This window comes from Methanorbis rubei, assembly GCF_032714495.1.
Taxonomy (GTDB): domain Archaea; phylum Halobacteriota; class Methanomicrobia; order Methanomicrobiales; family Methanocorpusculaceae; genus Methanocorpusculum; species Methanocorpusculum rubei.
This window is the reverse complement of record NZ_JAWDKB010000001.1, coordinates 171472-371544: the sequence shown is the minus strand read 5'-3', so window position 1 is coordinate 371544 and position 200073 is coordinate 171472. Positions and strand designations below refer to the sequence as shown.

General features: G+C 51.4%; 203 protein-coding genes and 12 tRNA genes (1 of these 215 only partly in view). 106 read left to right on the top strand and 109 right to left on the bottom strand.

Translation table 11 applies throughout. The features are described from left to right. The first annotated feature begins 370 nt into the window (after positions 1-370). The 4 genes from McpCs1_RS01980 to McpCs1_RS01965 are packed head-to-tail and all read left to right on the top strand — an operon-like array spanning position 371 to position 3920. On the top strand, positions 371-832 hold the full coding sequence (locus McpCs1_RS01980) for a GNAT family N-acetyltransferase (RefSeq protein ID WP_338095567.1): 462 nt from the start codon (positions 371-373) through the stop codon (positions 830-832). Then, positions 819-1730, top strand: coding sequence for a DUF2156 domain-containing protein (locus McpCs1_RS01975; protein ID WP_338095566.1), 912 nt, complete (start codon positions 819-821; stop codon positions 1728-1730). The genes McpCs1_RS01980 and McpCs1_RS01975 overlap by 14 nt, the downstream gene beginning before the upstream one ends. 56 nt (positions 1731-1786) lie before the next feature. Beyond that, the gene (locus McpCs1_RS01970; RefSeq protein ID WP_338095565.1) at positions 1787-2740 is read left to right on the top strand and encodes a methyltransferase domain-containing protein; all 954 of its coding nucleotides are present in this window, start codon (positions 1787-1789) and stop codon (positions 2738-2740) included. A gap of 46 nt (positions 2741-2786) precedes the next feature. Further along, complete coding sequence (locus McpCs1_RS01965) at positions 2787-3920, top strand: hypothetical protein (protein WP_338095564.1); 1134 nt, start codon at positions 2787-2789, stop codon at positions 3918-3920. 543 nt (positions 3921-4463) lie between these two features. Here the strand turns inward: McpCs1_RS01965 and McpCs1_RS01960 are convergent. Continuing rightward, positions 4464-5429: an EF-Tu/IF-2/RF-3 family GTPase gene (locus McpCs1_RS01960; RefSeq protein ID WP_338095563.1), complete on the bottom strand. Its 966-nt coding sequence runs from the start codon at positions 5427-5429 to the stop codon at positions 4464-4466. Between the two features lie 281 nt (positions 5430-5710). Between McpCs1_RS01960 and McpCs1_RS01955 the strand changes: the two genes are divergently transcribed. Beyond that, the gene (locus McpCs1_RS01955) at positions 5711-6388 is read left to right on the top strand and encodes a 2,5-diamino-6-(ribosylamino)-4(3H)-pyrimidinone 5'-phosphate reductase (RefSeq protein WP_338095562.1); all 678 of its coding nucleotides are present in this window, start codon (positions 5711-5713) and stop codon (positions 6386-6388) included. Positions 6389-6402: 14 nt separating this feature from the next. Here the strand turns inward: McpCs1_RS01955 and McpCs1_RS01950 are convergent, their stop codons facing one another. From McpCs1_RS01950 to uvrB, 5 genes are all read right to left on the bottom strand, one after another. Beyond that, complete coding sequence (locus McpCs1_RS01950) at positions 6403-6876, bottom strand: hypothetical protein (protein WP_338095561.1); 474 nt, start codon at positions 6874-6876, stop codon at positions 6403-6405. A 78-nt stretch (positions 6877-6954) separates the two neighbouring features. Beyond that, positions 6955-7671: a DUF4013 domain-containing protein gene (locus McpCs1_RS01945; RefSeq protein WP_338095560.1), complete on the bottom strand. Its 717-nt coding sequence runs from the start codon at positions 7669-7671 to the stop codon at positions 6955-6957. Between the two features lie 302 nt (positions 7672-7973). Then, the gene (locus McpCs1_RS01940; protein WP_338095559.1) at positions 7974-8831 is read right to left on the bottom strand and encodes a DUF4013 domain-containing protein; all 858 of its coding nucleotides are present in this window, start codon (positions 8829-8831) and stop codon (positions 7974-7976) included. 222 nt (positions 8832-9053) lie between these two features. Continuing rightward, a complete protein-coding gene (purH, locus tag McpCs1_RS01935) occupies positions 9054-10547 on the bottom strand; it encodes a bifunctional phosphoribosylaminoimidazolecarboxamide formyltransferase/IMP cyclohydrolase (RefSeq protein ID WP_338095558.1) in 1494 nt (497 codons plus the stop codon). A gap of 374 nt (positions 10548-10921) precedes the next feature. Then, entirely contained in the window at positions 10922-12856 is a 1935-nt protein-coding gene (gene uvrB / locus McpCs1_RS01930) for an excinuclease ABC subunit UvrB (protein ID WP_338095557.1), read from the bottom strand. Between the two features lie 104 nt (positions 12857-12960). Here uvrB and McpCs1_RS01925 point away from each other — a divergent pair, with 104 nt between their 5' ends. Continuing rightward, positions 12961-13143 carry a hypothetical protein gene (locus tag McpCs1_RS01925; protein ID WP_338095556.1) on the top strand — a complete coding sequence of 61 codons (183 nt, stop codon included), beginning with the start codon at positions 12961-12963 and terminating at the stop codon, positions 13141-13143. A 205-nt stretch (positions 13144-13348) separates the two neighbouring features. Here McpCs1_RS01925 and McpCs1_RS01920 read toward each other — a convergent pair whose 3' ends face one another. The 5 genes from McpCs1_RS01920 to McpCs1_RS01900 all read right to left on the bottom strand — a co-directional run bounded on the left by McpCs1_RS01920 (position 13349) and on the right by McpCs1_RS01900 (position 16193). Next, the gene (locus tag McpCs1_RS01920; RefSeq protein ID WP_338095555.1) at positions 13349-14701 is read right to left on the bottom strand and encodes a lectin like domain-containing protein; all 1353 of its coding nucleotides are present in this window, start codon (positions 14699-14701) and stop codon (positions 13349-13351) included. Continuing rightward, on the bottom strand, positions 14698-14919 hold the full coding sequence (locus tag McpCs1_RS01915; protein ID WP_338095554.1) for a helix-turn-helix transcriptional regulator: 222 nt from the start codon (positions 14917-14919) through the stop codon (positions 14698-14700). The genes McpCs1_RS01920 and McpCs1_RS01915 overlap by 4 nt, the downstream gene beginning before the upstream one ends. Before the next feature lie 104 nt (positions 14920-15023). Beyond that, entirely contained in the window at positions 15024-15470 is a 447-nt protein-coding gene (locus McpCs1_RS01910; RefSeq protein ID WP_338095553.1) for a hypothetical protein, read from the bottom strand. Positions 15471-15476: 6 nt separating this feature from the next. After that, the gene (locus McpCs1_RS01905) at positions 15477-15866 is read right to left on the bottom strand and encodes a hypothetical protein (RefSeq protein ID WP_338095552.1); all 390 of its coding nucleotides are present in this window, start codon (positions 15864-15866) and stop codon (positions 15477-15479) included. Positions 15867-15974: 108 nt separating this feature from the next. Continuing rightward, positions 15975-16193, bottom strand: a complete 219-nt coding sequence (locus McpCs1_RS01900; RefSeq protein WP_338095551.1) for a hypothetical protein — start codon at positions 16191-16193, stop codon at positions 15975-15977. Positions 16194-16245: 52 nt separating this feature from the next. On the opposite strand from McpCs1_RS01900, the gene McpCs1_RS01895 reads away from it, so the two are divergent. From McpCs1_RS01895 to McpCs1_RS01885, 3 genes are all read left to right on the top strand, one after another. Continuing rightward, the gene (locus McpCs1_RS01895) at positions 16246-18303 is read left to right on the top strand and encodes a monovalent cation:proton antiporter family protein (RefSeq protein WP_338095550.1); all 2058 of its coding nucleotides are present in this window, start codon (positions 16246-16248) and stop codon (positions 18301-18303) included. 861 nt (positions 18304-19164) lie between these two features. Next, a complete protein-coding gene (locus tag McpCs1_RS01890) occupies positions 19165-20235 on the top strand; it encodes an MBL fold metallo-hydrolase (protein ID WP_338095549.1) in 1071 nt (356 codons plus the stop codon). 100 nt (positions 20236-20335) lie between these two features. Next, complete coding sequence (locus McpCs1_RS01885; protein WP_338095548.1) at positions 20336-21019, top strand: HAD family hydrolase; 684 nt, start codon at positions 20336-20338, stop codon at positions 21017-21019. Positions 21020-21191: 172 nt separating this feature from the next. On the opposite strand, the gene McpCs1_RS01880 is transcribed toward McpCs1_RS01885, so the two are convergent. From McpCs1_RS01880 to McpCs1_RS01870, 3 genes are all read right to left on the bottom strand, one after another. Further along, positions 21192-21914 carry an HFX_2341 family transcriptional regulator domain-containing protein gene (locus McpCs1_RS01880; protein ID WP_338095547.1) on the bottom strand — a complete coding sequence of 241 codons (723 nt, stop codon included), beginning with the start codon at positions 21912-21914 and terminating at the stop codon, positions 21192-21194. Positions 21915-22024: 110 nt separating this feature from the next. Continuing rightward, the gene (locus tag McpCs1_RS01875) at positions 22025-23722 is read right to left on the bottom strand and encodes an AMP-binding protein (protein ID WP_338095546.1); all 1698 of its coding nucleotides are present in this window, start codon (positions 23720-23722) and stop codon (positions 22025-22027) included. A gap of 254 nt (positions 23723-23976) precedes the next feature. Next, a complete protein-coding gene (locus tag McpCs1_RS01870) occupies positions 23977-26577 on the bottom strand; it encodes a valine--tRNA ligase (RefSeq protein ID WP_338095545.1) in 2601 nt (866 codons plus the stop codon). A 361-nt stretch (positions 26578-26938) separates the two neighbouring features. On the opposite strand from McpCs1_RS01870, the gene McpCs1_RS01865 reads away from it, so the two are divergent. After that, entirely contained in the window at positions 26939-27493 is a 555-nt protein-coding gene (locus McpCs1_RS01865) for a flavodoxin family protein (protein WP_338095544.1), read from the top strand. 339 nt (positions 27494-27832) lie between these two features. Here the strand turns inward: McpCs1_RS01865 and McpCs1_RS01860 are convergent, their stop codons facing one another. The 3 genes from McpCs1_RS01860 to McpCs1_RS01850 are packed head-to-tail and all read right to left on the bottom strand — an operon-like array spanning position 27833 to position 30926. After that, on the bottom strand, positions 27833-29071 hold the full coding sequence (locus McpCs1_RS01860; RefSeq protein ID WP_338095543.1) for an ABC transporter permease: 1239 nt from the start codon (positions 29069-29071) through the stop codon (positions 27833-27835). After that, the gene (locus McpCs1_RS01855; protein WP_338095542.1) at positions 29064-29744 is read right to left on the bottom strand and encodes an ABC transporter ATP-binding protein; all 681 of its coding nucleotides are present in this window, start codon (positions 29742-29744) and stop codon (positions 29064-29066) included. Before McpCs1_RS01855 ends, McpCs1_RS01860 begins: the two co-directional genes overlap by 8 nt. A 3-nt stretch (positions 29745-29747) precedes the next feature. Beyond that, complete coding sequence (locus McpCs1_RS01850) at positions 29748-30926, bottom strand: COG1361 family protein (RefSeq protein ID WP_338095541.1); 1179 nt, start codon at positions 30924-30926, stop codon at positions 29748-29750. A gap of 151 nt (positions 30927-31077) precedes the next feature. On the opposite strand from McpCs1_RS01850, the gene McpCs1_RS01845 reads away from it, so the two are divergent. Next, the gene (locus tag McpCs1_RS01845; RefSeq protein WP_338095540.1) at positions 31078-31575 is read left to right on the top strand and encodes a tetratricopeptide repeat protein; all 498 of its coding nucleotides are present in this window, start codon (positions 31078-31080) and stop codon (positions 31573-31575) included. A gap of 2 nt (positions 31576-31577) precedes the next feature. Here McpCs1_RS01845 and McpCs1_RS01840 read toward each other — a convergent pair whose 3' ends face one another. From McpCs1_RS01840 to endA, 5 genes are all read right to left on the bottom strand, one after another. Then, positions 31578-32675, bottom strand: coding sequence for a transglutaminase-like domain-containing protein (locus tag McpCs1_RS01840; protein WP_338095539.1), 1098 nt, complete (start codon positions 32673-32675; stop codon positions 31578-31580). 432 nt (positions 32676-33107) lie between these two features. Beyond that, positions 33108-34721, bottom strand: coding sequence for a phenylalanine--tRNA ligase subunit beta (pheT, locus tag McpCs1_RS01835; protein WP_338095538.1), 1614 nt, complete (start codon positions 34719-34721; stop codon positions 33108-33110). A gap of 2 nt (positions 34722-34723) precedes the next feature. Continuing rightward, positions 34724-36148 carry a phenylalanine--tRNA ligase subunit alpha gene (gene pheS, locus McpCs1_RS01830; RefSeq protein ID WP_338095537.1) on the bottom strand — a complete coding sequence of 475 codons (1425 nt, stop codon included), beginning with the start codon at positions 36146-36148 and terminating at the stop codon, positions 34724-34726. Positions 36149-36150: 2 nt separating this feature from the next. Continuing rightward, positions 36151-37407, bottom strand: coding sequence for a tryptophan--tRNA ligase (locus McpCs1_RS01825; protein WP_338095536.1), 1257 nt, complete (start codon positions 37405-37407; stop codon positions 36151-36153). A gap of 21 nt (positions 37408-37428) precedes the next feature. After that, on the bottom strand, positions 37429-38451 hold the full coding sequence (gene endA, locus McpCs1_RS01820; RefSeq protein WP_338095535.1) for a tRNA-intron lyase: 1023 nt from the start codon (positions 38449-38451) through the stop codon (positions 37429-37431). A gap of 294 nt (positions 38452-38745) precedes the next feature. Here endA and McpCs1_RS01815 point away from each other — a divergent pair, with 294 nt between their 5' ends. After that, the gene (locus McpCs1_RS01815; RefSeq protein ID WP_338095534.1) at positions 38746-40050 is read left to right on the top strand and encodes a hypothetical protein; all 1305 of its coding nucleotides are present in this window, start codon (positions 38746-38748) and stop codon (positions 40048-40050) included. Between the two features lie 343 nt (positions 40051-40393). On the opposite strand, the gene McpCs1_RS01810 is transcribed toward McpCs1_RS01815, so the two are convergent. Both McpCs1_RS01810 and fae read right to left on the bottom strand, forming a co-directional pair. After that, positions 40394-41173 carry a transcriptional factor MsvR gene (locus McpCs1_RS01810; protein ID WP_338095533.1) on the bottom strand — a complete coding sequence of 260 codons (780 nt, stop codon included), beginning with the start codon at positions 41171-41173 and terminating at the stop codon, positions 40394-40396. Positions 41174-41280: 107 nt separating this feature from the next. After that, a complete protein-coding gene (fae, locus tag McpCs1_RS01805; RefSeq protein ID WP_338095532.1) occupies positions 41281-41826 on the bottom strand; it encodes a formaldehyde-activating enzyme in 546 nt (181 codons plus the stop codon). 313 nt (positions 41827-42139) lie between these two features. On the opposite strand from fae, the gene McpCs1_RS01800 reads away from it, so the two are divergent. From McpCs1_RS01800 to McpCs1_RS01770, 7 genes are all read left to right on the top strand, one after another. Continuing rightward, positions 42140-43363 carry an FprA family A-type flavoprotein gene (locus tag McpCs1_RS01800; RefSeq protein WP_338095531.1) on the top strand — a complete coding sequence of 408 codons (1224 nt, stop codon included), beginning with the start codon at positions 42140-42142 and terminating at the stop codon, positions 43361-43363. 341 nt (positions 43364-43704) lie between these two features. Then, positions 43705-46650 (top strand): PD-(D/E)XK nuclease family protein, encoded by a 2946-nt coding sequence (locus McpCs1_RS01795; protein WP_338095530.1) that lies wholly within the window; start codon positions 43705-43707, stop codon positions 46648-46650. Further along, positions 46651-49932, top strand: coding sequence for a UvrD-helicase domain-containing protein (locus McpCs1_RS01790; RefSeq protein ID WP_338095529.1), 3282 nt, complete (start codon positions 46651-46653; stop codon positions 49930-49932). Positions 49933-49970: 38 nt separating this feature from the next. Next, complete coding sequence (gene asd, locus McpCs1_RS01785) at positions 49971-50990, top strand: aspartate-semialdehyde dehydrogenase (protein WP_338095528.1); 1020 nt, start codon at positions 49971-49973, stop codon at positions 50988-50990. Positions 50991-51101: 111 nt separating this feature from the next. Continuing rightward, the gene (gene albA, locus McpCs1_RS01780; RefSeq protein ID WP_338095527.1) at positions 51102-51368 is read left to right on the top strand and encodes a DNA-binding protein Alba; all 267 of its coding nucleotides are present in this window, start codon (positions 51102-51104) and stop codon (positions 51366-51368) included. 9 nt (positions 51369-51377) lie between these two features. After that, a complete protein-coding gene (locus tag McpCs1_RS01775; protein WP_338095526.1) occupies positions 51378-51677 on the top strand; it encodes a hypothetical protein in 300 nt (99 codons plus the stop codon). Between the two features lie 6 nt (positions 51678-51683). Beyond that, positions 51684-52922 carry an ArsB/NhaD family transporter gene (locus McpCs1_RS01770; RefSeq protein ID WP_338095525.1) on the top strand — a complete coding sequence of 413 codons (1239 nt, stop codon included), beginning with the start codon at positions 51684-51686 and terminating at the stop codon, positions 52920-52922. A 237-nt stretch (positions 52923-53159) separates the two neighbouring features. Here McpCs1_RS01770 and surE read toward each other — a convergent pair whose 3' ends face one another. Genes surE through McpCs1_RS01745 form a run of 5 tightly spaced genes read right to left on the bottom strand, consistent with a single transcriptional unit; the run spans position 53160 to position 55414 of the window. Continuing rightward, complete coding sequence (gene surE / locus McpCs1_RS01765) at positions 53160-53951, bottom strand: 5'/3'-nucleotidase SurE (protein ID WP_338095524.1); 792 nt, start codon at positions 53949-53951, stop codon at positions 53160-53162. A 2-nt stretch (positions 53952-53953) separates the two neighbouring features. Beyond that, complete coding sequence (locus tag McpCs1_RS01760) at positions 53954-54142, bottom strand: hypothetical protein (protein ID WP_338095523.1); 189 nt, start codon at positions 54140-54142, stop codon at positions 53954-53956. 24 nt (positions 54143-54166) lie between these two features. Beyond that, the gene (locus tag McpCs1_RS01755; protein ID WP_338095522.1) at positions 54167-54544 is read right to left on the bottom strand and encodes a YigZ family protein; all 378 of its coding nucleotides are present in this window, start codon (positions 54542-54544) and stop codon (positions 54167-54169) included. Positions 54545-54546: 2 nt separating this feature from the next. Beyond that, the gene (locus McpCs1_RS01750) at positions 54547-55155 is read right to left on the bottom strand and encodes a DUF5591 domain-containing protein (protein ID WP_338095521.1); all 609 of its coding nucleotides are present in this window, start codon (positions 55153-55155) and stop codon (positions 54547-54549) included. 4 nt (positions 55156-55159) lie between these two features. Further along, positions 55160-55414 (bottom strand): PspC domain-containing protein, encoded by a 255-nt coding sequence (locus McpCs1_RS01745; RefSeq protein WP_338095520.1) that lies wholly within the window; start codon positions 55412-55414, stop codon positions 55160-55162. A 35-nt stretch (positions 55415-55449) separates the two neighbouring features. Between McpCs1_RS01745 and McpCs1_RS01740 the strand changes: the two genes are divergently transcribed. Next, positions 55450-56022, top strand: a complete 573-nt coding sequence (locus tag McpCs1_RS01740) for a flavin reductase family protein (RefSeq protein ID WP_338095519.1) — start codon at positions 55450-55452, stop codon at positions 56020-56022. Positions 56023-56027: 5 nt separating this feature from the next. Here McpCs1_RS01740 and McpCs1_RS01735 read toward each other — a convergent pair whose 3' ends face one another. The 7 genes from McpCs1_RS01735 to McpCs1_RS01705 all read right to left on the bottom strand — a co-directional run bounded on the left by McpCs1_RS01735 (position 56028) and on the right by McpCs1_RS01705 (position 62592). Beyond that, complete coding sequence (locus tag McpCs1_RS01735) at positions 56028-57167, bottom strand: aldo/keto reductase (protein WP_338095518.1); 1140 nt, start codon at positions 57165-57167, stop codon at positions 56028-56030. A 95-nt stretch (positions 57168-57262) separates the two neighbouring features. Then, positions 57263-57694: an FKBP-type peptidyl-prolyl cis-trans isomerase gene (locus tag McpCs1_RS01730; protein WP_338095517.1), complete on the bottom strand. Its 432-nt coding sequence runs from the start codon at positions 57692-57694 to the stop codon at positions 57263-57265. Between the two features lie 191 nt (positions 57695-57885). Beyond that, on the bottom strand, positions 57886-58431 hold the full coding sequence (locus McpCs1_RS01725) for an FKBP-type peptidyl-prolyl cis-trans isomerase (protein ID WP_338095516.1): 546 nt from the start codon (positions 58429-58431) through the stop codon (positions 57886-57888). 36 nt (positions 58432-58467) lie between these two features. Next, complete coding sequence (locus McpCs1_RS01720) at positions 58468-59601, bottom strand: sugar-specific transcriptional regulator TrmB (protein WP_338095515.1); 1134 nt, start codon at positions 59599-59601, stop codon at positions 58468-58470. Continuing rightward, positions 59588-60586: a homoserine dehydrogenase gene (locus tag McpCs1_RS01715; RefSeq protein WP_338095514.1), complete on the bottom strand. Its 999-nt coding sequence runs from the start codon at positions 60584-60586 to the stop codon at positions 59588-59590. Before McpCs1_RS01715 ends, McpCs1_RS01720 begins: the two co-directional genes overlap by 14 nt. Further along, on the bottom strand, positions 60583-61086 hold the full coding sequence (locus tag McpCs1_RS01710; RefSeq protein WP_338095513.1) for an amino acid-binding protein: 504 nt from the start codon (positions 61084-61086) through the stop codon (positions 60583-60585). Before McpCs1_RS01710 ends, McpCs1_RS01715 begins: the two co-directional genes overlap by 4 nt. Before the next feature lie 288 nt (positions 61087-61374). Beyond that, positions 61375-62592, bottom strand: a complete 1218-nt coding sequence (locus tag McpCs1_RS01705; RefSeq protein ID WP_338095512.1) for a DUF92 domain-containing protein — start codon at positions 62590-62592, stop codon at positions 61375-61377. Positions 62593-62888: 296 nt separating this feature from the next. On the opposite strand from McpCs1_RS01705, the gene McpCs1_RS01700 reads away from it, so the two are divergent. From McpCs1_RS01700 to hisB, 5 genes are all read left to right on the top strand, one after another. Next, entirely contained in the window at positions 62889-63386 is a 498-nt protein-coding gene (locus tag McpCs1_RS01700) for a ferritin (RefSeq protein WP_338095511.1), read from the top strand. Between the two features lie 165 nt (positions 63387-63551). Beyond that, the gene (locus tag McpCs1_RS01695; RefSeq protein ID WP_338095510.1) at positions 63552-64769 is read left to right on the top strand and encodes a methionine adenosyltransferase; all 1218 of its coding nucleotides are present in this window, start codon (positions 63552-63554) and stop codon (positions 64767-64769) included. A gap of 2 nt (positions 64770-64771) precedes the next feature. Then, positions 64772-65641, top strand: coding sequence for an ATP phosphoribosyltransferase (hisG, locus tag McpCs1_RS01690; RefSeq protein ID WP_338095509.1), 870 nt, complete (start codon positions 64772-64774; stop codon positions 65639-65641). After that, positions 65642-66355, top strand: a complete 714-nt coding sequence (gene hisA / locus McpCs1_RS01685) for a 1-(5-phosphoribosyl)-5-[(5-phosphoribosylamino)methylideneamino]imidazole-4-carboxamide isomerase (protein WP_338095508.1) — start codon at positions 65642-65644, stop codon at positions 66353-66355. It begins immediately after the preceding gene. Beyond that, positions 66352-66936 carry an imidazoleglycerol-phosphate dehydratase HisB gene (gene hisB, locus McpCs1_RS01680; RefSeq protein ID WP_338095507.1) on the top strand — a complete coding sequence of 195 codons (585 nt, stop codon included), beginning with the start codon at positions 66352-66354 and terminating at the stop codon, positions 66934-66936. The genes hisA and hisB overlap by 4 nt, the downstream gene beginning before the upstream one ends. 137 nt (positions 66937-67073) lie before the next feature. On the opposite strand, the gene McpCs1_RS01675 is transcribed toward hisB, so the two are convergent. Next, entirely contained in the window at positions 67074-68780 is a 1707-nt protein-coding gene (locus McpCs1_RS01675) for an AMP-binding protein (protein ID WP_338095506.1), read from the bottom strand. Positions 68781-68896: 116 nt separating this feature from the next. Here McpCs1_RS01675 and McpCs1_RS01670 point away from each other — a divergent pair, with 116 nt between their 5' ends. After that, positions 68897-69463 carry a TATA-box-binding protein gene (locus tag McpCs1_RS01670; protein WP_338093933.1) on the top strand — a complete coding sequence of 189 codons (567 nt, stop codon included), beginning with the start codon at positions 68897-68899 and terminating at the stop codon, positions 69461-69463. 169 nt (positions 69464-69632) lie between these two features. On the opposite strand, the gene McpCs1_RS01665 is transcribed toward McpCs1_RS01670, so the two are convergent. From McpCs1_RS01665 to McpCs1_RS01630, 8 genes are all read right to left on the bottom strand, one after another. Then, positions 69633-70325 carry a hypothetical protein gene (locus McpCs1_RS01665; protein ID WP_338095505.1) on the bottom strand — a complete coding sequence of 231 codons (693 nt, stop codon included), beginning with the start codon at positions 70323-70325 and terminating at the stop codon, positions 69633-69635. After that, positions 70322-70981: a MarC family protein gene (locus tag McpCs1_RS01660; RefSeq protein WP_338095504.1), complete on the bottom strand. Its 660-nt coding sequence runs from the start codon at positions 70979-70981 to the stop codon at positions 70322-70324. The genes McpCs1_RS01665 and McpCs1_RS01660 overlap by 4 nt, the downstream gene beginning before the upstream one ends. A gap of 166 nt (positions 70982-71147) precedes the next feature. Then, a complete protein-coding gene (locus tag McpCs1_RS01655; RefSeq protein ID WP_338095503.1) occupies positions 71148-71621 on the bottom strand; it encodes a NusA-like transcription termination signal-binding factor in 474 nt (157 codons plus the stop codon). 2 nt (positions 71622-71623) lie between these two features. After that, positions 71624-71914: a 50S ribosomal protein L30e gene (locus tag McpCs1_RS01650; RefSeq protein ID WP_338095502.1), complete on the bottom strand. Its 291-nt coding sequence runs from the start codon at positions 71912-71914 to the stop codon at positions 71624-71626. 200 nt (positions 71915-72114) lie between these two features. Beyond that, the gene (locus McpCs1_RS01645; protein ID WP_338095501.1) at positions 72115-73152 is read right to left on the bottom strand and encodes a hypothetical protein; all 1038 of its coding nucleotides are present in this window, start codon (positions 73150-73152) and stop codon (positions 72115-72117) included. Between the two features lie 177 nt (positions 73153-73329). Beyond that, positions 73330-74181 (bottom strand): damage-control phosphatase ARMT1 family protein, encoded by an 852-nt coding sequence (locus McpCs1_RS01640; protein WP_338095500.1) that lies wholly within the window; start codon positions 74179-74181, stop codon positions 73330-73332. Positions 74182-74213: 32 nt separating this feature from the next. After that, positions 74214-74286: transfer RNA gene (locus McpCs1_RS01635), tRNA-Pro, on the bottom strand. A 90-nt stretch (positions 74287-74376) separates the two neighbouring features. Beyond that, complete coding sequence (locus McpCs1_RS01630; RefSeq protein WP_338095499.1) at positions 74377-74841, bottom strand: phosphate-starvation-inducible PsiE family protein; 465 nt, start codon at positions 74839-74841, stop codon at positions 74377-74379. A 319-nt stretch (positions 74842-75160) separates the two neighbouring features. On the opposite strand from McpCs1_RS01630, the gene McpCs1_RS01625 reads away from it, so the two are divergent. The 6 genes from McpCs1_RS01625 to rpoA2 all read left to right on the top strand — a co-directional run bounded on the left by McpCs1_RS01625 (position 75161) and on the right by rpoA2 (position 83433). Further along, positions 75161-75234: transfer RNA gene (locus tag McpCs1_RS01625), tRNA-Lys, on the top strand. A gap of 196 nt (positions 75235-75430) precedes the next feature. Next, positions 75431-75679: a DNA-directed RNA polymerase subunit H gene (locus McpCs1_RS01620; RefSeq protein WP_338095498.1), complete on the top strand. Its 249-nt coding sequence runs from the start codon at positions 75431-75433 to the stop codon at positions 75677-75679. A gap of 15 nt (positions 75680-75694) precedes the next feature. Continuing rightward, a complete protein-coding gene (locus McpCs1_RS01615) occupies positions 75695-77248 on the top strand; it encodes a DNA-directed RNA polymerase subunit B'' (RefSeq protein ID WP_338095497.1) in 1554 nt (517 codons plus the stop codon). Next, on the top strand, positions 77249-79162 hold the full coding sequence (locus McpCs1_RS01610) for a DNA-directed RNA polymerase subunit B' (RefSeq protein ID WP_338095496.1): 1914 nt from the start codon (positions 77249-77251) through the stop codon (positions 79160-79162). It abuts the gene before it with no gap. 1 nt (position 79163) lies between these two features. Then, the gene (locus McpCs1_RS01605) at positions 79164-81836 is read left to right on the top strand and encodes a DNA-directed RNA polymerase subunit A' (protein ID WP_338095495.1); all 2673 of its coding nucleotides are present in this window, start codon (positions 79164-79166) and stop codon (positions 81834-81836) included. Position 81837: 1 nt separating this feature from the next. Further along, positions 81838-83433, top strand: a complete 1596-nt coding sequence (gene rpoA2, locus McpCs1_RS01600) for a DNA-directed RNA polymerase subunit A'' (protein ID WP_420847057.1) — start codon at positions 81838-81840, stop codon at positions 83431-83433. Positions 83434-83629: 196 nt separating this feature from the next. Here rpoA2 and McpCs1_RS01595 read toward each other — a convergent pair whose 3' ends face one another. Both McpCs1_RS01595 and McpCs1_RS01590 read right to left on the bottom strand, forming a co-directional pair. Further along, positions 83630-84340, bottom strand: a complete 711-nt coding sequence (locus McpCs1_RS01595; protein ID WP_338095494.1) for a DUF4276 family protein — start codon at positions 84338-84340, stop codon at positions 83630-83632. After that, positions 84337-85383, bottom strand: a complete 1047-nt coding sequence (locus McpCs1_RS01590) for an AAA family ATPase (protein ID WP_338095493.1) — start codon at positions 85381-85383, stop codon at positions 84337-84339. Before McpCs1_RS01590 ends, McpCs1_RS01595 begins: the two co-directional genes overlap by 4 nt. 99 nt (positions 85384-85482) lie before the next feature. On the opposite strand from McpCs1_RS01590, the gene McpCs1_RS01585 reads away from it, so the two are divergent. Continuing rightward, positions 85483-86826: an aldehyde dehydrogenase family protein gene (locus tag McpCs1_RS01585; protein WP_338095492.1), complete on the top strand. Its 1344-nt coding sequence runs from the start codon at positions 85483-85485 to the stop codon at positions 86824-86826. 135 nt (positions 86827-86961) lie between these two features. After that, on the top strand, positions 86962-87306 hold the full coding sequence (locus tag McpCs1_RS01580) for a hypothetical protein (RefSeq protein ID WP_338095491.1): 345 nt from the start codon (positions 86962-86964) through the stop codon (positions 87304-87306). Positions 87307-87899: 593 nt separating this feature from the next. Here McpCs1_RS01580 and McpCs1_RS01575 read toward each other — a convergent pair. From McpCs1_RS01575 to McpCs1_RS01560, 4 genes are all read right to left on the bottom strand, one after another. After that, positions 87900-88103 (bottom strand): histone family protein, encoded by a 204-nt coding sequence (locus McpCs1_RS01575; protein ID WP_338093902.1) that lies wholly within the window; start codon positions 88101-88103, stop codon positions 87900-87902. 171 nt (positions 88104-88274) lie between these two features. After that, positions 88275-89042: a methanogenesis marker protein Mmp4/MtxX gene (mtxX, locus tag McpCs1_RS01570; RefSeq protein WP_338095490.1), complete on the bottom strand. Its 768-nt coding sequence runs from the start codon at positions 89040-89042 to the stop codon at positions 88275-88277. Next, positions 89039-90025, bottom strand: coding sequence for a methanogenesis marker 2 protein (locus tag McpCs1_RS01565; protein WP_338095489.1), 987 nt, complete (start codon positions 90023-90025; stop codon positions 89039-89041). The genes mtxX and McpCs1_RS01565 overlap by 4 nt, the downstream gene beginning before the upstream one ends. A 167-nt stretch (positions 90026-90192) precedes the next feature. After that, entirely contained in the window at positions 90193-91179 is a 987-nt protein-coding gene (locus tag McpCs1_RS01560; RefSeq protein ID WP_338095488.1) for a type IV pilin domain-containing protein, read from the bottom strand. Positions 91180-91515: 336 nt separating this feature from the next. On the opposite strand from McpCs1_RS01560, the gene McpCs1_RS01555 reads away from it, so the two are divergent. From McpCs1_RS01555 to McpCs1_RS01520, 8 genes are all read left to right on the top strand, one after another. Beyond that, positions 91516-91788, top strand: coding sequence for a 4Fe-4S dicluster domain-containing protein (locus tag McpCs1_RS01555; protein ID WP_338093906.1), 273 nt, complete (start codon positions 91516-91518; stop codon positions 91786-91788). Continuing rightward, positions 91785-92918: a 2-oxoacid:acceptor oxidoreductase subunit alpha gene (locus tag McpCs1_RS01550; RefSeq protein ID WP_338095487.1), complete on the top strand. Its 1134-nt coding sequence runs from the start codon at positions 91785-91787 to the stop codon at positions 92916-92918. The genes McpCs1_RS01555 and McpCs1_RS01550 overlap by 4 nt, the downstream gene beginning before the upstream one ends. Next, positions 92915-93703 (top strand): thiamine pyrophosphate-dependent enzyme, encoded by a 789-nt coding sequence (locus McpCs1_RS01545; protein ID WP_338095486.1) that lies wholly within the window; start codon positions 92915-92917, stop codon positions 93701-93703. The genes McpCs1_RS01550 and McpCs1_RS01545 overlap by 4 nt, the downstream gene beginning before the upstream one ends. Next, on the top strand, positions 93700-94236 hold the full coding sequence (locus McpCs1_RS01540) for a 2-oxoacid:acceptor oxidoreductase family protein (RefSeq protein WP_338095485.1): 537 nt from the start codon (positions 93700-93702) through the stop codon (positions 94234-94236). Before McpCs1_RS01545 ends, McpCs1_RS01540 begins: the two co-directional genes overlap by 4 nt. Continuing rightward, entirely contained in the window at positions 94233-95321 is a 1089-nt protein-coding gene (sucC, locus tag McpCs1_RS01535; protein ID WP_338095484.1) for an ADP-forming succinate--CoA ligase subunit beta, read from the top strand. The genes McpCs1_RS01540 and sucC overlap by 4 nt, the downstream gene beginning before the upstream one ends. Continuing rightward, on the top strand, positions 95318-96193 hold the full coding sequence (sucD, locus tag McpCs1_RS01530; protein ID WP_338095483.1) for a succinate--CoA ligase subunit alpha: 876 nt from the start codon (positions 95318-95320) through the stop codon (positions 96191-96193). Before sucC ends, sucD begins: the two co-directional genes overlap by 4 nt. Then, on the top strand, positions 96190-96996 hold the full coding sequence (locus tag McpCs1_RS01525; protein WP_338095482.1) for a DNA integrity scanning protein DisA nucleotide-binding domain protein: 807 nt from the start codon (positions 96190-96192) through the stop codon (positions 96994-96996). The genes sucD and McpCs1_RS01525 overlap by 4 nt, the downstream gene beginning before the upstream one ends. A gap of 354 nt (positions 96997-97350) precedes the next feature. Then, positions 97351-97905 carry an aldolase gene (locus tag McpCs1_RS01520; RefSeq protein WP_338095481.1) on the top strand — a complete coding sequence of 185 codons (555 nt, stop codon included), beginning with the start codon at positions 97351-97353 and terminating at the stop codon, positions 97903-97905. Between the two features lie 18 nt (positions 97906-97923). Here the strand turns inward: McpCs1_RS01520 and McpCs1_RS01515 are convergent, their stop codons facing one another. The 6 genes from McpCs1_RS01515 to McpCs1_RS01490 all read right to left on the bottom strand — a co-directional run bounded on the left by McpCs1_RS01515 (position 97924) and on the right by McpCs1_RS01490 (position 102476). After that, positions 97924-98259, bottom strand: coding sequence for a hypothetical protein (locus McpCs1_RS01515; protein ID WP_338095480.1), 336 nt, complete (start codon positions 98257-98259; stop codon positions 97924-97926). Between the two features lie 508 nt (positions 98260-98767). Next, entirely contained in the window at positions 98768-99037 is a 270-nt protein-coding gene (gene trxA, locus McpCs1_RS01510) for a thioredoxin (protein WP_338095479.1), read from the bottom strand. An 80-nt stretch (positions 99038-99117) separates the two neighbouring features. Beyond that, complete coding sequence (locus McpCs1_RS01505; RefSeq protein WP_338095579.1) at positions 99118-99963, bottom strand: CBS domain-containing protein; 846 nt, start codon at positions 99961-99963, stop codon at positions 99118-99120. 348 nt (positions 99964-100311) lie between these two features. After that, the gene (locus McpCs1_RS01500) at positions 100312-100740 is read right to left on the bottom strand and encodes a universal stress protein (protein ID WP_338095478.1); all 429 of its coding nucleotides are present in this window, start codon (positions 100738-100740) and stop codon (positions 100312-100314) included. A gap of 82 nt (positions 100741-100822) precedes the next feature. Then, positions 100823-101239, bottom strand: a complete 417-nt coding sequence (locus McpCs1_RS01495; RefSeq protein WP_338095477.1) for a universal stress protein — start codon at positions 101237-101239, stop codon at positions 100823-100825. A gap of 205 nt (positions 101240-101444) precedes the next feature. Further along, a complete protein-coding gene (locus McpCs1_RS01490; protein WP_338095476.1) occupies positions 101445-102476 on the bottom strand; it encodes an amidohydrolase family protein in 1032 nt (343 codons plus the stop codon). 53 nt (positions 102477-102529) lie between these two features. Between McpCs1_RS01490 and McpCs1_RS01485 the strand changes: the two genes are divergently transcribed. Beyond that, entirely contained in the window at positions 102530-102688 is a 159-nt protein-coding gene (locus McpCs1_RS01485) for a preprotein translocase subunit Sec61beta (protein WP_338093884.1), read from the top strand. Positions 102689-102754: 66 nt separating this feature from the next. Here the strand turns inward: McpCs1_RS01485 and McpCs1_RS01480 are convergent, their stop codons facing one another. Together McpCs1_RS01480 and McpCs1_RS01475 are read right to left on the bottom strand one after the other, a co-directional pair. After that, complete coding sequence (locus McpCs1_RS01480; protein WP_338095475.1) at positions 102755-103243, bottom strand: prolyl-tRNA synthetase associated domain-containing protein; 489 nt, start codon at positions 103241-103243, stop codon at positions 102755-102757. A 4-nt stretch (positions 103244-103247) separates the two neighbouring features. Then, a complete protein-coding gene (locus tag McpCs1_RS01475) occupies positions 103248-103985 on the bottom strand; it encodes a coenzyme F420-0:L-glutamate ligase (protein ID WP_338095474.1) in 738 nt (245 codons plus the stop codon). Positions 103986-104395: 410 nt separating this feature from the next. Here McpCs1_RS01475 and McpCs1_RS01470 point away from each other — a divergent pair, with 410 nt between their 5' ends. Beyond that, positions 104396-104668: a DUF1922 domain-containing protein gene (locus McpCs1_RS01470; protein WP_338095473.1), complete on the top strand. Its 273-nt coding sequence runs from the start codon at positions 104396-104398 to the stop codon at positions 104666-104668. Between the two features lie 2 nt (positions 104669-104670). On the opposite strand, the gene McpCs1_RS01465 is transcribed toward McpCs1_RS01470, so the two are convergent. Then, positions 104671-104823, bottom strand: a complete 153-nt coding sequence (locus McpCs1_RS01465) for a DNA helicase PriA (protein ID WP_338095472.1) — start codon at positions 104821-104823, stop codon at positions 104671-104673. A gap of 100 nt (positions 104824-104923) precedes the next feature. After that, positions 104924-106843, bottom strand: coding sequence for a DEAD/DEAH box helicase (locus McpCs1_RS01460; RefSeq protein ID WP_338095471.1), 1920 nt, complete (start codon positions 106841-106843; stop codon positions 104924-104926). A gap of 89 nt (positions 106844-106932) precedes the next feature. On the opposite strand from McpCs1_RS01460, the gene McpCs1_RS01455 reads away from it, so the two are divergent. The 3 genes from McpCs1_RS01455 to hdhA all read left to right on the top strand — a co-directional run bounded on the left by McpCs1_RS01455 (position 106933) and on the right by hdhA (position 109884). Then, complete coding sequence (locus McpCs1_RS01455; protein ID WP_338095470.1) at positions 106933-108036, top strand: DUF362 domain-containing protein; 1104 nt, start codon at positions 106933-106935, stop codon at positions 108034-108036. A 188-nt stretch (positions 108037-108224) separates the two neighbouring features. Continuing rightward, entirely contained in the window at positions 108225-108797 is a 573-nt protein-coding gene (locus McpCs1_RS01450; protein ID WP_338095469.1) for a hypothetical protein, read from the top strand. A gap of 286 nt (positions 108798-109083) precedes the next feature. Beyond that, a complete protein-coding gene (gene hdhA, locus McpCs1_RS01445; protein ID WP_338095468.1) occupies positions 109084-109884 on the top strand; it encodes a 7alpha-hydroxysteroid dehydrogenase in 801 nt (266 codons plus the stop codon). A 1-nt stretch (position 109885) separates the two neighbouring features. On the opposite strand, the gene McpCs1_RS01440 is transcribed toward hdhA, so the two are convergent. From McpCs1_RS01440 to McpCs1_RS01405, 8 genes are all read right to left on the bottom strand, one after another. Beyond that, positions 109886-110608, bottom strand: coding sequence for a glucose-6-phosphate isomerase family protein (locus tag McpCs1_RS01440; protein WP_338095467.1), 723 nt, complete (start codon positions 110606-110608; stop codon positions 109886-109888). A 49-nt stretch (positions 110609-110657) separates the two neighbouring features. After that, entirely contained in the window at positions 110658-111494 is an 837-nt protein-coding gene (locus McpCs1_RS01435; protein ID WP_338095466.1) for a sulfite exporter TauE/SafE family protein, read from the bottom strand. 10 nt (positions 111495-111504) lie between these two features. Continuing rightward, positions 111505-112608 (bottom strand): TIGR04084 family radical SAM/SPASM domain-containing protein, encoded by a 1104-nt coding sequence (locus McpCs1_RS01430; protein WP_338095465.1) that lies wholly within the window; start codon positions 112606-112608, stop codon positions 111505-111507. A gap of 4 nt (positions 112609-112612) precedes the next feature. Then, complete coding sequence (pscS, locus tag McpCs1_RS01425; RefSeq protein WP_338095464.1) at positions 112613-113791, bottom strand: O-phospho-L-seryl-tRNA:Cys-tRNA synthase; 1179 nt, start codon at positions 113789-113791, stop codon at positions 112613-112615. Then, positions 113788-113967 carry a hypothetical protein gene (locus McpCs1_RS01420; RefSeq protein WP_338095463.1) on the bottom strand — a complete coding sequence of 60 codons (180 nt, stop codon included), beginning with the start codon at positions 113965-113967 and terminating at the stop codon, positions 113788-113790. The genes pscS (McpCs1_RS01425) and McpCs1_RS01420 overlap by 4 nt, the downstream gene beginning before the upstream one ends. A gap of 73 nt (positions 113968-114040) precedes the next feature. Continuing rightward, positions 114041-114400, bottom strand: coding sequence for a helix-turn-helix transcriptional regulator (locus McpCs1_RS01415; RefSeq protein ID WP_338095462.1), 360 nt, complete (start codon positions 114398-114400; stop codon positions 114041-114043). Positions 114401-114405: 5 nt separating this feature from the next. Then, entirely contained in the window at positions 114406-114639 is a 234-nt protein-coding gene (locus tag McpCs1_RS01410; protein ID WP_338093869.1) for an LSM domain-containing protein, read from the bottom strand. A gap of 323 nt (positions 114640-114962) precedes the next feature. Beyond that, on the bottom strand, positions 114963-115463 hold the full coding sequence (locus McpCs1_RS01405) for a TrpY family transcription regulator (RefSeq protein WP_338095461.1): 501 nt from the start codon (positions 115461-115463) through the stop codon (positions 114963-114965). 182 nt (positions 115464-115645) lie between these two features. Here McpCs1_RS01405 and McpCs1_RS01400 point away from each other — a divergent pair. Continuing rightward, positions 115646-115730 (top strand) — tRNA-Leu (locus McpCs1_RS01400). 91 nt (positions 115731-115821) lie between these two features. Beyond that, positions 115822-116079 carry a hypothetical protein gene (locus tag McpCs1_RS01395; protein WP_338093867.1) on the top strand — a complete coding sequence of 86 codons (258 nt, stop codon included), beginning with the start codon at positions 115822-115824 and terminating at the stop codon, positions 116077-116079. 20 nt (positions 116080-116099) lie between these two features. Here McpCs1_RS01395 and McpCs1_RS01390 read toward each other — a convergent pair whose 3' ends face one another. Continuing rightward, a complete protein-coding gene (locus McpCs1_RS01390; RefSeq protein ID WP_338095460.1) occupies positions 116100-116963 on the bottom strand; it encodes a methanogenesis marker 8 protein in 864 nt (287 codons plus the stop codon). A 58-nt stretch (positions 116964-117021) separates the two neighbouring features. On the opposite strand from McpCs1_RS01390, the gene McpCs1_RS01385 reads away from it, so the two are divergent. The 3 genes from McpCs1_RS01385 to McpCs1_RS01375 are packed head-to-tail and all read left to right on the top strand — an operon-like array spanning position 117022 to position 119533. After that, the gene (locus tag McpCs1_RS01385) at positions 117022-117753 is read left to right on the top strand and encodes an acetyltransferase domain-containing protein (protein WP_338095459.1); all 732 of its coding nucleotides are present in this window, start codon (positions 117022-117024) and stop codon (positions 117751-117753) included. A 50-nt stretch (positions 117754-117803) separates the two neighbouring features. Then, positions 117804-119294 (top strand): methanogenesis marker 14 protein, encoded by a 1491-nt coding sequence (locus tag McpCs1_RS01380; protein WP_338095458.1) that lies wholly within the window; start codon positions 117804-117806, stop codon positions 119292-119294. Between the two features lie 5 nt (positions 119295-119299). Beyond that, positions 119300-119533: a hypothetical protein gene (locus tag McpCs1_RS01375; protein WP_338095457.1), complete on the top strand. Its 234-nt coding sequence runs from the start codon at positions 119300-119302 to the stop codon at positions 119531-119533. 144 nt (positions 119534-119677) lie between these two features. Here the strand turns inward: McpCs1_RS01375 and McpCs1_RS01370 are convergent, their stop codons facing one another. Then, positions 119678-120700, bottom strand: a complete 1023-nt coding sequence (locus tag McpCs1_RS01370) for a pirin family protein (RefSeq protein WP_338095456.1) — start codon at positions 120698-120700, stop codon at positions 119678-119680. A 308-nt stretch (positions 120701-121008) separates the two neighbouring features. Next, on the bottom strand, positions 121009-121923 hold the full coding sequence (gene nifB, locus McpCs1_RS01365) for a nitrogenase cofactor biosynthesis protein NifB (protein ID WP_338095455.1): 915 nt from the start codon (positions 121921-121923) through the stop codon (positions 121009-121011). 141 nt (positions 121924-122064) lie between these two features. Here nifB and McpCs1_RS01360 point away from each other — a divergent pair, with 141 nt between their 5' ends. The 3 genes from McpCs1_RS01360 (at position 122065) to McpCs1_RS01350 (ending at position 126529) form a co-directional block, all read left to right on the top strand. Continuing rightward, the gene (locus McpCs1_RS01360; RefSeq protein WP_338095454.1) at positions 122065-125295 is read left to right on the top strand and encodes a tetratricopeptide repeat protein; all 3231 of its coding nucleotides are present in this window, start codon (positions 122065-122067) and stop codon (positions 125293-125295) included. 5 nt (positions 125296-125300) lie between these two features. After that, positions 125301-125777: a 23S rRNA (pseudouridine(1915)-N(3))-methyltransferase RlmH gene (locus tag McpCs1_RS01355; protein WP_338095452.1), complete on the top strand. Its 477-nt coding sequence runs from the start codon at positions 125301-125303 to the stop codon at positions 125775-125777. A 71-nt stretch (positions 125778-125848) separates the two neighbouring features. Beyond that, positions 125849-126529, top strand: a complete 681-nt coding sequence (locus McpCs1_RS01350) for a phosphoribosylaminoimidazolesuccinocarboxamide synthase (RefSeq protein WP_338095451.1) — start codon at positions 125849-125851, stop codon at positions 126527-126529. A 354-nt stretch (positions 126530-126883) separates the two neighbouring features. On the opposite strand, the gene McpCs1_RS01345 is transcribed toward McpCs1_RS01350, so the two are convergent. Genes McpCs1_RS01345 through McpCs1_RS01335 form a run of 3 tightly spaced genes read right to left on the bottom strand, consistent with a single transcriptional unit; the run spans position 126884 to position 129585 of the window. After that, complete coding sequence (locus tag McpCs1_RS01345; RefSeq protein ID WP_338095450.1) at positions 126884-127534, bottom strand: DUF3089 domain-containing protein; 651 nt, start codon at positions 127532-127534, stop codon at positions 126884-126886. Continuing rightward, positions 127531-128700 (bottom strand): hypothetical protein, encoded by a 1170-nt coding sequence (locus McpCs1_RS01340; RefSeq protein WP_338095449.1) that lies wholly within the window; start codon positions 128698-128700, stop codon positions 127531-127533. Before McpCs1_RS01340 ends, McpCs1_RS01345 begins: the two co-directional genes overlap by 4 nt. Positions 128701-128706: 6 nt before the next feature. Continuing rightward, positions 128707-129585, bottom strand: a complete 879-nt coding sequence (locus tag McpCs1_RS01335) for an adenosylcobinamide amidohydrolase (RefSeq protein WP_338095448.1) — start codon at positions 129583-129585, stop codon at positions 128707-128709. Between the two features lie 362 nt (positions 129586-129947). Here McpCs1_RS01335 and hisD point away from each other — a divergent pair, with 362 nt between their 5' ends. Beyond that, complete coding sequence (gene hisD / locus McpCs1_RS01330; RefSeq protein ID WP_338095447.1) at positions 129948-131198, top strand: histidinol dehydrogenase; 1251 nt, start codon at positions 129948-129950, stop codon at positions 131196-131198. Between the two features lie 506 nt (positions 131199-131704). On the opposite strand, the gene McpCs1_RS01325 is transcribed toward hisD, so the two are convergent. From McpCs1_RS01325 to McpCs1_RS01310, 4 genes are read right to left on the bottom strand one after another with little or no spacing between them, the layout of a single operon-like run. Further along, the gene (locus McpCs1_RS01325) at positions 131705-132439 is read right to left on the bottom strand and encodes a methyltransferase domain-containing protein (RefSeq protein ID WP_338095446.1); all 735 of its coding nucleotides are present in this window, start codon (positions 132437-132439) and stop codon (positions 131705-131707) included. Next, a complete protein-coding gene (locus McpCs1_RS01320) occupies positions 132436-132777 on the bottom strand; it encodes a nascent polypeptide-associated complex protein (RefSeq protein ID WP_338095445.1) in 342 nt (113 codons plus the stop codon). Before McpCs1_RS01320 ends, McpCs1_RS01325 begins: the two co-directional genes overlap by 4 nt. Before the next feature lie 59 nt (positions 132778-132836). Further along, on the bottom strand, positions 132837-133280 hold the full coding sequence (locus McpCs1_RS01315) for a PUA domain-containing protein (protein ID WP_338095444.1): 444 nt from the start codon (positions 133278-133280) through the stop codon (positions 132837-132839). Continuing rightward, on the bottom strand, positions 133264-134661 hold the full coding sequence (locus McpCs1_RS01310) for a RecJ family nuclease (RefSeq protein WP_338095443.1): 1398 nt from the start codon (positions 134659-134661) through the stop codon (positions 133264-133266). The genes McpCs1_RS01315 and McpCs1_RS01310 overlap by 17 nt, the downstream gene beginning before the upstream one ends. 377 nt (positions 134662-135038) lie before the next feature. On the opposite strand from McpCs1_RS01310, the gene McpCs1_RS01305 reads away from it, so the two are divergent. The 13 genes from McpCs1_RS01305 (at position 135039) to McpCs1_RS01245 (ending at position 142534) form a co-directional block, all read left to right on the top strand. After that, the gene (locus McpCs1_RS01305; protein ID WP_338095442.1) at positions 135039-136415 is read left to right on the top strand and encodes an NAD(P)H-hydrate dehydratase; all 1377 of its coding nucleotides are present in this window, start codon (positions 135039-135041) and stop codon (positions 136413-136415) included. Positions 136416-136418: 3 nt separating this feature from the next. Continuing rightward, entirely contained in the window at positions 136419-136892 is a 474-nt protein-coding gene (gene moaC / locus McpCs1_RS01300; RefSeq protein WP_338095441.1) for a cyclic pyranopterin monophosphate synthase MoaC, read from the top strand. Positions 136893-137263: 371 nt separating this feature from the next. Next, positions 137264-137848, top strand: a complete 585-nt coding sequence (locus McpCs1_RS01295) for a 50S ribosomal protein L15e (RefSeq protein WP_338095440.1) — start codon at positions 137264-137266, stop codon at positions 137846-137848. Between the two features lie 23 nt (positions 137849-137871). Further along, complete coding sequence (locus McpCs1_RS01290) at positions 137872-138516, top strand: RNase P subunit p30 family protein (protein WP_338095439.1); 645 nt, start codon at positions 137872-137874, stop codon at positions 138514-138516. Continuing rightward, positions 138513-138962 (top strand): Rpp14/Pop5 family protein, encoded by a 450-nt coding sequence (locus McpCs1_RS01285; RefSeq protein ID WP_338095438.1) that lies wholly within the window; start codon positions 138513-138515, stop codon positions 138960-138962. The genes McpCs1_RS01290 and McpCs1_RS01285 overlap by 4 nt, the downstream gene beginning before the upstream one ends. 2 nt (positions 138963-138964) lie before the next feature. Beyond that, positions 138965-139804 carry an archaeal proteasome endopeptidase complex subunit alpha gene (gene psmA, locus McpCs1_RS01280; RefSeq protein WP_338095437.1) on the top strand — a complete coding sequence of 280 codons (840 nt, stop codon included), beginning with the start codon at positions 138965-138967 and terminating at the stop codon, positions 139802-139804. Between the two features lie 10 nt (positions 139805-139814). After that, entirely contained in the window at positions 139815-140519 is a 705-nt protein-coding gene (locus tag McpCs1_RS01275) for a ribosome assembly factor SBDS (RefSeq protein ID WP_338095436.1), read from the top strand. Between the two features lie 50 nt (positions 140520-140569). After that, the gene (locus tag McpCs1_RS01270; protein WP_338095435.1) at positions 140570-140854 is read left to right on the top strand and encodes a 50S ribosomal protein L37ae; all 285 of its coding nucleotides are present in this window, start codon (positions 140570-140572) and stop codon (positions 140852-140854) included. A 4-nt stretch (positions 140855-140858) separates the two neighbouring features. Continuing rightward, positions 140859-140990, top strand: a complete 132-nt coding sequence (locus tag McpCs1_RS01265; RefSeq protein WP_338093833.1) for a DNA-directed RNA polymerase subunit P — start codon at positions 140859-140861, stop codon at positions 140988-140990. After that, on the top strand, positions 140987-141388 hold the full coding sequence (locus tag McpCs1_RS01260; protein WP_338095434.1) for a Brix domain-containing protein: 402 nt from the start codon (positions 140987-140989) through the stop codon (positions 141386-141388). The genes McpCs1_RS01265 and McpCs1_RS01260 overlap by 4 nt, the downstream gene beginning before the upstream one ends. Continuing rightward, positions 141385-141621 carry a KEOPS complex subunit Pcc1 gene (locus McpCs1_RS01255; RefSeq protein WP_338095433.1) on the top strand — a complete coding sequence of 79 codons (237 nt, stop codon included), beginning with the start codon at positions 141385-141387 and terminating at the stop codon, positions 141619-141621. The genes McpCs1_RS01260 and McpCs1_RS01255 overlap by 4 nt, the downstream gene beginning before the upstream one ends. 3 nt (positions 141622-141624) lie before the next feature. Then, a complete protein-coding gene (locus McpCs1_RS01250; protein ID WP_338095432.1) occupies positions 141625-142002 on the top strand; it encodes a prefoldin subunit beta in 378 nt (125 codons plus the stop codon). Positions 142003-142051: 49 nt separating this feature from the next. Continuing rightward, positions 142052-142534 (top strand): hypothetical protein, encoded by a 483-nt coding sequence (locus tag McpCs1_RS01245; protein WP_338095431.1) that lies wholly within the window; start codon positions 142052-142054, stop codon positions 142532-142534. A 414-nt stretch (positions 142535-142948) separates the two neighbouring features. Here McpCs1_RS01245 and McpCs1_RS01240 read toward each other — a convergent pair. The 3 genes from McpCs1_RS01240 to McpCs1_RS01230 form a co-directional block, all read right to left on the bottom strand. Next, positions 142949-143021: transfer RNA gene (locus McpCs1_RS01240), tRNA-Asp, on the bottom strand. 47 nt (positions 143022-143068) lie between these two features. After that, positions 143069-143141, bottom strand: a tRNA-Asp gene (locus McpCs1_RS01235). 33 nt (positions 143142-143174) lie between these two features. Then, positions 143175-143283, bottom strand: a tRNA-Tyr gene (locus McpCs1_RS01230). Positions 143284-143419: 136 nt separating this feature from the next. On the opposite strand from McpCs1_RS01230, the gene McpCs1_RS01225 reads away from it, so the two are divergent. Both McpCs1_RS01225 and McpCs1_RS01220 read left to right on the top strand, forming a co-directional pair. After that, positions 143420-144850, top strand: a complete 1431-nt coding sequence (locus McpCs1_RS01225) for an aldehyde dehydrogenase family protein (RefSeq protein WP_338095430.1) — start codon at positions 143420-143422, stop codon at positions 144848-144850. Beyond that, entirely contained in the window at positions 144847-145083 is a 237-nt protein-coding gene (locus McpCs1_RS01220) for a DUF1922 domain-containing protein (protein ID WP_338095429.1), read from the top strand. The genes McpCs1_RS01225 and McpCs1_RS01220 overlap by 4 nt, the downstream gene beginning before the upstream one ends. A gap of 10 nt (positions 145084-145093) precedes the next feature. Here the strand turns inward: McpCs1_RS01220 and McpCs1_RS01215 are convergent, their stop codons facing one another. Beyond that, positions 145094-145357, bottom strand: a complete 264-nt coding sequence (locus McpCs1_RS01215) for a stationary phase-response protein (RefSeq protein WP_338093826.1) — start codon at positions 145355-145357, stop codon at positions 145094-145096. A 135-nt stretch (positions 145358-145492) separates the two neighbouring features. On the opposite strand from McpCs1_RS01215, the gene McpCs1_RS01210 reads away from it, so the two are divergent. The 5 genes from McpCs1_RS01210 to McpCs1_RS01190 all read left to right on the top strand — a co-directional run bounded on the left by McpCs1_RS01210 (position 145493) and on the right by McpCs1_RS01190 (position 149147). Beyond that, a complete protein-coding gene (locus McpCs1_RS01210) occupies positions 145493-145894 on the top strand; it encodes an Sjogren's syndrome/scleroderma autoantigen 1 family protein (RefSeq protein WP_338095428.1) in 402 nt (133 codons plus the stop codon). 43 nt (positions 145895-145937) lie between these two features. Beyond that, on the top strand, positions 145938-146477 hold the full coding sequence (locus tag McpCs1_RS01205) for an AAA family ATPase (protein WP_338095427.1): 540 nt from the start codon (positions 145938-145940) through the stop codon (positions 146475-146477). Next, entirely contained in the window at positions 146474-147253 is a 780-nt protein-coding gene (locus McpCs1_RS01200) for a sugar phosphate isomerase/epimerase family protein (RefSeq protein ID WP_338095426.1), read from the top strand. Before McpCs1_RS01205 ends, McpCs1_RS01200 begins: the two co-directional genes overlap by 4 nt. Further along, positions 147254-148195, top strand: a complete 942-nt coding sequence (rnz, locus tag McpCs1_RS01195) for a ribonuclease Z (protein ID WP_338095425.1) — start codon at positions 147254-147256, stop codon at positions 148193-148195. It begins immediately after the preceding gene. A gap of 274 nt (positions 148196-148469) precedes the next feature. Beyond that, the gene (locus tag McpCs1_RS01190; RefSeq protein ID WP_338095424.1) at positions 148470-149147 is read left to right on the top strand and encodes a hypothetical protein; all 678 of its coding nucleotides are present in this window, start codon (positions 148470-148472) and stop codon (positions 149145-149147) included. Between the two features lie 35 nt (positions 149148-149182). On the opposite strand, the gene McpCs1_RS01185 is transcribed toward McpCs1_RS01190, so the two are convergent. The 3 genes from McpCs1_RS01185 to McpCs1_RS01175 all read right to left on the bottom strand — a co-directional run bounded on the left by McpCs1_RS01185 (position 149183) and on the right by McpCs1_RS01175 (position 151132). Continuing rightward, positions 149183-150097: a hydantoinase/oxoprolinase family protein gene (locus McpCs1_RS01185; protein ID WP_338095423.1), complete on the bottom strand. Its 915-nt coding sequence runs from the start codon at positions 150095-150097 to the stop codon at positions 149183-149185. Beyond that, entirely contained in the window at positions 150094-150999 is a 906-nt protein-coding gene (locus McpCs1_RS01180; RefSeq protein ID WP_338095422.1) for an ATP-grasp domain-containing protein, read from the bottom strand. Before McpCs1_RS01180 ends, McpCs1_RS01185 begins: the two co-directional genes overlap by 4 nt. A 60-nt stretch (positions 151000-151059) precedes the next feature. Then, positions 151060-151132: transfer RNA gene (locus McpCs1_RS01175), tRNA-Gln, on the bottom strand. Between the two features lie 152 nt (positions 151133-151284). Here McpCs1_RS01175 and McpCs1_RS01170 point away from each other — a divergent pair. Then, a tRNA-Leu gene (locus McpCs1_RS01170) sits at positions 151285-151369 on the top strand. Positions 151370-151412: 43 nt separating this feature from the next. Beyond that, entirely contained in the window at positions 151413-152309 is an 897-nt protein-coding gene (locus McpCs1_RS01165) for a DNA polymerase subunit beta (RefSeq protein ID WP_338095421.1), read from the top strand. Positions 152310-152902: 593 nt separating this feature from the next. Here the strand turns inward: McpCs1_RS01165 and McpCs1_RS01160 are convergent. From McpCs1_RS01160 to McpCs1_RS01140, 5 genes are all read right to left on the bottom strand, one after another. Continuing rightward, positions 152903-152987: transfer RNA gene (locus McpCs1_RS01160), tRNA-Leu, on the bottom strand. An 84-nt stretch (positions 152988-153071) separates the two neighbouring features. Beyond that, positions 153072-153911, bottom strand: a complete 840-nt coding sequence (locus McpCs1_RS01155; RefSeq protein WP_338095420.1) for an FkbM family methyltransferase — start codon at positions 153909-153911, stop codon at positions 153072-153074. Continuing rightward, positions 153912-154961, bottom strand: coding sequence for a lysylphosphatidylglycerol synthase transmembrane domain-containing protein (locus tag McpCs1_RS01150; protein WP_338095419.1), 1050 nt, complete (start codon positions 154959-154961; stop codon positions 153912-153914). A gap of 54 nt (positions 154962-155015) precedes the next feature. Beyond that, positions 155016-156056, bottom strand: coding sequence for a lysylphosphatidylglycerol synthase transmembrane domain-containing protein (locus McpCs1_RS01145; protein ID WP_338095418.1), 1041 nt, complete (start codon positions 156054-156056; stop codon positions 155016-155018). A 55-nt stretch (positions 156057-156111) separates the two neighbouring features. Then, the gene (locus McpCs1_RS01140) at positions 156112-156537 is read right to left on the bottom strand and encodes a UPF0146 family protein (protein ID WP_338095417.1); all 426 of its coding nucleotides are present in this window, start codon (positions 156535-156537) and stop codon (positions 156112-156114) included. 38 nt (positions 156538-156575) lie between these two features. Here McpCs1_RS01140 and McpCs1_RS01135 point away from each other — a divergent pair, with 38 nt between their 5' ends. The 3 genes from McpCs1_RS01135 to McpCs1_RS01125 all read left to right on the top strand — a co-directional run bounded on the left by McpCs1_RS01135 (position 156576) and on the right by McpCs1_RS01125 (position 159049). Next, on the top strand, positions 156576-157178 hold the full coding sequence (locus McpCs1_RS01135; protein WP_338095416.1) for a peptidase M54: 603 nt from the start codon (positions 156576-156578) through the stop codon (positions 157176-157178). Next, positions 157133-158122: a CRISPR-associated endonuclease Cas1 gene (gene cas1, locus McpCs1_RS01130; RefSeq protein WP_338095415.1), complete on the top strand. Its 990-nt coding sequence runs from the start codon at positions 157133-157135 to the stop codon at positions 158120-158122. Before McpCs1_RS01135 ends, cas1 begins: the two co-directional genes overlap by 46 nt. A 96-nt stretch (positions 158123-158218) precedes the next feature. Continuing rightward, complete coding sequence (locus tag McpCs1_RS01125; RefSeq protein ID WP_338095414.1) at positions 158219-159049, top strand: GNAT family N-acetyltransferase; 831 nt, start codon at positions 158219-158221, stop codon at positions 159047-159049. A 45-nt stretch (positions 159050-159094) separates the two neighbouring features. Here McpCs1_RS01125 and McpCs1_RS01120 read toward each other — a convergent pair whose 3' ends face one another. The 7 genes from McpCs1_RS01120 to McpCs1_RS01090 form a co-directional block, all read right to left on the bottom strand. Further along, positions 159095-159673 (bottom strand): L-threonylcarbamoyladenylate synthase, encoded by a 579-nt coding sequence (locus tag McpCs1_RS01120; RefSeq protein WP_338095578.1) that lies wholly within the window; start codon positions 159671-159673, stop codon positions 159095-159097. Between the two features lie 100 nt (positions 159674-159773). Next, positions 159774-160448 carry a DUF5612 domain-containing protein gene (locus McpCs1_RS01115; protein ID WP_338095413.1) on the bottom strand — a complete coding sequence of 225 codons (675 nt, stop codon included), beginning with the start codon at positions 160446-160448 and terminating at the stop codon, positions 159774-159776. Positions 160449-160457: 9 nt separating this feature from the next. Further along, a tRNA-Gly gene (locus McpCs1_RS01110) sits at positions 160458-160528 on the bottom strand. Positions 160529-160578: 50 nt separating this feature from the next. Further along, on the bottom strand, positions 160579-161256 hold the full coding sequence (locus McpCs1_RS01105) for an ArsR family transcriptional regulator (protein WP_338095412.1): 678 nt from the start codon (positions 161254-161256) through the stop codon (positions 160579-160581). Positions 161257-161315: 59 nt separating this feature from the next. Beyond that, on the bottom strand, positions 161316-162065 hold the full coding sequence (locus McpCs1_RS01100; RefSeq protein WP_338095411.1) for a DUF5714 domain-containing protein: 750 nt from the start codon (positions 162063-162065) through the stop codon (positions 161316-161318). Positions 162066-162208: 143 nt separating this feature from the next. After that, positions 162209-162281, bottom strand: a tRNA-Thr gene (locus tag McpCs1_RS01095). 117 nt (positions 162282-162398) lie between these two features. Next, positions 162399-163622 (bottom strand): BaiN/RdsA family NAD(P)/FAD-dependent oxidoreductase, encoded by a 1224-nt coding sequence (locus tag McpCs1_RS01090; protein ID WP_338095410.1) that lies wholly within the window; start codon positions 163620-163622, stop codon positions 162399-162401. A 295-nt stretch (positions 163623-163917) separates the two neighbouring features. Here McpCs1_RS01090 and McpCs1_RS01085 point away from each other — a divergent pair, with 295 nt between their 5' ends. From McpCs1_RS01085 to McpCs1_RS01070, 4 genes are read left to right on the top strand one after another with little or no spacing between them, the layout of a single operon-like run. Beyond that, positions 163918-164376, top strand: coding sequence for a 30S ribosomal protein S15 (locus McpCs1_RS01085; protein WP_338095409.1), 459 nt, complete (start codon positions 163918-163920; stop codon positions 164374-164376). 15 nt (positions 164377-164391) lie between these two features. Then, positions 164392-165603 carry a DHH family phosphoesterase gene (locus McpCs1_RS01080; RefSeq protein WP_338095408.1) on the top strand — a complete coding sequence of 404 codons (1212 nt, stop codon included), beginning with the start codon at positions 164392-164394 and terminating at the stop codon, positions 165601-165603. Further along, complete coding sequence (locus tag McpCs1_RS01075; protein WP_338095407.1) at positions 165594-165800, top strand: KEOPS complex subunit Pcc1; 207 nt, start codon at positions 165594-165596, stop codon at positions 165798-165800. The genes McpCs1_RS01080 and McpCs1_RS01075 overlap by 10 nt, the downstream gene beginning before the upstream one ends. A gap of 53 nt (positions 165801-165853) precedes the next feature. After that, positions 165854-166474 (top strand): 30S ribosomal protein S3ae, encoded by a 621-nt coding sequence (locus McpCs1_RS01070; protein ID WP_338095406.1) that lies wholly within the window; start codon positions 165854-165856, stop codon positions 166472-166474. 20 nt (positions 166475-166494) lie between these two features. Here McpCs1_RS01070 and McpCs1_RS01065 read toward each other — a convergent pair whose 3' ends face one another. The 3 genes from McpCs1_RS01065 to McpCs1_RS01055 all read right to left on the bottom strand — a co-directional run bounded on the left by McpCs1_RS01065 (position 166495) and on the right by McpCs1_RS01055 (position 168181). After that, entirely contained in the window at positions 166495-166977 is a 483-nt protein-coding gene (locus tag McpCs1_RS01065) for a hypothetical protein (protein WP_338095405.1), read from the bottom strand. Between the two features lie 155 nt (positions 166978-167132). Then, positions 167133-167204 (bottom strand) — tRNA-Gly (locus McpCs1_RS01060). A 56-nt stretch (positions 167205-167260) separates the two neighbouring features. After that, a complete protein-coding gene (locus tag McpCs1_RS01055; protein WP_338095404.1) occupies positions 167261-168181 on the bottom strand; it encodes a presenilin family intramembrane aspartyl protease PSH in 921 nt (306 codons plus the stop codon). Between the two features lie 42 nt (positions 168182-168223). Between McpCs1_RS01055 and McpCs1_RS01050 the strand changes: the two genes are divergently transcribed. The 10 genes from McpCs1_RS01050 (at position 168224) to McpCs1_RS01005 (ending at position 177200) form a co-directional block, all read left to right on the top strand. After that, positions 168224-168541: a hypothetical protein gene (locus McpCs1_RS01050; protein ID WP_338093926.1), complete on the top strand. Its 318-nt coding sequence runs from the start codon at positions 168224-168226 to the stop codon at positions 168539-168541. 3 nt (positions 168542-168544) lie between these two features. Continuing rightward, a complete protein-coding gene (fen, locus tag McpCs1_RS01045; protein ID WP_338095403.1) occupies positions 168545-169549 on the top strand; it encodes a flap endonuclease-1 in 1005 nt (334 codons plus the stop codon). Between the two features lie 146 nt (positions 169550-169695). After that, on the top strand, positions 169696-171486 hold the full coding sequence (gene atwA / locus McpCs1_RS01040) for a methyl coenzyme M reductase system, component A2 (RefSeq protein ID WP_338095402.1): 1791 nt from the start codon (positions 169696-169698) through the stop codon (positions 171484-171486). Between the two features lie 24 nt (positions 171487-171510). Next, positions 171511-173061, top strand: coding sequence for a methyl-coenzyme M reductase-associated protein Mmp3 (gene mmp3, locus McpCs1_RS01035; protein WP_338095401.1), 1551 nt, complete (start codon positions 171511-171513; stop codon positions 173059-173061). Next, entirely contained in the window at positions 173058-173516 is a 459-nt protein-coding gene (locus tag McpCs1_RS01030) for a methanogenesis marker 6 protein (RefSeq protein ID WP_338095400.1), read from the top strand. The genes mmp3 and McpCs1_RS01030 overlap by 4 nt, the downstream gene beginning before the upstream one ends. 4 nt (positions 173517-173520) lie before the next feature. Beyond that, the gene (locus tag McpCs1_RS01025) at positions 173521-173973 is read left to right on the top strand and encodes a methanogenesis marker 5 protein (RefSeq protein ID WP_338095399.1); all 453 of its coding nucleotides are present in this window, start codon (positions 173521-173523) and stop codon (positions 173971-173973) included. Next, complete coding sequence (locus McpCs1_RS01020) at positions 173966-175219, top strand: methanogenesis marker 15 protein (protein WP_338095398.1); 1254 nt, start codon at positions 173966-173968, stop codon at positions 175217-175219. The genes McpCs1_RS01025 and McpCs1_RS01020 overlap by 8 nt, the downstream gene beginning before the upstream one ends. Further along, positions 175220-175801 (top strand): methanogenesis marker 17 protein, encoded by a 582-nt coding sequence (locus McpCs1_RS01015; RefSeq protein WP_338095397.1) that lies wholly within the window; start codon positions 175220-175222, stop codon positions 175799-175801. Further along, positions 175798-176736, top strand: a complete 939-nt coding sequence (locus tag McpCs1_RS01010; protein WP_338095396.1) for a methanogenesis marker 7 protein — start codon at positions 175798-175800, stop codon at positions 176734-176736. Before McpCs1_RS01015 ends, McpCs1_RS01010 begins: the two co-directional genes overlap by 4 nt. Positions 176737-176741: 5 nt before the next feature. Further along, positions 176742-177200, top strand: coding sequence for a carboxymuconolactone decarboxylase family protein (locus McpCs1_RS01005; protein WP_338095395.1), 459 nt, complete (start codon positions 176742-176744; stop codon positions 177198-177200). 630 nt (positions 177201-177830) lie between these two features. On the opposite strand, the gene McpCs1_RS01000 is transcribed toward McpCs1_RS01005, so the two are convergent. Both McpCs1_RS01000 and McpCs1_RS00995 read right to left on the bottom strand, forming a co-directional pair. Next, the gene (locus tag McpCs1_RS01000; protein WP_338095394.1) at positions 177831-179438 is read right to left on the bottom strand and encodes an InlB B-repeat-containing protein; all 1608 of its coding nucleotides are present in this window, start codon (positions 179436-179438) and stop codon (positions 177831-177833) included. Between the two features lie 1218 nt (positions 179439-180656). Further along, on the bottom strand, positions 180657-183287 hold the full coding sequence (locus tag McpCs1_RS00995) for a GLUG motif-containing protein (RefSeq protein WP_338095393.1): 2631 nt from the start codon (positions 183285-183287) through the stop codon (positions 180657-180659). Between the two features lie 857 nt (positions 183288-184144). Between McpCs1_RS00995 and McpCs1_RS00990 the strand changes: the two genes are divergently transcribed. From McpCs1_RS00990 to McpCs1_RS00950, 9 genes are all read left to right on the top strand, one after another. Then, positions 184145-184354, top strand: a complete 210-nt coding sequence (locus McpCs1_RS00990; RefSeq protein WP_338095392.1) for a hypothetical protein — start codon at positions 184145-184147, stop codon at positions 184352-184354. 432 nt (positions 184355-184786) lie between these two features. Continuing rightward, entirely contained in the window at positions 184787-185293 is a 507-nt protein-coding gene (locus McpCs1_RS00985; protein WP_338095391.1) for a hypothetical protein, read from the top strand. After that, complete coding sequence (locus McpCs1_RS00980; RefSeq protein WP_338095390.1) at positions 185290-185802, top strand: HNH endonuclease signature motif containing protein; 513 nt, start codon at positions 185290-185292, stop codon at positions 185800-185802. Before McpCs1_RS00985 ends, McpCs1_RS00980 begins: the two co-directional genes overlap by 4 nt. After that, a complete protein-coding gene (locus McpCs1_RS00975; protein ID WP_338095389.1) occupies positions 185795-186046 on the top strand; it encodes a hypothetical protein in 252 nt (83 codons plus the stop codon). The genes McpCs1_RS00980 and McpCs1_RS00975 overlap by 8 nt, the downstream gene beginning before the upstream one ends. Beyond that, positions 186043-186534, top strand: coding sequence for a hypothetical protein (locus McpCs1_RS00970; RefSeq protein WP_338095388.1), 492 nt, complete (start codon positions 186043-186045; stop codon positions 186532-186534). The genes McpCs1_RS00975 and McpCs1_RS00970 overlap by 4 nt, the downstream gene beginning before the upstream one ends. Beyond that, complete coding sequence (locus McpCs1_RS00965; protein ID WP_338095387.1) at positions 186531-186731, top strand: helix-turn-helix domain-containing protein; 201 nt, start codon at positions 186531-186533, stop codon at positions 186729-186731. The genes McpCs1_RS00970 and McpCs1_RS00965 overlap by 4 nt, the downstream gene beginning before the upstream one ends. Before the next feature lie 385 nt (positions 186732-187116). After that, positions 187117-187632, top strand: a complete 516-nt coding sequence (locus McpCs1_RS00960; protein WP_338095386.1) for a hypothetical protein — start codon at positions 187117-187119, stop codon at positions 187630-187632. Positions 187633-187793: 161 nt separating this feature from the next. Further along, entirely contained in the window at positions 187794-187943 is a 150-nt protein-coding gene (locus McpCs1_RS00955; RefSeq protein ID WP_338095385.1) for a hypothetical protein, read from the top strand. A 94-nt stretch (positions 187944-188037) separates the two neighbouring features. Next, the gene (locus McpCs1_RS00950) at positions 188038-191148 is read left to right on the top strand and encodes a hypothetical protein (protein WP_338095384.1); all 3111 of its coding nucleotides are present in this window, start codon (positions 188038-188040) and stop codon (positions 191146-191148) included. 324 nt (positions 191149-191472) lie between these two features. Here McpCs1_RS00950 and McpCs1_RS00945 read toward each other — a convergent pair whose 3' ends face one another. Beyond that, positions 191473-192750 carry an O-acetylhomoserine aminocarboxypropyltransferase/cysteine synthase family protein gene (locus tag McpCs1_RS00945; protein WP_338095383.1) on the bottom strand — a complete coding sequence of 426 codons (1278 nt, stop codon included), beginning with the start codon at positions 192748-192750 and terminating at the stop codon, positions 191473-191475. Between the two features lie 922 nt (positions 192751-193672). Here McpCs1_RS00945 and McpCs1_RS00940 point away from each other — a divergent pair. Both McpCs1_RS00940 and pscS (McpCs1_RS00935) read left to right on the top strand, forming a co-directional pair. Further along, positions 193673-193852, top strand: coding sequence for a hypothetical protein (locus McpCs1_RS00940; RefSeq protein WP_338095382.1), 180 nt, complete (start codon positions 193673-193675; stop codon positions 193850-193852). A gap of 2 nt (positions 193853-193854) precedes the next feature. Then, complete coding sequence (gene pscS, locus McpCs1_RS00935; RefSeq protein WP_338095577.1) at positions 193855-195033, top strand: O-phospho-L-seryl-tRNA:Cys-tRNA synthase; 1179 nt, start codon at positions 193855-193857, stop codon at positions 195031-195033. Positions 195034-195286: 253 nt separating this feature from the next. Here pscS (McpCs1_RS00935) and cofE read toward each other — a convergent pair whose 3' ends face one another. From cofE to McpCs1_RS00910, 5 genes are all read right to left on the bottom strand, one after another. Then, positions 195287-196057, bottom strand: a complete 771-nt coding sequence (cofE, locus tag McpCs1_RS00930) for a coenzyme F420-0:L-glutamate ligase (RefSeq protein WP_338095381.1) — start codon at positions 196055-196057, stop codon at positions 195287-195289. 289 nt (positions 196058-196346) lie between these two features. Then, positions 196347-197147, bottom strand: coding sequence for a dihydropteroate synthase (gene folP / locus McpCs1_RS00925; RefSeq protein ID WP_338095380.1), 801 nt, complete (start codon positions 197145-197147; stop codon positions 196347-196349). A gap of 16 nt (positions 197148-197163) precedes the next feature. Further along, on the bottom strand, positions 197164-198411 hold the full coding sequence (gene glyA / locus McpCs1_RS00920) for a serine hydroxymethyltransferase (protein ID WP_338095576.1): 1248 nt from the start codon (positions 198409-198411) through the stop codon (positions 197164-197166). A 181-nt stretch (positions 198412-198592) separates the two neighbouring features. Continuing rightward, positions 198593-199918 carry an FAD-dependent oxidoreductase gene (locus McpCs1_RS00915; RefSeq protein WP_338095379.1) on the bottom strand — a complete coding sequence of 442 codons (1326 nt, stop codon included), beginning with the start codon at positions 199916-199918 and terminating at the stop codon, positions 198593-198595. Further along, positions 199919-200073, bottom strand: partial view of a hypothetical protein gene (locus tag McpCs1_RS00910; RefSeq protein WP_338095378.1) — the 3' portion only. Its footprint extends 799 nt past the window's final position; 155 of the gene's 954 nt are visible here — the last part of the coding sequence; its start codon lies off the right edge, out of view; the stop codon is at positions 199919-199921.

Below are 200073 nucleotides of genomic sequence, written 5' to 3'. Positions count from 1 at the left end.
CAAACTACCGCACACGTTTTTTCGTGTCGGTTCGCGTTTCGTTCTCCACTTAAACAGCCTTAATACATACGCATGAAGCGTATTTATACTCTTCGAGACTGCACGAGGTTCGAGAGTTTTGAAGCTCATTTACCTCAGCGCAGGTCGCGCTGTTTGCGAGGTAACATCATACGTTCTTGAGAGATATAAACCCTCCGAACTGCTGGATGCCACCAATCAGACGAAAAAGCTCGCTTGATTTCTCACAAAACACACGAGTGACTGTGAGCTAACAACATAGGATGAGGCAGGATATAAAGACAGCGAAACGGATTTTTTTGTCCCGAACAGTCACCCTCATAACACTCAGAAGCCAACCTAATAAAAACTCATGGACATTGAGGGAGAAAACAGACAAAATCAACAGGAAATCAGATACCTGATGATCAGAAGCTGGCAGGCAAAAGAGATCATCGACCTCTACCGGGCAGGCGGATGGTGGGACATGGGCTGGAACTCAGAAAGCCTCGCGCCCCTCATTCGCGGCAGCTTCCTCTTTATCGTCGCACTCGATACCAGAACCGGCAACGCCATAGGCATGGGAAGAATCATCGCCGACAGCTCATCCGACGGATACATACAAGACCTCGTCGTCCTGCCCGGCTACCGAAACCTGGGCATCGGATCACAAATTGCAAAAATTCTGCGCAGCCTCGGACAAGCCCTCGGCCTCTCATGGCTCGGCCTCATCGCAGCACCCGAAGCCGAAAGCATCTACAAACGCGCAGGATTTACTCCCATGGAACGCTACACTCCCATGAACCTTGAACAGGGAAATCATGACACTCAGTGAAACAGACTACCAACCGATCACCCTCAAAGATAAACCAACCTTCGACAAGATCTTTGCACAATACCCGCAGCTCCACTCAGAGTACTCGTTCATGAACATGGTCTGCTGGGAACACTATGCCCCGTACTCATTCACTGTTCAAGACGGAAGACTTCTCACTGCCTGCACGGTCGAAGGCGAAACCACCTACCGCGCACCTGTGGGGGCGCCATCCCCCGAACTCTTCGAAGAAGTCCTCGCACTCGCAAAAGAGTGCGGCGGAAAGATGGCCATGGACTTCTATAATGAAGCAGACGTCCGCTATCTCAAAGAAGTCCACCCTGAAACACCGGTCTACACCAACAGAGGATTTTCCGAATACTACTACCGGACCAGTGAACTCGCTGAACTCAAAGGAAGAAAATATCTCAACATCCGCGGCCAAATCAACAGATTCAACGCAGAGTACACCCACACAACCAAACGAATCACCACTGAGGACCTGCCTGAAGTCAGAGACATGATTGAAGCATGGAGCATCTCAAAACACTGCGAAGCAAACCTGATCATGAAAGAGGAACTGACCGCAGTGTTGTTTGCGCTCGAACACTGGGAAGAGCTTGGCTGTCAGGGACTTATGATCAGAATCCCGCCCGAAGGAGACATCGCAGCTATTTCTGTCTGGGAAAACTTCAACCCGACAACAGCGCTCGTACATTTTGAAAAAGGGTTCGTGAAGTACAAAGGCATCTATAAGATCATCAATCAGGAGACCGCGAAATGTTTGCAAGGCAAATACGAATGGATCAACAGAGAGTCTGACATGGATGTTCCGGGACTTCGCGAGGCAAAGATGCGCTACCATCCCGACCACTGCGCAAAAGCATGGTATATCAAAAAGAAGGAAATTGTGCTGTAAAAATTTCTGAGACTTCCCACAGTTATTAGTAACCCGACGGCATATCTATAGGACGGATGAACCTGCTGTTTGAACTCTCCGGAGAGAACACCTCTCTGGCTATCGCGGAAATTGCCTGCGTCGGAACTGTGACGCGAACGGCGACCGGTACTGCGATTGCCGAGGTCGAGCATCCGGAGACGACAACACGACTCGCACAGACCCATGTAGTCATGGAGCTGATTGGCGAATGCGACGGGACAAGCAGTGCTTTACAGGAGCTGTTAACACAGCTGAATATTACTGCCGACCGACCCTTTGCCTGCAGAGTCAGAAAGATTCATCCTTCCACCGTAGATGCGTCCCAGCTTGAGCTGGAACGCATGATGGGAAAGAGCATACACGGAACCGTGTGCCTCAGCAATCCTGAGGTCGAATATCGTGCGCTCTTTACCGATAACCGGTGTTTCCTCGGCAAGGTTCTCTACACCATTGACCGGGGATCTTATGCCTACCGTAATCCGCAGAGACGGGCCTTCTTCCATCCGGGAGTTATGATGCCCCTGATGGCAAGAACAATGGTGAACCTGACGCATGTTATGCCGGGAGAACTGTTGTGCGATCCGTTCTGCGGCACGGGAGGCATGCTGCTTGAGACTGAACTGATGGGTGTTGTATCCATCGGCAGTGATTATGATCCCGAGATGCTTGACGGATGCAGGAGTAATCTGCCCAACGGCGCGTATGTTCGTGCGGATGCAACGAGGATGCCATATCCTGACGGCTGCTTTGATGCGGTCGCTACCGATTTACCTTACGGCCAGTCAACTACGATTGGAGCGGATTCGCTGGACACGCTGTATGTGGAGTCCCTGCGGGAAATCCGCCGCATCTTAAAGAAGGGCGGACGAGCGGTTATTGTAACCCACCGTGATATACGCGGTCTGACGAATGGTCTGTTTGAGGTTTCGGGATATTATGAGCAGAGAGTGCACAAGAGTCTGACACGCAGGATTCTGGTGCTCTGCTAAGTTTGTTTGATGTGATAGATACGAAGTTAGTGAAGGAGGGGCAGCTGTGCTCCAGTGGATAGGCGAACAGTTTGATCGGTATCGTCCAGATCGGGCGGTTGCAGTGCGGGCTATGCGGCATATGCGGGCAGCGGAACGGAAGAATCTGTTTTCCGAAGATATTATGCTGATGCGAACAGCTGAGGGCTACTGGTTTGAGTCGCTGATTTATGAGCAGCTGATTCGGATCGCGTCCCAGACGAATACGATTAAGAAAATTGTCCGCAAAGGCGCTGATGTTCCGAAACACAAGTCAAAGATTATGCTTGGGACGAACGGTCTCTACTCTGCGGAGAAAGGCGATATCCGCGTGCGAGGGAACGGGCAGGATCTGGCTGAAGTTGATCTGCTGTTGTTTGATAATGAGAATCAGGCGACGTTCTGCGAGATTGTGACGTCTCCTGCGGATCTGAAGGATCTTGAGGCTGAGATTATTTACAAGAAGCATCTGTTCGGCTATATATTCAAGCAGGAGCATGTGGGGTTCATCCTGTTTTCTTCGGTGGATATCTCAAATACGCAGGTGGTGCGGCGGTTAGTCGCTGACCCCGACAATTTGTATGTGGGTACGAAGCCGTGCGAGGTGATGAAGTCAGTGCTTCGTCCGCTGCGGCTGACGACGCTTCCAACACAGCCGGTGAAGAATCCGAAGCTGGTGTCCTGCGAGTCGCTGAGGACGCAAGGGTTTGATTATAAGAAACTGCATGATGATGCGCTGACGCGTTTGTATTTTGCGATGGATCATAAGTTTTCGAGCGAGCAGTATTTTGCGGATCCGTGTGTGTCGCCGCTGGTGAAGAAGGTGATCTGCGGAGGGCTGTATCCGTCTGCGCTGAAAGGGCTGGTGTCTGAGTATGGTCTGCGGGTGAAGTCTGATGTTCTGGATTTTACGAAGCTTTCAGAGAACTATTCAAAGGTGATTCTTGCGGTGGATTATCCTGAGATGTCGCCGGTGATTTATCTGAAGCCGCGTAAGCAGCGGACATATTTTAAGATGATTCCGGTGAAAACAGGCGGGTTTAAGTATGAACGGCCGACGCCGTCGCGGGTCGGGTTCTATTTGTGGCTTGAGGTGACGAAGCCGACGCTGGGGATTGAGCGAACGAGGGATATTCTGAAGTACTGCGAGAGCATGAAGTGAAGGGGTTTTCCCTCATCTTTTTTTGGAGAGGAGTTACGTGGTGTGATTTTTTTAAACACGAACCACACGAAAAATCACGAATAATTTACCTCACGAAATATTTCGAAAAACACGAAATCTGCTCTTGGATGCAGATGCAATTACTGGATGCCTCGTAAAATCTGAAAATAAAAACGATGATCAGAAAGTGTTTCTGCTGGAATCAATCAACAATCTCCGCGTTAAAATTCCTATTTCGTGTTTTTCGTATTATTTTGTGAGTTTATATTTTGCGTTTTTTCGTGTGGTTCGTGTTTAAAAAAATCACACCGAAAAACCTCTGCTGAAAAAAGTTTGTCGTTTGTCGTTTGTCGACTCTAAAAAAAATGATATCAGTCATCAGCCTTGATCAGACTGATATACTGTATCCTGCAGTCATGTTGTATATATATGGAACTCATCAGATAAATACTACTCAACGCGGGCGAAAAACAACAGAAAAAAAATATTGCGGGTAACCTCACCACCAAAATTATTTCCGACAAACGACAAACGACAAAAAAATCAGGGAAGGATAATTGTTCCCATAATCCGCAGCTTTCCGCCGTCCAGATAATGCAGAACTGCCTTATCTCCCGGCTTATACACAACCGGAGTCTCCAGTTCAATGGTAAGTTTCGGGTTATGCCAGTCTGAACCGTTCTCAACGGCAACCACACGGGCAGAAAGGAACTGCATCCAGTGACCGACTGAAACAACCATCTGATCCTTCACTGCCGCAGGCCAGTACTTCACGAGATGTGCCTGGCCGGTGATGCTTGTTGAGCTCTTCACCGCAGGATCAGTCGTCAGAACAAAACCCCGGTCAAGGTCATCAGACTCAATATCCTTCAACGCACAGCCCACACGGTCGCCCGCACATCCCCAGGTAAAGTCATCATCATGCTTCTGCACGGAACGGATTTGTGCGGTTTTTCCGGTTGGTTCGACCCGCATTTTGTCATGCTTCTTGATCCAGCCGTCCACAACACAGCCGAGAATAACTGTTCCGATCCCACGCACATTGAAGTGGTGATCGATGGGGACCGAACCCACAGCGCCGTCTTTTGGCTCTGACTCGGGCTGGGCAGCTGCCTTTGCAAGAAGATTTGCAGAAAGCGTGATAAAATCCTCCTCGCAGACCTCGTAGCCTTCAAGAACGGTTCCCTTGATCAGCGGGGCAATATCAGACGGCTGGATGTAATTTTTGAGGATAATCGTTCCCTTTGCAACGCTGGCACAGTCCAGAATCAAAACCCACTCGGCAAACATCGGGGTGATGGCATCCACCACTACAATAGCCTCGTGAGCCATCGAGACCACATAAAACAGCGGAGCAAGCCGGTCAGGATACCGAGTCGGCTCAAGCAGCGTGACTGTGTCATGTCCCTTCTTCAGATTGTAAAAAGTAATATCTGTACTTGTTCCCTTTTTCCCGATATCGCGGGCATATCCGTTGGGAGCAAGAACTGCAACCGTGAGATTTGGCATATCCCTAACTATTCGCAGTAGGAGAGGTTAATGCTTCCGAGATTTTGAAACGCGAATATCGCGAATAAAAAAATCGCCAATGGCGATTTTTCAAAAAAAATAATCTACATATCTCTGAATGGAGAAAGTAGTCTAAAAATAAGTAACTTAGTACTTTTCTTAAAATCGCCATTGGCGATTTTTCATTCGCACTATTCGTGCTATTCGCGTTTCAAAATCTCATCCTGCCCATTCACCACTAACCTGCAACGTATATATTCCAACAACACAAAGGGACATACATGCGTCCTTACGTCATCATCAACGCTGCAATGAGTGCTGATGGAAAAATATCCACCAAAGAACACCGGCAGACAAAAATCTCCGGAGACCAGGACTTTGCCCGCGTCGACAGACTGCGGGCGGACTGCGATGCCGTCATGGTAGGAATTGGCACCATACTTGCCGACGACTCCTCGCTTCGTCTCAAAAATCCTGACCTCATCGCAGAACGGGCATCGCAGGGACGCGAAGAACAGCCGATGAGAATTGTCATCGACAGCCAGGCAAAAATGCCGACCGATGGAGACATGTTCAAAAAAGGAACCGGAAGGCGGGTCATCTTTGTCTCAGACAAGGCACTAGAGGAAAAAGTTGTGGCCCTTGCAAAACAGGCAACCGTTATTCGGGCAGGGCGGGAACAGGTTGACCTCGAAGTCGTCCTCGACAAACTCGGCGAGATGGGCGTACAAAAACTCATGGTCGAGGGAGGTGCAACACTTCTCTGGTCATTCACCAGCCAGAGACTTTTTGATGAAATACGCATCTATGTCGGGGCACTCATCATCGGCGGAATGGACGCACCCACCCTCGTTGACGGAACAGGCTTCACCCGAGCCGAAGGATTTCCCCGCCTCACTCTCAAAAACGTCGAGAGGATTGATGACGGCCTGCTCATAACCTGGGCAAAAAAAGAATAAAATATTTTTTTTACTTACCCTCTCGGCTTGAACGTGTAAAGTTTATCGCTCACTACGACAACCTCACCTGAGTAGTAGTATGCCACAATCTTCACACGATCGCTGATGGACGGCGTTGACGAACCCACGAACACCAGTTCAGTACCTACTCTTGGCTCCTTACCAAACTGCTGCGTGATAACTGCATTGTCATCAGCACGATAGAGGGTCACCTCAATTTTGCTGACCTGATTCGTTCCCTTGCCGCCGGAGTACGTCGCCGTAATCTCCGGTTTGATCGAGTCACGGCCAACCTGCACAACTACCTCTTTGCCGTCAGGGAAAGTACCAGCTGGTCCCGGAGTAAGACTGAAGTCAGGATTGGTGGTTGAAGTCGGCGTTGTGGTCGGAGTGCCGGTAGCCGGAGGATTGTCGGTACCGACACATCCTGCAGCAAGAACCAGAGCAGCAAGCAACAGAACACACATAGTCACAAGTTTGTAGTTCATACTCTAAAATCGCTTCAGGAACAATTATAGTTTTTGCCCTGAGTAAAAGAAAAAAAAATATTTTTGGATTTAGTATTCTTACGCAGACTCGTAGAGCTGAGCGAAGTACTTTGCCTGCCAGATCATCATGAACGGCATGAAGACCAGCATCAGAATCAGACCGATGATAATAAGGGACAGCAGGATGAAGATGAAGAAAATCACTGCAAAGATGATCATCAGAACAATCCATGACAGGATGTAATGGAGCCATCCGATCTTGCCGACGATCTTAAAGATCTCGCCAAACTCGAATGCTGCACCGAACTTCTCCTCCTTTGCGAACCGAACAATTGCCATGGTTGCAAGAATACCAAAGATGATAGCGACAATGAAAGTTACAATAATGCCGACAATTCCAATACCCGCGGTGAGTCCGCTGATGGTATCCATTGCATTTGCCGGATTAAAGGACGTCATGCTGGTCATGAATGCTGCAGCTCCGAAAATAACTGCGAGAATGATCGGGACGATCATGTAGATGATTCCAATGATAGTTGCGAGGATACCATCGATAAACATCTTGACATAATTGTCGAGCTTGGGCTCGCCACCGCGGTAAACACGAATAATAAATCCGGTAAGCAGCACTCCTGCAAGAAGTGAGATTACCCATCCGACGATAGGAATAGCTCCTCCGACCATAATGATAAGGGTCAGAACGATAAGAATGATCCAGTCAACCCATTTGCCGACCAGACGGTTTTTGGCAAACTCAAAAGATTTGCCGAGATTATCTCCAATACCAATAGACATAGATATCCACCTCTTTTGTGGTTATAGAGAGATTCACTTATGTCTATTTATAATTACCTCTCCACTCGTAAGAAGGCCGGAGTTTTTCAAGTATTTTGCGAATCTCACGGATATTCTTCGAGATTAAATATATTCGAAACATAGTTCGCGTTTTGACGAACAATTCACAGGAATTGCAAAATGCCCGACAGATTACAGACATTTTACCAAACAGAAGAAAACTCGTCCTGAGTCACGTGGAGAAGAGAGCGCGGATTATCAACAAAAACTTCAGAAAAAAAAATTGGAGAAGTTGTCCTGCATCAGGGGGACGCAGGTTCAACTTCCTGGGATGTCGTTGCCGACTCGTACAGCTGGGAGAAGAACTTTGCTTCCCAGATCATCAGGAACGGCATGATGGCAACCAGTAAACCCCATCCGACCAGGGGGATCAGGATAAGGATGAAGTAAATTACCATAATCACAATGCCGACAACGATGATGTTTGCCAGATATGTCAGCCAGCCGATCGTGCCGATGATGTTCAGTATTTCCTTTATCTGGAATGCTGCGCCGAACTTCTGTGCCTTGGCAAATCTGACGACTGCCATGAGATAGAACAGCATGGTTATAATCATGACAACGATTTCAATGATCATAGCTGCAATGACATATGCAAGGTTCATCATGGGGCCGAAATTCAGCAGGACCGAGATGATGATGTAGGGGATGAAGTAGACGAGACAGATGATCGATGCAAGCAGTCCGTCAAGGAACATGCCTCCATAGGAGCCGAGCGTAAGTTCGCCGCCGCGGTAAACGCGAATCTGAACTCCGGTCATGAGAATGCCAAATACCAGAGCAAGAATCAGGCCGAGGCCAATGAATCCGACGGAGAAAATACCTGTCATGGCAAACGCAGATGTCATCGAGGAGGAGATCGGGTCTGCCATCATCATCGGGTCTGCCATCATCATCGAGTCTGCCGACATCATCGGAAGACCATAATACGAGCTCATTGCTGACATAATCAGACCGAATATGCCGGACGCAACAAGAAGGCCGCCTGTCAGGACCATCAGACTGATGAAGATCAAAATCAGCCAGTCAACAAAGGACGTGAGCGCCTTGTTGGTAAAATCATAAGAACTGCGAAGGTTCTCTACAATGCCAATAACCATTTTTTTTCATTCACCTCTTTCGTAGGTACTGAATTATTCGCATCTATGTTATATACAAATTATGGATAAGGCGTTTTTCTCGCAGAATCTCGAAGGGTTTTCGATTTTATGGGCAGAAGTCTTTCGAGTAAAAAATTATTTTTTGGAGATTTTTGTGGATGAACTCGCTTGAAGTGACCACCTACAAAAAATCCCGCAAACAATGAAATAAATGAAAAAAAATTAGTGCCGGAAGTGGCGGGTTCCGGTAAACACCACCGCAACACCAAGTTCGTCTGCCTTGGCAATAACCTCGGCATCACGGATCGATCCACCCGGCTGAATGAGTGCGGTCGCGCCCGCAGCCGCCGCAACCTCAAGGGTATCGGCAAACGGCAGGAAGGCATCGGATGCGATGACGGTGCCTTTCATCGTTCTGCCAAACTCGGCAGCCTTGATCACCGCAAGCTTTGCCGAGTCCACGCGGCTCATCTGGCCGACGCCGAGGCCGACGGTTTCGGTCGCGTTCGCGTAAATGATGGCGTTGCTCTTCGCATGCTTGACAACCTTCCATGCAAGTTTCAGTGCGGCAACCTCTTCAGCGGTTGGCGCACGCTTTGACACAACGTCCCATCCTTCCTCATGGGCCGGAGTTCGCTGCACAAGAATGCCGCCGTCAATCGTTCGAACTTCATCAGCCGGAACTTCGGACGGGAGAAGCAGGAGACGCATGTTCTCCTTTCTCTTCATGATCTCGCGTGCCTCGTCTGTAAAGGAGGGGGCAATCAACACCTCAACAAAGGTGGAACAGATCTCTTCGGCAACATCTTTGCCGACCTGGCTGTTCATCGCAACGACCGAGCCGTAGGCGGAAACCGGATCCACATCGCGTGCCTTCAGGTAGGATGCAAGCTGGGTTGTGCCGAGAGCTACCCCGCACGGGTTGTTGTGTTTTACAATAACGGTTGCCGGCGACGGAAGTTCGCGGCAGAGACTGACCGCCGCATGCACGTCGAGATAGTTGTTGTAGGACATCTCCTTGCCCTGCAAAGCAATCTGTCCTGCGATGCCTGATGTTCCGTAGACTGCTGCCTTCTGGTGCGGGTTTTCTCCGTAGCGCAGCGGGCGGCCGTTGGCAAACTGAAGGGTGAGGGTGGTCGGGAAGTCGCGGTTAAGGCTGTTCAGATAGTTGGAGATGGCTCCGTCATAGGCAGCGGTCCGCGTAAGCGCCTTTGCGGCAAGCCCGAGTCTCTGCTCATGAGTGAACCCTTTGCCGCTCACGGCCTCGATGACCATCGGGTAATCACTCGGGTCCACCACAACGGCAACGTCCTTGAAGTTTTTGGAGGCCGCACGAATCATTGCAGGTCCGCCGATGTCGACGAACTCAATCAGTTCATCGAGCGGCAGATTCTTTTGAGACATCTCCTCAAACGGATATAAGTTGACGCAGAGAATGTCGATGCCTTCGATGCCGTGGGCCTTCATGATGTCGTCGTCTGTTCCGCGCCTGCCCAGAAGGCCGCCGTGAACCTTTGGGTGCAGTGTCTTGACGCGGCCGTCCATCATCTCGGGAAAACCGGTGTACTCGGACACGTCTGTGACCGGAATGCCTGCGTCACGAAGCGTCTTTGCGGTTCCGCCGGAACTGAGAATGCCGATATTTTTTGCTGCCAGGGCTTTGGCAAGATCAAGAATGCCGGTCTTGTCCCAGACCGACAGGAGTGCACGAGTCATATCAAAAGTATATGGTCGGGAGAAGGTATTAATGAGATTGGGTCGGGGGTTTTCTCGTGAGGGTTGAAAAATGATTTCCGTTTTTTGGGTTCTCTGTAGGTGGTCTCGTTTGGAGTAACCACGGAGCACACGGAAATTTTACGGAGCTTCACGGAATGCACGGAGAATGCCTGCGGCGCCGGATTCGCATACCTTCGGCCTGCTCACCGCTTCGCGGGAATGCACGGAATAATTTCCGAAATAATTTATTCTCTCAAAATATGAAAAAATAGATTCCGTGCATTCCCGCGAAGCGGTGAGCAGGCCGAAGGCATGCGATACGTGGTTGCCCCAAGCGGGACCAAGGACAAAGATTCTCACAAAGTCAGAAAGTATCACAACCCGTTCCGCAGCTCCTTGACCCTGTCGCGAAGTGCAATTGCTTTCTCAAAGTCAAGACCTGCGGCGGCTGCCTTCATCTCAGCCTCAAGCTCGATGATGAGATTTGGAATCTCCGACTTCGGCAGATGTTTGACATCCGTAATGTCAACCTCCTTCTCGCGGACCGGTTTTTTGATCGTTTTTGGCACAATGTCATGCTCGGCATTGAACGCAATCTGCATCTCGCGTCTGCGGGCGGTTTCTGACATCGCAACACGCATGGAATCGGTCATGCGGTCAGCATACAAAACCACCCGCGACTCGGCATTGCGTGCCGCACGGCCGATGATCTGAATCAGACTCCGCGAATCACGCAGGAACCCTTCCTTATCAGCGTCAAGAATTCCGATAAATCCAACCTCGGGAATATCAAGACCCTCACGAAGCAGATTGATACCCACCAGCACATCAAACAGACCAAGCCGCAGCTGACGGATAAGCTCGGTCCGCTCAAGCGACTGAATCTCAGAGTGAAGATACCGAGTCTTAATCCCCTGCTGCGCAAGATACTCGGTCAGCTCCTCGGCAAGCTTCTTCGTCAGCGTCGTAACAAGCGCACGGTCGCCTCTCGCGATCACCGCCTGAATTTCTCTGATGATGTCATCAGTCTGACCTTTAATGGGCCGCACCTCGACAACTGGATCCACAAGGCCGGTCGGCCTGATGATCTGCTCGACCACATCGCCCGAGTGGGACAACTCGTACTCGCCCGGCGTTGCCGAGACAAAGATCACCTGACGCATATACTTCTCAAACTCATCAAACTTCAGAGGACGGTTGTCAAATGCGCTCGGCAACCGGAACCCGTACTCAACCAGCGACATTTTTCTTGAGTGATCGCCGTTGTACATTCCCCGGACCTGCGGCAGCGACTGATGGCTCTCATCAATCACCAGCAGAAAATCATCAGGGAAGTAATCAAGCAGACAGAACGGTTTCTCGCCTGCGGCTCGTCCATCGAAGTGACGGGAGTAGTTCTCGATGCCTTTGCAGGAGCCGGTCTCTTCAATCATCTCAATATCGTACTGCGTCCGCTGACGCAGACGGTGAGCAGAGAGATCGTCGAGCTTTCCTTCTGCGAGAACTTCGTCAAGTTCAGATCGAATGGATGCAAGGCTTCGCTGCCGCTCAGACTCGGGCGTGACGAAGTGGCGCGCCGGATAGACGTAGAAGTACTCAAGCCGCTCTTTTTCCTTGCCGGTATTTTTATCCACCTCAGAGATCCGTTCGATCTCATCACCGAACAGTTCGATTCTGATGATGTCGTTGAAGTAACCGGGAATGACATCGATCGTATCCCCTTTCACGCGGAATCGGCCGGGCATCAGTTCAAGATCATTTCTCTCGAACAAAATACTGATGAGTTTTTCGAGAATTTCGGTCCTGCCGATCTTCTGACCGGTGCGGAGTTCAAACCCGAGATTTTTGAAGTTTTCAGGGTTACCCAGACCATAGATGCAGGAGACCGAAGCCACTATTATAGTATCTCTGTGGGAGAGCAAAGACGCGGTCGCCGCAAGCCGCATCATCTCGATTTTCGGGTTGATTTGTGCATCCTTTTCGATGTACTGATCTTTTTTGGCGATGTAGGACTCGGGCTGGTAGTAGTCATAGTAGGAGATGAAGTACTCGACATGATTGTTCGGGAAAAATTCCTTGAACTCATTGTAAAGTTGGGCAGCGAGGGTTTTGTTGTGGGCAAGCACCAAGGTCGGCCTCTGCACGTTGGCGACAACATTTGCGATGGTGAAGGTTTTTCCAGAACCCGTCACGCCAAGCAGTGTCTGATACTGTTCGCCGTCCAGAATTCCATCGGTGAGTTCGGCGATTGCTTCCGGCTGCGAGCCACGGGGAGCAAAGGGGGAGGAGATCTCAAACATGCCAGCCATTTGTAGTAGTAATCTTGGTGTGAGGTGCTATTAGTGTGTGGGAATGCGGCATCAGGGGGTCGGTATCTCCACATCTATATACTATTCAGACGAACACCACTTCTATGACACAGGAACTTGACAGCGACGCAATTTCTCATGAACTCAAACGGCTGGAAGGGATGATCCTTATTCTGGAGAAGGAGAATCTGGAGCTTCGTGAACGGGTATCTGATCTTGAACTCCAGACCGGGCAGCTGACCGAGCGCCTGCTTCGAAGCGGCGGCTGTTCATCCTGCGGTATATGAGCTTTGTGAAACGCGAATAGCGCGAATCGCATGCCTTCGGCCTGCTCACCGCTTCGCGGAATAGCGCGAATAAAAAATCGCCAATGGCGATTTTTGAAAAAAATTACCAATATTTTTCTGAGAGCATAGATTAATCTGAAAATAAGTTATTTAATAACTTCTTAAAAATCGCCTTTGGCGATTTTTTATTCGCGTTCTTCGCGTTTCATCGCGTGCCAGCGTCGGTGGTGAACGCCTTGATCCTCACGTTCACATCGCCGTGCGCACCAATATCGGTCCACGCTCTTTCATCCTCATCAAACAAATAACTCTGGTTTTCTTCGGACACCGAGGTTGAGATAAATATCTGATGACGCTGGGTGAGATCCAGCGGCAGGGAAAGCCCTGGATTTTCAAAAAAGTCCGAAGTGCCGGAGGGCGCATGAAGCGTGACGGTGACGGCAAAGGATTCGTTCGGGTGCAGGAAAAGCGGACGGGGAAGCGTAATCGTATGATACCCGGGAATTTTCGCAGTTCCGCTCACCACTCTTTTGAGAGCGCTGCCTTGTTTGATTCCATTGGTTGAGACAAAAATCTCATACGAGACATTTTTGTTGAAGGTGAAAAACGAGACCGCACGAAGGGACTCATATCCTTTCGCAGTAAAGCGGTTCGCGGCAGAGATTGTTATCTCGTAGCTGTCGTTTGAAACAACCGGCATTGATGTCGGCAGAATGCCGCCGTCATACTGATAGTTGTGATCGAACGTTTCGGCAGGGACGACATCATAAAACACAGCGTTGTCAAGCGAGGTGTCATAGTACGAGACCCAGAAAAATCCGTTGTCCCCAAACTCCTGCCCCCAGCTGTTCTTCATCAGCCATGCTCCGTCTCCCGGAGGAAGTTCGGTAAAATTATTTTTGGAAAAGTTGTCATCCCATCCGACCAGCCCGACGGTGTGGGAACTTTCCGTGCGATCAAAGCAGTAGTAAGCGAAGGTGTCGTTGCGGTAGTAGGAGTCGTTTGAGTAGAGGCCAACAGATGCTGCTCCGGTTTTCATCAGCATGCGTTTGATCGCGTCCGGTTCGCTGAACTTGAGCCATGAGGAGTTCACGAGATAGTATGAGTCCTCGGCATGCGCAAGCGAGGGGTCAAGGGCCGAAAGATTTTGAGAAACAGATTCGTTCACAAACCCGAACCATGATGCGAGAGCAAACGTTGCGAACAGTTCGTTGCCTCCTGCTTCCAGATAGGATTTGTCATCAGAGAGACTGATGAAGTCGCCGCGAAGTCCTTCGAGCCCCTTTTGGGCACTGACATCGTCGCGGCTGTAGGCAAAGTAGGCGAGGTGCAGCTCCGAGAGGTCAAGAGAGTCCGCATCTGCAAGACCTTTTGAGATGATGTTTGACTCGGCGGCGTTCACCACACCAAACGCCCAGCAGGTGTTGGTATCTCCCTGCGACTTTGCAGGAGTCACGGCATCTGCATCACGCAGGTCAAAGGACGCGGGGAGTGCCCCGGCAGCCGAAGACATGATGATGCAAACGAGAAGAACGAGATATATGAGACGACGGATCATTTTTTCACCGGTTCCGGCTCATCATCTGCTGAGAAGATGAACACCTCTTCGATCGGGAGATCAAAGATGCATGCAATTTTGTGGGCAAGCAGGACTGAAGGATTATACTGCCCTTTTTCCAGAGAGATAATTGTCCGGGAGGATACCAAGACCGCATCGGCCAGCTCCTGCTGGGTCATGCTGCGTGTGGCACGCAGCTCCCGGATTCTGTTATCCATGATATATCCTAATTATTTTGGCAGTGAGGAACATAGCCTTGCCGTCCTTCCAACTTTTGGAAACGTACCTGACAGGTTTTCGCAGTTTTCAATCTTCACCGAGATTACACCTTTCGTTCAAAGTATGCATGAGCAATCAGGTAAACCGCCATCAGAACAACAAACAAACCCAACAGAAGTACCCGCACCGCAGAAACTACCGCGTAAGAAACATCTCCTGCGAGGATATCAAGAATCGGTCCGGCATTGAGCGCGGCAAACAGCAGTATTATTGCTGCAATCTCCTGCGCAGCCCAGGATGATTTCATGACAATAAGCAGCTCGCGATCGTCGAGTTTGGGGAACACCAGATTTCCGGAAGAGTCAGTTCTGTTTCTGTGGTTTTTCAGAACATATGCTACCGCAGCAACTCCCATCCCGAGAAACAGAATGGATGTGTAGGGAAACTGGGCAGTATCGTCTGCAAGCGAGAGAAGCAGACTCAAGGCCCCGCAGGCAAGAAAACCTGCGGCAAGAACGGTGTAGCGTTCAAGATAGTAAAGAGATGTCATAATATCTCACACCTTTGCATAGTAGTAATGAATGACAAACACGATCAGAGCGCCAACAGAAAGAACCATCAGAAACAAAAACATTCTGGACACATTTTCAACAATCACCATGTCGCTGACTCCGAGAAATATCTCACAGATGTACTGCACATAGACGATACAGAGGAAAAGGAGTCCAAGAACTACATAAAATGCAGATGACGCTCCCTTTTCCTGCACGCGAAGCCAGCGTTCATCCTGATACGGCTTATCATCAACCTTCATCTCAGCAGGATCACGCCGGTATCGAAAGAGGCATCCGAGAATAAAACATCCTCCGACAACAACACCAATAATTCCATAGGTTACGCCGCTCAACGCGGGGCCGGGCGGAACATTCGGAGAGAGAGACTCCAACAACAGCCCTAAAATTCCGCAGAACAAAAAAAATATGAAAATCATACACAGGGAAAACAGTCGCTTAGTAATCTTCATGATCCTCTGAAAGAATATATGAAGTTTATTTCATATGAAGTTTTCTTCACCAAAAAATATTGAAAAATCATTCGGCCAAAAATCATCAGAAACAAAAGCAATTTTTTTCAAGGCATCTCTGTCTACAGAGAGTTTTTTACTGATTACTTGCATAAAAAGTTCCACCAAAACATCATCTCCGGGAAGCATCCTTGGTAATGACAGAATACTCAACACAGAACATACCAAAGGCATGCCTGTTTTGTGCATTCTCTCATTAAAAAGTGAAAAAATGTCCCTGAAAATAGTGGAGGATTAACAGGTGGACGCACAATCAGAACTAATTATGTCGGTGGTGGTAGTACTCGCGTGCGCCATTGCCGTTCTTTTCGTAGGCAGACGCCTGCGTATGCCGTTTATTATCGGCTATTTCATTACCGGTATCATCGTAGGTCCTGCGGGCCTTGGTCTGGTCACCGAAGAACAGGTATCACTCTTAGCTGAACTTGGTGTTATCCTCCTGATGTTCACCATCGGTCTTGAGATGTCATTGAAGAGCCTTCTCTCAATGAAAAAGATCGTGCTGGTAGGAGGTACCCTCCAGCTGGTGCTCACCACGGCAGCCGTCTGGGCCGTCATGGTCTCGGTCGGATTTGACTCGAACGTCGCAATATTTATAGGATTCTTAGTTGCGCACTCATCAACCGCCGTTATCATGAACCTGTACCAGAACAGCGGCGAGGTTGACACAAAACATGGAAGAATTGCGCTTGGCCTGCTTATCTTCCAGGATTTAAACGTCATCCCCATGATGCTGATGGTTCCACTCCTTGCCGGAACTTCAGACACAGATTTGGTTGGTTCCCTCCTGAACTTCGGTATGGGTATGGTTATCCTCGCAATCGTTCTCGTTGGAGCCATCTTCCTTGTGCCAAAATTCCTGACAAGAGTTGCCTTAACCCGGAGCAAGGAACTCTTCATCATTTCAATCGTTGCCATCTGTTTCGGTATCGCCTGGCTGATGTCCTTAAACGGTGTCTCTCTTGCGCTTGGTGCATTCCTCGCAGGAATTGCAATCTCTGAATCCGATTACAGCCACGAAGTTATCGGACAGATTCTGCCGTTCCGTGACCTCCTGACAAGTTTCTTCTTTGTCTCGATCGGTATGATGCTGAACCTGCAGTACGTCATGGAACACCTTGTGCTGATCATTGTGCTTGCGGTTGTTCTGATGTTTGGAAAGACACTCATCAACATCGTGAGTGTGAGAGCAATTGGTATAACTGGAGCTGCAGCGATTCTCTCGGCAATCGGCCTTTCGCAAATTGGTGAGTTCTCATTCATTTTGGGATCCACCGGTCTGTCGTCAGGCATTTTAACGCAGGATGTCTATCAGGTATTCCTTGCGATCACCATTGTGACCATGGCGATTACGCCGTTCGCGGTGAATGCAGGTCCTGCGATTGCAAAAAGGCTGGTCAGGCCAAAGGTACCGGGAGGAAACATTTTCGAGGAGGAAGAGGAGGCAGAAAATTGCGAGATCAAACCCAAGGAGCATGTGATTGTGGTGGGATATGGTCTTGCAGGGCAGTATGTGTCGAAAGCTCTGAAACGGGTGGAGATTCCCTACCTTATTCTTGAGCTGAACGCCGAGACGGTAAACCGCGAGAAGAAACGCGGCGAAAGAATTGTCTACGGCGACGCAACACGTGACTCAATCCTTGAATATGCAGGCGTGATGAAGGCGCGTTCGATTGTTATCACGATTCCTGACATGGAAGCAATCAAGGCAATTGTTACAACTGTTCGCAGAATGAATCCGCACATCAACATCATCACAAGGTCCAGGTTTATTTCCGAGACTCAGGAACTTTACCGTCTGGGTGCTGACGAAGTGATTGTGGATGAGCGTGAGGCGGCTCTGCAGATCTTCCGCAGAATTCTTGCGAACGAACAGGTTCCGCAGCAGGACCAGGATCAGTACGTGAAGCAGATCAGAAATGATCTCTATGATCAGTACATCGATGTGGGAAGTGCGCATGATGAGAAAACAGAAAAGTCGGGCAGCTGGTTTGATGCGATTCATCTGCGTGCGATACGGACTGAGGAAAAGGACTCAACAAACCGCAACTCAATTGAGCAGATCAGAGTTGGAGACAACTGTGAAATTGCCGGAATGAGGCTGTCTGATGTTCATCTGCGGGCAAACCACGGCATATCAGTTATCGCGGTGCGGCGCAGCGAGGACACGGATGCGGTTGTGGCACCTGACGGAAACACGGTGCTTGAAGCAGGCGATACGGCAGTTGTTATCGGTGACCGGAAAGCAATCACAGATATTCTTCCGATGTTTACGGAAAAGACAGAAAAGGAGGAATAACTTTTTTTTGCGGATGGGTGTGGCCATCCGCAGGTTTGTATTTTATTGATTCAGACTGTTTTGGGTGTGTGTGGTGTGGTTGTGCTGTCTGAATTATTGAAGAGAGTATGAGTGTTTGGATTGGCCGGTTTTATGGTGGTAACGTTGTCAGGCCGGCATCTGGATTGTAACTGGCTGGGTTTTTTTAATTGAGACTTTTTGCATCACCATCCTTTTGATTTTTAGGGGACAACTCCTTCAGAGTTGATTACTAATAGTAAGTCATAATAATATATAATGTTTTTGAATACCCGTTGTGATGAGTTTCAGGACTCTGAGATGATTTGAATTATGGAAAAAGTGAGATGTAAGATAAATCGAGAAAATCGGAGAGAATTATACGTTGGTTTGTGCGAGTCTGACGTTAAGTGAATTCAGTCATGAAAAGAGGCATCCTTTACCGATGGTGATTGTGAATAACCCATGCATTCGCGAATTAGAATAATTTTTTTCAGAATGCCTCACTCGTGATTATTTGAAACACGAACCACACGAAACAACGCGAAAAAAAAATCATAATGAAAAATATTCACAGCATCAAATTTTTTTTCAGCTACGAAATATTTCCTACTGCATCGCAAAGAAGCTCATCACTACCCCAATCACCGTGAAATATTTTGATCACATCACAGCACGAACACAAAAATACCAACAAAAATGAGTGCCAACCAAAAATAAATACAAACAATCACATCACAATAAACCTCATATTGATATACGTAAAAGTTACCGCGGACACAAACAAAGCCATCACGACACCCCTCAGAACCGCAGAAAAACGTGTAAAACATATTATTGAAAAAGACCAATACTACTCAAACAATGACTCCGTCAAACGAGACTCAGGGAAAAAAATCACCCTACATTGACGAAACGTTTCAGCAGCGGATTCGCCCCTACATATCCATACTGAATGACAGAGAGGCAGAAGCCTACTTCAAAGAAACAGAAGCAGCGGTCGAACAACTGGTGGAACTTGGAAAAGATCCAAAAGAAGCCATGCAGATCATGGAAAACATCGGTCTCTACCTCTCGGCAAATACCGGAGAAAACTTCACCGCCGATTATCAGAAAATTTCACTCGGGAGAGATCGCGAGCTTTGGTCCATACAACTCCCAGGAGGGGGAAACGTCAACCTCTTCAGAACACCGGATGGAGACATGGTTCTTGACACCGGATACGGCTGTAGTTATCATGACGTTGAAACAATGCTGAAAACTCTCGGCATCGAAGGTTTTGCAGGCGTCAAAAAAGTTGTCTGCACGCACGCAGACGCTGATCACTGCGGAGCCGCAGGATTTTTGCCGGTAAAACCAATCATGCATCCGGTAACAAAACAGATCCTTGATGCAGGAACGCGGGGATTTGGATCCGAGACCCAGCACAAAGAACTGGAGCGCTCCTACACCACCACCATCAACACCTTCTCCCAAATGAATGTCCCGGACTCAGTTGAACTCTGCAGCACAGAGCCAAAGAAAATGCACGGACTCTTTCCCGTGATCGATGAACTTGAGTTCGGCGGGATGCATTTTGAAATCTGGGAAAGCCTTGGCGGCCACATCGCAGGACAAATATTTCTCTACGAAAAGGACGTTGGTCTTCTCTTCACCAGCGATGCACTGATCAACCTTGCCACCATGACCAAAGCCCGCAGAGACTACTGCTCCATCGCAGACTATCTCGTCACCAGCGTCAACGTCAACAGCACCATTGCCAGAACCGAACGCCACGAACTCATGCGCATCGCAAAAGAACTCGACGACGAACTCAAGACGAAAGGAAAAAAACTCCTGATCTGCTGCGGTCACGGCGCAGTCTCCATGCTTGATGACGCAGGAAACATGGTTGCCGCATGCGAAATAGAACACTATGCCGCAAACGCGAAGTAAACTGACCGGCAGTTTATTTCCCGGCACCATTTTTTTCCTGACCGGAACTGCCGGGACCGGCATGCCTAAGTAGGTCCGTGAAAAACATCTAATCAGCAAAATGCAAAAGACCCTCCTTGAACCTGCCTACTCAGCCGTCCTTTTCGACATGGACAACACACTCTTCGACTTCGTTGCCGCAATGAAGCGCGGAGCAGCAGCAGCAGCAGGCGCGGTAGGGTTTGGCACAGGAGATCAGCTGTTCTCCTATTACCTTCGCTGGAAGTACCATATCGAAGATCATGCAAACCTGCAGGACTTCATGATGGACAACCAGAGATTCAGCGTCGACGGATACCTTACCGCAGTCAAAGCATTTGAAGATGCAAAGTTCACCGGACTTGCACCTTACCCAGGAATCCCCGACCTTCTCTCAGCACTCAAAAACAAAGGATACCGGCTCGGCATCGTAACCGACGCCTATGAGTATGCCGCGGTCGAGCGGCTCAAACATACCGGCCTTGACTCCTTCTTCGACGTCATCGTCGCCTATGATCTCACCGGCTACAAAAAACCGCATCACGCACCGTTTGAGTACGCCATGAGTCTGCTCGACATCATGCCGCATGAGACCATGTATGTCGGAGACTCAATCCGCCGCGACATCGAACCGGCAAAAGCACTCGGGCTTGCCGCAGTTTATGCAGCCTACGGTGACCGAAACTTCTACGAACAAAACCATACCTGTCCTCCGCGGGTAATTGTAGCGCGAAGTCCTGACGAGATAGGAAAAGTACTTCTTTAATAGAACTTACGCGGTGTAATTTCTGAAACGCGAATAGCGCGAATAAAAAAATCGCCAATGATGATTTTAGGGATTATCAAAATTATTTTTTGAACATATCTATCCATTTAGAAATGCATAGAAATTATTTATTCGCGCTATTCGCCACTGCGTAACTCTTCTCTAAAAAAGATTAGTCATCCTGCGGTATATCGCCGCGGGAGATAACCTGGGCAAACATCTGGCCCAGACAGGTCAGACGAATGGCAATATTTCTGCCGTACTTGGTTTTCACGATGAACCCGCCGGACTCAAGCTTGGAGAGATGGTGGGAAAGTCTGCTTCTTTCGCTGCGGAACCGTTTCGAGTTCTTATCAATATCAGGGAACATCAGGTAAATCAGCGAATCAAGCGACTCCACACCATCGCCGATACGAGAGATTAACAGCTGTTGTTCTGCGCCCGGGTATCCGATCGGCAGAACCGGGATCTCAACAATCTCCAGTGCCCCAACGAGTGTGCCATCATCGCTGTAGTTTGGCAGAGCTGAAACAACCCGTGCCCTGCTCATGCTTGCGGCAATGTATGCACTCATCGAAAGCGGCTGAAGAGCAGAGGCGACGTTGAGTAAAACATCGTTGCCGAGCGTGCGCTCACTGTTGATGATGGAAAGAATCTGGTTTGCAGCCTCCATGACCGACGACTTGTTCACTTCCACCACGGACACCGGCCAGAAGATTCCAAGATCACGGGACAAAGATTTTGCAGTTTTTTGCACCAGAGCCTCACCGGAGAATTTTGGGTCACTTCCGGTTACCAGAACGATGCGGGAAAAACCCACTTCGCGTAGGAGAGCGATCGACCCCATAAGGAAGTCGCGCTCTGGCCCGACAAATACTACATGTGTTGTTGGCATTTTTTGTTCCTGTTCATATTTGAATTGATTATTATATTATGTTGTTGGGTGTAGCGAATAACCTCAACATTCGTCAGAAATTTAATTAATTGGAAAAAAAAAGAAGTGAGTTATGCTGTTTTAATTTTCGCAACTTCTTCGAGGCCGAGTTCCGGAATAGAGATCTTCTGCATCTCGCCTTTCTGAATTTTGCCGGTGACGGTCATCGGGAACGAGTCAACGAACTTGTAGTATCTGGGGATTTTCTGGCGGGCGATGCGGCCGTTACAGTAGTCACGAATCTCGTTTTCGGTAAGGGTCTGTCCTGGTTCAACCTTGACCCATGCCATCAGCTCTTCGCCGTACTTTTCGTCAGGAACACCGATGACATAGACGTCGGAGATCTTTTTGTGCAGGTGCAGGAACTCTTCGATCTCTCGGGGATAGAGATTTTCTCCGCCGCGGATCACCATCTCCTTTAACCTCCCCACCATTTTGACATAGCCTTCTGCGTCCATCGTTCCAAGGTCGCCTGAGTGCAGCCATCCGTTGCGGTCGATCACCTGAGCGGTCGCCGACGGATTGTTGTAGTAGCACTTCATCTTCATGTAGCCACGGGCACAGATCTCTCCGGTCTCTCCGAGCGGTACGATGCGTCCGGTCTTCGGGTCCTTGATGATGAGTTCGGTGTGGGGGAAGACGCGGCCAACGGTTGTAACACGGCGCTCAAGACTGTCGTCGGTGGTGGACATGGTGATGCCGGGGGACGTCTCGGTAAGGCCGTAGACGATGACGATCTCTTTCATGTTCATCTTGTTGCTGACCTCCCGCATCCGCTCGATCGGGCAGGGAGAACCTGCCATGATGCCGGTGCGGAGACTGGAGAAGTCATAGCGTGAGAAGTTCGGGTGCTCAAGCTCAGCAATGAACATGGTGGGAACGCCGTGCAGGGCAGTGCACTGTTCGTCCTGCACCGCTTTCATGACGGCTTCGGGATCAAAGGAGGGCGACGGAATCACCATGGTGGTGCCGTGCGTCACACATGCCATGTTGGAGAGGACCATGCCGAAGCAGTGGTAGAAGGGCACCGGAATGCAGAGCTTGTCCTTTTCGGTGAACTTCATGCCGTCACCAATGATCATGCCGTTGTTGAGCACAGAGTGATGGGATAAGACAACACCTTTCGGATAGCCGGTGGTGCCGCTGGTGTACTGGATGTTTAAAGGATCATCGAACTCGACCGAGTCCTCGCGGTCGGAGAGTTCCTGATCCGAGATCTGTCTGCCTGCTTCGAGCATTTCGCTCCAGCGGTACATGCCGTTGTAGGGAATCTCTCCCATGAAGACGATGTTTCTGAGGTACGGGAACTTTTCAGATCTCAGTCTCCCTGGCTTTGACTCAAATGCCTCGGGGCATGCTTCATAGAACATGCCGACATAGTCTGAGGTCTTGAACCGTCCCTGTAAGATCAGGGTGTCGACCTCGGACTGTTTTAAGGAGTACTCCAGTTCAAACGTCCGGTATGCAGGGTTGATGTTGACCATGACGGCACCGATTTTTGCGGTGGCGTACTGCACGAGAATCCACTCTGCATAGTTCATGGCCCAGATGGCGACACGCATGCCGTGTTCGATGCCAAGCATCATGAGGCCTTTGGCTACGTCATCAACAGCGCTTAGAAACTCCGCCCATGTGTAGCGAAGGTTCTGTTCAACGGAGACGAGAGCGTCAGTGCTCGGGTACTTCGCTGCAATGCTGTTCAGGATTTGTCCAACGGTTTGTCCAAGAAGCGGCTTCATGGACACGCCGCATGCGTAGCTTTCGGGCATATTCCATAAATGTTGGGGTTTGAAATATAAAAAGAGTGGGCGGTGGGTGTATGATTCTGCTTCGCAGAAAACACTGAACACACGGAGCACCACGGAAAAACATCACGGAGCAGACGTGAACATCACGGAATCAAAAAAATAATTTTTTTCTGTTGGCATGCCATGAAAATATTTCTGCGATAATTTTTTCAGAAAAATTTCCGTATGTTCTGATTTTTCGTGGGCGGAGCGACGAAACAAAAAAGTGAAAACGATCAGGCCTTTCTGATCGTAATGATCGCGTCATCAACCATGATCACATCAACCGCCATGCCGGAGACCGAGTAGACATACGAAGTGGTCCATGCATTCTCCGGCACCGCAGTCTCCTCACCGTCAACGATGACGACCGCGGGCGGAGTAATCTTCTCGGTATCAGAAAGTGCATTTACCGCTGCCATGAATGCACCTGCTTTGCCGCGGAGAGTTTTTCCGACAACTCCCTTGTTGAACACCACGTCGCCGACGGTCTTCTCAAGCTTTGGCTCTTCCGCCTTCCATGCCACCTGGGCATTTACCGTGCGGCCGAGATCGCCTGCGTCGTCAACATTGTGCGACGGCGTGTAGATGGTGATGTCACCAAGCGGTGCATTGAGGGCGAGTCCCTCGTCATGCTTGTACTTGCGCAGCACACCAACGATTTTCACTACAAGGTCGCCGTCACGCATGGCGTCTGCGTCGACGTATGAGAAATCGCTCCATGGGTGATCAACGATTCTCGCACCGCCGGAGAGATGGTGGTAACACTCCTGTGCGAAGAACGGAATGTAGGGGGAGAGCATCGTGCACAGGGCGTCCACCGTGGTCCTGAGCGTGTAAACCGCACCGGCACGGTCAGGGTCCTCGCTGTAGAGTCTGCCTTTCACAAACTCCAGATACTCATCGGCAAGCACGTTCCATGCAAAGTCGCGGATCAGCTTCAGGCCTTTGTCGAAGAGATAATTCTCCATAGCGTCTGTAACTTCAGCGATCGTGTGCGAAAGGTTTGCAAGCATCCAGCGGTCGATGAGAGTTGCCGGACCGTTTGTCTCCGGAACAGCGGTCTCCTTGTTGATCTGCATCAAGGAGAACCTGACAATGTTCCACATTTTTGTCTGGAATCTGGATGCTGCGACCACATCATTCCAGTTGAACTGAATGTCCTGACCGGTTGAGGAGCCCGCAGCTGCCCACTGACGAAGCGCGTCAACACCGTACGGACCCATGACGTCTTCAGGACCGATCACATTGCCGCGCGACTTCGACATCTTGAAGCCGTCCTCGCCAAGCACCATGCCGTTGATCAGAATGCCGTCCCACGGCTTTTCGCCGGTGAGCGCGATGCTGCGGAGGATGGTGTAGAATGCCCATGTCCGAATGATGTCATGACCCTGCGGGCGAATCTGTGACGGGAAGAACGGCGGTTTTCCGGATCCGTCCCAGCCGGTGATATGCAGGTCGGTGATGGATGAGTCCATCCAGGTGTCGAGCACATCGGTCTCGCCGGTGAACGAGGTGCCGCCGCATTTCGGGCAGGCATGCTTTGGTTTGTCAACGGTCGGGTCAATGGGGAGGTCTGCTTCATCAGGGAGAATGGTCTCGCCGCAGTGATCACAGAACCAGACCGGAATCGGGGTGGCGAACAGCCGCTGTCGGGAAATGCACCAGTCCCACTCCATCTGTTCAGCCCAGTTCTCCAGCCGCTGCAGCATGTGTTCGGGATACCATTTGATCTCGCGGGCGGTTTTGACGATCTCATCACCCTTGACTCTGACAAACCACTGGCGTTCAGAAAGAATTTCAATCGGAGTCTTGCATCTCCAGCAACCGCCGACACGCTGATCGATCTGTTTCTGGCTCTTGAGGATGCCAAGTGCTTTCATGTCTGCAAGGATTGCCTCGCGGCATGCCTTTGAGGTCATTCCCTGGTACTTGCCGCAGATTGCGGTCATGGTTCCATTTGTAGACAGAGCTTTCCGAAGCGGCAGGTGATGCTTCTTCCACCAGAACACGTCGGTCTTGTCACCAAACGTACAGATCATCACGGCACCTGATCCGAAGTTCATGTCAACGGCATCGTCTGCGATGATGGTTACGTCGTGGCCGAAGATGGGGACGCGGAGAGTTTTTCCAACACTGTTCGTGTAGCGCTCGTCGTCCGGGTGGACGGCAACGGCGACACAGGCGGCAAGCAGTTCAGGGCGCGTGGTTGCGATCTCAAGTCCGTCGAAGTCGAAGAAGTTGAGGAGTGTGGTTCCTTCGTAGTAGGATACTTCGGCGAATGCGATCGCAGTTTCGCAGCGGGTGCAGTAGTTTACCGGGTGCTCGTCCTGATAGATGTAGCCGTCTTTGAGCATGCGCAGGAACGAGAGCTGGGTTTTGCCGTAGTAGTACGGCTCCATGGTGATGTATTCGTTGCTCCAGTCAACCGAGAACCCCATGGTCCGAAGCGACTGGCGCATTGCTGCGATGTTTTCTACGGTGAGCTCGCGGCACATGCGGCGGAACTCTTCACGGGAGACATCATTTTTGGTGATGTTGTGGGTCTCTTCGACTTTGACCTCGGTCGGGAGGCCGTGACAGTCCCAGCCCTGCGGAAACATGACATTGTAGCCGGTCATGCGCTTGTAGCGCGCGATGATGTCCATGTAGACCCAGTTTAATGCGTGGCCGATGTGGAGTTTGCCGGTCGGGTACGGCGGCGGAGTATCAATTACGTATTGGGGTTTTTTCGATTGGGTATCGAAGTAAAAATCGCTATCATTCCATTCGCCCAGCCACCGCTTTTCCACGGCGGCAAAGTCGTATGTTTTGGGAAGCTCCTCTGGGAGTGACATCTGCAGTAGTTTTTGTTTTTCTTTCCATTTGATTGTTATGAGAGAGCAGGGTTTTGCCCATTAATTCGTTTATTGGCAACTAACGTTCATCGTAGCTCCGCCCACGGAAAAACGGAACACACTGAACTCCACGGAAAAACATCACGGAGTAGACGTGAACATCACGGAACTCAGATTTGAAACGATATTTCTGTGATGTTCACGCCTCTCAGTGATGTTTTTTTCTGTGAAATTTTCTACGTGTTTCGTTTTTCCGTGGGAGATCAGGAATTAATAGGCGACACCAGAAAACCTGACAGCGCACATGCGGCAGTGTCAGAATACACAAACTAATTACGGACTCCAAAGAAAAATAAGAGACATGACAAAGATTCTCGGTATTTGCGGTTCAGCTGCACCGAAAAGCAGTACAAAAAAACTGATCGAGACTGCCCTCAACGCGGCGAAGAGTGCGGGAGCAGAGGTTGAGTTCATCGATGCGGCAAAGATGAATATTCACGGTTGCATGGGATGCCTTGCCTGCAAAGCGGATCAGGCGAAGATGTGCACGCAGAAAGATGACATGACCCCGCTGTATGACAAGATCAATGCTGCTGATGCGATCATTATCGGCTCACCGATTTACTTTGGCGAAAACACGGGTCAGATCAAATGCTTCATCGACCGGCTGTATGCATTCCTCGGGCCTGAGGGTTCGAGAATGAAGCCCGGCAAAAAAACAGTGGCGATCATTACCCAAGGGTATGATGATGAAAAGGCGTATGCACAGTGTGCGAACACGCTTGTTGGCGGCTTTAGTTACTTGGGCGCAAGCGTCGGGGAGCCGCTGATTGTGGGCGGTCTGCACGCGGCAGACGATCTGAAACCTGAGTCGCTTGCAGCGGCAAAAACACTCGGCAAGAAACTTGCAGAGTAAAAATACTTTTTTTTTGTTTGAAATAACCACGGAATACACAGAAATATCACGGAGCTTCACTGAATGCACGGAGAACGCCTGCGGCGCCGGAATGCACGGAAAGATTTCCGAGACAATTAATTCTCTTTTACTCCCTCAAAATATGAAAAATATATTCCGTGCATTCCGGCGCCGCAGGCGTTCTCCGTGCATTTTCATTTTTCCGTGAAGTTCTGTGTGCTCTGTGCATTCCGTGGTTACTCCAAGCGCGGCCAAAGACAGAAAATCTCAAATAATGAAACTCATCACCGCGTAAGTCCGATTTTAAAAACGAACAGAAAATCAGATCAATAAAAAAAATTAATCCGAAGCCAGTGCTTCCACCGGATTCAGATTTGCCGCTTTCCATGCCGGATACAATCCAGACAGCAGACAGACGGCAATGCCAATGATGATGCCGTACGGAATGTAGACGAGAACCGCCGGAGTAAACATCAGGGCGATGTTGCCAAACAGCAGACCAATCACCACCGCCGACGCACCGGCACTCAATATTCCGCCGATCAGCGCCCCGATCAGACCGATGATTATTGCTTCATACAGAAACATCAGCAACACCTGACTGCGGAGCGTTCCGATACTGCGAAGAATACCAATCTCGCGGATACGCTCGTTCACACTCATCAGCATCACATTGAAGATTGCAATCGCGGCAACTAACAGGGAAATTCCGCCGATAGCCATAAGGAACAGAGAGATCATGCCAAGACCCTCCTGCATCGCCGCAGCAAACTGCCGGGCATCAAGGATGCTCACACGATCATCTGTCTTCCGGTCAGCACGACCGTTCAGCCGTTTCTCAATCGCCTCAACCATCGGATCAAGATTATCCAGATTGCCGGTCTTCACCATGGCAGAGGTGTAGAGTTTATGAGTACTCGCCATAGACTCAAACCATGTTGCAGTTCCGACAATCGCCCGATCCGTTGAAAACGTCAGTGACATACCGGAATTTTCCATGATACCAACAACACGCACAGCCGTTGTCGCACCATTTTTATCAGTCATCATCAGACGACTGCCGATGCGGAGATCATAATCATCAGCGAGCTTCTGGCCAATCAGAACCCCTTCTGTACTGCGGGGAGTTTTACCGCTGGAGATCGTCACAAGATCAGGGATATCACCAGGTTCAAGACCATAAACCGATGCCGAAAACCCGTCCTTGCCTGAAGTAATCGACTTACTTCCCCGATACATAGGAATCAATGAATAGTCACTCGTGACCGTTCGTATGGCAGCCTCAATATCTCGGAGATCCTTGGAGGAAAGACCATTCACAGAAACTCCGTCCACTATTTTTTCATCCGCTGAAGAAATCGTCAATGAGTTCGTCGAAGACGACAAAATCGATGTCATATCCGAAGAAAACGCAGCACCCATCATACCAAGCGACGTAATCGCAACAACGCCGATGATGATGCCAACCATCGAGAGAAGCGACCGCAGAAAATTCAGCCGAAGGTTGCGTATCGAAAGCTCAAAAATAATCGGAGAAATGAGCTTGCCCACAACAGAGGCGGAGGACGTTTTACTCATTCACAATTTCCCCGTCACGGATAACGATCGTCCGACGTGCATACTTTGCCGTGTTCGGATCATGGGTGACCATCACAATCGTTCTGCCTTTGCTGTTCAGATCCTGCAGCAGCTCCATGATCTGCTGACTCATCTTGGAATCCAGATTTCCGGTCGGCTCATCACAAAGAAGAAGAGCAGGGTCGTTGGCAAGCGCTCGCGCAATTGCCACACGCTGCTGCTGACCACCGGAGAGTTCAAACGGAGTGTGGGTCATCTTCTGCTCGTCAATGCCCACCAGTCCCAGAAGCTCTTTTGGTCTACCGGTGTCATCGCGCTTGCCGTACTTGAGAATCATCGGGTACTCCACATTCTCGTATGCGGTCAGAAGACCGATCAGATTGAACTTCTGGAAGATGAAACCGATCCGGTCACGACGGTGCTCGGTCAGCTCATCATCAGTCATCTCCTTGATGCTCCGGCCATCGATGTACATCTCTCCGGCCGTCGGCACGTCAAGACAGCCGATCATATTCATCAGTGTTGACTTGCCCGAACCTGACGGACCCATGATAGCCACGAACTCTCCTTTCATCACTGAGAAGGTAACGCCGTTTAAGGCATGTACATCGCCTGCCGGCATGTGATAGACCTTATACACATCAACAAGCTCAACTACGGGAACGTCTGACATGATTTATTTCTTCCTCAGATCCGTCAGCAGTCCGCGACGCCATGCGACGACCGCGCAGACACCGATCAGAAGAATTACCACGACCGCAACTACAGCGCCGGCGGGGAATCCCTCGTCTGCTGTTGCATTGCCGGACACAATCACGCCGCTCAGAGTCACCTGAACGGTTGACTGATAGGGGTTGCCGTCCGCATCTTTGTACGAGACCAGAAGGTCGACAGTGCCGGACTCAGGGTTCGTGAAGGTGACATCGAATTCTGCGATTCCGTCCGGTTCAAGCGAACCTACCACATAACTCTCCATAGGAGCGACCGGTGTTGCTTTCCCTGTTGTTACGATGATGGACTTTGCGTCTTCAAGTCCTGCGTTGTTGACATCGCCTGTGATCTGATAGTAGGTTCCTTTGTTGAGAACCTCGATGTTGTTGAGAACCATCTCAGCACGGACTTTGCGCTCTCCAAGAGCGACCGGAATCTCTACAGAGTTGGTGTGGAGGTTTTGACCGTTGCGGTAGCTGACATCAAAGGAGATGTCGGTCGGTTTATCAACGACTACGGTGAGATTTGCATCCACGTACTGATCAGGATCAAGTTTTCCAACAAAATAAGTAGTCTGTTTGGAAGAAACTCCGTCGCCTGAAACCGTGATCTGAATACCGTTCAGACTGTTGGCACGCGGGTTTCCAACACGCACGGTGACCTTCTCATTTCTGCTTTCGCCAAATGCATCAGGCTGGTCGATCAGTGCGACCGAAAGCTGAGTGTCGTCAACTCGGACGGCAAACGTGTACTTGAGACTGCTGAGTCCTGCATTGAGGAAGTCGAGATACAGCATCGGATAATAGGTGCCGACCTGACCACGGGAAGTAATCGGGAACGTGAACGTCATTTCATCGCCCGGACCAAGCATGCCCACACTGTTGTAGGCTTTTGCTTCAGGAGAGTAAACTTCATTCACACCCATAATCAGCGCACGACCGATGGATACCGAGGTCGTGCCGGAATTTTTGATGACTGCGGTTACCGTTGCGGTGTCGCCGGGCATGAGAACTTCAGGGTCCATGGTGAGGCTGATTACAGATACCTGTCCTGTGGTTTCAGCGGCCGCAGCAGAAGAGAGACCACCCGTCATCAACAGGAAGAGAACGAGCGCTCCGATCAGGAGAGTGTGTGAATATTTCATTGTTGGGTGTCTTATTTCTCCTGAATGTATAACATGTTTTCCATATTGTGGATGCCCGACAACCCTAATAACATTCAGAACCAACTGGTTAGTATGAATTCCTGTGCCACCTGTGCTACTGCATATCTGTTGGCAGGTCTCGTTGCGGGGGATGGTTTTGACTGCTGATGAATTTTTTCAGAACGGGATGAAGGAGTACCTGAACCGCAATTTTGCAGGAAGTGTTGAGTGGTTTTCTCAGGCGATCCAAGAAAATTCTGAGAATGTAAACTATTACTATTACCGGGGAATCGCGTATCAGGAGATGGGCGAGTTCTCCAAAGCGGTTGCTGATTATACCGAGGCGCTGACTCGGTTCTCAGGATGTGTTCCTATCCGCTACAACCGGGCAGAGATCTGCAGAAAGCTGGGGCATGCCGACCGGGCGGCAGAGGATCTGACGTACATCATTGTGCATGCAGACAGAGCAAAAGGCGAGGGACACTGGCTGGCACTCGCCTATCTGGAGCGCGGACTTGCACGCATCGACTGCGGGGACTTGACAAAAGGTCTGACTGACTTTGGAAAGGCGGAAGGGCTGGCAAAAGAGCTTGATGATAAGATTCTTCTCGCACAAATTGCAGACGAGCTGGAAAAAAGCGGGTTGTAAGATCACAGTTGCAGATTTTGTATTTTTGCAGAGACCGATCTCCGGTCGAGTCTGTTATGCTGAATAAATCCGGCGACTGCGGCGAGTCTGTTATATTCGTCAACTACCGCATTATATCGCTCAATTTGCTTCGCGAGGTTAGCGACCCCCGCATTATGCGAGGCTACGGCTTCCTTGTATGAGGCATATTTTGTTGCGAACTGCCCCGCGTCGCTGGAAAGTTTTGCGGTTTCTGCTTCAAGAGTTGTAAGTGCGTCTCGCGAGGAGGCGAGCGCTTCTTTTTCGCGGGTGATTTTTTCCTCCTGGGTTTTGATCATCACCACGAGATCGCCGGCCTCGGAGAGTTTCTCTTTGAGTACAGACCTGACAGCGAGAATCCGGGAGATTTCGGCAATGCTTCCGTACCTCTTTGAGCCGTGACCGACAAAGAACACTTTTGGGCGTGAGGCAAGAGTCCGCATGCTGCCGTCACCTGCGGGAAACTCTCCCTCGGCATCCCCCACATAGCTGATTGCCGTTGACTCAATCACCGCACAGCCGCATCCCCGGAAGTCGTAACCGTTCGGAACCGGAATTCCTACAGCAACATGATTTTCTGCGGTGAACTGTAAGACCGCGACCGCATATCCCTCATGTGAGAGGAGACCTGCAAGAAGCAGGGATTTGTCACTACAAATGCCGTGGGCGTCAACAACGGTCTCTACAGGAAATCTGGGTGCACGATCGATTGAGGCAACTTTTTCGGTGTCATAGGGAATCGACTGCACGAATGCTGCGAGCATCTCAAGATAGTCGTCGTCATCATAGTTCTGGGCCGATCGGATTTTTCGCATGCCGGACAGCAGCGTCCGGTAAAAGGAGACAAGGGAAGGGTCTTCGACGAACGCTGCATAATAGCCTGCAAGCCAGGCGTCCCCGATGCCTGTCGGGACTCGTGCGGATTTTCCTGATGATTTTGCTCCTTCGTAAAGTGAACTGGGAACTGAGATAGTAAAACTGTGGTTTAAGTGGCGGAACGGAAAGGTGATCCTGACAGATTTGTCTCCGGATGTTTCTATCGGAGTTATGGATGGATAGATCACGTTTTTTGCAGGCCGCATGCTTTTCCTACATTGGGAGTTGAGGAATGTTGAATGTTGTCAAAGGGGGAGTGGAGGTTCATTTGGTTTGTCCTCGGGTGTTTCGGAAAATTTCATGAGGAATTATTATGAAAAAACGATTCTCGTACTACCCTGCCAGTCGATGATCAAGAGTCAATGATCAAGAGTTGATCACACCATTCCAAAAAAATCAGATCGAGAAATCCCCGCGTCTCTCCTCTCGCACGAGAAGTGACGCTCTCCCGCTGTCTTGTTGTTTATGTATAGAACTAATTTATAATAAACCCGCACAATTTCCTGATTAAAAAAATGAAAAAAATGAGAAAACAAAAAATGATGGTATCACTCATCTCCCCAACAGTGATCAACTCTTGATCGTTGACTCTTGATCATTGACTCATGACCACCAATAATCCCTAATCCGAAAAAAAGTTAGAGCAGACCGGAAAGGTCCATCTCAAACGCTGCGACTGGATGCTCAAGACCAAACGCCACCAAAACATCTGGACTTACCTCGCCGAACATACCGATTTTTTTCCCGTCCACATACACATCGCCGCGTCGGCCGTCAAGGAACGCCGGGTCACTTGACTCGCGCACCACATACGTCAGCGACATCATTCGGCAGAACGAGTCAACCACCGCATAAATCTCTGAAAAGTCCGCCGCATTGTGAATCGAGGCAGCTGCCATCTTCGGATACGTCACAAGGTTCTCCACCACATCACCACAGGCGAAAATCTTCTGCGGCAACTCGCGGGACCGGTTCAGGGAGAGCGAGTCCATTAACATCGGCAGAATATCGGTTCTGATGATCGTCTGATCCTCACTGATCGGATGCAGCACATGAAGCGCCGCAGGATTTTCCGGCCGCTTCATCATCTCATACGACACCTTTCCGCTCGTCAACGTAAACGGCGTGTTTTCCGTGTAGGACATGCCGATCATGACACTCCTCACAAGGCTGTAGATCTCCTGAACCGGATGAGGCTTGCCCACCGTAAATGTCGGCGGCAGGCTTGCCGGAATCTTATCATACCCGTACGCGATTGCCGCGTCCTCGTAGATGTCATGGTCATGCATGATGTCTGCACGATAGCAGGGAATCGTGACGCGAACGTGATCGGCGTCCACAACCTCAGCACCGAACCGCATCCGTTCAAGAAGAGCTTTCATTTCTTTGGCATCAATGCTGATGCCGACAAGAGCATTGCACTCAGAGACCGAGACCGTGCGCTCCGCAGGAGCAAGAGTTGGCACTGCTGTTCCTTCCACATCCACCGATTCAATGGTTGCGCCCATCTCCACCATTGCGGCGCAGATGATATTCACCGCAACCATCACCGCACGCGGCTCAATACCGGTCACGTCCAGCAGAATATTTTTCGTTGCTTCGGTCACACGAGTGAGTTCTCCGTTGATGATCGGCGGGAACGAACAGACATTGCCCTTGGCATCAAGAATCAGCGGGAAGAGCGGCAAGTCTTCGACAATTTTTGCGTACGCCTTTCCCTTCGGATGCTCGGCAAGAATTCTGTCCATCGACATTGGCTCGCTGTAGTCAAGCGGGACAAAGCTCGTCGACCGCTCGGCTGCAATGTACGAGAACGGAGCCGTGATGGTATCAAGATCATGCACACCGATGGCGACTTTTTTGCGGCCGCGGCCTACTGCCCAGTGCAGGGACTCCTGTAGGCCCATCAGCGACTCAATCATCGCATTGTCCATTTTGACGTTTCGAATAACCGCTGAGCCGAGATAGGGACGGATACTTTTCAGTTTCGGGTCGACTGAGAACTTCATCCCTGATGGTTTCACCGAGTAGGTTGGAAGACCGGTCTCGATACCGAGATATCCCCGCATTGCTCGTGCGGTTCCTTCTGCACTGTAAAGGTCGGGGCGGTTTGGGAAAAACTGAACATCAGTCTGATCCGCTTCCTCGCGTTCCACTTCAGAACCCATCATCGGCAGATTGTCGCGAATGGTTTTGATGTCGGTCTTCGTCAGCCGTTCAAGATAGGTATTGTTGAGTTTTACGACCGGCATGGTTACACCCTCCGAACCGGACTCGCACGAATCCAGTCAATGTCGCTGCGGTAGAGCTGGCGGAGATCTTTGAGACCCATCCGCAGCATCGAAACACGCGATACGCCAAGTCCCCATGCGAGGACCGGGCAGTCGATGCCCCAGGGTGCAGTGACTTCCTTTCTGAAGACGCCTGCACCGCCAAGCTCAACCCAGCCGAGGCCGTCGACCCAGACTTCCGGTTCAACGGACGGCTCGGTGTACGGGAAGTAGCCGGGTCGGAACCGGACCGACTCAAAGCCCATTCTGCCGAAGAACTCTTTGAAGAATCCAAGCAGATGACCAAACGTCAGGTCTTTGTCCATGACAATTCCTTCCAGCTGCTCAAACTCCGGCAAATGCGTCGGGTCGATGGTCTCGCGCCGGTAGACGCGGGAGATGGAGAATGCCTTGACTGGCGGGTTCGGGTTTCTCGCAAGATGCTGAATCGAGAGCGAGGTGCTGTGCGTCCGAAGAACACATTTTCTGGCAATGTCAGGACTCCAGTCGCCGCCCCATCCGGTTGAACCGGTTTGGCCTCCGGTCATGTGGATGTTTTTGATCTTCTCCCAGTCGGTTGGGAGGTCCATTTCTTCAGCGAGGTGGAAGGTGTCCTGCATCTCACGCGCAGGGTGGTCCTGCGGCTGGTAGAGGGAGTCAAAATTCCAGAATGCGTTCTGCACGATCGAGCCATGGAACTCGGTGAATCCCATTTCAAAGAGGAGAGTCCGGATTTCATCGAGAATCTGCTGGTTCGGGTGCACGCGTCCGCCGTAGATCTTCTTCGGCAGTTTGTCCACACTGTAGCGGCGAAGGGGAAGAGACTTCCACTCGCCTGAGAGAATTTGTTCGCTGGAGAGTGTTCCAATCTCCTCGCGGAGATCAAGACCCGCGGCAACGATTTCAGCGCCAGCAGGCGTGATGGAAACAGTCCACGAGACGCTCTCGAGAACTTCGGCAAGGCCGCGTTTGACCAGCTCGTTGCATCCTTCGGTTCCTGCGATTGGATTTTTCAGCGCGACTTCGTCAACGCCTTCGGATACGTCCGGAGTCGGGACGACCATACCTTTATCGATAACAATCCAGTTTTTCTTGCGTAGCCAGCCAACAGCAATCTTTGACAGCGGGTGCTTGGTGAGTTCTGCCATCGGAGTTGGTCCCTCGATGCTTGCAAGCACCTGTCGCTCGGGCAGCCCTTCGGCCGCATACTTTTTTCCTTCCTCGGTCAGGACGGCGGTCTCGACGACCGTTTTGTCAAGAGTGACCAGACCGCGGTCTGCACAGAGATGCGCCCACTGAATGACTGCTCCCTCAGGGGCATCAAGTTTTTCTGCGAGAGTGACCGCGTCCGCAGACTTGAGTTCTGCAAGCACACCAAGCACACGCTTTTCATTGATTGTGAGATCCATTTTCACCACTCCACCATGTGCGCCACTTCATCGCGCTTTTCCTTGAACTCGGCAAGGAACGTGCGGACACGTTCAAGCGTCTCCTTCTTACAGGTTCCGCACATCAGTTCACCGGCCTTGCAGGCGCGGCACATCTCAGCAAGCTCAGCGTCGCTCTCCTGCATATGGAATTTGTTCATCTGATAGATGGAACACTTCTCAGGCTCGCCTCCAAGCTGTTTCTGTTCTTCGAGCGTCTGGCGTCCTCCGGTGAGTGCACCCATGATCTTCTTTTTGACATCCTTATCAGGATCATCAAACCAGACCAGACTGTCAGGAACACTGGACGACATTTTGCCGCCCTGCAAACCCTGCAAAAAGCTGTGGTAGGTTGCAGACGGCAGTAAAAATCCAAACCCGCCGAACTCCTGCTCAATTCCGCGGACAATTGCGTCGGTCTCTGCAAGAGTGTGGCCTGCCGGGAGATCAACATGGGCTTCGTATTTTTTCGAACCAACAAACCGCTTCGCCACCGCATCAATCGCACCTTCGGGAGCGTTCTTTGATCTGATGCTGATATGGGTTCCGCGGTCTTCGACGAGAAACATTCTTAGAGAGTTCGTCACATCGCGGGTCAGCCGGATGTGCGGGTCCTGATCGATGCCAACCGGAACAACGGTTGGCGCAACTCCTGCAACCAGCTGCGGATAGAGAATGTCTGCAACCTGCATCGACACGCTGACGGCGTGCGCGAGCTCGGTCTCCGGCCCAAAGCCATAGATCGCCGAAAGTTCTGAGAAGTTGATCTTTGTTGCAGCTTCAAACGCGAGATCCTTGAGTTGATTATTGCGGCGCTGAGAGTATATTTCGCCTTCAAACCCGAGCGCATACAGGCATTCCATGTACTCGCGGGCGTATTTGTCACAGACATCCCATGAGAGACCGCGAACAGCGTGTGCCTCGCGGTCTGCCATGGAGATAAATCCCCTGCCGCCCTGCTGAATGTGCCAGACGACCTCCTTCATCACCATCAGGTGGCCGAAGTGCGGATGGCCGCTCGGCATAAAACCGGTCAGCACATGAAACGGTTTTTTCTCTGCCATTGCGTCAGCAACTGCGTCGTAACCACGGTGGCCTGCAACGATGTCGCGGCGGATAAAGACCGGTTGGTTATTGATTTTTTCTTTTACCGGTGCAAACGGTTCAATACCGAAGTCGGCAATCAGTCGGTTGATATCCATTTTGGGTGTACTTGACCAGGGGTTAATCTGTTCTGCCATAAATCTCACAATTGTTTTATGTTATAATTTCATACGGGCGAATTCGATGAAGACCATATCAGCGTCGTCAATGACTGCGAAGAGCATCTTCTTTTTCACACTGTGGGCGAGGCGGACCGAGCGAGAGATGAGGCTCATCGGCATGGTAAGGTCGTGCGGGCATGCATGCACCAGCATTTCTGAGTGTTTGCCTTCCTCAGTGTAGACGCGGAAGTGATGACCGTACTTGTAGCCGGTCCTTGGTGAGTAGCCGATGCTTCGAAGATGTCGGTAGACGATCATTTTGTCGGTGAACTCAGGATCATATGCCGCGGCATGGTTTGCGTATTCGCTTGCGGTCATCTCAGGAGACAGGGAAAGTTTTCCGATCTCCAGCAGCCAGCAGACTTCGACCGGTGCGAGGAACAGGCGCGATGCATCAAGCATTGTTCCGCACCAGAATTTTTTCAGCGTCTCGGTAATTCCTGAGCCGTCCTCAACAACATAGGCGGGCGCACCTGCAAAAATTGCGTGCGAGATTGGAAGATCTTCCACGCGACAGAATGACTCCTCTTTTGTTGTTGGTTTGCTGATTCTGATCTCATAGTAGGTTAGTTCATGCTCGTCGTCAACGACTGCGAGAAGGAACTGTTTTCGCATGTTTGATGCGGTCTGCGCCTCGCGCAGCACGATCGAGAGATCGATCATGTCGCGTTCGGAAAGTACCCGCAGCAGATATTTTGACTGGCCGTGCCCGGGGCGCTGTCCGCGGGGAAAGATGCGGTAGTCCTGCGGCCCGGTAGTGACCACGTAGCCGCGCTCGCGGATGTCGCGGTAGACGATGAAACTTCGGAGAAATCCGGGGGTGGCAGCGTTTACTGAGAGGAGATGATCAAATGACCAGCCGTCGATCTCAATTTTTCCGCGCGCAATAAGGTAGAGGGCTTCCTCTACGGCAAGCCTGAGTTTTCCGGTCTTTTCTATGCGGCCGTAGCCGCTCTGCTCATAAAAGACTGCGGCCTCCTGAGGTGCCTCAACCTTGGTGCCATCGAATTCTGCCTTCACGCGGGTATAAGTTTGTTCTCTGAAATCATTAAAGAGGTCGTCTCAACGTTTTTACATCTTTCATTTTGAGCAGCCCACGGAAAAGCGGAACACGCGGAAAAAAACATCACGGAGCAGACGTGAACATCACAAAAATGAATTATTATCGAATTCCATGATGTTCACGTCTACTCCGTGATGTTTTTTTCTGTGGCATTCAGTGTGTTCCGTTTTTCCGTGGGCGACTCACGATTAAACATGCGACGCCCGACACTCCACAAAGATACTAATACCCTAACGTAAAAGATACTATACATGATCAAATACGTAAAGGCATTTTTTGTTCTGATGCTGATGGCGGTCGTATGCTGCGGGGGAGCCTCCGCAAGCATCGTTGAGGATCTCAACGTGACCTATCAGCTGGACGGAACCTACATCAATGCAGATGCTGTTGCTCCGATAAGTGGAGGAGGATTTTTCCTCGGGATGACCAACAGCTCAGGAGCAGTGCTTCTGAAGACCGATAATGCAGGTAAGGAGATCTGGCGGAGCTATCTCACGGGAGAGAGTGTCAGGTCAGTTGTTGCTCTGGATGACGGAGGATGCGTTCTTACTACCATAACCAGAACGGTTGACGGCTCTCCTGAGGAAGGCTACACCTTCGGCGGCAACACAACAATTGTCAGAGTTGACAGTAAAGGAAATGTTGTCTGGGAGTCGCCGCTTGCAGATACCGGCGCAGGCGACATTGCGGTTTCAGGCGGAAAAATCTACTTTGCCGGATGGTTCTGGGAAACCAACACCGGATTCACTCAGAGCTTCCTGCTCTCAAACGGTGCGCCGGGCAATGATCAGATCCGTCTTGGCAACGAGACCTCACCCATGATTCCGCTCGCGATGCTTCTTGAGGATGACGGAACGCTGGTTCTCACCGGAGGAACGACAGCATATCTCACTGAAGAGAGTATGTATGCCTGGATTGCAAAGGTGAAGGGCGGCATCATCCAGAGCGAGGGAGTTGTTCGAACCGGTAGTGCTGATCTCCTGTACGGCGAAGGCGCATGCGGATATGATATTACGAGAGCACATGACGGCGGCTACCTTGTTGTCGGATCCAATCCTCCGTTCGGTGTCACATGGGCATCAGGGCTTGGCTGGGCAGCGCATGTGAAAGCAGATCTCTCTGTTGCCTGGATCAATGAACTTCCCGGCTGTTATGTTCCCTACGCGGTCGTGCAGCTTGGTGACGGATACCTTGCCGCAGGAATGGACGGATATGATGATCCGGTCTGGCTAACGCTGTCGCTTGGCGGCGCAATCACAGAGCTTCAGAAAATATCCCAGAATGGAAAGACCTCGACATTCAATGATGCAGCATCCGTTTCGACCGGAAAGGCTGCACTGGTCGGATGGATTATGCCGGATAGCTCCTCCAAAGGTATTCTGATAACGCTCGTTGATACAGAGGTTCCTGTCGAGTCTGACAACACCGGACTTCTCATTGCCGGAGGAGTTATCTGTGTTATCATCATCGCAGGAGTTGTCTACTTCCTTGTGATCAGAAAACCTGCGGCAAAACCTGAGAAGAAATCTGCGAAGAAAAGCGGAAAGAAAAATTAATTTTTTTTGATAAGAGTTACGCGGTGATGAGTTTTATTTGTCCTTGGTCTCGCTTGAGGTAACCACGGAATGCACGGAAATTTCACGGAGCTTCACGGAAAATAAAAATGCACGGAGAACGCCTGCGGCGCCGGAATGCACGGAAAACATAAGGAGGTTGGCATCTCCAAATGATAACAGACACATATACTCATACCCTTAGTTTTTCTGTGCATTCCGGCGCCGCAGGCGTTCTCCGTGCATTTTTATTTTTCCGTGAAGCTCCGTGAAATTTCCGTGCATTCCGTGGTTGCTCCAAACAAAATCGCATGTCGCAGACTCACAACCGCGTAACACCTATTTTTCAAGAAATCACAACAGAATCCGGCAGCGTTACTTCAAAACAGCAGGCAGGGTATCCCTGAGCCATGCACTCGATCTCTTCCACCGTTACCGGCTGCTTGCCGAAATGGGCTGACAGCACTGCGGTGAGAATACCGCGCGAAATAACACAGCAAGCGCGCTCAACTTTCGGAAGCACCATGCACTCGTAGCATTTGTAGATCTCAAGCCGAAGCGGGGACATGGAACGAATCCGCATCTCGCCAAGGCCATACCTTGCCCAGAATTTGACGATGTTGTCAAGGGTTTTTTCAAGCGTGTTGCCAACAAGATACATCGACACCGACTCGCCCAGCATCTCGCCGCCGCGGATCATGATCGGATCGATTCTGATGCCTGCTTCGATGAGAGCCACCTGAATGATATGCGGAATTATCTGGCGGTAGTCCACATTATCGTATTTGATGTAACACTGGCGGATCAGTTCCCGGAACTCATTGTTGCCGGTCTGCCGGCATGGTTCGATGTCAGCGAGGTGCGATGACGTGAGATAGTAGGTCTTTTTTCGTGCATCGCCCGGAACTGCGTGAGAGGCGATGAGGCCAGCATCAATCAGAGAGTTCACGTGAACAGAGACCGTGGACTTGGAAAGAGAGGTATACTCCATAATCCGGGAGAAAGATACTTCTCCTTCATCCCTGATGAGAAAGAGAATATTATTTCGTACCGTACTCCTGATCGCAGTGACGGTTCCATCACTGGAAAATAATTTGAGAGGTTGGGAAATGTCGGATTCTGGCATAACACATCGGTGGTTTTGGAAAACCCAAAAAACCTAATTGGGAATATAATATGCCGCAGAGAGATAAGAAGTTTCGGAACTCTGCAAAGGATGAAAAAAAGAAAAAATTAATTAAATGGATGAACTGCCGAGTTTTTCTTGGCAAGAATTTCATCGATTTTCGGTTCTCCGGTGACCGCACGTTTGATGGCAAGTTTAGTTGCCTCATAGTTCCAGTCATGAACTTTCTTTTTGTCAACAGCGTCCCACTCGATGAAGACGGAGACGATGAGCAGCAGATCTTCTGCCTTGTCTTTGGGGATCACGCCTTCTTCAACCGAGTCCATGACAGCCATCGCAACCGCGTGCTGGGCGGGACCGAACATCATGACTGCCTGGCTTGCATTTTTGATGGTGACTTTGTTCACCATCAAAGTTGATGGTTTTGGCGGAAGGTTCGGAGTAACAACCGCAAGGAGCGGGGTGTGGCCTTTCTGCGGGGATGCAAGCGCACTGACAAATGCGTGCTCTACAGAACTTCCTTTCGGCCCCATCACCAGATCAATGTGTGCCACTTCAGCACCCTCACCGACCAGTGCTTCGCCAAACATTACACGAGTAAACGGAGAAATAACTCCGCCTACGGCATTATCAACACTTTGTAAAAATCCCATTTTTTTCTATCCTCGTTTCTGTGGTACTCTGTTACTATGAGACCGGAAGTTGAAATATTTGTTCATCGGGGACAGTCTTATATTGGGGCAGAACGGGCAACGAAGTTTCATCACGACATTGGATAAATTCAATTGATAAATTTTAAAAACCGAGAAATATACTGACGAAAATCAGAATTTCACTCGCAAAATACACCTCAATAAAAATGCCGCAATCTCACCCCTATTAAATACCAAAAACGAATATGTAGCAAATCACCGGAGATTCTGACAGGATTGTTTTGTCGGACTCCGGAAAATTGGAACTATTACCATGTTGCAAGCAGTAAAAATCAAAGACGGCGTCTACTGGGTAGGGGCTATTGACTGGAACCTTCGTGATTACCACGGCTACACTCTTCCGGGAACAACCTACAACGCATACCTCGTTATCGGAGAAAAAGTCGCACTGATTGACGGAACCTATCCCGGCCATGAGTGGCAGCTCATCGAACGAATTGAATCTGTCCTGCCGCTGGAAAAAATCGATTACATCGTGGCAAACCATATCGAAGTCGATCACTCAGGTTCCCTCCCGCTCTTTACCAAAAAACTCCCGAACGTTCCGATCTACATGACCGAGATCGCGAAAAAAGGATTCGCGCGCCACTACGACACCAGTGCATGGAACATTCACACCATTAAAAATCTGGAAAACCTTTCTCTCGGCAACGGCAAAACCCTGACCTTCCTTGAAGCTCCGTTCCTCCACTGGCCTGACTCGATGTTCACCTACCTTGGCGAGGACAAAATTCTCTTCCCGAACGATGCGTTCGGCCAGCATGTTGCATCCAGCGAACGCTTCGATGATGAGCTCGGCATTGACATTGCGATGGAGCATGCGGCAAAGTTTGTCGCAAACCTGATCGTTCCACTCTCTCCAAAAGTTCTCAAGAAACTTGGTGAGGTTACCGAGCTTGGTGTGCCGATCGAGATGATTGCGCCGTCTCACGGAATTATCTGGAGAAGCCATGCAGCAGACATCATCAACGCCTACGTCAACTGGGCGAACGGTGTTGCCAAAAATAAGATCACCATCGTGTATGACACAATGCACTACTCGACCGGCACTGCGGCCCAGTACATCGCCGAAGGAGCAATCACCGAAGGCGTTGAAGTCAAATTCGATCTCTTAAAGGACGGACGGTATGAGGGAGTTCACCGATCTGATGTGGTCCGCGACATTCTTGATTCAAAGGCAGTCATTGTCGGCTCCCCGACTCTTGAGGATTATCCGCTGCCCACGGTTGCCGGATTCCTCTACTATCTGATGGGGATCAGACCAGGCAAACAGACTCAGAAAAAAATCGGGTTTGCGTTTGGATCAAACGGCGGCAAAGGCGGCGCGCCAAAAGTCATCACCGAGCTTTTGGAAAAAGCAGGCATTCAAATCTGGCATGAGCCGGTAGAGTTCACCTATCGACCAGATTCGGCAGATAAAGAGAAATTTTTCAAGCTCGGTCAGGAGATTGCAAAAGAGATCAAGAAGATGCCGTGAGGCATTTTGCCCAATCAAATATTTTTATTCAGGCGCAATTTTCACATGCGGCATGAGTGATCATTTGCACAAAATGAATGCATAAGGCGCAATTCAACAAAAAAGCATAATCAAAACTTTGTAGGCATGAGATAGAACTCCCCTTCTTCCCCGCCTAACATAAGTATTCTCAACGTATTACCTTATCAACTTATTGGATCAGCGGCAGTAGGGTATACAAATCCTGCACAACACAACTCATTTGCTTCAAAGGCCGCGTAAATCAGATGAAACAGTAGTGAGCCCCCCATATTTTCAATTGGATCATGTTTATGGTATTCTGCCGTCCAACTAAATCATCAATGTCTGCCTTGACTCGCTACGGTTTGCCAAAAACCATACCTGATGATTTTTTCGCGAAATATTTTCGTGAACAAAAGGCAGACCCGACAAATGCATGGATGATTTTACCGGTAAACAGGCTTGCCGAGACGATACGAAGACGAAGCCGTGAAGAAAACGGATTTTGCATACCATCCCGCATCACAACAATTGCAGATTTTGCAAAAACAGTGGTAACCACAGCCTTCCCGAACATCAGAATTCTCTCACCCATTGAACAGAATATGATCTTTTCAGAAATTGTCGGGAGAAACCAATCGATGCTCAGCATTTTTCCTGAGAAAAATCCCGGAGCAGCAGCGATTGAAAATCTCGTCACCCTCTACAACACCCTTCGCTATCGGCGCGCGCAACTGCCAACAGGGAATGAAAAGCTTGCAGCAATCGCCTCGATCTTTGAGGAGTACGATGCATTCTCGGAAAGAGAACAGACCGCGGACGCAGTCCGGACCCTGCATCTCGCAGCAGACGCAGTACGCGACGGCAGATTTTTGATAAAGTTCGCAGTGCTGTGCGGGCATTACGCACCAAAAGAGCTGGAGGCAGATCTTCTGGACGCAGTACGCATGCGCGCGGACGAAGTAATCGAGTTTGTTCCCTACGCAGAGAACAACAAAATATTTTCTCCGCTACAAGACTCTGAAGAGATTGAGCACGACAGTCTCGCAGAAACAATTTTTCAGAAGCTTTCCCTCTCTCCAAACATCCCGATACAAAAGATCGGTGTGTTTGCCGACAGAACTGCGGAACTATCCGCAATCGCAGAAGAAATATGCCGCCTGATTGAAGCGGGAACAAGCCCGGGAGACATTGCAGTCCTCACGCCTGAAGTTCCGTTGTATGCCGAGCTTGCCGGAGAACTGTTCCCGGATTTTTTTGCGAAGGACAGTACGCTGAAGTTTGAGAGCTCGATCGGTAATCCACTGTTTCGTTCGCCCGCAGTAGCCGCAGTGTTTTCCCTGCTAAAGACGGTGGTAGGAAATTATGCAACAGAAGACATGACGATCCTGTTCTCTTATCCGCATTTTTCCTGGAAGGAAAACGCAGTCTCCTCCCGCGATCTGTTGTGGCTCTCTCAGGCCGCAGAGATCACCGGAGGAAAACAGCAGTGGCAGAAGTATCCGAAGAGATTGAAGGAGCGGCTGTGCAGTAAAATAGAGGATGCAGACACTCCTGCGCCGGAAAAGTCAGAACTTGCGGCAAAGGCTGCCAGAGTTGATGCGGTCGAAAAAAAACTTGAGAGAATTTTTGCTCTTCTCTCTCCTTTGAGCGATGGAAAAAAAACTGCAGAAGAGTTCATCACTGAACTGAGAAAACTGCTCGACCGCCTTGAGTTCCCGGGAAGAAATGGATCAGCTGCGGACGCGTCCGCGGTAAAAAGTTTTGAAGAAGTTCTTCAGGCGATCGATGCGGCAGAAACACTGCTTGCGAATGAAAAAATTTCTGCAGGAAAATTTTACTCGATGCTCTTCTCCTTTGTCAAGTCAGCACAGAGCAGCCCAATATCACCGTACGAAACCGCGGACACCGTGAAAATCTTCGGATTTCGTGAGATCGTTCACCAGAAAATTCCGCATGTGTTTCTTGCAGGACTCACCGCAGACGTTCTTCCCCGCGTTCATCCAAGGCTGCCGTTTCTAACAACAGCCGAGACTCTCGAGGCAAAGACGCAGACCTATGAAGAAACACTGAAGGAAGAACGGTACGCATTTTTGTCAGTACTGCTTGCGGCAGAGAAGTCGCTCTACTTGTCAGCCCCGATAACAGATGAGGGCAAGGCAAAAATCCCGTCCGCATGGCTGAAGATGTTTGATCTGCCAGACACCGCATGGGAAGCAGGCGAGACTCGGCACTCGAGCGCATGGCTTGCAGCGCACGCAGGAGAGCTGATGGCGAAAAACTCCTGGGAGAATGATCTAAACACAAGTCGGCTGCCGGATCTTCTGGACGCTGCACGAAGGACCGAGATCGAAGTTATCAAACGCGCGGGAGCTCCGGCAACAGAGTACGATGCAGTGTTTGCTGATGAAAGCTTCAGGGATCAGTATGGAAACTCGGCCTGCTTTTCGGTAACCGAACTTGAGCGGTATGCTGCATGTCCGTTTCGCTGGTACACCGAGCTGCATCTGCGGCTTCTCGCTCATCCCAACCCTGAGAGTGATGAACTGCCTGAGCTTGGCGTTGTCATCCACAAAACCATGTACCGAATGATAGCAGAGTCAGAGTTTTTTCCACCAAGCGAGATAAACCGCGACTCAGCGGTCGCGGATTTGTTGAGGATTGCCGCAGAAGAGTTTGACCGAGTTGGCCTTGCAACCCCGAGATGGCAGAGTCTCAGGGATAGGTATATTGGAACTCCCGATTACCCGGGGAGGCTCGTTGAAGTTATCGACAGAGAAATTGCAGCCGCGAAGGCTGGATCGATTACACCAAAAGAGATGCTTGAGTTTTCCTTCTCGATGGCTGATACGTCCGGTATCCCGCTTTCGGACGGAGATGAACTCAGGCTGGAAGGACGAATCGACCGAATAAGACTGAGGGAAAATGAATTTTCGGTGACCGACTACAAGACCGGCAGCGTGAAAACTGCTGCCGAGATCAAAGCAGGAAAATCCCTTCAGCTTCCACTCTACCTTGCGGCAATCAACCATCTCAGACCTGATCTGAAGCAGTCAGGCGGCAGCTACTACCAGATATCCACGAAAACTGTTGCGGAAACATATCCCACGCAGGACTCGGACGACTGCTTTGTCTCTCTCGCGCTTGAGTTCGCCGCGGCATACCGGAAAGGCATGCGGGAAGGAGTCTGTGCCCCTGTTTACAACAAGACAGGCTGTTCTTCCTGCAAGGAGAGATTCATCTGCAGATTCGGTCAACTCAGATCACTTGCCGGAGGCGATGAGTAAATGGTGGAGTTAACAGAGCGGCAGAGAGAAGCCCTCTCTATGGGAAAAAGTCTCTGCGTGACTGCGGGAGCAGGAACCGGCAAGACATTTCTTTTGAGCAGACGCTATCAGATGCTGCTCTCCTATCTTCGGGAGAAAACAGGCTCGGCAAGTGTCTCGGATATTCTGGCGCTGACATTTACCGAGAAAGCCGCAGCAGAGATGCGGGAGAGGATTGAGGCCGACATCCGCGGACTTGCAGAGGCCGCGGAGACTGCGGACGAGTATTTGTTCTGGACAGAAATTCTTGACGAATTTTTCCGCGCAGCAATTACCACCTTCCATGGATTTTGTGCCGCGATTCTGAGAGAGTTCGCTCTTGACGCAGGCATCGACCCCGGGTTTGAGATTCTTGATGAGATGGAAAAGCAGGTGCTGACAACAATTTCCATCAGAAATGTTCTGATGCGGCCGCCTGAATTTTTGTATGAGGATGCATCATTCTTGTTTGCGGATGTTTCGTCTCTGGAAAAAATTGTCGCAGAACTTCTGCCGCAGTACACAGAATTTGAAAAATTCTTCCCGACAAATGCGGAAGAAAAAAAATTCTGCATCACACGCTGGCGGCAGTTGATGACAGACGCAGTCCGCGAGCATCAGAAAATTTTCTTCGCTGATCCTTCCACAAAAAAATCTATCAGTGAACTGAAAGTGTTTGCGGAACTCTACAGCAGAGTTGATGACACCGGCGGAAAATATCTGAGAGCGGTCCGGCAGTCTCTTGAAATTTTGTGCGAGGCAGACGAAGAAGAGTTTTGTGCTGCGGTCGCGGCACTCAAAGCAGCGAACGGAACAAAGACCGGAAAAACTCTCGGCAGCAAAGGAGTGTTCGGCGAGGATCTCATCAGGTTCCGCGAGTCATTTGCGACTCTGAAAAAATCCTGCGACAGTTTTCCAAGCGGCTGGTCATATCTTCCAAGCGAGGAAGATCCGTTCACCGAAGAAAGCGTGAACGTCATCGCTGCCCTCGGCCGCATCACACGCGAGGTACATGCAAGGTATCAGCGAGAAAAGCAACAGAGAAATGCTCTTGACTTTGAGGATCTTATCCGGCTTGCAGGCAACCTCACCGAAAAAGATCAGGTGCAAAAAGTACTGAGAAAGAGATTTTCGTACATTCTGGTGGACGAGGTGCAGGATACTGATCCTGCGCAGTCTGCAATTATCTGGCGGATTGTCGGAGCACTTGACCCGTCCAATGACGCGATATTTCTGGTCGGGGATCCGAAGCAGTCGATCTATGCATTCCGCAACGCAGACATCTGCGAGGTGAACGCGATGCAGGAGAGAGTTGCCGTCTCCTGCAAAACCGATCCGGTCGCACTCGACGTGAGCTTCCGCAGCACAAAGGAAATTCTCGGTGTCGTGAACTATCTGTTTGCAAAACTGTTTGCAAACTCAGCCGAGGCATGGGATGTCGGGTATGATCCGATTTCTGTATCTCCTCCGCGCGTCTGCGACACAGGAACGGTACAGATTCTTGAAACCATTCCTGACGACTCAGCACCCTCTGCACTTCTTGAAGCACGAATGATCGCGGCAAAAATCCAAGAGATAGTTGCGTCAGGCGTCATGGTCCGCGACGGGTGCGGCCTTCGGCCTGCACAGTTTGGGGATATGGCGATTCTTCTTGAGACGCGAAACACCCAGGCACTGATCGAGCATGCCCTGCGGGAGACGGGAGTTCCTTACAGCATCTACAAGAGTCAGGGATTTTACGGGTCACAGGAGGTAGTCGACATGATGCTGCTTTTGTCGGTGATTACCGGAATGGGTGATGACATTGCACTCTACGGAGTGCTGCGCTCGCCGTACTTCGGCATCTCGGATGCAGATCTCTGTATTACCGGCGGCGGCAGCTACTACGGCAGGGTAATCAGGCATGCAAAGGAGCATCCTGAATCAAGAATTGCCAGGGCAATGACACAGATTCGCAGATGGCAGAACTTTTCGATGCGGGAGGCGGTACCGGAATTTCTGCGGCGGGTTCTTCGTGAAGCAGGAATGTATGCGGTGTATGGAGGAATGCCCGGAGGAAAGTTCATCCTTGCAAATCTTGAGAAGCTGACAGGACTTGCCAGGGCACAGACTCGGAAGCGGTCACTGCCGCTTCCTGAGTTTGTACGAATGCTTGCAACCGGAGCTGAAGAAGAGATCAGTGAAAGCGAGGCGCAAATCGACTTGCCGGATGGAAATGCGGTGCGCATTATGACGGTCCATGCTTCAAAGGGTCTTGAGTTTCCGGTTGTGATCCTCGCAAACCTTGACAAAAACACATCCTCTCCCGGAACCGGACTGGTGCTTGACAAAACGCTTGGCATCGGACTTTCGATGCGGATGCATGGTGCCGGAGAAAAATCTGCGGACACATTCGTGCGAATGTTTACGAAGGAGACGAGGGGAGCAAAAGAGATTGCCGAACGAAAACGACTCTTCTATGTTGCGATGACGCGGGCGAAGGATCATCTGATCCTTTCATACGTGAAAGGAAAAAGTTTCCCGCAAAAAAACAGCAGGGCACAATGGTTGTCTGAATATTTGCTGCCAGCTGAGCATGCGCAGTCATTCTCAATATTTTCTGACGAAACAATCATCGAAATTTCGGTGACTTCAGGAACAGCATCGGCAGCTGATGAGATCAACACGCTCTGCTGTCCTGCCGCTCCTTTGGGATACTCATATGCGGTGCGGGAAGAGACCGAGTCGCCGCAGCCGCGGCTGCGACTGCGATCTGCCTCAGCAACTGCAATGAATCACGCTCGCATGAGTGAGCAGGCAACGCCAGACACCATCTATGGAATCGTTCTGCATGCAGTGTTTCAGGGACAGGACGCATCAATGCTGTGCAGAAAGCACCGGCTTGATGCAGCTGCCGAACAGCAGATCAGGGAGGCGTACGCAGAATTCCTGAACTCAGAGATCATGCAGAACGCAGCCGAGGAGTTCTGCGAGCTGCCGTTTTCCGTAGAAATTATGGGAAAGCAGCTTACCGGCGTGATTGATCGGCTCGTCAGATATCAGGACGGCAGTCTGCGTGTGATCGACTACAAATCAGGAAAGATGAGTTCGGCGGAGAAAGAGACTCTCGCACAGTACCAAAGACAGGTTTTTCTCTATGCGGCTGCCGTGGAGAAATTATTTTCTGTGACGCCTTCCGCATGCGTGTACTTCGCGCACAGCGGGGAAGTATGGGAGATTGCAGTCTCTGATGAAGAGATTACGAGAGTGTTTGGGGACGAGTAAGCAAAGCATCAATATCCGGCAAAGCGAATGAATATTCCATGGTTAATGTTGGTATTCTTGGAGCAACAGGCGCGGTCGGTCAGCGCTTTGTACAGCTTCTGGCAGACCATCCGTGGTTTTCCCTGACAACGCTGACGGCATCGGAACGGTCAGCCGGAAAAATCTACGGCTCAGTGGTCAACTGGCGGCTTGACTCTCCGTTCCCTGACTCAGTAAACGATCTCGTCGTGTCACCGACAACAGTCGACGCAGTAAAGGACTGTGACATTGTCTTTTCCGCACTTCCGGCAGACATTGCAACAACACTTGAGTCTGAGATTGCAGACGCGGGTGTTGGTGTTTTCAGCAACGCAAGCTCTCACCGGATGGCGTCTGACGTCCCGCTCATGATCGCAGAAGTCAACCCTGAGCATGCAACTCTGATTGATCTGCAGAGGAAAAATCACAACCGCGAGGGTTTCATTGTCACCAACCCGAATTGTTCAACAATTATGCTTGCAACCGCACTTGCCCCGCTCATGAAGTTCCCGTTCAAGAGCATTCAGGTGGCAACCCTTCAGGCAATTTCCGGAGCAGGCTTTGACGGAGTTCCGGCATTCAGCATTTACGACAACGTCATCCCGTACATCGGATCTGAAGAAGAAAAAATTGCACGCGAAGCAAACAAAATTCTCGGAACATTTGACGGCGCAAAAGTTACCGGCGCTCCGTTTAGCGTGTCTGCATCCTGTAACCGCGTCGCAGTAATCGACGGCCACACGCTCAACGTCTGGATTGATCTTGCGGCAACTCCCGCGGAAGTTATCGAGGCATTCAAGTCATGGCAGCCGCCGTTCTCCGGACTTCCGACCCAGCCGGCAAAAACCGTGCAGTACCTTGAGCAGGCAGACCGCCCGCAGCCACGTCTCGACAGAAACCGTGGCAACGGCATGACGGTCTCTGTCGGACGTGTTCGTGACGGTATCAGATTCGTGGCAATGGGACACAACACCATCCGCGGAGCCGCGGGTGCATCGGTCCTGAATGCAGAACTTCTCCATACCAAGAAGTATTTCTGAAAAAGATGCGGGAAGAAACAAAATAATTCCCATAATTTTTTCGATATACCAAAACGGAAAAATGGGAAGCGATGAAATATATCTGATTAACTTATACATTATACATAGAAGATGGATAATATAGTCCTGATTGGAAACAAGCCGGTGATGAACTACGTGCTTGCTGTGGTGACGCAGTTCAACGCCGACAATGCCGAGGTGATTGTAAAAGCACGCGGCAAGGCCATTGTTCGTGCAGTGGATACGGCGGAGATTGTGGTCCGCCAGTTTCTTCCGAATGTGGTCAAGCAGAGTGTAACCACCTCTACTGATCGGATTGAAACTGATAATGGTCCGTCAAATGTCTCGTGCATCGAGATAATTCTCATAAAATCCTGATTTGGTACTATGTCAAGGAAGAATACAATTGCCGGTGTAGTTCTTGTGGTCGCCTGTGTGCTCTGCGTGTGGTATGTGAGCATGCCAAAGACTGAGGAGTTTTCTGTTACGGGAACTGTGGAGGTTCTCGGAGGCGGAATGGCAATTTCTGGAGATGACGGTACACTCTATATCCCGATGTCCGGTGTTCCTGCGGAGTATGGTGAAGGGATGCGTGTTTCATTTATCGGAGTTCTGAATACATCGGACGGTTCTTTGTACCGGGGGCATTACAAACCAATTGATCTGGTGAGTATTTCCCGCGAGTAAGAGAGAATGTTTCCGGTTGCAGTTGCAATCCTTGCAGTTGTCTTTGTGCTGATTGTGGTTCGGCGGGTGGGAAGAGTCCGGCTCCCCATCTGGGTAGTGATGACAGGTGGTGCTGTTGCAGCACTTTTGACCGGATCTATCAGTATTCCTGATGCAGTTGCGTCAGTGAATGTGCAGCTGATTGTGTTTTTGTTCGGCGTGTTTGTGTTGGGGGTTGCTATGGAGCGATCCGGACTTTTGCACACGACGTCGGTTTCGGTGTTCTCAAAGGCAAAAACCCGTCGTCAGGTGATGTTGTGGTTTATTTTTCTGATGGCTGGAACATCAGCGTTTCTGATGAATGATACGGTGGCAATTATCGGAACGCCGGTGGCGTTGTACTGTGCCAGACATTTTGATATTCCGGTGACAAGAATGCTGGTGGCTCTTGCGGCAGCGGTGACGTTCGGCAGTGTGATGACGCCGATCGGAAACCCGCAGGTACTGCTGATAGCAATGTCAGGCGGAATCCCTGATTCGTTTGTGAATTTCTTCATCTATCTGTTTGTTCCGGCGATGGTGAGCCTGTATGTTCTCTACCGGCTGATGATCTGGCGGCTCCCAAACGGGGAGGCTCTGCTGAAGGTTGGTCCTGATACGAAGGAGCCTGAGGATCTGAAACTGGAGTGGCTGGTGAAGCTGTCACTTGTGCTGATGTTTGTTGTGATCGGTCTGCGGGTGGTTACGTCGATGCTTGGATACGAGCTTCCGATGGTGGCAATTGCCGCTGCTGCTGCTCTGCCGCTGCTTATCTTTTCAAAGAGAAGGGCCGAGTTGGTGCGGGGTATTGACTGGAGCACGCTGGTGTTCTTTGTGTCGATGTTTGTTCTGATGGCTGCAGTCTGGAACACGGGAGTGATTCAGTCGTTTTTGCCTGAGTCGTTTACAACATCAATGCCGATGCTGTTTGTGGTGAGCCTTTTGGTGCCGCAGCTCGTATCAAATGTTCCGTATGTGGCGCTGGTCCTTCCGGTGCTGGAGGCGGCTGGAGCCCCCATGTCAATGTATCTGACGCTTGCTGCGGGAAGTACGGTCTCAGGAGGACTGACGATTCTTGGTGCGGCAAGTTCGGTGATTATCATTCAGAATGCAGAGAAGCGCGGTCAGACGATGACCTTCTGGCAGTATTTCAGAATCGGAGTCCCGCTGACGATAGTGTCTGCGACGGTGTTTATTCTGTGGATATGGATGATGTCTTCTTTGTGAGATGACTGTTTGATACCATGAAATAATTTTATTTTTCTGAAAATGTAAATCGATGAGTGGTGAGAAAAGGGGATTGGTGATTTTTTATTTGCACTATTCGCGTTTCAGATATTTATCCAGCTCATCTGCCACTCAATCGGTTCCTTTCTTCCGAAAAATCAACTAATTTTTTGTGGTACCACATATTTTTCGTGAGCGAAACAGAACAAATACAAATCATATCAAACCAAAAAAAAATTAAAAATTCTGCCCTAAAAGCATCTCGCGCAACTCGCCGCACGCAGAGAACGCCGTGTTATCCAGCGTAAGCGGCGTAATTGACACGCGATTGTTTCGCAGAGCCGTCACATCCGAGTGCGGCTCAGGCATATACACAACATCCCCGTTGATCCAGTAGTACGGCTTGCCGCGGGGATCAATCCGTTTCTCCACATACGTATCAAACAGTCTCGTTCCAAGCGTCGTCACCTCATACCCTTCAATCGCACAGGACGGAATATTCACATTGATCAGATGACTCCCCGCAGGCAGACCGGTCGAAAGAAACATCTGCACAATTTTTCCCACAACCTCTTTCGCCTGAGAAAAATCTGTTTGATGACACCTTGGGTCCGTGAACTTATTTCCCTGATCACTCATCTGCAGAGAAAATGCAATCGAAGGAACCCCCTGATTAGCCGCCTCCATCGCAGCACCAACCGTCCCTGATGTTGTGATCGACTCATACGAAATATTTTCTCCCAGATTTATACCGCTCACCACAAGATCAGGTTTCAGATCAAGACCATACAGACCAAGCAGCAGGGCATCCGTCGGCCTTCCTTCAACCGAATACGCATGCCTGCCGTTGATCATCATCTCATTCATCCGCAGCGGTTCAAAAATCGAAATAGATCTCCCGACAGCACTCTGCTGAACCGCAGGAGCAACCACCGTCACCTCCGCAAACGCTGACATCGCCTCATATGCAGCCCACAGACCGCCCGAGTTCACGCCGTCGTCGTTGGTGAGAAGAATCTTCGGTCGCATCCCTACTTCCGGCTGCCTTCCAGAAACTCAGCAGGAACCGGATGATTAAACGTCGCACGGACATCCTGCGCACGGAGATAGCGGACCACCACATTCATCGTGCAGTCCTTCCACTCCTCATTCCACCACTGGCAGTCTCCCGCCGAACACTGTTTTCCATTCTGCATCGGGCAGCCGCGTAACTTATCCATACTACTATAGTATCCTCTTGTGAGCTATAACTGCTTTCGCGTCTTCATGTACTCAGCAACAGCGCCAGCCCCTGCCTCGCGAAACGCTCTTGCAACACCCGCAGGACCAAGCTTGATTCCGCCAAAAATTCTTGATACCATTAAAACATGCGAACCAAGATTATTGCGTTCCATCACCTCGGCAAGCGCCCGGCCCGGAGACCCCACCTCACCATCCGCACGGCTGTCGCTCGCACTCCCGCAGACCATCGCATAACAGTGGTGAGCAGCCTTCTTGTAGAGCCGGTCATGCATCTCACGGATTTCGGCAACATCCTCAACCGAGTCTATCTCATACAGATGCGCATAAAACTTCGACTTCTTCTCATCGAGCCTGACAACAGCAACCTCGCGAACCGCCATCTTCACGCATCCCTCATCGCCGCAAGCGCGGAAGAAAACTCATCAAGATACTCCTGCATCGACAGACTTCCCTCAGGGAACGGGCAGTCCGCATCATAGAGCTTGTCAATCACCGGACGCGTCGGATAAATCTCAACAGCAATTCCGGTCTCGGCAACCGCAGCCTCCATTGCAGCGCGGAATATTCCAATACAGTAAGCGATGCGTTTGGTGTAGATGTCCCGCGTTTTTTCCAGATACCCGACAATACGCCGCGTCTCGATGCGCAGAAAATCATCCTTGATGCGCTGATCCTTTACATTGCCAAGCATGTAGTGATAATGCGCAAACGGGTACATCAGCTCAAGCTCTGAGGGAACGGTTCCGCAGGTGCCAAATATCACCACATGATACTCTGAGGGATCAGAAAATACTTCACGAAACATTTTGTGAAACAGTTTGTGGCTTGGACTTGTGCTGTAGGGTTTTCTAACAGCGCAGGGAATAAAGATCGCCATATCGCGGGGCGCAATCACATACTCGTCGATGATGTAGCGGTATGCTGCTTCAAACTGCGGCAGATAAAACGGCGGCTCGGTCAGATCATTCTGGTCCTTTGGGGGATGCGTCAAACTCTCACTCCTTTATCTCAAACTCTGCGTCAATCACGTTTGGATCCTGAACAGCCCGGCCCGGGCTGCTTGGAAGAAGAAATATTGCTGCGATATAGAGCAGAATACCAATCAGTAGAGAGATCGGCAGTGCAATGATACTCAGTCCGATCCACAGCAGCCGGATGAGCAGTGCCGGCACTCCGGTAAACTCTGCGATGCCTCCGCAGACACCTGCAATCCAGCGGTTGGATGCAGAGCGGTAGAGGTGTTTATCCATACTAACATATTACCTTTCCACAAAAATATACTTACATGAAGCGTGAGCTCGCTCCCTATGCGGTTCTGCCGCCCTGTCCGGTGACGGTGGTCTGCACGTACGACTCTTTGGATAAGCCAAACGGCCTCGCGGTGTCGTGGACAGGCATTGCGGTGTCTGACCCGCCGCACATAATGATTGCAGTCCGGCCCGGACGCTACAGCCATGCAGCGCTGTGCGAGCGAAAAGAGTTTACGATGAACATTCCGTCAGAGAGTCAGATGCGTGAAGCGGATTACTTCGGAATCACGAGCGGCAGAAAGACCGACAAGTTTGCTGACCTCGGCCTCACACCTGTGCCGGCAAAGCATGTGCATGCGCCGACAATTGCTGAGTTCCCGCTGTCCCTTGAGTGCAGGGTAGTGTCACAGCAGGAGATTGGCACGCACTCAATCTTCATCGCAGAAATTCTTGCGGTGCATGCTGATGAGAGTATTCTTGATGAGAAAAATAACATCGATGTGGCGGCGATGCGGCCAATTTCGTACGATCATGCGAAATTTTTGTATGTGGGGCAGGGACCTGTCCTCGGAAAGGCATTTTCGGTTGGAAAGGAATTGAAAAAATAATTTTTTTACTCTGCTAACTCACTCGGCAAAGCAACCTCAAACTCTTTTGCGACATCCTTCAAAAGATCAATGATCTTCAGATGCTGGGGGCAGTGTTCCTCGCATGCGCCGCACTCCACACAGTCAGATGCTTTGCCATGGGTTTTGGTGTAATTATCATAGTACTGCTGCTGCGGATAATATGCCATCTCAATCGTCTGCATCTTGTTGTTGTAGAGATCAAAGTACTTGGGAATCGGAATATTTTCAGGACAGGTGCCCACACAGTACATGCAGGCTGTGCAGGGAATAGCAATGTTTGCGGAAATTATCTCTGCGGCCTGTGCAATAATTTTGTGCTCCTCCTCGTTTAAGGGAGTGAAATTTTGCATGTATGCGGTGTTGTCCAACATCTGATCCATAGTTGACATGCCGGAGAGGACCATGACCACACCGTCAAGTCCTGCCGCATACCGGATTGCCCATGAGGCAGGAGACGCGTCAGGGTTGTACTGTTTGAAAAGTTTCTCGGCATCTTTTGGAACATTGGCAAGGGTCCCGCCCTTGAGCGGTTCCATGATAATTATTGGGAGCTGGTGTTTGCGGGCAACGTCATAACATTTTCCTGACTGGATGGTATCGTTGTCCCAGTCAAGGTAATTAATCTGCAAAAGAATTATCTCAATCTCAGGGTGAGCGGTGAGGACTTCGTCCAACAGCTCGGCATTGTCATGATATGAAATGCCGAGCGTTTTGATCTTTCCCTGTTCTTTTAGCTGTTTTAAAAACTCGAAGGTGTGAAATTTTTGTGCGGACTGATAGGTCTCGATCGTGACATTGTGGAGGAGGTAAACGTCGAAGTAGTCGACTCCGGCACGCTGCAACTGATCATTGAAAATTTTTTCCTGATCACTCTCTGCAGAGACGGCAAAGATTGGCAGTTTGCTTGCAAGGGCGAAGCTGTCACGGGGATAGCGCTTTGTGAGTGTCTCGCGGATTGCCTCTTCGCTCCCGGTGTAGACATAGGCGGTGTCGAAGTAGGAGAAGCCCTGCTTCATGAAGGAGTCGACCATGTTCTGCAGAGTTTTGATGTCGATGTCTGCCATGTCGTCAGGGTTGTTGAGCGGCAGGCGCATTAAGCCGAAGCCGAATTTTTTTGCAAACATATTTTTCATAGATATTCCGTACGAAAATATCTTTGACCAACAGTATAACATCTTTCTCTTCTGTGCAAGATATGAAAAAAGAAAAGTGATGATATTTAGTCGACGACGACTTCAACAAGCGTTACGGTAAAGATCAGATCCTGTCCTGCGAGATGAGGATTGGCGTCAAGCGTCACGGTGTTCTCATCGATCTGGCAGATTGTTACCGGAATCTGGTTGCCGTCGCCGAGCTGAATCATGAGTTGTTCGCCAACGTTTGCGGTGAAGTCAGGCCCAAACTCCTCGCGGGGAATTGCCACCATCATATCTTCAGATTTTTCGCCGTAGGCATCTTTTGCCGGAATCTCAAGAACACGGGTCTCCCCGATCTCCATGCCGATCACGCCGTTGTCAAAACCAGGGATCACCATGCCGCTGCCGACATGGAACTCGAGCGGGTCGCGACCCTCGGAAGAATCGAACTGAGTGCCGTCGGTGAGTTTTCCCGTATAGTGGACACGGATCGTGTCGCCGCATTGTACAGACATACCGGTTTTGTGGGTCGCGCGGGTTTAAGTAATTTCGGAAGAGGGGGGACTTTGGTCATAAGTTCGTTTATTGACAACTAACGTTCGTTATAGCTCCGCCCATGGAAAACCGGTACACACGAAAATTAATTTTTTCGGGTTCTGTGGATGGCAGGAATTAATAGGCAAACCCAGATGAGAGATAAAAAAAATTATGTGGTTTTTGTGCCGATCGAGTCGAGAGTGATCTCAAAGATCAGCGTCTTTCCGGCATATGGGGCATTTATGACGACACGGGTCATGTTGCTTTCATTGTCAATGATCACGACCTCACCCAGTACCACCTGAATTGCACCGGTCGAGTAATCGTACATCAGGAATGTGGATCCAATCTCAATAGGTCCGTTGTTGTAGGTTTCCGCCATTGAGATCGGAACGTCAGCATACGTGTTGTAGCTGTACTCGCCGTATGCCAGATCAGGCGTCAGAGTAACCGTCTTCGTCTCACCAGGTTTCATTCCGAGAATCGCGTCGTCAAACCCTTTCACCACTCTGCCCGAACCGACAACAAACGTCAGCGGAGTTTTCCCAACATTTGACTCAGCCACCATGCCGTCCTCAAGCGTCAGGGTGTAAAAAACATTCACCGTATCATTGACCTTTGCCGTCTGATCCGCAGTGCCGATGCATCCTGCGGCAAAAACCACCAGACACAGGGCCACAGCTGCGAACAGAACACCGAGTATTTTTTTATTCATGTAAAATATATTTTACACTCAAACCGATAAAAAGGTTTAGCTGAGAGAAACAGGATTTGAAAGATCCAGCAGTACTTCCTGCTCCTGCGTTCGAAGCGACACCGCTGCCACCGCACCGATAATTCCATTGCCGCCAAAAGTCAGAACATTGCACTCTTTTGCAATTCCAAGGACCTCATCAAGAGTCAGCCGCTCGGACCTGGCACGAGCGCCAAGAGAGAGCAACTCAGCCTGAACGCCGATACCGGTCGCGACAGCGACGCCCCAGTTTGCAGAAACACTCTCCTCTTCAACAAATCTGCATATCTTCGCAGAGAGCCCTGCGACCGCGTCGGGAAGGACCGCGAGTTCGAGAAAACTGCATGAGTTTCCGGCAGTTTTCTCCTCAATATCCTGACAGAGCACCGCCACCTGATGCCGGATGCCGATAACCTCAGTGCCGTCCGAGAGATACTTCATCAACGCCTGCGACAGCGCAAACGTCGCACCGCCGCATCCTTTCCGGTCGGTATCATCAATGCCGACCGTTACCGGAACCAGCGCCCTGGTCTTCACCTCGCCGCTCACCACTCCATCTGCTGAGGCGATCGACACACCGCACACCCCTTTCGCCTGCCCCATCATCGAGGACAGCGAGTAGGCAGGGCCGCCGTAAACTGATCGGATCGTCTGCACGACCATATCATCCTCGCGGCGGACGCCGGCAAGGCCGACCGCAGCGGAACTTAAGTCAGGCTCAACAGCAGGCCCCACTTTTGCAAGCTCGCGAAACAGCATCCCATCTCGCCGCACCGAAAGCGCAGCGCCACCGGCACGCCGGTGATGAAACTCACAGAACCCTGCACACCCGCTGCTCAGACACTCATGAAAAATCTCCACCATGTCGCCGTCAGCGGTCGTAAAAATGCGGTTGCATGTCGTTGACGGCATTGCACTTCGGGAAGCATACCGTGCCGGATGCCTGCCATGCTTCTCTTCCTTCGTAAAAATGCAGCCCTCGCGGATCAGGCGGTTGATCCAGTCCTGAGCAGTGGAGCGTGGAACTGTTGCAGCGTCCGCAAGCTCGGCTGTCGTAAAATGGCCGGACTCAAATGTCATCTGGCGCATGGCGGCCAAAAACTGGCCGCGTCTGCCTAAAACTCCTCCGGATTTTTTCTCACTTGCCGTCATATCGTTCCTTTAACGCAAGCAGATCCGCGAGAACAGCGCTTGCCGTCTCAACCGAACCGGCCCCTCTGCCGATAAACGTGATGGGTCCGGCAAGCTCGGTGTCCACCGTCACCGCATTGAGTGTTCCGTCAACAACAAGCGGATGCTCTTTGTGAATCAGACGCGGCGACACTTCCAGCAGCCGCTTCTCCGGATGAATGGACGCAATAAGCCGGATCGTGTGACCGGTCTTTGCCGCCATCATCAAAGCATCGGCGGTCATGCCGTCGATACCGACGCGGATCACATCATCCAGCTTCACATTCATACCAAGCATCGTGTTTGCAAGAATCACGAGCTTGATCGCCGCATCAGTTCCGTTCACATCCGCACTCGGGTCGGCTTCTGCGTATCCCAGGTCGCTTGCTTCCGCAAGAGCCTGCTGATAGGTGAGACCCTCCTCCTCCATTCTTGTCAGAATGTAGTTGCAGGTTCCATTCAAAACACCAAACAGTGCGTTCACGCGGTTGCCGGCAAGACCGCAGCGCAGACCGTTCATAATCGGGACTGCTCCTGCAACTGTTCCTTCAAACATCAGCCCTGCGTTGTGTTCCTTTGCAGTTGCCGAAAGTTCAGGGTATGCGATTGAGATCGGACCCTTGTTGGAGGTCACCACATGTTTGCCCCGCATCAGTGCAGCGCGGATGTTGGAGAGCGCAGGCTCACCGGTCTGGGCATTTGTCGGCGACACCTCAACTAAAATATCATACTCAGCCTCGCGGACAATTCTCTCCGCAGACCATGCAGAGTCTCCGCATCTGCCAGTCGCATTTTTGCGGGCAAAAACCTCGCACATGTCAAGGGTCGTGCCTGCCGGAGCAACAACGCCGCTTTTGGAGTCAGCGGCAGCAGTTATTACAAACCCGTACTCAGGGTTTGCAAGAACTTTTGCCACGCCTTTCCCTACAGAGCCGAGGCCGAGAAGAGCAATCCGCATCGGTGTCATGCGAGGCCTCCCTCTTCGTCGATAATCAGGAGTTCTTTCTCCTCGGCAATCTCCATCAGAAGCTTGCATGCCTGATCCATCTCTGCAGAACCCGCGGCTTTAATCGTCAGCTTCGCGGTGGACGGCTGCGTAATTCCCGGCATCACTATGTGAAGCTCGGTTACTTCGGCAACGTTTGCTTTATCGATTCTATTGATAGTATCCGTTAAATCGGTGTGCAGAATGTGGCCGATTAAAATAAATGTCTTGGTACAGGTCAGATGATCGGTTCCGATGCGGATGATCTCAATGCCGTTTGACCGCAGTGCAGCTTCCAGCTGGCCGAGGCGGCCCTGTGGAAGAGAGACCACTATGTCCACAATCAGTGTGCCGTCGCTTGCGGCGGCATCGCGCTGATGCATAATCGATATAATATTTGCCCCGCTGTCGGAAACCGGTTTAATTGCAGCAAGAAGCTGTCCCGGCTTGTCGCTCAGTTCAAGTTTGAGTGATATCTGCACCGTATCCCTTCCACATACTTATCAGTCACACATCCATTTTAATGTGGGGTTTTCCTGCACTTTGCATAGTATTTCTGAGTCGACCATGGATGCAGAAAATATTAGAATGGGAGTTGCGCGGTGGCAAATATTTCAAAACGCGAATAAAAAAATCTATGCATCTCTAAATGGATAGATGTGTCCAAAAAATAATTTTGGTAATCCCTTAAAAATCGCCATTGGCGATTTTTTTATTCCGTAAAGCGGTGAGCAGGCCGAAGGCATGCGATTCGCGCTATTCGCGTTTCATCAAAAAAAGCTGGCCGACACAGTCACAGCCACCCAGTACGCCGCCATCGCAAACAGGCCGCCGGAAAGGGTTGCAAGCAAATTTGTGCCGGAATTTCCGATGACGCCCTTGTTCTCGATGAGTGCACCAATCAGACTGTCAACATTCGTGCCGACAAATCCGGCAATGATGCCGATCACGCAGATATACCATGGCGCAACATCCAGCAGAAACGCAAGTCCGCAGATGATTGTGGCGCCAAGCAGACACGCAAGCTCGCCAAGCACCGTAACACCGCCGTTCGTTCCGGCAGGCACCGGCCTCAGCGTGGTGATCATATAAGGAGTTCCGCCGGTAACACCGATCTCGCTCGCAAGAGTGTCTGCGGTAGCGGTTGCAATGCAACCGAGGAACAGCGCGATAAATATTTCATTGCCGGTGATACCGAAGAGGATTGCGCCGGCAACTCCTACAAGGGCATTGGCAAATGCGTTCAGGTAGCCGCGGCGTCCGCTCTTTCCCTGCTCAACACCAAGGAACACTTTTTCCGCATATCTGTATTTGGTGAAAAAGGATCCGAGAATAAAGAAGCTGATAACGATAAGGAACCAGGGCACGCCTGCAAAGGTGATCAAAATTATGCCGAATAAAACTGCTGCAAACACGCCGCTCGCATCAACGGTCTTTGCCCGATAGGCAAAGTAGGCAAAGCCGGCACAGACCGCGACTGCCAGGGCAAGCATGGTTGCATCGTATGTGAAGTCCAGGTCAAAGAACAGCGTAATCGTCATTGCAACGCCTAAAAGACCTATCATCGACGCATCATCGCGGTTCGTGAGGATACTTCGAAGCATCAGTAGCACCACAACCGCAATGATGCCGACAAGCCAGTCAAGCTGTTGGCAGTAGATCATGGTGGCTGCAATACCAAGCACTGAACCCGCGGTAAAGGCAAGGGTGTCAGGTAGATGATTATTAAGAATCCTGGCAATGAACTCGCCCCAGACCATCATCATCATGGGGGCCACAAATGCGGTCACCGGAATAAATCCGATACCATACAGCAGTGCAAGGACCGCGATCGAGATCGCAAGATAATGAGTTTTATGAATCGTATAGAGAATGATGGACAGCAGAATTACTACTGCCCCGACAATATAAGGATGGATCAGCGGCGCTACAAGCATCAGCAGGGTTACCACAAGCGGCATGGCAACAAGGCGCGATCTGGATTCCATTGGATGTACTTGTTAGTAGGACTCTGCAATAAGGCTGTTCGTCGAAAAAACTTTACATCTATTTAAACAGGAAGGGAAAAAAACGAATGTTACCTTATTGCATCTAATTCGTCCACGGAACACACTGAAAAAATCTAACATCTTTGATGCCACAAAATGTTCTTTCTCATTTTTGAACGAAACTTTTCCCCGAGAGATACATTTTGCCCTCATCCGCACTTTAATACCATTTCATGAAATATATTCTACTATCCGAACACCGGAATTCCTGATTCCGGCAGGAGCTCTGAAAAACTATGGCAGTAAAAAAATCCGGCGTATATGATGCAATTCTCAAACAGGTTAATGCAGAGATGTACTCTGCATACCTGTACCTGCAGCTCTCCGCTGATGCAAGTGCGATGAAATGGAATGGTGCGGCAGCTTGGCTCCGTGCCCATGCAGGCGAAGAGATGACCCATGCATCGAAGTTCTACGACTACCTGATCCGCAAAGGCATTGACGTGAAGTTTGACGCAATCGAAAAACCTGCAACAACCGCAAAGGATCTGCATGAGATCTTCAAGGCGGTCTACGGTCATGAGATCAAAGTCACCGCCATGATCAACAAGATCATGGAGACCGCCATTGCCGAGAAGGATTACGCGGCAGCTGCAGAACTTCAGTGGTTCGTCACCGAACAGGTGGAAGAGGAGGAGACCGCAAGAGATATTGTTGACATGCTTGAGAAGGCGGGCAAGTCTCCCGAAGCCCTGATCTTTATCGACCACCACCTCGGATGCAAGAAAGAATAACTCCTTTTTCTTTTCTTTTTTCAGACACGTTTCACTATATTTCCGCACTCTGTATTGCCAATACAAAATCTTTATAGGCAAAGTTTGCAATATAGCAAAAAAATCTATTTTTTGAAAATAACTATTTTATACTTAAACATCAGATGATTGAGAAGTGATTAAAAAGTGAAGAGAAATATCAGCGTCAAGCATCTCTCGCAGACCCCTATTGAGAAACAGAAAGTCGAGCTCGTCGAACGCAAGTGTATCGGTCACCCGGACAGCCTTGCAGACGGTGTCGCAGAGGCAATTTCCCGCGCACTCTGCAAGGAATATATGGCTGAATGCGACGGCGGCGTCCTGCACCACAACACCGATCAGGGAGAAGTTGTTGCAGGCGAATCAGCCCCTGCATTCGGCGGCGGAAAGATTGTAAAACCGATCTACTTCCTCCTCACTGGAAGAGCAACCCGCACCTTCGGCAACAAGGTCTTTGCAACCGATGCAATTGCCGTTGAAGCAGCACGCGACTATCTCAGCACCACGATTCCGACCTTTGACATGAACCGTGATGTCATCGTCGACTGCCGCATGGGCTCAGGCTCAACCGATCTCTGCGATGTGTTCAACACCAAGAAGGGCCACACCGCAGTTCCGCGTGCAAATGATACCTCCTTTGGTGTCGGTCACGCACCGTTCTCGCAGGTTGAGCAGATCATCCTCGGCCTTGACGAGTACATCGCAAACGAATTCCGCCCCAAGAACCCGATGCTCGGCTACGACATCAAACTGATGGGTCTTCGTGAGATCAACACGATCACGATCACGGTTGCCGCAGCAATGGTTGACCGTTACTGCTCTGGCATCGCCGATTATGTTGATATGAAGGCAAAGATGGAAGAGTCCTTCGGTAAAGTTGCAAGAAAGTACACCGACCGGAAAGTAAAGGTCGAGATCAACACGGCAGACATCATCAGAAAGAAGAGCACGTCTGTCTTTCTGACCGTGAACGGTACTTCTGCAGAAATGGGCGACGACGGATCCGTCGGCCGCGGCAACCGCTGCAATGGTCTGATCACTCCGAACAGACCGATGTCGATGGAGGCAACTTCCGGTAAGAACCCGATCAACCACATTGGTAAGATCTACAATCTGCTTGCAACTGATGTTGCCCGCGAGGCATGCCAGAAGGTTGAGGGTATCGAGGAGATGTACGTCCGCCTGCTTTCCCAGATCGGCCACCCGATCGACTACCCGCTTGTTGCAAGCGTGCAGTGCATAACCAAACGCGGATACGACTTCAAGGAGTATCAGGCCGAGGTTGAGGAGATCGTAAACCACCGCCTCGAGAACATCACCGATATCACCCGCCTGGTAATCGACGGTAAGTTAAAGACCTTCTAACGATGTCATCGTCATCCAAAATCCGGCTTGCCATCCCGAACAAGGGACGGATCGCCGAGCCGATCAATGATCTGATGGACAGGTCCGGCATTCATATTCAGATGAGTGCATCCCGGCAGCTGATCGCAAAGACGGTTGATCCGCAGATTGAGGTGCTGTTTGTCAGGCCGATTGATATCCCTGAGTATGTGGCGAAGGGTGTTGCCGATATCGGTATCACCGGCGTTGATATGGTTGCCGAACGCGGGTCTGATGTTTCGGTTATGCTGGATCTGAAGTTCGGGTCCGCACGGCTGGTGCTGGCTGTGCCGGAGAAGTCTCCGGTGCAGTCAGTTGAGGACCTCTCAGGTCTCCGCATTGCAACCGAGTTCCCCGGCATCTGTCGGAGATACTTTGCGGACGCGGGCGTTGATGTGACGCTGATTGAGGTCAGCGGTGCATGCGAAGCTGCTCCGCAGCTTGGTGTTGCGGACGCGATTGTGGATCTGACCTCGTCAGGGACGACTCTTGAGATCAATAAGCTTCGGATTGTTGATGAGATCATCAGCAGTACGACGAATGTTATTGCGAATCATGAGTCGCTCGCGACAAAGCATGAGAAGATCGAGGAGATTCTTCTTGCGTTTGAGAGCGTGATTGCGGCAAAGGGTCAGTGTTATCTGATGCTGAATGTGGATAAGTCCAGGCTTGATGATGTGCGGAGTTTAATTCCGGGTCTCGGTGGTCCGACGATTATGGATATTGCGGGTTCCGGTGCGGTCGCTGTGCATGCGGTTGTTCCGCATGTGCGTGTGTATCAGCTGATCAATCAGCTGAAGCATGCGGGCGCCCGCGATGTTCTGGTTCTTGATATTACGAGGATGGTGCGGTAGATGGAAGTTTTCCCTGCGGTTGATGTTCTGCGCGGCATGTGCGTTCAGCTGGTGCAGGGTGAGCGGTCTACGGCGACTGTGTATGGCACTCCTCTTGAGAACGCACAAAAATGGATCAGTCTTGGAGCGAAAAATCTCCATGTGGTGAATCTTGACGGTGCGTTTTCTGCGTCTTTTGAAAATGCCCGGGTTATCCGTGAGGTTGTTTCTGAGACTGATGTGTTTGTGCAGGTCGGCGGCGGCATCCGCAGTATTGCGGATGCCCGCGGCTGGCTTGATGCAGGCGTCGATCGGATTATTGTAAGTACGTTTGCGACAAAGGAGCCGCAGTCGATCTCGGCTCTTGCGAAGGAGTTCGGGTCTGACCGGATTATGGCGGGCGTTGATGCCCGTGCCGGTGAGATTGCGGTGTCCGGCTGGCAGGAGACGGCTGGCGACTATATCGAGTGGGCACAGTTGTTTGAGCAGCTTGGTGCAGGTTCTCTTTTGTACACGAATGTGGATGTGGAGGGTTTGCAGGCAGGTATTGCGGTAGAGCCGGTGAAGGCTCTGATTGATGCGGTGTCTGTTCCGGTGGTTGTTGCCGGCGGGGTTAGTTCGACTGCTGATGTTTCGGCGCTGAAAAGTTTCGGCGCTTTTGGCTGCGTGCTTGGGTCGTCGCTTTACAGCGGTAAGATTAGCCTGCAGGACGCGCTAAAGGAGGCGAATGTATGACAAGAAGAGCTGAGTTTTCCCGTGTTACGAAGGAGACTGCAATTGATCTGATGTTTGATCCTGATGTTTCAGGTGAGATTATGATTGATACCGGTCTTGCGTTTTTGGATCATATGCTGAATGCGTTTGCCCGCCACGGCGGTTTTTCCCTGAAGGTTTCGGCAAAAGGCGATCTGGCTGTGGATGCCCATCATACGATTGAGGATATCGGTATTGTTCTTGGAACAGCGATTAGTCAGTCGGTCGGCGAGGGTCGCGGTATTAAGCGGTTTTCGCATGCGATTATTCCAATGGATGAGTCGCGTGCGACCGCTGCGATTGATGTTTCCGGACGCGGCTATCTGGTGATGGATGGTGCGTTCACGGGAATTTCCACTGGCGGTATTCCTAATGATTTGTTCGAGCATTTCCTCTACAGTCTGTGCATGAATGCGAGGATTACTGCGCATGTGATTTTTTCCGGCGTGAATGATCACCACAAGTGCGAGGCGATCTTTAAGGCGTTTGGTGTTGCTTTAGGCGAGAGCCTTGCGGTTGTGCCGGGCCGTGATGATGTCCCGAGTACGAAAGGAACACTCTGATCTTTTTTTATTTTATTTTTCCATGCAGTGTCGCTTACCAGTGCACAAGTTTTCTCTCATCAACAAAATTTGCGTGAACTTCCGCGAAGGGTTCACAAAAAAAAACAGCAGGGAATCATTATCCCTGCCAAAAAAGATCAGCTGTCGCCGTTCTCTTCCTCGAACCGCTTCATCTCCTGATTGCGCAGCTCAGCACGTTTGATCTTACCGGAGATCGTCTTTGGAAGTTCAGGAACAAACTCGATCAGCCGTGGATATTTGTATGGTGCGGTTGTTCGTTTCACATAATCCTGAATATCCTTCACCAGTTTTTCCGAGGGCTTGTACCCCTCGTGCAGAACAATGAACGCCTTAATCACCATACCGCGGATAGAGTCTGGGCTGCCGACCACAGCACTCTCCTTCACCGACGGGTGTTCAAGAAGCGTGGACTCAACCTCGAACGGACTGATCCGGTAGCCTGAACTCTTGATCACATCATCATTCCTGCCGACAAACCAGAAGTAGCCGTCATCATCAAGATATGCCTTGTCACCGGTGTAGTACCAGCCGTTCACAAACATCGACGCATTCTCCTCAGGATTGTCCACATACTCGCGGATCAGACCTGCGGGTCTCGGGTTCAACGAGATTGCAATTCTTCCGGTCTCGCCTTGCGGAACCTCCCCCCCCTCATCATCATGTAGCTGCATGTGCCAGCCCGGAACCGGCTTACCCATCGAGCCCTGCTTGACTTCCATGCCGGGCATCGTTGCAATACAGCAGCAGGTCTCAGTCTGACCATATCCCTCGCGGATAGTAAGACCCGTTCCTTCCTTCCAGATGCGGATAACCTCAGGGTTTAACGGTTCGCCTGCACTCGTACAGGTCCGAAGCTCTTTGAACGAGAACTTCTTCAGATCCGCAATGATCAGCATCCGGTAAATCGTCGGCGGCGCACAAAACGACGTAATGCCGTAGCGCTCAATAAGCGGCAGAAGCTCTGTCGCATGGAACTTCGCACGGTAGTCGTAGACAAAAATACAGGCTCCGCAGATCCACTGACCATAGATCTTACCCCAGCCGCACTTTGCCCATCCCGTGTCTGAGACCGTAAAGTGTACATCATACTCGGTCAAATCATGCCAGAATTTGGCAGTAACAGTCTGGCCGAGCGGGTGGCCGTAGTCATGCAGCACCATCTTCGGATCCTTCGTAGTGCCGGAGGTGAAGTAGATCAGCATCGGGTCTGCTGCATGGATTCTGCGGCCAGCACTGCTGACCAGGCTGGTTGTGACCGGAGCCGGATAGAGCAGCTCATTCTGGTAGCCGATCCATGGCGTCTGCAGACGCTCGCCCGGGTTGTCATCCACAATCATGCGGAGCTGGAGATGCGGGCACTCTGCTGCAACCTCATCAACCTTCGCCATATTCTCGCTGTCGGTGATGACCATCTTGAAGTTGCCGACCTTCGTCCGGTACGCAATATCCTTCACCGTCAGCATGTGGGGGGACGGGCAGAAAACCGCTCCGAGTTTCATAATACCGAGGACCAAAAACCACCACTCAGGAACACGCGGCAGCATCAGAAGAACCCGGTCTCCTTTCTGAATCCCGAACTTCATCAGAATGTTTGCTGCTTCGTTTGAGTGGATCATCATGTCCCAGAAGGTGAACTTCTTCTCCATCCCTGCCTGGTTCACCCAGATCATTGCCAGATGGTTGCGATCCCTCTTTGCCCAGGAGTCGACCACGTCAAACGCGAAGTTGTAGTGTTTTGGCACATCGATCGAAAACGTCCGGTACGTTTCGTCATAATCGCCAATATTTCCCCCAATCTGTGGGAGGTCCTGCGTTTCTTTCATGATTACTGTCCATAATTTATGGGATGTGCTGGGTTATTAAACTCCACTCAGCAGGGGCGTTCCCGGTCCGTGACTGACGCGAAGTATTATGCTTGCATCTCTCGTAATAAATAAAGATGGATGGGAAAACATACGATTCGCTGAAGATCGAAAATATCGTTGCGTCCGGCGTAATCGCAGATGAGATTAACCTGGCAGATATTGCCGAGAAAATTGACGGGTGCGAGCTCAATACCAAACGGTTCCCGGGTGCGGTCTACCGTATTGATGAACCGAGAATGGCATCGCTGATCTTTTCGTCCGGCAAGGTTGTGCTTACCGGTATCAGAAACGAGTCGGCTCTTCAGGACGGTCTTGAGATCATTCTGAAGTCTCTGAAAGAGGCAGGCGTGAAAACGCTTGATGTGCCAAAGGTCGCGGTGACGAACATCGTCTGTTCGTACGATATCGGGAAGTTCATCAACCTGAACCGCGTGGTTGCAACGCTGTCGCTTGAGGCTATTGAGTACGAGCCGGAACAGTTCCCGGGCCTTGTCTACCGCATTAAGGATCCGAAGATTGTTGCACTGCTGTTCTCGTCCGGCAAGATCATCTTAACCGGCGGAAAGAATCTTGATGATGTCCGCCGCGGTCTTGACTTCCTCGAGGAACGTCTGGAAAATATCTTAAAAGAGCAGAAATAATTCGGCTCTCTCTGGTTTGTTTCATCACAAATCCCAATCTTTTTTTGAGTGTAATTTGGAAACGCGAATAGCGCGAATAAAAAATCGCCATTGGCGATTTTTAGGGATTTATCAAAATTACTTATTTTTGGACAAATCCGGCCGTTCAGAAAAGTATAGACAATTTTTTTTATTCGCGTTTCATATTTTCATCATTCTGACAGGCGTTTTTCATTGCCTTCATAAGAGCAACCATCTCCCGAACCTCCTCTTCGCACCGTTTTTCGATACTGGAATAATCCTTCTCATCCACCATGTCCCAGACCATCTTTCCGGTGGGTTTCTGGTCGCGTTCGCCAAGGAGTCTGTTCGCAAGTTCATTGTGAGTACAAGGATAGAGGACCGGCCTTGGAATCTGAAGAAATCCGATGCCTGCTGTTGCGAGGTCCACGACCCGCAGTTTGCATATGGTTTCATAGATCTCCTCAGGGGGGGCAACCTCGTACTCCTGACACTTTGCCGTGAGGAAGGGAAGGTCAAATGTTGAGATGCCGATGCCTGCCACGACCGGATCGCAGTGGATGCGTTTTTTTGCGGCAAGCGGCTTCCAGATCTCGGTGAAGTGGTGATAGAGATTTTTGACAACCTCCTCCTCTGACCCGTCGCTCCATATCCAGTGATGCTGGTAATCAGCTGACACCTCGCCAAGGAGAGGGCGTGCCCGGTAGACGACGCCCCCTAAGAGAGTGTGATCCTTTCGGTACGGATTCACCGCTAATGATGCACCGGTTTTTCTCCGGCGGTCGCATCCGGGAACGAATGCCTCCAGATCGAAGACGATGAGTTCAGTAAGTTCGGGCCGGAACACTACCACGTGTGTCACATCCCTGCCATGCTCAGCTGCATTAATCCGACCACACCGGTCCAGATGGTGTGAACGGCAATTGCCGTGAGGAGCAGACCAACGATCTTTGAAAGAATCACGATAACGGTTTCCCCGAGTACTGCGGTTATCTTTGAGGAGAACGCAAGCACCAGCCAGATGAAGAGGAGAGAGAGGGCGATCGCAAGAGCTGTCAGAATAATTCCGTTCTGGGAGCCGAGGATCATCACGGTCGTGATGGTTCCTGGACCGCACATAATGGGCGTCCCGATAATGACACCTGCCATTGATTTGCGGACGACTCCGGCCGGGAGCTGACCGTCCTTTGCCTGCTCGGCACGCTCCTCATGTGCGGACTTTCCGCCGATCTCAAGGCCCAGCACAATCTGAAGACCGAGAATGAAGAGGATGATACCACCGGCAACTTTGAAACTCTCAAGTTCAATGCCGAGTATGGAGAAGATTACGTCGTTGAAGACAAGGAACGCAAACATCAGCGCTCCTGCTACTGCTGTTGCGATACCTGCCTGCTTGAGAATTTCGGTTCTTGAAAGTCCACGGGTGAGATTGATGAACATTGAGACCGAGAGCAGAGGATCAAGAATGATGAACAGCGTGATTGCCGCTGAAAGGATGGTGGTGAGTATCTCAAGCATAGATGTAATGAGTATTGTTTTTGATCAATAAATATCTGGGGAACACATGCATACTTCTGATTCGTCAGGAGAAAATGCGGGGTCACATACGAGAAAAAAGTATCAAGTAGTTGCCTCAGGCAGTGCGGCTCGGCACTGCCTGCTGCTGAAATGAAAGGGCAGTTATTTACTGCTCTTCGTCTTCGTCGTCAAAGCTCTCTTCTTCATCCTGTTTGAGCTCAACATTGTTGATGTCAAACTGGCGGAATGCGAGTTTTTTTGCTTTGATGATGTTTCTGCCTTCCTTTCCGATTGCAAGACCGCGGTCTTCGTCGTTGACTTCAACGTATGCGATCTCGCCGTCTTCATCATCCTCGAAGGTGACGGTGCTGACCTGCACCGGCAGGAAGCAGTTGCGAATGAACTGAACTTTGTCTGCGTTGTACTCAACGACTTCAACCTTTTTGCCGAAAGCGTCGGATGCCTTTTTGATGCTGGCACCTTTCTTTCCGATTGCAAGGCCCATCTCTCCGGGGTTGATGACGAAGAGAATACGACCGAATTTGTCGTCAACCACACAGTCACGTGCACCTGCACCGGTCAGGTTTTCAAACTGTGCAATCATACGCATCGCATCTTCGGAAATTGTTATTTCGCTCATATTTATGCTCTCTTAAGGCTGAGAATGTCGGATTCGCCTGCTTCGACGATTGCAAGAACGCTGATCATGTGGTCACGACCGCACTCTTTGCCGAGCTGACGGGAGCTGCCGCTAAATTCGTAGAGCGGGAGGTTCTCTGCTGCTGCAAGCATTGCGCGAACTTTTTCCGGTGCATTGTGTGCAACGATAACAAGTTCTGCTTTGTTGTCTGCAATGATCTTTTCGACGCTGTTCTGTCCTAAGACGACCTTACCGGTCTTGATTGCCCTTCTCAGGGATAAGTTGAAATCCATTTGAGATTCACCATTTTTATTGGTAGATCTGCACTCCGATCCGGCACCTGGGGAGGTGGCCCCATAAAATCCGAATCTTCCCGCAGTCCGTGTCCTTCCGTTCTGGATGAACACCAGTTTTCCGGCAACGTAAGTTCCTTGCGTGCAGGAAAAACTGTGTATATATTACAGTTCAGTAGTAATGAAAGTATCTTAACCACTTACGGGATGAATATCTGCCCCCCGGTCTCTTGTTCCCATTCATTCATGATTTTTCTGAGTTTTTTGTGATCATTCTTTTCAAACGGGTCGAATATGCAGAGGGAGGCTGAGAGGTCGGAGAGTTTTTTCGGGAGGCAGCGGAAGTCGCCGTGGAGCACTGAGATGCGAAGATTTTCTCCTGATGCCTGTAGTATTTCGATTGGGCATCTGCGGATTTTTTTGGCGCTGAGGTTATCCCAGTCTGTTGACCAGTCGCATTCATCGAGTCCGAGGGGACGGCGGTTAACTTCGATGTTGACTGCGCTCCAGTATGCTGCTGCATACCACCGGTCGTTTAAGATGATGTGAGGCATTCCTGCAAGGCCAGCGGCGATGCCAAGCGTCCCAACCCCGCAGCATCCGTCGATGACAAGCGCAGGGTTTTTGTGGTCAATCATGTGGGAGAGGGAGAGAAGTTTGGGGTTGAAGGGCCGCGGCATTTCAATGTGCATGGTGCTGCTGCGCTGGTACACTACGATGTTTCCGGAGGGAGAGGAGAAGATGGTCGCATGCAGGTCGCATCCGATGATGCACTCATGGGTATGATAGACTGGGGAGCAGATGCCTTCCGAGAGGCCCGGTATGATGTGGCGGTCGCAGACGATGCCGCGGAGTTCGGGAACTTCTTCCATGAGTCGGTCGGCAGTGGCCCGATTGACTGCATGGGTGAGCAGGATCATTGATTTTTCGGGAAGGTACGGTGGTGAACGGAGCACCATGAACGGATGCAGGTGCGGAACTCCCGCACTCGTCAAGGGAGCATCTGGAGGGATTACTTTTTCTTCGGTGAGAATAAGCCAGATGTGGAAAAAAACGTCGTCGATATGGCGCTTGCCGCAGAACGGGCAGGGGGGAGGCGGCAGGTCCGGTTCCGGAGGTATCTGTTTGTTTCTTGATAGGCCATGGCAGGACTGGCATGCATCAAACCGGTGAGCAGAGGTTTTCAAAAGATCATCAGATGATTGAATGCAATCCTGTCCGCAGACGGGGCATTTCATAGATGTTTGGTTGTCGGGTGAGATGATAATGGTATCTTCTGATGATGTTTTGCGTGATTATTGAGGGATGTTTGTGAAAAAAGTGGTGATTTCTGTTGAGGCGGATGATGGGTTTATGGATTTGTTTGTTGTGGGAATACAATGGGATTTTGTTGGATCACACTTTTTCGTGAAACTCTATCGCAGCACCGCAATCAGATCGCCTTTCTTTGCCCCCACATGCCGGGCGACCGGCTCGCACTTCACCGTCATCAGATATGCAACCGGCGGCAGACCCTCATACTCGGTCAGGCTTTCGTAATTCGCAAGCCCCTTTGAAATAATCAGCGTAGCATTTCGCATAGCGTCAGTAACCTCCGGTGGATACATATCCGGATGCAGACCAAGTTGCGCACCGCCGCCTGCATGCAGCGCCGCATCACAAACCTCAGACAATCGCAGATCCTCTGCCTCCTTCATCGTCACATCATTCAGCATCGGCTGATCCTTCACCACAATCGTCACATGACTCCCGCGTCTCTTAAGAGCCTCGCAGAGCATCCGATCAAAAATCACCTCGCCGCAGTTGTCAGTACAGTACACCACGCGGTCCGCAAGCGCGAGAATTTTCTCCGTATCATCCTGCGCAAGGCCGCGCTCAAACATCTCACGGAAATACTTCGTAAAATCCTTCGCGATCTCATGCCCTGCAACCCCGTAATCCATCGCATTCCCAATCACTGCAGCAACAAAATAATCATGCACATCAGAAAGCATCGGCGCGACGGCCTCTGCAACTCTCATCGCAACCGCATTATCCTGCACCTTCAATTCACTATACGGATCAGCTGACCCGATCATCTCATAACAGCGTCGGTGCACCGCTCCTGCAATAACCGATGCCCCTATCGGCTCACTTGCCCGTGAATCGTACAGTTGCGTACACAACTCCCGCACTCTATCAACAGTATCCTCATCAGCTCCCGCATACCCTGCCTCTGCAACAACCCTTGAGAGCAGACATGCTCTGCATTCCGGCGCAAGTCTCATACAATCAACTCCAAAACAAAAAAAAATTACAATGGGGCCGCCGCGATTTGAACGCGAGTCAGAAGACCCCCAGTCTCCTAGGATTCCAGGCTACCCTACGGCCCCTCATTCTTCTCCCTTCTGGGACGAAGCATCTTACATATTAGACACGTGTTCCTTATTAGTTTTTACTTTGGCATCCGCAAAAAAAGAGAATCACTGATCCTCTGCGCTCTTCAGCTCCTTAAGATGCTCCATCATCTCCTGCTCATCACGGCCCACATAAATCAGCGCAACCGTCAGACCAAGAATCATAATCGTCGTCCCGATAATATCAATAAACGTCAGATTGCTCACCAGCAGCCTCCGCACCATCGTCGTAATACCTGCAATCAGAATCGGACGGATAAGAACACGGCCTGCACGGATATACGACGCAACCATATCCACAAGCGTCGCAATCACAATGATCAAGAGAATTGCCTGCAAAATACCGGTCAGCGAATGCTGCGACGGCTGGGCTATCGCCAGCCCCACAAGACCCGCAGTCTCAATAACACCAATAATTGCCGCAACCACCAGCAGAATCGCAATCGTCACATAAATACAGATAGTGATAATGCCGCAGCCCTTTGTCAGGAATGTGCGTATGCGGGGAAATGGATCCAAATCTTCAATCATAACTCTCATACCCGCGAAAAATTCTCGGGCAATTACATACTCTATAGCAATTTTATCAATATAATTGTAGGGGTTCGCCAGGACTCCTGCCTCTTTAACCAGCAATGACTCGTGCCCATCGACGGGCGCTTTCAACTCGACACGTTATTATTGAGGAACCGACAACCTAAATAACGCGAAGGCATAATTTGGGTCAAACAGGCCGGAGGACGTTCATTCTCCGTCCAACGCATACCAGGTTCCGCAATCTGCGGGGCCAACCGGCATGTATATATATTTTTCAATCCCAATAATGATGCTACCTTCCAGAGGACAACAAGGGCCAGTAGATCAGTCAGGCAGATCGTCGGACTTTTAATCCGCAGGTCGGGGGTTCAACTCCCTCCTGGCCCGCTTGCACGTCGCCATGGGTTTTTAGGAAAAACGGACCTCATAAGACCGCCCTATTTACTTTTCGGCAGCGTGTATTGGCGCGTCCGTTGGACAACCTGAAAGCGTCAACAAAAAAACTCTGAGACTTTTATGTGGTGAGAACTCTGAACACAAGCAACAGACATCCGTATATATCCAGATCTTAAATAGGAGCTCTATGACACGACTAAACGTACTACTCCATGAGATGGTTCCCGATCACCAGATCATGACCCCGGAAGAGGTCTCCCAACTTCTTACCGACTATGACATCACCGAAGAGCACCTTCCAAAAATGTATCATGACGATCCTGCTGCCAAAGCATGCGGAGCAAAACCAGGAATGGTTATTCGCATCACGCGCAAAAGTCAGACAGCAGGTGAAGCTACCTCCTACCGCCTCGTAGTCAGACGGCCGAAAAAATAACCAGAGTGGATATACTTGATTGATAGAAGCGTACTTTCCGGAGCATACTTTTCCCAGGAACACGTCGCCCGTCACCAGCTTGACTCATTCAACAACTTCGTGCAGTACAACCTGCAGAAAGTCGTCAATGAGCAGCGCCTTGTTGAGACGGAGATCGTAAACCGGGGAAAGAACCAGGAACCCGTATGGGTTGAACTCGGAGAAATCCGTGTCGAAAAACCGATCGTCCGTGAAGCGGACGGATCACAGAGCAAATTATACCCGACCGAAGCACGTCTGCGTAACCTTACTTACGCAGCACCGATGGTCCTTACCATGACACTCCATCAGGGCGACAAAGTCTTCGACCCGCAGGAGACGACCATTGGTCAGCTTCCGGTTATGATCGGATCCAAAGTCTGCAACCTCTGCGGACTCACAACCGAAGAAAGAACCGAACAGGGCGAAGATCCAAGCGACCCCGGAGGATATTTCATCGTCAACGGTACTGAACGCGTACTCATGACCCTTGAGGACCTTGCCTCAAACAAGATCATGACCGAGTACACCGAGAGATACAACGAGCAGATCCATGTATCCAAAGTGTTCTCTCAGTTCCGTGGCTACCGCGCACTCGTCGTCGTCGAGAAAAATAAAAAGAATCTCCTCGACGTCAGCTTCCCGTCCGTTGCCGGCCACCTCCGTTTCGCAGACCTGATGCGTGCATTAGGTCTTGAGACTGATGAAGACGTCGTCTCCGCAGTCTCACGCTCGGAAGATGTTTTAACCTATATGATGCAGAACCTCGAAGAGTCCGAATGTGCGAACTCCGAAGAAGGCATCATGTACGTCGGTAAAAAACTCGCACCGAACCAGACCAAAGACTATCAGAGAAAACGTGCCGAGTTCGTGCTTGACAGCTACCTGCTGCCGCACTTAAACTACCTCATCCCGTCCCACTTAAAACCCGGAGACGAAGGCTACGAAGTCTATGCAAAAGACGTCCGCGTCGCAAAAGCAGAGTTCCTTGGAAGAATGGCAGAAGCCTGTTTCGATCTCGCCTTAAACAAAAGGAGAATCGACGACAAAGACCACTACTCCAACAAACGCCTGAAGCTTGCCGGTGACTTAATGGAAGACCTCTTCCGTATCTCCCTCAACAGACTCACGCGCGACGTCAAATACCAGCTTGAGCGTGCCAGCATGCGTCACAGAGAACTTGCAATTGGAACGGTTGTTCGTGCAGACGTCTTAACCGAACGGCTCATCCACCCGCTTGCAACCGGAAACTGGGTCGGCGGCCGTACCGGAGTATCCCAGCTGATGGACCGTGTTGACCACATGTCCGTCATCTCCCACCTGCGCCGTGTCATCTCTCCGCTGTCCAGATCCCAGCCTCACTTCGAGGCCCGTGATCTGCACCCAACCCAGTGGGGAAGAATCTGTCCGTCCGAGACACCGGAAGGACCAAACTGTGGTCTGGTGAAAAACTTCGCCCAGCTTGTTGAGATCAGCAAAGGAATTGAAGACGAAGAAGAAATGATGCGCATTATCCGCGGCATGGACATCGAACCAATCCGGAGTGAGTAAATGGAAAAGAAAATGGCAAGAGTGTTCGTTGACGGTGCTCTGTTCGGCAAAGTCGACGACGCAGTTGATTTCACCAGAAACTTCCGTCAGATGCGCCGGAACGGTCAGGTTCCGACCGAAGTCAACATCTCCTACAAAGATTACAGCAACGAAATCGTCATCAACACCGACCGCGGACGGGCTCGCCGCCCGCTGATTGTGGTTGAAAACGGTCAACCGTCCGTTACTCCCGACGACATCGAGAGAGTGCGCAGCGGCGAGTACGAATTCATGAGTCTCGTTGCTCAGGGAAAGATCGAGTTCATCGACGCTGAAGAAGAGGACGACCTCTACATCGGCGTCTATGAAGACGACCTTACCCCTGACCACACTCACCTTGAGATCGACCCGTCTCTGATTCTTGGTATCGGAGCAGCACACGTTCCGTTCCCGGAACACAATGCATCTCCGCGTGTTACCATGGGTGCAGGTATGATCAAACAGGCTCTCGGCTTTGCCCAGGCAAACATGAAGCTGCGTCCCGACACCCGCGGTCACATGCTTCACTATGCCCAGGTCCCTATGGTCCACACCCAGGCTGCAGAGCTTATCGGTTCTGACACCCGCCCGCAGGGACAGAACTTCTGTGTCGCCATCATCTCCTACGAAGGCTACAACATTGAAGATGCACTCATCTTCAACAAAGCATCAGTCGAGCGCGGTCTTGGCCGTTCCCACTTCTTCAGAACCTATGAAGGAGAAGAGCGCCGTTACCCGGGAGGACAGGTTGACAGAATCGAAGTCCCCGAAGATGATGTTCAGGGTTCTCACGGACCCGGCTCCTATGCAAACCTTGACACTGACGGTATCATCAACCCTGAAACCCGCGTCATGGAAAAGGATGTTCTGATCGGCAAGACCTCGCCACCGAGATTCCTTGAGGAACCGACCGGTGAACTCATTGCCGTTGAAAAGCGTCGCGACACCTCCATCACCATGCGCAGCAACGAGACCGGTATCGTTGACACCGTTATTGTCACCGAGTCCGAGAACTCCTCGCGCCTTGTCAAGGTCCGTACCCGTGACCTTCGTGTCCCTGAAATCGGCGACAAGTTCGCATCCCGTCACGGACAGAAAGGTGTCTGCGGTCTGATCACTCCGCAGGAGAACATGCCCTTCACCGAAGCAGGTATTGCTCCTGACCTTGTTATCAACCCACACGCAGTTCCGTCCCGTATGACGATTGGCCACATGCTGGAGATGATCGGCGGCAAGACCGGTGCCCTCATGGGAACCCGCGTCAACGCAACTTCGTTCCGTAAAAAACCGGTTGAGCAGATCTTTGACAGCCCGTTTGCACAGCAGAGACTGCTCAATGACAAACATATCGGAAAAGAGGTTACCAACGACACTATCACTCGTGAACAGCTGCTCCGTCGCGAACTTGCACAGGCAGGATTTGCCCACAACGGCAGAGAGATCATGTATGATGGTATCACCGGCCGCAGATTCCAGGCTGACATCTACATGGGTGTCATCTATTATCAGAAACTCTACCACATGGTATCCACCAAGATGCATGCACGGTCCCGCGGACCTGTGCAGGTTCTGACCCGTCAGCCGACCGAAGGACGTGCCCGTGAGGGAGGTCTTCGTTTCGGAGAAATGGAGCGTGATGTCATGATCGGACACGGAGCAGCAATGGCCTTAAAGGAACGCCTGCTTGACGAGTCCGACGCAGTGAAGCAGTACGTCTGCGCACGCTGCGGAATGGTTGCAATGTATGATGCAAAGCAGAAGGCAACCCGTTGTCTTGCCTGCGGTGCAGAGACCGACATCTACGAAGTCGAGATGAGCTACGCATTCAAGCTGCTGCTTGATGAAATGAAGAGTATGGGAATTGCGCCCAGACTGAAACTGGAGGATATGGTGTAACATGACCAGCCCAAAGAGAATCGGAAAGATTGAGTTCGGTCTGCTCTCCCCAAAAGCGATCCGCGACATGAGTGTCTGCAAGGTCATCTGGCCTGACACCTACGACGACGATGGTTTCCCGTACCCGAAAGGTCTGATGGACCCAAGCCTTGGTGTTATCGACCCAGGTCTCCGCTGCAAAACATGCGGTCAGAAGCAGGGCGACTGCCCCGGCCACTTTGGCCACATTGATCTCGCAAAGCCGGTTATTCACGTCGGCTACACAAGACTCATCAGAAAACTTTTGCGTGTAACCTGCCGCGAATGCGGTCGTCTCCTTCTTGACAAGGAGGAGATCGAGCGGTTCAGTGCACTCGAAGACGATCCCTACTCTGCCGAAACCATCGGTGAGAAGGATATCAAAAAGGAACGCGTCTGCCCGTACTGCGGTGACCAGCAGTTCAAGATTAACTTCGAGAAGCCGACAAGCTTTGTCGAAATTGTCACCGAGACCGGTGAGGACGGCAAGGTTCACAAGACCGAGCACAAACTCACCTCTGCTGATATCCGCGAGCGTCTGGAAAAGATAACAGACGACGACCTTCGTCTTCTTGGTATCGACCCGACCGTTGCACGGCCCGAATGGACGATCCTTACTGTCCTTCCGGTTCCGCCGGTAACGGTGCGCCCGTCGATTATTCTTGAGAATGGTCAGCGGTCTGAAGATGACCTGACCCACAAGCTTGTTGATATCATCAGAATCAACCAGCGGTTCAAGGAAAACCAGGATGCAGGTGCTCCGCAGCTCATCATCGAAGATCTGTGGGAACTTCTGCAGTACCATGTCACGACATATCTCGACAACGAAGTTGCCGGATGTCCGCCTGCCCGCCACCGGTCGGGACGTCCCTTAAAGACGCTCTCCCAGAGACTGAAAGGAAAGGATGGCAGATTCCGTGGCTCACTGTCCGGTAAACGTGTCAACTTCTCCTCACGTACGGTTATCTCGCCTGACCCGAACCTCTCCATCGGTGAGGTCGGTGTCCCGCTTGCAATCGCAAACGAGATGTCTGTTCCGGTCCGCGTAACCAAACAGAACATCGAGGATATCAGGTCCATGATTCGGATCGGTCCAAACCGCCCGACCCTTCGTGACCCCTGCGGTGCAAACTATGTCAACCGTCCTGACGGCAGACGTATCCGTCTGATCTCAGGAGTTGAAGGCAACTGTGACACCGTTGCAGAAATGATTGAGCCGGGATGGAAGATCGACCGCCAGCTTCGTGACGGCGATATCGTTCTCTTTAACCGTCAGCCCTCTCTGCACAGAATGTCCATCATGTCCCATCACATCAAAGTGATGAACGGCAGAACCTTCCGCTTAAACCCGGCAGTGTGTCCTCCGTACAACGCAGACTTTGATGGTGACGAAATGAACCTGCATGTTCCGCAGACCGAAGAGGCCCGTGCGGAAGCAGAGCTTCTCGTTGCAGTTCAGGAAAACATTCTCTCTCCAAGATTCGGCGGCCCGATTATCGGCGGTCTTCACGACCACATCTCCGGTATCTTCCTCCTCACCAATCAGGTGAAATGGTACACCAAATCCCAGTTCCTCTATCTCCTGAAGTACACTCCTATGGAACACCTTCCGGAGCCCGGAATGATTGGTGACGACGGAACCCCGTACTGGAGCAACAAGCAGGCATTCTCAGTAATTCTGCCAACCGACGTCAACATGTTCTACAAGGCAACCTGTTGCCGTAACTGTGACCCCTGTACCAAGGACACCCACTGTCCGAATGATGCATACGTCAGAATTGTGGATGGTCAGCTGCTTACCGGAACGATTGACAAGAAATCTGTCGGAGCAATGGACGGTGCGATTTTGAACCGTATCATCCGTCTGCACGGTATGAAGCGTGCCCGCGAGTACATTGACGACTTAACCAAACTGTCGATTCGTGCAATCATGATCAACGGTTTCTCGTATGGTATCAATGATACCGATCTCGGTAAAGAGGAGTATAAGCAGATCCGTGATGTGCTTGACAAGGCAGAGTCTGACGTGGCCCAGCGTATCAGCATCTATGAACAGGGACATCTCGAGCCGATGCCGGGAAGAACCCAGGAAGAGACGCTTGAAATGCAAGTGATGAAGGAACTCGGTAAGGCTCGTGACCGTACCGGAGAAATTGCATCCCGTCACTTAGGTTTTGAAAACTCTGCAGTGGTAATGGCAGTATCTGGTGCCCGTGGTTCTATGCTGAACATGGCACAGATGGCCGGTTGTATCGGTCAGCAGGCAGTGCGTGGTGAGCGTATCGTTCGTGGTTACGAGGACCGCACCCTGCCGCACTTCAAGCGCGGCGACAAGGGATCAGATGCACACGGATTCGTCCGCAACTCCTACAAGTCAGGTTTAACTCCGACCGAGTTCTTCTTCCATGCAATCGGAGGTCGTGAAGGTCTTGTAGATACTGCAGTCCGTACTTCGCAGTCCGGTTACCTGCAGCGTCGTATGATCAATGCTCTTCAGGATCTGAAGGTCGCGTACGATGGAACTGTCCGCAGTACCGGAGGCAAGATCATTCAATTCAAGTATGGTGAGGATGGAACCGACCCGGCAAAGTCCGCATCTGGTCTGCCGGTTGATGTCAAGGGTATTGCTGAGTCAGTGTTAAAGGAGGCAGTGTAAAATGGCGCCAAGAAAGAAGGCAGAAGAGCCGGCTGCATTCCCTGCACCGACCTTTATCGATGAAGACATTCCGATGGATCCGGTTGAAGAAAGTGAGGGTCGGTTCGGCGACTCACTTGAGGACGCAGTAATTAGTCAGTACGAGGCAGGCATCCCTGAGCTGGTTGAGGAGATCGAAATTGTCGAAGAGATCGTGGACGAATCTGACGAGTTCGAGGATGAGGACGACGAGACAAAGTCAAGGTCCAGAAAAGGAAAGAAAACTGTCTCTGAGATCGAGATTCCTGAGAGCAGTGTTGCAAAGATGCTGCGCGAATGGAATCTGCCAAAGACTCTGTTCGATCAGATCCGCATCTGGCTTGAGGACAAGACCCCTGAAGAAATGGAGTCTGTCAACCTTGACCGGATGAAGACCCGTGTCTGTCGTCTGGTTGACGAGGACATGCCGGTCTCAACAACGACTGAGCTTGCAAAAATTCTGATCGCCAAACATGACTCTGCACGTGATGTGACTGACGAGCAGTTTGAGGAGATCGTTTCCCGTATCAATCAGGAGTACGACCGCACCCGTGTGCAGCCGTGCGAAGCTGTGGGAATCAATGCAGCCCACTCGATTGGTGAACCGGGTACCCAGATGACAATGCGTACCTTCCACTATGCTGGTGTCGCTGAAATTAACGTTACGTTAGGTCTCCCGCGTCTTATCGAGATCATGGACGCAAGGAAAGAGCCGTCCACGCCGACCATGACGATCTTCCTTGAGGGAAGTTACCGCGAGGACCGCGACAAGGCACGTGAAGTGTCCTGGAAGATTGAGGCAGCACCTCTGCATGAGTTCGGTGATATCGAGACTGATATTGCGGATATGTGTGTAGTTGTACAGATCAACCGCGAGGTGTGCAAGAAGAGAAAGATCTCGGTTGCCGAGATTTTAGAGCGTGCCCCGCAGAAAATCAAGGACAAGCGCCACTACCGCGACTTTGAGGTCGAGATCAATGACAAGGACGGTATTCTCCGGTTCCTGCCAAAGAACGAGGAGTCATACCAGAATCTGTTCCAGCTGGCAGAGCATGTCCGTCAGGTAATCGTGCAGGGTATTGATGATATCCGCCGTGTTGTGGTCAGAAAGGAGAATGATGAGTACATTCTCCACACGGAAGGCTCGAACCTGAAGGATGTCTTTGAGATTGATGGTGTTGACTGCACCAGAACGAGAACCAACAACATCGCTGAAATTGCCGGAACTCTGGGTATTGAGGCAGCACGGTCTGCTATCATCTACGAGGCGTTTTCTACGCTGAAGGAACAGGGTATCTCGGTCGATCTTCGTCACATCATGCTGGTCGCAGACATTATGTGTATGGACGGCGAGGTCAAACAGATTGGTCGTCATGGTATTGCCGGCGAGAAGGAGTCGGTCCTCTCCCGTGCATCCTTTGAAGTGACGGTCAATCACCTGCTGGATGCCGCGGTCGCTCACGAGTTCGATGAGCTGTCCGGTGTTACCGAGAACGTTATCGTCGGTCAGCCGATTCTGCTCGGTACTGGCGACGTGAAGCTGATGGTCCGCCGGGTTGACCCGACGAAATCAGCATAATTTTTTTTGAAACGCGAATAGCGCGAATCGCACGCCGTTCCGTCGTGCTCACTGCTTCGCAGAATAAAAAATCGCCAATGGCGATTTTTAGGGAAATACTAAGTAATATATTTTTTAGATAGAATCACGATCAATTTTTTTGAAAATCGCCATTGGCGATTTTTATTCGCGCTATTCGTGTGATTCGCGTTTTTGCTTATCGTTGCTCAGCAGCACACATGCCTTTGATCGCAACAACCCGCTCGAGTTCGGTGAGCCATTCATTGAAGTGAGGGCATTGCCTGCGGATGTCTGCAAGCCCGATTTTTTCTGCGATTAAAATTCCTTCAACCGTCTTTGAGTACCTCGGATACAAATGCTTCAGCCGCTTCGACGGAGCGCTCTCAGGCCTCGTGTTGATGTCTTCAGGCTCATAATTTCTGCGGATATCTTTAAGCTCTCTGCAGTGTGAGCTTCTGCCGACCGAGAGCACTTTGTCGATTGCGGCAATGTCGGAGAACAGGAGTGCTTCAAACTCATGAAGCTGGATGTAGGGGATAAAGTTGTCATCAGGAATGTCTTCGCCGCTGATGTTCTCATCCAGCATCCGTTCCAGGTACCTGACCCGCTCATACGAAGTTGGGTAGTCATAGATGTTTTCCATCCCGGGAAAGTCCGCCGGCAGCCCGTAGTAGTCGATCATCGTGGTCACCACCGCATTTTTGTTTTTGAGAAGCCAGCGGGTATTGATGCGGAACTGTTCGTAATGGCTCAGTCCGCCGCGATGGGTGACGCCGTGGGCATTGCTGGTTTTGTTGATGACAACCGTGATGCTGCATCCCATTCCCTCAAAATACGGGCGGAGAATATGTGCAGCAAATGCGGCTTCGGTAAATCCTTCGACATGTATCTTGAGGAGGAGCGTCACGGATTGCCTCCGAGAATGTTCATCTGCCAGAGTTCCCCAATACTGTACTCCTCAATCCAGTCAGCAAGAGTTTCCGGTGTCGTCAGGGTTACCGACGTTGCACCGTTATGATTTTCCACAATCAAAATGCTGCACCCTTCCGCATCCTCGGTCTCAGGATCAAATGCATTCAGAAGCTGAACTGACTGGGTGGAGACGATGAGCTGGGACTTCTGGCCTGCGAACTTGATCAGATCAGCGAGTGCCGCAACCGCAAACGGATGCAGTCCAAGTTCAGGTTCGTCGATGAGGATCAGTTTCGGAGGGCACGGCTGAATCAAAAGAACCGCAAGGGCAACGAATCGTGCGGTCCCTCCCGACAGAGCACTCAGAGGAAACGCGTAACCGTCTGAGTTTTTGTCCATCCAGTATATGGAAGGTTTGTCCGCATCGTTCCTGAACACAAAGTCGCCGAACTGAGGGAACACGAGCCGGACCGTGTCAACGATTTTGTGATAATGATCAGGTTCGATGTTCTTCAGCATATGAAGAAACGCTGTCAATTTTTCATCGTCATGATTGACGCACCGCTGTTGAAATCGGTAGATGGTCCAGCTCTGGAGATGCAGACGGAAACTTTCGCAGGACGGATGTTCGTTCACTTTGGTGAAGACACCGGTCTCTGAAGTATCCTTGGACTTCAGGGTCAGCGTTTTCTCTCCTGCCGCAAGTATCAGCTGTTCGCTGTAGATTCTGCAGCGATGAGTTTCGTCTGCTGTCAGCACAACCTCATACAAACTATCGCCGAACTCTGCGGTGATTTGCACCTTTTCTGTCCTGTCGGTGCCGTAGCGAAATAGTATCTCAGCCCCTCCGCTCTCTTCAACAAACTTCTGGAGTTTTCCAAGAGTCACGGCATGCAGGAGCTCGAAGATGCTCAACACATTGCTTTTGCCTGAACCGTTCGGTCCGATTAACAGATTTATCCGGTCGAGCGGTATCTCGATTCTCTCAATCGAGCGAAAGCCCTCAATACGTATTCTTGTGAGATGCTGGGCTATCATTACGATGAATATCGTGTTTTACCGGTATTAAAAGTGCGGTCTGTTCCAATATCATCACATACAGAGAAGATTTATACCAACAGATCTTATGTTCACTCAATGACTCTTGATGAGATGCGAAACTACTTTGTGGCTGGATCAACCCGCTCTCTCGCATCGCGAAAGACTGCACTTGCCAATCTTCGGCAGGCAATCGAACGCCATGAGCCTGAGATTTTGCGGGCGCTTGAAGCTGACCTTGGAAGACCTGCGTTTGAGGCCTACAGCTTTGAGATTGCACCGGTACTGCAGGAGATCGAAACTCTTGAGAAAAATCTTGCCAAGTGGACGAAGACCGAGATGGCCAAAACACCCTTGTTCCTTTTCTCTTCAGTTACTGAGGTTCGCACCGTCCCGCACGGACTTGTGCTGGTTATTGCTCCCTGGAACTATCCTTTCCTTCTTCTGATGCAGCCGCTCGCAGCAGCAGTTGCATGTGGAAACGTTGTTGCTGCGAAGCCTTCGCGTCGTGCGCCGGAAACATTTCGGATCATGAAGATCATTCTCTCCGAAGCTTTTCCTGAGTCTTGGGTCTCTGTCTTCAAGGAGGTAAACCTTGACGATCACTACGACTACACCTTCTTCACCGGCGGAATTGAGACCGGAAAAATCATTGCCGAAGCTGCGGCCCGCAATCTGACGCCGGTAACGCTTGAGCTCGGCGGCAAAAACCCTTGCATCATTGATGAGACGGCAAACCTTGACGCAGCAGCAAGACGCATCGCCTGGGGAAAATGTGCGAACGCCGGTCAGACCTGTGTTGCCCCTGATTATCTTCTCGTGCATGACTCGGTCCGCGACATTCTCGTTGACAAAATTGCCGGAGAGATTGAAAAATTCTATGGCGAAAACCCGACCATGAGTCATGACTATGGAAAAATTATTTCCACCGAGTCATACAACCGACTTCTTGGCTACTGCGAGCCGGAACGCATTCTCAAACAGTGCGGTATGCATAACCCGGGTGACCGCAGATTCACGCCGGTACTTTTGTCTGCATCCTTTGGCGACCCGGTCACGCATGAGGAGATCTTCGGCCCCATCCTTCCGATTATCACCTGGAGGACGAAGTCTGATCTAAACGAACTGCTCTCGCCGACACCACTTGCCCTCTATCTGTTCACCTCTGACATGGCATTTGCCGAACAGATGATCGCACGCCATCCCGCAGGCGGCGTCTGCATCAATGACGTGATGCTGCAGGCTGCGAACGGCAACGCACCATTCGGCGGCGTTGGGACAAGCGGCATGGGCCGCTATCATGGAAAATATTCTATCGATACCTTCTCCCGCAAACAGACTGTTGCACGCCGGAAAAAATCCTCAGACCCTGCCATTCGTTACCCTCCGTATACGGACGAAGGACTGCAGAAGATCAGAAAATGGCGCAGACGCCTGTTCTGATCTTTTTCTTTTTTGTCGGGCAATATATTTTGAAGCGAAGAAGATGTTTCAGGGACTGGTACTGCGGGAGGCGTGCCTGATCCCTCTTTAGCTATTTCACAAAAAATATATGATGAGACTGAGAGGTAATGTATTATGAAAAAGATTTTACTTGCTGCAGTGCTTTGTGCGGCACTTGCCCTGGTCTTTGCTGCCGGATGCGTTAGTGCTGATCCGGTTGTCGGCAACTGGGAGACCAAGCCGGTGCTTGGTGTGTATGTTTCCGTCCAGTTTGTGAATGATGGCACAGGTTCCATTGCATTCCATACCGACCTCTCTCCTGCCGCAGGCACAACGATGTTTACCTGGGAAAAGACCGGAGACAACACGTATAAGATTATGAGTTCAGACAAGCACCTTAGCGCAGGAACCTACACGCTTTCTGCTGACGGTCAGACACTGACCAGCGAGTCAGGTCTGATTACTCTGCACAAGGCGTAAAACCTCTCCACAATTTTTTCTTTTGGGAGTTACGCGGTGATCAGTTTCATCGTTTGAAATTTTTTTGTCCTTGGCCTCACTTAGAGTAACCACGGAATGCACTGAGCACACAGAGCTTCACGGAAAAAAATGAAATGCACGGAGAACGCCTGCGGCGCCGGAATGCACGGAAAAACTAAGAGCATGAGTATATGTGTCTGTTATTGGTTAAAGAACCAACTTCCTTAGCTCTTCCGTGCATTCTGGCGCCGCAGGCATTCTCCGTGCATTCAGTGAAGCTCCGTGTGCTCTGTGCATTCCGTGGTTGTTCCAAGCAAAACCGCATATAACAAAACCACACCACGTGAGTCCTATCTTTTTGCTTGTTATATCCCTGCTTTTACAGGATGAAATATGATCAATGCAAAACATCGTTTGTTACCAAAAAAACTTCAGGGCAAAGCTGAAAAATATCAGCGTCTCCTCTGATGAATTTCTAAAATGAGTCTTGGTGAAAGGATATATTGCGGTATCCGGAATGGATACCGGCATCCTGAACACTACCACAATCGGCAGTTATTCCACACCCCTGATTTTTCAAAAAAAAATCAGTATTATTCTTTAGTGGCGAGGTCAATGTCCTCTGCCTTAATGGTCTTGCGACCTGCATGCTGGGCAAGTTCAAATGCCTGCTTTGCAATCTCTTCGATGTATGCTTCTGCCTTTGCGACAAGTGCGTCTGCTGCATCTTCACCGACACGGTCTGCACCTGCTTTCTTTGCAAGTCTGACAACTGCTGCTTTTGGTAAGTCTGCCATAAATATTACCAATGAAAAAATAGTTCTATAAAATATATAAATATATCTCAAGAAACATCTTTTTTTTCTTGTTTGGACGTTATTTTGCATCGAATCAGATTTCGTCCGCGAATTATCGGCGATATTTAAAAATGGCAATAAATGCGGGTCAATTTTCAAAAATCAGTATAATTATCGTTTTTTCCCGGAGACGAGCGCTGCGGCGAGGCGCAGTGAACCGTCATATCCGGCCGATGCGCGCGAACTGTCCACAAATACAGGAGATATATTCACTACGGGCGCACCATGCCCGATGCCGTGTCCAAGGAAGGTCAGAGTACGAAAAATCAGGTTGCCGGAGATGCCGTCAGGGGCGATGATGACACCGCAGTCTTTGACCGCATCCTCGATGAGAATCTCTCTATGCTCGGCACCGGTAAGTCTTGCAACCTCCTCTGCATCATGAATAGTTTTGTCAACGATTTGGTGTCTTCCGATGTCGCCGAGCCGGCCGCCGGAGAGTATGGCGGTCCTTTCAGAGATCCCGAAGTTGCGTGCAAGCTCGCGTGCATCTAAAACAAGGGACACTTTTTCTGAAACCGTCCATCCTTCATCAACGCCAACCGGTGCGAGGAAAAATTTCTGGTGGTCAGCGGTCTCAAGAAGTGCGATGCGTTCAAGCCGCGTAACATTGCATGCGGCTTTGAGATAACGGAGTGTATCGTTTGCAGGGAGTGTTCCCCTAACTGCACCGTCAATAGTTCCGGCAATCAGATCGTCAATGATTTTCTGATGCGGAGTCTGGCACACGACGAGTTCAACGAACGGGCCCGCAACGCGTCCTGCGGCAGTTTCTGCATCACAGTAGCAGCGGACGCGAAGCGTTTCGTTCGCAATGCGTCCTGCACTCAAAAGGACCTTTGCTGCGTCGTTGCTGCATCCGATGCCAATCGTGATCATATGTTTGTTATGCCTTCTTCACAGAAGTTGAAGAGCAGTGTCTCCTGCTCTCCCTTCACAAGGGTGAGTTTTTTGGTGCTGGTGACAGTACCGATCACCTGAGCTGCCATGCCTGCATTGCGGAATTTCTTGCAGACTGCTTCCACATTTGACTGATGGGCGGTCATGATGAAACCCATCCCAGGGTACATGCGGATCCACTGCTCGAACGTGATGCCAAGGGCATCAAGGTCAGGGCTCGGGATTGCGGCGAGATCTATGACTGCACCGACTCCGCTTGACTCGATCAGCATGCCAAGCGTTCCGATCACGCCGGGGTTGGAGATGTCCTTTCCTGCGGTGAGGAGATGGCGTTCTCCGAGATCCTTCATGACCGCTATCTGGGAACGGAGAACTTCGGGCGTTTTCATGGTGACCGAGTCCCAGTTCATGGGTGCCGAGGGGTGAATGCGGCCCTTGAGATCAATTGCCGCGATGATGGCATCATTTGGCTGGGCCTTGCTGCTGTAGATGATGTTGTCGAGTTCGGCAACTCCGAGGATAGAGACGTCGATGACATTGTAGGGTGCGTCAGGATGCAGATGTCCGCCGACGACGGGAACATCAAAAGCGACTGCTGCATCATGCATGCCGCGGCTGACTTCAGACATGATAGCGTCGTCTGAGGCTGAGAGTACATCAACCATGGCGACGGGACGACCGCCCATTGCGGCGATGTCATGAACATTGACAAGGATGGCGCAGTATCCTGCCCAGTACGGGTCCACCTCCATGAGTTTGTTCCAGATGCCGTCTGCGGCAAGCAGCAGTGCAGTTCTGCCGTTCTGAATGACGGCGGCGTCCTCTCCGTAGGAGGCAACGACGTCGATGTTGTCGATGTGAAGTGACCGCACCAGACTGCCGATCGCCTGCTTGCGTCTGACTCCGTCATATTTTCGGACGGCTTCGGCGACCGACTCGGGGGTATAGTTGTCTGCAACCATATTTCGCGTATTCACCACGTAGGGGAGGGACCCCCTCTTGTATCTAATCTATTCCCGTTCAACGGAGATAAGATAAACGGATTATTATCCAATGAGATGATATTTATCATCAGGAGAATTTCAACATGATTTTAGTTTAATGACTTTATTTCTGGAATGGTTATCGATCAATATCCTTTTCCAGTCAGAGTAATTGTCCCACTCTGAGACCCAACTGTATGTGGTTCTTCTGGTTCATCTTCTGTTTTCCCGCTTTTTTTCCAAGCATTATATTTTTTTTGATACTCCTGGTAATCCCATTTATCATAAAGATCCAACTGCACTACGACGTTTTCGTATTTCTCTTTATCCACAGTATACATTGTCAAACTAGGATTGTTGCTAATTGCGCCTATGGTGTTTGTATTTACCTCAGTATTTCCATCCTTGTCTATTTTAGAGATAGTAATTTTTGCAAATATATTTTCATCCAACATTCCCTTTGGGATAGTAATAGTGAGGCCATGTTGCTCTTTACCGTTGTTATCTATTATGTGGAATTGGCTGTGAGTAAAACTAAGTTTTTGTCCGTAGAGAAAAAGATCCATAAGGCTGACATTAACTGAACCATCATAATTTTCCACGAAAAAGTCATTCAATATCCCATATATTGGAGATACTATGATGTTTGAAAAAGATAATTTTGTATTCAGCAGAATCACTTCTGTTCCGTCTTTGAATGTTCCTTTTACAATGACTGGTGTAGTATAGGACACCATCCTGTTTCCCGGAAACGCAACATTTTCCGCCACATACCCTGATCCAGCAGTAAATGACGCAATTTTCATTCCGTCAGAATGTTTCACCTCCTGATACTTCGCATTCCCTGCCCCACCATCAATTATCTCAAGTTTCGTCAGTTCTGGAACATCTTTTCCCGACACAATTGTTACCAGAACATCCCCTCCCGAATCTGCAGGTTTCACTATCAGCCCAACCTGCTTTCCGCTCTGCAAATTGTCAGCAAATCCCAACGACACAGCGGCAGTAACACCAGCACAAGCAACCGTGATAGCAAGTATCAGCAGGACTGCAATTACCGGAGATACTGCAGAATCTTTTCGATGTGGTTTCATTGTATTCGAGACATCTGGCAGAACTTCCACCGGGTACATAATATGTAGATGGGATATACCTAGATAAATAATTAGTGCCAAAAACATAGATAAATAGAATAATATCTGTATCTCTGTGATACAAATTGCTGAAAAATAATCAATTTTCTGAAAATAGTCTCACTTGACACGACAAGATTTCAATCAGGGAGGATTGGACACCTTCATGGCTCATGCGCGGATCATCAAAGCAAAACTACACATCTGTGTTGTCGCTATTTTCTGAAAAAAAATTTCGCGCGAGTCCCCTCTCCATACTCACATCCACTCTCAATATACTGGTGCTCATACGAGAACTTTTACCCTTTTCAAAACGCATAATATAAGCAGTATCTAATGAAGCTCGTCATCGATGAACACCGCTGCAAAGGCTGCAACCTCTGCACCATGGTGTGTCCTTACCGGATCTTTCAGGAAGGCAAACGCCCGGGTCCCCGCGGCTATGTAATACCCGCCCTTGACCAGCCTGAGCGCTGCACCAACTGCCGGCTGCAGAAGATCTACGGCCGCCAGCTCTGCGGCATGTGCCAGCTCACCTGCCCGGATCAGGCCATTGCATGGATCGAGGAAAAACCCTACGAAGCGCATAAAGTGGTGATTGAATATTGACCGATAAAACTGAGTTCCTCAACGGAAACACCGCATGTGCCGAAGGAGCAATCGCCGCAGGATGCAGATTCTTCGCAGGCTACCCTATAACCCCTTCAACCGAGGTTGCCGAACGAATGGCATCCCGCCTTCCCAAAATCGGCGGCACCTTCATTCAGATGGAGGACGAGCTCGCCAGCATGGCCGCAATCATCGGCGGTGCATGGGCAGGCGCACGTACCATGACCGCAACGTCCGGCCCCGGCTTTTCTCTCATGATGGAAAACATCGGCTATGCAGCAATGACCGAAACTCCCTGCGTCGTTGTCAACGTCCAGCGCGGCGGCCCTTCCACCGGCCAGCCCACCATGGCAGCCCAAGGCGACATGATGCAGGCAAGGTTCGGTTCGCACGGCGACTACAGCATCATCGCCCTTGCCCCTTCATCGGTTCAGGAGATGTTTGACCTGACCGTCAAAGCCTTCAACCTTGCCGACCGGTTCAGAACTCCGGTCTTTCTCATGACCGATGAAACCATCGGCCACATGCGGGAAAAAGTCATTCTCAGATCAGATGTCGAGATTACTCCACGCCACGAACTTGTCGAGGGAGAACTTCCCTTCAGACCCGGGGTCGACGGCGTTCCCGGCTTTGGAACATTCGGCCACGGTCTCGGCGTCCACGTAACCGGACTCACTCATGACGAGCGGGGATATCCGGCAACCGACTCAGCTGACCTCCACGAAAAAGTTGTCCGCAGAATGGTGCGAAAGATCGAAGATGCAAGAAACGAAATCGCAGACGTTGACATCGTAAACCCTGACGCTGAAATTGTCTTCATCAGCTACGGCGCACCAACCCGTGCAGTGCAGCAGCTTCTTGCAGATTATCCCGGAATCTACGGCCACTTAAATCTCAGAATCGTCTGGCCGTTCCCTGACGCAAAACTTGGCGAGTTCGGGGCTGCCAAAGCGTTCGTGGTTCCTGAGATGAACCTTGGTCAGATGGCACGCGAAGTCCGCATGCATACCAATGTCCCGATCGTTACCGCCGCAAAACTCGGCGGAGCTCTTCACACCGTAGCAGAACTCAAGCATGCCGCAGACGTTGCAGCGACTGCGACCGCTCCCGTGACGGAGGTTGTGTTATGACCCTTGAAGAATGGTACCGACAGGACCGGCTTCCCCACATCTACTGTGCGGGTTGCGGCAACGGAACAATCCTCAACTGCACCCTTCGTGCAACCAACGAACTCGGCCTTGACCGAAACAAAACAACCTTCGTCTCAGGCATCGGCTGTTCGTCACGTGCATCAGGCTACACCTCAAGCGACTCTTTGCACACCACGCACGGCAGGGCTTTGCCGTTTGCAACCGGTGTTAAAATGGTAAAACCCGACCACGACGTCATCGTCTTCACCGGCGACGGAGATCTCTCCGCAATCGGAGGAAACCATTTCATTCATGCCTGCCGGAGAAACATTGACCTCACGGTTGTCTGCATGAACAACACCATCTACGGTATGACCGGCGGTCAGGGAAGTCCCTGCACCCCGTACGGTGCAATCTCCACCACAACCCCGTACGGCATGCGCGAAATGCCGTTCGATCTCTGCGCAGTCGCAGAAGCTGCCGGCGCAAACTATGTCGCACGCTGGACCTCATACCATGTGAAGGAGCTTACTCTGGCAATTCGTGCAGGAATTGAAACACCCGGCCTCTCCTTCATCGAGGTCATGACCCAGTGCCCGACCTCGTTCGGCAGCAAAAATAAGATGCGTCAGGTATCCCAGATGGTTGATGTTCTCCGTGCAAACTCAATCCTCAAAGACAAAGCTGACCGCAACAAAGCAGCAGGCATCCCGCTTGAACCTGGCAAGTTCATTGTCGGCGAGCTGGTTCGGCGCAATAATCCGGTTCTCGGAGGAAGATCATGAGAAATGAAATCCGCTTCTCCGGACTCGGCGGTCAGGGAATCATCACCGCCGCAGTCATCCTCGGACGTGCAGCCGCACTCTACGGCGGCAAGTACGTTGTGCAGACTCAGAGCTACGGCCCTGAAGCCCGCGGCGGTGCAAGTGCATCAGCTGTTATCATCTCAGATGAACCGATTCATTACCCGAAGGTTACCAATCCCCTCATCTATGCCATCATGTCTGAAGAGGCCTACAAAAAATACGGCTCAAACGCATCAGAGGACGCTGTCATGCTCATTGACCCGGGCTACGTTACCAGCCGTCCTGACTGCCTCTGCTACGAAGTCCCCGCGACCTCTGAGGCAAAGGCAAGACTTGGGAAACCGGTCTTTGCCAATGTCGTTATGCTTGGCGGCATTCTTGAAGCAACAGGCATCATCAGCTATGAGGCGCTTGAACACGCAGTCCTTGACAGCGTTCCCAAAGGTACCGAAGAAAACAATAAGAAAGCCCTTTCCATCGGCATGGAACTGGTAAGGGAGCAGAGAACATGAAATTCCGCGAATACGAAGCAAAAAAGATCTTCCGGGACGCAGGCATACCTGTCCCGAACAGTGAACTCATCACCCGTGCTGGAGAGGCCGCAAGCGCCCAGGCCCGGGTTGCAGACAAAGTCGTGCTCAAAGCACAGGTGGATGTCGGCGGCCGCGGCAAAGCAGGAGGCATTCTCCCTGCGACCGAGGAAAACATCAGCGATGTTGCCAAGGAACTGTTTGGCAAAACCATCAAAGGCCTGCCTGTCGAGCTCGTTCTGGTCGAAGAGGCGCTTGAGATCCAGCATGAGTACTATCTCAGCATCACCATCGACCGCTCGGCCAAGATGCCGGTCATCCTCTTCTCTGAAGAGGGCGGTGTTGAGATAGAAACACTTGCAAAAGAAAACCCCGGAGCACTGCACCGTGCATTCATCGATCCCTGCTTCACCGATGTCCCTGACTTCATCATGCGAAATGTTTTGGGCTCTGCATCGAAATCCATCGGACCGGTCATCAACGCGCTTTACCATGTCTACTGCAAGACCGACGCCATCCTCGCCGAGATCAACCCGCTGGTCATGACACCGAAAGGCGTCATCGCCGCAGACGGTAAGATTGTTCTTGACGACAACGCTCTTGTCCGTCAGGGCATCTCCGAGAACCGCGACTTAACTCCGCGTGAGGCCGAGGCGGAAAAGCACGGCTTCTCCTATGTGGAGCTCGGCGGTAATATTGGTGTGATCGGCAACGGTGCCGGTCTCACGATGGCAACGCTCGACATCATCGCCCACTACAACGGTCACGCCGCCAACTTCCTTGACGTCGGTGGCGGCGCAGGGTTCGAGCGTGTTGCCCGTGCGGTCCGTCTTGTCGCGTCAATGCCGGGCGTGAAAGTCATCGTGGTCAATCTGCTTGGCGGCATCACCCGCTGCGACGAGGTCGCCCGCGGTATTATTGATGCAGGCGTTCCTCAGCAGGTCATCGTCCGGCTTGCCGGCACCAACGAGGCGGAAGGCAGACGGCTGCTGGAAGAGAAGGGATACCTGATGCTTGACACCATGGATCAGGCAATCCGTGCCGCTGTGGAGGTGGCAAACAAATGATCTATGCAGACAAGGATACGGAAATTCTGGTGCAGGGCGCAACCGGTTCGCAGGGAGCGTTCCACATCAATCTGATGAACCAGTATGCAAAAGAGGTTGGCGGCCGCGGCGTTGTTGCCGGCATGACTCCGGGAAAAGGCGGTCAGCAGGTGCACGGCGTTCCGGTGTACAACACGGTGTGGGATGCAATGGACCACCATGATATCGGTGCGTCCGTTATCTTCGTTCCGGCAGGCGGCTGCGGTGACGCGATCATGGAGGCTGCGGACGCACGGATTCCAACGGTCGTTGTTATCACCGAACACATTCCAGTGCATGATGTGATGCGGGCAATTTCGTACGCACGAACCTGCGGCACCAAAGTTATCGGCCCGAACTGTCCTGGTTTCCTGATTCCAGGGGAGTGCAAACTTGGCATTACCCCAACCAATTTATGCCGCAAAGGCGATATTGGTGTAGTTTCACGCAGTGGAACTCTGACGTATGAGGTAATCTCCGAGCTGTCGCTTGCAGGTTTCGGCCAGTCCGGTATCATCGGCATCGGCGGCGATCCGATCATCGGCCAGACATTTTCGGATGTCATGGATGTGTTTTATGCAGACGGCAAAACCCGTGCCACAGTTCTGATCGGCGAGGTCGGCGGCAACTTAGAGATTCGCGGAGCAAAGCGTGCCGAGTCTCTCGGGATGCCGGTTGTTGCCTACATTGCAGGAATTTCTGCACCCAAAGAGAAACGCATGGGTCATGCGGGCGCAATCGTTGAAGGTGGTGAAAGTGATGCCGCTTCCAAGATTGAGCGGCTGAAAGAGCTCGGCATTCCTGTTGCAACCCGTCCGTCGGAGATTCCGCTGCTGGTTAAGGAGGTCGTATGAAAGAAAAGGATCGTACACTGCTTCTCGCAGCAGATGAACTTGCAAGGACCGTGAATGCCCTTGCAATAATTTCATTTGTGAACAAAAACAATGACATTGCGCTTGAGACTCCGGTCATCTGGGTTCGCGACATCCAGCCGGAGATTCTGCGTGATCATACGATGGTGACGCTGGTTGACTACTGTTCGAACCATATCATCGATGCGGTTGTTCAGTACAAGATTCTCACCAAAACGCAGAGCGGCACGGTCGTTGCGGTGTTTCCGTATGCTCTTCTCATCTATGACATCGAGGACACCAATGATCAGTTCAATATTGAACAGTATGCAGAGATCGCAGACATCGACGCACTGCATGCGGTCCTCTCTCTCGCGATTGAGATCTCCCGCGAGGGCCGTGAGGGGAGAGCGGTCGGTACCGCCTTTATCATGGGCGACATTGAGGAGCTGAAACGCTGGTCGCATCAGGGTGTCTTGAATCCGTATGAGGGGCATTCCGAGTCGGTTCGCGATGTCAGGATAAAAGAAAACTGGGAAAGCGTCAAAGAGTTTGCCCAGCTTGACGGTGTGTTCATCCTCGATAAAAACGGAATCATTGCAGCCTCAGGCCGGTATCTTGATGCTGACGGCCGTGATGTGAAACTGCAGAGCGGACTTGGCGGTCGCCATCTGGCAACTGCGGCGATCACGAAAGTTGCCCCTGCAATCGGTGTTACGGTATCAGAGAGCGGCGGTATTGTCCGCGTGTTCGTTGGCGGCAATGCGGTTGCTCAGATACGCAATGATGTCAGACTTTCCCTCTGAACTTTTTTTAGTGATTTTTTATTGTGGTTTTACTTGGAATAACCACAGAATGCACGGAAATTTCTCTGAACTTCACGGAGTCAATGCACGGAGAATGCCTGCGGCGCCGGAATGCACGGAAAGATTCCCGAGATAATTTATTTTTTTATTCTCTCAAAATATGGAAAATATATTCCGTGCATTCCGGCGCCGCAGGCGTTCTCCGTGCATTCCCGCGAAACGGTGAGCAGACCGAAGGTATGCGATTTTCAGTGAAGCTCTGTGTGCTCCGTGCATTCCGTGGTTACCTCGAATAAAATCACAGCAATACCTTAACCAGTATCTTTACGGCAGCACAGCAAACATACTATTCATATGAATGACCAGGCAGTCTTTGCCGACTTCACCAGAATAGGAAAACGTCTCTTCACCGAACATCTCGTCGGCGGCAACTTCGGAAACATGAGTGCCAGAACTGAGGACGGCTACTTCATTACCCGCACCGGCTCATACCTTGATGCAGACCCTGCCCAGGTTGTTCTCATGCCGCTTAACGGCAGGGTAACGCCCGGGGCATCCAGCGAGTGGCGTGTGCACACCGCAATCTACAATGCAAATGATACTCATGCGGCAATCGTCCACGCTCATCCCGCTCACGCCGTTGCCTTGTCGCTTCTTGTTGATGAGATAATCACAATCGACAGCGAAGGAAAAATGCTTGCCCCTGCAATTGCCGTGGTTGATGGAGCCCCTGGTACTCAGGAGCTTGCTGACGCAGTTGCCGTTGCCTTGAAAAATTCCAACATTGTCATCGCACGGGGACACGGAACTTTTGCCGCAGGAAAAGATCTTGATCAGGCATACCTTTTCACCTCACTCGCTGAACACTGCTGCAAAGTTTTACACTACACCAAACTCTACCAAAAATAAAATAAAAAAAATATTTTTTTACAGAAGCGAATCGATGCACTCGCTGATTCGCGGGACCGACACCGCACCGATCGGCACAAGCTTTCCATTCACTAGAATGATCGGCAGCGGCGGGTGCTCAACGCGGACAAGCTCTTTGACGCGGTCGGGAATTTCTTTGTCAAGCGCAACAAGCTCAACCGACACCTTATCGCCGTACTTCTCCTTCAGTGCATCAGCAAGCGCAGGGAATGCGTACGACAGTTTCTCCTTCTGAAAGCATGTCTCAAGACCGCAGGAACGCTCCGCATCGCAGGGAAACGGACCGCAGGGACGATAGGTGTATCCGACAACCTCAACGGTAATCAAAGTCATGAGAACATATTAGTGTTTCTTGAAAAAATGGTTTCCTGAAATGTTTCAAAAATAGGAGTTACGCGGTGATGAGTATCATTGTGGATTTTTCCGTGGAATTCCGTGTGTTCAGTGTGTTCCGTGGTTGCCCCAAACAAAACCAAGGACAGAAAATCCTTTTTTCCTTATACTATTTCATACCGAGTAAGTCCTAAAAAAAATATGATGTTGTCTATTAATTCCTGACCTCCCACGGAACGCATGCCTACGGCATGCTTACCGCTACGCGGGAAAAACGGAACACACAGAAAATTTCACGGAAAAAACATCACTGAGAGGCATGAACATCACAGAATCCTAAAACGATGCATTTCCGTGGTGTTCACGTCTGCTCCGTGATGTTTTTTTCCGTGAAACTCCGTGTTTTCCGCTTTTCCGTGGGCGGAGCTGATCAATCCCAAACTGTATTCACCAATAAACGAATTTACGAGAAAAGCAAAAATTTCAAAAAAATATGAGAAAAAAAAGATCAGAGCAGCGGCTTTAACAGCGACTCAAGGCGGGCGGCATCGGTGACCCCCTCAAGGCGGTGAACCATCTTGCCGTCCTTTTCGATGACAAGCGTCGGGACAACACTGATCTGGTATTTGTTTGCGAGATCCGGGAACTGATCCACATCCACCTTCTTCACATCAACCTTGTCGCCCATTTTTGCTGCAACATCTTCAATGATCGGACCCTGGATTCTGCAGGGACCGCACCAGGTTGCAAAGAAATCGTATAATACTGGTTTTGCCATACTATCTCGTAGGACAAGCGCCTTAATATAATTTCTCTTTGAGGATCAAAGAAAAAAAAGTGACAAAAATTTGGAGGGGATTATTCAGATTCGTATAATGCCTTGATCACATCACGGTCAAACAGCATGCCTGACAGCCGCATATCATTGTCGATGATAGGCATCTGATCCACGCGACCGCGTTTCATCTTGAGTGCACAGTCGCTGATCTCGGCATTGTTCGGGACAGAGATGACCTTTGTTACCATCACGTCTTTGACCGGACGGTTGGGGAGTTCCACTTTGGAAACACCGTACGAGATCGTGTGGTTATCGCGGATACTTTCCCAGGTCCACTCATCGTCATCAGTTCCTGTCGAGAAGTCGCTTGTCTGCACATCGTCCTCGATTCTGGAACAGCGGATAAGATCGCGCTCTGAGATGATACCGGTGAGTTTGTTTTCCGAGTTCAAGATCGGCATCGCATCAACCTTTGCAAGCTCCATGATTCGTCCGACAACCGGCAGAGGTGTCTCTTCCCAGATTGCGAACGTTCCTTCGCCGACAAAATCATTACGGACTTCACGTTTGTCGTTCAGTTTTGCAACTGCACTCACGAGGTCAGAAACGCTCAGGAGCCCGACAAGCCGGCTGCCTTCAACCACCGGAAGACGACGGATGTTTAACTCTGTCATGACCCGGGCTGCTTCGGCAAGCGTGGCATCGGGCCGGATGGTCAGCGGCTGCGAGCTCATAAGAAGTGCCACCTGGGTCTCCTCCGCATTATGGAGAATATCCTTTCTGGTAACAATTCCAAGAAGTTGATCCCCTTTCACAACAGGCACGCCGGAAATACCGGTGCGTTTCAGAATGCGCAGAACATCATCACGGCTGGAGGGGATCTCCACTGTCACGACGTCCTTGGTCATATAGTCTTTCGCTAGCATTTCTTCAGTTGTCATCATACACCTCCCTGTCTTTTAGGAAATATTCATCTGTACTGCTGGCAGTACACTTCCCCGGTGGAAAAGTTAGAATTACGTTAGGGCTATTCATGTAAAAACCGTTCTATCCGGCATAACAGATGAAGCCGTAGGGAAAAAAGATTATTCTCTCTAATTGGGTCAGCATTGACAAAAAAACGGCTGTCGGCTTTCCGTACCTCAGGTGTCGCAACTGAGGAGGAAAACAGTTGCGCGCAGACGAAAATACCCTGAATAACTTTCACAGTTCCTGCGAAATCTTCGATGGAACAGGTTTTGGATGAATGAAATCAAAAAAATAAGATGCAGACTTCAGGTCCGCACGATCATGACATTGGTCTTGCCGTAGTTGACCACATAGGTGGACACACTGCCGAGCAGCAGCCGGTCAAGTTTGGATTTGCCGAGGGAGCCGATGATGATTAAGTCAGCACCGACTTTTTCAGCGGTGTCAAGGATGGTGTCGCCCGCATGGCCCGCCTCAATGTGCGGCTCAACGGTGATGCCCTTTTTCTTTGCGTCCTCCACGAGTTCGGTGATGACCTCGTGGCCCTCTTTCTCGAATCTTTCGTAGATCAGTTCCCAGGTGGTGTCGACCGGTGCTGGGCTGACGATGCCGGACTCGATTACATAGATGACGTGAAGCTCTGCTTTACTCTGTTTTGCAAGATCGATTCCCCGTGTGAATGCACGGCGGCTGATTTCAGATCCGTCTATTGCTACAAGTATTTTGGAAAACATGACTTGAATACCTCCTATTTGTCGTTATGTTACATATCAGCTTCAAACTTAAAAAGAGTTTGGAGCAGGCAGAGTGATTTTGTCAGTTGCGAATGACAATGATGTTTCTTTTGCTGTACTGGGTCACATATGAGGAGACGCTGCCAAGCAGCAGCCGGTCGAGATGGGATTTGCCAAGGGATCCGATTACGATCAGGTCGGCATCGATTTCGTCAGCAATGGAGACGATGCGGTCTCCCGGATGGCCGGAGACAAGATGCGGCACGAACTTCAGGTTTGCCTCTTTGGTGCGTGCTTCGATCTCGTCGAGCAGGGTCTTTGCATCCGCCTCTGACTTGGTCTGATTCGCCGGACTATCGTCTTTCCATATGTGCGGAGAGTTCACGACCACAACTGCGTGGAGTTCTGCAGAATCTTCTTTTGCAAACTCTATCGCCCGGGTAAATGCCAGACGGCTGATCTCAGAGCCGTCCAGTGCCACAAGAATTCTGGTAAACATAATTATTTTACTCTCGTGTTGATAGGATAAATAATCCTCGGATGATCTAATTTTGAAACGCGAATAGCACGAATAGCGCGAATGAAAAATTATTTTCATTTTTCAAGGCGGAAAAATCTGTGTGAAAATAAATAATATTACTATAATTTTAAAAATCGCCATTGGCGATTTTTTATTCGCGGGATTCGCGTTTTTGATACTCTGGTTATCGCATACTCGCATGCACGCACCGAACCGCTCTGCTTCCAAGACGGGAAAATAACGAGAGAGCCGGACACTGCGTCCACTTATTCACATACCCGGGATCAAGACAGATAAAATCCGCAGGTTCCCCAACATCCAAAACGCCGCGACGGCCCAGAAGTGCCGCCCCTCCGGTTGCCATCCGAAGCGTTTCTTCAGGAGTCGTCTTGTAGACTGTTGTCAAAAATGCACATTCGGCAAACATGTCAGGAGGAACAAACATCACATTATCAGTACCAAGCCAGAGCGTGCATCCCGCGTCCAGCATTTTTCTCACCGGCGGTCTTGACGAGTCGTTAGTCCCGCCAAGAATCCAGTTGGACCTCGGACACACCACCAGCGGAATATTTTCGTCAGCTGCCTGCCTAATATGTTTGTGTTCAAAAAACGTCGCATGGATGATGAGGTCCGGCTCCAGCGCAAATGCATCATCGATGTCTCCGATTCCGGCCTCTCCCGCATGAATCGCGATTTTTTTCCCCGCAGCGCGTGCTTTTTCGACTTGAGAGAGATCAGACTCGCGGTTCTTTGCACTGCTCAGCCCGAGACCCTCTGCGATAAACTCGCCGCCGTCTCTGCCGAATACTACTGATGATATTTCTGATTTTGCTTGGGAAAAAAGATCCACGCCATGCTTTCCTCCCTCTCTGAACTCGGCAAAACCGGTCGTGCCGGTCGCATGCATAAATGACATCGTCTCCTGCATCGCGCAGACGAGGGAGTCGTCTGAAGTTTTGTTCAGAATCTGATGCTTGAGACCGTTGGGCGGAGCGACAAGCTCCGAGATCGTTCTTCCCGCAACCTGAGTATCCATCGCGACCGTATCTGCAATATGCGTGTGGGCATTGAAAAATGAAGGAATAATCCACTGCCTTGCAGGCTTTGCCAGATCCGCTATCTCTGTAATAACTCCCTGCTCAATTACGATCGATACATTGCGCGGCGTAAACGTATCGCCGCAGAATGCGAGTCCCTGAAGTTCTTTGTTTAGCATGCCTGCAGATACTCCTCTTCATTTATATGTTTAGAGCGGGAACATAATATGGTATGGCAAAGAAGTCGGGCAGAGGATTAAGTTCATCCGCAGGTCTTGTCACATATTATGACGCTGACAACCGGAAAGCAGTCCACATCGGTCCAAAGACCGTGCTGATTGTTGCGGCGGCTGTCGGTGTAGCAATATACCTGCTGAACCTGTTCTTCTAACACAGGTTTAGCGAGAAAAAACCTGCAGGATATTGTGCTGTCACAAGACAGCATTTGTTTTTTTAGTTATATTTCTATTTCGGTAATCTGGTTGCCGTGATCGTTGACGATTTTTTTAACATCCTCATACGCAATCCAGACGGTAATCGTATTCGTGTTCGGGTGAATGCCAATACAGGGAGTTTTCTTCAGATCTGCGTCAAACACCACCTCGACTGCGGATTCTGTATCGTTGAGTGTGCCGAACGGCGTGACTTCCCCGCGGGAGAGGTTCAGATATTTTGTCAGGCGTTCTTCGGATGCGAAGCTTAACGCAGTTGATCCGATTTTTTCTGCGAGCGCTTTCAGATCCGCAGATTTTCTGCCGCACATGACCACGAGGAAGTGCCTCCTCCCTTTGGCATCACGTAAAAAAAGATTTTTGCAGACCTCGCCCTTTTCGGTGACCCCGAGGTTTACCATGTCCTCATAGGTGTAGGCCACCGGATGGCGGGTTATTGTGTAGGGGCAGTCCTGGCCGTCCAGCAGGGCAAACACGTTGTCTTCAGGATTCATGATATTATTTCTGGAGGGATTTGCGGATAAGATCCTCTTCTTTGGTGAAGTAGAGGGAGTCGTGACCCTTCCAGGTCTCGCAGCCCGAGAACTTGACGACCGGAACACCGTTGTTGCTTTCGCCCATGATGAAGTTGGAGAAGGCTGCAATCTCGTCAACAACTGCTTCTTCGGTGATCTCAAGTTCGAGACCGAAGAGGTCGTGGTCTCCGCGGAAGTCGCGGATTGCTGTCATGCCTGCCCAGCCGATGGCGTTGCCGGTCTGACCGCGGCGGAACGCACGCCCGCAGGTGTCGGTGACGATAACGCCGATATGTTTACCGCAGATTTTGTAGATTGTATCTTTGATCTCTTTTGCCTCTCCCATCGGGTCTTTGGGCAGTACGATGATGTTTTCTCCTTCGATGTTGCTGTTGTCAACACCTGCCCGCACGCCAATGTGCCCGAACGGTAGTTCCGAGAGGATGAACGGATATTCGATGATGATGTCTGAGGATGAGTCAAGGACTGCCTGCACGAACCGCGGGTCTTCCTTGGTCTTTGCTGCGATTCTCTTGGCATCAGCTGAAGGAGTGATGCTGTCAAGGGCATGGGTGTATCCCTTAGATTTTGATACGATGGTGGAGGCGACGCAGATGATGTCTCCGTCTGTGAAACTGGTGTTTGCGCAGATTATTGATGGAAGATCATCACCTTTTTGGATGATCGGAACTCCCGTAACTCCGGTTACCTGAACTGACATTATCTGAAATTATGCATCTGTGTGATTATAAAGTCGGCGTTTTGTGACGGCTCACGTTGCCTCTAATGTAGCCGCACCATGCGGCTACAAATTCGAGCATTTTTCAGGATTAATTTTGAGAATAATTCCGTTTCAGAGGTTTTATGTTTTTTGTAGCCGATGGTTTGCTATTGTTGTTTTTAGTTGAATTTTTCTGAATAGAGAGTACTGATTTACCGGCTACATCGGCTACACTTCTGGTAAAACCAAATATATCCTGTTTGTTTTTCGTTTGAAGGATAATTCATCGATTTTTTTGTAGCCGCATGTGCGGTTACAGTTTTGTCAGAAATTTTTCCATGAAGAAAAATCCAAAACCTCCCGGAGAGATACTTTTTTTACGGTTCACGTCAATCAACTGATATATCCGCATGAGCACGTATCGCGTTATCCGCTGCCCGGGCTGCTACCAGTTCACCTATACGGATCAGTACGGTAAGTGGAAGCTCTGCCCGGTCTGCGGGGAAGTGATAACGGTTGATAAAGTTCCGGTCTACTTGGAAGTGGATGATTTTTCCCAGGCTGAAATTCTGATAAAAGAGGTGGAAAGATATCTGTACCGAAGCGGACGGCTTGACCTCACGCCTACAGAAGTAAATCTGATCCGGGAAAAATATCTTGCCTGGCTGATGTCAGCCGCATAACGTTACCAGAGCCTGCCGCACTGGGGACAGAGAATTGCCGGACGGCGGTTGCACTTCGGGCACATCAACTGTCCGCGCGAGTTCTGAATAAGTTCGGTCCCGCACTCCCGGCAAAAGATCTCTTTTTTGAAACCGCAGATATGTTCGACGACCATTGTACAGTATCTCTTGGCTGTCAAACGGATAAAGCTAGTGCTCGAACAGATTTTACATCTTTATTCGTGAATTGAAATAGATCAATCTAAAAAAAGGGAGTTAGTAGTCGTCGTCGCTGCCGTACATTCTACGGTCGCTTCCACCACTACTGCCGCGGCGGTCTCCGCCTGAGCGATAGTTGCCGCCGCCGCCGTTACGGTTGCCGTAGCCTCCGCCATTACCGCCGCGGCGGTCTCCGCCTGAGCGATAATTGCCTCCGCCGCCGCCATTGCGGTTACCGTAGCCTCCGCGGCTGTTGCCATTGCCGCTTGGTCTGCGGTCTCCGCCGCGGTCATTGCTGCGGAAAGAACGGCTGCGTTCCTTCTCCTCTTCCTCACGTTCTGATCTCGGCGTTGCCGTCTGAATCTCAAGCTCCTGACCGCGGATCGTCTTCTGGCTCATCGTGTTGAGAACAGTCGTCGCGTGTTCGAGCGGAACTTCCACAAACGAGTAGTTGCCGTAGAGATCGATTCTGCCGATACAGCTTCCCGGGATATTACACTCGCCTGCAAACGCGCCGACGATATCCTTTGGCCGGATCTGCTGATTCTTTCCAAGCGTGATTCTGAATCTGACCATACCGGACTCTGCGCCGGTATTTTCAAATGAACCCGGCTCTCCAGCCGGAGCTGCTGCATAGGATGCAGTTTCGCCGGACTCGGATGAACCGTTCTTGCCGGTATCAAGGTGCATCTTCAGAAGCGCTGCCGCGACTTCGATGCTTGTAATCTCGGCCTCGTCCTCGGTCTCGAGCAGCTGCTCAACCATCGGCAGATACTTCTCAAGGTTTCCTGCTGTGATAACAGTTCTGACCTTATCAAGGAACACCTGCATCTTCATCTCGGCAACATCGTCAAGCGACGGCAGAGGTGTCTTTGCAATCGTGATCTTTGCATACCGCTGAATATCGCGGAGCTTGTAGATCTCACGCGGAGACACAAACGTCACCGACTTGCCGGCTCTGCCTGCACGACCGGTTCTGCCGATGCGGTGCACATAGTACTCCACATCCTGCGGAACATCATAATTGAACACCATATCAACGTCATCGACATCGATACCGCGTGCCGCAACATCGGTTGCGATCAGAACATCAATCGATCCTGCGCGGAAGCGTGCCATGACGCGGTCGCGCTGCATCTGTTTCATGTCTCCGTGCAGGGCTTCAACAAAGTAGCCGCGTGCCTGGAGTCTGCTCATCAGATCGTCAACCGTTCTCTTGGTGTTACAGAACACCAGAGCGAGTTCCGGATTGTTCATATCCAGCAGTCGGCTGAGTGCCTCAAGCTTGTCGCGCTCGCGGATCTCAATGTAGGTCTGCTCGATCTGCGGAACCGTCAGTTCGCGGCGCGTGATCTTCACAAACTGCGGGTCGCGCTGGAATCTGCGGGTGATGTCCAGAATCGGTGCCGGCATGGTTGCCGAGAACAGAATTGTCTGGCGGTCTTCCGGCGTATTGTGGAAGATCTCCTCAATATCCTCACGGAAACCCATGTCAAGCATCTGGTCTGCTTCATCAAGCACGAACATTCTGACCGAATCAACGTTCAGTGTTCCACGCTTTAAGTGATCAATAACTCTTCCGGGGGTTCCGATAACAACCTGAACAGATCCGCGGAGCACCTTAAGCTGCCGATCAATCGGCTGTCCGCCGTAAATCGGAACCACACTGAGTCCCTGTTTATATTTCATCAGCCGGGAAAACTCCTCGGCCGTCTGTATTGCAAGTTCCCTCGTGGGTGAAAGTACTAATGCCTGTACCCTTTTATTCGCCGGATCAAGTCTCTCGATAATTGGAATCCCGAACGCCGCCGTTTTCCCCGTACCCGTCTGAGCCTGCCCTGTTACATCGTTCCCCTCAAGAATCTGCGGAATAGCCATTGCCTGAATCGGTGTTGGCTCCTCAAATCCCATGTCCTCAATCGCCTGAAGAAGTTCTCCAGAGATTGTGAACTCTGCGAATGTTTTCGTATCCTCCATTCGCAATATAATAGGTTGTTTAAGGATATAGTATAGTGGGTGACCGGCCGTAATCCCTATTCGTAGGGAGCGCCAAATCAATTCATTATATGGAGGATGTCTACATCGCCCGCGCAGGAGCACTTTCTGCCAAACGTAATACCGATAGCAAAATCCAGGCGTTGTGCAATGCCGCAGGTCTTGAGAATATGGTCTCTCCCGGAGACCTGACCGCAGTCAAAGTACATTTCGGCGAACGCGGGAACGATGCGTTTGTAAGCGCGCTGCATGTTGCAGAAGTTGTCAGGCAAGTGAAGGGGGTCTTTGCCAAGCCGTTTTTAACTGATACCAATACTCTGTATCTCGGCGGTCGGAGAAACGCGATTGATCATGTAGAGACTGCTCTTACTCACGGATTCTGTTATACGGTGACTGACTGTCCGGTGATTATTGCCGACGGACTGAAAGGCACGAATGAAAAGCTGGTCGAGGTGTACGGAAAACATTTCGAGTTCGTAAAAGTTGCCGCAGATATTGTTTCTGCTGATAGTATCGTTGTCGTCTCTCATTTTAAGGGCCATGAGGTTGCCGGGTTTGGTGGCGCACTCAAGAATCTCGGCATGGGATGTGCATCAGGCGAAGGAAAACGCGAGCAGCATACGACACGTCCGTTCATCAAAAAAGATGACTGCATTACCTGCGGTGCATGCATCAATGCATGTCCTGAGTTCTGTATCAGCCTTGCTGAGAAAGAGATCGCGATTGATCTCGAGCACTGCATTGGCTGTCTGATGTGTATGAACTGTTGTCCGAAGCATGCGATCGATATCGACTGGAAGGATGACGGTACGATTTTTGTTGAGAGAATGATTGAGTATGCGGCGGGAGCTGTTGCGAACAAGATCGGCAAGGCATTCTACATCAACTTCCTGACGAACATTACACCGCACTGCGACTGCACTCCCTGGAATGATATTCCGTTTGTTCCTGACATCGGCATTCTTGCGTCACGTGATCCGGTAGCGCTCGACAAGGCCTGTTATGATCTGGTCAACGAGGCTGAAGGTGTCTACGGCAGTCTGCTGCCTGATCATCATCACTGCGGTGAGGAGAAGTTTACCCGCGTGTGGCCGGGAACGCAGCCTGAGCTGCAGTTCAGTTATGCAGAAGAGATGGGGCTCGGGCGATCCGAGTACCGGCTCAAAGAGATCTGATCAAAGATCCTTTTTCGCTATCTCTTTTTTCGGTCATTGATCATATTTCAGCCCGCAAAGTAGTAAACAGGCCACAAACATGCATTTCGTGAGATCAATGACAAATGTTGGGTGTCAATAAAAGATTTAGACAGGGAACAGATTCCGAGAGTGAATTTATATTGTCACTCCTCCCACCAGTAAATCAGATGAAAATACGTGGGATAACTGTTCGTGTGCCGCCGCTTTTGTTCGCGGTCACGGTGTTTTTTGCAGCAATGTGTGCCATGATGTACGGCTCGACGAAGGACTGGGCATATATCTACGTCGGCGCTCCGCTGTGTGTGCTTCTCATATGCATGCCACTTGCCATGAACTATCTGACGGAAAAACAGGTTTTGGAGCAACTCCCAGGCCTTAAAGCCAGAGCAAAATTCACTCGCGCACGCCAGATATCTCCTGCGATGCTTGGCACGCCGGTTATTGTGGAGGGAAAAATTCTCAAGGTCTCTGGAATCCTCATGGGAAAGCCAGTTTATCTCATCTCAGACCCGACCGGTCAGATAATTGTGAGGCGTTTTGCCCATCCCGACCCACTCGTCGGTGTCGGTGCGGTTGTTGAGATTATTGGAACCATTGCGAGAAAGATCAGCGACGCTAATGCGATATATGTCAATGCGGTTTCCATCCGCCCGATCAAACAGCTTCGTGCAGACTCTGCGGAAACAACACAGGTGTCAACCGAGTCCCAGGAAAAAATCCATATCAAAAAACTTCATTAACTTTTTTTATCTGAAACGCGAATCGCATGCCGAAGGCCTGCTCACCGCTTCGCGGAATAGCACGAATGAAAAAAATATGCATATCTCTGAGCGGAGAGATCAGTTCAAAAATACGTAATTTTAGTAATTAATCAAAAATCGCCATTGGCGATTTTTTTATTCGCGCTATTCGCGTTTTAAAATTTCACCATGCTCATTCACCATTCACTCGCTTATTTTTTCGCGGTATCACATCAGCGATGCCATCGCCAAAAACTATATCAGAAATCGAAAGAGAGTATCCTTCATGGCAGCACCTGTGAAAAAACTCGACGGCAAAGTCGCAGTAATCACTGCGTCAACAAAAGGCATTGGTCTTGAAAGTGCAAAGCTTCTGGCAGAAAACGGCTGCACCGTCTATATTGCCGCGCGATCCAAGGAACTCGCAGACGAAGTTATCGCAGACATTATCTGGACAGGAGGAAAGGCAAAGTTCGTTCGCTTCAATGCCCGCGAGCCTGCAACCTACACCACCATGATTGAGGAAACGGTCAAAGCAGAAGGCAGGCTTGACATCCTCGTAAACAATTATGGATCAACCGACCGGACCCTTGACCTCGATCTTCTGACCGGAGACACGGACGCATTTTTCCATATCGTGCAGGACAATCTGCAAAGCGTGTACCTCTCAAGCAAGGCAGCGATTCCTCACATGATCAAAAGCGGAGGCGGAAGTATTGTCAACATCTCATCGATTGGCTCAATCAGCCCTGACATCTCAGGACTCGCCTACTGTGTTGCAAAGTCTGCGGTCAACACACTCACTCAAAATATTGCAACCCAGTACGCGAGATATCATGTTCGCTGTAATGCAGTCCTGCCAGGAATGATCATGACAGATGCGCTCAAAAATAATATGACGAACGAGTTTCAGGACTCGTTCCTGCGTCATGTTCCGCTGAACCGTGTGGGGGAGCCCGAAGACATCGCAAACGCGGTGCTGTTCTTTGCAGGCGACGACTCCTCGTACATCACCGGACATATTCTGGATGTCGCAGGAGGGTTTGGCATCCCGACACCCATGTACGGCGACAACCTGATGAGATAAATCACATCCTCTTTTTTGCCGCAGAGTACTTGCCAAGGACGTTCATGTACTCTTCCGGCCTGTTCATAATATTGAGCGTGTCCCCGGAACCCACAAGATCGTACAGACTCCTCCCTTCGCCAAGTCCGACCTCAGGAATCGGTTCAGGCAGCATCACATGCATCGGAATAGGATCGCCGTACCGCGGATTTGCAACCCAGCCCTCTTTTTTCATGTAATAGTAGGCTGCTCCACACATCTCATCGATCTCGCCATACTCACTGACAAAATCCGTGGAGACGAGATTTGCCATCACCAGATCCTCGCGGCCCGGATTGATAGTCACATGACCGTAGCCCGGAGGGATCAAGACAGTATCTCCCGCATGCGCAGGAACCAGAAGCACGTCCGTGTGATCGCGGCGCTGGAGAAGATAGTAGGCAAACCCGCACAGCACCTCATAGACCTCAGGATAAGGAAGGCCGGCAGGATTTTCCGGATGATAGTGACCTTTTGTTTTGGTGTACTCGCCGTTGTAGACGCCCGGTGGTATTCTTGTAATATCGTATCTGAGATGATGGCGTTCGAGCCATGTGTGATCTCCGTGCGTTTTGTAGAGATCACGGTACATATAGTAGAGCGGGGTTGCAGGGTCAGCGCTTGGAGGGCGGGCAAATACGTTTGCCATATCGGCAACCGTTCGGACGCCGGGCTCCGGTAGGGCACCTGACCAGTACTTTTTCATGGAATACATATATTGCACGCATCATATAAGGACAATCTGTCCTGACCATTCACAGACCGATCAGTTTGCCCACAAAAGAGAAGACGCCAAGCATGTCAAGAGCGATAATTATCATCAGCACAACAAAGATCTTTTTCAGAAGTTTGTCAGGAAACCTGCTTGCATACGCTACGCCGATGAGTGCCATGGGAACAGCCGTCACCGCAAGGATCGCCCACATCACGAGATCCACATATCCGATCAAATAAAATCCGTAGGAGGAGAGGTTCACGTGAACGGACAGACCGTTCACCACATAGGAGGTAATGCCGCCAAGCGTGATGAGCACAATTGCCGCAGCTGATGTCGCAACCGCATACCGCATCTGATACTTTCCAAAAATTGTCAGCAGCGGCACGACGACCGTTCCGCCGCCGATGCCAAGAAGGCCGGACATGAATCCGGCGAAACCGCCGATGCCGACTCCCGCAGGAGTGGACAGCGACCGCGCGTCACCTGACGGAAGAGCGGTCACCATGCGAACAGCTGCGATAATGAGCATCAGACCGAACAAAAATGTCAGCATCTGAACCGGAAGATGGGTTGCAACCGTGCCCCCAATATAACCGGTCACAATTCCTGCGATCCCGATGATCATCGCGTCACGCCAGACAACATTTCCTTTTCTCGAGTGACCGAGCGCACTGGAGAGAACGGTCGGTAGTGCCACGGCAAGGCTTGTACCGAATGCAACGAGAATTGAGGTCTCAGGATCAACGCCTGATGCTTTCATCACAAAATACATCACCGGTGCAAAAATAAATCCGCCCCCAACCCCAAGAAGGCCGGACATAAATCCGGCAAACAGACCGGTTGCAATTAAGAGGCAGAGGAGAAACGGTTCCATGTGATTCTCCTCACGGGATGATCTCACATCCATTGTAGCGGGTGTGGGCAAATGATTCCCGCGTAAGTTTTCCTTCATCGATCATGGTTTGCAGGCGTGGAAGCTGCGACGCAAGTGCGTCGTGCAGGGCATGGACCGTGTCGCAGACAAACGTGTAATTTTCGCGCCAGGGCCGAACAATATTTGAGTAGAGGCACCGACCGCCGCAGAATCCATAGATATCGCAGGACGGACACGGCTCCTGAATCTGAATCTGCGGCAGGTTCAGAGGAACAGCTGAACTGATATGGCCTGCATAGTAATCTGCCATTCCGACCATAATCGGGCACGGCGCAACCCAGCCGTTGGTCATGATGCTGTAGTTGGAGTAACCTGACCCGCACCGAAGTCTGCTTTTTCCTCCAAACAGCATGTCCTCGGTTGTCGAAAGAAACGGATACCACTTTGGAACAGTGTTCGTCCGTTCGATTCGCGAGACCCACTCGTCCACGAGTTTTACGATGCCTGCGTTGTAAGAGTCCTTCCACTCGGAAAATCTCCGGTGCGAGTAGTCGCCGGTAAAGTCCGCGTCCATCTGCCAGTGAATCGAGGAAAAATGATCTGCGAGATGCGTTACGCTCGCAAAAATATCCGTGTCCTCGGCAACCGTCATGCGGGCAATCAGCTCGCCAGTATATCCGCGGCCACGGATAAGATCCGTGACGGCAATAACGCGATCATAGATGCCGCAGCCGCGGTGTCCGTCGGTCAGCTCGCGGCAGCCGTCGATCGAGATGAGAATCGTCTCGAATTTATTCGCGTACGCAGGCGGCAACTCGCCAAGTCTGGTGCCGTTCGTCTGAAGCATGAAGCGGCTGACCGGCGCATGGTCCATGATCTCGGTGACGATGTCGGCTCGCAAGAGCGGCTCTCCCCCGATGAAGGTCAGCACACAGTCAGGATCCTTCGCAAGAAAACGGTAAAGGTCTTCAAGCGGATAGTCAAGGGTTTCAGCAATGGTTTCATCGATCGTACCAGGAGTGCCTCCTGCCGGATCCTCCTCCTCAAACATCTTTGCCCGGCAGTAGGAGCAGCAGAGGTTGCAGTCATCGGTTACAATCAGATGAAAGAACATAATTTTATGCGACCCTGAGACCGTTTTCCTCGGCGATATCGAGATAGGTTTTCGCAACATACTCGGCCTGTTTTTTCGTCATGCCGTAGGTGTTGAACTTCCAGACTTTGGTTGCGCCGGGAATAATGCCGGTGATGCCCTTTTTGCCAAGCGCGCTGGAGAGGAAGAAGCCGCGCTTCTTATGCGTCTGAGCAACCACGTCAAACGATCCGCTCGTATCAACGCGGGTGAGTGTGTGCTTTCTCGGATACTCGGAGAGAATTTTGGTTCCTTCGATCGATTTCAGCGCATCAACGATTATTTTGCTGTTTGCCATCTCAGAATCAAACTGCTCGACCCGCGCCTTCACCTTCGGGAACGATGCAAGCATGCCGACAATCGGTGCGCCCATCAGCGAGCACCCGATGATGCCGACCTCTTTGATGCCGAACTTTCTGCCGGTGAGGTCGCCCGTCATCTGCGTTGTTCTAAAAACCTCTTCGGCGCGCTCTTCGGTTGCCGCAAGAACTCCGGAGGGAGCAGGAGCCGCCATACTCTTGTGACCGGAGCCGACCACAAAATCAACACCGAGATCTTTTCCATTTACCTGCATCACGCCGACCGTGTAAACACCGTTGTAGAGAACCGGCACATCATACTGATGAGCAACTTTTGTCACGCCACGCACGTCATGCATGTTGCCGAACTGGTAGTCAACATGATCGATATAGAGAAGTTTCGGCACTGTGCCGAACTCGCGGATGACATCCTCGATACGGTTTGCCGTATCATCAGGAGTGATATGATTGTCTGCGGTTTTGGGGATCTCGCGAACAATACCGCGACAGATCTCAACCGAGAGGTAAGAGGTGTAGTGCGCCAGAGCGCCGATTAAGACCGGGTCGCCTTTCTCCACATACGTTCCTGCAACCTGCTGGAATGCACGACGGGCCCCTGGAACCGTTCTCGCCTGTGCCATGCCGAGCCACTCGGCGAGTTCCACATGAAACTCCTTTAACGGAGGATTTTGAATATAGTCAAGACGGAACGGTTTTCGGCAGTTGTCACAGACCGAGTAGCCGTCGCCCCAGGCAATAACCGCCTTCATTGCTTCAGGGGTCAGTCTCCCTGCAACCTGAATCGGATCCAGATTGATCGCGGTCTCTTCCACCATGCGGGCGTCGATGTTTGCCGCGCATCTCATAAGAGCTCCTCCTCAAGGATAGCTATCTGTTTTTTGACCGTGGCCAGATATTTTTCTGCGGCAGTTTTTTGTGCATCGTCAAACTCGTGGGAGGGCGCAGTCTCGCGAAGGAGTGCACGTATATCGGTTAAGGAAAACAAAGCAGTAAAAAGAGCTTCCGCGGCTCGCTGTGACATGATGTACTACATCAACGCCGGCATAAAATAACATATCGATTAGGAAAAAAGAAAGGTTCGAGTGAGGAAAATATTATTCCATTTCCGAAAAGACGAGTTCGTAAACCCAGTCTTCGAGCATTTTACAGTGCTCAACATTGCACTCTTCCTCGCATGCAACGCAGGGAACAATTGTCTCGCCTGCCATGAGAAGCATCGGATCAATTTTTTCATCTTTTCTGGCTATTTTGACAAGGTAGGTGCGGACGCCGTCTCTGCGGCACTCTTCACGTTCAATGTATCCGCCGTCCTCAAGTTTCTTGAGGACGCGCGAACACGCTCTGCTGTCAACGCCAAGATCTTTCCAGAGTTCGCTCTGCAGAACACCCTCCGGATTTGCCCGGATGTGCGTAAGTGCAGCGACTTCATTGTCACTCATCTGGGGTGCTGTCATGAGATTTAGTTGATTGGGGAGATGCTCAGGATGTTGTTTCCGCGGATGACAACCGTGCCGAGATTTCTACGGGCGGTCTCGCTGACCTCGATTGCTTCTTCAAGGTGAAGATTGAGGTACTCGTCCACTGCAACAAGGCGTCCCTCAAACCTGCGGCCTTCGTCCTTAATCTCGACAGAGATCTTGGAGTCTACAAGAGAGTTGACCTTTTTTATCGGAAGGACAATACTGGATACCATATCCTTATCGTTCGTCACTGAAACTAATTAATCTGATTGTTTATCGCGTGGTGTGTCTTTATGCCCGGGCAGCCCACGAAAAATCAGAACACGCGGAAATTTCAAAGAATAGGACTTGCTTGTCGGCGAATATTTTGAAACGCGAATAACGCGAATAAAAAATCGCCAATGGCGATTTTTAAGGAAGGATTTAGTGATTTATTATTAGATAGAAATACCCCAGAGAAACGCAAATATTTTTTTTGAAAAATCGCCATTGGCGGTTTTTTATTCGCGCTATTCGCGTTTATTATCATCAGTGGGTGGTGCTACAGTGTTCCTGCCTACAGTATGATCGAAGCGACCGCAGGCAGTGCACGAAGATCTTCGATCGCAGCTGCCGGAAGGGTTCCGTCGATGATGATTACCAGCCGCGGGGACTCGGCGATGTAGGGGTCGGTCACAAAGATCTGGCGGAGCGGGAGGTCATGCGAGGCAAGGACGGCGACGGCTGACGCAACAATATTTTTGTCGCCGGCATTTTTCGGTAGAATGGTCACAACCGAGAGCCCGAGATTTTTTGCAACGTCGGTGATATCAGGAGTGACGCGGAGGTGGAAGAAGGTCTCACGGATGTCATCCATCTCAAGAATTCTCTTGACGGTCGTGTCAACAACGCGCCGGTCAACGTCAACAACGCGGGCGACAGCGGTTGCTGAGATCTCAATACCGTTGACAGCAACTTTTCCGGATTTACTGACACCAAAGCCGCTCTCCAGAAGAAACTTGACAACTCGCTGCTGCGACGGAGAGTCGGAAAATGGTTCGAGAATGGTACGCCACATGTACAAAGTTGTGTATCGACGAATGTATTTATACTATCCTCTGCGAGCGACCTCATACTGATTTGCGGCAGCAGGGAAACCGGAAAAATCCGAAATCCCTGAACATCAGTAGATTTATTAACCAGTATGACCCACATGTATAGGTCGCACTGACAGACTCGAAATGAGTTTTCAGCCAGAATGCGAGGGTAGCCAAGCCAGGTCAACGGCGCTAGCTTGAGGGGCTAGTCTAGTAGTAGTTCTTGGGTTCGAATCCCATCCCTCGCACTGTTTTTCAAAATATTCTCTGTATCAGTCCCTGACGTTTTCGTCTGCAATCGACATTTATAAATATCCTCGACGAGGAGTATCAGTTATCATGTTTCAGAAGTACGAGACAAAACCCAGCGGACTAATCTTCGGAGGAGTGTTCGCGCTCATCCTCTCAATCTTCGGACTGCAGGCATTCAATAACTATCTCCTCACGACGTCAGAAGTGATCATGAATGAGATGTACATCACCATCGCAGGAGACATCATCGGCATCGCAGTCGGACTGCTGGGTCTTGCAATGCTCATCTCCGGCATATACTACGCAATAAAGGCGCGAAAAGAGCCGAAATGTGAAGATCAATAAAAAAATATTTTTTGGTTTTTTTAGATAAGCGGGTCAGGGATGCTTCCCATATCGCTTACCGGCAGTCTGGTGTTTTTCACAAGAATCGGCTGATCGGTTTCAATAAGCCGGTCCATGATGATCATTTTTCCGAGCTTTGACATGGCAAATACCGGAACGCCGACACCGCCCTGCACGAGTGCACAGGAGGCTGCTGCCTCGCGGACATACTTTGAGGCGCAGGAGAATACCAGATCCGAAACTTTCGCAAGACGAAGAGCGTCTTCAAGAGAAGCGACCGATGAGGTGTGAACTGCGATAATCAGGGCGCTTGGGTAGGACGCGCGAATCTCTTCAGCGAGTTCATGCTGAAAACCTGCGACGGTCACCGCCACTTTGGTCCATCCCATCTCTTTTGCCTTGGCAAGTCCTGCAAGTACATCCATTGCGCCGGTCTGTTTATTGATAACAATACCGCCTGCCGCTTCAATTCGTGCGATTACCTCTGGATACGGAGTGGTTGAAACAAGACCAGACATTCGTCCGCCGATGCCCTGTACAAGTTCCGGAGACCTGACGATGACGGTGCCGGCACCATCAGATGCAATAACCGCAGCCTCAATCCTACCGGTCCGAAGACCGGTGGTCATCAGCTCTGATGCACCGAACAGAACAAAGGTTTCCTTGTCAAGGACCTCACGGTTTTTCGTGCACATGCCAAACTTGCTGATGCGGGCAGTGATGTTGTCCGCGACTGCTGCAGAGGTGATCGGGTCCACCGGTTTTGCAAACCGTTTCGCCAGAGGACATGAATGAATTTTTGGCTCACCGGTCTCTACGACAACACCGTCGCGGATTACCACGCGGGTCATGCCGATTGCTTCGATAATATGCTCGTCAGTCATAAGAACTCACTTTCGGTGAATACATATGGACTCCCGAGAAACATAAAGGCAGTTAACCATGGCGCGGTACTGGGAACTTGATGCGGCACGAGGAGTTGCGATTCTTCTGATGATCGCATACCATATTTTTTTCCAGCTAAGTTTTTTTGCGCCAACGATGATTCCCTGGTTTAATCCGTATGTGATGACAGGAGCCCCTATTGCATTTTTGTTTGTGACGATTGCAGGCGCTTCACTTATTCTCTTCACCGCAAAAGAGGCGAACATTCCAAAGGCCGCAAAGAAAATGTTCGTCCGCGGCCTCTACATTCTCTGCTTTGCAGCAGTTATCACAGTCGCGTCCTGGATTCTTTTTCCTTCAGAGACCGTGGTGTTTGGCATCCTCCACTTAATCGGCTGCGCAACCATTCTTGCCATTCCGTTTGTAGTTCTCAAGATATCGCCAAAGATCACAGCAGCGTTTGGTATTGTGATCATCGCAATCTCGCCGCTTCTCTCACTCGTCAGGGGACCTGCAATTCTGATTCCATTCGGCATAACTCCGGTCGGGTTTGCATCACTTGACTACGAACCGCTCATTCCCTGGTTTGGGGTGATGCTTGTTGGTGTTGCTCTTGGTATGATCTTCTATAAAGGCGGCGTGCGGCAGTACTTTTTGCAAAAGTTTGGCGAGATGCCGCGTGCGGCGTCCCCCCTCGCGTTCTTCGGCAGACACTCGCTCATCATTTATCTGATTCATAATCCGATCATCTTCGGCGTGCTTGTGCTTGTGGGCATTGCACCGCTCTGAGATTGGGGATGCAAACCTATTTATCAATCAGAAATAGTACTGTCTGTAATATGACGGCAGGTTTTTTTGACCGATTTACCGCGAAGAAACCGTGGATTGTGGAGAGTATTCCGCCACCGGTTACCGGACACGGAGCGGGAATGAGCATTCCCGAATACAAATCAAAGCCGTATTTCATCGTTGCATCCGTTGAGATGGGAAATACGACTACCAAATGCATCCTTACCGGAACCGATCTTGAAGAAGGACGGTCCTATGTTATCAACAAAACCGTCTCAATGAGCCGTGACGTCAGGCCGCCAAAGCCGGGGGAACAGGTGTTTGGAACGACCCTGGACGGAACCGAACTTACCCGGGAGTCGGTCACCGAACTCGTGAAAAACACGCTGATACAATGCCACCGCGACGCTGACCTGACCATCAAGGGAGATCTCGACTTCGTGGTGCGCAGCACAGGAGTCGTTGCCGCAATGGACTCGCCCGATCAGGTAGGGGATTTTATTGTGGCTCTTGCAAACGGCTGTCTTGAGGCAGGCGTTCCTCCAAGAAAAATGACGCCGCCGATGGGCAAAGATAATCTGCCGCCAAAGCTCCGTGAGTTCAGCTTCGCAGACAGATTAGTCTTCACCGGTGCGGTCGCAGGCGTCACGCCGCCTGCTGGAGCTTCCGGAGTTGAGATGGTCGCAAACGAGATGGAAGGCGAGCTTGCGATGGCAGGAATCAAAGAAGGAGCCAAGTGGACGCCGGTTGATTTCCGCAACCCCTGCATCTCCATGGACTTCGGTACAACGCTGGACGGCCGTATCACGAGCGATGTCGATCCTGATGCAGCGAGTCCGTTCGCAAAAACGATCGGAAACTTCTGTGGTCTTGCGGGAGCAATTCCTGACGCGATCATCAGAGGAACAGGTCTTGTGGACAAAAAGAAGGGAACAGCACTGGATCTCTTCGGTGAAACCTGCAAGCCTGCGGCGAACCGTGCCACAAAGAAGGCGATGCCGTATGTGGAGCGGTGCATGGCCATTCTTGACATCACCGAGGTTCCGGCAGACCGCAAACATTTCGGTAAAGTACCAGTCTGCGCAGACGTTGCAAAGGCTTCGGGAATTTATCTGCTTGGCGTTGATGTGGGACACGATGGCGACAAAATTCCTGAGCTTGAAGCAATTGGTGCTGAGCTTGCGAAGAATGAGAGCAAGGATGTTATCCGTGAGGTCGTTGACCGGCTGTGTGCAGCAGTCGCGCTCAAAATCATTGATCTCTGTATGGAGAGAAATGTCCTGCCGCCAAACAGCTCCATCGGTTTTACGGGCCGCGCCATCATCTCAGGCAACAAGCCGCAGTATATTCTGGACGGAGTGACCGAACGCAATCTCTACGATGATCCGGTTACCCATCTCGTGTTTGTTGATGACGGTCTCGCTCGCGGCGCAGCCCTTATGGGAAGATGTATGAACAGTCTCGGCCACCCGAAATGTCCGATCGGGGGAGTCCGCGGCGGAAAATGTATTATGGCAAAACGCCAGAAGATTGGGAGGTAATGCTGATGACGGAAATTGAGGAAGTAGATCTGATTATCCCGCCGGGAACCCCGCGGACTATCATCCGCGATATTGCATCGATGTTTGATCTTGAGATGGTGAGCGTGACGCGGCCGTTGAGCTATGCGAACATGGTTAATGACGAGCGCGAGTTGATCGCATTCCGCGGCAGTCCCGAAGAGGCTGCCAAGGCGGAAGAGTATCTGGTTCAAAAAATCAGAGAGTTCATCGACAGCTGAATTTTTTCGATTCATATTTTTTTCAAACGCGAATCGCATGCCGAAGGCATGCTCACCGCTTCGCGGAATAACGCGAATAAAAAATCGCCAATGGCGATTTTTTATTCGCGCTATTCGTGTAATTCGCGTTTGAAAAAATATGAGTCAACGGACAGGACCTCGCCTGTCTACCCTGCCGTCCGCATACCGAGCGAACCGATTTTTTCCTGTGTCATGCACAGGATCGGAAACCGGCCATGGCCATCCGCCAAAGCCTGTCCTCTGATAATCCTGATAGGCCTGATGAATTTCCTGGCTTGAGTTCATGACAAAGGGGCCGTACTGAACGACCGGTTCATGAATCGGCTCACCTTCCAACAGCAACAACAGACAGGTATCAGACCCCGCAGTAACTGTCGCATCGTCCTCGCCGGCGAGCCTGATGCGGTGATACGGCGCAACCGACTCTCCGCCGATGGTGATGGCATCGCCAGAATAGAAGTAGAGGTTGCGGGAGAGCGACTCAGACACGCCCGGCAGCGTGAGTTCTGCTTCAGGATCCATTCGGATGAGAAGAATTCGTACATGATTTTTCGGATCCGCAGCCCATGAAGCGGGCGCGGGATCGAGCGACTCGACGCCCTGAAAAGTTCCGGCGATGATTCTGACGCGAGAGGCTCTGCCTCCCCGATCGGTTACCGTGACCTCGGGGATGTCTTCAGACCAGAGCATGTTGTAGTTCGGCGCGGTGAACTTATCCTTCTTCGAGAGATTCAGCCATATCTGAAATAGTTCGAGCGGGTTTTCCTTATCCTGATGAATCAGGGGAAACATCTCGGCATGCTGGCATCCGGCTCCGGCAGTCATCCACTGAACATCGCCGTCACCGTATCGTCCGGCAGCGCCCATGGAGTCTGAGTGATCCACATAACCTTTGATAGTCACGGTGACGGTTTCAAATCCGCGATGTGGATGTTCGGGAAATCCCGGAACCGAGCGGCCATGATACATTCGAAATCCGTCGCGAAGAGTGAAGTCATTTCCCAGATTGCGGTCGGCGAGGGAGACCGCAGGTCCGAGATTGTTGTTTCCCTTCGGGTAGGCATCTTTGTGGTGGGCACAAAAGAGGAAAGGGTTCTCGGTGGCGAACGGAAAACCAAGTTTTTCGATCGTGCGTATCAGAGTCATGATAGAGATAAATTTCCCGGACTGTTATAAATACGCGCGGGATGTACCAAAAAATGAGTTATATTGGGATCTGAGAGTTACGCGGCGATGAATATTTTGAAACACGAACCATGCGAAAAAAATACGAAATCAATTCTTGGATTTAGATTCAGTCATTGAATACTTCGTGAGCTCAGTACGTTCGTGGTTACTCCAAGTAAAATTACACGCAGAAATTTCCAAACAATGAAACTCGGCCTCCTAAAAATAAATTCGGCCAAACTTTTGGAACAACGTTGATCCCTGATGCCTTCAAAAAAAAGATAGTATCAGTTGCAGCCGCCGCCGGAGCCGTCGCCTTTGCCGCAGCAGCCGAACTCGTTCTGAACATCCTTACCAAGCAGACCGACAGCGTCTGCACGGCAACGCTGGCAGTGCCGCATCTGGCGGACATACGGAGCACACAACTCATGCATGTGCGCCTTTTCCGCAGGTGTTGGAGGAACAATGTCCTTGAACTTGTACTGGGGGATAAGCGGGATGATGTTGAAGTTGAACACACCCATTGCTCCGACTTTTTTGGCAATCTCAGGAATATGGGTGTCGTTTACGCCGGGAACATACACTGTGTTGATCTTGACCAGCATCTTTCGCCTGACCGCCTCTTCAATGCCTGCCATCTGATGCTTGAGTAGCAGCTCAGCACCTTCACGCCCGTGATATTTTTTGCCGCCGTACTCAACAAAGCTGTAAATTTTTTCGCCGATCGCAGGATCAATTGCGTTCAACGTGACCGTGATGTTTCGCACACCGTACTTTTCCAGCTCATCGATTTTGTCAGGAAGCAGAAGACCGTTGGTGCTGATGCAGAGAATCGTGTCAGGATATTTTTCATGAACCAGCCGCAGAGTCTCAAAGGTCTCCGGGTTTGCCAGCGGATCGCCAGGACCTGCAATGCCGACCACCTTGATGTGCTTCATCTTAGAAACAACTTCATCAATGCGTTCGAGCGCGTCCTCTGGTTTCAGGACCATACTTGTTACGCCCGGACGCGACTCATTGACACAGTCGAAGTCACGAACACAGTAGTTGCACTGAATATTGCATTTTGGCGCGACTGCCACGTGACAGCGACCGAACGAGTGCCGTGCCTCTGGACTGTAGCAGGGATGTTCATTGATGCGCCGGAGCGTTTCCGGATCGTAGGGTAATTCCTGCGCCAGCGTCTCGCCACTATGTACCATAACTTATCCTATGGGAGACGGTCCTATATAATTCCAAGTGAAAAGGCACTCGGGGGACCTGTGGGGACGCCTTTTCCGGCAGAAACATCGTATACTATGTAAGCCCAAACATATTGTACTCTTAATCCGAGGAATATTCGTATGGTTGATATTGGCGGCCTGTTTGGCAAAAATGATAAGCAGAACCCGTGGACTCCACGAGGCGAATTGTCGTTTGAGAAGGGACTCTATGAGGATGCGGCAAAAAGCTTCGCCCGGGCAGTAGAGCACGAACCCCAGAACAGTTCTCTCTGGTATCGGCTCGGTGTTTCACAGAACCGATCCGGTCAGCATGAAAATGCTGCCAAATCCCTGATGAGGGCAACCGACCTTGACCCGAAAAATACGGATGCATGGATCACGCTCTCCACACTTCTTGCTGACGCCGGAAGATTCGAAGAGGCGATCTCTGCCATCGGTCACGTGACGCTTGGCGACAGCGAACCGTACTTACAGGAACTCAAATGCGAGTGGTTGGAACGCATCGGCAGATATGCGGATGCCGCAGCAGTATGCAGCCACCTCTCATCGCTCCGGCCCGAAGACCGCAGGCTCAGAGCACGCCTTGCAGAGATGACCATGCGTGCAGGAAACTTTGCCGAGGCAAAGACCATGTTTGATCAGCTGGGCTCAGTTCTCGCAGACAACCGCGGTATGTTCACCTCGTCTGCTGCGTTCTGTTGTGAGATGCTTGGCGACCGCGAAGGTGCACTGCAGCGCTACGCAACTCTGCCGGAGAGCGAACCGTCCGGCTGGTACCGCCGCGCCCGTCTTGAAGAGAGCATGGGAAAATACAAGGATGCATCCGCATCCTATGGTATGGTCCAGCAGTACTCATCAGATACCGACATCACCGTCACCGTCCGGCGTGCCCTCTGTCTTTTCTGGGACGGCAACAGCCGCGAGTCCTCAGTGCAGCTGGAAAAAGTTCTCGCCCGCGGATACGCGAACGCAGAACTCTGGTATCTGCTTGGCATCGTTTCGTTCCTTTCAGGAAACATGAAGCGTGCGTCTGAAGCATTCCTTGAGATGATCCATCTCAATCAGGCGAATGCTTCGGTCTGGTACATGAAAGGATGCGCCGAGTATCTGTCCGGAAAATATAAGGAGTCTGTCGAGAGTTTTGCCAGAATGGACAAACTCGGCGGCGACGGCTCGCGGCCTCAGTCCAGAATGAAATGGTTCCAGAACGAGGACGATGACATGCAGCTGTTCAACAATCCTTCTCTGACCGGTGCCGCTGCGATGGCAAAGCCTGAGATCGGTGCGGTCAATGTGGGACTTGCAACCATGCAGAGCTTTGCCCTCTCAGCACTCGGCAGATATGCGGAGGCTGACAAGATCGCGGTCCGCGTGCTTGACGCGGCTCCTGACCGGCTTGACCTGCAGCTTCTGCATGGAAAATGCCTTGCGGCACTTTCCCACTACCAGTCAGCAGCCGACGTTGCGTCCCGCGTGATTGCAAAAGATCCCGAGTCCCTTGCAGCCCACGAACTCTATGCATCCTCCATGATGCATATCGGCAGATACAAAGAGGCCGCCGCGTCATGGGAGAACATCATCCGTCTTGCGCCTGACAACAATCCGGCATTCTTCGGTGTTGCAGAGGCCTGGGCAGGCATCGGAAAGTACGACGAGGCGGCAACCGCATACTCCCATCTGCTGGAGAGCATGCCGCAGGATGTCTCACTTCTGTTTGGATCAGGCAGTGTACTTTTCCGCAGCGGAAAGTATGCAGAGGCCCTCTCCTATTATGAACAGGCAGCCGCGCTCTCACCTCAGACACCGGCAGCATACATCGGTGCTGCGCTCTGCTGCGAGATGCTTGGCAAGTACGCCGAAGCTGGAGAGTCTCTTGCATCAGCTGAACAGCTTCTTCCGGGTCACCCGGGCGTGCTGATTGCACTTGCCCGCGTGCAGGCCGAAGGCGGCAACGCAGCAGCAGCAGTTGACACCTACTCAGGTGTTCTCCGTGACTATCCTGACATCCCGGGCGTTGCGGTGCAGATTGCAAAACTTTGTGCAGCTCTTGGCAGAAACGAGGAGGCAGCAGACGCTGTCGCTGTCGCTATCAAGAACGGCGAGGAAAGTGTTGACCTTCTCTCGCTCGGCGGCGACCTTTGCACAGCCCTTGGCAGAAACGACGAGGCTGCCGAGTACTACTCCCGCGTTGCAGCGGCAGCTCCTGAGAACGCTCACGTATGGTTCGGCCTCGGCCATTTGCATCTGCTGAGCGGCGACTTCCATGAGGCATCGATTGGGATGGACAAAGTTCTGGAACTTGAACCAACCAACACCAATGCCCTCCGTGACAAGACTGCTGCCCTCACCGCTCTTGGTAAGTTCCCGGAGGCTGGCGATTCATTGCGAAAGCTGATCGAGGCGGATGATAACGATACCAAGGCCATGCTTGATCTGGCTGCGGTTCTTGAACAGATGCAGAAGTACGACGAGGCTCTTGAGATCTATGCCCAGTATCTCGGCAGCGGTGCAACGAGTCTGGACGTAATCCGCAAACTCTCCTCCATTTATCTGATTCAGGGTAACTACGACGAAGCCCTCGCAGGATACGATATGCTGCTTGAAACAAATCCGAAGGATCCGGTAACGCTTCGCATGCGTGCCGAAGCCCTGCTGCAGCTTGGAAGGTACGAGGAGTCCGCCGATGTCTACGCAGAAGTGCTCGAAGCGCGTCCGGCAGATGACGCGGCACGCTACGCCTATGCATCAGCCCTTGCAAGTGCAGGAAAGACGGATGAGTCGGTCCGGGAGTTCTCGGATCTCGTCTCCAAAAATGCGGACAACAACACGGCACTCTTCGCACTCGCTGATGTGCTTGGCAGATCAGGTAAGTATCTTGAGTCTGCAAAATGCTATGACAAACTGATCGGTCTTTACCCGAAGAACAGTTTCGTTCATCTCCAGAAGGCAATGATGCTTGTCAAGCTCGGCAACCTTCCGATGTCGATCGAAGCGTTCGAGGCTGCACTGCAGGTCGAGCCGAAGAATCCGTTCATTCTTTCTGGTCTCGGGTTCATGCAGATGCTGTGCGGACGGCCTGCCGGGGCTCTTGCCCAGCTGGAGAAGGCGGAACGTGCGGGTGCTGTTGATCCTGACATCTACTACTGCCGCGGCCTCATCTGTCTGCAGCAGAGCAGGTTTGATCTCGCGGTGACTGACGCAGAAAAAATTCTGGCGGATCACCCAGACCATGCCCCTGCCTGGCACCTGAAAGGCCGTGCGCTTGAGCTGTCCGGCCATCTGCGTGAAGCAGTGGACTGCCTGTCCAAAGTTGTGGAGCTCTCGGAACTTTCTGAAACCGAAGAGAGCTGAAGTTTATGCAGATTCAGATCCTGTGTGTCGGCAGGATTAAGGACGGATATCTGAACGAGGGGATCGCCGAATTTTCCAAACGGCTGAAACCCTATGCATCTGTTTTTGTCACCGAGCTTTCCGAGGTGAAAGTTCCTGACGGCGCGTCAAGATCTTCTGAGATGCTTGTGAAAGAGCGCGAAGGAGAAAAAATTCTGGAATGTGTGCGGGACGGGTTCATGACGGTGGTGCTTGATCCGAATGCACCTCTCATCTCAAGCGAGGAGTTGTCGTCGCTGTTCGGCACAGCTGAACTTAGCGGCAGAAACATCTGTTTTATCATCGGTGGGCCCCTCGGCCTCTCGCCCGCGGTGCTTGCAGCAGCCGACCGAAAGGTTTCGTTTTCCCGGCTCACGTTTACGCACACCATGATTCGGCTGATTCTTTTTGAACAGATTTATCGTGGTTTTCGGATTCTCAGGAACGAACCGTACCATAAATAAAGTGGATTTGTTCTCCAATCACTCAGGATTGTGAAAGAGTTATACCCGAATACTGACAACACTCCTCTACCATGAAACTGGTATACACCGGCAAAACAAAGAATGTTTTCGCTCTTGACGACGGAAACTATCTGCTGAAGTTTAAGGACGACTGTACCGGCGCTGAAGGCGTTTTCGATCCCGGGATGAACACAGTGGGCCTGACCATTGACGGCGCGGGCCGTGCCGGTCTCCGGTTGACCAAGTACTTCTTTGAGATTCTGAATACGAAAGGTATTCCAACTCACTACATCGACTGCAACATCAATGATGTGACCATGACCGTGATTCCGGCAAAACCGTTCGGCAAAGGTCTTGAGGTCATCTGCCGGTTCCGTGCGGTCGGCAGCTTCTACCGCCGCTACGGCGATTATGTCAAAGAGGCAGCAAGCCTTCCGGCATTTGTTGAGACCACGCTGAAGGACGACTCCCGCGAGGATCCGCCAATCACCAAAGACGCTCTTGACATTCTCGGCATCGTCTCTGCAAAGGACTACGAGACCTTAAAGGAACTCACCCAGAAGATCGCGACCATCATCAAGGACGAGCTCGCCAAAAAACAGATCGACCTCTATGACATTAAGTTTGAGTTCGGCAAAGTCGGCGACAAAATTGTGCTCATCGATGAGATCTCAGGCGGCAACATGCGTGCCTACAAAAACGGCAAACACATCCAGCCGCTTGATCTCGAAAAAATGGTTCTGGATGCATAATCCGGATTTTTTTATTTTTTTTATTAGATATTACGCGATGATGAGTTTCATCGTTTGGAATTTTTCTGTCCTTGACCTCACTCGGAGTAACCACTGAATGCACAGAGCACACAGAGTTTCACGGAATAAAATGCACGGAGAATGCCTGCGGCGCCGGAATGCACGGAATATATTTTTCATATTTTGAGAGAGTAAAAGGAAATAAATTGTCTCGGAAATTTTTCCGTGCATTCCGGCGCCGCAGGCGTTCTCCGTGCATTCAGTGAAGCTCCGTGATATTTCTGTGCATTCCGTGGTTACTCCAAATAAAACCACATGTAGCAAAATTTCACCGCGCAAATCCTATTGTATTTCTCACAGCACAAGGATGGTCTTGTCTCCAAGCAGCTGCGAGACCGTCTCATTGCTCTGCAGCTTACTATCCAGGTACACGCCCTGAAGATTTTTCAGATATGCGGGCCGCTTCCCAAACCACTCGGCGATCATCTCGGCAACATACTCTGCGCCCTGTCCCGAGCCTGCGAGGATATAGGGGCGGCCGTTGTTGTGGACGCTCATATAGTAGTGGAACGCCGCCTTTGCATCCGCATACGCAATCATTCGTGCCGCATCCTCAATGATCGGCAGATCAGCCTCCTGTGCGTACTGGGTCACCTGACGGTAGTAGGGAATGTAGTTGTTCATTCCTGATGGATAGGCATCAATCGATGCTGTGATCTCATCGCTGACCCTGTTGTGTATCTCGTAGAGCGACACATCCACATTGGTTTCGTACGGACTGATGTCGGAGACATTCACATCATCATAGAGATAAAACACATCAAGCTCGGCTTCGGGATCAGAACCGAGAGCATACCAGTTGTTTGAATCTCCGTACTTGATAGCAATGGTCTCCGGCGCATCGCCTGACACATACACCGCTCCAAACCCGACGATGACCAGAATAATTATTCCTATGAATAGCCAGATCATCGGCATCCATTTTTCGATTTCATTAGATTTCATGGGAAAAACTCCGTGAGTGTTTTCTGCTGCCTGATATCACGCAGCATTTTCGCGTGCGTCAGCCAGAAGTTTGTGCCAAGCATCTCTTGCGCAGCAGCGGTTGCCTCGGCAAGGGTTCCGACCCGCATCGGAGCAGTCGCAAGTGAGGCATGCGATGCCTCGCGGATTACCCAGGTCCCGAGGGGCGCCCAGTACTCGCCTGAGATGTCGCGGATGCAGAGCACTTTTGCACATCGCCCGACTGTTTTCAGATACTCCAGCACCGCAAGCCTGGCCGAGTAGTAGGCGCCGCCAATCGGCGAGTACTTGCTCTTCGTAAGCCCTGCCTCGCCATCTTCGATGATGGTCTCCTCCTCGCCTGCCCAGAGAGAATGTTTCTGCCAGCGCTCGATCATCTCAAACTTCCACTCCTCTGCAGGGATCAGCAGGAAGCAGAGGCTGTTGCCGTGCAGGGTCGCACAGAACACCTGAAACTCAGGCAGTGCTGGCATGCGGACCACATCGCGTTTCATGCCGGACGAGATCATATCATCCGTCGCCGTGATTGCCCAGCGGGTAGGAACAACTTTTCTCTGCACGCCAAGAAGGCCCGAGGTCAGGAGGTTTGTGATCTTATACACATCAGTCCCGTTCTCAAACAAAATGCGTGCGGCTTCCGTCGCACGGAGATCGGTATCTGACGTGCACCGGTCAACGATTCGAGACACGCTTGCGTTGTCGATCACATCCAGCTTCTTCATTGCGCCGGACATTCCAACGGGGGCAACGGTTCCGTCGAAGTTCAGATCAAACTGCACTGGCTTCGCAAACGCGACCTCAACATCAAGAGGTTTATCGGAGAGTGCAATCTCCTGAATTTTTTCTGCGTCCGGCAGTTTCACGTCCAGCTCTTTTCCCCCGCGGATCGTTCTGGACCGGATGCCCACAATGTCGTCGATCGAAAATCCCTCGCGCACCCATTGAAGCGGGTTGTCCGAGTCATTGATCATCAGGGGGCCTCCAACCACTCGCGGGTATCCGTAGCTGCCGACGAAGACCGAAGGTGACGCTCCCATGTACTCGCTGACCGGCTGGACATCTTTCATCGCATGAAACCTCCGCGTGATGGGACAGTTCGGCAGGCCGCAGAGACCTTTTCCTTTGCAGACAGCACACTGGGACGGCATACTTCGTTACTTCTGTTGTTTCAGTTCAGGGAGATCTGCATCAGGATGCGCCTTCAGATATGCGGCGACCTCAGGCTTATGGAGAAGCAGACAGTTCGTGCAGGCCCAGACTTTTCCGCCTGAGGAGCTGTCCACAAACCCTCCGAGCTCCGTGTCATGGCAGGGATAGAACGGGCAGTAGCAGAAGTCACAGGACTGCCCTTCGAAGTGGCAGGGATAGTAAGGACAGCTCTCCTTCTGCCACTCGACCCAGTGGTTTCCGCCGTAGCGTGAGTAGATGAAGTAGGACGGTGTCCTGCGCACCGCCCTCCCTTCATGCCGGTCGAGTGATGCGGCAACTCCGGTGAGGACCGCGTCATAGACGCGCTTCCCGACTTCGGTGAAGGTTCCGGCATACTGATGCCGCGGCGAGTCTGAGGGGATCGTCGCAACGACGACTGCATCAGAGGTGGTGCCGGTAAAGTCGCGCCCGAGATATTTCAGCGCATGGGCTTTTGCCTCGGTTGCGGTTATGATCGTTTCAAGAATTGCCGCGTCCGAGAGGCTTTCGTCTGAGGTTACGATGATATTGATGGTGTGCGGCTTTGCTGGGTCAGGGTTCGGGTTTGAGACGCCGGCTGTGACGAACACGGTGATGTAGTCGTACTGAAGCACGCAGAGGTTGCGCATCGCAACCGCAGTAAGGAGGCCGAATGCATCATTATCGTATCCTTTTGCTGCGAGGATTTCTCTGATGTAGGTGAGGGGTCTGTCGTGATCAAAGTTTGCGGGGACTGTTCGGTTGAGAATGGTGGAGATATTTTTCATGCCGCCGTCAACGCCGGTACTGGCCGCACGCCATGCGCCCCGGATGTAGACGGTCTCATTGTCGTAATGGTATCTCACAGCTTTCCCTTCTTTATTACATATCTCTGCGGCTGAGTTCTTTACTGTATGTGTTTTTGCGGGTTCGCTGGGTTATGTCGATAAATTCGTTTATTGTCCGTTCGTTACAGCTCCCCCCACGGAAAAACGGAACGCATGCCTACGGCCTGCTCACCGCTTCGCGGGAACATACGGAATTTCACCGAAAAACATCACTGAGAGGCGTGAACATCACGGAAGTGAATTGTTTTCGGATTCAGTGGTGTTCACGCCTCTCAGTGATGTTTTTCTATGTGCTCTGTGTCTTCCGTGTGCGGCAGGATTTAATCAGCAACACCGACCCGTTGAAAAAAGGTAATACCGTCCGCACCAAACATCTACTCATGTTTTGGCAGCCGCTCTCGGTTGAGTCATGGATTGGCATGCGCAGAGGCTCGTTATCTGATGTGAAGGATTCGGTAAATACGATCATCGAGGATGTCAGAGTAAACGGTGATAAGGCGCTGTTCTCTCTGACGGAAAAATTTGATCATCAGAAACTTTCCTCGCTTGAGATCCCCCCTGAAGAGATCGATGCGGCGTACGATCAGGTGTCTCCTGAGCTGGTGCAGGCGCTGATTGAGGCCGAGGCGCGGATCACGCAGTTCCATGAGCTGCAGAAGAGCAAGACGCTGTGGCTTGAGGAGATGGAGCCGGGCATCACGCTCGGAGTGAAGACGACTCCTCTGGACCGCATTGGTGCGTACATCCCTGGGGGCCGTGCTGCATATCCGTCAACTGTTCTGATGACAACTGTTGCCGCACGGGTTGCGGGTGTTCCGGAGATTGTGGTTTGCACACCGCCGAAGGTCAATCCCTTAACGCTTGTAGCTCTTGATATTGCAGGTGTTGATGAGGCGTATCAGCTTGGCGGAGCACAGGCAATTGCTGCGATGGCTCTTGGTACCGAAACCATTCGTCCGGTGCAGAAGATTGTCGGCCCCGGCAATGTGTTTGTGACGCAGGCAAAAATGATGCTTCGCGAGTACGCTGACATTGATTTTCCTGCGGGACCGAGCGAGATCGGCATCATTGCCGATGCGTCTGCTGAGCCGCGCTATATTGCAGCAGACGTTCTTGCGCAGGCCGAGCATGATCCAAACGCTGCATGCGTTCTGGTGACTGACAGCAAAAAGCTTGCCGCAGAAGTGGGCGAAGAGATTGCAGTTCAGATCGCAGATGCCCCGCGTCGTGATATTATGGAGAAAGCCCTTGCCCATTCAGGTTATGTGATCGCAGAGAGTATGGAGGATGCAACGGATCTGATGAACCGGATTGCTCCTGAGCATCTTTCGATTCAGACGGTGGACGCGCTCTCGACACTCTCCGGTATCCGTCATGCAGGCTCGATCTTCATCGGTCCGTACACACCGGTCGCCTGCGGTGATTATGCGTCCGGCACGAATCATGTGCTGCCGACCGCCGGGTATGCGAAGAGCTACTCTGCTCTTGATGTGAATCATTTCATGAAGCGGTCGCAGGTGCAGATGGTAACCCGCGAGGGACTTGAGTCGATCGGCGATGTGATTGAGGCTCTCGCTACTGCGGAGGGACTTGCGGCCCACGCGAACTCGGTGCGACTCCGACGCGAATGATTTTTTTGTAAAAATATTTTTTTTGAAATTATTTTTTCAGAATTATTTTTTAGAATTATTTTTTTGAAAAAAATATTATGGACTTAGGCTGTGTTCGTTTTTTGAAAATGAATTTCATTGTTTGGGATTTTTTGTATGCGGCCTAGCTTGGAGTAACCACGGAACACACTGAGCACACGGAATTCCACGGAAAAAAAACACGGAGAACGCCTGCGGCGCCGGAAAACACGGAAAGCCTAAGGAGGTTGGCATCTCAAAACGGTGACCTATACACATACTCGTACTCTTAGGCTTTCCGTGTTTTCCGTAAGCGAAGCGGTATTCTGTGTTTTTTTCCGTGGAATTCCGTGTGCTCAGTGTGTTCCGTGGTTACCCCAAAAAAACCACCTACAGAGAATCCCACCTAACGGAAATCATTTTTTTCTCCGAAAAATTCTCGCTTGTTTTACTGAAAAATATTTCTGAAAGAAGATTTCTGTTACATCAAATAATTTCAAAAAAAAAATTTAGATCTTTCGGGCGATCGTCAGATAACCCGTGTGCGATACTTTTGTCGAAGGCCGCGTTCCCCGTGCGCTTCGCGTCAGTTCGCGCTCCATGCACTCAAACGTCTGCACGCACTCCTCGCCGAACAGCCGCCGTGCCGTATCCATCACACAGAACGTCTGCTCAAGGAACGGCGTATAGGTTGCGAAGTATCCGCCGGTCCTGAGAAGTCCGTGGGCATGCTCCACATGCTGCGGCTCAATCATCATATCCAGATGCACCACATCAAACGGCCCGTCCGTAACCGCGAGCACATCACATGCCCGGCACTCAACATTCGTAAGTCCTGCATCACGGATGTTTCCCTCCGCAATGCGGGAGAACTCCTCGCGTGCCTCGCACGTCACCACAGACTTTGCAACGCCGCCGAAAAAAATCGTCGCAATCCCTGATCCCGTCCCAGCATCAAGCACGCGGTCGCGGGCTGACATACCGGTATAGGCGATCACCATGCCGATATCCTTCGGCATCATCGGTGCGCCGGTGCGCTTCCCATGAGAGAAAAAATCCGTCGGCCTTGGCACGAGGACTGTGAACGGCTTTTCCAAGTGCGTCAGAATAGTATCCCCGCTCTCAAGTTCAGCCACCGCCGCGAGATCAATCATCCCGAGATCCGTCGAAAGTTTCCCCTCTCCGGCCCGCACATAATACTCGCGGCCATGACCGCGGACAATCACCCGGTTTGGTCCGATCATTCTACTGCCGTAAGTTTCAGAATTGCCTCGGCAATATCGCCGTTGCATGATTCAAGTGCTGCGCGTGCAGTCTCCGGCGACACCTGCGTCTGGGACGAAACAAGCTCCACATCAGACTCAGGGATCTCCACCTTCGCCGGTTCAAACCGCGGAGTACCGGTCAGCTGGTACGAAGTCTGGCCCTGCATCGTAATACCGACAACCTCGGCCGGCTCAAAGACATAGTTTCCCGAAGGAGTGTAGACAACAACTTTCTCTACATTCTCGATCTCGTCCATCTTCATACCCATCTTCTTCATCGCGGCCTTCATCTGTTTGGGATTAACACCTGGCATCATATTTTTTTACCTCTCCTTACTCTATCATTTTTTTTCAATCAATCTTAATTCCATCGGGGTCACTGACGGTTCTTCCCCTGACGAACCTTGACTGCAGTTCCGTAGGAAAATCCGATCATCTCAGTACCCGAAAGCATTGCCATGCCGGTTGCAAGCAGATTATCATTCTCGTCAACCACAAGCACCTCATCCTCGGCCATGATCTCAGGGTCGCTTGAAACCACATGCTTTGCCATCGCATTTTTGCCGTCAAGAATGAACGGCACCGCATCGCTCATCACCACAACACGGTTTTTCGGTGCGGCAAGGAATGCATGTAGACGTTCTGCCGCAGGATACCCGAGCGTCAGTCTGCCGTCTCCTGCGCGGACCGTTATTAACCTCGTCTTGCCTGAGTTCGCGTACCTGATGCGTTTCGTGTTTGAATAGGCAAACGTGGTGTCGTCAGGAAACATCGCGTCTCCTGCTCCCCTGCCGAACTGGAAATCAGCGATGCGGCGCACCCGTTGCAAACTGGCCGGCAATAAGCTCGTTAACTCTTCTGATGAAATCATCTTCACAACCTTTCGGGATATATGCCCCCGCAGCAATATTATGTCCTCCGCCCGCACCGTCAAATTCTGCGGCTGCCGCAACCAGTGCTGCCTGCAGGTCAACGCCGCGGCGGAGTACTTTTTCATAGGTTCTCATCGAAATTTTGACGAGGTCAGGCTCGTCAGAGACATAGCACAGCACCATAATCGGTTTCGACGGGTCCAGTTTGGACAGCGCCATGCCTGCTCCGATGCCGACGATCGTGTCAGGGTATGTATCCCTCGTGTGAATCCACTGCAGGTGTCCTGCGTCTGCGACGCCCGTAGACAGAATGTGCTCGCAGAGTTCGCGGATGATCGTGCGGTGATGTCTGAGCATGTGCTCTGCCTCGCGGTACTGGGTTCCCCGGTCGCCGAAGCAGACTGCTTCGCCGATCTTCGGTTTTGCCCATCTACCGCAGGCGTTGAGCATGGTTGCATACTCTGAGGCATTACGCAGAGGCGAGAGTTCGGTCTCGTGCGGGAAGAAGTAGAGCTCGGCAAACAGTCGTTCGGTTGACTCGCCGTTGGCGATCATCTGTTCGGCAATGACGCTTGCAAGAATCTTTGCTTCCTCTGCTTCCAGAGATTCCCAGACACGCTGGTCTGAGGACTTCTGATAGATGCCAAGCCGCATCAGAAGATCTGCTGCGGCTTTCGGGTCTCCTGAGAGTCCTGGAAGAATCGGGTCATCGCTGTTGGCGAGGCAGAGGTGGAGAGGGCGCGTTGAGAGGCCGTAGCAGTTGATGCCTTTGGCAATTCTTACGCGCCCGGTCTGTGCTCCATCTTCCGCGATCCATCGCGCAATGCCGGTCAGGCCGCAGGTTTCCCGCGCCATCATGTCGCCTACGTTGCCGACGACGGCGAGCTCTGCAAGATCGGCGTTGTCTGGGTCAAGTTTTCGTGCAAGCATGTAGGCGACGCCTGCTGCAGAACACTTCGCATACTCAGGTCCGTAAAACTGTGCATTGACCTGTGGATAGATCGTGCCGTTTGGGGCAGGCTGATTGATGTGGTGATCAAGGATCAGCACATCATCAGCTTTCATTCCTGCCTCTTCCATGAGGTTCTGCTGGCCGGCACCGAGATCGGTGAAGACTTTGAGGGTGTCGTCATCTGGCACATGCCGCATGGTCAACGGTTCAAGCTGGCGGACGAAAACGGGTGTCACGGGAATACCGAGCCGCGCAACTGCCTGTGCGGCAATTGCTTCGCTGGTGATGCCGTCTGCGTCGATGTGCGAGATAAGCGTCACTGCGTGCGTATTTCTAATGATCTCGGCTGCGGCACTGATGTCCTCGATGAAACCCATTCGTATGTTGTTGGCGCTCCGGCAAACTATAGGTATGGGATGGTGTGGTTTTACGAGTCGCCCACGACTCGCATGCCTTCGGCCTGCTCACTGCTTCGCAGGAAAAATGGAACGCATGCCTTTGGCCTGCTTACCGCTTCGCGGGAACACACGGAAATTTCATAGAAAATAAAACATCACTGAGAGGCGAGAACATCACGGAATTCGAAAATATTTTTTTATTTCTGCGGTGTTTTCGCCTTTCAGTGATGTTTTATTTTTCCGTGGAAGACTCATCCATCACAAACAGAGATGCAAACGTCGGATGGTTTAAGCGGTTTTGATGCAGATTACATAATTATCAGATCTGGTCCAGATCGAAATATTCGGAGATATTCATGCGGGAACTGCTTTCATTTGGTCTTTCAGGCGTTGTTTCGGCTGATACCATGCGGGTCGTTGATAAGAATGCGGACGGCTGCGGTGTTTCAGCGATGCAGAGAATGGAGAGCGCAGGCGTCGCTCTTGCGTCCGCAGTTCGGAAGGAAAATCCATGTCGCGTGACGATTCTCTGCGGTCCCGGGAACAACGGCGGTGACGGGCTGTGCGCCGCACGCTATCTTTCCGCTGACATAGACGTCATAGTATACTGCTGTGGTGAACCGAAGACTGCCGAGGCACGTGCCCAGTATGCGGCACTCGCTGGCTGTCCGGTGACGATATTCTCCGAGCCGTCACCAGAGATTTTTTCTGCCGACGTAATTGTGGACGCTCTGTTGGGAACAGGCGCACGTCTGCCGCTTCGTGAACCGTACGCCGGTTTGGTCTCTCTCATGAATGCATCAAGTGCTCGGGTCATTGCCTGCGATATGCCGACGCCCGGTGCCCGGGCAGACCGCGTTGTCACATTTCATCTCGCAAAGACCGTGGGTGCCGAGGTGTACGGGATCGGTATTCCTCTTGCGGCAGAAATTTTCTGCGGCGAGGGTGATCTTCTTCTGATTCCTGAGAAATCTGCGGTTTCTCACAAAGGTTCGGGCGGCACCGTGCTGGTGGTGGGCGGCGGCCCCTATCAGGGAGCACCGTTCCTTGCGGGAGTCGCAGCACTTCGTGCCGGCGCAGACATCGTCCGTGTTGCATCGCCCTCAGACGGGTTTATGCCTGACATTATTCATGAACGCCTGTCTGGGAACCATGTTTCTGAGAAACACCGCGAACATCTGGTGTCCCTCGCAGAAAAATCCGACGCAGTTATCTGTGGTCCGGGCCTCGGCGTTGCACCGGACAGCCTCTCCATCTGCTTTGATGTAGTGGAGGCTGCGCGAAACGCTGTTGTAGACGCGGATCTGATCAGAAACCCTCTGCCGCATGCAAGAGAAGGAACTATCTATACGCCGCACGCGGGAGAGTTTGCCCGTATCACGGGTGAGGCGGTTCCCTCCGGGCTTTTTGAGCGAGGGCATGCGGTTCGTGCGGCGGCAGCTGCTGCAAACGCGACGATCATTCTCAAAGGTTCCATTGACACGATCTCCGACGGCACGCGTGTTAGGTTCAACAAAACCGGCGCACCAGGCATGACCACCGGCGGAACCGGCGACGTTCTTGCCGGTTGCACGGGTGGTCTTCTTGCCCGCATGAATCCGTTTGAGGCTGCATGCGCTGCTGTCTATGCGACCGGCCTTGCCGGAGGCATCGCTGATGATGAGGCCGGAGACGGCCTTCTTGCAACCGATCTTCTAAGGCATCTGGCGCATACATTATACAGAGAGGAGTGAGACATGCCTACATTCACACATTTAAACGAAAAGAACGAAGTCCATATGGTTGACGTCACCCCAAAGCCTGACGTTGCCCGCGAGGCAACCGCCAGTGGGAGAATTTATCTCAGGCCAGAGACGCTGAAGGCAATAGCCGAAGGAACGGTTGTGAAAGGCAATGTTCTTGCAACAGCGCAGGTGGCAGGCACCATGGCTGTGAAGCAGACTTGGGCAATCATTCCCATGTGCCACCCGATCCCGGTCGGTGCGGTGACGGTTGCGTTTGATCAGACCGCCGAGTACATTGAGGCGACGTGCCGCGTCAAGACGTTCGGTAAGACCGGCATTGAGATGGAAGCACTGACCGGTGTGTCGGTTGCCCTTCTTACCGTCTGGGACATGGTGAAGTCTGCGGAAAAGGACGAGGCGGGCCAGTACCCGATGACAAGGATTGAAGGAATCCATGTCGTGGAAAAGATCAAAGCCGCTGCTTGAGTAAAAATTCTTTTTTTGTCTATGTGCCTCCCACGGAAAAACGGAACGCATGTCTGCGGCCTGCTTGCTGCTTCGCAGGAACACACGGAAATAAAAACATCACTGAATTCGAAAAAAATTCATTTCCGTGCTGTTCACGTCTGCTCCGTGATGTTTTTCTGTGAAACTCCGTGTATTCCGTTTTTCCGTGGGCGGTTCAAAACATGAAGGAACAAAGCCTACCCGCCCACATCATTTTATAGCACATACACCCAATAATACACAGTTTACAGCACTGCGTCATCACGGCGCAACTGTATATCACAGGAATGTGGCAGCTATCCGGAGAATATTCGGATGGTAAGACTGCTGAACCTGAGGTGAAAGCAAAAATGTCCAAATCAATGTATGGATACGTTCGGGATGCGTGGAAGAGACCCGCAGACTCCGGTGTAAAGAAACTCCTCTGGGAGAGAATGCAGGTATGGCGCCGTCAGGGCGCAGTCGTCCGCCTTGAGCGCCCGACCCGTATCGACAGAGCCCGCACACTCGGCTACAAAGCCAAGCAGGGTATCATTGTTGTTCGTGCATCCATCCGCCGTGGTGGCCGCAGAAAGTCCCGGTACATCCGCGGACGCAGAACCAACCGTATGGGAATGCGCAAGGCAACGCCTGGAAAGAACCTGCAGAGCATCGCAGAAGAGCGTGCAGCAGACCGCTACCCGAACATGGAAGTTTTAAACTCCTACTGGGTTGGACAGGACGGAAAGAGCATGTACTTCGAGGTTATCCTTGTTGACCGCTGCAGCCCGTCTGTTCTTGCTGACAAGAACCTTGCATGGGTTGCAAACACCCGTGGACGTGTCTACCGCGGAAAGACCTCCGCAGGCAGAAAGGGACGTGGACAGCACAACCGTGGAACCGGTACCGAAAAGTGCCGCCCGAGCATCCGCTCCCACAAGAACCAGGGTAAATAATCCTGTCTTCTTTTTTTTTCATTATGATTACCGACGCCTGTGTATTCGCAAACCAGGACCAAGCCGCAACAGTCCGGCGCCTTCTTCTTACCGGTAAATCCTGCGGTCTCTCCCGCATGGTTATCTGCGGCACCGCAATAGACGTCCCCGACTCTTATGCAGGAGTAGAAGTTCTCCGCGGCAGGGTTGTTGGCAAACAAACCGGCAAAAATTTTCTTGACACCATGAAAAAAATACCAAAAGGTGTTGTTGTAATGGTGTATGTCGGAGAGAACAGCTTCAACCGGACCGCCATCACCACAAAAGGTGTTCATCTGCTGACCGGCATCGCCGATCTCCCGAAAGGCGGGTTCGATCACATTGTTGCAAAAATGGCGGCTGATCACTCCACCGGCGTGGTGATCGATCTCTCCCGCATCATCGATGCGAAAGGCAGGCGGACAGCTCTTTCGCGGTATGCAGAAATTCTTCTGCTGCACCGAAAGTTCCGCTTCCCTCTGGTGATTGCAAGCGGGGCTGAGAGTATCTTCGGCATCAGAAATGTGGAAGAGACTCTTGGGCTCTGTTCGCTGTTCGGCATGACGCGTGCTGAGACATATGCGGCACTGAATGGTCTTGACGCTGTACTCAGCCCGCCCCGACCGATGCGAATCGTGGAGGATGCATGAGGCCGCTTCCGCCAACCCTTCGGGAGAACCGGAGATATGTTCTGGTGAAAATTGCCGGGGAGTTTACCGCTCCCCTTACGCAGAAAGAGATCTACTTCACGATCTCTGAAGCGGTCACCTCGCTCTTCGGAGACGTCGGCTCTGCCGCGATTCATGTTGCAGTCATCTGGTCTGAAGAAGAGCACGCGATTGTCCGGTGCAGCAGAGGCTCAGAGCAGAAGGTAATTGCAGCCCTCGCTGTTATTACCAAAGTGTCAGGGGCTCTCGCGGTGTTTCACAGCGTTGCGGTGTCAGGCACTGTTCATGGTGCGAAAAAACATCTGCATCCAACAACATGGGACGACGAGGTCATCCCCGGCTATCGATGCTCAGGCAAGAAGGTTGATAGTCTCACAGGTAGTAATACGCAGAGATATCTCACACGAGATGATATAATTAAGGAGTAATCATGCAGCCACAACAATATCAGATGGGAGGATACGATCGTGCCATTACGATGTTCTCTCCCGACGGGCGCTTATATCAGGTTGAATATGCCCGCGAGGCAGTAAAGCGCGGCACAACTGCTGTCGGCATCAAATGCAAGACAGGTGTAGTGCTTCTGGTTGACAAACGTGTCAGCTCCCGCCTCTTGGAACCCTCGTCGATTGAGAAGATCTTCAGAGTTGATGAGCACATCGGTGTTGCTTCCTCAGGTCTTGTCGGTGACGCCCGTGCACTGGTTGACCGCGCCAGAATTGAGGCTCAGATCAACCGTGTCAGCTACGGCGAGCCGGTTGATGTGGAGACGCTTGCAAAGAAGCTCTGCGATCACATGCAGACGTACACGCTGTTTGGCGGAGCACGTCCGTATGGAACCGCACTGCTGATTGCAGGTGTGGAGACTGATGAGTCCGGTACCCGTTACCGTCTCTTCGAGACTGATCCGTCAGGAACTCTCCTTGAGTACACTGCGACCGGTATTGGTATTGGAAGACCTGCGGTGATGAAGCTCTTTGAAGCAGAGTATAAGGATAATATCTCAGTTGAGGAGGCAATCGATCTTGGTCTGAAGGCGCTTCACACCGCAACCGAGGGCAAGTTCGATGTCAACACGGTTGAGATCGGTATTGCAGGCTCCTACTCTGCAAAGAAGAAGGCCGCAAAGAAGGTCGAGGCTCCGAACGGACACGAGACTTCTCTTCTGCCGTTTAGAAAACTGAACGCTGATGAGGTCAAGGTTGCGGTTGCAAAGTTTGCAAAGACGCAAACCAGTGCTCCGGTGCAGGACAAAGACCCGGACGTGTGAGGAAGACGTAATGATCTCGCTTGATGATGCGGTGGTGGCGCGGCTTGAGACGCATGGTCTGAAGTTTGAGATTCTGGTGGATCCTGAGCTTGCGGATAAGATGCGTCATGGTGATGAGTCTATCGCCATTGAGGATGTGGTTGCAGCACTGTATGTGTATGAGAATGCTTCCCACGGTGACAAGTCTCCTGAAGAGGATTTGCAAAAAGCGTTCAAGACGATTGACTTTGAGCAGAACGCAAGACACATCATTCTCAAAGGAGAGATCCACCTTACCACCGAGCAGCGCCGCCATTTAATGGAAGAGAAACGCCGCCGTGTTATCAGTTTCATCGCGCGAAATGCAGTGAATCCCCAGACCGGTCTTCCGCATCCGGTGACAAGGCTTGAGATCGCACTTGAAGAAGTACGGGTGAACTTTGATCCGTTCAAGTCGGTGGACGAGCTGGTGAAGGAGACCGTAAAGGCTCTCCGGCCGATTCTTCCCATCAGATTTGAGGAGCGAAGGATTGCGGCAAAGTTCCCGATGGACTATGCTGCCCGTGCCTATAGTGCGGTCTCCGGCGCTGCGTATGTTACGATGGAGAAGAACGAGTGGCAGAGCGACGGATCATGGATCTGTGTGGTCAAAATCCCGGCCGGCATGCAGGAAGAGTTTTTCAGCCTGGCAAATCATGCGGCCAAGGGTGATGCCCAGCTCAAGATTTTAGAATAATATTAAAACATCAGAGAACCAATAATAGTAGATATTTCTGAGGAATAACTATGGCATCCAAGAGCAAGAAAACAGCAAAGGGACGCGTCACCGGCAGTGCCGGACGTTTTGGCCCGAGATACGGTCGTTTCACCCGTAAGATGGTAAATGAGAGCGAAAAGGTTTCCCGCGCAAAGCACCTGTGTCCGATGTGCGACACTGTTGCAGTAAAGCGTGTCGGTACCGGTATCTGGGAATGCAAGAAGTGCGGCTACAAGTATGCCGGCGGTGCATATGTTCCGCAGACTCCGGCCTTAAAGGTCGTTCTTCGTTCCATTGATACCAAGGGAGTATAACTGAATGGTCAGTTATAAGTGCGCCCGCTGTAAACAAACAGTTGAGATTGACGCAAATGTCCGTTGTCCCTACTGCGGACACCGCATTCTCTTTAAGGCGCGCGGTGCCGGAATGAAAGTACTGAAAGCCCGATGACATTCATAACATCATCGCGTAAACCGTCACCGGATGTGCGCAGACTTGCCAAGGAGATCGCTTTTGCACTCGATCTCCCGTATGTCCAGCGGGGAAAGTCAGGTCTTCGGACGATGGACGCCGAAGATCCGGTAATTATTTTTCTGTCCGGTGCAAAGAAGGGCGGTCAGCTTTTTGATCTGACGGTCCGGGGCAAGATCGTTTTTTCTATGCTGATTACGAATGTTCTGATAAGCGAACGAACCGGACCGTTCCATCATGGTTTTGTTGTGCGGGAACGTGATCTTTATGATGCTCTGTCGCCCCATATGCAGGTAGTGTTTGATGCGGACGCTCCAGGGCCGATTGTGTTTGCCGGGACCCAGAAGATGCAGTATATTCTGCAAGTGATGGTGTGACGGCGACGCACGCAGCTGAGTTCCGGTTTGAGTGTTCGTACGCAGACAAGCTGTATGCGGTACTTCTTCCGGAGGCAGGTTCGGATCCTGGCGATAAGTCCCGGGTGAGTCTCATGCATGATGACTCTTCCGTAACTGTTCATGTGGAGGCCGAGGATGTTTCATCCCTTCGAGCTTCTCTGAATATGTGGCTGCGTCTGGTAAATGTGTGCAAAGAAATACAGGAGTTGTAAAAAATGGCAAATCCACAGGCGGGCATCCCCCCGCAGATTCAACAGCAGCTGGCGATGTTTCAGCAGATTCAGCAGCAGCTGCAGCAGGTGTCTTCCCAGAAGATGCAGTATGAAATGACGCTTCGCGAGACCAAACGTGCGTTAGAGGAGCTCGGCGCGGTTGCAGATGATGCAGTGGTGTTTTCGAGCGCCGGTTCGATTCTTATTCAGAAGAGTAAGGCTGCGGTGATCACTGAACTTGAGGAGAAGACTGATTCGATGGAGCTTCGTATCGGTTCTCTTGACAAGCAGGAGAAGACGATGGCTGCTAAGGCAAGCCAGCTGCAGAAGCAGATTCAGGAGGCAGTTGCCGGTCAGGGCAATGTGCCGACTGCACAATAATTCTTTTTTTCCTCTACATTGAAATGTGCTCCAGACATACTTATCAGGTATGAGATATGTACCAGAGCAAATTCTGGGTGTTGCGGGTTGTGTTCTGCTGCTTGTTGGTATGATTGCTCCGCTTTACACGATTAGCCTTGCAGTTGTTGAGTTGTATCCGGTTACGGTGGCAGCTGATTTCAGGCTGGCTCTTTGTTTTGCTGTTCTGTTGGTTATTGCGGCCTGGGCAGTTGTGTCGGGCAGGTATCTGGTGACTGCGATAGTTGGCCTTCTGACGCTTGTGTTCACGTCGGTTCTCCATGTGATCATTGATAGTCAGATTCAGAGTCTTGCTGCATCTATCAGCAGTCTTGGCAGCGGATCATCTTCGCTTCTCGGGGGAATTCTCGGGACAGTTGCCGGGTATCTGATCAATACTGCGGTGATCTCTTCGTGGGGCTGGTACATCCTCCTTGGTGCCGGTGCTGTTCTGGTGATTGCTGGTGTGTGCGGATTTATTCGTGTGAGAAAGATGCCGGCAAGTGCTGAATAATTTTATTTTTATTTTTTTGTGGGGATGTCTGCAAGAGTTGTGATATTTTTTTCGAATTTTGTGACGTTATGAGTGTATGTTACTACGATTTTTTTTGGAGAGTGGGGGTTACGCGATGACGAGTATTTTGAAACACGAAACAACACGAAAAGACGCGAAATATTTAACTCACGAAATAATACGAAAAACACAAAATAGGATCTTCGACATGACAATTGATGCTGATCGATTTTGGCATGAAGCTACCTATCAGTTATCTCTTTGTTTTCCCGAGATGTTCAGTGGCTGAATCCAATAACTGATTTCGTGTTTTTTGAAATATTTCGTGAGTTAAATATTTCGCGTTTACTCTAAGCAAAACCACAGACAAAAGACTCAACACTCACTTCCATACAACCAAAAAAGAAAAAACTACGCCCAAGTCGGAATTCGAATCCGAGTCGATGCCGTGACAGGGCATCATGATAGGCCACTACACTACTTGGGCATCAATATACTTGCATGTCATCCCGGTCCACAATCAAAAACGCTAAACGCCCAAGTCGGAATTCGAATCCGAGTCGATGCCGTGACAGGGCATCATGATAGGCCACTACACTACTTGGGCACAGTTATTCGTTTTTGATTGCGGTCATGAAAATGGTCCCGACTCCCGGATTCGAACCGGGGACATCGCGGTAGCCGCGCAGTACGCCCGCAGGCGTGATTCTTACTACAGCCGCGCACTCTACCATCTGAGTTAAGTCGGGATGACTGCTCTACATAGAATGACGTTTTTGGATATAAAGATAATGGTTTTCCGATTTTCTGATTTTTGGCAGATACCAAATAATTAATAGATAGGATAGTAGAGATTACATCCGTAATTTTAGGGGGAGAATCGAATTGGGAGAACCATACTATATCGGGGGTAGACTAACCCACAGCCCGAACACCATTCCGGTGTTTTTTCCTTATACTGGCGAGGTATTTGCCGAGGTGGGAATTGCAGGCGCCGAGGATCAGGCGCGTGCGGCTGACTCTGCCACTGTCGGATTTACCGAGACCAAAATCATTCCTGCATACAAGCGTGCGGAAATTCTTCGGCGCATTGCAGATCTGATGGAAGAAAATCGTGACGAGTTTGTGCGGATTCTGATCCATGAATCAGGCAAACCGTTCCGTCAGGCCCATCTGGAGGTGACCAGAGCCGTAAACGTGATGCGGACGTCTGCTGAAGAGGCCGTCAGAGCCAGCGGTGAAATTATTGCACTGGACAGTGCGGCAACCGGCGAAGGGTACATCGGGTACTGCTACCGCGTTCCTTCAGGCCCCATCCTGTGCATCACACCGTTCAACTATCCGCTGAACCTTGCCTGCCATAAGATTGGTCCTGCCATAGCTGCAGGATGCTCGTTCGTTCTCAAGCCCTCATCAAAGACACCACTCTCTGCACTGCTGCTTGGAAAACTGATCCTCGAAGCAGGATATCCGCCGGCAGCGGTCAATGTTGTTCCCTGTTTTGGCGAGAACGCCGAGACCCTTGTCCGCGACCCGCGGTTCACCGTACTCTCCTTTACCGGAAGTCCGGCTGTCGGATGGAGACTCAAAGAGATCTTTCCCGGAAGACGCATCGGTCTTGAACTGGGAGGCAATGCTCCTGCGATTGTGCACAAAGATGCAGACGTTGCGTATGCGGCACGGAGGATTGCCGAAGGTGCGGTTGTGAATGCTGGCCAGAGCTGCATCAGCGTCCAGCGTGTCTATATTCACGATGACATCTATGATGAGTGCCTGAAAAAAATTATGGATCATATGCGTTCCTTCGTGATCGGCGACCCACGCAAACCTGAGACCGACATCGGTTCCATGATCTCTGACGAGGAGGCGCGGCGTGCCGGAGAAAAAGTCAGGCAGGCAGTGATGCGTGGTGCACGCCTGCTTCTCGGCGGTGTCCGGGAAGGCGCAGTGATGCATCCGACCATCCTTGAACGCCCGTCACCTGATATGGGAATCTGTTCCAGCGAAGCATTCTGTCCGGTCATCACGGTGGACCGGTACTCAGACATTGATGAAGCGGTACAAATGATGAACGAATCAAGGTATGGTCTGCAGGGCTGCATCTTCACCAACGCAGTAGATATTCTGCAGAAACTGATAGCAGTCTCTGAGTGCGGAACACTGATCGTGAATGATTCGTCATCGTACCGGTCGGACGCAATGCCGTACGGCGGAACAAAACTTTCCGGCATCGGTCGTGAGGGTCCGAAGTATCTGCTTGAGGAGTTCATGGAACGAAAGCTGATTGTGGTCAAGCAGTTTCCCCTGGTTCCATGACTGATAGCGCGTTTGCCATCATCGGTTGTCCGAAGTGCAGGAGGATGCAGGTAGCAAGTCTCTCGCATGCAACCAAAACCTGCGCATGCGGATACAAAATCGATCTCTCCAAAGCAAAACTTCTTCGGGTGTGCGAGTCGGCAGACGATGCCGGAGAGCTGCTCCGCTCGTTTGCCGCACCGAAAAACTCAGGGTTTGTGTCAGCCTCAGAGTTTGTTCCAAAAAAAGAGTGACTGAAAGTGTTCAGTCGAGTGGGATTGCTTCAAGGGTTGAAGCAAGTTCCCAGATTCTGGTACGTGCATAGACCGGCATGTTGGGGTCGTTGCTGATCTCGTCGATTTTGGACAAGGCGTCAGCTGCACGAAGACCGGTGCTCTTTTTGTCGTCAAGCAGTACGGTTTTTGTTTCCTCTGCAACGCGGCGGATATTGCGCGGAATAGTATTGTCCTCGCCAATTGCCTGTAGCATCATTACACACTGTTTAATCATATCTTCCGGACTTGCCATGTTGAAAAATCCCTCCTGAAGCTGTTGCTTCCCGGCAGAACCGGGTTCATACCCCGAAACTAATCATTAGGTTAGACCCTCTAGGGAGATAAAGGATACTATCTATATGTGCGCAGCCGGATAATACTACTAAGTATGAACAGCAGTGCACGAAAACCGGATGATATCATGGCTGAGTATCTGCTCGGCGGTGCGAAAATGCTGGCTGAGGTTTGCCCGAAATGCGGAGCGCCGATGTTTGAGGTGAAAGGAAAACGGATGTGCGTGGTGTGTGCGGAGACCGGCAAAAATTCTGTCGAGACCGCAAAGACTGCGCCTGATTCGAAATATCCTGATACCCTGCGGGTTATTACGCCGAAGTACGCGGCAGCTCCGGTAAAGTCGGTTCCGGTTTCTGATGATATTCCTGCACGGCTTGATGCGCTGATTCTTCAGTTCTGTGCCCGCGCCGAAGGTGAACCTGATCCGTCACGCTGCTTATCCTATATGGAGTGCATCAGAACTGCTGCTGAAGCAAGGGTTATGCTGAACCGCTGATATGATAATCGTTAATGACGATTCGCACTCAAATGGTAGATACATGAAGGTTATCGGTGTTGTCGGCTATCCTGCAAGCGGCAAAGGGGAGTTTTCGCAGATCGCAGCAGAGCTTGGGGTCCCGGTTGTGGTGATGGGGGATATGATTCGCAGGCGCGTTAAGGATGCAGGCCTTCCTCTTACCGATGAGAATATTGGTTCTGAGGCGCGAAATCTCAGGGCAGCTCTTGGTATGGACGCGGTTGCGATTCTGACTGCCGAGGAGGTTGCCCGCCAGTCTGGGGACATCGTGGTGATCGACGGCATCCGCGGTGATGCAGAGGTCAGATACTTCCGGTCGGTGTTTGATTCGTTCACGCTGGTTGCTATTGAGGCTTCGTTTGCAACGCGGCTTGCAAGGATGCAGTCGCGGGGCCGTAGCGATGATACGACGACTGCAGAGAGTCTTGCAGGTCGTGATGCACGGGAGAACTCGTTTGGTCTTGCTGCTGCAATGAGTCTTGCTGAAATCTGCATTCCAAACGAGTCCACGAAGGATGCGTACGAGGCGCTGGTGCGGAAGTTTTTTTCGGAGGAGTCATGAAGATTTATTTTGCATCGTCGCGTCTTGCGCTGAAAAATCCTGAGACCTGGGTTGCAGGTATTGCAGACGCAGGGTTTGACGGATGGGAGATCTCCATGGACGGCTGGTTCCACGGGGTCGAGGATATTGCAATAAGGTTTCCGGGAATCAGGAATGTTCTCGCAGAGACCGGTCTTGAGTCATCGATTCACTTACCGCTCTCGGGTCTGAATTTAGCTTCCTTAAATGAAGACATTTGGAGCACGACGGTGAACCAGCTTTCGGCATGCATTGCGCATGCAGCAGAGTTTTCTGATGTGGTAACTTTGCACCCCGGGTATCTCGAACCGAACGGTCGCGAGGCAACGTCAGCTGCATGGAACAATCACAAGGAAGCACTGGTGCGGCTTTCTGATGCGGCGAAGGGCGCTGGCGTAGCCCTGTGTCTTGAGAACATGCCAAATCTTGAGGACTTTTACTGCCGTGACCCGTATGAGCTGGCAGGGTTTGCGGACGCGGTGCCCGGCGTTTCCCTGACATTTGACGTGGGTCATGCGAACACGAACCAGAATCTGGATGCGTTCTGTAAAGTGATTCTGCCGCGTGCAGATCATATGCATATCCATGACAACTATGGGAAGTACGATGAGCATCTGCCGCTTGGGAAGGGATCGATCGACTGGAAGAAGGTCCTGCCGAAGATCAAGGCTGAGTACCACGGACGAATCATGGTGGTTGAGGGCAGGAATCCTGCGGAAGGCAAAGTGAGTCTTGACATGCTGCGGGAGTGGTTCTGAATGGCCGGCGGTGAGACGCTGTTCGTGCATTTTCTCGGAACGGCAGGCGCTCTTCCGACACCAAACAGGAATCCGTCCTGTGTTATGATTCGCAGGGGTTCGGATACGCTGCTGTTTGACTGCGGGGAAGGTGCGCAGCAGCAGATGATGCGGGCGAAGACCGGTTTTACGGTGAACGCTGTCTTTGTGACGCACTGGCATGCGGATCATTATCTCGGGATCTTCGGTCTGGTGGAGACGATGTCCTTCAACGGCCGCAGTGAACCGCTGACGATTTACGGTCCACGCGGTGTGGACAAGTTTGTTGAGATCATTCACCAGCTGACGCCGAAGATGTCGTTTGTTTTGACCGGTGTTGAGGTTGCTGACGGCGATGCAACGCTGTTTGACGGGTACTCGGTTCTGGCATTCAAGACGTACCACGGGATTGAGAGCGTCGGGTATGTGCTTGAGGAGGATATGCGGCCCGGACGGTTTGACCGCGAGGGTGCTGTTGCCCTCGGCGTCCCTCCTGGCCCGCTGTTCGGTAGGCTTCAGCGGGGAGAGACGGTGCGTATTGTGCGCAATGGTGTTGAGACTGTTGTGACCCCTGATCAGGTGATGGGCGGCCGCAGACGAGGGAGAAAAGTAGTCTACACTGGAGACACGAGGCCGGTGAAGAACCGTAATGATCTCTTGGAAGGGGCAGACCTTCTGATTCATGAGGCTACGTTTGATGAGGAGGAAGGGTCAACACGGGCAAAGGAGGTCGGGCACTCAACGGCCCGGGAGGCAGGGCTTGTTGCTGCTGAGGTGCGACCGAAAATTCTCGCGCTGGTGCATTTCAGTTCCCGGTACACATCGGCCGCGAACCATGTGCATGATGCGCATGAGTTCTTTGACGGGGAGATCATCGCTCCGTTTGATCTCGCGGTGGTTGAGATTCCGTTTTCTGATGAATGAGATGTTTTGCGGTGCAGGACGTCTTCGTCGATTTTTTTGTTTGAAGTAACCATAGAATATATGGAAAATCTAAGGAAGTTGGCATCTCAAAGCGATGACATATCCTCAAATTTTTCCGCGAAACAGTGATGTGGTAACCAGACTGTAGATGTCAGTTCTGTACATTTTTCCATGAAGCCAGGTGTGCTCTGTGTTTTTTCGTGGACGACTCATGAATAAAGGTACAAAGCCCTTGGAACCCGAGAACTGATAAGGTTTGGAGGACGAATAGTTGATGAGCGATTCTCTCGTGTCCCGCATGCCTGTAAAAATTCCGCCGATGCTTGCTGATACCATCGTCTGCGGTATTGCGTCCCTTGACAAAATGCTGTTTGCAGAGGCCGGGCCATGTATGTTGTGCGGCGGGCGGGCAGCGCCGTATGACACGAAGAAAAAAACGTACGCAACCATTCATACCGCTGAAGGAGAGAAAAAAATCACGGTGTTCGTCCGACGTTTCCGGTGCAGCGACTGCGACACGCTGATTTACGCGAAGGAACCATTTTATCCGGACACAAGACTCGGCTCCTCAGTGGTGGACCTCGCGATCGCGCTTTCGCTGATGCACTCCTTTACCCATACGGCTGACATTATCAACGCAATGGGCATTGAGATCGACCGCGGATCGGTCCGGAAGTATGCACTCTCTGATCTACCGGTGCCGAAAATTAATTTCTTCTACGGATTTCCGCTGCCGTTTTCCCTGTTCTCATTTGTCGGGCGGCAGGCTGTTTTCAAGAACGGTTCCACAGCAGGGACAGAAATTCTCGCGGCCTCTGGTTTCCCAGCCGCATATCGGGCACCGGCGGACGGTGCGGGCACTTCCCGCACCCGCCAGAAGCAGCGGAAGGAACAGAAACAAAAAGAAAAACGGGAGTCCCAAAAGCCAGCAGATCAGCGTAAGAAGGACTGACCCGGCCAGCAGGATAATTCCGAGGGATGATATTTTCATCGGTTGGCAATCTCTTTTACGGCAAATGCAGGTAACGCGTCAGCAGGAATTCCAACAGCCGCAGTAAGGTCAGTGCCCCCGACAAGCGGCGCAAAAGTTTTCGAACCGATTCCTCCAACGAGGATGTTTCCCGGTGCTGCTTCCTCTGCAACTTTCTGCACGACAGAGCAGACAAGTTTTCTCTGCGCGTCCCAGAATGCCTGGGCGACTGCTGTTGCTCCGTCTTCACCGACCTCTTCGAGGTCTGCACAGACAATTCGCGCAAGTCTCCTGAGACACGCTTCGCGACTGACTTCTTTTCCATCCGGAGTTGCGGCGGTGTACTCGTCCTCGGTGATGTTTCCCAGAACATAATGGACATCGCCGCTGCAGGCAAAGTACTCGGTTGAGAATGGCGTTACCGTGTTTTTGATGACGGCAGAGTTTGCAAGAGTTGCAACCGGTGTTCTGAGCATGCCGGTGTAGACAAGATATCCACGTTGGAGCCGGATGGTGTCGGTCATGCCAAGCAGGTCAGAAAATTTTGCGAAGGGAACGATGTCAGCGGTCGTGCTGCCGATGTCAAGCATCATACCATCAGGATACTTTTCTCTCAGATAGTCAACGGACGCAAGCCAGTTTGCTGCGGCGAGTTCAGAGCATGCATTGTTGTGAAATTTCCCGTCAGTTCCATAGAAGAATGCGTTCGGAAATGTTTTTCTGACCGCATCAACGATGAAGCGGATGCCTTCGGTTTTGTTGAAAAATCCGTCAGCAAGCTCACCGCTCATCACAACTGCGGCGTCCTCTCCCTGATACTCTGCAAGGACTTCAGCGAGGTTTGACTCGCGCCAGAGCGGACAGTAATGGATGTGAACATCCCTGCCGTCCACGACTTTGAGGTTTGCTCCGCCAACGTCGATGCCGATCATTGGATGGTGACTCCACCGGTTTCGTTGAACTTTGCGGTTTTGCCGTTGTAGTGGACGGTCTCTGGCGGGAGACCGACGGTTGCTTTGAGAAGAATGTCGGCTATTTCATCATCAAGAACTTTCACAATTCCTGTAAGGCTCATGGTCGGGCGCGGGTTGACGTCAAGCACCCAGATTTTTTCACCGATGATGACGTCGATGCCGACATAGCCCTGACAGCCGAGGCGTTCGATGGTCTTTTTGGCGACCTCGATTATTTCCGTTTCACGTTCCGGATGTACCGGAGTCTCTCCGCCATGGTATGAGAACGTGCCGTTCTCATCGACCTCCACATACTGGCGGTTGATGCTGAGAAAGACCGGCGGCAGTCCGCTGTAAAATCCGCAGGCCTCACCGACGACACGGCTGCCGACGATGCTGACGCTGTAGTGTTCGCCTTCGAGGAACTCGACAGCCATCTCATCTTTGCCTGGGAGTTCTCCGTCTTTTGCGATCCGAACCCCGACCGAGCCCGCTCCTTTGATCGGTTTTATGACGCGCTTGCCTGGGTGGTCGACCGAAACTTCAGTTGGGACGCTAATGCCGATTCCTGCAAGTACTTTTGCAGTGAGACGTTTGTTTGCGCAGACGGCGATACTCGTGCTGTCGGTGCCGATGTTGTGCGTTGCAAGCTCAAGCGTATGAGTGAATGCGGAGAGCATTTCGTCAGGCGCAATGACAAGACCGTACTCGCACTCTGGTGCAAGCCGCGCAATTTCTGCGTTGAAGTCTCCTGATGACGGCAAAAGCACGGTGTGCCCGATTCGTTCAAAGCTTTCCTTGAGAACTGCGACCATTGCTTTTCCTTCAGGGGCAAGGGTTGGGTCGCGTGCTGCGGTGTATTCGGCGATGAGAATCTTCATCTGTAATATTAGGTTTGGGCAATTCATCAGGTTGCCGATAGGAATTCAAAAGAGGAGAGATACTCTCGGGCGGGTTCGAACCGCCGTCTCCGGCTCCAAAGGCCGGAATGATTGACCACTACACTACGAGAGTCCGGAAAAATTCTTAACATTAATCTGTCTTTTCTCCTTATATCGGTTGTCGTTTTCAGGCATCATTTTGCGGTCATTTTTTTATGTTGGAAGTGCTATGTAATAGGGTAGTCTGTGTCTGCCGAACTCGGCAATGCGGATGCCAAATGTTCTGCGAGGGTAGCCAAGCCAGGCCAACGGCGTCAGACTTAAGATCTGATCTATTAGTAGTTCATGGGTTCGAATCCCACCCCTCGCATCAGGTGTCTTTTATGAAGCCAATTCGTTTGCGCGATTTTGTGATGACCGATGATGGTTGTCTGTATGCTGTTTCCGGATACGAGAATGAGGAACGTGCAGAGTGCGTTCTTCGGTATGTGCCAACAACCGACGGCGACCGCGTTTCCCCGTGGGGCGTGCGTTACAAAAAATATGATTTTGCCGATGCGTTTGTCTGGGTGCAGGAGCACAAGCCTGAGTATCTGGATCTCGTTCACCGCGTGCCGCTCACTGATATCGTCAGAGTTTTCAAACCTGAAGAACTTGCAGCAGATGTTGCAGCACGGAGCCCACGCGCTGCACGTCTGTTTTCGTATTTTGATCTCCCGCCGATGACATGGGGATGCACGGGTTCGCTTCTGGCGGGTCTTGAAAACGATGCATCAGACATCGACATGGTCGTCTACGGAAGCGCCTGGTTTACGGCACAGCAGCAATTGATGAGTGCAGTTGCCGCAGGAAAAATTCCTGCGATGAGTGAAGAGATGTGGCAGAAGGTGTACAACAAACGGGTACCCGACATCTCCTTTGATGATTTCGTGCTGCACGAGTCAAGAAAGTTCAACCGCGGCGAGTTCGAGGGAACCTATTTTGATCTGCTGTACTCACGGGGATATGATAATCTTCATTCGGTCCCACCGATTACTCTCGGGCGAAAAACAGGAAAGACGACCATCGAGGCAACAGTGACGGATGCCTCCCTTGCGTTTGACAGTCCGGGCATCTATTTAGTGGATCATGAGGAGATCGATCTGGTACTTTCGTTCACGCATACGTACTGCGGCCAGTGTTTCACGGGCGAGACGCTTGAGGCGTGCGGTGTTGTGGAGGAGCACGGAGATCAGACATGGCTGATTGTCGGGACAACACGCGAGGCACACGGTGAGTATATTGTATCACGGACACTTTTGGATCAGTAATTTTTTTTTGAAATTTTTTTTGAAAAATAATTTTTGTTTGTGGGAATTTTTCGGTCCTTGAATGTAATGCCATGAAAAAAATTTAATCGATTTTTTTCTGAAATTTTTTTCGAATAGGAGTTACACGGTGATGAGTTTCATTGTTTGGGATTTTTCTGTAGGTGGTCTCGCTTGGAGTAACCACGGAAAACACGGAACACACGGAATCCCACGGAAAAAAACACAGAATACCGCTTCACTTACGGAAAACACGGAAAGCCTAAGGAAGTTGGAATCTCAAAGCGGTGACCCATACATATACCCGTACTCTTAGTCTTTCCGTGTTTTCCGTAAGCGAAGCGGTATTCTGTGTTTTTTCCGTGGAATTCCGTGTGTTCAGTGTGTTCCGTGGTTGCCCCAAATAAAACCAAAGATTGAAAATTCCTTTTCCTTATGCTATTTCATACCGCGTAACTCCTATTCGAAAAAAGAAAATTGGTGAGTGATGAGTGTGGTTTCGTTTGAAGCCACATACAAAAATATCTCGTGAACAATATGTTCCAGAAAAAATCGACAAAATATTTTCGTCGCATCACAAATCACCACAAAAGAAGTGCGAAGGAAGGGATTCGAACCCCAGAACTCCTATGAGACCAGACCCTGAATCTGGCGCCGTTGACCTGGCTTGGCTACCTTCGCAAATGACGCAGACAACATTTCCTTTTTCAGGAATGTCTTCGTGCTCTATCATATTTGCTGTTCTCATTGATAAACATAGGGATATCACTTTACGGCTGGAACAGAGCCGTAGATTTTTTTCCATTTTCGTATCAGTTCATACCTCGGATTTGCCGTCCGAAGCAGAACAGTGATCATCTCAGGATCATCAGGAAGATGATAGGTACAGATCGAAACCTTGGGAGAGTGCAGCCTCAGCGTCTCCCGAGCTCCGGCAAGCATCAGCCGCTCCGCCCCCTCAATATCAGCCTTCAGAAAATCAACACGGGCCAGCCCTTCACTATCCACAAACGCATCCACTGTAGTCACCGCCGCCCGAATCTTTCTTCCCTCCTGCGGCAGAATCATCGATGATCCCACAAGGGTATCGGCAAGAACCGTAAACTCAGCCTCCCCCGTTTCTTTCCCAAGGGCATACGGAACAATAGTCACTCTCTCGCAGAGTTCAGGATTTAGATCCAGTGTCTGCTTGAGCAGTTTTCGCGCCTCAGGAACCGGTTCGAACGCAAACACCTCGCCGCCCCGGTATGCCGCAAGCAGAGAAAAAATTCCGAGATTTGCCCCGCAGTCAAACACCACATCCCCTTCGGAAATCCGTACACCTCCCCACTCATACGGCCCCTCATCCAGATACCCGAATTTCCCAAGCATTGCGGGAAACAAAATGTCCCCAATCTCCATCGCATAATAGGCATCCTCGCGTGTCGGATGATTCTCTCCCGAAAGAATCGGCAGACGGAGCGGGCCAAGACGCAGGCAGTCATTGTTTTTATCATACAATTTTGAAAAAAATTTCTCGTACTGAAAGCGATAAAAATCCTCTGTCCTCTCCTCTTTGGTCAGAGAGTACCGCAGACGATCAAGCAGGGGAATATGATCCCCCATTTACACCTGACCCTCTTTTATCTCCACTTTTTCATTTGCCGCCTCACGCTTCACAATGCGGAAACTCGCAATAAATCCGATAAGAATATTTGAGTAATACATTATTAGCCGCTGTAAAATTACGAACAGTCCCACCACTGACGTTGGCAGAATCAGCGAGTAAAATGCTGCGTAACTGATCTCTGCAATGCCTGCGCCGCCCGGGGTTGTCGGCAGCATCAGGATAATGGCGATAATTAACTGGAACACAATCGAGACCAGCAGGTTCGGCGGATAGCCGAGTCCCATCATGATGACCGATGCAATCGAGTACTCGCATACCCAGAACACCACCGACAGCAGAAAACCTAAGATCAATCCTTTCTTCGCCTTTCCGGTAAACATTCTGAACGTGAGGAACAACCTATCGATCGTCTCGTCGATCTGTACATTGAGCTTTGCAATCCGTTCGCTCTCCCACTTTTTCGTGAAAAACCCGACGGTCTTGAGAGTGATCTTTCTCACCCAGTCAGGTCTGCTGAACAGCACAATCAGAAGCACCAGCAGTCCGATAAAAAATCCGGTACCAATCCATGCCGCAGTGATCATATAATCCGGTACGAGTCCTGCCCCGCCAGCAATCGAGAACAGTCCCATACCAACAATTACACCGATCACGAGCAGCACCGCTTCAAGCAGACGCTCGACCAGCACAACTGCCGTCGCGTCTGCAACCGGCATTTTTGCCTTGTACAGCTCGTGAATTCGTATCGGCTCACCGCCGATCTGTGACGGCGTGATTGATGCAACCAGCTGTCCGGCACAGACCATGTTCAGACTGTGGAAAAACGGAATCACATACCCGAGTGCCTTGCACATCACCTGAATGCGGACAGCCCACACGCACATCGCCAGCATGTGCAGACCGAACGCAAGCAAAAGATACCAGGGGTTCAGATTTTTGAGCGCTTCAACTGTGTCCTCATCAAATGTGAGAATCATCACCACAAGGAGAATCACCATCGACAAGCCGATGGATATCCACAACCACTTCTTCTGCTTTGCGTCCATACCGTCCCAAAAACTCTTAATAAAGAATTGTTCCCAGATGATTTAAAGATAGATCTATTCCTGAGCTTTCTTCATCGAGGATGCAGTCTCGCGTCTGACGATGTGCAGGCTTGCAATAATACCCACAACCACGTTGAAGTAGTACATGATCAGCCGCCATAACAGAACGAACACGCCAACCAGCGGCAGAGGAATTATCAGCGAGTAGAATGCGCCAATACTGATCTCTGAAATTCCAACACCTCCGGGCGTTAAGGGAATCATCATGATCATGGCGATCAGTAGCTGGAAGATGAACGAGAGTAAGAACATCGGTTCAAGACCAAGGCCCATCATCAGAACTGATGCGATGACGAACTCAGACACCCAGAATGCAACCGTCATCACAAGACCAAGCACAAGCCCGAGCTTTGAGCGGCCTGCAAAGTGGCCGATGGTTACATAGAACTGATCAACGTTTTCGTCAACCGATGCAATGAACCGCTCGACGCGGTGAGAGTCCCAGCGTTTGGTGAAGATGCCTGATATTTTGGTGATGAGAATTTTTGTCCAGTCAGGGTGCTTGACGAGCACCGCAAACAGTAGAAGCATTGCGGCAAAAAATATGGTGGCAAAGTATGCGATGCCCATATACACCGGGGGAAAATTCAGGTATCCGAACAGTTCTCCAAGCAGACACACGCCGATGACCGTTCCGATGCCGAGCACAATTCCGTCGAACACGCGTTCCATTAAAACGACTGCTGTTGCGTCTGCTGTCGGCACGTCAGCTTTGTAGAGTTCATAGACTCGTACCGCTTCGCCGCCGACCTGTGAAGGAGTCACTGCGGCTACCAGCATATTGGAACACACCAGATTTATCGTGTGGAAAAACGGCACTTTGTAGCCAAGCGACCAGCACATCAGTTTGATGCGCAATGCCCAGAACACGATGGATAAGACATGTAAGAGAAACGCAAGAAGAATAAACCAGGGATTACATTTTTCCAGTGCGACGAGGGTGTCTGCATCGAACGTCAAAAGAAGCATTACCACCAGTACAACTACACTGATGGCCACTGAGATGATCAGCCATTTCTTTTGCGCTTTATTCATGGAAAAAAACCTGAAGGATGTATAAGCGTATTGGCTATCAGCCATTAAATACTTTTTAGGAGCGCTTCACGTACCGGTGAAGCTGAATTCCTTTCGCATTCAGCCGTTCGCCGCCGTCTTCGTAGAGTTCAAACCCGAGATGATAGACAATTAGATCTGCATTGATGCGCCTTGCAAGTTCGATCATCGGAGGAATTATTTCGGTGCCCGGTCGTATCGCATACAGGACGTCTGCCCCCGCATAGCACGTCAGCGTCGGTAAAAACACGTCATCCACGACTGCGGGGACAGCCGCTCCTGCATACGAGTGAACATCAGTACAGAGGATTGGATGCCCGGCGTTTTGAACAATCTCTGCCGCTGTTGTTTTCCCGCCGAATCCTATTTCAACCGCTGATTTGTAGTTGTCCCGAATGTACTCGCCGACCTTTGTTTCAATCTGATGGACCGCCACCGCGTCAACTCCGTCTGAAATGTTCAATATGTTTATGTCCCGTCACAATGAACTTATCTACCATTATGGGAGTACATGTTTTCTGGGACAGCAGAGTTCCTATCGGTCTGAGCAGACCGGTCACCGAGGAGCTTTCAGGAGTTCTTGAGATGCCTGTATCCCGCATCGACAACGGCACGTTTCCGCTCGAAGGTTTTGATCCGATGCGCCAGCAGTGTGATGCCGTAAAAATACTCACCAAACTCGATATATTCCGCCAGCGGTATCCGCAGCTGTTCAAACCTGAGAATATTGATCTCGACTACTACAATAAGTTCAATCATCTCCATGAAAAAGTTCTGCTGGTTACACCGGCGGATATTTTTGAACCGCTCGCAGATTTTGTGTTCGGCCTTGCCTATCCGTCGCTCGGTGTTGCCGTTGTTTCTCCGGCACGACTTACGAACGAATTCTACGGTCGCCATGCAGATGATGATGCCTTGATTGACCGGATTGTGAAGGAGGGAGCGCATGAGATCGGTCATCTGTTTGGTCTTGAGCATTGTGATAATCCTGGCTGCATCATGTACTGCCCGAGAAATCTCGACGATCTCGACCGCAAACGCAAATACTTCTGTGGCAGATGCAGGATACAGCTGAACGGCCAGAGGGAAGGAGACTTGTTCTGATGATTCCTGATGTTTCATGGGTGACGGTCTGGGGGTATGGTTCAGACATCCGTGCGACCCAAAAGATGCTGATAGTTCGGGACAAATCCGCAAAAACAGCATATCCGCTTTCGTCCCTGCAGCATCTTCTGGTTGTCGGAGGACACACTCTTGAAACTGCGGCGATCTCTCACTTGATCGCGAATAATATCTCGGTCTCATTTTTTGATATTCACGGCGAACCGGTTGGCTCCATTCGTCCTTTCGGCGGTGATGCATGTCCTCTCCGGTCAGCTCAGAAAAATCTCCCGATCCACAGCTCGGCGATGTCGGTGATTACGTCTGCGGTGAAGTCGCGAATGATGTATCTGAATGAGCTTGCGTCCGGTCGTGATGACGGCCTGTTCTACAAGGGAGAGCTTGAAATTCTCAGCGATGCGTCCCGCGAGCTTGAGTTTTTGATCACGCTTCCCGAACTCGGACGAATCTTCACTTTGACGCGCAACATGTATTATGAGATCCTTTCAAGAACCGTTGCGCCTGAGTTCGGATATCACCGCAGGGAAAAGCCGCCGTATGTAGATCCGATCAATGCCATGTTTGCCCACGGGTATGCGGTTTTGTATGCAAGCATCTCGGTTGCGGCCGCGGGCGCAGGACTTGATCCTGAGATTGGTGCTCTCTACGGCAGTGTGGTGCCTACCGGTAAAAACCGCGGCGGTTGTGTTCTGGATATCATGGAGCCTCTGATGACGCCGATGGTTGACCGAGTCGTTGTCGGAATGGCAACGGAAGACCGCCTCAGCCACCGGTATGAGGTGAGCTCCCGCTGCATTATGTCAGAGCGACTGATGAAGGAGTTCAATTTGCGTCTTGCGGAGTCAGTTGATTCAGCGGTCATCAACAGAAATGTGCGGATGTATGCCGACGCTGTTTCAAACGGCGGATCCGGAATGTCGTTCTGATTTTTTTCAAAAATTTCCCCTGCCAAAAATTATATCGACAGAGGAGACAAAATTCCACTGAGTGCGGGGCTCAAGAGATAGGAGATATTTTTCAGGATGTACAGAATTCGAAACGCTGAGCTTTATGACATGGACTTTGTCATGGACCTTGTAGAGCAGGAGGGATGGAACCCTGGTCTCTTGGATGGCGAGAACTTTTTTCATGCTGACCCTGAGGGATTTTTTATCGGAGAAGTTGACGGGGAGCGCATCGGCTGCATATCTGCGGTTCGTTACGGGACGTTTGGTTTTCTTGGTCTCTATATTGTAAAAGAGGGGTACCGGCATCAGGGCTACGGCATTGCGTTGTGGAACCATGCGGTGCGGAGGCTGAAACACTGTACCGTCGGCCTCGACGGTGTTGTTGAGCAGCAGGAAAACTACAAAAAATCAGGTTTCCTGTTTGCGTACAACAATCTGCGTTTCAGCGGTGTTGTGCAGGCTGCGGCCCCTGCTACGCGACATATTGTTCCCGCGGACATAGGTTCGTTTTCCGCGATAGCCGCGTACGATGCCAGGCATTTTCCTGCACAACGGGAGATTTTTCTCTCGCACTGGCTCGGCATGGGAAATTCCCGCACGCTCTGTTACTGTGAGGATGGAGTACTCCGCGGATACGGTACGATTCGCGAGTGCGTGTCAGGATATAAAATTGGGCCCTTGTTTGCCGATACCGATGCGATCGCCGAGACACTTTTTCTGAGTCTCGCAGAGTTTACCAATGGTGCTGTCATTTCTCTTGACATCGCAGAGCTCAACGAAAGTGCCCGGGCAATGTGCGAGCGGTACGGGATGGAGAAGAGTTTTGAGACTGCCCGGATGTACATCGGGGACGCGCCTGTGCTTAGCTCTGGCGTGTATGGGATTACGACGTTTGAACTTGGATGAGCGGGGCAGGTGTGATGCCGCAGAACTTTTATTCAAAAAAAATATTCAGCGCTCTTCCTTCAGAAACGCTGCAATCTCTTCAAGCATTGCACCCGGGCGCTCGATTTTTCTCTCCGCAAGATTGATCACCGTGCTTGGCGTTCCGGGAAGTACGCCGCCATCGATGAGAAAATCATGTGCAACATTGACCTGATCCGAAGACACCGGAGAGATCTCCCCTGAAATGTTTGCAGACGTTGCAGTGATCGGGCTGTCAAGTTCTGCGATGATCGAAAGAGCGACTGCATGATCAGGATACCGGATGCCAATCGTGCCGGTCCCTCCGGTAAGATCACTCGGAAGGCAGTTTTTCACCGGCAGCACCACCGTCACGGGTCCTGGCAGAAATTTGCTGATGAACCGCTCGGCAAACTCATCCACATAAGCGATGCCGTGAATCATCTCGATGTCGCTTACCGCAACCGAGATTGGCTTTCCCATCGGCCGCTGTTTTGCCTCATACACCTTGTAGATCGCAATCTCTGAAAGAGCGTCCGCGCCAAGACCATAGATTGTCTCGGTCGGGTAGACAACAAGGCCGTCGCGGGAAAGCACATGCACCGCCTTCTTGATAACAGCCTCCATCGCCGGAGTTATCTCTGCTCGTTCATAGCTGTAGGGATTCGTGCAGCCGCACACTGAATTGTCTGGTTTTGTCATGAAAATACCTGAATTTTTTTTGGGATTAGAACTCGCGTCCTTTCACCCGGTAGAGATCAAACACGCCGATGGAACTGATATGCATCACTGCCATCACACCCGCCTGAATGGGGTCAGTCACCACAAGGTCAGCAGCATCTGACGCGCTGCCAACCATCTTCAGACAGATGACCGGGATCTCCTCTGCCTGTACTGTCCGGATCGCTTTGGTGATGTCGCCACCCATAATCGATCCTGCAAGAACGAGAATTGATGCACGCGGCAGACGTGCCACCGCTTCCACCGCACTGGCGAGATTTGACTCGCCGACCAGCGGAATCGTATCAACCGAGATTCTCTCTCCCCGGATATTGTGGCGGTCAGCCTCATTGACCGCGCCCATCGCGACTTGGGCTACCTGGGCGCCGCCGCCCATCACAATCACACGTTTTCCAAAGATCGTCGAGAACGTATCATGCTGTTCTACTCTGCGGATGCCAAAAATCGTTCTGAGATCGCAGACAAGATCCTCTGCATTGTCGCAGCCTTCGATTTCAAGATCCACCCATGCGTATCCTTTGTCAGGGCCGCGGGTCACGGTCTCCTGCTGGGTCAGAATAATGTTCGCATTATGCTCGGCGCAGACAGAGCCGATGTCACGCAGTATTCCTTTGTGATTGTCGACGACGAGACTTATTGCATAATTTTTCGGTGCGTCCATAAAAATAAATGCGATAACCGGGGATCGAACCCGGATTAGAGGCTTGGGAAGCCCCTGTCATGCCATTAGACCATTACCGCTGCAGTATGTTGTTTTGTAGTTGGGGAATATAGAGGTTATCCACCATCGATCAGAGTTTCATCGGAAGCGCCGGTGGTGTTGGGACAACCATAGTTTTTTGCGTGCCTTTGATCCGGTAGCGCCCTGCCTCCGACTCCACGTAGCCTTTTGCGGCAAGCGTCCGGAGTGAACCCGTCACCTCGGGAATTGAGTGGCCCACGGTGTCGGCGAGTTCTATCGGGGTCAGCGGGGTATAGATGAGTGCGAGAAGAATCTCTGACTCGATGCTGTTTTGAAACACTCCCCGACCGCTGACAATGACATCGTTCATCATCTCATCAATGTCTTTCTCAACAGCCTCAAGATGTTCGATCAGTTTTTCGCGGGAGTCAAGGAGTCTTCGGATCATGAGGATTTTGTCGGTGAGGGGTGGGACTTCAGCATCCTCGCTGACTTCAACAGCACCCCTGCTCTGCGGCGGCTGCTCTGCGACTGACATCTTCACCGACAGCTGGAAGTCCTGCACGAGATAGTAGTACTTCCGCCGTTTTTCATCCTGATAGAAGGAGATGACATCCTCTTTCTGCATAATTGCCAGATGCTCAATAACCGCCTTCGGGTTGATAACGAGCCGGTCGGATATCTCAGTGACGAAGCAGGGCTTCTGTCTGAGAAGATCTAATATCCGCCTCCTGTTCCGGTTTCCGAGAATATCCAGTAAATGTGCTATTGCATCCTGATCCATCATATGCAGCTTACATTATGTAAGTCTCGTTCTCGTAAATATGTTCTGGCTATGGAAACTCATCAATGAGTAAATTCTGTTGGAAAATACGGACAACGTTCCTTCAGACACTCGCGGTTGCGGGAGAAAAACTCACAGTGAAACAGCTCCGGCATCTCCATTGCTATTTCGAGATGCTGTAAAACAAAAGGAACCGTTACCCCAAGAGCAAGGAAGCTGTCACGTTTGCAGCAGCGAGGGCTGCCGGCTTTACCTATCGCATCAAGACATGCGGCGGTAAGCTGGTTCGCAAGCGACCATGAGTCAGTGCTGAGAGGGTTTGTCTTCGTCACAATCGAGTAAAACATTCCTGCACTCAGAGCCGCACCGCAGGAACCGGCAAGTCCGCAGAAACCTCCCGGCACCATCAAGCCGCGGCGCACCATCTCATCAAGCGCGTCCTTGGTAAGGACGAGGTCGCCCGCGTTGTGGTACGCCGCAAGAAGGGCGGCACCAACAAGAATGTGATGTTCAGGGCCGTGCATGTGAACAGACGGGCTTCGCATCATTGCTGCTGCGACAGTGAACGGATTTTTCGATTGTGTTTCCAGACAGATGGAACGAATCGCCGAAATTGCCGGGGACGCGTGACATGCATCGCAGACAAAGTGGCCGTTCTCGCAACTTGCATTGCTGGAAAATTTTCTGCCGCAGACTGAGCATGTCATCTCTTCCGCGGTGTCGCGGTAACAGAGAGGCGCACCGCAGACAAGACATGCGGGTTCAGGGGAATGCTGCATGGTATTCGTCATCGCTGTTCGGTTCGGACACATATCCGCCTCATCATAAGGCCATATATGCACATATGTGCATATAGAAATTTGGCTCTACATAATTTTGAAAGAGGCTATTGCCAGAACCTGAAGAGAAGAACAACGTAAGAATATTGACGGAAATTGCAAAACAAAAAGAAAAAAGCCTCAGGCGTGATTTGAACACGCGACCTCGTCCTTACCAAGGACGCGCTATGCCAGCTAAGCCACTGAGGCAGTGCGTGATAACAAGATAGGAAGTTTACAAATTTAAACATTATGGATTGAAATCCAAATCAGCCAGAAAAATATGCATCGCAACATGACTCGCACCCGCAAAACGGACCTCGCGCATCAAAGCAGCTCACGAATCCTCTTTGATGCAAGAAATGCCGTCGAAAAACATGCCTGAATATTGTAGCCGCCGGTATCCCCGTCGATGTCGAGCACCTCGCCGATGAAAAAAAGTCCGGGCGAGAGCTTCGACTCACAGGTTTTCTTATTAACCTCCTCAAGACTCACGCCGCCGGTTGTTGCCATCGCGACTCGATAATCTCCCACATGATCAATAGTCACCGGATACTCGGTGAGATTTCTGACAAGCATGGAACGCATCGAAACGGTCAGCTGCCCACCGGTCGTGCCATCGGGAACTCCTGCCTCCCTCACCAGCAGCCGCAGCAGCCGTTCAGGAACTCCTGCAAACGAAAGAAGATTCTGGACCTGCTTTGCTCCGGATGCTGCGCAGGCAGCACGAATCAGCGCATCCAGTTCCTCGATTTTTTTCTGAGAAAACGCGATTTTCAACAAATCACCATCCCGCATCCATCGCGACGAATCCAAAATCACCGGCCCTGAGTAGCCGAACCGCGTAATCAGCAGATCGCCTGAACGTGTCAGAATTTTTTTTCCATCCCGCCAGATTGCAACACTCACGTCCGCAAACGAGATGCCGGAGAGCTCAGAAAGTCGGTGATCAGCAGCATACACCGGAGAAAGCGACGGGTGCGGCTCGATGGTCGTATGCCCAAACGACTCGGCAAACACAAATCCGTCTCCGGTAGAGCCGGTCTGTGGGTAGGACTTCCCACCGGTCGCAATCACCACCGCACGAGCGGAAAAAACACCGAGCGCGGTTTTCACTCGGTAAACGCCATTCTCGCACGATACCGACTCTGCCGGCAGAGAACTCAAAATCTCAACATTCGCCTCATCACAGGCATCAAGCAGCGCGTCCAAGATATCATCAGCAGAAAGGGATGCAGGAAACACCTTGCCGGACTCGCGCTCGATGAGTTCAACACCGCGACTCTCAAAATATTTCCGCGTCGCAGAACTCGGAAACGCCATCAGCGCCGGCTTCACAAATGCACCATGGTCCCCGTAATGAGAAGCAAAACTCCTCGCATCACCCACATGCGTAACATTACACTGGCCGGAGCCTGCAATCAGCAGTTTTCGCCCTGGAAGAATCATCTTTTCCAGCACCAGCACCCGCAGCGGCGAAAGATTTGCCGCGCAAAAAAGGCCAGCAGGCCCTGCCCCCACAACAATGCAGTCATACTCCTGACCAGACATGAAAGTATATGCACCCGCAATCCTTATCTCGTCTTCTCTCTAACAGTAAAGGAGCACTTTATAGTGCTGACTGAAGTAAGTCCGACGTGTCTGTCATTACGACACTGCCGCAATCCTGCGGCTTTGGGATTACGACGAGTCAGTTCGGCTCCGCAGAAACTGCGGGAACGCGACACGCATTAGTAAAACACTGATGTAACTGCTCTTTTCGTGACTTACGGCTGTTTCCATTTGATTCCGCGAAGGAAACGGTTATCCGCTGTACGGGTGGACAGTCTCTTCGGAGGTGAAAACAATGGCACGCATACATGCAAGAAGAAGAGGAATCGCCTCCTCGGTCAGACCATTCCGCCAGGAAGTACCTGAGTGGTCCAACACCGACGTACAGGAAATCGAGAAGAAAATCGTCGAGCTTCGTAAGGATGGCCTTACCTGCGCTCAGATTGGTCTCGTCCTCAGAGATAAGTTCGGTGTTCCGAACGTAAAACTGGTTACCGGCAAGAGAGTCAACGCAATCGTGCGTGAACATGACCTCGACACCGACATCCCCGAAGACCTTCGTAACCTGATGTACAAGGCACTTGCGATGCGCAAGCACCTTGGCGAGAACAAGAAAGATCTCCACAACAAGCGTCAGCTCCAGCTGACCGAGTCCAAAGTCCGCAGACTGGTAAAATACTATGTCGGCAACAAACGCCTGCCGGCAGGCTGGACCTACAAACCGGAGACCGCAGAAATTCTCCTCTCCAGATAAAATCACTCACCCCTCATGTCACTGGAAACCGCAGCAGAAACCCTGGCAAAACGCCTTGCATCCATGGAGTACGTGGAAATGTACTCCCATTACGATGCAGACGGTATAGCTGCTGCTGCGATCATGTCTATAGCCCTGACAAGGGCAAACATCGCGTTTAAACTCCGGATTCTTCCGGGGATACACGAAGATGACGTGGAGAACCCTGAATGTTCTCTTCTCTGTGACTTTGGTGCGTCCTGTACCGGTCTGGTAGAAAGCACGATGATCATCGATCATCATGTGCCTTACAACACCTCCCAAAATCATGTCAACCCGCGCAGCTGCGGCGAGGACGGCGAAACCGAACTCTCTGCCGCAGGCTGTGCTTATCTGGTGGCAAACGCGCTTGGAGACAACCGCGACCTCGCAGGTCTTGTGATGCTTGGCATCATCGGCGACAATCAGAGCATCACCGGAAGGAATGCAAAGATCATCGGTGATGCGGTGGCAAACAACCTGATAAATCCGGGCCGCGGCATTCTAATGCCTGGACGATCCACAAAAGAACAGATTGCAACCTCTCTGCATCCGTTTCTGCCGAATCTATCTGGCGAGACAAAAAAAGCAGAGGCAATTGAGTCTGCATGCAAGTCCAAAATATCGGACGAGGATTATACCTCCTGCATACTTTCAAGGATCGCTCTTGAGTCAGATGCTTCCTATCAGGCTCTGATGAATCTCTACGGAGAATCATGGAGTTTGGAGCGCGAGGTTATCCAGAATGCTCATGCGTTCACCGCGGTGGTTGATGCGTGCGGCAAAGTCGGCAAGTCCGGCATTGCGTACGCTCTCTGCTGCGGTGACGCCTCCTATGTGGACGAGGCATGGAATATTGCGATCGCCCACAGAAACCATATCATCGATGCGGTAAAGTCTGCCGAGAAAATATCCGAGGCTCCGCTGATCTGGAGAGTGAACGATGCATCGTCTGCAAGTGATGCTGCTGATGTTCTTATCGAGTCTGCGAACGTTCCAACGTTTGTGATCGGCAGAGGAACTGAGTCGGTCCGGGTTTCAGCACGTGCCCCGGCAGGGTCTGCCGTGAATCTGGAACAGATGTTAAAGTCTGCTGCAGAGTCATGCGGCGGTTCCGGCGGCGGGCACTACTCCCGGGCCGGCGCAAGTATTCCGCTCGACCGCGAGGATGAGTTCCTCGCTGGACTGGAGGCGGCAGCATGTATGTGACGGGAACGATCACGTCCATGCATGCGAGCGCGGAAAATGTGGCAAAAGCGTTGTCTCCTGACAACGGCGGGTTCATGACTGTTGACGCTGTCGGTGGTTATGTGGTGGCAAAGATTGAAGGGAAGTCACTTAGATCGGTGATTGCGACGGTGGACGATTATCTGGTGAATCTGTCTGTATCGGAGCGGCTGTCCTAATATGGCCGTTTGTGAGATATACAAATCCAATTTCAAAAATTAAGGTTGATACCATGGCAAGAAAAAAGCAGAGTGGTGGACGCAAAGTCGAGGGATGGAAGGCAAAGAGCTGGTTCAAGGTCTATGCTCCGGAGTTCCTCGGTAAGCAGTTTATCGGAGAGATCATCTCCTCTGACACGGCAAATCTGTCGGGTCGTGTAATGTCGACGAGTCTTGGCGAGTTAATCCAGGACTACTCCAAACAGAATGTTAAGATGTCCTTTAAGATCAACTCGGTCGCAGGAGATGCAGCATATACGCAGTTCCACGGCCACGAGATGACGAAGGACTTTATCCGTGCAATGGTCAAGAGACGGGCATCCCGTGTTGACAGCACCATCACGATCCAGCCGGTCGGCAGTGTTCGTGAGCTTCAGGTGACGATCACGGCGTTCACGATCAATCATGCAAGACTTTCCCAGATTCACGAGATCCGTGCAATGATGGTGAAGGTTGTGCAGGACTACGCAAAGGAAGTAGACTTTGAGACCTTTGTCACCGCAATGGTGAAGGGCGATCTGTCGAAGAAGATGCTCGAGGCATGCAAGCCGATTTTCCCGGTTCGCAGAGTCGAGATCATTAAGTCAGAGTCTGTGAGCTCTGCCGCAGAGCGTGCAGCAGCTCTGGTCCGTTAAATTTACGGACAACTCTTTTTTTAAATTGTGTGAACAGCGGACGGTATCAGCAGTTGGTCATCGTACGTCAGCACGGCACCGTCCGGGAACCGGATCTCGGTGATGGTGGGCGAGAGGTCAACGTCCAGTATTTTGGAGATGATCGGATAGTTCTGAAGAATTCGTTCCGCTTCGGTGAAGTCGATGGTGGGCGTGGTATAAGTTGTGTTGTCAACAGCTGCAAATCCTCTGAGATGCAGGGACGCACCCGACATGTCGGAGTGGATGAGCGTTGCTGTTCCTCCGTAGTCATTGCATGCTTTTCTGATGTAGATCGCAGGGTCGCCAACTTTAGTTAAGACGCCGAGCTTCTCCAGCCATGAGAGAGTATATGTGACGTCTGCATTTGCGTCGCCGTTTTCGAACACGGTGATCGTCAGGGAGTCGGCAACGATTGCTGACGCGGGTGCCGCCATGAACGCGGCGAGGACGAGCGTGAGGAGGAGAAGTATCCGATATTGCATATGTGGGAGTTCAACGGGCGAGAACAAATAGTTTGTTGCGGTTTTGTCAGATTATTTTGAGAGGAGCACAAGGACTGTTTCGTCGCTGAAATCCCAAACGAAGAAACGCTCCCGCTGTAAATCACAAACAATACAAAAACTCAAGCAAAAAGAAGTGCATCGACCGGGACTCGAACCCGAGTTTAGGCGTTGGCAACGCCTAGTGATAACCACTACACTATCGATGCGTGTGTGCCTAATAAGATTAGCAGAATTCGCATATATACATTGTTATTTAGAGGGGTTAGAACCCTATCCATGCCCAGGAGCCGGCGATCGCGCAGCAGATTAAAAATCCGATGATCGCGCCTGCATTGATATAAGGAAGACCGGGCTGCGGCTTGCCGGTGTTGACCGGAATCATCAGGAAAGAGAGACCAAGAATTCCGCCGATGAGAGCGCCGAGTGCCGGAAGAGCGACTCCGGCAACGGAAAGAACTCCCGCGCCGCCTGCATACACCTGTGCCGAGACAACAAGAATCGACGGCATAATCATATCGCCCATACCGATCATGTAAGCGCCGCGTTCCTCCTTCTTATCATGGATCGAAAAACCCGAAGTGCGGTATGAGTAGCCGCGCGATTTGGGGATGATGAACATGATCGGCATCTTCTGACGAAGCACACCGTCCGCGAGCGTGAGCATGTGCTTTGTCCGGTGCACTGAGATCGCATCATAGACCAGCAGAAGAATCAGCAGGATAATAACCGGAATGATAGAGAGCGAGATGCCAAAAATCGCCGCACAGCCTGCGGAGATCAAAATCCCTGCGACATTAATCACATACCACTCAGGCCGGTACCACAAAAGCAGTATCACAATGAGTGCGACAACTGCTGCAATCGGAAGCGCCGGAAGTGTCGGAGTATAGATCAGAAGCAGGGATGAGACGACGTAATACATGACAAGAGCTAAACAGATGCCGATAATTGCACTGATGACGCTCTGCGCTTTCCATTTGATCAGCAGAAGCAGGAGCGCAGTGAACACAAGCATGATGAACAGGAACACAAACGGGTTTGCGATCGAGTCGGGATCCTCGAATGCTCCAAGACCAGCCTCGGTAACCGGGTTGATAAGCAGGAGAGACAGCAGGCCGGTGAGAAGCATCAGAAGGATCATACCAGCATACGGCACAAGGGCACGGAGGGAAAGTTTGCTCATGTATAGGTAACTTAATATTTTAGCGGTCTCCTTAGTTAAATTATGAATGTTCGTCGCGAATGCCTACCTGAGATTTTGCTAGTGATAGTGATGGCGGTTTCGGGCCTTGCTGCGCTCATCAGACTGTGGCAGGACGCTATTGTAGCGATTGGGATTGAACTCTTAATCATATGTGTTGGCATACTGCTTCTCCAGATTCTTGCACGTCTCCGTCGTCTTGAGGAGGAGAGCGCGGCACGCGAGCGAATCATGCGCGGCAATCTTGAGGATCTCGGCAGACAGTTGATACAGAAACAGGATGCAACGTCGCAGAAGGTTGTCGAGGCGGTCGAGAGTATTAAGAGCAGAATGTACAGGTAATCCATGGGCGTTGCGCTGCGGCCGCTGATTGCGGATTATAAGGAGGTACTCCCATGGGACCGGCTGGGCGGCATCGCGGCGATTGATGCGTTTAATGCATTGTACCAGTTTTTGAGCGGAATCCGCCAGCCGGACGGGACGCCGCTGATGGATGAGGAGGGACGAATTACGTCTCACTTGAGCGGTCTTTTGTTTCGGACGGCGAATCTGGTGGAGAAGAATATTACGCCGGTGTATGTTTTTGACGGGAAACCGCCGAAGTTCAAGGAGGCGACGCTTGCGGAGCGGCGGGTTATTCGGGAGAATGCGAAGGAGTCATGGGAGCGCGCCGTGAAAGAAGGGGACGAGGAGTCGGCACGCAAGTATGCGATGGCGTCGTCGAAGGTTGATGCGTTTATTCTTGAGTCGTCAAAGGAGCTTTTGACGGCTCTGGGGATTCCTTGGGTGCAGGCGCCGGAGGAGGGGGAGGCGCAGTCTGCGTATATGGCGGCTGTGGGGGATGTGACGTATGCGGTGTCGCAGGATTATGATTCGCTGTTGTTTGGAGCGCCGAAGCTTTTGCGCAATCTGACGGTGTCAGGCAAGCGCCGCGTGAATGGAAAAGTGGTGGCTGTGTATCCTGAGCAGCTGCTGTTGGATCAGGTCTTAGGCGGTCTTGAGATGACACAGGTGGATTTGATCGCGGCGGCTCTTTTGATCGGGACTGATTATAATAGTGGGGTGAAGGGCGTGGGGCCCAAGACGGCGGTGAAACTTGTGAAGGAGGGAAAGTTTGCGGAGCGAATTGGTGAGTCAGAGAATGCTGCTGACCCTGAGGAGTTGATCCGCTACTTCCTTGAGCCGCCGGTTGAGAAGCAGTATACGATTGCAAAGAAAGCGCCGGTGCGGGAGAAGGTTGTGGAGATTCTCTGCGAACAGCACGGGTTTTCCGAGGAGCGGGTGTCGGCAGGGCTTGAGCGGCTCGGGTCATCGAAGGGGCAGGCGACACTGGACTCATGGTTTTCCTGAGAATAAAAATCAGAAATGCGATTCGCGTTTCAGAATAACTTCCACAAAAAAAGTAACATCGTGAACCCGAATTTCCCTGAATGCACTCTTCTAAACACTAATAACACCTCAGAGCACATACAATTAGCGATATAGAGGATGTTTGAATGACGAAACCATTTATCACCATAAAGGACCTCTGCATGGATTTTCCTGCAAATCCTGCCGATCCTTCCGATAATGCCCCGGCCTGCAGTGCGTCGGAGATGGTACGTATTCTGGACCACATCAACCTCGAGATCGCTGAAGGAGAAATCGTCGGTGTCATCGGACGATCAGGATGTGGAAAAACCGTACTCATCCACCTCGTCCGTGGCATCGACCAGCCTCCGACCTCAGGCACCATCATCTATCATGTTGCGGTCTGCCAAAATTGCGGAAAAATTGAACTGCCGAGCGCTGCAGGCACTGCCTGCGACTGCGGCGGCAGCTTCAAAGAAAGAGACATCGACCTCTGGGCACCGGAAAACGAGGGAATCAAAACCCATATCATGGCAAAAACCGCCATCATGTTCCAGCGCACGTTTGGTCTCTACGGCAACGACCGTGTCATCGAAAACGTTCTCCGTGCTCTTGACGACGTCAACTATCCGGCAGAAAAATCCATCGGCAGAGCGGCTGACCTCCTTGAAGAAGTCAGACTCAGCCACAGAATGATGCACATCGCCCGCGACCTCTCAGGCGGAGAAAAACAGCGTGTCGTCCTCGCACGCCAGCTCGCCCGCGAACCCATATTCCTCTTCGCCGACGAACCCACCGGAACCCTTGACCCGAAAACCGCAAAAATCGTGCACGACCTCTTAAAAGAAGTCGCCAAAGAAAAGAACATGGGAATGCTCGTCACCTCCCACTTCTCGCAGGTGTTAGAAGACGTCGCCGACCGCGCCGTTCTCCTTGACGACGGAAAAATTATCAAAGTCGGATCGGCTGATGAGATCATCGAAGCCTTCATGGCAGGCTACAAAGACGATCTCCAGTACATCGATCAGGAGATCGGAAACCCGATTGTTCGAGCCGACCATCTCGCAAAAAAATTCATCGCCGTTGACCGCGGTGTCATCAAAGCAGTCGACAACGTCTCCTTTGAAATAAACGAACGGGAAATTTTCGGTATCATCGGTGTATCAGGCGGAGGAAAAACCACACTCTCCAAAATGATCGCAGGCCTCTACGAACCCACCGACGGAAAACTTGAGATCAGAATTGGGGATGAATGGATCGACATGACCAAACCCGGCTACCTCTACCGCGGCCGGGCAAAACAGTACGTCGGTCTCCTGCATCAGGAGTATGACCTCTATCCCCACCGAACCATCATCGATAACTTAACAGACGCAATCGGTCTTGAGTTTCCTAAAGAGCTCGCCACCCGAAAAGCAATGATAACTTTGCAGATGGCAGGGTTCACCGAGAAGAAAGCAAAAGACGTCCTCGGACGATACCCGTCGACCCTGTCCGAAGGAGAAAAACACCGCGTTGCCCTTGCTCAGGTGCTCATCCGCGAGCCGAGAATCATTCTGCTTGACGAACCCACCGGAACCATGGACCCGATCACCAAAGTCGACGTCAAACACTCCATCATCCATGCACGCGAAGAGATGGACGAAACGTTTGTTATCGTCTCGCATGACATGGAGTTCGTCCGCGATGTCTGCGACCGGTGCATGTTCATGCGCGGCGGAAAAATCATCTCAATCGGCCAGACACACGAGATTCTCGACAGCCTCACCGACGCAGAAAAGGATATCATGGCACGTGCCGTTGCCAACGAGCGCGACCGGGTTGCGGCCAACGCACCAAAATCCGTGCCGACCCAGGCCGATCCCAAGGGAGACGCCGTACCTGAACAGGACGCAGGAGTTCTGCATGCCAGCACGGACGAAATGTTTGAGATGTGAGTGTGAACAAGAAGGACGCACATCATGACAAACATGCATCTGTATCTGAACGGTGAACAAATCGAGGCAAAAGCCGGCGCAACCCTCTCAGCAATCCTGCCTGACCATCCGACGGGATGCAGCATTGCGGTACTCAGGCCAGGCTCTGCCGCTGAGTCCAAAGAGACTGCACACCTCAGATTCATTACCACCGCAGGCGACATTGTGGTTGAACTCCTGCCGGGCGTCGTGCTGCCGATCCCAACCGGCGACGTCACGGACGCCAACCTCCGTGTGCACTGGGAAGACAAGTACGCAGCAGCGTTCGGCCCGTTCCACGCAGAGTTCACCCCTGACCACAAATCCTATCGCTATGACCGCGGCGTTGTCGCCCTCGGCTGCGGAGGATACGACTCAAACACCTCATACCTGATGTTTTCCCGTTTGCAGCACATGGCAGACCATGGCGCGGCTGCTGGCGGTGCGGTGCTCGGCACGGTAATCTCTGGTCTTGGCATCATGAACCGGTGGCGAAACGGCGACCGGATCACGAAAATCGAACAGGTTTTTTCTTCGGTCGACAAAACCAGCGCAACCCTCACGACCGACCTCTCGCTCAAACTTGAGGACGGCATGCAGGTTTTTTCAAAAATCAGCATCAAAGCCGAAGGCTACGACGAGGACCACAGTAAAATCGACACAGAATGCACCGAGTCGGTTGAACATTTGCTATTCGCCATGCGCAACTCAGGTTACTTGGTTGACCGGACCGCGTCCACCTACATCCGCGACCATGCCGAAGGCAGACTCAGTGTGCCCCTCGAACGCCAGAAACCGCGGCGTGAAGGAACCGTCACCGTGCGAACATCGGGAAAAAGTTCGGGAGCCGTCTACATCTACACCAAAGACGTGCCAAGCAACCAGTACCACACCCGCACCGGAACCGTGACCCGCGGCGTGGAACTCGCAAGGTTTGCGACCGCCGGCACAAAACTCTCGGTGGATGTCGCGCCAAAACAGCTTGACCTCCGCGGTCTTCCGCTGGGAGATGCAGTGGCGTTGGCAAAAGCCCGCGGGCTTCGCGTGTTTGCCGACAACCGAGACGTCGCCGGCCGCGTCGTCATCGACCATAAACCAGCCACCACTCTTGAACTTCTCAAAGAAGGAAAAGTCGAACTCATCACCGTTGCTTTGACCGACGTGATCGACATCACGCTTGATTATGAAAACGCTCCGCTGACCGTTGACCTCTTCCGCCGCGTAACCGGTCTGAAGATGTATGCGATCGGCAGCATGCCGTTCTTCTACAACATCGATGAAGAGATGTACCTCTTCAAGCCGGACTTCCCTTCAGGCGTCAACATCATTCCGGAAAACGTTCCGAAGAGTGCGGTCTCGCCGCACACTCTCGCCATCACCAACGATGCACGGAGAGCCCGCGGCATGACCGGTGTCCGGACCGTCACGAACACCGAGTACGGGCCGACCGGTGAACCGCTCGAAGGAACAAACGTTGTTGGAACGGTCATCGACATCGATAAACTCCCGCTCATCAAAGAAGGGGCGACTGTCTTCATCCGTGAGGTAAAACCATGAAACCTTACGTTCCTCAGTATGTCGGCACCGTCACGAAATACGTGTTCGTGGACTCGCCCGACACAACGCCGCAGGACATCGCAACCGCAGCATATGAAATCGCTCAGGGAGTCATGATCAAAGAGACCTGTTTCGGATGCCAGATAACCGGCAGCCCCGAAGACGTGGATCGAATCATCGCACACCTGCGAAAGATGGATCCGTATCGGATCTATGTCAAGGATCGCGGGTTTCCGCCCGGAGACGCACGCAGGTGTCGTGCCGACCTCGGCGGTGCGCGGCCCGGGTATCTCGGCCACGAGTATGAGATGGGTATGATTCGCTACATCGCCCACGGCCTCGAAGAAACCGATAAAATGACGAAAAAAGAACTGAAAGCCGCAGCCGCAAAGGAACTGCCGATGCCGGACGCGCTTGATGTCGATATTTTAACATCACTCATCAAGGAGGAGTAATCAAATGGCAAAAGTATTCATCTATCCGGCAACCAGCCTCATCTTATCCGACCTCGTGGCACGGTTCGGCCACGAACCACTCGGCTCGGCGATCGCAATCCGCGAACATGTTCAGACTCCGGGATTTGATTCCCCGCCGATTCAGATGACCTCTGACGATCCGCAGAAAGGTCTTAAATGGGCCGCGGTCGAAGTTCCGTCCGGCATCCGCGGACGAATGTCTCTCTACGGCCCGATGGTCGAAGAAGCAGAAGCTGCGATCATCATCGATGAGCCTGAACTCGCGTTCGGCTGCATGGGCTGTGCGAGAACCAACGAGCTTCTCTGCTTCATGCTCCGCGAACGTGATATCCCGCGTCTGGAACTGCGGTATCCGACGTCAAAGGATGAAGGCGTAACCTTTGTTGCGGCCATAAAAGAATTTCTGGTAAATCTTGAGGTGAAAAAACATGAGTGAACAGCCGGTGAGAATTGCCCAGATTACCTGCGGCGCAGAGTACAGCGGTATCCAGAACGAAATTACGACAGCCGCAGAAACAGTCGGCGGCAAAATGTTTTACCCGGACGTTGCCTTGAAGGATGTGAAACGCGCCTACAAGGACTTTGGTCTGCCAGTGAAAAGCCCTGACTTAAAACTTGCGATCGCGCGGGCAGAGGCAATTGTTGAGGGAAGAATCGAGGCCGACGGTATTTTTATTGCCAGCTGTTTCCGGTGCGCGGAAGCGGCAATCGTCAGAAACGAGCTGAGACGATATATTGTGGAAAACTCCCGCATTCCGGTTGTCTCCTACTCGTTCAACGAACGAACCGGCTCGTCCACACTGCTCACCAGACTTGAAGCGCTCACTACGATTGCCCGCCGCCGCGGTCTGATGGCGCGTGAGGTACAGGTTGGAACCACGATGGGCGTGGACTCAGGATCCTCGACCACGAAGTGCATCATCATGCAGGACGACAAAATCGTCGGTACCGGATGGAGACCGACGACCGAGGTTCTGAAGAGCGCGGACGAAGTGATCGCGCTGGCTCTCGAAGAGTCGGGTCTCAGAAGATCTGATATTGAAGCGACCGCGACAACCGGATACGGTAGATTTTTGGTCGGCAAACACATGAAGGCCGACCTTATCCAAGAAGAGCTCACCGTGAACTCGAAGGGAGCGGTGTATCTCGCAGGTGCTCAGAAAGGATTTGCCACCGTTATTGACATCGGCGGTATGGACAACAAAGCTATCAGCGTGAACGACGGAATTCCGGGCTCGTTTACGATGGGCGGTATCTGTGCCGGCGCATCAGGACGGTTCCTTGAGATGACGGCAAAACGTCTGGACGTTGACATCACCGAGCTCGGTGCTCTTTCGATGAAGAGCGACGGCGGCGAGAATGTGCCGATGAACAGTTACTGTATTGTGTTTGGTACCCAGTCGCTGGTGAACGCACTTGCCGCCGGATACTCGCGTGAGGATGTGGCGGCTGCGGCTTGCCACAGCGTCGCCCAGCAGGTGTATGAACAGCAGTTACAGGAAGTCGACATCAAAGAACCGGTCATTATGGTCGGCGGTTCGTCTTTGATTCAGGGACTGGTTCGCGCAATGGGCAGAATGCTGAACACCGAAGTTGTTGTCCCGCACCATTCGCAGTACATCGGCGCAACCGGCGGCGCTCTGCTTTCCTCCGGATTTATCGATAAGAAGAAGGAGGCGTAGATGGCAGGCTTAGACTACTTCGCGGTTGAGTCCACGGAGGATGGAGCGGAAAACTACAACAAAATCGCGACAACGGTTCTGCAGGATCATCATCTTCTGTCGATCGTTGAAGGCCTGCATCTCTACATTGATCCTGAGTACCCGCTGTTTGTTGCGACCGGTCTTATCCGGCCGCCGCGTGCGGCAATCCGTGTGGCGGATGTGGGAAATGTTCTGGTGCAGGACGGAAAAGCAACGATCTCAGTCGGCGATGAGACATATCTTGCGGCGATGCTGAAGATGATGTGGAACAAGCTCGGACATGAGAATGTGGATCAACCTGACCGGTTCACGGTGATCATCAGCAATGTGGAGATCCCCAAAGATCTCGCGAGCTGGGTAGTGATAGACCCCGCAGAGTCGCTGTATAAGGACCTGATTTATGCAATTCAGGTGATTGCGCCTGAAGGGTTCAAGGTTCGTCGCGAGAACTACGGCTCTGACAGATTTTCGTACGCGGCAAGCGAGAACACACTTCCGGCAGAGGCTGTTGAGCAGCTGATCGCTGACCGGTTCAAGATGATGGAGGCGAAACTTCGATGATTCTTGTTCCGGTTACGTATAAGGGCGGTGTCTACCGGCTCGACGAGATCGTGGACTACATTGAAGATCTCGGCGGCTATATTGTGCAGCGACATAATATCGCAAACGAGGTGATTCTTCAGGTTCTGATGCCGCAGGATGATATCGAGGGGCTGAAGGAGTTTTCCCGTCCGCTGGCCGGCGAGGTTATGAGTTCACCGCTGGTGGGGACCGAGATTGCGGTGGTAATTCCGAGTCTTGAGATTCATCATCTGCCACACTCGGCGTGTGATGTTGCTGAGTATCTGCGAAGTAACGGGTCGAAGTCAAACATTCTCGGGATGGCGCGAGGGTTTGGCAAACGGATTTCGCAGATCAATGATGAGGAGCGGGATCTGATTAACGAGCATGATATGGCGATTTATGTGCTCGGCAATTTTGCGTCCTGTATTGAGAAGAAGTTTCCGAAACTCCGCCGTGGGGTTACGGTGCCGATTATTCTGACCGGTGCTCCAGACAAAGAGACTCTTGAGAAGCAGACTGATCCGCCGGTTGCCGGGTATGTCGGCGGTCTTGGACGGTTTATGCACCGGACGCAGACGGAGGCTGATATTCACCGTCTGGATGTGGTGATTGCGGAGGTTGAGCGGGTGATTGAGCAGCGGCGTGCGGAGCTTTCACATGATCCGTTGTCGGTGTCGCCTGCAAGAATTCAGGATATGATTAAGCAGGAGATCCCGGAAATTGAGGAGGTCTACTCGCCGTCGCCGATTGCAGTGCAGCTGACGGGCCTTCGGGTGAAGCTCGCGTACGCGGACTATGCACAACGGATCAGGGATCTCGTGATCGAGGATGATGTGAAAGTCGGGGATGTGGCAGATGTTCTGCCGTCCCGGATGCGGAATTATATTCTGATTCGGATCCGACCGCTTTCTGAGACAAATATTGTGGTGTGATTGTAATGGTGAAATTTGATCTGGATTTTCATGAGGCTGTCCGCGAGGTTGAGGAGAAAGGAGCAAAGGAGACGGCTGCGGACTGGCTGGAGCGCGTGGAGAATGAGTACGGTGCGGTTCCGCTGATTTATAAGAAGCTGGAGAACTCGCCTGAGGCTTTGATCTCGCATCTTTTGTATAAGAATGCGGTGAATCAGATGAGTTCGCTTGAGCCGCGGGTGATTGAGCTGATCAGTCTCGCGGTTGCGTCGGCTCTCCGGTGCGATCACTGTACTGCGTATCATATGCAGGTTGCAAAGAAGATGGGGATTCCGAAGGAGGAAATTTTAGAGGCGGTGCTTGTGGCAGGACTTCTCGCGAACTCGTCGGTGCTTGCGAATGCGTATCGTGTTATGCCTGAGGTGTCGAAGGAGCCGTGCGGGGCCGGGTGTTCGATCGGCGGTGTTCCTGCGAAGAAGGAGTGATTTATTTTTTTGAAACGCGAATGGCGCGAATAACGCGAATAAAAAATCGCCAATGGCGATTTTTGAGGAGTGATTTATTTTTGGTGTAATTATTTCGTTTGGAAAAAAACATTGGTTGTTTTTATGAGCGGAATTTACGCGGTGCGGTTTTTGAGACACGGACCGCATTCCTACGGTCTGCTTACTGCTTTGCACGCCGTTCCGTCGTGCTCATTGCATCGCAGCTTCGCAGAACCACACGAAAAGACACGAACTATTTTTACCTTGCGAAATACTACAAAACACACAAAATAGGGACATCGACGCGAACAGTGTTGTTGCGACCGGTTTCGGCAGACAAACCCGCAATGACGTGTGCTGCTTGTTGTCGATGCGAGCATTAGGTGGTGAGAGCCCTTTTTTTCCAGACAGGAATTACATGAAAGCGTCTGGAGCATCTATTGTATACAGGATTGTCTAATGCCGCCGATGGAAGCATTTGTGCTGTGGGGACTTTTGTAGAATGGTATTTTGTTGAGCGATGAGTCGTGTTTCCACATATCACCACCCAACCGAACATCAATACCGAGCAGAAAGAAGGAGAGTGGTTACTCCCTTGTTCACATGCCTGCTGTCTGCTCAATTTCTCCCTTACGAGAGGCGTCTTCTGATCAGTACACCAGCCGTAAGCAGTCCGGTAAGGATGCCGAACACCGGTGTGGACGCCTTGGTCAGTGTCGGCGAGATATCTGTGGGCATCGTCGTGGGCAAGGCCGTAGCCTCTCGTGTTGCAGAAGCTGTCTCGGAGACAGTTGTTGGCTGCGGGGTTGCTGCCTCTGTGGCTGCTGTGGTCATGACCGTGGTTGATTCAATAGGTATCCACTTTGCATACAGTGTTATGTCGCCCGGGACAGCGTCTTCGTTGAAGGTCCAGGGAATGGTGCCGGCTTCGTTTTTGTACCAGCCGGCGAAGGTGTAGCCGTCTTTGGTTGGCGACATCGGTTGTGCTATGCGGTCACCGGAGGAGAGGTCGGTGGCAGGTGGTACGAAGCTGCCGCCTTCGGAGTCGAAGAGCACACGATAGGAGTAGTCAGTGTTGCTGTCTTCTGATGGGATGGACGGTTGGGGCGTGGGAACCGGCGGAGCTGACACGGTGACGAGTTTTTGTGCGGATGCAGTGGTGGTGCCCACAGTTGCGGTGACGGAGATGCGGTATGTTCCGGCACTGGTAAAGGTGTACGTGATTTCGCGGCCTGTGTTAGGGAGGGTGGTATCGTCCACTTTCCATTCGTACGCGGCGTCAGGGATATTTGGCGTCGCCGAATACTGTGCTGCAACTCCCAACTGAGGATTGACAGGTCCCTCTATCTCAACAGTAATTGGTTCGGGTTTATTGTTATCGAGATAGGAGGCATCAAAGTCCGGGGCTGAGCTCTGCCATATCAGAATCGGAAGACGGTAGGTTTCTTTCGTGCTCATTTTCCAGTTGGTGTCAAAGTCGGTGAAGGTGCTGCGGAAGAAGGTTATATTATCCCACAGAGTTTCGCTACTGGCGTTGGTTCCGTTTTTTCCTCCTTCGATGAAGAAACCAGAAATGTCATCGCCGATTTTTCCGGTTACGTTAGACCAGCCATAGGAATCGACGACGCTACCGTAACCTGCGACTCGTCCGATGAATGAACCGCTTGAGATACTCACCTGTTGGTTGAATGCAACGGAGTTTGTGATGCTATGGAATGTAAGACCGACAACGCCGCCTGCACACAAATAGGTAGAGGAACCAGATGTACTTACGTTGCCAGTTGCATAGCAATTGGTAATACTGCTGTCTGAATTTCCAAATCCAACAACACCACCGGCACCCGTGTAGGTGGAGGAGAAAATGATCGCACTTACGTCACCTGTCGCATAGCTATTACTGATACTACCATCCAGAGCCCCAACAACACCGCCGGCTCCTTCTATATAACTGGATTGACTATTTGTGCGTACATTACCTGTAGAATAACAGCTGTCGATACGACTCTCTGTACTGACATGCCCGGCGATTCCTCCTGCATAGAAAGTGTCTCTTCCTCCGTAATTCGCGATTATATCACTGGCTGAATAACTGTTTGCAATATTACTGCTCTCGACTTGTCCTGCTACCCCGCCAATAACCAGCCACGTGGGCGCAACATTAGGATGTGCTGCAACAGAGCCGTCTATCGAACAGTTGATAATCTTCCCTTTCCCGATGTGTCCAACTATACCTCCCACACATAATGTATACTTGCTCACGGTAGTGTTCTGATTTACTATGGCATTTTTCAGATGTAGATCTTTGATCGTACCACCTGCCACATATCCAAAAAACCCAACTGATGAATCAGAATTTCCAGAAATGTCAATGTTCATGTATGAAATGTTTTTGCCATTTCCATCGAAGGTACCCTTAAAATTTATCGACTCGGTGCCAATCGGTGTCCAGTAATATTCACCAAGATCAATGTCTCTCATGAGCTTGATGGTCATGCCCTGATACGTGTTCCCATCCACAGTTACACTTTTGGCAAATGCAGCAAGACTCTCAGCATTGTAGATATAGTATGTGTTGTCAGCGGGATTGATCCCACCATTGTCAGAGTACCACGTTGCATTAATGTGGTTATTCCAATTATCCTCCGCACTCACAGTTCCCGCCATCAGCACACACATCAGTAAAAACACAGCAGTCGCAAGCCAGAGACGATTTACTCCACATCTCCTATTTAGAGGCATGACCGCAACTCGCTTCAGATTTGTTCCACTACTCTCGTTGGGAACCAAAGACACGGGCACACAGCCGTGAGCGAGGGCTCCCACTCTATTATTGGGAGTTTTTTTCCCATAGATACGTAAAAGCATGTAAATTCCCCTCAGAAGCGATAAAATTTTGAGTAAACAGCACCGATCTCAAAATTGAATCATTGCATCCTAAGATATTAGTAGGTGGATGACGTGACATTATGAATCTATCTCTATACTGCTTGTTAAATTGCCCATACTGCTCATATTATTCCTATTTTGAATATGCCACCAACCGAATGTGTGTTTTGAAATTCATATCTAATCCATTTTTCCGATATTATTTCTGAAAAAAGATCATCAAATCACTCGCGCGAATTCGATATTTACCTTAAAATTTTTATCAAAAAATCTCAAAGTCTATTTCCTCATATCTTAGGAAACAACCTTCCTCAGGCATCACAATCACTATCTATCTTATTTCTCACTATCAACCAAAATCTCGCAATAATGAGTATTTCCCACAATTGTTCTGGAAAATACAGGCGAGCGAGATATCAGTTAGCAGATGAAAACCTAAAGTGCGATTCATGTTTTCAGATCTTTATTCTCCCCATCCACCACTCTCTCGCGATTTTTTCTCAAAAAACCAATAAAGTTTTTCGCAGCATTCTACCGCGTAACATCCATGAAAAAAGTGTGATTACTCCCTTACGGGAGTCGCCTTCTCATCAGAACACCAGCCGCAAGCAGCCCGATAAGCATGCCGAACATTGGTGCGGGCGCTTCGGTCATGGTCGGCGGGACGGCGGTCGGCGTCGCAGACGGCGAGGGTGTCGCCTCTTGCGTTGCAGAAGCTGTTCCTGAGACCATAGTAGGCTGCGGGGTTGCGGTCTGTGTTGCCGCCGCGGTCATGGACGCAACTGATTTGGTGGATGTCCACTTCGCATACAGCGTCATGTCGCCCGGAACTGCATCCTCGCTGAAGATCCAGAGAATGGTGCACTCTTCATCCTTGTACCAGCCGGCGAAGGTAGAACCGGTCTTGATCGGTGCAGTCGGCGGTGGTACGCGGTCGCCATAGGAGAGGCCGGTTGCCGGCTGCACAAAGCTGCCGCCTCTCGAGTCGAAGAGCACACGAAGCGCGTTCTCCATGTTGCCGTCAGAGGAGGAGACGGTAGGTGCCGAGGTGGGAGGAGATGACAGAGTGGGAGGGGTTGGTGGAGTGTTAGGAACGGGAGGGGTGATGGTAGGAGTGATGAGAGTGGGCGTTGGGGTGGGAGAATCTATCTCACCAGAACTTGGTTTGAGATACGAGGCATCAAAGTCCGGGCCGAACGGCTGCCATTTCAGAATTGGAAGACGATAGGTGTCGACCGTACTCATCGTCCAGTTGTCGGCGAAGTTGTCGAAGATACCGCTGAAGAAGGTTGAATTGTTCCATACTGTTGTACTGTCGACAGTGGTTCCATTTTGTGCATCGCCGATGAAGATGAACGGGGTACCGCCACCGATTTTTCCGCTTACATTGATCCATCCAGAGGAGTTAGTGGGAGTGCCGTATCCTGATACACGCCCAATGTATGAGCTGCCTGAGATGAGGGTCACATACTGGTTGAGTGAGATTGAGTTTTTGACAGTGCTGCCGAGCTGATATCCGGTAAAACCGCCGGCAGAAGAGTAGATGCCGCTCGTACTTACGTTACCGGTGGCATAACTGCTACTGATGCTACTGTTGTCGAAATCCAGATACCCGGCAAAACCGCCAGCATGAGAGGTAGCGGAGGCCGTCGCATTCACACTGCCGGTGGCATAACTGGTACTGATGCTGCCGTTTTTCAAAAATCCGGTAAAACCGCCGGCATACGAGTTGGTGAACGTGCTGGCAAGTACGTTGTCGATTGTACGCACACTGCCGGTCGCGTAGCTGGTACTGATGCTGCTGTCGCTGCCTAAATATCCGGAAACACCACCAGCATACGAGGTGCCGATGCCAGTGTTGGAGGCAGTTACCTCGCCAGTTGTATGATGGCAGCCGACAATACTGCTGCCGGAGTTCAGATATCCGACAAAACCGCCAGCATACAAGTGAGGGAAACCAGTGGCTGCCGTTGCACTTGCATGTACGCTTCCGGTCGCATAGCTGTTACTGATGGTGCTGTCACGCATGAAACCAGAAAAACCGCCAGCATAAGAATAGATGAGGCCGCTCGTACTTACGTTGCCGGTGGCATAGCTGTCACGGATGCTGCTACCGGAGTTCAGACATCCGACAAAGCCACCAGCACACGAGGTGGAGGAGGAGGATCCAGTTATGTTGCCGGTGGCATAGCTGTCACGGATGCTGATGCCGCTGTCTAAATATCCGGAAACACCACCAGCACACGAGGCGTAAGCGTCAGACGCGGTTACATTGCCTGTTGCATAGCTGTTACTGATGCTGCTGTCGCTGCCTAAATATCCGGAAACACCACCAGCATACGAGGTGCCGATGCCAGTGTTGGAGGCAGTTACCTCGCCAGTTGTATGATGGCAGCCGACAATACTGCTGCCGGAGTTCAGATATCCGACAAAACCGCCAGCATACGAGTGAGGGGAACCAGTGGCTGCCGTTGCACTTGCATGTACGCTTCCGGTCGCATAGCTGCCACTGATGGTGCTGTTACGCATGAAACCAGAAAAACCGCCGGCATACGAGTCGGTAATGGCGTCGGTAATTACGTTGCCGGTGGCATAGCTGCTGCTGATGCTGCTGCGATCCAGAACCCCGACTAAACCACCGGCATACGACCATTGTGCGCCGGTAGCAGTCACGGTGCCGGTTACATAGCTGTTACTGATGCTACTGTTATGCAGATATCCGGCAATACCACCTGCACATGGGTTGGTGGTTGAGCTTACATTTACCACAGCATTTTCCAGACGCACGTTTTTGATCGTAGCGTCTCTCACATATCCAAAAAGCCCGCCGCGGAAATATCCACTATCGGTATGGATGCTGACATTCATGTCAGAAATCGTCCTATTGCCTCCATCGAAGTTGCCTTGAAACTCTTTGGTGTAATCACCAATCGGCGTCCAGTGGTGCTCGGCGAGATTGTACGCATCCGCAGACTCGTTCGTCAGCAGGAAGTATTTTCCGGCAAAATAATTAGCAGGATCTTCGCTCAGGCCAAGAGTGAGGACTGCGATGCCGGCGAGCTGCGACGAATTGTTGATCAGATAAGGGGTGGCGGCGGAGTCGCCGCCACCCGGAGAATACCATGATATATCATACTCACCGGCATCGGTCCAGCTACCAATTGGTGCCGCACTCGCAGCTCCAACCATCAGCACAGACACAGCCAAAAAAGCAACAGAGACACACAAAAGACGGTTTGATTCGCCCGAATATTTCAAAAACGATGACGCAGACAGGGCAGCCCCTGCTCTTTCACTGGGATTTCTTTTTCCGCATATTGGTAACAACATACAACTCCTCCTGAAGCAGACAGGACTTTTGCGCAAAAATTGCCGCGCCCCCACAAAATCCTGTCAATTATCCTGAGATAATGAGTATGTGGCTGGCATGGTATTATGAATCTATCTCAAAATAATCCGCAAAATTGATCACATTGATCAATTATGCTCGTTTTTTACGAGATAAAATACTCAATTTGCGGCCATATTATTCCAACGCAGGTGTTTTCATAAGTATTTCCCGAAAAATACGCACACGGGACTTCCGCGCGGACTCGATATGAATCCGGAAATTCCTATTCAAAAAATCTCAACGCCCAAATATCTCTCACCGGAAAAACAGCCGCCCAAAAACACCACAAACACAACTTTTTTTCTCGTCCCCCATCACCAAAAATCCCGCAAAAATTAATACCCCTCCTCGCAAAAACACTCAATTAACCAGATGCCGCAACCTCTCGCAAAGCGCCCGCATCACCTACGACCCGTCCGGTTGACAGCTCAAACAGAGCCCATCATTTAGCCGGTTTGCCCGACACGGACACCAACGCACCAATCAACAGACATCACACCAGCCGAGGCTCTCCAAGAAAAATGTAGAACATCTGATAAAACTATCTGAAAATATGTCAGAACATGACATAAAAAAACTCAGTATTATCTTACATCCCGATCAATCACAGAACGGGGACAGCGGAACAACCCCACCACCAACACCGCAAAACAAACATAGATGAATCATGAACAAACGAAAACCACACATCAAAACCATCGGACAGCTGCTTGAAAACTACAACCGCAGCATCTATGACGTAGACATCCATCTCCTCATCAGTGTCGACATGGCAGACTACATCATCGCAAAAACCATCGCCACCGGTAAAAACCGCAGCGAAACCATCCGCGAACTGATCCGCACCGGCATCAGAACTGATCAAAACAGTCCCTGAGACCCTTGCGTGAACCACATTAACGTCCTCTGCCGAACAAAAACAGAAGTGTCTGACCCCAAACTCCTGACTCAAACAGAAAATTTCCGGACCAGACATTTACCCTATACGACGCGAACCTTCAAACATCTTTCCCTCAAGAATTGATCAAGAGTCATGAGTCAATGATCAAGAGTCAAGAGTCATGAATTGATCACACACAGGAAAAAACAGACAACACCAAACTTGCGGCCCCGCGTTCTCTCTCATCGAAATGACAGACAACACAACATCCCGCAGTCCTGTTGTATACTATGCAGCTCAGACATAATAAATCTGAACAATTTCCTGATGAAAAAGAAAAAAGAAAAAAAGAAAAAAATAGAGAGGGGAAACTCAAACATCCCAGAAGGCTCGATCAATTCATGATCGTTGACTCATGACTCTTGACTCATGATCACGGCAGTGGTAAAAACCACAACCATGAGAATCGGACTCAACCTACAACTCGAAGAAGAGGATATCGCTATCCTCGACAAAATCCTGCAAGCAACAGGATTTGAAAGCCGTACCGACTACGTAACCGCCCTCTTGCAGACAACAATCTACGGCCCGTCCGCAGTCGGACAAGAAATTCCAGCTGACGCCAGCACATGGATTAAGGAAATCCGTGAGATCGCCCAAACGCGCGATGAAACACGCCAGGCAATCCTTGACGCATACGACGCAATTGCGTTTCCCGTGATTGCCATGCGGGGCGGCAAAACCGCACTCGCACTCCTCAGGGGCGATATCGAAACAACAGTCCTCGAAAAATGCGGAGTGCTCCCAGCCCCCGAAGACCTCGACTTCTGTATGAAAATTTATCAGAACATCAGGCGGCCCAAACTTCTCCAGCACCGGACCCGCGAACTCGCCGAAACGTTCCGGCAGGCAAAAAATCAGGGAGGCCGGCCATGACCAGACCCACAATCGCCATTCACGCAGGCGACGTAATCGCCTGGATGAAGTTTGCCACCGGAGCCTGGGACTACAACGTCGCAAGAGGCACCATCATGAACCGCCGGACGGGCAGGCCGGTCGCATTCCACCAAAACGGCGACGGATATCTCAGAGCAACCGTCACCATTCGAGGAAAAGTGATCGATATCCTCAAACATCGTGCGGTCTGGATTGCTGCGCACGGCATCCTCGGCCTCCCCTTGGACTACTCCCTTGAGATCGACCACATAAACCATGACAAGACCGACTGCCGGATCAAAAATCTCAGGCTCGTGACCGGAAAAGAAAACCGAAATGGCCCGCACCCGGGGAAACTCGCGCCCGAAACGGTTCGCGAGATCCGCAGACGGTTCGCCGAGCAGGCTGTCTCCTACCGCACACTTGCCGAGGAGTACCGCATATCGCAGGCATCCGTCTCCCGACTCATTCGGGGCAAAACCTACTGCGAGGCACGCTATCATGACTGAGGAGAACGTCTTCACGAGTTTTGCCTATCGGTGCCTGACCTGTGGGTTCAGATTCACCACAGGCGGTTGGACGCCTGCGGCGTCTCCACCGCCAAAACCCTCCCCGATTCTCGTCTGTCCGGCGTGCCAAAACCCTGCACTCCTCACCGAAGACGGTGAGATATATACTGTGGATGAGTATATCAGACTGAAAGAGAAGGTTGCCGCACTCTTCAGACGGCGGCAACTGGAGGCTGTCTTATGATCACGGCGGCAGAGATTCTGAACGACTGCCTGCTCCCCAGCTGGCCGCGGCCCGAGAATTTGTTTGAGCGGGCCTACTGGTGCACGGAGCTTGAAGGCAGTCTGCACCGGCTTTCGCTGCTGTTCAACGAGGAGTTCAATACGACGGTGTCGCAGATTACGGCGGGAAATCTGACATCGCCTGCATATGAGCTGAGGTTTCCGCAAGTGGCGGTCCGGCGGGTGAATGTCCCGCTCCTGAGAGAGGAGATGCCGAAGATGTTTTCCGCGGTTGCGTATCTTCGTGCGACGGATGCAGAGCGGATTCTCTCGCGAAAGCTGCTGTATGAGCTGTGCCTGGGGAGTGATCCCGACCGCACGGCGAGTCTTGCCGCGGTGAACATCGCTGATCTGGAGAAGTTTCTGACGAGGCAGGAGATGGATGGTTTTGTTCTTACGGACCAAAAGCCCCTGCGGCCGGTGATTGTGAAGCTCGGTGAGGATGCATGAGATGGTATCAGTATCCTGAGCTTGCCGACCGGGCGGCGCTGATGGAGCTTCTGCGTGCCGGTATGTCGGTGAAGGAGATCTGTCAGCACGTGGGATGCACGAAGACTGCGGTTGCGTCGGCGATGCTGAATCATGGGATTCACCGACCGTTCGTCGACGGGGTGACCGAGGAGCTGAAGAGGCGGCTGCGGCTGTAGATGAGGAATTTATTTTTATTTTTTTGAGTGGGGCATGATGAGATTTTGAAACGCGAATAGCGCGAATAAAAAATCGCCAATGGCGATTTTTCAAAAAAAAAATTGTTTTTGCTTTTTCTGAGCTAAGATACCTGCTTGAAAAATAAATAATATTCGTAACTCCTTAAAAATCGCCATTGGCGATTTTTTATTCCGCGAAGCGGTGAGCAGGACGAAGGCATGCGATTCGCGTTTGGCCGAAGGCATGCGATTCGCGTTTCAAATCAGGAAAAATTCCTGATAATCCTGAAAAAATTCAGATTCATCCCTCGCAAAATCCAACAAAAGAGTAGAGACTGAGGAAAACAGATCCGGACATTTTTTCCAACAGCCTCAGGAGAAAAAAATGCCACTCGACTTCATTCCAACTTCGGTGGTGAAGAGCGCAAAACGCGTCTTCACCGTGCCGATCACCGACGCAACCGCGTTCGATGCAAACATCGCCGCACTGAAAAGTGCCGAGAACCCGCTTGGTGCAACCCCGTACCAGACCTCCGGCCAGACGGTGGACGCAGTGTTTGTCAGTAAAGAGGTCTACAAAGCCACCATCGTCTACCTCAATCCTCTCGGAAAAGTGATCGGCGGTCTTGTCCTCACCGCTCCGACCAGAGAGGCCTATGATGCGATTATCGCCTCGCTTCTTGCAAACACTGCTCTCACCGGACTTTTCGGCGAAGACATGGTCGCAGACCGCGACAACACCAAGGACTCCTGGAGCGTCAGGGTCAAGGTCCATGATCCGACCGGCGAGAATTACCATCTCGACTTCAACAGAGAGGAGCTGAAGATCAGTTCTTACGAGGCTGATGCAATTCTTGCCAAGGTTGAGGGATGGGCGGACGACATTCAAAATCTCAACTAACCGCCCCGCTCTGATTCTAATGGGGGACTGCTTCCGCCCGGGAACCGGGCGGGACAGTCCCCCAGAATCAAACCGGCTCGGCATCTCGAGTCCCTGCGGGACTCGGTCTCATGGTTGATTGAGATAATTCAATCAGTACATTCAAAAAAAGGAGAATCATTATGGACACACTCACTACCATTCTTGTCATCGGCATTGCAGCTCAAGGCATCGCCTGCGCCGCACTGATTCTTGCAGGCCCTATTTATGCCTGGAACGATAGATGGTTGGATAGGACCCATCGGACAACTGCTGACGAAGATCGGGGGTAAAAACCCGACACAATTTTTTTTGCAAAGTCCTTTTTCAGGAATGATTATATCATTTAGATATCCATTTTCTATTACTATAGGGGGAATTATCATTATGAAAAAATACGGGATCCTGCTGATCCTTTTTATTATACTCTGCTGCGTTGGGACACCCGCAGTAGCAGCGGACGAAATTGAAACTACCGAGACACCAACAGCTCCGCCAACTACCATCGTGACAACCGCACCGACAACGGTGCCGCCAACAACAATGCCACCGACCACGATCGTCACAACCATACCAACAACACCGCCAACGACGGCTCCGCCAACCACAATAGAAACAACCATACCACCGACAACGGTGCCGCCGACCACCATCGTGACGACCGCACCGCCAACGACGGCTCCGCCAACCACAATAGAAACAACCATACCACCAACAACGGCGCCGCCGACCATCATCGAAACAACCGCAGCGCCCACAACACAACAAACCACCGCCGAACCAACAGCGCAGCCGACAGCTGAACCCACCATACCCCCCACCGCAGCCCCCACTGACGAAGAATTCCAGAGCAAACCCATAGCTGATGCCGGCGGCAAAATACCGAGCGCACAGAGCCTCGTAGAGGATGCAGCTGGCAAACTGAAACCACAGACACCAACCCCGACACCAGTCCCGAAAGATACCACACCGCCACTACCGACAGAGAATCCAGTAGTCCCGGTATCCGTATCAACAGGAACAACAACAGCCGCAACAACCGAACCAACAACTACAGCACCAACTGAGACTACAACAACAGCCACAACAACAACCGAACCAACTGAGACAACAACAACAGCCACAACAACCGAACCAACTGAGACTACAACAACAGCCACAACAACAACCCCCCAGTACCTCACCGGCGGACCAACCGAGGCTTACCCAATCTCCGGCGACGCACGCGAAGTATATCCAGGAGACACCGCATTCGTCTATGAAAAAATCCGCATCAACATAGCCCCGGGGCAGTACGCAACCTCCATCGCCTACATGAGCGGCTCTGCAAGCCCCTCGGCCCTCAACACCATCCCCGCTGACGCAAACGGCATCATCAACCTCCTTGACGTATCAGTCGGCGGCTACACAGGCAGCTACCGCATCTACGACGGCGGAAACTGGACAGGCAGTTACATCTACATCTGGCAGCCCGATCTCACCCTGCGGGGAGAACTCGCCGGCTCCACCGACTCCATCGATGGGCAAGCAGTCAGCAAAAGCAGCAGCATCCACTACCTCATCGACTCCCCCAAAGTAGGCCCCTCAGGCATCGGTGCAAAAGCAAACATCCTCATAACAACCCCGGTCGGCGGCCAGACCACCATGCTTGGCTACGTAAACCTCGCAAACCTTGACATCAACTCAGTCAGAATCACAACCCCTGACATCTCGCTCGCCGACCCCACACTCATCGGCGGCACCTACACCGCACGCGCCGAATGGACTGTCCCCCAGGCATTCGCAAACTATGCCAAAAAATCCAACACCGTCACCTTCTACCTTGGCAGCAGCACCGGAATCACCATCACCGCATCCACCGAATCCGTCGTTCGCAGCAACCCCTTCACCGTAACCGTCAGCGGACTGCCAAACACCCCCTACTACATCTCCCTTGACGCAGGAAAAAGTCCGGTCCCAGAACTCATCCCCGGCCAGCCCGGTGTCGTTCGCGGCTCGGAGAATCCTACCGTAACCATGGGCGGAACCGCAAAACCCGCACTCATCCCTGACGGAGCCTCAAGCGACCCGAACTCATGGGGCATTGTAACAACGGACGCATCAGGAAAACGCGTCGTTCAGTACTCCACTAACCCGGTGGACAACAAACCAGTCGAAGAAGGAACCTACACCATCAGAATCAACAATGTCGTAGACTACGGCCAGTCGGTTGGAAAAGGAAGCGACTACGACCGCGTGAACGTAAAAGTCACCAAAGGCGGCATGACGATTTCGGCGACGTCCGGGACCGGCTCCGGCTCCTACTATCTCGGTGAAGAGGTGAAGCTGACCGGAACCAACACCGACTCAGACACCACCTATCTCTTCCTGACCGGCCCGAACCTGAACTCGAACGGCGTAAAACTTGACTCGCCGTCGACGCAAGGCTCAACCAAAGTGCCAGTGAAGTCGGATCACACCTGGGAGTATCGCTGGGACACCAGCCAGACCGGTCTTGATGCCGGCAGCTACACGGTGTATGCGGTCAGTACGATGAACGACAAGTCGCATCTCTCAAGCACGCAGTATGCGACCTACTCGATTCAGCTGAAGCAGCCGAGTTTGAGCACCGGCACCTCAACGGTCGCCGCAGCGAAAGGGGACACGGTGCACATCAAAGGAACGGTGACTGGCAGCCCGTCGTCGGTGGCGATCTTTATCTTCGGCCCGAACTATTATGAGCGAAAGACGGTGTCCATCGACAACGGGATGTATGATTACAAGATGAACATCCCGGAGAGTATGTCGACCGGCGAGTATTTTGTGGTTGTGGAGCATCCGATGTACGACGGTAGGTTTGGTGTGCAGGAGATTCATCAGGATGGAAAGACGATTCTGGCGATGGTTGCACCAAACGGCGGCACCCAGAGTTCGTTTGTGGTGGAGGGGCCAGGCCGGCTGCAAGGATCGGCTGCGGCGAATGCGCTGGTGAAGATGCTGGACTCTCCCTACATTGATGATCTGTATACGACGCTGAAGCTGACGGTGCAGGCGCCGTATGTGACGATATCACCAATTGGCAATCAGTTTGTTGGCGATTCGTTTGTGATTTCAGGCAGGACGAATGTTGCGCCGGGTGATAAGCTGCTGGTGGAGGTTTCACCAAGTTCGTTTGTTCCGGCTGGCAAGAATCAGCAGACACCGGCAACTGGTGTGTCCGGCTCGGTTGTGGTCGCGAAGGGGTCGCCGGATAATGTGTGGAGTTTTGCGGTTGACGGCTCGCGCCTGACGGTTGATTCGTATACGGCGAAGGTGTCGGGTGTTGAGGTTACGGTGAGTGCGTCGCAGGTGTTTGATGTGGTGCAGCGGCCAATTGAGACGCCGACACCGCTGCCGACGACTACTGCGCCGCCGACGACTGTGCCAACACCTGAACCGACCGAGTCTGCGTCTGCCGCGGTGTGGTTTGCGGGACTTTTGGGCGCTGGTGTTGTGGTGATGCGGACTCTGCGTCGGTGAGATTTTCCTGCCCTTGGACTCACTCGGAGTAACCACGGAATGCACGGAGCACACAGAGTTTCACGGAAAAAATGCACGGAGAACGCCTGCGGCGCCGGAATGCACGGAATAAATTTTCCAAAAAATCAACAATTTTTTTAGTCGGATTACAAAATATCCCCTTTACTTATCTCTTCCGTGCATTCCGGCGCCGCAGGCGTTCTCCGTGCATTTTCACGAAGTGATGAGCAGACCGAAGGTATGCGATTTTCAGTGAAGCTCCGTGAAATTTCTGTGCATTCCGTGGTTACTCCAAGCGCGGCCACATGCAAAAAAAGATGAGATTTAGACCTGAGCAAGTGCCAGATCGAGGTCAGCGATGATGTCGGCTGAATTTTCCAGACCAATCGCAAGCCGGATGGTATCAGGGGCAACGCCGGTGGAGAGCTGTTCTTCAGGGCTGAGCTGCTGATGGGTGGTGGATGCCGGATGAATGATGAGGGATTTTGCGTCGCCGATGTTTGCAAGAAGCGAGAAGAGCTGGACGCTGTTCTGCACCTTGACCGCTGCATCGTATCCGCCTTTGACGCCGAAGGTGACGATCGGGCCGCCGGATCCGCCAAAGTAGCGGACCGAGTTTTTGCGGGACGGGTGATCAGCAAGGCCCGGGTAGTTGACCCATGCAACCTTCGGATGATTTTTGAGATGCTCTGCAACCGCGAGCGCGTTTTCTGCGTGGCGCTGAATTCTGAGGTAGAGGGTTTCCAAGCCAAGCGAGGAGAGCCATGCGTTGAACGGGCTGAGGGTTGCGCCGACGTCTCTCATGAGGGAGACGCGGATGCTTGTCGATACCGTGGCAGGACCGAAAGCGCTGTAGTGGACAAGGCCGTGGTAGGCCGGATCGGGCGTGGTGAATTTGGGGAATTTGCCGTTGTCCCAAGGGAATTTGCCGCCTTCGATGATGACGCCTGCGAGTGCTGTGCCGTGGCCGTTGACATATTTGGTTGCCGACATGACGACGATGTCTGCGCCGTGGTCAAGGGGCTTGACGGTGCCGACGCCAACAGTGTTGTCGACGATGAAGGGGACGCCTGCGTCATGAGCAATTTTTGCGACTGCTTCAAAGTCCGGGATGTCAAGTTTGGGATTTCCGATGGACTCGAAGTAGACCGCGCGGGTTTTGGGAGTAATAGCGTTTTTGAGTGCGACGAGGTCGTCGGATTTGACGAACGTTACGGTTCTGCCGAAGTTGGGGAGAGTGTGGTGGAAGAGTTCGTAGGTTCCGCCGTAGAGGTTGTCTGCGGAGACGATTTCGTCCCCCGGGTTGGTTACGGCAAGTATTGCGTAGCTGATGGCTGCCATTCCTGATGCGGTGCTGATGGCGGCGGTTCCGCCTTCGAGTGCGGCGATTTTTTCTTCGAATGAGCTGTTGTTGGGGTTGGTGAGGCGGGTGTAGATGTTTCCTGCGTCGGTGAGGCTGAAGCGGCCTGCGGCCTGTTCTGCATCGCGGAAGACGTAGGCGGTGGTCATGTAGATGGGTTCGGCACGGGCTCCGGTTGCGGGGTCAGGTTTTTGACCGGCGTGGATGGCGAGTGTTTCTTTCTGGTAGTTTGTATTGGTCATGTGGTAATCACCTATTTGTGAAAAAGTTCACGCTGTGAATACAGTTATTTTCTTTCAGTGATATATAGGTTTCTTTGGTTGATATTTTTTTGAGGCTTTGCGAGCTATCCCGTTAACTATAAATACGAGGGCGGTCAATGATGTATTCACACTGTGAAGTTCACAATGTGAATTGTGTGTCAGAACCAAAAATGTACTGAACACAGAAAAAAATCTACATGCCAAGTTGGCGGAGTGGCCACGCGATTGCCTGCAGAGCAATTCTACTCCCGTTCAAATCGGGAACTTGGCTTTCCCTGAGAAATCGGGATACCAAATGAATCAAACAAAAAAAATTACATGCCAAGTTGGCGGAGTGGCCACGCAATTGCCTGCAGAGCAATTTTACGCCTGTTCAAATCAGGCACTTGGCTTTTCCTGAGAAATCAGGAGAGCAAACAAAAAATTACATGCCAAGTTGGCGAGATGGGGACACGATTGCCGGCAGAGGTCGGGCGGCGAAGACGCCTCAGACCGAGCATGACGCGAAAGCGGCATGCGAGACAATTTTACGCCTGTTCAAATCAGGCACTTGGCTTTTCCTGAGAAATCAGGAGAGCAAACAAAAAATTACATGCCAAGTTGGCAGCGTGGAGACACGATTGCCAGCAGAGGTCGGGCGGCGAAGACGCCTCAGACCGAGCATGACGCGAAAGCGGCATGCGAGACAATTCTACTCCCGTTCAAATCGGGAACTTGGCTTGTCCCGAAGAATCGGGAGATCGAAATCAATCGCATTGTATCCATGCAGAATGCCAAAAACAGGATACACAAAAATTCACAAGCACCAGACCATTCCCGAAAAAAATCGGGAAAATCGAAATCAACCGCACTGTATCCATGCGGGATAGCAAATGAACAGGATATTTCAACAACTGATACTATGTCACAAAGAGCTATTGATGCGGTGTTCACCGGTCTGTATCAGCTGACCGACATCCGTGCCGTTCTTCGGAGAACCGCACCCCTGCATCAGCTGAACGAGTCGGAGAAAGAGAGTACGAAGAAAGCGATCGAACAGGTTCGAAAACAGCTCATCATTCTTGAGGAGGAGCTGACATGACCATCCGATGCGCAGCAGGAATTGAGACGCGGACCGTTGAAGAGGGATCGATTAACTTAGACCCCATTCAGGCGGCAGGACGGCTTACCCCTGAAGCAATGAAGGCCGTTATTGCCTGGGGCGACGGCTACTCGGTCTGCGACCACTGCCACAAACCATTCCGTTTAGACTATGTCACCAACCCGCCGATCGCAGACTTTCACACCGATCTCGCCCAGTGGCTCGGTATGGATAAATCCCAAGTGGTACCGGGCGCACGCCGTGCGTTTCAGGAGGTAACCGGAGCGCTCGTCGGCAAAGGCGAGCCGGTGATGATGACCGGTATGGGCCACTACACCGCATACCTCTCGGTCGAGGTGGTGAACGGTGTCGTCCGTGAAATTCCGCAGACACCGGATCATCACATCACCGCAGCCACCGCAGCCGAACGAATCGAAGCAGCGGTCAGAGAGTTCGGATACGCGCCCAAGCTGCTCTTCATTGATGCGGTGGACTTCATGTATGGAAATATGCATGATGTGAAGGGCGTTGCAAAGGTTGCGCACCAGTACGATATCCCGGTGCTCTACAATGGTGTCTACACGGTCGGTGTTCTACCGGTGAACGGCAAGGAACTTGGCGTTGACTTCGTGGTCGGGTCCGGCCACAAGAGTATGGCAGCCCCTGCACCCTCAGGAGTCCTTGCAACAACCGATGAGTACGCTGACGTTGTTCTCCGGACGACGAAGATCTCAGGCGACGTGACCGGCAGAAAATTCGGCATCAAGCAGGTGGGTATCCTCGGCTGTTCGCTGATGGGTGCACCGATCGTGGGACTGCTTGCGTCGTTTCCGGCGGTGAAGGAGCGAGTGAATCACTGGGATGAGGAACTGGCGAACCATAAGATTGTGATCGATGCATTACAGTCGATCGAAGGAACGAAGGTGGCTTCCGAGTTCCCGCGTCGTCATACGCTGACGAGGATGGATACGGCAGCATCGTTTGATGTGGTTGCCCGCACGCATAAGAAACGCGGCTTCTTCCTCTCAAGTGCTCTGGCAAAACGCGGTATCACGGGTATTATGCCCGGGGTTACGAAGCAGTGGAAGTTCAATACATATGGTCTTACGCGGGAGCAGGCAGAGTATCTGGCTGATGCCTTTGTGGATATCGCAGAAGAGAACGGCCTGCGGGTTGGATAAAAGCAAGGGGGTGATTCCCCTTGGACTATTTTTTTTGTATGTGGCTTTGCTTGAGCCTCCCACGGAAAAACCGAACACGCAGAAAATCTCACGGAAAAAAAACATCACAGAGCAGACGTGAACATCACAGAAATATCGTTTCAAATCTGAGTTCCGTGATGTTCACGTCTGCTATGTGATGTTTTTTTCTGTGATATTTCAGTGTGGTCCGTGTTTTCCGTGGGCTGAATTTTGTTTAGAATAAAGCCGAAAATTACCCATTCCACGAAAGGCTTCCAAGGAAGAGGTCTTCGTCGGGAGCGATGGACTCAATCACGGCATGCTCGGCGAATGTGTAGCGGTAACCGCGGACCAGCACGACAGGAACACCTTCATTTGCCTCGCCCATGAGAAGTTCAGCTGTTGACGCAAGCGAGTCCGCAATAGCACGGCGGGTTACCTGAAGCTCGTGGCCGAAGAGGTCAGGCTTGCCGCGTTCGTCGGTGATCGGAAGAATGCCTGAACAGCCAATAGCAACACCGGAGACACCGAGCCGCATCGCATGCGTGCGGGAGTCGATGATGATGACCGCGACCTCTTTACCGGTTCGTTCCCGAATCTCTTTTCGAATTCGCGCCGCACTGGCGTCGGCGTCCTCGGGAAGGCGGGTGACCCAGCCGTCCGGAGCATTGGACTCGTCGACTCCTGCATTCGGAAGCACGAGATTTCCCCGTGATGCAAGCAGAAATCCGGGGATGCCGCCAAGGATGCGGTCGCTTTCATCGATGACAACCTGAGCAAGCCTGGGGTCGAGTGAGTATTTTTTTCCGAGCGTTTCAGCCTCCTGCCCCGGCACGACGTCAGCGAGTCTGATATTTCGCCCTTCGGTGGTTGACAGCGGGGACTCGGCGAAGAGGAGAATGTCATTGTCGGCGATTTCGTGTGCGCCGGTTGCAGAAAGTGCGGTAAGCACGCGTCCGACGATGTCGTCCCCTGATTGCAGGAGGCCGGTGGATATCCCATAGACGGAAAAACCCGGGTTCATTGTGATAATAATTGGCGCTGAATACCTATGTGGGTTGTGTTCTGGATAAGGAGATATGAAACACGAATAGCATGCCTGCGGCCAAATGCGAATCGCATGCTTGCGGCCTGCTCACCGCTTCGCGGAATAGCGCGAATAGCGCGAATAAAAAATCGCCAATGGCGATTTTTAGGAAATTGCTCAGTATTTTATTTTAGATAGAAGCATCCAGAGAAACAAAACAAAATTTGAAAAAAATCGCCATTGGCGATTTTTCATTCGCGCTATTCGCGCTATTCGCGTTTTAAAATCACAGTAACCGCTCAAACACCAAAACAACATCCCGCACTGCCAAAACATCATGCACCCGCACAATGTCCGCCCCCTGCTCCAGGAGGAAAAACAACACACCAAGCGTCCCAAACAGCCGCTCCTCAGCAGGCTTTCCCACAGCATTCCCGATAAACGCTTTGCGGGAAACCGCAGCAAGCAGCGGACGCTCAAACTCCTGTAACAAAGAAAACCTCCGGCACAGCTCCCAGTCAGCATCAACTGACCTCTCCTCAACCCACTTCCCCACTCCCGGATCAAGAATCAGATCAGAAATCCCAAACCGCTCTGCCCGCTCGCACACCAGCCGCAGTGCCGAAAGTGTCCCGGAAAAATCAACCGGATCGCCGGGCCTGTTCCCTGCCGCCATCGCAATCACTGGAAGGCCCGAGTCCGCAGCGATTTTCGCATACAAAGGATTCCCAAGTCCGTTAATATCATTGATCGCCGCAATATCATACCGCAGCGCAGCATCCAAAACCTCAGGATGCATCGTATCAAGCGACAGAACAGCCCCGCACCCATCAAGTTCCCGCAGTGCTGCAACAACCCGCTCCCGCTCCTCAGAAACACTCAACGGCGGGGCGGTTAGTGCAGTACTTCGCGCTCCCAGATCGATCATGTCCGCACCCTCCTGCATCATCTCCAGAGCACGGACAAGAATCTCGTCGCAACGGGTAAACGAATCCGAAAAAAAAGACTCGGGGCTGATGTTCAAAACCCCCATAATCTTTGGCGAACTGCCTTCGCCAACCCTCACCCCTTTAATCTGCACCGCCATGCTACCGCCGAAAATTTCACTCCCGAATCTCAGGATACAGAGGATAGCGCAGACAAAACGTCGTGACCTCGTCCTTCGTCTCCGCAAGAACCGCCGCGTTCTCAACATTGTGCAGCACGCGGGAAATCCATACGCCCACCTGCTTACACTCCTCCTCACGCATACCGCGTGTGGTGATCGTCGGTGTTCCAAGCCGCAGACCTGACGTCTCAAACGGTGAGAGGTGCTGGCGGGGAATCGTATTTTTGTTCACCGTAATACCGGCACGCCCGAGGGCAATCTCAGCCTGATGACCGGAGATTCCCTGTTCTGAGAGATCCAGAAGGCAGAGGTGATTATCGGTTCCGCCGGTTACAAGTCTGAAGCCTTCATCTATCAGAGTTGCGGCAAGCACTTTACAGTTTTTCACCACTTGTTCAGCATACTCTTTGTACTCATTGCTCAGCGCCTCGCGGAAGCAAACCGCCTTTGCCGCGATAACATGCATCAGCGGGCCGCCCTGAAGACCGGGGAACACCGCTTTGTCAATTGAGTTTGCATACTCTTTACCGCACATGATCACTCCGCCGCGGGGACCGCGAAGGGTCTTGTGCGTTGTGGACGTAACATAGGTCGTCACACCGACCGGCGAGTTGTGCAGGCCGGTGCAGCAGAGGCCGGAGATGTGAGCAATGTCAGCCATGGAACGTGCGCCCACATCCTCGGCAATTTCGGCGAACGCCTTGAAGTCGATCTCACGCGGATACGCAGACGCACCGCAGACGATTAAGTCAGGCTTTACTTTGCGTGCGGTTGCTTCGATTTCCGCATAATCCAGCAGCTCGGACTCAAGGTCCACGCCGTACGAGGTGATGTTATAGTATTTGCCGGAGATATTTGCCGGGTCGCCGTGCGAGAGGTGGCCGCCGTTGTTTAAGCTCTGGCTGAGGATTTTGTCGCCGGGTTTTAAAAACGAGAGGTAGACCGCTTCGTTCGCCTGACTGCCGGAGTGCGGCTGAACATTGGCATGCTCAGCGCCGAACAGCCGACAGAGCCGGTCGCGGGCGATATTTTCAATCTGATCATGAAACTCGCATCCGCCGTAGTAGCGTTTACCCGGGTATCCTTCTGCATATTTGTTGGTGAGAATTGTCCCCATCGCTTCCATGACTTCGCGGGCAACGACGTTTTCGGATGCAATCAGTTCCAGGCCTTCAACCTGACGTTTGTACTCTTTGTTAATCAGATCCGTTATCTCAGGATCAAATTGCCGTAAAAATGACATATCGGTTGTCTGGGCAAGAAACGACATATCCCTCATATTTGTTACAGAATCATATAACCATCGCGGTCGTTGTGAGGGATCACTTTAGTAACCACGAATTGTTCACCGTTTCGTGGAAAGATGCGGAGTAAAAACGCGAATAGCGCGAAGCGGTGAGCAGGCCGCAGGCATGCGATTCGCGTTATTCGCGTTTTTGATCAGCCAGATGATCCTCAGCGAACCGGATCATTGAGTAGAGCCCGTCAGAGATCGGATGGATCTCAAGCATCGACGAAAACTCATGCACCGTAACACCTTTGCGCACCAGATATCCTAAATACGTCCCCACAAGTCCAGTCCCGGGGCCGGAGCTGGAAAAACCCACAATCTGACCGTTCGATGTATCCACATTCAGCTCCATCGTCCCAACCGACCCATCCGACACATGCCACACTGACCCGGGCCCGGCAATATTCGGCGACGCAAACGATGCTCCGCTTGCGTCCGCATCGCGGCACACCGTATAATCAAGACCCAGCACCACCGTAAACGGAATACGCGACAGATCAACAGTTCGCGAAACCCCGAGAATCGCATCAGCCGCCGCAAACCCCTGAAGACGCGACACCGGCGTAAAATACGGAGCGCCAACCACATCCCCGCACGCATACACTCCCCGGACTGACGTCTCCATTTTCTCGTTCACCACGATTGAGCCATCAGCATTCTTCAAAAATCCCCGCACATGCGGGGAGTGCGGGCGCACCCCTGTCGCAAACAGCACCGCATCGCATGCAACCGTCACGTCACCTGCGACCACACCCACCACATGATCCGACCCAAGAACCCGCCCGATTGGTGCATTCTCATAAATATGTACCGACGAAAGATCCCTGAGAGCCGCCTTATGCATCCGCTTCGGCAGCATCGAAAGAAAAGAACTTCTCGCAAACAGTGAAACCTCAACACCAAAAGAAGAAAAAATATACGCAAACTCAGCCGCAGAAATACCGCCGCCGACAATCGCCATCCTTTTTGGCAACGCAGGCATCGATCGGATCGTTCGTGCCGTGTATGTCCCAAAAAGTCCGGCACCGGACACATCAGGCACATACATCTCAGCGCCCGACGCAACAATCACCGCCTCGGCATCATCATACCGAACTCCGTCAGCAATCACCGACCGCCCCTCAACCTCCGCAGTCACCCCGTACTGTATTTTTACCCCTGCATCCAGCGTCTCACGCTCGAGAATTTTGGAGAGACGGGCCTGAACCTCTTCCAGACGCCGCATCACCTCAGGATATCGGACAGAGACGGTACCTTCAATGACACCCGTGTTTCGCAGAAACTCGGTGTCGCGAATGCTGCGGGCAACATCATTCAGCCCGCACACCAGCATACAGCCATCATGCACGCACTGGCCACCCAGCGCACGCTTCTCAAAAAGAGTAACTTCTTTGCCGGCAGAGGCAAGCCGCACAGCCGCCATCCTGCCGGCCGGACCTCCACCGACAATATAAATCATTTAGAACACTTCACAGCCTTCATCCGACGGAACAGAAAGCTCTTCGCCGGTATAGGCATTCACTTCAATAATATCCTTTTTCCCGCGAACCTGCCACACCGGCACGTACACCTTCTCAACCGTAACCTCAATATCCTCAGGTGCCGGCTTGAACT

Excerpts from the sequence above, each read along its gene's own strand:
- McpCs1_RS01980 (WP_338095567.1), top strand. The coding sequence starts at position 371 with ATGGACATTGAGGGAGAAAACAGACAAAATCAACAGGAAATCAGATAC.
- McpCs1_RS01975 (WP_338095566.1), top strand. The coding sequence starts at position 819 with ATGACACTCAGTGAAACAGACTACCAACCGATCACCCTCAAAGATAAA.
- McpCs1_RS01970 (WP_338095565.1), top strand. The coding sequence starts at position 1,787 with ATGAACCTGCTGTTTGAACTCTCCGGAGAGAACACCTCTCTGGCTATC.
- McpCs1_RS01960 (WP_338095563.1), bottom strand. The coding sequence starts at position 5,429 with ATGCCAAATCTCACGGTTGCAGTTCTTGCTCCCAACGGATATGCCCGC.
- McpCs1_RS01955 (WP_338095562.1), top strand. The coding sequence starts at position 5,711 with ATGCGTCCTTACGTCATCATCAACGCTGCAATGAGTGCTGATGGAAAA.
- McpCs1_RS01950 (WP_338095561.1), bottom strand. The coding sequence starts at position 6,876 with ATGAACTACAAACTTGTGACTATGTGTGTTCTGTTGCTTGCTGCTCTG.
- McpCs1_RS01945 (WP_338095560.1), bottom strand. The coding sequence starts at position 7,671 with ATGTCTATTGGTATTGGAGATAATCTCGGCAAATCTTTTGAGTTTGCC.
- McpCs1_RS01940 (WP_338095559.1), bottom strand. The coding sequence starts at position 8,831 with ATGGTTATTGGCATTGTAGAGAACCTTCGCAGTTCTTATGATTTTACC.
- purH (WP_338095558.1), bottom strand. The coding sequence starts at position 10,547 with ATGACTCGTGCACTCCTGTCGGTCTGGGACAAGACCGGCATTCTTGAT.
- uvrB (WP_338095557.1), bottom strand. The coding sequence starts at position 12,856 with ATGGCTGGCATGTTTGAGATCTCCTCCCCCTTTGCTCCCCGTGGCTCG.
- McpCs1_RS01925 (WP_338095556.1), top strand. The coding sequence starts at position 12,961 with ATGACACAGGAACTTGACAGCGACGCAATTTCTCATGAACTCAAACGG.
- McpCs1_RS01920 (WP_338095555.1), bottom strand. The coding sequence starts at position 14,701 with ATGATCCGTCGTCTCATATATCTCGTTCTTCTCGTTTGCATCATCATG.
- McpCs1_RS01915 (WP_338095554.1), bottom strand. The coding sequence starts at position 14,919 with ATGGATAACAGAATCCGGGAGCTGCGTGCCACACGCAGCATGACCCAG.
- McpCs1_RS01910 (WP_338095553.1), bottom strand. The coding sequence starts at position 15,470 with ATGACATCTCTTTACTATCTTGAACGCTACACCGTTCTTGCCGCAGGT.
- McpCs1_RS01900 (WP_338095551.1), bottom strand. The coding sequence starts at position 16,193 with ATGCACAAAACAGGCATGCCTTTGGTATGTTCTGTGTTGAGTATTCTG.
- McpCs1_RS01890 (WP_338095549.1), top strand. The coding sequence starts at position 19,165 with ATGACTCCGTCAAACGAGACTCAGGGAAAAAAATCACCCTACATTGAC.
- McpCs1_RS01885 (WP_338095548.1), top strand. The coding sequence starts at position 20,336 with ATGCAAAAGACCCTCCTTGAACCTGCCTACTCAGCCGTCCTTTTCGAC.
- McpCs1_RS01880 (WP_338095547.1), bottom strand. The coding sequence starts at position 21,914 with ATGCCAACAACACATGTAGTATTTGTCGGGCCAGAGCGCGACTTCCTT.
- McpCs1_RS01875 (WP_338095546.1), bottom strand. The coding sequence starts at position 23,722 with ATGCCCGAAAGCTACGCATGCGGCGTGTCCATGAAGCCGCTTCTTGGA.
- McpCs1_RS01870 (WP_338095545.1), bottom strand. The coding sequence starts at position 26,577 with ATGTCACTCCCAGAGGAGCTTCCCAAAACATACGACTTTGCCGCCGTG.
- McpCs1_RS01865 (WP_338095544.1), top strand. The coding sequence starts at position 26,939 with ATGACAAAGATTCTCGGTATTTGCGGTTCAGCTGCACCGAAAAGCAGT.
- McpCs1_RS01860 (WP_338095543.1), bottom strand. The coding sequence starts at position 29,071 with ATGAGTAAAACGTCCTCCGCCTCTGTTGTGGGCAAGCTCATTTCTCCG.
- McpCs1_RS01855 (WP_338095542.1), bottom strand. The coding sequence starts at position 29,744 with ATGTCAGACGTTCCCGTAGTTGAGCTTGTTGATGTGTATAAGGTCTAT.
- McpCs1_RS01850 (WP_338095541.1), bottom strand. The coding sequence starts at position 30,926 with ATGAAATATTCACACACTCTCCTGATCGGAGCGCTCGTTCTCTTCCTG.
- McpCs1_RS01845 (WP_338095540.1), top strand. The coding sequence starts at position 31,078 with ATGGTTTTGACTGCTGATGAATTTTTTCAGAACGGGATGAAGGAGTAC.
- McpCs1_RS01840 (WP_338095539.1), bottom strand. The coding sequence starts at position 32,675 with ATGCGGCCTGCAAAAAACGTGATCTATCCATCCATAACTCCGATAGAA.
- pheT (WP_338095538.1), bottom strand. The coding sequence starts at position 34,721 with ATGCCGGTCGTAAAACTCAACAATACCTATCTTGAACGGCTGACGAAG.
- pheS (WP_338095537.1), bottom strand. The coding sequence starts at position 36,148 with ATGGATCTCACAATCAATGAAAAGCGTGTGCTTGGTGTGCTTGCAGAA.
- McpCs1_RS01825 (WP_338095536.1), bottom strand. The coding sequence starts at position 37,407 with ATGGCAGAACAGATTAACCCCTGGTCAAGTACACCCAAAATGGATATC.
- McpCs1_RS01815 (WP_338095534.1), top strand. The coding sequence starts at position 38,746 with ATGATCAAATACGTAAAGGCATTTTTTGTTCTGATGCTGATGGCGGTC.
- McpCs1_RS01810 (WP_338095533.1), bottom strand. The coding sequence starts at position 41,173 with ATGCCAGAATCCGACATTTCCCAACCTCTCAAATTATTTTCCAGTGAT.
- fae (WP_338095532.1), bottom strand. The coding sequence starts at position 41,826 with ATGGGATTTTTACAAAGTGTTGATAATGCCGTAGGCGGAGTTATTTCT.
- McpCs1_RS01800 (WP_338095531.1), top strand. The coding sequence starts at position 42,140 with ATGTTGCAAGCAGTAAAAATCAAAGACGGCGTCTACTGGGTAGGGGCT.
- McpCs1_RS01795 (WP_338095530.1), top strand. The coding sequence starts at position 43,705 with ATGTCTGCCTTGACTCGCTACGGTTTGCCAAAAACCATACCTGATGAT.
- McpCs1_RS01790 (WP_338095529.1), top strand. The coding sequence starts at position 46,651 with ATGGTGGAGTTAACAGAGCGGCAGAGAGAAGCCCTCTCTATGGGAAAA.
- asd (WP_338095528.1), top strand. The coding sequence starts at position 49,971 with ATGGTTAATGTTGGTATTCTTGGAGCAACAGGCGCGGTCGGTCAGCGC.
- albA (WP_338095527.1), top strand. The coding sequence starts at position 51,102 with ATGGATAATATAGTCCTGATTGGAAACAAGCCGGTGATGAACTACGTG.
- McpCs1_RS01775 (WP_338095526.1), top strand. The coding sequence starts at position 51,378 with ATGTCAAGGAAGAATACAATTGCCGGTGTAGTTCTTGTGGTCGCCTGT.
- McpCs1_RS01770 (WP_338095525.1), top strand. The coding sequence starts at position 51,684 with ATGTTTCCGGTTGCAGTTGCAATCCTTGCAGTTGTCTTTGTGCTGATT.
- surE (WP_338095524.1), bottom strand. The coding sequence starts at position 53,951 with ATGCGACCGAAGATTCTTCTCACCAACGACGACGGCGTGAACTCGGGC.
- McpCs1_RS01760 (WP_338095523.1), bottom strand. The coding sequence starts at position 54,142 with ATGGATAAGTTACGCGGCTGCCCGATGCAGAATGGAAAACAGTGTTCG.
- McpCs1_RS01755 (WP_338095522.1), bottom strand. The coding sequence starts at position 54,544 with ATGGCGGTTCGCGAGGTTGCTGTTGTCAGGCTCGATGAGAAGAAGTCG.
- McpCs1_RS01745 (WP_338095520.1), bottom strand. The coding sequence starts at position 55,414 with ATGGATAAACACCTCTACCGCTCTGCATCCAACCGCTGGATTGCAGGT.
- McpCs1_RS01740 (WP_338095519.1), top strand. The coding sequence starts at position 55,450 with ATGAAGCGTGAGCTCGCTCCCTATGCGGTTCTGCCGCCCTGTCCGGTG.
- McpCs1_RS01735 (WP_338095518.1), bottom strand. The coding sequence starts at position 57,167 with ATGTTTGCAAAAAAATTCGGCTTCGGCTTAATGCGCCTGCCGCTCAAC.
- McpCs1_RS01730 (WP_338095517.1), bottom strand. The coding sequence starts at position 57,694 with ATGTCTGTACAATGCGGCGACACGATCCGTGTCCACTATACGGGAAAA.
- McpCs1_RS01725 (WP_338095516.1), bottom strand. The coding sequence starts at position 58,431 with ATGAATAAAAAAATACTCGGTGTTCTGTTCGCAGCTGTGGCCCTGTGT.
- McpCs1_RS01720 (WP_338095515.1), bottom strand. The coding sequence starts at position 59,601 with ATGACGGCAAGTGAGAAAAAATCCGGAGGAGTTTTAGGCAGACGCGGC.
- McpCs1_RS01715 (WP_338095514.1), bottom strand. The coding sequence starts at position 60,586 with ATGACACCGATGCGGATTGCTCTTCTCGGCCTCGGCTCTGTAGGGAAA.
- McpCs1_RS01705 (WP_338095512.1), bottom strand. The coding sequence starts at position 62,592 with ATGGAATCCAGATCGCGCCTTGTTGCCATGCCGCTTGTGGTAACCCTG.
- McpCs1_RS01700 (WP_338095511.1), top strand. The coding sequence starts at position 62,889 with ATGGCAGTAAAAAAATCCGGCGTATATGATGCAATTCTCAAACAGGTT.
- hisG (WP_338095509.1), top strand. The coding sequence starts at position 64,772 with ATGTCATCGTCATCCAAAATCCGGCTTGCCATCCCGAACAAGGGACGG.
- hisA (WP_338095508.1), top strand. The coding sequence starts at position 65,642 with ATGGAAGTTTTCCCTGCGGTTGATGTTCTGCGCGGCATGTGCGTTCAG.
- hisB (WP_338095507.1), top strand. The coding sequence starts at position 66,352 with ATGACAAGAAGAGCTGAGTTTTCCCGTGTTACGAAGGAGACTGCAATT.
- McpCs1_RS01675 (WP_338095506.1), bottom strand. The coding sequence starts at position 68,780 with ATGAAAGAAACGCAGGACCTCCCACAGATTGGGGGAAATATTGGCGAT.
- McpCs1_RS01670 (WP_338093933.1), top strand. The coding sequence starts at position 68,897 with ATGGATGGGAAAACATACGATTCGCTGAAGATCGAAAATATCGTTGCG.
- McpCs1_RS01660 (WP_338095504.1), bottom strand. The coding sequence starts at position 70,981 with ATGCTTGAGATACTCACCACCATCCTTTCAGCGGCAATCACGCTGTTC.
- McpCs1_RS01655 (WP_338095503.1), bottom strand. The coding sequence starts at position 71,621 with ATGAGCGAAATAACAATTTCCGAAGATGCGATGCGTATGATTGCACAG.
- McpCs1_RS01650 (WP_338095502.1), bottom strand. The coding sequence starts at position 71,914 with ATGGATTTCAACTTATCCCTGAGAAGGGCAATCAAGACCGGTAAGGTC.
- McpCs1_RS01645 (WP_338095501.1), bottom strand. The coding sequence starts at position 73,152 with ATGAAATGCCCCGTCTGCGGACAGGATTGCATTCAATCATCTGATGAT.
- McpCs1_RS01640 (WP_338095500.1), bottom strand. The coding sequence starts at position 74,181 with ATGAGACTTGCGCCGGAATGCAGAGCATGTCTGCTCTCAAGGGTTGTT.
- McpCs1_RS01630 (WP_338095499.1), bottom strand. The coding sequence starts at position 74,841 with ATGATTGAAGATTTGGATCCATTTCCCCGCATACGCACATTCCTGACA.
- McpCs1_RS01620 (WP_338095498.1), top strand. The coding sequence starts at position 75,431 with ATGACACGACTAAACGTACTACTCCATGAGATGGTTCCCGATCACCAG.
- McpCs1_RS01610 (WP_338095496.1), top strand. The coding sequence starts at position 77,249 with ATGGAAAAGAAAATGGCAAGAGTGTTCGTTGACGGTGCTCTGTTCGGC.
- McpCs1_RS01605 (WP_338095495.1), top strand. The coding sequence starts at position 79,164 with ATGACCAGCCCAAAGAGAATCGGAAAGATTGAGTTCGGTCTGCTCTCC.
- rpoA2 (WP_420847057.1), top strand. The coding sequence starts at position 81,838 with ATGGCGCCAAGAAAGAAGGCAGAAGAGCCGGCTGCATTCCCTGCACCG.
- McpCs1_RS01590 (WP_338095493.1), bottom strand. The coding sequence starts at position 85,383 with ATGATAGCCCAGCATCTCACAAGAATACGTATTGAGGGCTTTCGCTCG.
- McpCs1_RS01585 (WP_338095492.1), top strand. The coding sequence starts at position 85,483 with ATGACTCTTGATGAGATGCGAAACTACTTTGTGGCTGGATCAACCCGC.
- McpCs1_RS01580 (WP_338095491.1), top strand. The coding sequence starts at position 86,962 with ATGAAAAAGATTTTACTTGCTGCAGTGCTTTGTGCGGCACTTGCCCTG.
- McpCs1_RS01575 (WP_338093902.1), bottom strand. The coding sequence starts at position 88,103 with ATGGCAGACTTACCAAAAGCAGCAGTTGTCAGACTTGCAAAGAAAGCA.
- mtxX (WP_338095490.1), bottom strand. The coding sequence starts at position 89,042 with ATGATCACGATTGGCATCGGATGCAGCAACGACGCAGCAAAGGTCCTT.
- McpCs1_RS01565 (WP_338095489.1), bottom strand. The coding sequence starts at position 90,025 with ATGGTTGCAGACAACTATACCCCCGAGTCGGTCGCCGAAGCCGTCCGA.
- McpCs1_RS01560 (WP_338095488.1), bottom strand. The coding sequence starts at position 91,179 with ATGTACCCGGTGGAAGTTCTGCCAGATGTCTCGAATACAATGAAACCA.
- McpCs1_RS01555 (WP_338093906.1), top strand. The coding sequence starts at position 91,516 with ATGAAGCTCGTCATCGATGAACACCGCTGCAAAGGCTGCAACCTCTGC.
- McpCs1_RS01545 (WP_338095486.1), top strand. The coding sequence starts at position 92,915 with ATGACCCTTGAAGAATGGTACCGACAGGACCGGCTTCCCCACATCTAC.
- McpCs1_RS01540 (WP_338095485.1), top strand. The coding sequence starts at position 93,700 with ATGAGAAATGAAATCCGCTTCTCCGGACTCGGCGGTCAGGGAATCATC.
- sucC (WP_338095484.1), top strand. The coding sequence starts at position 94,233 with ATGAAATTCCGCGAATACGAAGCAAAAAAGATCTTCCGGGACGCAGGC.
- sucD (WP_338095483.1), top strand. The coding sequence starts at position 95,318 with ATGATCTATGCAGACAAGGATACGGAAATTCTGGTGCAGGGCGCAACC.
- McpCs1_RS01525 (WP_338095482.1), top strand. The coding sequence starts at position 96,190 with ATGAAAGAAAAGGATCGTACACTGCTTCTCGCAGCAGATGAACTTGCA.
- McpCs1_RS01520 (WP_338095481.1), top strand. The coding sequence starts at position 97,351 with ATGAATGACCAGGCAGTCTTTGCCGACTTCACCAGAATAGGAAAACGT.
- McpCs1_RS01515 (WP_338095480.1), bottom strand. The coding sequence starts at position 98,259 with ATGACTTTGATTACCGTTGAGGTTGTCGGATACACCTATCGTCCCTGC.
- trxA (WP_338095479.1), bottom strand. The coding sequence starts at position 99,037 with ATGGCAAAACCAGTATTATACGATTTCTTTGCAACCTGGTGCGGTCCC.
- McpCs1_RS01505 (WP_338095579.1), bottom strand. The coding sequence starts at position 99,963 with ATGCTAGCGAAAGACTATATGACCAAGGACGTCGTGACAGTGGAGATC.
- McpCs1_RS01500 (WP_338095478.1), bottom strand. The coding sequence starts at position 100,740 with ATGTTTTCCAAAATACTTGTAGCAATAGACGGATCTGAAATCAGCCGC.
- McpCs1_RS01495 (WP_338095477.1), bottom strand. The coding sequence starts at position 101,239 with ATGTTTACCAGAATTCTTGTGGCACTGGACGGCTCTGAGATCAGCCGT.
- McpCs1_RS01490 (WP_338095476.1), bottom strand. The coding sequence starts at position 102,476 with ATGCTAAACAAAGAACTTCAGGGACTCGCATTCTGCGGCGATACGTTT.
- McpCs1_RS01485 (WP_338093884.1), top strand. The coding sequence starts at position 102,530 with ATGGCAAAGAAGTCGGGCAGAGGATTAAGTTCATCCGCAGGTCTTGTC.
- McpCs1_RS01480 (WP_338095475.1), bottom strand. The coding sequence starts at position 103,243 with ATGAATCCTGAAGACAACGTGTTTGCCCTGCTGGACGGCCAGGACTGC.
- McpCs1_RS01475 (WP_338095474.1), bottom strand. The coding sequence starts at position 103,985 with ATGTCAGTTCAGGTAACCGGAGTTACGGGAGTTCCGATCATCCAAAAA.
- McpCs1_RS01470 (WP_338095473.1), top strand. The coding sequence starts at position 104,396 with ATGAGCACGTATCGCGTTATCCGCTGCCCGGGCTGCTACCAGTTCACC.
- McpCs1_RS01465 (WP_338095472.1), bottom strand. The coding sequence starts at position 104,823 with ATGGTCGTCGAACATATCTGCGGTTTCAAAAAAGAGATCTTTTGCCGG.
- McpCs1_RS01460 (WP_338095471.1), bottom strand. The coding sequence starts at position 106,843 with ATGGAGGATACGAAAACATTCGCAGAGTTCACAATCTCTGGAGAACTT.
- McpCs1_RS01455 (WP_338095470.1), top strand. The coding sequence starts at position 106,933 with ATGGAGGATGTCTACATCGCCCGCGCAGGAGCACTTTCTGCCAAACGT.
- McpCs1_RS01450 (WP_338095469.1), top strand. The coding sequence starts at position 108,225 with ATGAAAATACGTGGGATAACTGTTCGTGTGCCGCCGCTTTTGTTCGCG.
- hdhA (WP_338095468.1), top strand. The coding sequence starts at position 109,084 with ATGGCAGCACCTGTGAAAAAACTCGACGGCAAAGTCGCAGTAATCACT.
- McpCs1_RS01440 (WP_338095467.1), bottom strand. The coding sequence starts at position 110,608 with ATGAAAAAGTACTGGTCAGGTGCCCTACCGGAGCCCGGCGTCCGAACG.
- McpCs1_RS01435 (WP_338095466.1), bottom strand. The coding sequence starts at position 111,494 with ATGGAACCGTTTCTCCTCTGCCTCTTAATTGCAACCGGTCTGTTTGCC.
- McpCs1_RS01430 (WP_338095465.1), bottom strand. The coding sequence starts at position 112,608 with ATGTTCTTTCATCTGATTGTAACCGATGACTGCAACCTCTGCTGCTCC.
- pscS (WP_338095464.1), bottom strand. The coding sequence starts at position 113,791 with ATGAGATGCGCGGCAAACATCGACGCCCGCATGGTGGAAGAGACCGCG.
- McpCs1_RS01420 (WP_338095463.1), bottom strand. The coding sequence starts at position 113,967 with ATGTCACAGCGAGCCGCGGAAGCTCTTTTTACTGCTTTGTTTTCCTTA.
- McpCs1_RS01415 (WP_338095462.1), bottom strand. The coding sequence starts at position 114,400 with ATGACAGCACCCCAGATGAGTGACAATGAAGTCGCTGCACTTACGCAC.
- McpCs1_RS01410 (WP_338093869.1), bottom strand. The coding sequence starts at position 114,639 with ATGGTATCCAGTATTGTCCTTCCGATAAAAAAGGTCAACTCTCTTGTA.
- McpCs1_RS01405 (WP_338095461.1), bottom strand. The coding sequence starts at position 115,463 with ATGTGGCGTACCATTCTCGAACCATTTTCCGACTCTCCGTCGCAGCAG.
- McpCs1_RS01395 (WP_338093867.1), top strand. The coding sequence starts at position 115,822 with ATGTTTCAGAAGTACGAGACAAAACCCAGCGGACTAATCTTCGGAGGA.
- McpCs1_RS01390 (WP_338095460.1), bottom strand. The coding sequence starts at position 116,963 with ATGACTGACGAGCATATTATCGAAGCAATCGGCATGACCCGCGTGGTA.
- McpCs1_RS01385 (WP_338095459.1), top strand. The coding sequence starts at position 117,022 with ATGGCGCGGTACTGGGAACTTGATGCGGCACGAGGAGTTGCGATTCTT.
- McpCs1_RS01380 (WP_338095458.1), top strand. The coding sequence starts at position 117,804 with ATGACGGCAGGTTTTTTTGACCGATTTACCGCGAAGAAACCGTGGATT.
- McpCs1_RS01375 (WP_338095457.1), top strand. The coding sequence starts at position 119,300 with ATGACGGAAATTGAGGAAGTAGATCTGATTATCCCGCCGGGAACCCCG.
- McpCs1_RS01370 (WP_338095456.1), bottom strand. The coding sequence starts at position 120,700 with ATGACTCTGATACGCACGATCGAAAAACTTGGTTTTCCGTTCGCCACC.
- nifB (WP_338095455.1), bottom strand. The coding sequence starts at position 121,923 with ATGGTACATAGTGGCGAGACGCTGGCGCAGGAATTACCCTACGATCCG.
- McpCs1_RS01360 (WP_338095454.1), top strand. The coding sequence starts at position 122,065 with ATGGTTGATATTGGCGGCCTGTTTGGCAAAAATGATAAGCAGAACCCG.
- McpCs1_RS01355 (WP_338095452.1), top strand. The coding sequence starts at position 125,301 with ATGCAGATTCAGATCCTGTGTGTCGGCAGGATTAAGGACGGATATCTG.
- McpCs1_RS01350 (WP_338095451.1), top strand. The coding sequence starts at position 125,849 with ATGAAACTGGTATACACCGGCAAAACAAAGAATGTTTTCGCTCTTGAC.
- McpCs1_RS01345 (WP_338095450.1), bottom strand. The coding sequence starts at position 127,534 with ATGAAATCTAATGAAATCGAAAAATGGATGCCGATGATCTGGCTATTC.
- McpCs1_RS01340 (WP_338095449.1), bottom strand. The coding sequence starts at position 128,700 with ATGCCGTCCCAGTGTGCTGTCTGCAAAGGAAAAGGTCTCTGCGGCCTG.
- hisD (WP_338095447.1), top strand. The coding sequence starts at position 129,948 with ATGTTTTGGCAGCCGCTCTCGGTTGAGTCATGGATTGGCATGCGCAGA.
- McpCs1_RS01325 (WP_338095446.1), bottom strand. The coding sequence starts at position 132,439 with ATGATCGGACCAAACCGGGTGATTGTCCGCGGTCATGGCCGCGAGTAT.
- McpCs1_RS01320 (WP_338095445.1), bottom strand. The coding sequence starts at position 132,777 with ATGATGCCAGGTGTTAATCCCAAACAGATGAAGGCCGCGATGAAGAAG.
- McpCs1_RS01310 (WP_338095443.1), bottom strand. The coding sequence starts at position 134,661 with ATGGGTTTCATCGAGGACATCAGTGCCGCAGCCGAGATCATTAGAAAT.
- McpCs1_RS01305 (WP_338095442.1), top strand. The coding sequence starts at position 135,039 with ATGCGGGAACTGCTTTCATTTGGTCTTTCAGGCGTTGTTTCGGCTGAT.
- moaC (WP_338095441.1), top strand. The coding sequence starts at position 136,419 with ATGCCTACATTCACACATTTAAACGAAAAGAACGAAGTCCATATGGTT.
- McpCs1_RS01295 (WP_338095440.1), top strand. The coding sequence starts at position 137,264 with ATGTCCAAATCAATGTATGGATACGTTCGGGATGCGTGGAAGAGACCC.
- McpCs1_RS01290 (WP_338095439.1), top strand. The coding sequence starts at position 137,872 with ATGATTACCGACGCCTGTGTATTCGCAAACCAGGACCAAGCCGCAACA.
- McpCs1_RS01285 (WP_338095438.1), top strand. The coding sequence starts at position 138,513 with ATGAGGCCGCTTCCGCCAACCCTTCGGGAGAACCGGAGATATGTTCTG.
- psmA (WP_338095437.1), top strand. The coding sequence starts at position 138,965 with ATGCAGCCACAACAATATCAGATGGGAGGATACGATCGTGCCATTACG.
- McpCs1_RS01275 (WP_338095436.1), top strand. The coding sequence starts at position 139,815 with ATGATCTCGCTTGATGATGCGGTGGTGGCGCGGCTTGAGACGCATGGT.
- McpCs1_RS01270 (WP_338095435.1), top strand. The coding sequence starts at position 140,570 with ATGGCATCCAAGAGCAAGAAAACAGCAAAGGGACGCGTCACCGGCAGT.
- McpCs1_RS01265 (WP_338093833.1), top strand. The coding sequence starts at position 140,859 with ATGGTCAGTTATAAGTGCGCCCGCTGTAAACAAACAGTTGAGATTGAC.
- McpCs1_RS01260 (WP_338095434.1), top strand. The coding sequence starts at position 140,987 with ATGACATTCATAACATCATCGCGTAAACCGTCACCGGATGTGCGCAGA.
- McpCs1_RS01250 (WP_338095432.1), top strand. The coding sequence starts at position 141,625 with ATGGCAAATCCACAGGCGGGCATCCCCCCGCAGATTCAACAGCAGCTG.
- McpCs1_RS01245 (WP_338095431.1), top strand. The coding sequence starts at position 142,052 with ATGAGATATGTACCAGAGCAAATTCTGGGTGTTGCGGGTTGTGTTCTG.
- McpCs1_RS01220 (WP_338095429.1), top strand. The coding sequence starts at position 144,847 with ATGACTGATAGCGCGTTTGCCATCATCGGTTGTCCGAAGTGCAGGAGG.
- McpCs1_RS01215 (WP_338093826.1), bottom strand. The coding sequence starts at position 145,357 with ATGGCAAGTCCGGAAGATATGATTAAACAGTGTGTAATGATGCTACAG.
- McpCs1_RS01210 (WP_338095428.1), top strand. The coding sequence starts at position 145,493 with ATGAACAGCAGTGCACGAAAACCGGATGATATCATGGCTGAGTATCTG.
- McpCs1_RS01205 (WP_338095427.1), top strand. The coding sequence starts at position 145,938 with ATGAAGGTTATCGGTGTTGTCGGCTATCCTGCAAGCGGCAAAGGGGAG.
- McpCs1_RS01200 (WP_338095426.1), top strand. The coding sequence starts at position 146,474 with ATGAAGATTTATTTTGCATCGTCGCGTCTTGCGCTGAAAAATCCTGAG.
- rnz (WP_338095425.1), top strand. The coding sequence starts at position 147,254 with ATGGCCGGCGGTGAGACGCTGTTCGTGCATTTTCTCGGAACGGCAGGC.
- McpCs1_RS01190 (WP_338095424.1), top strand. The coding sequence starts at position 148,470 with ATGAGCGATTCTCTCGTGTCCCGCATGCCTGTAAAAATTCCGCCGATG.
- McpCs1_RS01185 (WP_338095423.1), bottom strand. The coding sequence starts at position 150,097 with ATGATCGGCATCGACGTTGGCGGAGCAAACCTCAAAGTCGTGGACGGC.
- McpCs1_RS01180 (WP_338095422.1), bottom strand. The coding sequence starts at position 150,999 with ATGAAGATTCTCATCGCCGAATACACCGCAGCACGCGACCCAACCCTT.
- McpCs1_RS01165 (WP_338095421.1), top strand. The coding sequence starts at position 151,413 with ATGACCGATGATGGTTGTCTGTATGCTGTTTCCGGATACGAGAATGAG.
- McpCs1_RS01155 (WP_338095420.1), bottom strand. The coding sequence starts at position 153,911 with ATGGGGGATCATATTCCCCTGCTTGATCGTCTGCGGTACTCTCTGACC.
- McpCs1_RS01150 (WP_338095419.1), bottom strand. The coding sequence starts at position 154,961 with ATGGACGCAAAGCAGAAGAAGTGGTTGTGGATATCCATCGGCTTGTCG.
- McpCs1_RS01145 (WP_338095418.1), bottom strand. The coding sequence starts at position 156,056 with ATGAATAAAGCGCAAAAGAAATGGCTGATCATCTCAGTGGCCATCAGT.
- McpCs1_RS01135 (WP_338095416.1), top strand. The coding sequence starts at position 156,576 with ATGGGAGTACATGTTTTCTGGGACAGCAGAGTTCCTATCGGTCTGAGC.
- cas1 (WP_338095415.1), top strand. The coding sequence starts at position 157,133 with ATGCAGGATACAGCTGAACGGCCAGAGGGAAGGAGACTTGTTCTGATG.
- McpCs1_RS01125 (WP_338095414.1), top strand. The coding sequence starts at position 158,219 with ATGTACAGAATTCGAAACGCTGAGCTTTATGACATGGACTTTGTCATG.
- McpCs1_RS01120 (WP_338095578.1), bottom strand. The coding sequence starts at position 159,673 with ATGGAGGCTGTTATCAAGAAGGCGGTGCATGTGCTTTCCCGCGACGGC.
- McpCs1_RS01115 (WP_338095413.1), bottom strand. The coding sequence starts at position 160,448 with ATGGACGCACCGAAAAATTATGCAATAAGTCTCGTCGTCGACAATCAC.
- McpCs1_RS01105 (WP_338095412.1), bottom strand. The coding sequence starts at position 161,256 with ATGATGGATCAGGATGCAATAGCACATTTACTGGATATTCTCGGAAAC.
- McpCs1_RS01100 (WP_338095411.1), bottom strand. The coding sequence starts at position 162,065 with ATGTGTCCGAACCGAACAGCGATGACGAATACCATGCAGCATTCCCCT.
- McpCs1_RS01090 (WP_338095410.1), bottom strand. The coding sequence starts at position 163,622 with ATGTCTGGTCAGGAGTATGACTGCATTGTTGTGGGGGCAGGGCCTGCT.
- McpCs1_RS01085 (WP_338095409.1), top strand. The coding sequence starts at position 163,918 with ATGGCACGCATACATGCAAGAAGAAGAGGAATCGCCTCCTCGGTCAGA.
- McpCs1_RS01080 (WP_338095408.1), top strand. The coding sequence starts at position 164,392 with ATGTCACTGGAAACCGCAGCAGAAACCCTGGCAAAACGCCTTGCATCC.
- McpCs1_RS01075 (WP_338095407.1), top strand. The coding sequence starts at position 165,594 with ATGTATGTGACGGGAACGATCACGTCCATGCATGCGAGCGCGGAAAAT.
- McpCs1_RS01070 (WP_338095406.1), top strand. The coding sequence starts at position 165,854 with ATGGCAAGAAAAAAGCAGAGTGGTGGACGCAAAGTCGAGGGATGGAAG.
- McpCs1_RS01065 (WP_338095405.1), bottom strand. The coding sequence starts at position 166,977 with ATGCAATATCGGATACTTCTCCTCCTCACGCTCGTCCTCGCCGCGTTC.
- McpCs1_RS01055 (WP_338095404.1), bottom strand. The coding sequence starts at position 168,181 with ATGAGCAAACTTTCCCTCCGTGCCCTTGTGCCGTATGCTGGTATGATC.
- McpCs1_RS01050 (WP_338093926.1), top strand. The coding sequence starts at position 168,224 with ATGAATGTTCGTCGCGAATGCCTACCTGAGATTTTGCTAGTGATAGTG.
- fen (WP_338095403.1), top strand. The coding sequence starts at position 168,545 with ATGGGCGTTGCGCTGCGGCCGCTGATTGCGGATTATAAGGAGGTACTC.
- atwA (WP_338095402.1), top strand. The coding sequence starts at position 169,696 with ATGACGAAACCATTTATCACCATAAAGGACCTCTGCATGGATTTTCCT.
- mmp3 (WP_338095401.1), top strand. The coding sequence starts at position 171,511 with ATGACAAACATGCATCTGTATCTGAACGGTGAACAAATCGAGGCAAAA.
- McpCs1_RS01030 (WP_338095400.1), top strand. The coding sequence starts at position 173,058 with ATGAAACCTTACGTTCCTCAGTATGTCGGCACCGTCACGAAATACGTG.
- McpCs1_RS01025 (WP_338095399.1), top strand. The coding sequence starts at position 173,521 with ATGGCAAAAGTATTCATCTATCCGGCAACCAGCCTCATCTTATCCGAC.
- McpCs1_RS01020 (WP_338095398.1), top strand. The coding sequence starts at position 173,966 with ATGAGTGAACAGCCGGTGAGAATTGCCCAGATTACCTGCGGCGCAGAG.
- McpCs1_RS01015 (WP_338095397.1), top strand. The coding sequence starts at position 175,220 with ATGGCAGGCTTAGACTACTTCGCGGTTGAGTCCACGGAGGATGGAGCG.
- McpCs1_RS01010 (WP_338095396.1), top strand. The coding sequence starts at position 175,798 with ATGATTCTTGTTCCGGTTACGTATAAGGGCGGTGTCTACCGGCTCGAC.
- McpCs1_RS01005 (WP_338095395.1), top strand. The coding sequence starts at position 176,742 with ATGGTGAAATTTGATCTGGATTTTCATGAGGCTGTCCGCGAGGTTGAG.
- McpCs1_RS00990 (WP_338095392.1), top strand. The coding sequence starts at position 184,145 with ATGAACAAACGAAAACCACACATCAAAACCATCGGACAGCTGCTTGAA.
- McpCs1_RS00985 (WP_338095391.1), top strand. The coding sequence starts at position 184,787 with ATGATCACGGCAGTGGTAAAAACCACAACCATGAGAATCGGACTCAAC.
- McpCs1_RS00980 (WP_338095390.1), top strand. The coding sequence starts at position 185,290 with ATGACCAGACCCACAATCGCCATTCACGCAGGCGACGTAATCGCCTGG.
- McpCs1_RS00975 (WP_338095389.1), top strand. The coding sequence starts at position 185,795 with ATGACTGAGGAGAACGTCTTCACGAGTTTTGCCTATCGGTGCCTGACC.
- McpCs1_RS00970 (WP_338095388.1), top strand. The coding sequence starts at position 186,043 with ATGATCACGGCGGCAGAGATTCTGAACGACTGCCTGCTCCCCAGCTGG.
- McpCs1_RS00965 (WP_338095387.1), top strand. The coding sequence starts at position 186,531 with ATGAGATGGTATCAGTATCCTGAGCTTGCCGACCGGGCGGCGCTGATG.
- McpCs1_RS00960 (WP_338095386.1), top strand. The coding sequence starts at position 187,117 with ATGCCACTCGACTTCATTCCAACTTCGGTGGTGAAGAGCGCAAAACGC.
- McpCs1_RS00955 (WP_338095385.1), top strand. The coding sequence starts at position 187,794 with ATGGACACACTCACTACCATTCTTGTCATCGGCATTGCAGCTCAAGGC.
- McpCs1_RS00950 (WP_338095384.1), top strand. The coding sequence starts at position 188,038 with ATGAAAAAATACGGGATCCTGCTGATCCTTTTTATTATACTCTGCTGC.
- McpCs1_RS00945 (WP_338095383.1), bottom strand. The coding sequence starts at position 192,750 with ATGACCAATACAAACTACCAGAAAGAAACACTCGCCATCCACGCCGGT.
- McpCs1_RS00940 (WP_338095382.1), top strand. The coding sequence starts at position 193,673 with ATGTCACAAAGAGCTATTGATGCGGTGTTCACCGGTCTGTATCAGCTG.
- cofE (WP_338095381.1), bottom strand. The coding sequence starts at position 196,057 with ATGAACCCGGGTTTTTCCGTCTATGGGATATCCACCGGCCTCCTGCAA.
- folP (WP_338095380.1), bottom strand. The coding sequence starts at position 197,147 with ATGGCGGTGCAGATTAAAGGGGTGAGGGTTGGCGAAGGCAGTTCGCCA.
- glyA (WP_338095576.1), bottom strand. The coding sequence starts at position 198,411 with ATGTCATTTTTACGGCAATTTGATCCTGAGATAACGGATCTGATTAAC.
- McpCs1_RS00915 (WP_338095379.1), bottom strand. The coding sequence starts at position 199,918 with ATGATTTATATTGTCGGTGGAGGTCCGGCCGGCAGGATGGCGGCTGTG.